General features: G+C 69.2%; 205 protein-coding genes and 4 pseudogenes (1 of these 209 only partly in view). 111 read left to right on the top strand and 98 right to left on the bottom strand.

Annotated features, from left to right (window positions below):
• Positions 1-549, top strand: partial view of a serine/threonine-protein kinase gene (locus D187_RS05545; protein ID WP_002621322.1) — the 3' end only. It extends 1,158 nt beyond the left edge of the window; 549 of the gene's 1,707 nt are visible here — the last part of the coding sequence; its start codon lies off the left edge, out of view; its stop codon occupies positions 547-549.
• Here D187_RS05545 and D187_RS05540 read toward each other — a convergent pair.
• A complete protein-coding gene (locus D187_RS05540) occupies positions 521-1,465 on the bottom strand; it encodes a LysR family transcriptional regulator (RefSeq protein WP_002621321.1) in 945 nt (314 codons plus the stop codon). The two genes, D187_RS05545 and D187_RS05540, sit on opposite strands and share 29 nt — an antisense overlap.
• Before the next feature lie 109 nt (positions 1,466-1,574).
• Here D187_RS05540 and D187_RS05535 point away from each other — a divergent pair, with 109 nt between their 5' ends.
• The 4 genes from D187_RS05535 (at position 1,575) to D187_RS05520 (ending at position 11,561) form a co-directional block, all read left to right on the top strand.
• Positions 1,575-2,660, top strand: coding sequence for an L-dopachrome tautomerase-related protein (locus D187_RS05535; RefSeq protein ID WP_002621320.1), 1,086 nt, complete (start codon positions 1,575-1,577; stop codon positions 2,658-2,660).
• Positions 2,661-2,757: 97 nt separating this feature from the next.
• Positions 2,758-3,900, top strand: a complete 1,143-nt coding sequence (locus tag D187_RS05530; protein ID WP_002621319.1) for an SH3 domain-containing protein — start codon at positions 2,758-2,760, stop codon at positions 3,898-3,900.
• A 579-nt stretch (positions 3,901-4,479) separates the two neighbouring features.
• Positions 4,480-9,000, top strand: coding sequence for a hypothetical protein (locus tag D187_RS05525; RefSeq protein ID WP_155893184.1), 4,521 nt, complete (start codon positions 4,480-4,482; stop codon positions 8,998-9,000).
• Complete coding sequence (locus D187_RS05520; protein ID WP_063724953.1) at positions 8,997-11,561, top strand: hypothetical protein; 2,565 nt, start codon at positions 8,997-8,999, stop codon at positions 11,559-11,561. The genes D187_RS05525 and D187_RS05520 overlap by 4 nt, the downstream gene beginning before the upstream one ends.
• A 10-nt stretch (positions 11,562-11,571) precedes the next feature.
• Here D187_RS05520 and D187_RS05515 read toward each other — a convergent pair whose 3' ends face one another.
• Entirely contained in the window at positions 11,572-12,309 is a 738-nt protein-coding gene (locus D187_RS05515) for an Imm52 family immunity protein (protein WP_002621316.1), read from the bottom strand.
• Between the two features lie 266 nt (positions 12,310-12,575).
• Between D187_RS05515 and D187_RS49455 the strand changes: the two genes are divergently transcribed.
• The 12 genes from D187_RS49455 (at position 12,576) to D187_RS05455 (ending at position 25,168) form a co-directional block, all read left to right on the top strand.
• Positions 12,576-13,493, top strand: a complete 918-nt coding sequence (locus D187_RS49455; protein WP_002621315.1) for a type VI immunity family protein — start codon at positions 12,576-12,578, stop codon at positions 13,491-13,493.
• Positions 13,494-13,692: 199 nt separating this feature from the next.
• Entirely contained in the window at positions 13,693-14,340 is a 648-nt protein-coding gene (locus tag D187_RS05505) for a cytochrome c3 family protein (protein WP_043428500.1), read from the top strand.
• Positions 14,328-17,303: a TAT-variant-translocated molybdopterin oxidoreductase gene (locus D187_RS58665; RefSeq protein ID WP_002621313.1), complete on the top strand. Its 2,976-nt coding sequence runs from the start codon at positions 14,328-14,330 to the stop codon at positions 17,301-17,303. Before D187_RS05505 ends, D187_RS58665 begins: the two co-directional genes overlap by 13 nt.
• The gene (nrfD, locus tag D187_RS05495) at positions 17,296-18,678 is read left to right on the top strand and encodes an NrfD/PsrC family molybdoenzyme membrane anchor subunit (protein ID WP_002621312.1); all 1,383 of its coding nucleotides are present in this window, start codon (positions 17,296-17,298) and stop codon (positions 18,676-18,678) included. Before D187_RS58665 ends, nrfD (D187_RS05495) begins: the two co-directional genes overlap by 8 nt.
• 3 nt (positions 18,679-18,681) lie before the next feature.
• Positions 18,682-19,215, top strand: coding sequence for a DUF3341 domain-containing protein (locus tag D187_RS05490; protein WP_002621310.1), 534 nt, complete (start codon positions 18,682-18,684; stop codon positions 19,213-19,215).
• A complete protein-coding gene (locus D187_RS05485) occupies positions 19,212-19,805 on the top strand; it encodes a c-type cytochrome (protein WP_043428497.1) in 594 nt (197 codons plus the stop codon). The genes D187_RS05490 and D187_RS05485 overlap by 4 nt, the downstream gene beginning before the upstream one ends.
• Positions 19,802-20,983, top strand: a complete 1,182-nt coding sequence (locus D187_RS05480; RefSeq protein ID WP_002621308.1) for a hypothetical protein — start codon at positions 19,802-19,804, stop codon at positions 20,981-20,983. Before D187_RS05485 ends, D187_RS05480 begins: the two co-directional genes overlap by 4 nt.
• Positions 20,980-21,369 carry a hypothetical protein gene (locus tag D187_RS05475; protein ID WP_002621307.1) on the top strand — a complete coding sequence of 130 codons (390 nt, stop codon included), beginning with the start codon at positions 20,980-20,982 and terminating at the stop codon, positions 21,367-21,369. The genes D187_RS05480 and D187_RS05475 overlap by 4 nt, the downstream gene beginning before the upstream one ends.
• Positions 21,370-21,422: 53 nt before the next feature.
• Positions 21,423-22,544, top strand: a complete 1,122-nt coding sequence (gene coxB, locus D187_RS05470) for a cytochrome c oxidase subunit II (RefSeq protein ID WP_043428727.1) — start codon at positions 21,423-21,425, stop codon at positions 22,542-22,544.
• Complete coding sequence (locus D187_RS05465) at positions 22,522-24,144, top strand: cbb3-type cytochrome c oxidase subunit I (protein WP_002621305.1); 1,623 nt, start codon at positions 22,522-22,524, stop codon at positions 24,142-24,144. Before coxB ends, D187_RS05465 begins: the two co-directional genes overlap by 23 nt.
• Positions 24,134-24,772, top strand: coding sequence for a cytochrome c oxidase subunit 3 family protein (locus tag D187_RS05460; RefSeq protein WP_002621304.1), 639 nt, complete (start codon positions 24,134-24,136; stop codon positions 24,770-24,772). The genes D187_RS05465 and D187_RS05460 overlap by 11 nt, the downstream gene beginning before the upstream one ends.
• A 12-nt stretch (positions 24,773-24,784) precedes the next feature.
• Positions 24,785-25,168, top strand: a complete 384-nt coding sequence (locus D187_RS05455; RefSeq protein ID WP_002621303.1) for a cytochrome C oxidase subunit IV family protein — start codon at positions 24,785-24,787, stop codon at positions 25,166-25,168.
• A 915-nt stretch (positions 25,169-26,083) separates the two neighbouring features.
• Here the strand turns inward: D187_RS05455 and D187_RS05450 are convergent.
• The 3 genes from D187_RS05450 to D187_RS05440 all read right to left on the bottom strand — a co-directional run bounded on the left by D187_RS05450 (position 26,084) and on the right by D187_RS05440 (position 29,538).
• A complete protein-coding gene (locus D187_RS05450) occupies positions 26,084-27,046 on the bottom strand; it encodes a HEAT repeat domain-containing protein (protein WP_002621302.1) in 963 nt (320 codons plus the stop codon).
• A 20-nt stretch (positions 27,047-27,066) separates the two neighbouring features.
• On the bottom strand, positions 27,067-28,476 hold the full coding sequence (locus D187_RS05445; protein ID WP_002621301.1) for a hypothetical protein: 1,410 nt from the start codon (positions 28,474-28,476) through the stop codon (positions 27,067-27,069).
• Positions 28,477-28,575: 99 nt separating this feature from the next.
• A complete protein-coding gene (locus D187_RS05440; protein WP_002621300.1) occupies positions 28,576-29,538 on the bottom strand; it encodes an aldo/keto reductase in 963 nt (320 codons plus the stop codon).
• 409 nt (positions 29,539-29,947) lie between these two features.
• Here D187_RS05440 and D187_RS05435 point away from each other — a divergent pair, with 409 nt between their 5' ends.
• The gene (locus tag D187_RS05435) at positions 29,948-30,574 is read left to right on the top strand and encodes a TIGR02265 family protein (protein WP_002621299.1); all 627 of its coding nucleotides are present in this window, start codon (positions 29,948-29,950) and stop codon (positions 30,572-30,574) included.
• A 19-nt stretch (positions 30,575-30,593) separates the two neighbouring features.
• Here the strand turns inward: D187_RS05435 and D187_RS05430 are convergent, their stop codons facing one another.
• Positions 30,594-31,697 carry a spore photoproduct lyase family protein gene (locus D187_RS05430; RefSeq protein WP_002621298.1) on the bottom strand — a complete coding sequence of 368 codons (1,104 nt, stop codon included), beginning with the start codon at positions 31,695-31,697 and terminating at the stop codon, positions 30,594-30,596.
• Between the two features lie 99 nt (positions 31,698-31,796).
• Here D187_RS05430 and D187_RS05425 point away from each other — a divergent pair, with 99 nt between their 5' ends.
• Positions 31,797-32,081, top strand: coding sequence for a hypothetical protein (locus D187_RS05425; protein WP_155893183.1), 285 nt, complete (start codon positions 31,797-31,799; stop codon positions 32,079-32,081).
• A gap of 148 nt (positions 32,082-32,229) precedes the next feature.
• Positions 32,230-33,738 carry a methyl-accepting chemotaxis protein gene (locus D187_RS56945; protein WP_081713572.1) on the top strand — a complete coding sequence of 503 codons (1,509 nt, stop codon included), beginning with the start codon at positions 32,230-32,232 and terminating at the stop codon, positions 33,736-33,738.
• A gap of 7 nt (positions 33,739-33,745) precedes the next feature.
• Here D187_RS56945 and D187_RS05415 read toward each other — a convergent pair whose 3' ends face one another.
• The gene (locus D187_RS05415; protein ID WP_002621294.1) at positions 33,746-34,234 is read right to left on the bottom strand and encodes a hypothetical protein; all 489 of its coding nucleotides are present in this window, start codon (positions 34,232-34,234) and stop codon (positions 33,746-33,748) included.
• A gap of 371 nt (positions 34,235-34,605) precedes the next feature.
• Between D187_RS05415 and D187_RS05410 the strand changes: the two genes are divergently transcribed.
• From D187_RS05410 to D187_RS05395, 4 genes are all read left to right on the top strand, one after another.
• The gene (locus D187_RS05410) at positions 34,606-34,983 is read left to right on the top strand and encodes a helix-turn-helix transcriptional regulator (protein ID WP_245591616.1); all 378 of its coding nucleotides are present in this window, start codon (positions 34,606-34,608) and stop codon (positions 34,981-34,983) included.
• Between the two features lie 31 nt (positions 34,984-35,014).
• A complete protein-coding gene (locus D187_RS05405) occupies positions 35,015-37,303 on the top strand; it encodes an NADH-quinone oxidoreductase subunit 5 family protein (protein ID WP_002621292.1) in 2,289 nt (762 codons plus the stop codon).
• The gene (locus D187_RS05400) at positions 37,300-37,731 is read left to right on the top strand and encodes an MnhB domain-containing protein (RefSeq protein ID WP_002621291.1); all 432 of its coding nucleotides are present in this window, start codon (positions 37,300-37,302) and stop codon (positions 37,729-37,731) included. The genes D187_RS05405 and D187_RS05400 overlap by 4 nt, the downstream gene beginning before the upstream one ends.
• Positions 37,732-37,820: 89 nt before the next feature.
• Positions 37,821-38,348, top strand: coding sequence for a hypothetical protein (locus tag D187_RS05395; protein ID WP_002621290.1), 528 nt, complete (start codon positions 37,821-37,823; stop codon positions 38,346-38,348).
• Positions 38,349-38,424: 76 nt separating this feature from the next.
• Here the strand turns inward: D187_RS05395 and D187_RS05390 are convergent, their stop codons facing one another.
• The 3 genes from D187_RS05390 to D187_RS05380 all read right to left on the bottom strand — a co-directional run bounded on the left by D187_RS05390 (position 38,425) and on the right by D187_RS05380 (position 41,975).
• Entirely contained in the window at positions 38,425-39,699 is a 1,275-nt protein-coding gene (locus tag D187_RS05390) for an MFS transporter (RefSeq protein ID WP_002621289.1), read from the bottom strand.
• A gap of 105 nt (positions 39,700-39,804) precedes the next feature.
• A complete protein-coding gene (locus tag D187_RS05385) occupies positions 39,805-40,866 on the bottom strand; it encodes an enoyl-CoA hydratase/isomerase family protein (RefSeq protein WP_002621288.1) in 1,062 nt (353 codons plus the stop codon).
• A gap of 38 nt (positions 40,867-40,904) precedes the next feature.
• A complete protein-coding gene (locus D187_RS05380; RefSeq protein ID WP_002621287.1) occupies positions 40,905-41,975 on the bottom strand; it encodes a branched-chain amino acid aminotransferase in 1,071 nt (356 codons plus the stop codon).
• Between the two features lie 178 nt (positions 41,976-42,153).
• Between D187_RS05380 and D187_RS05375 the strand changes: the two genes are divergently transcribed.
• The 8 genes from D187_RS05375 (at position 42,154) to D187_RS05340 (ending at position 49,105) form a co-directional block, all read left to right on the top strand.
• Entirely contained in the window at positions 42,154-43,512 is a 1,359-nt protein-coding gene (locus tag D187_RS05375) for an aminotransferase-like domain-containing protein (RefSeq protein WP_245591615.1), read from the top strand.
• An 86-nt stretch (positions 43,513-43,598) separates the two neighbouring features.
• Positions 43,599-45,350 (top strand): PAS domain-containing hybrid sensor histidine kinase/response regulator family protein, encoded by a 1,752-nt coding sequence (locus tag D187_RS05370; RefSeq protein ID WP_211241465.1) that lies wholly within the window; start codon positions 43,599-43,601, stop codon positions 45,348-45,350.
• A gap of 100 nt (positions 45,351-45,450) precedes the next feature.
• Positions 45,451-46,035: a Uma2 family endonuclease gene (locus D187_RS05365; RefSeq protein WP_002621284.1), complete on the top strand. Its 585-nt coding sequence runs from the start codon at positions 45,451-45,453 to the stop codon at positions 46,033-46,035.
• Between the two features lie 213 nt (positions 46,036-46,248).
• Positions 46,249-46,632, top strand: a complete 384-nt coding sequence (locus D187_RS05360) for a sodium:proton antiporter (RefSeq protein ID WP_002621283.1) — start codon at positions 46,249-46,251, stop codon at positions 46,630-46,632.
• Complete coding sequence (locus D187_RS05355) at positions 46,632-48,008, top strand: complex I subunit 5 family protein (protein WP_002621282.1); 1,377 nt, start codon at positions 46,632-46,634, stop codon at positions 48,006-48,008. The genes D187_RS05360 and D187_RS05355 overlap by 1 nt, the downstream gene beginning before the upstream one ends.
• Complete coding sequence (locus tag D187_RS05350) at positions 48,005-48,496, top strand: Na+/H+ antiporter subunit E (protein ID WP_081713571.1); 492 nt, start codon at positions 48,005-48,007, stop codon at positions 48,494-48,496. Before D187_RS05355 ends, D187_RS05350 begins: the two co-directional genes overlap by 4 nt.
• Positions 48,497-48,515: 19 nt before the next feature.
• The gene (locus tag D187_RS05345; protein WP_002621280.1) at positions 48,516-48,788 is read left to right on the top strand and encodes an MrpF/PhaF family protein; all 273 of its coding nucleotides are present in this window, start codon (positions 48,516-48,518) and stop codon (positions 48,786-48,788) included.
• Positions 48,785-49,105: a cation:proton antiporter gene (locus tag D187_RS05340; RefSeq protein WP_002621279.1), complete on the top strand. Its 321-nt coding sequence runs from the start codon at positions 48,785-48,787 to the stop codon at positions 49,103-49,105. The genes D187_RS05345 and D187_RS05340 overlap by 4 nt, the downstream gene beginning before the upstream one ends.
• A gap of 256 nt (positions 49,106-49,361) precedes the next feature.
• On the opposite strand, the gene D187_RS57460 is transcribed toward D187_RS05340, so the two are convergent.
• Together D187_RS57460 and D187_RS05330 are read right to left on the bottom strand one after the other, a co-directional pair.
• Positions 49,362-50,444, bottom strand: coding sequence for an MBL fold metallo-hydrolase (locus tag D187_RS57460; RefSeq protein ID WP_245591614.1), 1,083 nt, complete (start codon positions 50,442-50,444; stop codon positions 49,362-49,364).
• Positions 50,445-50,875: 431 nt separating this feature from the next.
• Positions 50,876-51,241, bottom strand: a complete 366-nt coding sequence (locus D187_RS05330; RefSeq protein ID WP_245591613.1) for a molybdopterin cofactor-binding domain-containing protein — start codon at positions 51,239-51,241, stop codon at positions 50,876-50,878.
• A gap of 191 nt (positions 51,242-51,432) precedes the next feature.
• Between D187_RS05330 and D187_RS05325 the strand changes: the two genes are divergently transcribed.
• Complete coding sequence (locus tag D187_RS05325; RefSeq protein ID WP_002621275.1) at positions 51,433-51,786, top strand: DUF1428 domain-containing protein; 354 nt, start codon at positions 51,433-51,435, stop codon at positions 51,784-51,786.
• A gap of 44 nt (positions 51,787-51,830) precedes the next feature.
• On the opposite strand, the gene D187_RS05320 is transcribed toward D187_RS05325, so the two are convergent.
• Positions 51,831-52,475, bottom strand: coding sequence for a glutathione S-transferase family protein (locus tag D187_RS05320; protein WP_002621274.1), 645 nt, complete (start codon positions 52,473-52,475; stop codon positions 51,831-51,833).
• Between the two features lie 295 nt (positions 52,476-52,770).
• Positions 52,771-53,778 (bottom strand): AraC family transcriptional regulator, encoded by a 1,008-nt coding sequence (locus D187_RS51580; protein ID WP_002621273.1) that lies wholly within the window; start codon positions 53,776-53,778, stop codon positions 52,771-52,773.
• 107 nt (positions 53,779-53,885) lie between these two features.
• On the opposite strand from D187_RS51580, the gene D187_RS05310 reads away from it, so the two are divergent.
• Positions 53,886-54,629: an SDR family oxidoreductase gene (locus tag D187_RS05310; protein ID WP_043428486.1), complete on the top strand. Its 744-nt coding sequence runs from the start codon at positions 53,886-53,888 to the stop codon at positions 54,627-54,629.
• A gap of 361 nt (positions 54,630-54,990) precedes the next feature.
• Positions 54,991-55,950 carry a quinone oxidoreductase family protein gene (locus D187_RS05300; protein WP_002621270.1) on the top strand — a complete coding sequence of 320 codons (960 nt, stop codon included), beginning with the start codon at positions 54,991-54,993 and terminating at the stop codon, positions 55,948-55,950.
• A gap of 187 nt (positions 55,951-56,137) precedes the next feature.
• Here the strand turns inward: D187_RS05300 and D187_RS54715 are convergent.
• A pseudogene (locus D187_RS54715) lies at positions 56,138-56,290 on the bottom strand (transposase); the annotation flags it as partial.
• On the opposite strand from D187_RS54715, the gene D187_RS59685 reads away from it, so the two are divergent.
• The 7 genes from D187_RS59685 (at position 56,283) to D187_RS05270 (ending at position 65,187) form a co-directional block, all read left to right on the top strand.
• Positions 56,283-56,726 carry a DUF5372 family protein gene (locus D187_RS59685; RefSeq protein WP_497463183.1) on the top strand — a complete coding sequence of 148 codons (444 nt, stop codon included), beginning with the start codon at positions 56,283-56,285 and terminating at the stop codon, positions 56,724-56,726. The pseudogene D187_RS54715 and the gene D187_RS59685 sit on opposite strands and share 8 nt — an antisense overlap.
• Positions 56,723-58,846 carry a recombinase family protein gene (locus D187_RS05295; RefSeq protein ID WP_002631655.1) on the top strand — a complete coding sequence of 708 codons (2,124 nt, stop codon included), beginning with the start codon at positions 56,723-56,725 and terminating at the stop codon, positions 58,844-58,846. Before D187_RS59685 ends, D187_RS05295 begins: the two co-directional genes overlap by 4 nt.
• Positions 58,847-59,341: 495 nt before the next feature.
• Positions 59,342-60,985, top strand: coding sequence for a SitA5 family polymorphic toxin (gene sitA5, locus D187_RS49440; RefSeq protein WP_438356940.1), 1,644 nt, complete (start codon positions 59,342-59,344; stop codon positions 60,983-60,985).
• A gap of 7 nt (positions 60,986-60,992) precedes the next feature.
• Positions 60,993-61,604: a hypothetical protein gene (locus D187_RS05285; protein ID WP_002631787.1), complete on the top strand. Its 612-nt coding sequence runs from the start codon at positions 60,993-60,995 to the stop codon at positions 61,602-61,604.
• Between the two features lie 288 nt (positions 61,605-61,892).
• Positions 61,893-62,087: a helix-turn-helix domain-containing protein gene (locus D187_RS05280; RefSeq protein ID WP_002631786.1), complete on the top strand. Its 195-nt coding sequence runs from the start codon at positions 61,893-61,895 to the stop codon at positions 62,085-62,087.
• A gap of 44 nt (positions 62,088-62,131) precedes the next feature.
• A complete protein-coding gene (locus tag D187_RS05275) occupies positions 62,132-62,518 on the top strand; it encodes a nuclear transport factor 2 family protein (RefSeq protein WP_002631785.1) in 387 nt (128 codons plus the stop codon).
• Between the two features lie 500 nt (positions 62,519-63,018).
• Positions 63,019-65,187: a M4 family metallopeptidase gene (locus D187_RS05270; RefSeq protein WP_002631784.1), complete on the top strand. Its 2,169-nt coding sequence runs from the start codon at positions 63,019-63,021 to the stop codon at positions 65,185-65,187.
• Here D187_RS05270 and D187_RS57455 read toward each other — a convergent pair.
• The 6 genes from D187_RS57455 to D187_RS05245 all read right to left on the bottom strand — a co-directional run bounded on the left by D187_RS57455 (position 65,151) and on the right by D187_RS05245 (position 69,651).
• Complete coding sequence (locus D187_RS57455) at positions 65,151-65,375, bottom strand: type 2 periplasmic-binding domain-containing protein (protein WP_002631783.1); 225 nt, start codon at positions 65,373-65,375, stop codon at positions 65,151-65,153. The genes D187_RS05270 and D187_RS57455 overlap by 37 nt on opposite strands.
• Before the next feature lie 202 nt (positions 65,376-65,577).
• A complete protein-coding gene (locus D187_RS57450; RefSeq protein ID WP_020917796.1) occupies positions 65,578-66,231 on the bottom strand; it encodes a glycoside hydrolase family protein in 654 nt (217 codons plus the stop codon).
• 79 nt (positions 66,232-66,310) lie between these two features.
• Positions 66,311-66,772: an immunity 26/phosphotriesterase HocA family protein gene (locus D187_RS51925; RefSeq protein ID WP_076606089.1), complete on the bottom strand. Its 462-nt coding sequence runs from the start codon at positions 66,770-66,772 to the stop codon at positions 66,311-66,313.
• Positions 66,773-66,775: 3 nt separating this feature from the next.
• Positions 66,776-67,147: a hypothetical protein gene (locus tag D187_RS54700; RefSeq protein WP_155893181.1), complete on the bottom strand. Its 372-nt coding sequence runs from the start codon at positions 67,145-67,147 to the stop codon at positions 66,776-66,778.
• A 932-nt stretch (positions 67,148-68,079) separates the two neighbouring features.
• On the bottom strand, positions 68,080-68,550 hold the full coding sequence (locus tag D187_RS05250) for a DUF6968 family protein (RefSeq protein ID WP_438356942.1): 471 nt from the start codon (positions 68,548-68,550) through the stop codon (positions 68,080-68,082).
• Positions 68,551-68,658: 108 nt separating this feature from the next.
• Positions 68,659-69,651 carry a GlxA family transcriptional regulator gene (locus D187_RS05245; protein ID WP_051256218.1) on the bottom strand — a complete coding sequence of 331 codons (993 nt, stop codon included), beginning with the start codon at positions 69,649-69,651 and terminating at the stop codon, positions 68,659-68,661.
• An 87-nt stretch (positions 69,652-69,738) separates the two neighbouring features.
• Between D187_RS05245 and D187_RS05240 the strand changes: the two genes are divergently transcribed.
• Positions 69,739-70,434, top strand: a complete 696-nt coding sequence (locus tag D187_RS05240; protein WP_002631778.1) for a DJ-1/PfpI family protein — start codon at positions 69,739-69,741, stop codon at positions 70,432-70,434.
• Positions 70,435-70,796: 362 nt separating this feature from the next.
• A complete protein-coding gene (locus D187_RS05235; RefSeq protein ID WP_155893180.1) occupies positions 70,797-73,049 on the top strand; it encodes a M12 family metallo-peptidase in 2,253 nt (750 codons plus the stop codon).
• 643 nt (positions 73,050-73,692) lie between these two features.
• Here the strand turns inward: D187_RS05235 and D187_RS05230 are convergent.
• The 4 genes and pseudogenes from D187_RS05230 to D187_RS59165 all read right to left on the bottom strand — a co-directional run.
• Positions 73,693-74,859, bottom strand: a complete 1,167-nt coding sequence (locus D187_RS05230; protein WP_002631775.1) for an FAD-dependent oxidoreductase — start codon at positions 74,857-74,859, stop codon at positions 73,693-73,695.
• A 50-nt stretch (positions 74,860-74,909) separates the two neighbouring features.
• Positions 74,910-75,527 carry a TetR/AcrR family transcriptional regulator gene (locus tag D187_RS05225; protein ID WP_002631774.1) on the bottom strand — a complete coding sequence of 206 codons (618 nt, stop codon included), beginning with the start codon at positions 75,525-75,527 and terminating at the stop codon, positions 74,910-74,912.
• 102 nt (positions 75,528-75,629) lie between these two features.
• Positions 75,630-75,914, bottom strand: a pseudogene (locus D187_RS05220) (hypothetical protein); the annotation flags it as partial.
• A gap of 481 nt (positions 75,915-76,395) precedes the next feature.
• Positions 76,396-76,629: pseudogene (locus D187_RS59165) on the bottom strand (HEAT repeat domain-containing protein); the annotation flags it as partial.
• Between the two features lie 33 nt (positions 76,630-76,662).
• On the opposite strand from D187_RS59165, the gene D187_RS49435 reads away from it, so the two are divergent.
• Entirely contained in the window at positions 76,663-77,595 is a 933-nt protein-coding gene (locus D187_RS49435; RefSeq protein WP_020917789.1) for a transposase, read from the top strand.
• An 85-nt stretch (positions 77,596-77,680) separates the two neighbouring features.
• On the opposite strand, the gene D187_RS05205 is transcribed toward D187_RS49435, so the two are convergent.
• Positions 77,681-78,592 carry an N-acyl homoserine lactonase family protein gene (locus tag D187_RS05205; RefSeq protein ID WP_211241464.1) on the bottom strand — a complete coding sequence of 304 codons (912 nt, stop codon included), beginning with the start codon at positions 78,590-78,592 and terminating at the stop codon, positions 77,681-77,683.
• Positions 78,593-78,733: 141 nt separating this feature from the next.
• On the opposite strand from D187_RS05205, the gene D187_RS05200 reads away from it, so the two are divergent.
• Positions 78,734-79,636 carry a LysR family transcriptional regulator gene (locus D187_RS05200; protein WP_155893179.1) on the top strand — a complete coding sequence of 301 codons (903 nt, stop codon included), beginning with the start codon at positions 78,734-78,736 and terminating at the stop codon, positions 79,634-79,636.
• Between the two features lie 144 nt (positions 79,637-79,780).
• Here D187_RS05200 and D187_RS05195 read toward each other — a convergent pair whose 3' ends face one another.
• The 4 genes from D187_RS05195 to D187_RS05180 all read right to left on the bottom strand — a co-directional run bounded on the left by D187_RS05195 (position 79,781) and on the right by D187_RS05180 (position 83,822).
• A complete protein-coding gene (locus D187_RS05195; RefSeq protein WP_043428472.1) occupies positions 79,781-80,800 on the bottom strand; it encodes a ketopantoate reductase family protein in 1,020 nt (339 codons plus the stop codon).
• A gap of 105 nt (positions 80,801-80,905) precedes the next feature.
• Positions 80,906-81,619, bottom strand: a complete 714-nt coding sequence (locus D187_RS05190) for a nitroreductase (RefSeq protein WP_002631460.1) — start codon at positions 81,617-81,619, stop codon at positions 80,906-80,908.
• 39 nt (positions 81,620-81,658) lie between these two features.
• Positions 81,659-82,102 carry a MarR family winged helix-turn-helix transcriptional regulator gene (locus tag D187_RS05185; protein WP_002631461.1) on the bottom strand — a complete coding sequence of 148 codons (444 nt, stop codon included), beginning with the start codon at positions 82,100-82,102 and terminating at the stop codon, positions 81,659-81,661.
• 364 nt (positions 82,103-82,466) lie between these two features.
• Positions 82,467-83,822: an amidohydrolase family protein gene (locus D187_RS05180; protein ID WP_043428470.1), complete on the bottom strand. Its 1,356-nt coding sequence runs from the start codon at positions 83,820-83,822 to the stop codon at positions 82,467-82,469.
• Between the two features lie 200 nt (positions 83,823-84,022).
• On the opposite strand from D187_RS05180, the gene D187_RS05175 reads away from it, so the two are divergent.
• Positions 84,023-85,189 carry a J domain-containing protein gene (locus D187_RS05175; protein ID WP_245591611.1) on the top strand — a complete coding sequence of 389 codons (1,167 nt, stop codon included), beginning with the start codon at positions 84,023-84,025 and terminating at the stop codon, positions 85,187-85,189.
• A gap of 196 nt (positions 85,190-85,385) precedes the next feature.
• Positions 85,386-85,532 (top strand): hypothetical protein, encoded by a 147-nt coding sequence (locus D187_RS54695; protein WP_002631465.1) that lies wholly within the window; start codon positions 85,386-85,388, stop codon positions 85,530-85,532.
• A gap of 461 nt (positions 85,533-85,993) precedes the next feature.
• On the opposite strand, the gene D187_RS05170 is transcribed toward D187_RS54695, so the two are convergent.
• On the bottom strand, positions 85,994-86,467 hold the full coding sequence (locus tag D187_RS05170) for a mannose-binding lectin (protein ID WP_002631466.1): 474 nt from the start codon (positions 86,465-86,467) through the stop codon (positions 85,994-85,996).
• A gap of 313 nt (positions 86,468-86,780) precedes the next feature.
• Between D187_RS05170 and D187_RS57445 the strand changes: the two genes are divergently transcribed.
• Entirely contained in the window at positions 86,781-87,140 is a 360-nt protein-coding gene (locus D187_RS57445) for a hypothetical protein (protein ID WP_245591610.1), read from the top strand.
• A gap of 261 nt (positions 87,141-87,401) precedes the next feature.
• Here D187_RS57445 and D187_RS05160 read toward each other — a convergent pair whose 3' ends face one another.
• Both D187_RS05160 and D187_RS05155 read right to left on the bottom strand, forming a co-directional pair.
• Positions 87,402-87,917: a hypothetical protein gene (locus tag D187_RS05160; RefSeq protein WP_155893178.1), complete on the bottom strand. Its 516-nt coding sequence runs from the start codon at positions 87,915-87,917 to the stop codon at positions 87,402-87,404.
• 26 nt (positions 87,918-87,943) lie between these two features.
• Positions 87,944-89,044, bottom strand: a complete 1,101-nt coding sequence (locus tag D187_RS05155) for a hypothetical protein (protein WP_155893177.1) — start codon at positions 89,042-89,044, stop codon at positions 87,944-87,946.
• Positions 89,045-89,741: 697 nt separating this feature from the next.
• Between D187_RS05155 and D187_RS54690 the strand changes: the two genes are divergently transcribed.
• Both D187_RS54690 and D187_RS05145 read left to right on the top strand, forming a co-directional pair.
• Positions 89,742-89,894, top strand: coding sequence for a hypothetical protein (locus D187_RS54690; RefSeq protein WP_002631468.1), 153 nt, complete (start codon positions 89,742-89,744; stop codon positions 89,892-89,894).
• Between the two features lie 385 nt (positions 89,895-90,279).
• Positions 90,280-91,044, top strand: coding sequence for an FtsW/RodA/SpoVE family cell cycle protein (locus tag D187_RS05145; protein ID WP_020917787.1), 765 nt, complete (start codon positions 90,280-90,282; stop codon positions 91,042-91,044).
• Here D187_RS05145 and D187_RS05140 read toward each other — a convergent pair.
• The 6 genes from D187_RS05140 to D187_RS05110 all read right to left on the bottom strand — a co-directional run bounded on the left by D187_RS05140 (position 91,017) and on the right by D187_RS05110 (position 96,429).
• Positions 91,017-91,202 (bottom strand): SRPBCC family protein, encoded by a 186-nt coding sequence (locus D187_RS05140; RefSeq protein WP_002631470.1) that lies wholly within the window; start codon positions 91,200-91,202, stop codon positions 91,017-91,019. The genes D187_RS05145 and D187_RS05140 overlap by 28 nt on opposite strands.
• 174 nt (positions 91,203-91,376) lie before the next feature.
• Positions 91,377-92,642: a glycoside hydrolase family 76 protein gene (locus tag D187_RS05135; RefSeq protein WP_155893176.1), complete on the bottom strand. Its 1,266-nt coding sequence runs from the start codon at positions 92,640-92,642 to the stop codon at positions 91,377-91,379.
• Between the two features lie 146 nt (positions 92,643-92,788).
• A complete protein-coding gene (locus tag D187_RS05130; RefSeq protein ID WP_081713567.1) occupies positions 92,789-93,169 on the bottom strand; it encodes a DUF2381 family protein in 381 nt (126 codons plus the stop codon).
• 533 nt (positions 93,170-93,702) lie between these two features.
• A complete protein-coding gene (locus D187_RS51910; protein ID WP_020917785.1) occupies positions 93,703-94,680 on the bottom strand; it encodes a HEAT repeat domain-containing protein in 978 nt (325 codons plus the stop codon).
• 276 nt (positions 94,681-94,956) lie between these two features.
• Positions 94,957-95,418, bottom strand: a complete 462-nt coding sequence (locus D187_RS05115; protein ID WP_245591609.1) for a DUF6968 family protein — start codon at positions 95,416-95,418, stop codon at positions 94,957-94,959.
• Between the two features lie 84 nt (positions 95,419-95,502).
• Positions 95,503-96,429, bottom strand: coding sequence for a heme-dependent oxidative N-demethylase family protein (locus tag D187_RS05110; protein WP_002630251.1), 927 nt, complete (start codon positions 96,427-96,429; stop codon positions 95,503-95,505).
• Positions 96,430-96,673: 244 nt separating this feature from the next.
• Here D187_RS05110 and D187_RS05105 point away from each other — a divergent pair, with 244 nt between their 5' ends.
• The 4 genes from D187_RS05105 (at position 96,674) to D187_RS05090 (ending at position 101,281) form a co-directional block, all read left to right on the top strand.
• Positions 96,674-98,458, top strand: a complete 1,785-nt coding sequence (locus D187_RS05105; RefSeq protein WP_002630253.1) for a thiamine pyrophosphate-requiring protein — start codon at positions 96,674-96,676, stop codon at positions 98,456-98,458.
• A 63-nt stretch (positions 98,459-98,521) separates the two neighbouring features.
• Positions 98,522-99,673, top strand: coding sequence for a zinc-dependent alcohol dehydrogenase (locus D187_RS05100; protein WP_002630254.1), 1,152 nt, complete (start codon positions 98,522-98,524; stop codon positions 99,671-99,673).
• Between the two features lie 11 nt (positions 99,674-99,684).
• On the top strand, positions 99,685-100,089 hold the full coding sequence (locus D187_RS05095) for a hypothetical protein (protein ID WP_002630255.1): 405 nt from the start codon (positions 99,685-99,687) through the stop codon (positions 100,087-100,089).
• Between the two features lie 55 nt (positions 100,090-100,144).
• Positions 100,145-101,281: an aminotransferase class V-fold PLP-dependent enzyme gene (locus D187_RS05090; RefSeq protein ID WP_002630256.1), complete on the top strand. Its 1,137-nt coding sequence runs from the start codon at positions 100,145-100,147 to the stop codon at positions 101,279-101,281.
• Positions 101,282-101,291: 10 nt separating this feature from the next.
• Here D187_RS05090 and glgC read toward each other — a convergent pair whose 3' ends face one another.
• On the bottom strand, positions 101,292-102,542 hold the full coding sequence (gene glgC / locus D187_RS05085; RefSeq protein WP_002630257.1) for a glucose-1-phosphate adenylyltransferase: 1,251 nt from the start codon (positions 102,540-102,542) through the stop codon (positions 101,292-101,294).
• 240 nt (positions 102,543-102,782) lie between these two features.
• Here glgC and D187_RS05080 point away from each other — a divergent pair, with 240 nt between their 5' ends.
• The 3 genes from D187_RS05080 to D187_RS05070 all read left to right on the top strand — a co-directional run bounded on the left by D187_RS05080 (position 102,783) and on the right by D187_RS05070 (position 105,353).
• Positions 102,783-103,214: a hypothetical protein gene (locus tag D187_RS05080; RefSeq protein WP_002630258.1), complete on the top strand. Its 432-nt coding sequence runs from the start codon at positions 102,783-102,785 to the stop codon at positions 103,212-103,214.
• A gap of 108 nt (positions 103,215-103,322) precedes the next feature.
• A complete protein-coding gene (gene pgm / locus D187_RS05075) occupies positions 103,323-104,960 on the top strand; it encodes a phosphoglucomutase (alpha-D-glucose-1,6-bisphosphate-dependent) (RefSeq protein WP_002630259.1) in 1,638 nt (545 codons plus the stop codon).
• 21 nt (positions 104,961-104,981) lie between these two features.
• On the top strand, positions 104,982-105,353 hold the full coding sequence (locus D187_RS05070; RefSeq protein ID WP_002630260.1) for a DUF2256 and DUF3253 domain-containing protein: 372 nt from the start codon (positions 104,982-104,984) through the stop codon (positions 105,351-105,353).
• Here D187_RS05070 and D187_RS05065 read toward each other — a convergent pair.
• Both D187_RS05065 and D187_RS54680 read right to left on the bottom strand, forming a co-directional pair.
• Positions 105,350-105,922 carry a hypothetical protein gene (locus D187_RS05065; protein ID WP_020917784.1) on the bottom strand — a complete coding sequence of 191 codons (573 nt, stop codon included), beginning with the start codon at positions 105,920-105,922 and terminating at the stop codon, positions 105,350-105,352. The two genes, D187_RS05070 and D187_RS05065, sit on opposite strands and share 4 nt — an antisense overlap.
• A gap of 13 nt (positions 105,923-105,935) precedes the next feature.
• Entirely contained in the window at positions 105,936-106,184 is a 249-nt protein-coding gene (locus D187_RS54680; protein WP_020917783.1) for a hypothetical protein, read from the bottom strand.
• A gap of 499 nt (positions 106,185-106,683) precedes the next feature.
• On the opposite strand from D187_RS54680, the gene D187_RS49430 reads away from it, so the two are divergent.
• Complete coding sequence (locus D187_RS49430; protein WP_002630261.1) at positions 106,684-109,722, top strand: protein kinase domain-containing protein; 3,039 nt, start codon at positions 106,684-106,686, stop codon at positions 109,720-109,722.
• Between the two features lie 33 nt (positions 109,723-109,755).
• Here D187_RS49430 and D187_RS05055 read toward each other — a convergent pair whose 3' ends face one another.
• Positions 109,756-110,067, bottom strand: coding sequence for a Flp family type IVb pilin (locus D187_RS05055; RefSeq protein ID WP_063724952.1), 312 nt, complete (start codon positions 110,065-110,067; stop codon positions 109,756-109,758).
• A 96-nt stretch (positions 110,068-110,163) separates the two neighbouring features.
• Positions 110,164-111,156 (bottom strand): aldo/keto reductase, encoded by a 993-nt coding sequence (locus D187_RS05050; RefSeq protein WP_002630263.1) that lies wholly within the window; start codon positions 111,154-111,156, stop codon positions 110,164-110,166.
• A 158-nt stretch (positions 111,157-111,314) separates the two neighbouring features.
• On the opposite strand from D187_RS05050, the gene D187_RS05045 reads away from it, so the two are divergent.
• The 5 genes from D187_RS05045 (at position 111,315) to D187_RS05025 (ending at position 117,255) form a co-directional block, all read left to right on the top strand.
• On the top strand, positions 111,315-112,595 hold the full coding sequence (locus D187_RS05045) for an MFS transporter (RefSeq protein ID WP_002630264.1): 1,281 nt from the start codon (positions 111,315-111,317) through the stop codon (positions 112,593-112,595).
• A gap of 112 nt (positions 112,596-112,707) precedes the next feature.
• The gene (locus D187_RS05040; protein WP_002630265.1) at positions 112,708-113,514 is read left to right on the top strand and encodes a hypothetical protein; all 807 of its coding nucleotides are present in this window, start codon (positions 112,708-112,710) and stop codon (positions 113,512-113,514) included.
• A gap of 118 nt (positions 113,515-113,632) precedes the next feature.
• On the top strand, positions 113,633-115,033 hold the full coding sequence (locus D187_RS49425; RefSeq protein ID WP_002630266.1) for a serine/threonine protein kinase: 1,401 nt from the start codon (positions 113,633-113,635) through the stop codon (positions 115,031-115,033).
• Positions 115,034-115,189: 156 nt separating this feature from the next.
• Complete coding sequence (locus D187_RS51900) at positions 115,190-116,491, top strand: AAA family ATPase (RefSeq protein ID WP_076606086.1); 1,302 nt, start codon at positions 115,190-115,192, stop codon at positions 116,489-116,491.
• Positions 116,488-117,255 carry a hypothetical protein gene (locus tag D187_RS05025; RefSeq protein ID WP_002630268.1) on the top strand — a complete coding sequence of 256 codons (768 nt, stop codon included), beginning with the start codon at positions 116,488-116,490 and terminating at the stop codon, positions 117,253-117,255. Before D187_RS51900 ends, D187_RS05025 begins: the two co-directional genes overlap by 4 nt.
• A gap of 3 nt (positions 117,256-117,258) precedes the next feature.
• Here the strand turns inward: D187_RS05025 and D187_RS05020 are convergent, their stop codons facing one another.
• Entirely contained in the window at positions 117,259-118,683 is a 1,425-nt protein-coding gene (locus D187_RS05020) for an RtcB family protein (RefSeq protein WP_002630269.1), read from the bottom strand.
• A 306-nt stretch (positions 118,684-118,989) separates the two neighbouring features.
• Between D187_RS05020 and D187_RS05015 the strand changes: the two genes are divergently transcribed.
• Together D187_RS05015 and D187_RS05010 are read left to right on the top strand one after the other, a co-directional pair.
• A complete protein-coding gene (locus D187_RS05015) occupies positions 118,990-120,246 on the top strand; it encodes a sensor histidine kinase (protein WP_002630270.1) in 1,257 nt (418 codons plus the stop codon).
• Between the two features lie 188 nt (positions 120,247-120,434).
• Positions 120,435-122,009 (top strand): RecQ family ATP-dependent DNA helicase, encoded by a 1,575-nt coding sequence (locus D187_RS05010; protein ID WP_245591608.1) that lies wholly within the window; start codon positions 120,435-120,437, stop codon positions 122,007-122,009.
• Positions 122,010-122,030: 21 nt separating this feature from the next.
• Here the strand turns inward: D187_RS05010 and D187_RS05005 are convergent, their stop codons facing one another.
• The 5 genes from D187_RS05005 to D187_RS04985 form a co-directional block, all read right to left on the bottom strand.
• The gene (locus D187_RS05005) at positions 122,031-123,071 is read right to left on the bottom strand and encodes an NUDIX domain-containing protein (protein ID WP_245591607.1); all 1,041 of its coding nucleotides are present in this window, start codon (positions 123,069-123,071) and stop codon (positions 122,031-122,033) included.
• Between the two features lie 147 nt (positions 123,072-123,218).
• Positions 123,219-124,010: a hypothetical protein gene (locus tag D187_RS05000; protein ID WP_002630273.1), complete on the bottom strand. Its 792-nt coding sequence runs from the start codon at positions 124,008-124,010 to the stop codon at positions 123,219-123,221.
• A gap of 1 nt (position 124,011) precedes the next feature.
• Positions 124,012-125,109, bottom strand: coding sequence for an AAA family ATPase (locus D187_RS51895; protein ID WP_002630274.1), 1,098 nt, complete (start codon positions 125,107-125,109; stop codon positions 124,012-124,014).
• 87 nt (positions 125,110-125,196) lie between these two features.
• Positions 125,197-126,597, bottom strand: a complete 1,401-nt coding sequence (locus tag D187_RS04990) for a sensor histidine kinase (RefSeq protein ID WP_002630275.1) — start codon at positions 126,595-126,597, stop codon at positions 125,197-125,199.
• Positions 126,594-127,259: a response regulator transcription factor gene (locus D187_RS04985; protein ID WP_002630276.1), complete on the bottom strand. Its 666-nt coding sequence runs from the start codon at positions 127,257-127,259 to the stop codon at positions 126,594-126,596. Before D187_RS04985 ends, D187_RS04990 begins: the two co-directional genes overlap by 4 nt.
• A 114-nt stretch (positions 127,260-127,373) precedes the next feature.
• On the opposite strand from D187_RS04985, the gene D187_RS04980 reads away from it, so the two are divergent.
• Genes D187_RS04980 through D187_RS04965 form a run of 4 tightly spaced genes read left to right on the top strand, consistent with a single transcriptional unit; the run spans position 127,374 to position 132,618 of the window.
• The gene (locus D187_RS04980; protein ID WP_002630277.1) at positions 127,374-128,450 is read left to right on the top strand and encodes an ABC transporter substrate-binding protein; all 1,077 of its coding nucleotides are present in this window, start codon (positions 127,374-127,376) and stop codon (positions 128,448-128,450) included.
• 31 nt (positions 128,451-128,481) lie between these two features.
• Positions 128,482-130,140, top strand: coding sequence for an ABC transporter permease (locus D187_RS04975; protein ID WP_245591606.1), 1,659 nt, complete (start codon positions 128,482-128,484; stop codon positions 130,138-130,140).
• Positions 130,133-131,188 (top strand): ABC transporter ATP-binding protein, encoded by a 1,056-nt coding sequence (locus D187_RS04970; RefSeq protein WP_002630279.1) that lies wholly within the window; start codon positions 130,133-130,135, stop codon positions 131,186-131,188. Before D187_RS04975 ends, D187_RS04970 begins: the two co-directional genes overlap by 8 nt.
• Positions 131,188-132,618, top strand: a complete 1,431-nt coding sequence (locus D187_RS04965) for a porin (protein WP_002630280.1) — start codon at positions 131,188-131,190, stop codon at positions 132,616-132,618. Before D187_RS04970 ends, D187_RS04965 begins: the two co-directional genes overlap by 1 nt.
• 19 nt (positions 132,619-132,637) lie before the next feature.
• Here the strand turns inward: D187_RS04965 and D187_RS04960 are convergent, their stop codons facing one another.
• The 3 genes from D187_RS04960 to D187_RS04950 all read right to left on the bottom strand — a co-directional run bounded on the left by D187_RS04960 (position 132,638) and on the right by D187_RS04950 (position 136,418).
• The gene (locus D187_RS04960; RefSeq protein WP_002630281.1) at positions 132,638-133,519 is read right to left on the bottom strand and encodes an Abi family protein; all 882 of its coding nucleotides are present in this window, start codon (positions 133,517-133,519) and stop codon (positions 132,638-132,640) included.
• A gap of 224 nt (positions 133,520-133,743) precedes the next feature.
• Positions 133,744-135,174: a formate dehydrogenase accessory sulfurtransferase FdhD gene (fdhD, locus tag D187_RS51890; protein WP_002630282.1), complete on the bottom strand. Its 1,431-nt coding sequence runs from the start codon at positions 135,172-135,174 to the stop codon at positions 133,744-133,746.
• Positions 135,171-136,418: a molybdopterin molybdotransferase MoeA gene (locus D187_RS04950; RefSeq protein WP_043428683.1), complete on the bottom strand. Its 1,248-nt coding sequence runs from the start codon at positions 136,416-136,418 to the stop codon at positions 135,171-135,173. The genes fdhD and D187_RS04950 overlap by 4 nt, the downstream gene beginning before the upstream one ends.
• A gap of 117 nt (positions 136,419-136,535) precedes the next feature.
• Here D187_RS04950 and mobA point away from each other — a divergent pair, with 117 nt between their 5' ends.
• Entirely contained in the window at positions 136,536-137,177 is a 642-nt protein-coding gene (mobA, locus tag D187_RS04945) for a molybdenum cofactor guanylyltransferase (RefSeq protein ID WP_002630284.1), read from the top strand.
• Between the two features lie 61 nt (positions 137,178-137,238).
• Complete coding sequence (locus D187_RS04940; RefSeq protein ID WP_002630285.1) at positions 137,239-138,021, top strand: SDR family NAD(P)-dependent oxidoreductase; 783 nt, start codon at positions 137,239-137,241, stop codon at positions 138,019-138,021.
• An 18-nt stretch (positions 138,022-138,039) separates the two neighbouring features.
• Here D187_RS04940 and D187_RS04935 read toward each other — a convergent pair whose 3' ends face one another.
• Entirely contained in the window at positions 138,040-138,471 is a 432-nt protein-coding gene (locus D187_RS04935) for a winged helix-turn-helix transcriptional regulator (protein WP_002630286.1), read from the bottom strand.
• Between the two features lie 102 nt (positions 138,472-138,573).
• On the opposite strand from D187_RS04935, the gene D187_RS04930 reads away from it, so the two are divergent.
• Positions 138,574-139,428, top strand: a complete 855-nt coding sequence (locus D187_RS04930) for an SDR family oxidoreductase (protein WP_002630287.1) — start codon at positions 138,574-138,576, stop codon at positions 139,426-139,428.
• A 31-nt stretch (positions 139,429-139,459) separates the two neighbouring features.
• Here the strand turns inward: D187_RS04930 and D187_RS04925 are convergent, their stop codons facing one another.
• Both D187_RS04925 and D187_RS04920 read right to left on the bottom strand, forming a co-directional pair.
• The gene (locus D187_RS04925) at positions 139,460-140,518 is read right to left on the bottom strand and encodes a hypothetical protein (RefSeq protein ID WP_002630288.1); all 1,059 of its coding nucleotides are present in this window, start codon (positions 140,516-140,518) and stop codon (positions 139,460-139,462) included.
• Positions 140,519-140,587: 69 nt separating this feature from the next.
• On the bottom strand, positions 140,588-141,688 hold the full coding sequence (locus tag D187_RS04920; RefSeq protein ID WP_002630289.1) for an esterase/lipase family protein: 1,101 nt from the start codon (positions 141,686-141,688) through the stop codon (positions 140,588-140,590).
• Between the two features lie 554 nt (positions 141,689-142,242).
• Between D187_RS04920 and D187_RS04915 the strand changes: the two genes are divergently transcribed.
• Complete coding sequence (locus tag D187_RS04915; RefSeq protein WP_043428450.1) at positions 142,243-142,782, top strand: hypothetical protein; 540 nt, start codon at positions 142,243-142,245, stop codon at positions 142,780-142,782.
• 22 nt (positions 142,783-142,804) lie between these two features.
• On the opposite strand, the gene D187_RS04910 is transcribed toward D187_RS04915, so the two are convergent.
• The 8 genes from D187_RS04910 to D187_RS04870 all read right to left on the bottom strand — a co-directional run bounded on the left by D187_RS04910 (position 142,805) and on the right by D187_RS04870 (position 154,815).
• Positions 142,805-143,650 (bottom strand): ankyrin repeat domain-containing protein, encoded by an 846-nt coding sequence (locus tag D187_RS04910; RefSeq protein WP_002630615.1) that lies wholly within the window; start codon positions 143,648-143,650, stop codon positions 142,805-142,807.
• 135 nt (positions 143,651-143,785) lie between these two features.
• Positions 143,786-144,496, bottom strand: coding sequence for a hypothetical protein (locus tag D187_RS04905; RefSeq protein WP_002630616.1), 711 nt, complete (start codon positions 144,494-144,496; stop codon positions 143,786-143,788).
• Between the two features lie 61 nt (positions 144,497-144,557).
• A complete protein-coding gene (locus D187_RS04900; RefSeq protein ID WP_002630617.1) occupies positions 144,558-146,387 on the bottom strand; it encodes a serine/threonine-protein kinase in 1,830 nt (609 codons plus the stop codon).
• A gap of 275 nt (positions 146,388-146,662) precedes the next feature.
• Positions 146,663-147,805, bottom strand: a complete 1,143-nt coding sequence (gene nrfD, locus D187_RS04895; RefSeq protein WP_002630618.1) for an NrfD/PsrC family molybdoenzyme membrane anchor subunit — start codon at positions 147,803-147,805, stop codon at positions 146,663-146,665.
• Positions 147,798-148,598 (bottom strand): 4Fe-4S dicluster domain-containing protein, encoded by an 801-nt coding sequence (locus D187_RS04890; protein ID WP_002630619.1) that lies wholly within the window; start codon positions 148,596-148,598, stop codon positions 147,798-147,800. Before D187_RS04890 ends, nrfD (D187_RS04895) begins: the two co-directional genes overlap by 8 nt.
• Before the next feature lie 6 nt (positions 148,599-148,604).
• On the bottom strand, positions 148,605-151,871 hold the full coding sequence (gene fdh / locus D187_RS04885; protein WP_281171765.1) for a formate dehydrogenase: 3,267 nt from the start codon (positions 151,869-151,871) through the stop codon (positions 148,605-148,607).
• Between the two features lie 120 nt (positions 151,872-151,991).
• Positions 151,992-153,221, bottom strand: coding sequence for a phospholipase D-like domain-containing protein (locus tag D187_RS04875; RefSeq protein ID WP_002630622.1), 1,230 nt, complete (start codon positions 153,219-153,221; stop codon positions 151,992-151,994).
• A 160-nt stretch (positions 153,222-153,381) separates the two neighbouring features.
• Positions 153,382-154,815 (bottom strand): phytoene desaturase family protein, encoded by a 1,434-nt coding sequence (locus tag D187_RS04870; RefSeq protein WP_043428673.1) that lies wholly within the window; start codon positions 154,813-154,815, stop codon positions 153,382-153,384.
• Between the two features lie 211 nt (positions 154,816-155,026).
• Here D187_RS04870 and D187_RS04865 point away from each other — a divergent pair, with 211 nt between their 5' ends.
• A complete protein-coding gene (locus tag D187_RS04865) occupies positions 155,027-156,010 on the top strand; it encodes an SDR family NAD(P)-dependent oxidoreductase (RefSeq protein ID WP_002630624.1) in 984 nt (327 codons plus the stop codon).
• Between the two features lie 220 nt (positions 156,011-156,230).
• Positions 156,231-156,683 (top strand): annotated as a pseudogene (locus D187_RS49415) (hypothetical protein); the annotation flags it as partial.
• On the opposite strand, the gene D187_RS04855 reads toward D187_RS49415, so the two are convergent.
• Positions 156,677-157,303 carry a YigZ family protein gene (locus D187_RS04855; RefSeq protein ID WP_002630626.1) on the bottom strand — a complete coding sequence of 209 codons (627 nt, stop codon included), beginning with the start codon at positions 157,301-157,303 and terminating at the stop codon, positions 156,677-156,679. The pseudogene D187_RS49415 and the gene D187_RS04855 sit on opposite strands and share 7 nt — an antisense overlap.
• A gap of 176 nt (positions 157,304-157,479) precedes the next feature.
• On the opposite strand from D187_RS04855, the gene D187_RS04850 reads away from it, so the two are divergent.
• On the top strand, positions 157,480-157,917 hold the full coding sequence (locus tag D187_RS04850) for a DoxX family protein (RefSeq protein ID WP_002630627.1): 438 nt from the start codon (positions 157,480-157,482) through the stop codon (positions 157,915-157,917).
• On the opposite strand, the gene D187_RS04845 is transcribed toward D187_RS04850, so the two are convergent.
• Positions 157,863-158,372, bottom strand: coding sequence for a hypothetical protein (locus D187_RS04845; RefSeq protein ID WP_155893174.1), 510 nt, complete (start codon positions 158,370-158,372; stop codon positions 157,863-157,865). The genes D187_RS04850 and D187_RS04845 overlap by 55 nt on opposite strands.
• Before the next feature lie 176 nt (positions 158,373-158,548).
• Here D187_RS04845 and gor point away from each other — a divergent pair, with 176 nt between their 5' ends.
• Positions 158,549-159,952 (top strand): glutathione-disulfide reductase, encoded by a 1,404-nt coding sequence (gene gor, locus D187_RS04840; protein WP_002630628.1) that lies wholly within the window; start codon positions 158,549-158,551, stop codon positions 159,950-159,952.
• Here gor and D187_RS04835 read toward each other — a convergent pair.
• Genes D187_RS04835 through D187_RS04825 form a run of 3 tightly spaced genes read right to left on the bottom strand, consistent with a single transcriptional unit; the run spans position 159,949 to position 162,445 of the window.
• A complete protein-coding gene (locus D187_RS04835) occupies positions 159,949-160,884 on the bottom strand; it encodes a proline dehydrogenase family protein (protein WP_002630629.1) in 936 nt (311 codons plus the stop codon). The genes gor and D187_RS04835 overlap by 4 nt on opposite strands.
• A gap of 15 nt (positions 160,885-160,899) precedes the next feature.
• Positions 160,900-161,763 (bottom strand): alpha/beta fold hydrolase, encoded by an 864-nt coding sequence (locus D187_RS04830; RefSeq protein WP_002630630.1) that lies wholly within the window; start codon positions 161,761-161,763, stop codon positions 160,900-160,902.
• Positions 161,756-162,445, bottom strand: coding sequence for a lysophospholipid acyltransferase family protein (locus tag D187_RS04825; protein WP_245591605.1), 690 nt, complete (start codon positions 162,443-162,445; stop codon positions 161,756-161,758). Before D187_RS04825 ends, D187_RS04830 begins: the two co-directional genes overlap by 8 nt.
• Positions 162,446-163,084: 639 nt before the next feature.
• Between D187_RS04825 and D187_RS04820 the strand changes: the two genes are divergently transcribed.
• From D187_RS04820 to D187_RS04785, 8 genes are all read left to right on the top strand, one after another.
• The gene (locus D187_RS04820) at positions 163,085-163,636 is read left to right on the top strand and encodes a hypothetical protein (RefSeq protein WP_002630632.1); all 552 of its coding nucleotides are present in this window, start codon (positions 163,085-163,087) and stop codon (positions 163,634-163,636) included.
• 88 nt (positions 163,637-163,724) lie between these two features.
• Positions 163,725-164,591, top strand: coding sequence for a tryptophan 2,3-dioxygenase (locus D187_RS04815; protein ID WP_002630633.1), 867 nt, complete (start codon positions 163,725-163,727; stop codon positions 164,589-164,591).
• Between the two features lie 73 nt (positions 164,592-164,664).
• The gene (locus D187_RS04810) at positions 164,665-165,417 is read left to right on the top strand and encodes a hypothetical protein (RefSeq protein ID WP_002630634.1); all 753 of its coding nucleotides are present in this window, start codon (positions 164,665-164,667) and stop codon (positions 165,415-165,417) included.
• Positions 165,418-165,447: 30 nt separating this feature from the next.
• On the top strand, positions 165,448-166,560 hold the full coding sequence (locus tag D187_RS04805; RefSeq protein ID WP_002630635.1) for a hypothetical protein: 1,113 nt from the start codon (positions 165,448-165,450) through the stop codon (positions 166,558-166,560).
• Positions 166,561-166,710: 150 nt separating this feature from the next.
• Positions 166,711-168,648 (top strand): sensor histidine kinase, encoded by a 1,938-nt coding sequence (locus D187_RS49410; protein WP_162159616.1) that lies wholly within the window; start codon positions 166,711-166,713, stop codon positions 168,646-168,648.
• 157 nt (positions 168,649-168,805) lie between these two features.
• A complete protein-coding gene (locus D187_RS04795) occupies positions 168,806-170,317 on the top strand; it encodes a cyclic di-GMP-binding domain-containing protein, MshE-related (protein ID WP_155893214.1) in 1,512 nt (503 codons plus the stop codon).
• Positions 170,318-170,381: 64 nt separating this feature from the next.
• The gene (locus D187_RS04790; RefSeq protein WP_002630638.1) at positions 170,382-170,741 is read left to right on the top strand and encodes a type II secretion system protein GspG; all 360 of its coding nucleotides are present in this window, start codon (positions 170,382-170,384) and stop codon (positions 170,739-170,741) included.
• Positions 170,742-170,917: 176 nt separating this feature from the next.
• Positions 170,918-171,496, top strand: a complete 579-nt coding sequence (locus tag D187_RS04785; RefSeq protein WP_002630639.1) for a hypothetical protein — start codon at positions 170,918-170,920, stop codon at positions 171,494-171,496.
• Between the two features lie 42 nt (positions 171,497-171,538).
• Here the strand turns inward: D187_RS04785 and D187_RS04780 are convergent, their stop codons facing one another.
• Together D187_RS04780 and D187_RS04775 are read right to left on the bottom strand one after the other, a co-directional pair.
• A complete protein-coding gene (locus D187_RS04780) occupies positions 171,539-172,018 on the bottom strand; it encodes a hypothetical protein (protein WP_002630640.1) in 480 nt (159 codons plus the stop codon).
• A gap of 126 nt (positions 172,019-172,144) precedes the next feature.
• On the bottom strand, positions 172,145-172,816 hold the full coding sequence (locus D187_RS04775) for an SCO family protein (protein WP_002630641.1): 672 nt from the start codon (positions 172,814-172,816) through the stop codon (positions 172,145-172,147).
• Positions 172,817-173,027: 211 nt separating this feature from the next.
• On the opposite strand from D187_RS04775, the gene D187_RS04770 reads away from it, so the two are divergent.
• The 6 genes from D187_RS04770 (at position 173,028) to D187_RS04745 (ending at position 180,040) form a co-directional block, all read left to right on the top strand.
• A complete protein-coding gene (locus D187_RS04770) occupies positions 173,028-175,964 on the top strand; it encodes a hybrid sensor histidine kinase/response regulator (RefSeq protein WP_245591603.1) in 2,937 nt (978 codons plus the stop codon).
• Positions 175,965-176,113: 149 nt separating this feature from the next.
• A complete protein-coding gene (locus D187_RS04765; RefSeq protein ID WP_002630643.1) occupies positions 176,114-176,698 on the top strand; it encodes a DUF4136 domain-containing protein in 585 nt (194 codons plus the stop codon).
• A 30-nt stretch (positions 176,699-176,728) separates the two neighbouring features.
• A complete protein-coding gene (gene sitA6 / locus D187_RS04760) occupies positions 176,729-177,412 on the top strand; it encodes a SitA6 family polymorphic toxin lipoprotein (protein WP_043428442.1) in 684 nt (227 codons plus the stop codon).
• A gap of 4 nt (positions 177,413-177,416) precedes the next feature.
• Positions 177,417-178,133 carry a SitI6 family double-CXXCG motif immunity protein gene (gene sitI6, locus D187_RS04755; RefSeq protein WP_043428657.1) on the top strand — a complete coding sequence of 239 codons (717 nt, stop codon included), beginning with the start codon at positions 177,417-177,419 and terminating at the stop codon, positions 178,131-178,133.
• 123 nt (positions 178,134-178,256) lie between these two features.
• On the top strand, positions 178,257-179,366 hold the full coding sequence (locus tag D187_RS04750) for a LysM peptidoglycan-binding domain-containing protein (protein WP_002630646.1): 1,110 nt from the start codon (positions 178,257-178,259) through the stop codon (positions 179,364-179,366).
• A 248-nt stretch (positions 179,367-179,614) separates the two neighbouring features.
• Positions 179,615-180,040 carry a nuclear transport factor 2 family protein gene (locus tag D187_RS04745; RefSeq protein ID WP_043428440.1) on the top strand — a complete coding sequence of 142 codons (426 nt, stop codon included), beginning with the start codon at positions 179,615-179,617 and terminating at the stop codon, positions 180,038-180,040.
• A gap of 4 nt (positions 180,041-180,044) precedes the next feature.
• On the opposite strand, the gene D187_RS04740 is transcribed toward D187_RS04745, so the two are convergent.
• The 12 genes from D187_RS04740 to D187_RS57440 all read right to left on the bottom strand — a co-directional run bounded on the left by D187_RS04740 (position 180,045) and on the right by D187_RS57440 (position 190,379).
• Positions 180,045-181,157: an ArsA family ATPase gene (locus D187_RS04740; RefSeq protein ID WP_002630648.1), complete on the bottom strand. Its 1,113-nt coding sequence runs from the start codon at positions 181,155-181,157 to the stop codon at positions 180,045-180,047.
• A complete protein-coding gene (locus D187_RS04735; RefSeq protein ID WP_245591631.1) occupies positions 181,154-182,122 on the bottom strand; it encodes an ArsA-related P-loop ATPase in 969 nt (322 codons plus the stop codon). Before D187_RS04735 ends, D187_RS04740 begins: the two co-directional genes overlap by 4 nt.
• Before the next feature lie 117 nt (positions 182,123-182,239).
• The gene (locus D187_RS04730) at positions 182,240-182,923 is read right to left on the bottom strand and encodes a hypothetical protein (RefSeq protein ID WP_002630652.1); all 684 of its coding nucleotides are present in this window, start codon (positions 182,921-182,923) and stop codon (positions 182,240-182,242) included.
• An 87-nt stretch (positions 182,924-183,010) separates the two neighbouring features.
• Complete coding sequence (locus D187_RS04725; RefSeq protein ID WP_002630653.1) at positions 183,011-183,382, bottom strand: hypothetical protein; 372 nt, start codon at positions 183,380-183,382, stop codon at positions 183,011-183,013.
• Between the two features lie 153 nt (positions 183,383-183,535).
• Positions 183,536-184,108, bottom strand: a complete 573-nt coding sequence (locus tag D187_RS04720) for a GNAT family N-acetyltransferase (protein WP_002630654.1) — start codon at positions 184,106-184,108, stop codon at positions 183,536-183,538.
• 34 nt (positions 184,109-184,142) lie between these two features.
• On the bottom strand, positions 184,143-184,514 hold the full coding sequence (locus D187_RS04715) for a hypothetical protein (protein ID WP_002630655.1): 372 nt from the start codon (positions 184,512-184,514) through the stop codon (positions 184,143-184,145).
• Positions 184,515-184,806: 292 nt separating this feature from the next.
• Positions 184,807-185,430, bottom strand: coding sequence for a class II aldolase/adducin family protein (locus tag D187_RS04710; RefSeq protein ID WP_043428651.1), 624 nt, complete (start codon positions 185,428-185,430; stop codon positions 184,807-184,809).
• Between the two features lie 32 nt (positions 185,431-185,462).
• The gene (mtnA, locus tag D187_RS04705; protein WP_002630658.1) at positions 185,463-186,578 is read right to left on the bottom strand and encodes an S-methyl-5-thioribose-1-phosphate isomerase; all 1,116 of its coding nucleotides are present in this window, start codon (positions 186,576-186,578) and stop codon (positions 185,463-185,465) included.
• Between the two features lie 90 nt (positions 186,579-186,668).
• A complete protein-coding gene (locus tag D187_RS04700; RefSeq protein WP_002630659.1) occupies positions 186,669-188,012 on the bottom strand; it encodes a hypothetical protein in 1,344 nt (447 codons plus the stop codon).
• A 119-nt stretch (positions 188,013-188,131) separates the two neighbouring features.
• Positions 188,132-189,016: an S-methyl-5'-thioadenosine phosphorylase gene (locus D187_RS04695; protein WP_002630660.1), complete on the bottom strand. Its 885-nt coding sequence runs from the start codon at positions 189,014-189,016 to the stop codon at positions 188,132-188,134.
• Positions 189,017-189,097: 81 nt separating this feature from the next.
• A complete protein-coding gene (locus D187_RS04690) occupies positions 189,098-189,523 on the bottom strand; it encodes a hypothetical protein (RefSeq protein ID WP_002630662.1) in 426 nt (141 codons plus the stop codon).
• Positions 189,524-189,752: 229 nt separating this feature from the next.
• Complete coding sequence (locus D187_RS57440; RefSeq protein ID WP_020917778.1) at positions 189,753-190,379, bottom strand: transglycosylase SLT domain-containing protein; 627 nt, start codon at positions 190,377-190,379, stop codon at positions 189,753-189,755.
• Between the two features lie 170 nt (positions 190,380-190,549).
• Between D187_RS57440 and D187_RS04680 the strand changes: the two genes are divergently transcribed.
• The gene (locus D187_RS04680; protein WP_002630665.1) at positions 190,550-191,674 is read left to right on the top strand and encodes an aminotransferase class I/II-fold pyridoxal phosphate-dependent enzyme; all 1,125 of its coding nucleotides are present in this window, start codon (positions 190,550-190,552) and stop codon (positions 191,672-191,674) included.
• Positions 191,675-191,681: 7 nt separating this feature from the next.
• Entirely contained in the window at positions 191,682-192,587 is a 906-nt protein-coding gene (locus tag D187_RS04675) for an NYN domain-containing protein (RefSeq protein WP_002630667.1), read from the top strand.
• Positions 192,588-192,609: 22 nt separating this feature from the next.
• On the opposite strand, the gene D187_RS04670 is transcribed toward D187_RS04675, so the two are convergent.
• On the bottom strand, positions 192,610-193,131 hold the full coding sequence (locus D187_RS04670; RefSeq protein WP_002630669.1) for a nuclear transport factor 2 family protein: 522 nt from the start codon (positions 193,129-193,131) through the stop codon (positions 192,610-192,612).
• A gap of 76 nt (positions 193,132-193,207) precedes the next feature.
• On the opposite strand from D187_RS04670, the gene D187_RS04665 reads away from it, so the two are divergent.
• Positions 193,208-193,825, top strand: coding sequence for an LURP-one-related family protein (locus tag D187_RS04665; RefSeq protein ID WP_002630671.1), 618 nt, complete (start codon positions 193,208-193,210; stop codon positions 193,823-193,825).
• 6 nt (positions 193,826-193,831) lie between these two features.
• On the opposite strand, the gene D187_RS04660 is transcribed toward D187_RS04665, so the two are convergent.
• Entirely contained in the window at positions 193,832-195,766 is a 1,935-nt protein-coding gene (locus D187_RS04660; RefSeq protein WP_002630673.1) for a coiled-coil domain-containing protein, read from the bottom strand.
• Positions 195,767-195,944: 178 nt separating this feature from the next.
• On the opposite strand from D187_RS04660, the gene D187_RS04655 reads away from it, so the two are divergent.
• The gene (locus D187_RS04655) at positions 195,945-196,163 is read left to right on the top strand and encodes a hypothetical protein (RefSeq protein WP_002630674.1); all 219 of its coding nucleotides are present in this window, start codon (positions 195,945-195,947) and stop codon (positions 196,161-196,163) included.
• 3 nt (positions 196,164-196,166) lie between these two features.
• Here D187_RS04655 and D187_RS04650 read toward each other — a convergent pair whose 3' ends face one another.
• The 4 genes from D187_RS04650 to D187_RS04635 all read right to left on the bottom strand — a co-directional run bounded on the left by D187_RS04650 (position 196,167) and on the right by D187_RS04635 (position 199,487).
• Positions 196,167-196,982: an MBL fold metallo-hydrolase gene (locus D187_RS04650; protein WP_020917777.1), complete on the bottom strand. Its 816-nt coding sequence runs from the start codon at positions 196,980-196,982 to the stop codon at positions 196,167-196,169.
• Positions 196,983-197,045: 63 nt separating this feature from the next.
• The gene (locus D187_RS04645) at positions 197,046-197,357 is read right to left on the bottom strand and encodes a hypothetical protein (protein WP_002630678.1); all 312 of its coding nucleotides are present in this window, start codon (positions 197,355-197,357) and stop codon (positions 197,046-197,048) included.
• Between the two features lie 101 nt (positions 197,358-197,458).
• Positions 197,459-198,733: an AmpG family muropeptide MFS transporter gene (locus D187_RS04640; protein ID WP_043428646.1), complete on the bottom strand. Its 1,275-nt coding sequence runs from the start codon at positions 198,731-198,733 to the stop codon at positions 197,459-197,461.
• A 160-nt stretch (positions 198,734-198,893) separates the two neighbouring features.
• A complete protein-coding gene (locus D187_RS04635) occupies positions 198,894-199,487 on the bottom strand; it encodes a hypothetical protein (protein ID WP_002630682.1) in 594 nt (197 codons plus the stop codon).
• 193 nt (positions 199,488-199,680) lie between these two features.
• Between D187_RS04635 and D187_RS04630 the strand changes: the two genes are divergently transcribed.
• Genes D187_RS04630 through D187_RS04615 form a run of 4 tightly spaced genes read left to right on the top strand, consistent with a single transcriptional unit; the run spans position 199,681 to position 202,833 of the window.
• Positions 199,681-200,967, top strand: a complete 1,287-nt coding sequence (locus D187_RS04630) for a LamB/YcsF family protein (RefSeq protein ID WP_002630684.1) — start codon at positions 199,681-199,683, stop codon at positions 200,965-200,967.
• Positions 200,968-201,864 carry a 5-oxoprolinase subunit C family protein gene (locus D187_RS04625; RefSeq protein ID WP_051256215.1) on the top strand — a complete coding sequence of 299 codons (897 nt, stop codon included), beginning with the start codon at positions 200,968-200,970 and terminating at the stop codon, positions 201,862-201,864. It abuts the gene before it with no gap.
• 36 nt (positions 201,865-201,900) lie between these two features.
• Positions 201,901-202,608: a YcnI family copper-binding membrane protein gene (locus tag D187_RS04620; RefSeq protein WP_002632701.1), complete on the top strand. Its 708-nt coding sequence runs from the start codon at positions 201,901-201,903 to the stop codon at positions 202,606-202,608.
• Between the two features lie 12 nt (positions 202,609-202,620).
• Positions 202,621-202,833, top strand: a complete 213-nt coding sequence (locus D187_RS04615) for a hypothetical protein (RefSeq protein WP_002632702.1) — start codon at positions 202,621-202,623, stop codon at positions 202,831-202,833.
• A gap of 73 nt (positions 202,834-202,906) precedes the next feature.
• On the opposite strand, the gene D187_RS49405 is transcribed toward D187_RS04615, so the two are convergent.
• Positions 202,907-203,302 carry a hypothetical protein gene (locus D187_RS49405; RefSeq protein ID WP_002632703.1) on the bottom strand — a complete coding sequence of 132 codons (396 nt, stop codon included), beginning with the start codon at positions 203,300-203,302 and terminating at the stop codon, positions 202,907-202,909.
• Between the two features lie 117 nt (positions 203,303-203,419).
• On the opposite strand from D187_RS49405, the gene D187_RS04605 reads away from it, so the two are divergent.
• A complete protein-coding gene (locus tag D187_RS04605; RefSeq protein ID WP_002632704.1) occupies positions 203,420-204,001 on the top strand; it encodes a GNAT family N-acetyltransferase in 582 nt (193 codons plus the stop codon).
• Between the two features lie 45 nt (positions 204,002-204,046).
• Here D187_RS04605 and D187_RS04600 read toward each other — a convergent pair whose 3' ends face one another.
• The gene (locus tag D187_RS04600; protein ID WP_002632705.1) at positions 204,047-204,469 is read right to left on the bottom strand and encodes a hypothetical protein; all 423 of its coding nucleotides are present in this window, start codon (positions 204,467-204,469) and stop codon (positions 204,047-204,049) included.
• A 91-nt stretch (positions 204,470-204,560) separates the two neighbouring features.
• Between D187_RS04600 and D187_RS04595 the strand changes: the two genes are divergently transcribed.
• Complete coding sequence (locus D187_RS04595; RefSeq protein WP_002632706.1) at positions 204,561-205,418, top strand: alpha/beta fold hydrolase; 858 nt, start codon at positions 204,561-204,563, stop codon at positions 205,416-205,418.
• Between the two features lie 12 nt (positions 205,419-205,430).
• Here the strand turns inward: D187_RS04595 and D187_RS04590 are convergent, their stop codons facing one another.
• The 4 genes from D187_RS04590 to tkt form a co-directional block, all read right to left on the bottom strand.
• Positions 205,431-207,074 (bottom strand): hybrid sensor histidine kinase/response regulator, encoded by a 1,644-nt coding sequence (locus tag D187_RS04590; protein ID WP_002632707.1) that lies wholly within the window; start codon positions 207,072-207,074, stop codon positions 205,431-205,433.
• Between the two features lie 313 nt (positions 207,075-207,387).
• Positions 207,388-208,197, bottom strand: coding sequence for a TauD/TfdA dioxygenase family protein (locus D187_RS04585; protein ID WP_002632708.1), 810 nt, complete (start codon positions 208,195-208,197; stop codon positions 207,388-207,390).
• Entirely contained in the window at positions 208,194-209,174 is a 981-nt protein-coding gene (locus D187_RS04580) for an L-tyrosine/L-tryptophan isonitrile synthase family protein (RefSeq protein WP_002632709.1), read from the bottom strand. Before D187_RS04580 ends, D187_RS04585 begins: the two co-directional genes overlap by 4 nt.
• A 199-nt stretch (positions 209,175-209,373) precedes the next feature.
• Complete coding sequence (tkt, locus tag D187_RS04575) at positions 209,374-211,428, bottom strand: transketolase (RefSeq protein WP_002632710.1); 2,055 nt, start codon at positions 211,426-211,428, stop codon at positions 209,374-209,376.
• A 153-nt stretch (positions 211,429-211,581) separates the two neighbouring features.
• Here tkt and D187_RS04570 point away from each other — a divergent pair, with 153 nt between their 5' ends.
• Positions 211,582-212,373, top strand: coding sequence for a hypothetical protein (locus tag D187_RS04570; protein WP_020917775.1), 792 nt, complete (start codon positions 211,582-211,584; stop codon positions 212,371-212,373).
• Between the two features lie 89 nt (positions 212,374-212,462).
• Positions 212,463-212,963, top strand: a complete 501-nt coding sequence (locus tag D187_RS04565) for a hypothetical protein (RefSeq protein WP_002632205.1) — start codon at positions 212,463-212,465, stop codon at positions 212,961-212,963.
• Here D187_RS04565 and D187_RS04560 read toward each other — a convergent pair.
• Entirely contained in the window at positions 212,918-214,732 is a 1,815-nt protein-coding gene (locus tag D187_RS04560; RefSeq protein WP_002632206.1) for an MASE1 domain-containing protein, read from the bottom strand. The two genes, D187_RS04565 and D187_RS04560, sit on opposite strands and share 46 nt — an antisense overlap.
• A 129-nt stretch (positions 214,733-214,861) precedes the next feature.
• Positions 214,862-216,673 (bottom strand): sigma 54-interacting transcriptional regulator, encoded by a 1,812-nt coding sequence (locus D187_RS04555; RefSeq protein ID WP_002632208.1) that lies wholly within the window; start codon positions 216,671-216,673, stop codon positions 214,862-214,864.
• Between the two features lie 330 nt (positions 216,674-217,003).
• On the opposite strand from D187_RS04555, the gene D187_RS04550 reads away from it, so the two are divergent.
• The 5 genes from D187_RS04550 to D187_RS04530 all read left to right on the top strand — a co-directional run bounded on the left by D187_RS04550 (position 217,004) and on the right by D187_RS04530 (position 221,701).
• Positions 217,004-217,627, top strand: a complete 624-nt coding sequence (locus tag D187_RS04550; RefSeq protein WP_002632209.1) for a TIGR02265 family protein — start codon at positions 217,004-217,006, stop codon at positions 217,625-217,627.
• An 87-nt stretch (positions 217,628-217,714) separates the two neighbouring features.
• Positions 217,715-218,692 carry a Uma2 family endonuclease gene (locus D187_RS04545; RefSeq protein ID WP_002632210.1) on the top strand — a complete coding sequence of 326 codons (978 nt, stop codon included), beginning with the start codon at positions 217,715-217,717 and terminating at the stop codon, positions 218,690-218,692.
• Between the two features lie 51 nt (positions 218,693-218,743).
• The gene (locus D187_RS04540) at positions 218,744-220,234 is read left to right on the top strand and encodes a bifunctional metallophosphatase/5'-nucleotidase (RefSeq protein WP_002632211.1); all 1,491 of its coding nucleotides are present in this window, start codon (positions 218,744-218,746) and stop codon (positions 220,232-220,234) included.
• 115 nt (positions 220,235-220,349) lie between these two features.
• Entirely contained in the window at positions 220,350-220,865 is a 516-nt protein-coding gene (def, locus tag D187_RS04535; protein ID WP_020917773.1) for a peptide deformylase, read from the top strand.
• A gap of 92 nt (positions 220,866-220,957) precedes the next feature.
• Positions 220,958-221,701: an SPFH domain-containing protein gene (locus D187_RS04530; RefSeq protein WP_002632213.1), complete on the top strand. Its 744-nt coding sequence runs from the start codon at positions 220,958-220,960 to the stop codon at positions 221,699-221,701.
• A 27-nt stretch (positions 221,702-221,728) separates the two neighbouring features.
• Here the strand turns inward: D187_RS04530 and D187_RS04525 are convergent, their stop codons facing one another.
• On the bottom strand, positions 221,729-223,276 hold the full coding sequence (locus D187_RS04525) for a sigma-54 interaction domain-containing protein (RefSeq protein ID WP_002632214.1): 1,548 nt from the start codon (positions 223,274-223,276) through the stop codon (positions 221,729-221,731).
• 528 nt (positions 223,277-223,804) lie between these two features.
• On the opposite strand from D187_RS04525, the gene glnII reads away from it, so the two are divergent.
• Together glnII and D187_RS04515 are read left to right on the top strand one after the other, a co-directional pair.
• Positions 223,805-224,821, top strand: a complete 1,017-nt coding sequence (gene glnII, locus D187_RS04520) for a glutamine synthetase GlnII (RefSeq protein WP_002632215.1) — start codon at positions 223,805-223,807, stop codon at positions 224,819-224,821.
• A 205-nt stretch (positions 224,822-225,026) separates the two neighbouring features.
• Positions 225,027-225,215, top strand: a complete 189-nt coding sequence (locus D187_RS04515; RefSeq protein ID WP_002632216.1) for a CsbD family protein — start codon at positions 225,027-225,029, stop codon at positions 225,213-225,215.
• Positions 225,216-225,759: the final 544 nt, after the last annotated feature.

Raw genomic sequence — 225,759 nt, 5'->3', positions numbered from 1 at the left:
ACCCGACCGCCGCCCGGGGCCTGGTCGTGGACGCGGCAGGTGCTCGTCGGCGGCCTGCTGTTCGTGGCGGGTGGCGGCCTGCTGCCGTGGAAGCGGAGCACGGCCCGGGAGCGTGTGGAGTCCTCGGTGGTGGAGTTGCCGCGGGCCCTCTCCGCGACTCCTCCCACCGAGCCCTCCCCGCGAGCCCTGGAGCAGGTGCCTCGGGAGTTGGCCCTGGGGGTGGAGGAAGTGGCTGCCTTCGCGGAGCCCGCCGCGCCTCCGCCCGCCACCCGTGAGCGCATCGCGCGCTCCGTCAAATCCAGACGTCCCTTCCCCGCGGCGCTGGGCCGTCTGGATGTGCGCGCGCACCCCCAGGCCGTCTATGCCGTCGTCTCCGTGGATGGGCGGCCGAGCGGCACGACGCCCCTGGACAAGGCGCTGGAGCTGCCCGTGGGCACCTATACCGTGACGCTCACCAGTCCCACCCTGGCGAAGACGGTGATCCGGCGGGTGGAGGTGAAGCCCGGCATGACGACGCCCCTCACCGTCTCCTTCCTCCAGGAGGAGTGAGGGACTGGCCGTCGGGGGCCGACGCGAAGGCGGCCTCGGTGGCGTCGAGCAGGGTGCGCAGCCGGGGCTGGCGCTGGAAGTCCCGGTGATAGCCCACCCAGATGTCCCGGCCGGGAGGCGGCTCGCCGAGGTCCACCCGCTCGAGGCCCGGCAACCCATCCCCGAGCTGACGGGGCAGCACCGCGATGCCCCCTCCCGCGGCGCACATCCTCGCCTGCACGTCGCGGCTGTTGCTGCGCCCCGAGATGCGCGCCTGGGGCAGCCGCCCCGTGAGCCAGCCCACGTCCGCCAGGTGGTTGAACGCCAGGTCCATGGTGATGAGCCCATGGCCCGCGCCGCCCGTGGACGGATCGGGGCGCCCCCGCCGCTCCAGGTAGTCGCGCGAGGCATAGGCCTCGTAGGTGATGTGCGTGAGCCGCTTCTGCACGATGTGCGCTTCCTCGAAGCGGCGGAAGCGGAAGACGAGGTCGGCCTCGCGCCGGTCGAGGTTCAACAGCCGCGTCTCCGTGATGAGCTCCACCTCCAACCGGGGATGCTGGAGCTGGATGCGGGCGAAGATGGGGGCCAGGACGTGGCTGGCGAACCACTCCGAGCTGGAGACGCGCAACGTCCCCTCCACCTCGCTGTCCCGCCCCGCCAGGCGCCGCGCGAAGGCCACGGCCTCCTCCTCCATGCGCTCGGCGTGGGCGAGCACCGCCTTGCCCTCGTCGGTCGGGACGAAGCCGTCGGCGGTGCGCCGCATCAGCTTGCAGCCCACGGCCTTCTCCAGCGCCTGGAGCCGGCGTCCCATCGTGGGCTGCGTCTGGCCGAGGGTCCGCGCCGCGCCCACCAGTGAGCCCACCCTCGCGATGGCGAGAAACACCTTGAGGTCGTCCCACTGAAGAGCGCTCACGTCCTTCACCTGGTTCGATGGCATGCGCGAACGCATACCGCGAATTCAGAACTGTCGATTTCGGAACGGGGGCGCTTCGAACACTTTCCCTCCCGTGACGGTGCCTGTGCCGTCCCTATCGAGGAGCATTTCCATGAGAACCTTTCCGCTCGTCACGAGCCTGTTGCTGACCGCATGTGCCCTGCCCGCTGTGTCCACTGCGACGACCTCTCCGCTCGTCGTCGCCGCCGAGAGCGACGGGATGATCTGGAACGGCGTGGCCCTGTCCGACGAGGGACAGGTGTTCGTCGCGGGGCCGCGGTGGACGGGCTCCACGGGGCCGGCGCTCGGCGTGCTGGACGCGCGGGGCCAGCCCCACGCCTACCCCGATGCGCGCTGGAACGCGTGGCAGCCGGGGCAGGACGCGAGCGCGGCCTTCGTGAACATCAACGCCATCCACAAGGGCCCGCAGGACTCGCTGTGGGTCATCGACACGGGCTCGCCCGACTTCGGCGGAGCGCCCCTGCCGGGTGGGGCGAAGGTGGTGCGCATCGACTTGAAGAACGGCCAGGTGGTCCGGGTGTACCCGCTGGGCTCGGACATCGCGACGCCCACGAGCTATGTCGATGACATCCGCCTGAAGGGCAACCGGGGCTACCTGACGGACGCGGGCCGTCCGGGGCTCATCGTGCTCGACCTGGACACGGGCGCGGCGCGGCGGGTGTTGGACAACGCCGCGGCCGTCACGGCGCCCGCGGACAGGCCCATCGTGCTGGAGGGCAAGGTGCTCAATGGGCCGGATGGCGCGCCGCTTCGGGTGCACGCGGATCCGCTGGAGCTGAGCCCGGATGGACGGTGGCTGTACTTCGCGTCCCTGCATGGGCCGTGGTCGCGCATCGAGACGCGCTGGCTGGACGATGCCAGCCTGTCGCCCGAGGCCGTGCTGTCCCACGTGCAGCCCTGGGCCGACCTGCCGCCCACGGGGGGCACGACGCTGGACGCGCATGGCAACCTGTACTTCAGCGACCTGGCCGAGGACGCCATCAAGAAGCGCACGGCGGATGGACGCATCGTGACGCTGGTCGCGGATCCCCGGCTGCACTGGGTGGACGCGCCCTTCCTCGCCGCGGACGGGTGGCTGTGGCTGCCGGTGCCGCAGATGGACCGGGTGGCGCTGTTCAACGGAGGCGTGTCGCGCACCGTGTGGCCCGTCCAGTTGCTGCGCCTGCGGGTGTGGTGAGCCCTCCACGGGGAGGAGAACGCCACCCCACCTAGGCTCCACGAGGGGGGGCGTGCCATCATGACCCGGCGGGGAATCACCCCCTCGGGTCATCGAGATGAAAACAGTACTGCTCACGCTATTGCTCGCCGCGACTGGGGAAGACGCCGGCGTACCGCAAAAGGTCTACGTCCAGGGCTCGTCCGTCAACCTGCGCAAGGAGGCGGCCAAGGACGCGGAGGTGCTGGTCAAGGCGCCCATCGGGACGGAGTGCGCGGTGACGGGCACGGCCGTGGCGGAGTGGATGAAGGTGCGCTGCGGGGACTACGAGGGGTATGCCGCCGTGGCGCTGGTGGGACCGGAGAAGCCCTCGGTGGAGACGCTGAGGGCCGAGGCGAAGAACCCCATGCTCAAGCCCGAGCGCCGCGAGGAGAGCGCCTTGCGCGCCGCGCTGCTGGCTCCGGAGGACGCGGAGTTGCCGAAGCTGCTCGGCGAGCTCTTCTTCGAGCGCAACTTCCGGCTCCTGGAGGGCTTCAAGGGTACGGGCGCCACGAAGCGGACCTTCTCGACCTACTGCGGTTTGCGCGGGGCGAATGTCTGCATCTGGGAAGTGGCGGGAGGATTCCTCCGGGATGTCAAGATTCGAGTCGAGACAAGAAAAGACCTGTTCATCATCGCGGTGAAGGACCCGGAAAATGTCACGGTCTACCGTGGCAAACACCAACTCGATCCGGAGACGACGAAGTTGAAGATGGATGTCCTCGAACGAAACTCCTTTCCCTCGACTCCGGTGATGGACAAGGCGCTCTTCGCGGGGGTGGAGGGGGTAGATGCTAGAAAAGAGGACATCCCCTTCGGTCGATTCGTACTTGATGATGCTTCCCATGCGATCTTGAGCGGTATCCCCTCTGCATGGGCCCTGCTCAGACCGGGTCGTCAGGGTCTGCTCTCGATGCCGTTCAACGATTGTCTCAAGACGCCCTATCTGCTCGAGTTCGTTCCGGACATCCACGGTCGTTGGATGATGCTGCGTGAAAAGGGGGCAGAAGGAAGAGAGACGTTTTGGGTCACCTCCGTGTCGAGGCGAGATAACGAACTCGAGCTGTCTCTTGAGCACGCCTATGGGAAAGGACCGACCCGTATGGTCTTCAAGCTGCCTGAAGGCCGCAAGGATATTGGGTACCTGAACGATATGGCCTATACGTTCAAGTTGCACAGATATGCGGAGCAGCACGACAATTGTAAAGAGGGCGGGCCTTGAGTTGTTGGCCGGTGTGAATCGCCACCCCGAGCGCAATCTCTTGAGCGGGCCGTGCAAGCGATGCGTCTGTCGGGATTCCGTTGTTTGACGAGCAGGGGGGAGCATGAGGGGTTCCCCTCATGGGTACGAGACATGAAGAAAAGTAGGTATCTGCCGGATTGGAAGTATGAGCTTCCGGAAAAGCTGCTCGCCAGGCTGGAGGAGTACCACATCCTCAAGGTTCCCCTTCTTGGGCAGCATTACCCGGGTGGACCCCCGGACTGGTGCGGTCGGACTTCCTGCTCCATGGCGTACAATTATTATCAGGTTTTGCAGGGAGGCGATGATTTCGAATCCAGGCTCATCACCCACTGGGATGGTGGCAGGCAGGGCTGGTTCGTCGATCTTCGTTATCCGAACGGAGATCGAGCGTTTCACACGAAACCAAGGGAGCCTCCGGTTCACTGCAATCTCAGCGGCTATTCGGTTTCGAACCCTGATTACACTCAAGGTGATGTCGCTGTCATCAAGCCACCCGAAATCGGGGTGAGTAGACCTGATTACAGTGCCTCAAAGGTTCTTGGTTTCTCGCGTGGCGTCGTGTTGCCTTATGGTGAGCCCGGCCGGAAGGCCCAGGCCATCCAGATCGCGAACGATCCGGGTCAGCTCGCGGCCAGACTGGACCCCCTCCTCCAGGCGCTCACCTCGAACAACCCGGTCATCTTCTACTCGGGTTTCTCCACCGAGAAGAGCGCGCCCATCCATCTCATCCTGATCATCGGTTACGCCTACATCACCGATGACAGTGGCCGGCATCTCTGGCTCGCGGTCGCGGATCCCGCGACCCATGGAAACAAGATCGCCGCTCGCAAGGGAGCGGCCATCTTCTTTCCGCCCACAGCCGATGCACCGGACGACGTGGATGCGGTCGCCGAGCGCAAGCTGACGCACGAGCACGACCTCATCCGAGTCATTCCCGGGGCGTGGGAAGAGGCCCAGGGGGCGTTGATCCTCATCCGCGCCCGGAAGCTGTTCGAGGAGAACCCCTTCAGCCGGGTCGATGATCTGTTCATGGACTACTGGGGGGACGGCGCGAAGGGGGGCACCTTCATCTATTCGCACAAGTCGACGCGCGTGCCTCCCGACTTCGTCTACACGAACGTGATGCGCTCCGTCTCCTTGCCGCTCGATGGCCAGCAGGTGCGCTTCCGCCCCGTCAACGGCTACGTGACGGCGGAGCAGTCCGAGATGGGGCTCTTCCCCTTCGGGGGCCATCGGACGCTCCACTCGGGGGTGCACCTGGAGCGCTCCCAGTTCCCGGAGCGGCCACCCCCGCCGCCTCCTCCCAAGAAGCCGGAGGAGACGAAGGCGCAGGGCTCCGGGAAGGGCGCGAAGAACACCGCCCAGCCGACTCCCCCCGTCACGCCTACCGGCCAGCGCGAGGTTCGCTGCCTGGCGCCTGGCCACATCGTGGCGCTCCGGCTGACGAATGCCCTTCCGTCCGCGGAATCCAGCGAAGCGGCCAAGGCGGGCCACGAGAAGAACAAGCTCGCCCAGGAGCTCGTGGGAAACCACAACTCCTTCGTTCTGGTCCGGCACGACGTCGAGGTGATTCCACCCAAGGGCGAGGGCTCCCAGCCGGGCGCGAGCGCGCCGGAGCGCTTCACCTTCTACAGCCTCTACATGCACCTGCTGCCCCCGGACTGGAAGGACGCCAACACGTACCGGGATGTCGCCTGGCTCAAGACGCTCGCGCGCCGCGAGGGCTCCCTGGTGGTGATCGATCCCAAGCATCCGGCCTTCGGTCAGGTGCGCTGGCTTCAGCCGCCACCCGAGGCGAGCAGCCCGGCGCAAGAGGACATCGTCCTGAAGCCAGGAGGCCAGTTCTCCGTCATCGGCGCGGGGCTCGGGATGCCGGAGCCGCTCGACCTCGGCGAGGGCACGCAGGGCGTGTCCGCCGTCTGGAGGAAGCCGGATCGCGACGTGACCGAGCTCCACGAGGCGCTCATCGCGGGCAAGGTCATCACCCTCGCCCAGCCCTTCCTCATGGTCCGGGCCGGCGAGGTGCTCGGGTACCTGGATGACAAGAGCCGGGCGACGGGCGACGGCTTCCTCCACTGGGAGATCCTCGCGCCCAGCCAGAACAGCTCCATCGAGAAGCTGCTGAAGTTCGCCGAGCAGAAGCTCGGGCTGTCGGCGGAGGGCGCGCCGTTCTTCAAGTTCTTCGAGGAGAAGGATCGGAACAACTTCTTCGAGCCTCCCCAGGACGAGTCCGGAGAGGGCAACGAGATCATCGATCAGGTCCTGGCGCTCGCGCCCCAATCGAAGCACGCCAACGGGCCGGACTACGCGCGCCTGAAGCACTTCCGGAACACCTACAGCCCGGAGACGCTCCAGGAGATCCTCGCGACCTATACGACGCTCCCGTTCTCCTCCGAGGAGCCCGAGTCCTCGGGGAAGGGGATTCCAGACGAGCCCAGCTACCCCGTTGATCTCCTCATCACCAACTACAAGGACGCCCTGCCCCCGGGGGCCTACCAGCTCAAGCTCACGTTCGAGCCGCCCTCCCGGGAACTGCTGGTCGACTACGACGGCAAGCAGACCCACCTGCGGATCCGCCTGCCCGCGAACGCGCGCAAGGTCTTCGTGGAGCCAGCGGATCCCAGCCGCCTCCTGCTCCAGACCGGAAGTGGTGGCGGACAGGACGCCTTGAAGCGCGACGCCGCGCACTTCAAGAACGTGGCCTCCGTCCGCTGGCGCAACGTGGTCCTGCGGCACCTCAACGCGTGGCTCCCCGAGGGCATCGCGAAACAGGTGGAGGCCCAGCTGCGCTTCTACGAGGAACTCCAGATCGGCAAGACCCTCGTGAACTCCGAGAACGAGGAAGCGGCGAAGAGCGCCATCAAGGAACTCTCGGAGGTGGTGGGCTGGTGGGCGCACCAGGAGACCGTGGTGCTGGGCGTGCCAGGCCAGGAGAAGTCGCTGTTCGCCGAGCAGCCCGACGGCGAGCAGTTGCCGAAGGACACGCTCCTGGACAACCCGCATCCGGTCACCTTCGCCTGGCTGTTGATGCTGCTGACGAACCACGGCCTCGTCCGGTTCGCGGACACCCAGCCCTGGTTGTCCGAGGAGGCGAAGGCGCTCGCCGCGATCGGGTGGGTCCCGGCCCGGCCGGAATACCCGCCGATGCGGGTCGGGGATCACATCTACCTCGCGGCGATCCAGCGGGGTGGCGCCACCGAGTCGGTGACGGCGCGCGTGACCCATGGAAAGCGGACCTATGAGCTGCCGTTGGGAAAGGCCCGGGAGGGCACGGCCCTGTATCCCCTGGAGTTCCCCGGGTGGGGCGCCTGGAAGCTCGATGCCACGGGGGCCAAGGCGCTGGGGGAATTGGAGCTGAAGGGACTCGAGCCGGTGCTGCTGTCCGCGCGGGAGTCGGCGGGCCTGACTTCCCACGAGGATGGTTCCTTCTCGTGGCGGATTGCGTTCCGCGACCATTGCCCGAGGAGCATCCGGGGCTGGGTGCTCCTGCGCGTGGCGAGCGCGGAGGAGCCCAAGAAGGTTCCCCCGAAGAAGCCGGGCAAGCAGAAGCCAGGTGCCGAGCCACCGGCGCCCGCGCCACCGCTCGAGTTCCAGGTGGCCTCGGTGGCCATCCCCGTCGAGGGGCGCGAGAGTCTGGCGCTCAGCGAGGCCAGGGGGTTCCAGGTCCTCGATGGCTACGTCAAGCGGGGCGCGGTCAAGGATGCCAACACCTATGTCTCGCAACACTTCACCTACAAGGCCTTCCTCGACGCGGCGGCCAAGGACGCCAAGGGCGCGGCCAGCACCGAGCCCCCGCTCGCGTGGGAGCTGGTCGACGCGGTCGAGCGCATCCAGTGCATGTACGGTCCCCGCCAGGCACTGGCGTTGACCGCGCTCTCCGCGGATGGCCTGTCCGTCGTGCTCAGGTCCCTGAACCCGGACGTGCTGCGCCAGGTGGTGGCCCAGGCGAAGGACGAGGGGTGGATTCAGGACGCGGAGGAGGCGGGCAAGGGCGCCGTCCTCATTCGGGTGCAGGAGCCACGGGCGAGCCAGCACCCCGGAGAGATTGTCATCGAGTTCGATGCCCACGAGGCCTTCTCCGCGCTCCGCAAGACCCTCCCGCCCGAGAAGAAGCTGGTCGTGCAGTTCGGCTGCCTGTTCCCCAATGGGGGTCATCTGCATGACCCGCGCCTGTCTCGCACGGAGACGCTGGGCAAGCGCGCCGAGAAGGTGGACGTGGAGGAGCTGAGGAGCCAGGCGAGTGCCGGTCATCTGGAGCTGTGGTCGACCGTCGATGCGGAGGAACTGCATCAACAGCCTTCGTTCGGGATTCCGGAGGTTCAGCTCACCTCGACGGGCATCCAGATCACTGTCCCCCTCTTGGGAGCCGATGAGCATTTCTGGAAGGCGACCGGGTCGCGCATCACGCTTGGTCAGCAGAAGCTCGATGAGAAGGCGAAGTCGAGCGTTCAATCCTCTCCCCAGGGGCTTTACCTCGTGAGGCAGGTGAAGTTCGGCGGAGAGGGATTGAATGATGTCGAGTTGCAGATCTCCGCCGAGGCCAAGAACAAGCGCGTGCCGTTGCAGACGGAGCGGATCGACGTCGAGCCCTCGGAGATCGTGGTCTACGACACGCAGCGCGGCGCCGAACTCGAACTCAAACCGAGGCCGGATGACCCGTTCATGCTGGGGGTGTCCCTGAAGACGTTCGCCGTTCCCTCGGGCCGGGGCTTCAAGTTCGAGCTCGTCGCGCCCGCGGACGGAGGGGGCGGAACGTCGCGGCCCTTGAAGCTCGCGAAGAACACCCTCGTCTACAAGTCGAGGGTGAAGGAGTACGGCGTGACGCGCCCGGATGGCATCCTCCAGGCCGAGGTGAACCTGAGGGACGTCTCGGTCGCGCTCAAGGGGGGGCAACGCTTCATGGTCCGTGCCGTTCCCGTCGCCAAGGGCGATGCGGACCTGCGCGCCGAGGCCGAGGGCTCGCTGCCCGAGCCGCTCCAGCAACCGGCGATGCGGGACGTCCACGGCTCCTTCCTCGGCATGTGGCCGGAGGACGGCATCAACATGCCCATGAAGAGCGAGGGGATGTGGCCCCCATGACGACGAAACTCGAGCTGCGCATCACCCCGGGCTCGGAGAGCGTGCTCCGGCTCGTCACCGTTCCCCCCACGGAGCTGACGCTCAAGCTGGTGGGCTCCCGGCGCAACGGGCGGACCTGCACGTTGACGCTGCGAGGCACGCAGAAGCACCTGCCCTCGGACACGGTGTGCAACGTCCTGTTCAAGACCACCAGCCTCCACGCGGATCCGCGGAATCACTCGGTCGTCGGCGTGCCCATGCGCATCGAGGGCACCTCCTGCACCGTCGAGGTGAACGTCGATGTCTTCGAGGCGGGTCTCTTCGGCAAGGGCAGGTCCGAGCTCACCGTCGTCCCGGACTTCCCGCTCGCCAAGGGGTGCACCGTCTCCAATCCGTTCGAGTTCGACCACCCGCTGAGGCTCGACGGGTTGGAGCTGGGCTCGAATCTCCTCTTCGGCCGGCGCCTCGATCTCAAGCCGAAGCGTGACCCGGTCTTCCGCGACGCGAAGCTCGTGTTCTCCGTCCTCCACTCGCAGGAGCTCAAGAAGGACGAGAAGCCGAAGATGGCACCGGAGACCCAGCGCTTCGCCACCTTCGACTGGGCCGCTCGGGACGAAGTGATGCACTGGCGCATCGGCTGCGCGGAGAGCGAGGGTTCCCTCCTGCTGCTCGACCTGGGGGCACGCCAGGGCGGCACCACCTACGACTTGCGGCTGGAGCTCCTCCAGGAGACGGAAGGGGAGGAGAAGTGCTACCTGGTCTGGGAGAAGCCGCGCGCCCTCGGGTTCAAGCGTCCCGTGCTCTCGGGGTTCGAGCTGGGCTCCACCTCCGTTCGCATCCAGGTGGACGGCATCGAGCCGGGCTTCGAGCTGCCCATGGAGCTGTCCCTCTGGCGGTGGGCCGTTCACGTCATGGACGATCGCTATGAGATTCCCGTGATGTACCGCCTCGGGCCGCCGTCACAGGTGGACGCGCCCTCGTCCACGTTCTTCTGGTCGCTCTTGTTCCCCGGGGACAAGGTGGAGCGCGAGAACCTCTTCGCGCTGCTGCGAGTCCCCAAGACGCTGTCGGGCACCGACGAGTACGTGCCCCTGAGCGCGGTGTTCGACTACGACGAGTCCCGCTTCCTCCAGTTCGACGATGAGCAGCTCTGGCTGGAGCCGCCGAGGAATCCCCGGGCACCTCGTCCCAAGCAGCAGAAGACCCCCAAGGAGCTGGCCACCGCGCTCGCTTCCAAGGAGCTGACGTTCCGGCCCACCCGGACGCCGGACTTCGGCGACGTGCGGGTGGGCGTGCGCGAGGACAAGCTGCTGGTGTCCATCAAGCTCATTGGAGACCCCTCGTACTGGCGCGCGGCGGCGCCGGTCTTCTCTGTCCACGGGCAGGTGACCCCGTCCGCGCGAGACCAGGTGAGTGACGCGCGAGGCCCCGCGAGCTACCCGCCGCCCGCGCGGCCTCCCGAGGAGATCATGAAGCTCACCGCCTCGCCCTCGCAGGACAACCCGCGGTTGTACGAGGCGCTGGTGCCGCTGTCGGACAAGCGCCTGCTGGGGCAGAAGGTGAGCCTCCAGGGCAAGGTCTCTCATCCAGGCGCGATGCTCTGGGAGGAACTGGTGGCCGCTCCGCCTGTCTTCTCCCTCGACTACGAGGCGGTGCCCCGGTTCAGCGGCCTGGAGAGGAGCTTCATCGAGCTCACCGATGACACCTCGCATGTGCAGTTCCGGTGTCATGCCCACCACATGCCGAACGGGGGCAAGGACGGAGCCGTCCTCGAGTTCCGCGTGTACGAGAAGTTCTCCAACCTCCCGGAGCCAATCGCGCTGACGATCCTCCGGCTTCGCTATGACCTTCCGAAGGGCAAGGGCGGGTACTGCGATGCACAGGGAGTGCTGCGGGCCCGGCTCGTGGACGAGGAGGACGTGGAGCGGGTGAGGGGCGCGGGCAGGTTCCGGCTGGAGGCCGTCGTCGCCAGCAATGGCGGCAAGGTGCTGTCCCACGCCGTTCCCGTCCTCGCCATCGAGTTCGGTGGAGCGCCGCGCTCCACCGAGGGGAAGCTCATCTACGAGACCCACCCGCTCGTGAAGCCTGAGTTCAAGAACAAGGTGCTGGCCATCTGCGCGGTGCTGGGGATCGACCCGAATCATCTGATGGCCTGTATGGCCTTCGAGACGGGAGAGAAGTTCTCGGCCAAGGTGCAGCACACCGGAGGCGCCCAGGCGTATGGGCTCATCCAATTCACCAAGGATGGATCCTCGGAGCTCGGCAAGACGCTGGATGAGCTCCGGGCGATGACCGAACTGGAGCAGCTCGACTACGTCCAGCTCTACATGAGCCGCTGCATCAAGGCCCGCGGACCGCTGCGGACGTTGAGCGATGTCTATATGGCCATTCTCTGTCCCGCCGCCGTGGGCAAGCCGGAAGAGCACATCTGTTACAGTGCGGGGACGAAGGCCTACACGCAGAACATCAACCTGGACAACAAGGACCCGAAGAAGCGCAAGGGCTACATCACCAAGCAGGATGCGACCGCCCGGGTGAAGGAGTTCGAGGACAAGGGTCGCAATTACATCACCCAGGGTTGAGGGGGCCGCGTCACTCGCTGGCGGGCTCGGGCTCCGGAAGCTGGATGAGGCCCGCCCGGTCGAGCAGCTCGCGCACGCGGGAGGTGAAGGCCACGTGCTCCGGGTTGCTCGAGGTCATGGGCTCGGGGGAGAGGTGGAGGAGCCAGCCGATGGCTCCCACCGGCTCGATGCGCACGGGGGCGGGAAGGGGTGGCAGCCTGCCCAGCCGGCGAGACAGGTACGTCAACCAGCCCACGCGCACCTCCCATTTTCGCTTCTGGACGAGGCGGACCATCTCGGTCGAGCTGACCATGGCGAAGTCCGGGTCCCACGCGGTGGCCATGCTGGTGAGCACTTCGGCCAACACGGGAGCGCGCAGCAGCCGCTCCCGGAGGGGGCTCTCCCGGGTCGGGTTGAGCAGGCACGAGTTGGGTCCTCCCCAGGGGGAGTAGCCACCGCAAGAAAGGTGGATTTCGGTGGCCTCCTTCTTCGCGTTCCACATGATCTGCATGAAGCCCAGATCCTCCATGACCTCCTTGCCCGCGCGGATCCTGCCCTGGAGCAGCAGCTTCTCCAGTTCCGTTATGTCTGCGCGGACAGGATGGCCCGGCAGCTCTCGGGGGACGCCTCGGCCCGCTCGGTACCATTGGGTGAACGATGGATCACTCCGCGCCAGCATGTGGAGGAAGAGTTCCGCGCGCCGAGCACACTCCAGCGCTGTTTCCTTTCGTGGGCCCCAGTATGCCCCGACGTAGTAGCTGTCCTGCATGCCTGCTCCTCCTCTACCGCTCGGGCCGAGTATGCCGGACGGTGATACATGAGTGCGTTTCGTGCATGAGCGAGCCCTACTGCTTGGCTCGAATGGAGTATGGAGAGGTGCTGTATTTGCTCATTTCGGTCGGCGGCAATACTTGGCGTGGTCCGTAGAAGAGAGAGTCGATGAGCTACCCGCGAGTCCGAATTCCTGGACCCATCCCATACCCCTCGTCGGCGTCAGGGTCCGGCGTCGTCGAGCATTCATGGGATCGACTCGTCGTGCGGGACCTCGTGCGCATCGTCTTCTTCGTGCCCCACGATCACTTCGACATCGCGGCGGGGGGGTCTCATGCCCTCGACAGCTACTTGCGTGCCGTGGAGGATCGTCCGAGCGCATTGTCCGAATACACCTGCTGTTATTGGGAGCTGTCCAGGCTCGGAGATAGGGGGTGGGAACTCATCCGGGAGACCCTGAACCCGAAAGAACGCAGGTACTTCGACGACTACGATGAGGATGAGGCCTTCCATCCAGAGAAGGCGGGGGCGGAGCCCTATCTCGGTATTTACGGTGAGCAGGACAGCGGCTTCTCCTTCACCTACCACGCTCGCCTTCCGTGGAGAGAGACACCGCCTGGCTCCGTCAGCGTTCTCCGCGCCACTCTTCCAACGGAGTTCCTCGAGGAGCGGGGAGCGGACTTCGTGCGAGAACTCGCCGTCGACATGGCTTCGCGGCTTCCCTTCGCCTCCGGGCACGCGGGGCTCGCGCTCGATGTCGCGTTTTCCTCTCTGGAACGACTCGACACCCTGCGCCCGCTGATCTTGCGTCATCCCGGCTTCGATATTCGCGATGCCGGTGTTCGCGACAACCTGGGCGCTCGGGTGGACGGTGTCCACTGGATGAACTTCGTGGGCCCGCCCGTGCTTGGTGAGTTGGGCTGCACTGCTGGCCTTCGCGCGAAGCTCCAGTCGCCCACCACCACCGTGCGAGAGTTGGACGGTGAGCGTGTTCTGGTGACCCTGGGGCCAGAGCCCGAAGCGGGTGACCTGGCGCATGGCCAGCCTCTTCCCGCGTACCGCGAACTCGCGCGCGTGCTGGATCCCTGGCGGGAGCCCTTCCCCTGGGGCTTTCTCCGTCGCCAGGGCCGCGAGCGCGATGAGGAGGAGTTGCGTCGCTGGTGGAGACGCTTCATCGACTGATGTCGCGGTCCTGGCTGAGGTGGCCTCGGCTCCCCAATGACCCGCAGCTCACAGTCACATGGGCCGGCGGTACAGGGGCCTGAAGGACCACACTGTTCCCGCCGCCCAATTCCAGACGCTTGCAGCGCATTCGCGCGGTCCTCGACCCGAGCCTGATTGTCGCCCCCGTTGCGTCTCTTTAGGGTCCACGGCTCGACCTATGGCTTGGATCTTCACACCTCGCGCGAACACCGTGGCCCGAGTGGCGGCGCTGGGCCTGTTGGCCACGCCGGTGCTCGGGGTGGGCTCGTTGTGGCTCTACGCCCGGAGTCCGCTCGCGCAGAACATGCGCCAGCCCGTGCCGCAGCCGGTCCAGTTCGATCACCGCCACCACGCGGGCGACGAGGCCATTGACTGTCGTTATTGCCACAACACCGTCGAGGTCTCTCCGAGCGCCGGCTACCCCTCGGTGTCCACCTGCCTCAACTGTCACGCGCAGGTCTGGAACCAGAGCCCGCTGCTCGAGCCGGTGCGCCAGTCCTTCTTCGCCGACCGCCCCATTCCCTGGCGCCGGGTGCATGACCTGCCAGACTTCGTCTACTTCAACCACTCCATCCACGTGCGCAAGGGCGTAGGCTGTGTCACCTGCCACGGCCGCGTGGACTTGATGCCCTCCGTCACCCAGGCCCACCCGCTCTCCATGGGCTGGTGTCTGGAGTGCCACCGCGACCCCGCTCCCCACCTGCGCCCGCTGTCGGCCCTCACCTCGATGCGCTGGGAGCGCCGTCCGGAAGATCCCTCGCCCGAGGAGCTGGTGCGCCGCCTCGACGTCCTCCCCCGAACGGACTGCACGACATGCCATCGCTGATCGACCGCTACGCGCTGCCCGTCCTCCAGGACTCGCCCCGGCCCCGCGCCTGGCGCAGCTTGGAGGAGTTGCACCGCGAGAGCGCCGCCTCGCGGGAATTCCCCCCGGGCGCGACGGAGCCTCCCCAGGGACTCGAGCGGCGGCGCTTCCTCCAGCTCGCGGGGACGGTGGCGGCGCTCGCGGGGCTGGCGGCCTGCAAGCGGCCGGCGGAGAAGGTGATGCCGTACACCGTGCAGCCCCCGGACGTGACGCCCGGCGTGCCCAACGCCTACGCCACCGCCTGGGCCCCCGAGGGCTACGCCGCGGGCCTCGTGGTGACGAGCTGGGAGGGCCGGCCCACCAAGCTGGAGGGCAACCCGGACCACCCGGCGAGCCTCGGCGCCACCCACCCCCATGCTCAGGCGCTGCTCGTGGACCTCTATGACCCGTCGCGCACGAGGGGGGTGACACACCGGGGCGCGCCGAGTTCCTTCAAGGCCTACCAGGATGCGCAGATGGAGCACGCGCGCCGCCTGGAGGCCGTGGGCGGCGAGGGGCTGTGGATGCTGCTCGAGCCCTCGGCCTCGCCCACGCGGCGCGAGCTGGTGGAGCGCATCCGCCAGCGCTTCCCCAAGGCGCGCGTGGAGACGTACCACGCGCTCTCGCGGGACAGCGTGTACGCGGGGGCGCGGCTGGCCTTCGGCCGTCCGGTGGAGACGCTCGTGCGCCACGACGAGGCGCGGGTGGTGTTGTCGCTGGACGCGGACTTCCTCGTGCAGGGGCCGGCGAGCCTGCGCGCGGCGCGGGAGTACGCCCGCTCGCGCACTCCCGAGCGCGGGAGCATGGGCCGGTTGTACGTGGCGGAGAGCCACTTCAGCGTGACGGGGATGAACGCGGATCACCGGCTGCGCATGAAGCCCTCGGAGGTGGAGCGCTTCGCCGTGGCGGTGCTGGGGGAGCTGGCTCAACGGCTGCCGGGACTCGAGCGCTTCCGGGAGGGCGTCGCCCCCTGGCCGGAGCGGGCGCGCGAGGTGCGCGCGGTGGCGGAGGACCTGGCGCGGGCGGGAGAGCGCGCGGTGGTGGTGGTGGGCCCGAGGCAGCCGCCGCGGGTGCACGCGCTGGCGCACCTGCTCAACCAGGGCCTGGGCAGCGCGGGGCGGATCGTCACCTACCAGGAGCCCGGAGTGGAGCCGGGCCCCAGTGGGCTGGAGGTGTCGCGCGCGCTCACGGAAGCGGCGCTCGCGGGCCGGGTGGACACGGTGGTGGTGACGGCGTTCGATCCCGTGTCCACGGCGCCGGTGGGGGTGACGCTGGGGGCGGCGCTCGCGGCGGTGCCCAACGCGGTGGCGTGGGCGTACCGACAGGACGCCACGGCGAAGCGGTGCGCGTGGGTGCTCCCGGCGGCGCACGTGCTGGAGTCCTGGGGCGATGCGCGGGCGGTGGATGGCACGGCGAGCCTCGTGCAGCCGCTCATCCAGCCGCTCTTCCAGGGGCTCACGGAGCTGGACGTGCTCGCCCCCTTCGCGGGAGTGGCGGAGCGGACCGCGTACCAGCTCGTGCGGGGCCACTGGGAGCGGGAGCGGGGAGGGCCGAGCGTGGCCTTCGACGAGGCGTGGGATCAGGCGCTGGCGGTGGGCACCGTACCGGACACGGCGCGGCCCGCGCTCGGGGTGACGGTGGACGCGGGCGCGGTGGAGACGAGCGTGCGGGCCTTCGCGGGCGCGCCGTCCGAGGGACTCGAGCTGAACCTGGTGCCGGGCTACAAGGTCCAGGACGGGCGCTTCTTCGCCAACCCCTGGCTGCAGGAGATGCCGGATCCGCTGACGATGCTGGCGTGGGGCAACGCGGCGCTGGTGAGCCCGGCCACGGCCGAGCGCCTGAAGCTCCCGTCGCGAGGCACGATGCGGCTGACGCTGCGGGGTTGCCAGCTGGAGGCGCCGGTGTTCGTGCTGCCGGGGCACGCGGACGACACGGTGACGCTGGAGCTGGGCTGGGGCCGCGAGGGTCCGACGCCGGAGCGCGAGGTGCTGGGGGTGGATGCCTCGCTGCTGCGGCACGTGGACGCGCCGTGGTTCACGGGGGGGCTCGAGGTGGAGCCAGGGGAGGGCGAGGGCGGGTGCGTGACGGTGCAGGAGCACTGGTCCATGGAGGGCCGGGAGGTGGCGCTCCAGGACACGCTCGGCACCTTCGAGAAGAAGAAGCCCGAGTACCTGAAGCACCTCAAGGGGGACGTGGCGAAGCTGTACGACCCGTTCAAGTACACCGAGCCCTACCAGTGGGCGATGGCGGTGGACCTGAACCGGTGCATCGGCTGCGGGGCGTGCGTGGTGGCGTGCCAGGCGGAGAACAACATCCCGGTGGTGGGGCGCGAGCAGGTGGCGCGGGGGCGGGAGATGCACTGGCTGCGGGTGGACCGCTACTTCGAGGGCTCGCCGAACGCACCGCGCGCCCTGCCGCAGCCGATGATGTGCCAGCACTGCGAGGCGGCGCCGTGCGAGTACGTGTGCCCGGTGAACGCCACGGTGCACTCGGACGAGGGCCTCAACCAGATGGTCTACAACCGCTGCGTCGGCACGCGGTACTGCTCCAACAACTGCCCGTACAAGGTCCGCCGCTTCAACTACCTGGAGTACCGCCCGAAGGTGACGGAGGTGGAGAAGCTGGGGCTCAACCCGGACGTCACGGTGCGCTCGCGGGGCGTCATGGAGAAGTGCACGTACTGCGTGCAACGGATTGAACGGGCTCGCATCGAGGCGCGCAAGGTCCAGAAGCCCATCGACACCCAGGCGCTCCAGTCCGCGTGCGCGCAGGTGTGTCCCACCGAGGCCATCGTCTTCGGCTCGCTGCACGAGCGGGAGTCGGAGGTGGCGCGGCGGCACCGGGACGCGCGGCACTACGCGGTGCTGCACGAACTGGGCACCCGCCCGCGCACGGCCTACCTGGCGCGCATCACGAACCCGAACCCGGAGCTGGAGCATGGCTGAGCCACCCGCCACGCCCCCGCGCGAGGTGCTCGCCTCCGCGCCGCTCATCGAGGGGACGCAGAGCCCCGAGCGCCTCACGGAATCCCTCCTGCGGCCCACGTTGGGCACGGCGGGACGGGGCTGGTGGATGCTGCTCGGCCTCACGGGGGGAGGCACGGCGTTGTTCCTCGCGGCCATCGCCGTGACGCTGGTGCAAGGGATTGGGGCGTGGGGCAACAACATCCCGGTGGCGTGGGCTTTCGGCATCATCGACTTCGTGTGGTGGATTGGCTTTGGCCACGCGGGCACGCTCATCTCCGCCATCCTGTTGCTCTTCCAGCAGAAGTGGCGCGCGTCGGTGAACCGTTTCGCCGAGGCGATGACGCTCTTCGCCGTGGTGCAGGCGGGGCTCTTTCCCTTGCTTCACCTGGGGCGGCCCTGGGTGGCCTACTGGCTCATCCCCTATCCGAGCACCATGCGCCTCTGGCCGCAGTTCAAGAGCTCGCTGCCGTGGGACGTGGTGGCCATCACCACGTACCTCACCGTGTCGGTGCTCTTCTGGTTCCTGGGCCTCTTGCCGGACCTCGCGACGGCGCGCGACCGGGCGACCACGCCGCGCCAGCAGTTCTGGTACGGGCTGTTGTCCCTCGGGTGGACGGGCTCGGCGAGGCACTGGCACCACTGGCGCACGGCGTACCTGCTGCTCGCGGGGCTGGCCACGCCGCTGGTGCTCAGCGTGCACACCATCGTCAGCTTCGACTTCGCCATCGCCCAGGTGCCCGGCTGGCACTCCACCATCTTCCCACCCTACTTCGTGGCGGGCGCCATCTTCTCCGGGCTCGCGCTGGTGCTCACGCTGCTGCTCCCCACGCGCGGCGCGCTGGGGCTCGGCCACGTCATCACCGAGCGGCACGTGGACATCCTGTGCAAGCTGCTGCTGGCCACGGGGATGATGGTGTCCTACGGCTACCTCCAGGAGAACTTCTTCGCCTGGTACAGCGGCGACGAGAAGGAGATGGCCGCCGCCGCCTTCAAGCGCTCGGGGACGTGGGCGGGCCTGTTCTGGTTCCAGATGTTCGCCAACGTGGTGCTGCCCCACGTCTTCTGGTTTCCCCGGCTGCGCCGCAACCTCGCGGTGGTGTGGCTCGTCTCGCTGGCCGTCGACGCGGGCATGTGGCTCGAGCGCTTCACCATCATCGTGCCCTCGCTCTCGCGCGACTTCCTGCCGGGCAGTTGGCACACGTACTCGCCCACGTGGGTGGACCTGTCGCTCCTGGGCGGCTCCATGTGCTTCTTCGGCTTCCTCTTCCTGCTCTTCCTCAAGTTCGTCCCGCCCGTGTCCATCAGCGAGGTGAAGGAGCTGCACCACGAGCTGACGGCGGAGAAGGGGGCCTGAGCCATGCGCTACTGGGTGGTGGGGGAGTTCGGCTCGGGGGCGGAGGCGAAGCGGGCGCTCACGGCGCTGCGCGAGCGCGGCTGCCCGGCGGACTCGCTGGATGCCTTCTCGCCCTACCCGGTGGAGGGCCTCGACGAGGTGCTCGGGTTGAAGCCCTCGCCCCTGCGGGGCCTCGCGCTCATGGCGGGACTGTCGGGGGCGGTGCTGGCCTATGGGGTGCAGTGGTGGACCAACGCGGTGGACTGGCCCCTCAACGTGGGCAACCGGCCGCCGCACTCCTGGCCGGCCTTCATTCCCATCACCTTCGAGACGACGGTGCTCTTCGCCTCGCTGACGCTCTTCTTCGGGCTGATGGTGCTCTTCCGCTTTCCCCGGCCCCACCACCCGCTCTTCGAGCTGGAGTCCTTCCGCAGCGCGTCCACCGGCGGCTTCTGGGTGAGCGTCACCACGCGCGAGCACGCCCGGACGGAGGTGCTGCTCGGCCACCTGCGCGAGCTGTCGGCGCGCACCACGGCGGTGGTGGAGGAGGAGGCATGAGGCGCGCGCTCGGAGGGCTCTTGCTGGCCGGGGTGCTCGGGGGGTGCTCGGTGGACTTCCAGGGGTGGGCGGGGATGAAGGATCAACCCAAGGGCCTGCCGTTCCGGGAGAACGCCTTCTTCGCGGACGGACGGACGATGCGCCAGCCGCCGCCGGATACGGTGCCGAGGAGTCGGCGGGGTGTCTCCCGGCGCTTCCTCACGGGGCGCGAGGCCCCGGACGCGGGCTACGTGGAGGAACTCCCGCTCGAGCTCACGCGGGAGTTCGTCGAGGGCGGGCAGGGCGCCTACGACATTTATTGCGCGGCCTGCCACGGGGTGCTCGGGGACGGGGTGAGCCAGGTGGCGAGGAACATGGGGCTGCGCGAGCCGCCCTCGCTGGTGGATCTGCCCGAGTACGCGGATGGCTACGTGTACGCCGTCATCAGCGAGGGGTACGGGCTGATGCCGGGCTACGCGGAGAAGCTGACGCCCTCGCAGCGCTGGGCGGTGGTGGCCTACATGCGGGCGCTGCGCGAGAGCCAGCGGGCGAGGCTCGGGGACGTGCCGCCCGAGGCGCGGGAGCGGCTGCTCCAGGAGGGCGCGCCATGAAGGTGATGGAGCGCTTCACGGGAGGGCGAGTGCCCCTGCTGGCGGCGGCGGTGGTGGGCGGGGTGGGGCTCGGGGTGACGGGCCTGGGGTGGGCGGTGGACACCCGGCGCGCGCTCTTCGCGTACCTGTTCGCCTTCGCGTACTGGGCGGGACTGGCGGTGGCCTCGCTGGTGCTGCTGGGCGCGTGGCATGCGTCGCGGGCGCGTTGGCCGGTGGTGCTGCGCCGCATGCTGGAGACGATGGCGGCCTCGCTGCCGCTCTTCGCGCTGCTCTTCGTGCCGGTGCTCGCCGGGGCGCACCTGCTCTATCCGTGGCTCGGTCCACCGCCCGCGCTGTCCGAGGAGGATTTGAAGAAGCTCGAGCACAAGCGCCCGTGGCTCAACCTGCCCTTCTGGGGGGCGCGCGCGGTGCTGTACTTCGCGGTGTGGGGCACGGTGAGCGAGCTGCTCCTGCGCTGGTCGCGCCGGCAGGACGAGACGGGCGAGCCCTGGCTCACGCAATGGCAATGGTGGCTGGGGGCGGGGGCTCTGCCCGGGGTGGCGCTGGCCATGTCGTTCGCATCGCTGGACTGGCTCATGTCCCTGGAGCCGCTCTTCGTGTCCACGGTGTATGGCTTGTATTGGTTCTCCGGGGCCTTCGTGGGAGCGCTGGCGATGCTGACGCTGGCGACGGTGCTGGCGCGGGGGCCGCAGCTGTATGGCGAGCTCGTCAATGACTCGCACCGGGCGAGCCTGGGCAAGTTCCTGCTCGCCTTCAGCATCTTCTGGGCCTACATGGCCTACAGCCAGTTCTTCCTCATCTGGATCGCGGACCTGCCGCACGAGGTGCCCTGGTACGTGCTGCGCGCGACGGGGGCGTGGGAGCCGGTGGCGCTCGCGGTGGTGGGCTCGCGTTTCGTGCTGCCCTTCTGCGTGCTCTTGTCACGTCCCTTCAAACAACATGGCTGGGCGCTGGCGGGGCTGTCGGTGTGGCTGTTGTGCGCGCACGCGCTGGACACGTGGTGGCTGGTGATTCCGGTGGTGAGCCCCGAGGGGCCGCGGCTGCACTGGGCGGACGTGTCGGCGTTCCTGGGTGTGGGAGGCGCGGCGGTGGCCTTCACCCTGTGGCGGCTGCGGGGGCACGCCACGATGCCGGTGGGAGATCCCCACCTGCTCGAGTCCCTGGGGTACGACGAATGAGCGGCGAGTCCCGGCGGGAGTGGAAGACGTCCGAGCGCGCTCAGGACGCGACGAAGGGCTGGCAGGTGGGCGCGGTGCTGCTGGTGACGCTGCTCATCTTCACGGCCTTCGTGTGGGTGACGTGGAAGCAGCTCCAGGGGCGAGAGAGGCACCTCAATCCCGAGGGCCCATCCGAACCTCCGGCGTTGAAGCAGCCGGAGATCAACCTGGTGGACACTGCGCCGTTCCCGCTCGACACGCGGGCCTACGAGGAGACGAACGCGCAGCAGGAGCGGCTGCACGGGTATGGCTGGGTGGATCGGGACGCGGGGGTGGTGCGCATGCCCATCGAGTGGGGCATCGAGCGCGTGGTGGGCGGCGCGCGGCGCGATGGAGGCAGCCCATGATGCCGGGGGGCGAGGACGTGGGGGGCGTGGTGGACGCGGGCAACGGGGGGACGCTGAACGAGTTCTTCCGTCAGGTGCTCTTCCTTCCGGAGCAGGCGTCCACGTTCGCGCGGGACGTGGACCACCTGCACTACGTCATCCTGAGCACGGCGATGTTCATGGCCACGCTCATCTTCGGGGTGGCGGGGCTCTTCCTCATCCGCTACCGGCGGCGCTCGGAGTCGCAGGCCACGCGCAGGGTGCAGACGTCGCTCTTCTGGGAGGTGCTCTTCGTGGGCTCGCCGCTCTCGGTGTTCCTCGCGTGGTTCTTCATCGGCTACCACGACTTCGTATGGATGCAGACGCCGCCGCCCGAGGCGATGGACGTCTACGTGGTGGCCAAGCAGTGGATGTGGAAGTTCACCTATCCCGAGGGCCCCAACTCCATCGGGGTGCTGAGGGTGCCGGTGGGCCGGCCGGTGCGGCTGCTGCTCACCAGCCGGGACGTCATCCATTCCTTCTACGTGCCGGCGTTCCGGGTGAAGCAGGACGCGCTGCCGGGGGCCTATACCCAGACGTGGTTCGAGGTGACGCGGCCGGGCCGCTACCGGGTGATGTGCGCGGAGTACTGCGGACTGAAGCACTCGGAGATGTGGGCCGAGGTCGTGGCGCTCTCGCCGGAGGACTACGCGGCGTGGCTGCGTGAGCAGAGCGGGGGCCCGGTGGCGCTGCGGGACGCGACGCCCGGGGCTCCCGAGCGCGAGGAGCCCCTCGTCCCGGCGCGCCTGGCGATGGAGTACTCGGCGGAGGCGCCGCATGGGGAGCTGATGACGGCGGAGCGGGGAACGCTGGCCGAGCGGGGCGAGCGGGTGGCGGCGGAGAAGGGGTGTTTGAGGTGCCACACGGTGGATGGCACGCAGCACATCGGGCCCACGTGGTGGGGGCTGTACCGGCGCGAGGAGCGGCTGGAGGGGGGAGGGACGGTGGTGGCGGACGAGGCGTACCTCACCGAGTCGATGATGAAGCCGCAGGAGAAGCAGGTGGAGGGCTACGCGCCGGTGATGCCGTCGTACCAGGGGCAACTGGAGGCGGCGGAGGTGGCGGCGCTCATCGAGTACATCCGGACGCTGCGCGGGGCGCGGCGGGACGGCATCGGGACGGGAGGGCCCGTGTATGAACCCATCGACGGCAGGTAGCCTGGCCGAGCCCGATTATCTCAACCACGAGACGACGGTGCGCTCGTGGCTGCTCACGCGCGACCACAAGCGGATTGGGGTGATGTTCCTGGTGCTGGTGCTCTTCGCGCTGCTGCTCGGCGGCGTGTTCGCGATGCTGCTGCGGATTGAATTGCTCACGCCCGGGCCGACGATCATGGGCCCGATGACCTACAACCGGGTGTTCACCCTGCACGGGGTGACGATGGTGTGGCTGTTCATGATTCCGGCGATTCCCTCGGCGTTCGGCAACTTCGTGCTGCCGTTGATGCTGGGGGCGAAGGAGGTGGCCTTCCCGAGGCTCAACCTGGCGTCGGTGTACATCTACGCGGCGGGGGCGGCGCTGACGCTGTTCGGCATGGTGTGGAGCGGGGCGGACACGGGGTGGACGTTCTACACGCCCTACAGCACGACGTCGCCCACGGCGGTGACACCCATCCTGCTGGGCGTGTTCATCATCGGCTTCTCCACCATCATCACCGGGCTGAACTTCATCACCACCACGCACACGCTGCGGGCGCCGGGGATGCACTGGTCGCGCATTCCGCTCTTCGTGTGGGCCATCTACGGCACGTCGGTCATCCAGGTGGTGGCGACGCCGGTGCTCGCGATGGTACTGGTGCTGGTGGCGCTCGAACGGGTGGCGGGCGTGGGCATCTTCGATCCCTCGCGCGGGGGAGATCCGGTGCTCTTCCAGCACATGTTCTGGTTCTACTCGCACCCGGCGGTCTACATCATGGTGCTGCCGGCGATGGGCGTCATCACCGAGGTGGTGTGTGCCTTCAGCCGCAAGAACATCTTCGGCTACCGGATGATCGCCGCGTCCACGTTTGGGATTGCCTTCGTGGGGTTCTTCTCGTGGGGGCACCACATGTTCGTGTCGGGCCAGTCCACGTTCGGCTCGGGTATCTTCGGGGTGTTGAGCATGCTGGTGGCCATCTTCACGGCCATCAAGATCTTCAACTGGGTGGCGACGATGTACGGGGGCGCCATCGATTTGAAGGTGCCGCTGCTCTACGTGCTGGGCTTCATCTTCCTGCTCACGTTCGGAGGGATGACGGGGGTGGCGGTGGCGACCACGTCGCTGGACGTGCACTGGCACGACACGTACTTCATCGTGGCGCACTTCCACTACATCATGGTGGGCTCGGTGCTGATGGCCTTCCTGGCGGCGCTGCATTACTGGTGGCCGAAGATGTTCGGGCGGCTGTTCCCCGAGCGCTGGGCGTTCGTGGCGGCGTGCACCATCATCTTCGGCTTCATCGTGACGTTCCTGCCGCAGTTCCTGTTGGGGAACATGGGGATGCCGCGGCGCTACTACCAATACCCGAGCGAGATGCAGTGGCTGAACGTGCTGAGCACGGCGGGCGCGTCGCTGCTGGCGTTTGGCTTCGGGTTGATTGGCATCTACCTGTTGTGGTCGCTGCGCTACGGGAAGGAGAGCCCGGCGAATCCCTGGGGCTCGCGCGGGTACGAGTGGTTCAGTGCCTCGCCGCCCGGGCCGCACAACTTCCGCGAGCCGCCGCGCTTCGAGCGCGAGGTCCACGACTACACCGTGTCCGAGGCGCCCCATGTCTACTGAGACGACGCCCTGGCGGGAGTACTTCGGGAGCCGGGAGAACCAGAGCCAGGCGGCGCAGCTGGGGATGTGGATCTTCCTGGGCTCGGAGGTGCTGCTGTTCGCGAACCTGTTCGTCGGGTACGCGGTGTATCGCTATTACTACCCGGAGGTCTTCGTCGAGGCGAGCCACCACCTGGCGGCGGGGTGGGCCACGGTGCAGACGCTGCTCTTGGTGACGAGCAGTCTGTGCGTGGTGTTGGCGGTGCACTTCATCCGGAGCGGGAGGGCGTTCTGGATGGGGGTGGCGCTGCTGGTGGCGATGGGACTGGGGTTGGGGTTCCTCGTCATCAAGGGGTGGGAGTACTGGAAGCACTGGGAGGAGGGAGCGCTGCCCGGGGAGTACTACCGGCTGGCGGAGCTGCCGGAGCGGGGAGGGAGCCTGTTCTTCACGCTGTATTTCCTGCTCACGGGGCTGCACGCGGTGCACATGTTGGTGGGGTTGAGCGTGTTGGGGTGGCTGGTATGGGGGGCGCTGGTGGGGAGGTACACGGCCGAGTACCACGTGCCGGTGGAGGTGGGCGGGTTGTACTGGCACCTCGTGGATGTGTTCTGGCTGTTCATCTATCCGCTGCTGTACCTGGTGGAGTGAGGGGAGGGCGCCATGGCGGAGCACGGAAGGAAGAGTGCCTGGGGCTACGTGGGGGTGTGGGGCGTGCTGGTGGTGCTGACGGTGGCGACGTGGCTGTTGGGGACGCGGGGGCACCTGGGGCACTGGTCGCTGCCGGTGGCGGTGGGGATTGCGCTGGCGAAGACGGCGCTGGTGGCGATGTTCTTCATGCACCTGGTGGAGCAGCCGGGAGCTCGGCGGGTGGTGTTTCCGGTGTCGGCGCTGTTCCTGGCGTTGTTGCTCGGGCTGTCGCTCGTGGAGGCGATGACACGGGTGCGCATGGCGAGGCCGGATGGCCCCAAGGCGCTGGAGCCCGCGCGTCCGGGCTCGACGCGCACGGCCCCGCCGGGCTCACCCACGCGGTGGATGGGGAATTGATCTACTGATGGTGGCCCGTGTTACGGCTTTTTGAGACAGAGTTCGTAGATGGTTGCAATTGCGGACAGCATCAGCGCTCCGCCTTTGAGCATACACTGGATTAGCCACTGCTTCGTTTCTGGGGTCATCTGGTTGTTCTCCTGAGTTCTTTGGTCTACTGCTGTGATCACCTGAAATTACGTGATTTGATTGGTTGGATCGGACGGGGTGGGTGCCCTCCCTCTGGGGTTCTTGGTTCAGCCTCTTGTGTACCTTGACCTACTTGAGTGATCACCCTGTCGCGTAGGATTCTTGGGGTAAGATGGTATATGGGCACGCGAACGCTTGGGAGCACGACTTCTCTACAGACGGTTGGTGCTAACAGGTTTGGAGTGGAGTCGGCTTGGCGGGCGGTCTGGGTGGTCTCTGTGCTTCAACGCTGGACCACGTAGGCCGACTTGATATGGGGGCAAGTGCCCGAAATCATTGAGCGTGAGGGGCGGCGGGCGCAGCTCTGTATCAACCGGAGGGTATAAGTTCTAGGGATCTGGCCACCTCTCGCGGGGGGGCGGCTTGGGGGGGAATGCCTTCACGCAAGGTGGGCTTGTCGGGGGATGCTAGCCTCCTCAAGGAGGCGGAAGGTTGTCAGGGGGAGTTAGTCCCCTATCCGGACTTGGTTATCTGGGGGTGTCCCCGAGTTGGGACGGCCAGTAGCCCGGCCATATGTCTCTCTGAGGTTCTCCCGGATAACTCAAGGTGCCTTGTTGGCTCACTGGGTCTGCCCCTTTTGAGCGCGGTATCTCACCCGAATCTTCTAGGCCCCTTGTTGAACGACGAACACCCGCGATGTGGCACACGAGGCGAACAGAAGAGCGAAGCTCAAAGCCAGGATCAGGATAAACAAGGGCTTGAAGGGCTAGAACTTTGGATCAGTCGTCACCCACGCAGCGCCCGGGCCGCATCATCGAAGACCTTGGCCAGGGTGGGGTCCGCTGGCCGGTGCGCTTCGAGGAGCGCCGCATCCTCCTTGCGGCCCAGATGCTTGAGCAGGACTGCGGCTTGAAGGGAGCACTTGAGAGAGGACGTCGCCGCGACCCATTTCCGGGCCATGTCACGCAGCCTGTCGAGGGCTGCCTCCGGGATCATGGGAAAGAGACGCTCCGGATTCATGAGGAGCAGGGAGAACAAATCCACGCAGTAGGCCGAGGCCGCGCCTTTGTGGCTCACGGCCGTGTCCATCAGGGGCTCGGCCGAGAAGATGAATGCAGGCAGGGTTGAGACAAGTGTCTCGGGTAGCTCCTCGGTGAGAAGTGTGAGCACCTCGCCCTTGATCTCGATAGGAACGGAGCCATCGGCGGCCCAGTGAAGGAGTTCTTCCGCGGGCTTTTCCAACAGCACGAGCAGGCCGTGCAGGGCGGTGGGCGTGGGAATCTCGAGCTTCTCCATGCTTTGTCGGACGATGGGAATCAGCTCCGGATGCCGTTTGCGCCACAGGGCGCAGGCCACATCGTTCAAGTCAGCGGGATCTGGCCTGTCGGTGGCGACCAGCCGTTCCAACCTGCGTGCGAGGCTCGCTCGTGCGCTCGCCCCTCGGATGCGCCCCAATGCCTGGGTGATGGCCTCCGCGACGGCGTCCCCATCATGGCTTCCCCGTGCTTCCTCCAGGGCGAGCTGGTGCTCAAGGCGTCTGACGCTGGCGGCTCCGCCCAGCTCACCGAGGCCGAATGCCGCGGCCTGGCGCACGGCTGCATCCGGATCCTCCAGCATGGCCTCCAGGCGAGGCCTGGCCTTGCGTGCGCCGAACTGAGTCACCTGGGTACGTGCCCGGGCCTCGTCGCCCTCATGGAATGCGCTGATGAGCGCGTTGCGCCACTGAGTGGCCTCTTCCCTCTGTGCCATGCCTCGTCCTGGTCTTCTTTCTAGGGAAAGCCGATACCGGCGGGGACGTACCTGCTCACCAGCGTTCCGTCGAGCATATACAGTTCGTGAATGGCCTTTGGATCCGCCCGCTTCATGGCGTCGAAGGCCTCCAGCTCCCGCTTCAGGTCCCGAGGGTTGGAGACATAGTTGGTGTTGTGCCGCACGCCATCCGGCCGCACCGAGGAGGCATCCGGTCTCCGGAAACGAACCTCCCCCACGGGGGCATCATCGTAGACGCGCTTGCCCGCCGCGTTTCTCTGAACGCGATCCTTCCTCAGACTCGTATGTCCGGCTGCCTCCCGGGAGGCCAATTCCCGTTCGATGGCTTCGTTGTGGGTCGGGTTCTCTCGGGTGTGAGGTTTGCCATAGCGCGTGGGGGGCTTGGGCGCGTCGCTGAGGATGGAGTAGGTGGCGGTGCCCGCGGCCACACCGGAGACGATGAGGGCGCCATTCGACGCTGCCTGCGCGGTGGCTGCGGATTGCTCCAGGAGGACGAGCCCTTCAGGTGTCACTGGGGGCAGTTGTCGCCAGATTCCGCTCTCGGGCACCTGGGGAATGAGCCTGGACACCCCGAGGGTTGCCACCGTCACCAGCAATCTCAGGGACGTGCCGCCCATGGACTTGCCGAAGCGTGCGGAGGCTGCCTCCAATTGCTGGGGCGAGGACGCGGCTTGTGCTTCCTGGTACAGGCGAAGGCTGGCCAGAGCGACATGGCCCACTTCCGCCAGACCCATTGCCAGGGAGAGTCGCAGGGTCATGGTCGCGGCGAATGCCTTGGAGAACAACGGCTCGGGAGCCAACCATGCGGCGAAGTACACCGCGATGGAGAGGCAGACGCTGAGGACGAACGCGGGAGAACTGAAGAGTGCGATGGCGGCCTCGCGGATCCCTTCGCCCATGTAGCGGGTGGAGAGTTGGAGGGCGAGGAAGAGGCGGCTGGACGTCAGGGATTCGGGGAGGGGGAGCAGCGGTGGGCCGACACGGGAGAGGAATTCCTCGCGCAGCTTCGACTCCCACGGGGACGCCACGCCCTGGCCCATGTTGTCTGCTCCAGGCCACTCCAACAGATGCAGCCGAGGGCGAGGCCCCAGTGACGCGAAAATGGTGAGGAAGGGGCGCACCTCCTCCAGGCTCAGCAACTCCAGAGCGGCATGGGGCGGGCGAGCAGGGAAGAGCAACAGCCAGCGACCCTCGGACAACTCACGCATGCCCACTGGCAGGAGCCGCGCCTGTGGCGACTCCTGGATCACCTGCTGCCTGATGACGGGTTGCTGGATCTGTCGAGGCTCGCTGGCGGGTTCGTCCCCACGTTGATGGACATGGGGTGTATCGAGTCCCTGCCGAGCTCCTCCTTCAACGACGGACACCCGCGAGGTGGCGCACGCGGCGAACAGGAGAACGAAGCTCATGGCCAGGGTCAGGCGTGGCGGGGCGGGGACTCTGCTCATTCCTTGGAGCATGTCCCAGTCCGCGCCCCGTTGCTTCATGAGGCGAGCCGTGGAGCCACCTCACGCCTGCATCTGCGCCTGCAACTCCTCGGGCTCCTCGCCCAACCACTGGGGGTTGGTCGCCGTGCCATCGTAGATGGACGACGTCTTGAACGGCTCGAACTCGCCCCGCATCGCCGCCGTGCGCGTCCTGGCCAGCAGCGCCTGCAACGCCTCGTCGCTCAAGGGCTTGAAGGTGCGCACCGCCTCGAAGGCCTGCTCGAGGATCTCCATGCGGTCCACGCCCGTGATGACCACGGAGGTGGGCAGGTTCAGCGCGTAGTGCAGGCACTCGATGGGCGTCACCGTCTTGGAGCGGAGGATGGCGCCGTTGGCCATCGTCTTCATCGCGAGCACGCCGATGCCGTCCTTCACCAGCTCCGGCACCACGAGCCTGGCGAAGCTGCGGAAGTGCGCGTCCATGAGGTTGAGCGGCAGCTGCACCGCGTCGAACGTGAAGCCGCGCTCGCGCGCCAGCTCCAGCATGGCCAGGTGGATGCGTGGATCCTTGTGCCCCGTGAAGCCGATGTAGCGCAGCTTGCCCGCCTGCTTCGCCTCGAGCAGCGCCGCCTGCGCGCCGTCCTCGCGGAAGATGCGATCCGGATCCTCGAAGCGCAGGATTTCATGGTGCTGCACCAGGTCGATGCAGTCCGTCTGCAGCCGCTCCAGCGAGTGCTCCAGCTGCCGCGCGGCCTCCTTCTTCGTGCGGCCGTCGATCTTCGTCATCAGGAAGACCTTCCGCCGGTAGCCCTCCTGGAGCGCCTTGCCCATGCGCAGCTCGCTCAGGCCCTCGTTGTAGTCCCAGCAGTTGTCCATGAAGTTGATGCCGCGGTCGATCGCCGTGCGCACGATGCGCAGCGCCAGCTTCTCGTCCACCCGGGGCAGCCCGAGGTGCCAGCCCCCGATGCCGATCGCCGACACCCTCTCCCCGGTGCGCCCCAGGGTCCGGTACGTCATCTCCGCCTGCGTGTCCGAGTTCGCCATGGGTCTCTCCCCCCCTCACCCTGGGGATGATCGCCGCCGGGAGGAAGTCGTCCGGGGGCGCTCGGCCCGTGTGCGCGCCGGAGCACCCCGCCTGCTCGCCCGTCCTCGACGACCCCTGGCGGCGGCCCGTTCCCAAGGTGACGGGTTCACCTCCTTCCAGGTCCTCTCCTGGTTTTCAGATTTTGAAGGATCGTGTCAGCACGACATGGGCGTCCTGTTTCACTCCCAGTGGGGGGCACGGCTGGCACGGTGCGTGAGGTTGATACGTGTCAGGCTTATGGATCGGGATGAACGGTTTTACCCGGAGCTTCAGGTGTGACAGGATTTGCCGGTCAATGACTGAGCGGGGTTCGTCGTCACCAGTCAGGATGAGTTCTGGCTGGAGGACGGCCTGGGGAGGGTCCACGCGATGAGCGGTCTCGGTGCTGAGGCGTACAGGGTACAGGCCGGAGCGGAGCTGGGACACCTGCTCACGTGGCTGGGGCCCGAGGACACCTTGCGAGGCATGTTCTTTCGCAGCCTTCAGGACGCGATGTTGACGCTCCTGGGCGAGGCGGCGATGGAGGCGTGTCTGGAGGAGGTCACGGGCGAGCGCGACTTCGTGGACTTCTTCGCCTACCCGGCGGTGGACTTCCTGCGGATGGTGCGGCGGGCGGCGTGGCTGATGGAGGAGCGGGGCTGTGAGGGCCAGGAGACGCTGCGGATGCTGGGGCACCTGGGCACGGCGGCGTTCCTGCTGAGTCCGGCGGGCAGGGCCATGGACGTGCTCGCCTCGGGCACGCCGCGGCGGGTGCTCGAGAACCTGCCCATGGCCTACCAGATGATGTCCCCCAAGGGGGGCCCCGTGTCGGTGACGACGCTGGGGCCCACGCGCGCCCGGGTGAACTTCTCGCGGGACGTGCTGCCGTGCGCGTACCTGGAGGGGCAGCTCGAGGCGTTGCTCAAGAAGGCCGGCGCGCGCGGCGTGCGCATCGAGGGCCGGCGCGTGGGCGCCTTCTCCAGTGAGTTCCTCCTGTCCTGGACCGAGGGCGACTGAGGCACCCCGCGCGCGGGCTTCAGAAGGCGTAGCGCACGCGGCAGTAGGGCAGGCGCCGCTCGAGCAGCGCGAGGAACTCGCGCACGAGCGCGCCCTTGAGTCCGGTGCGGTAGCGCACGTTGGCGCCGCCCCCCTGCGACACCTTGGCCTCCTGCAGGTCCGGCCGCCACAGCACCTCTTCGGCCTTGGGGTGCCAGCCCAGGTTCACCTCGTGCAGCCGCTCGTTGTGGGTGAGGAAGATGACTTCACAGGCGAGCTGCGCGCGGGCCCGCTCGCCGAGGGCGGCGTCCACCTGTTGGAAGAGCGCGTCATAGGCCTCCTGCCAGCCCTCGGTGATGACGACGGGGGAGAAGTTCAGGTGCACCTCGTAGCCGGCGGCGACGAACTCGTCGATGGCGGCGATGCGCTCGGCGATGGGGCTGGTGCGCACGTCGAGTAGCTTCGCCTGGGCGTGGGGCATGAGGCTGAAGCGGATGCGCGTCTTGCCCCGGGGCGCGTAGGTGAGCAGCTCGCGGTTGACGAGCTTGGTGGCGAAGGAGCCCATGGCGTTGGGCAGCGTGGTGAACAGCCGCACCAGGTCCTTCACGTTGTCGCTCAGGGCGGCGTCGGCCGAGCAGTCGCTGTTGCACCCGATGTCGTAGACCCACCAGCCCGGGTGCACGGGGTTGGGCTCGCGCTTGGGACCGAGCTTGCCGGCATGGCGGCGGATGGCGGCTTGAATCTGCTCGATGTTGACGAAGACGGTGATGGGGTTGGCGTAGCCCTTGTGCCGGGGCACGTAGCAGTACGCGCACGCCATGGTGCAGCCGTTGGCGGCCGAGGGGGGCAGATAGTCCGCGCTGCGCCCGTTCTCCTCGAAGCGCATCGTCTTCTTGAGCCCGAGCACGAGCGTGCTGCCCTTGATGCGGTTCCACGCCTCGACGTTGCCCGCGTTGCCGTACAGGCCGGGGATGTTCCAGTGCGAGCGCACCGGCACGCGCTCGGCGTCGGGAAAGCGGGCGAGGATGTCCTGGCCGCGGGGGTGCTCTTCGACCTCGGGCTCCAGATAGATGCGCGACACCTCGAGCAGCCGCTCGAGGGGGCGGGTGGTGGGGGGCCGAGGGGGAAAGAGGTCCAGGTTCATCGTCACGGTGTTCAAGATGCGGCGGATGGGGAGCGCGGCCCACTGGAAAAGAGTGACCCATCTGTCGGTGCTCCCACCTTCCTGGGCTACACTGGCCGTATGTCTTCCCGCCCCCCCGGAAAGCTCATCGTGCTTCCCTCGGCGCGGCTGCACTGGCACCGCGAGCGGATGCGCCGACGAAGGATGAAGCTGGTGTTCGCGGGGGTGAGTCTGTTGGGACTCCTGGTGGCCCTGCTCGACGTGGCCCTGGAGACGACGGAGGTGCCTCCCGGCGAGAGCGAGGACGCGGCCTGGGAGCGTGGACCCCATCCGACCTCGGGCAGGGGGACGTCCGGCCGGGAGGACTCGGGGCGGGAATGGTTCAGCACCACGAGTGAGCCGTAGCGCCACCCGGAGGGGGGGCTCGGGCCCGGAGGGTGCTCTTCCCGTGGGGGGGGCGGACGGGCGAGCGAATGGCACCGACGGGAGACGGTCCACGTCTGATACGGTGGGGGTTCCGGATGCGCGGCTGACGCGGTCCGGCGCAGCTCCTATGGACACCCTCCCCCGCCCTCAACCGATGCAGGAGACCTACGAGGACTTCCTGCTGACGCGTGGCCCGGCCCGACTGCAGCAGCTGTCGGTCATCGCCGTGGCGGCGACGGCCGTGTTGTTTTCCCTCGATGTGCTGCACGCCTGGGCGGGCCTGGGCGGTGGGCGGCCCTTGTCGGTGATGGCCCTGGCGCGCCTGCCCTGGGCGCTGGTGCCGCTGGTGATGTGGTCGGTGCGCGGGCTGCTCAGCCGCGAGGCGCTGCCGCCCGCCATCTTCTGGGCCACGGCGCTCTTCGCCATCGGCAACGAGTGGACCTTCTACCGCATCGGCACGGCGGGCTCGCTCTACCACGGGGTGATGGTGCTCTTGAACGTGCTCACCGGGCCGTCGGTGCTGCCGGTGGGCCGCGCGGGGCGCTACGGCTACTACGCGCTGCTGGCCGCGGGGCACCTGCTGCTCGACGCGATGGGCTCGTCGATGTCCTTTGGCGCCGCGCTCGTGTTGGACCTGACGCTGCTGGCGGGCGCGCTCGGCGTGGTGCTGCTGCTCGAGGCGCTGCACCGCGGGCAGATCCGCCAGTTCTACCTGCGGCGCGACATGCGGCGCGCGCTGGCGGAACTGGAGGAGTCGCGCGGCAAGGTGTTCCAGACGGGGCGCACGCTGGCGGGCTCGGCGCAGATGCTGTCCACCACGCTGGCGGAGATGTCCAACCAGGCGGCGCTGGTGCGCACCGCGGCGTTGCGCATCTCCTCGGCGAGCGAGCAGATGGCGAGCGCGGCCGGGGCGCTCTTCCGCCACTCGCGCGTGAGCGCCACCCAGGCCGAGGAGGCCCAGCGCTACACGGGCGAGGTGGACGTGCTGGTGAGCGGCATGGAGACGAGCCTGTCGGCCATTGGCCAGGCGGTGGGCCGCAGCGCGCTGAGCGTGCAGAAGCTGGAGGAGAGCGCGGACCGCATCAACGGCTTCGTGGAGACCATCCAGGAGATGGCGGCGGCGACGAACATGCTGGCGCTCAACGCGGGCATCGAGGCGGCGCGCGCGGGCGAGCATGGCCGGGGCTTCGCGGTGGTGGCGCGCGAGGTGGGCAAGCTCGCGGCGGAGTCGGGCCGCAGCTCGCAGCGCATCGGCGAGGTGGTGGGAGGCGTGACGCGGCAGATGTCCGAGACGCTGCACGCGGTGGGGCACATCCGCGAGACGGCCGGGCGCTTCACGCCGGTGCTCGAGTCGGCGCGCACCACGCTGCGCTCCATCCGCGAGACGGTGCTGCAGAACCAGAAGTTGATGGAGAAGAGCTCCAGCGAGGCGGACCGTCAGGCGGAGCAGACGACGCACATCTCCCAGGGGTGCGCGACGCTCCTGGAGCTGGTGGACACGTACGTGCGCATGGGCTCGGACGTGTCGGCCACGGCGATGCAACTGGGGATGATGGCGGACGAGCTGAGCCGGCTCATGCCGGAGCCGGAGCCGGTGGCGTCCCCGCCGCCGCCGCGCGAGCCGGGCGGCTTCTGACGCGGCGTCAGTGCTCCTGGGACCAGAAGGAGATGACGGCCTCGTCGTCCACGAGGCGCGAGTTGAAGTGGCCCCAGATGTCGGAGATGGCGATGGCGTGGCCGCTGGACAGCCGGGGCGTGAGGTAGAGCGCGTGGTAGACGGCGCCGCTGCCATCGTCCACGGCGCCCAGCCGCTCCAGGGGACGCCGGGTGGCGGGGCACGAGAGGGTGCACCGGGTGCCGGGGGCGATGTCGGTGAAGCCCTGGCGGCGCGTGTCGCCGTGGATGGGGGACAGGTGCACGAGTCCCTCGCGTCCCTCGGGCGTGCGCACGAGCACGGTGATGGCCGGGTAGCCGTTGAAGCGCACGTCGGAGAACCCCACCAGGTTGTCGCCCCCGGGGCCGAAGGCCTGGGTGACCACGAGCGTCACCCCGTCGGACAGGGGTGGGAGGCTCTGCGACTCGGCGGGAGACCGCTCCACGTGGGTCGAGGCGACGAGAGTCTCATTGTGCATGCAGGTGTCCTCCGGATGCGTGGCGAGGCGCCGCAAGATAGGTGCGGGGCTCTCCACTGCACACCCCCCCTCGTTCACTCCGTGTCCGGTGGGCTCGTGCCTACAAGTCCCCACAGAGGGGTGCAGGGAGGACCTCCCCGGAGGAGGGGAGGGGGCGGCGATGACCTCCGGGGTCGGGTCGGCGCGCGGGCGGCCTGGGCGGCACCATACCTCGCAAGGGGGAGAGGGTTGGGTCAACTCCGGAAATGGGTAGAGCGCATTGACAGGATGTAACGAGTCAGTAAGGTGGGAGGGTTCCCGTCGCCCTGTCCGCTCCCGCGCGAGGAGGCCGTCTCGTCATGCCCAGGCTCCCGGTTCGAGTTGAACGTCCCTTGGAGAGGGCCCTCGGTGCGCGGTTGCATGCCGTGAGGGTGCGCGCGGCGCTGACCCAGGCGCAGGTGGCGCGCCGGGTGGGGCTGGCGCCCGCGGAGTACGGCCGCATCGAGCGGGGTGAGCGTTTGCCGAGCCTCCCCGCGCTGCGGCGGCTGTGCCTGGAGTTGGGAATCGACTCGGACGAGCTGTTGGGGCTGGGGGCGTCCTCGCCGCGGTTGCGCCGGTTGGTGCGGGCCGTGCGCGGGCTGAGCGCCTCGCAGTTGCGGATGCTGCACCTGCTGGCCGAGTCGCTCCAGCCGGCCTCGCGCGCCCAGGCGCTGTCCACCAGCGCACGCGCGTCCGGAGAAGCTCCGCTCGCCAGGCGCCCGGGCGCCTAACCTCGGGGGCCCTCCTTCTTCCGGGCCCGAGATGACCGTCGTCCTTCCGCTGTTGCTCGTCCTGCCGGGCGTCGCCCTGGTGCTCGGGGTGGGCGCGTGGCGTCCGTCCTGGGCGGGGCCGGTGGGCGTGCTCTGCTCGGCGGCGGGCCTGGGCGCCTTGCTCCGGGCGCGCGCGGCGGGCTTCGCCGGGGTGTCGTTCGCGTGGATTCCCACGTGGAACGTGCGCCTGGCGCTCGCGCTGGATGGGCTGTCCTTCCTCTATGGCACGTTGGTGCTGGGCGTGGGCCTGCTCGTGCTCGTCTACGCGTGCGCCTACCTGCCGCACTACCTCGAGGAGCGCCACCGGCCGCGCCGCGACGAGGTGCGCCTGTACGCGTGGGTGCTCGCCTTCATGGGGGCCATGCTGCTGCTGGTCATGGCGCGCGACGCGCTGTTGCTCGTCATCGCGTTGGACCTGACGACGGTGGCCAGCTACTTCCTCATCGGCTACGACCGGGAGCGCACCGGCTCGCGCTCGGCGGCGCTCATGGCGCTCGTGGTCACCGGGGGCACCTCGGTGGTGCTGCTGGCGGGGGTGGTGTCGCTGGGGCTCGCGTGCGGCACCTTCGAGCTGTCGGAGCTGGCCGCGCGCGCTCCCGGAGGCTCCCGCCTCACCGTGGCGCTGGGTTGCGTGGCGGTGGGCGCCCTGGCCAAGAGCGCCCAGGTGCCCTTGCACTTCTGGCTGCCGCGCGCCATGGCCGCCCCCACGCCCGTGTCCGCCTACCTGCACTCGGCGGCGATGGTGGCCGCGGGCGTCTTCGTCCTCCAGCGCTTCCTGCCCGTCTTCGCCCTCGCGCCCGCGCTGCTCCAGGGGCTCGCGGGGGTGGGGCTCGCTTCCATGCTCGTGGGCAGCCTCTTCTCGCTGTGCGCGTGGCACTTCAAGCGCGTGCTGGCGTACTCCACCATCGCCCAGTACGGCTACGTGCTCGTGCTGGTGGGGCTGGGCGGCGCGGGCGCTCCGCTCTACGTGCTGGCCCATGGCCTGTGCAAGGCGGCGCTCTTCCTCACCGTGGGGGCCGTCACCCATGCCACCGGCGAGGAGTCGCTCGAGAAGGTGGGGGGCCTGTGGCGCTCGCTGCCGGGGCTCGCGGGCGCGAGCGCCGTGGCGGCCGCGGGGCTCGCCGGGCTGCCGCTCACGCTGGGCTTCTTCAAGGACGAGCTCTTCTTCCGCGCGCTCGTGGAGCGGGGCGGGGCGTGGAGCGGGGCGGGGGTGCTCGGCGCGGCGTTGACGCTCGCGTACACCGGGCGGCTGTGGACGGGCCTCTTCCTGGGCGCGCCGCGCGGGGCCGGGGGGCATGCCTCGTGGGGGCTGGTGGCGCCGGTGGGGGTGCTGGGGGCGGGAGTGCTCCTGGGCGGTGTGTGGCTCGGGCCGCTCAACGCGCTGGCGGACGCAGCGGAGGGGGAGATGCTCGGGCACCCGGCGCCGCTCGAGCTCGCCTACCACTTGGACGCGCGGGCGGAGAACCTGCTCGCGCTGGGCGCGTGGGCGCTGGGGGCGGGGGTGCTCGTCACGCGCCGGCGGTGGGAGGCCCCGCTGGAGGCGCTCACGCGCGCGGCGTCCCAGGTGGGCGTGGAGCGGGCCTATGGCGCGCTGCTGGCGGGCGCGGACGCGCTGTCGGATGGGCTGCGGCGGCTGGAGGTGCGCGACTTGAGGGATCGGGTGGCCTCGGTGCTGGTGCCCGCGGGGCTGCTCGGCGGGGCGGCGCTTTGGGCCACCCGGGGACGGGGGCCGCTCTTTTCCTGGGGGCAGGGGGTGGGGCTCGCGGACGCGCCGCTGGTGCTCGGGCTGCTCATCGCCGCGGGCGCGGCCGTGGCGACGCTGCGCGCGGCGAGCCACCTGCACCTGGTGATGTTGCTGTCGTGCGTGGGTTTCAGCCTCGCGGCGGTGTTCGCCTTCGCGGCGGCGCCGGACGTGGCCTTCACCGCGGTGCTGGTGGAGACGACCTTCACGCTGCTCTTCCTCGCGCTGCTCTCGCGGCTGCCGCGCCACAGCCAGGAGCGCGCGCAGGTGGAGGCCACGCGCGCGCGCTGGCGTGACTGGGTGTTCGCGGGGGTGGCGGGAGTGAGCGCCACGGCGACGTCGTGGAACGCGCTGACGCACCTGCGCGAGGAGCGCGTGGTGGGCGCGCACGTGGCGTGGACGGAGGCGGCGCACGCCCGGGACGTGGTGTCGGCCATCATCACCGACTTCCGGGGGCTGGACACGGTGGGCGAGACGTCGGTGATGGTGGTGGTGCTGCTGGGCATCATCCACCTGCTCACCGGGGAGCGCGCGGAATGAAATCCTTCATCCCCTCCACGTCCCGGGTGGTGTTGCTGCCCGCGCTGGTGGTGGCGGTGGCGGTGTGGCTCAAGGGCTACGTGGAGGCCGGGGACAGCTTCGGCGCGGGCGTGCTGGGGGCGCTCGCGGTGCTGTTGCAGTACGTGGCGAGTGGCAGAGAAGAGGCGCGGCGTCTGCCCGGCGTGCGCTACGCACCCCAGGTGGCCGGCGTGGGCTTGCTGCTGCTCTTGGGCGTGGCCTTCGGGCCGCTCGTGTGGGGGGCCGCGCCGGTGACGCACTACCCGCGCCCGGGCGGAGTGGTGACGCACCTCGGCACGCTGGAGTTCCACACCTCCGTCCTCTTCGACGCGGGCATCTTCCTGGTGGTCATGGGCTTCATCGTGACGGCCATCGATGGGCTGGTGGCGCAATCCCACCGAAGGGGGTAGCGCGAGGTGTGAATATTCAATTAAGCCTCTCGTCCGGGGTGCCCGTGCGCGATTGCGCCGCACTCCTATATCCCGAGGGGGAACACACGATGTCGAAGCGTCTTGGAGCCGTGGTCGCCGTGGTCGCCGTGATGACGAGCCAGGTGGGCTGCTACACCACGAAGGTCGTCAGTCAGGCCCGTCCCGAGGGCCCCGCGTACACGGATCGCCAGTGGTTCACGATTGGTGGCCTCGTGCCGCTCTCCGGCCCCGCGGGGCGCGAGTGCGAGAATGGCCTGTCGGCGGTGGAGAGCAAGATGAGTGGCACGGACTGGCTCATCAACGCGGGCCTGGGGATCGCGGGCGGCATCGTGGGCGGACTGGCGTGCGGTGGGGGCGCCTACAACGATCCCTACGCGGCCACTCTCGCCAGCGCCTCCTGCGCGGCGGGGTTCTCCACGCTGGTGCCCTTCCTGATCAGCTCGCGCACGGTGGAGTACTCCTGCGCCGAGGGCTACGGCGGCGGCGACAACCGGGGCGGCGGGCGCCTGGACTACATGCCGCCGCGTCAGGGCTACCGGGTGGCTCCTCAGCAAGAGGGCGCGCCCGCCGAGGCTCCTCCCGCGCAGACGCCTTGAGTTGAGCTGACGGTCGTTCCCCGAGGGGGTTGGAGCCACCCGCGCTCCAGCCCCCTCGGTGCGTTCAGGCGTCCGTTCACTCCTGGGGGCGGGAGGTGGTGAGCACGTCGGGCCGTCCACGCCACAGCCGGCGGGTCTTCCACAGCCAGAGGGTGCCGTAGAGCAGGGACACGCCGGCGAGTCCCCAGGCGGCGCGGGTGAGGCCCACGGCCTCGGCGGCGACGCTGGCGGCGAGCGAGGACACGCCGATGCCCAGGGTGGCGAGGCCGAAGTCCAGGCCCATGATGCGCCCGCGCAGCCGATCCGGCGTGGACACCTGGAGGCCGTAGGTGGAGAGCGTCCACTGCGCGCCGCCGCCCAGGTGCGCGAGCAGCACGCACCCCGCGGCGAGCAGCAGCGAGGGCGCGGCGGGCAGCAGGAGATAGGCGAGGCCGTAGGTGATCATCGAGACGCCGCACGCGAGGAACAGGCGGCGCTCATCCCGGCGCACCCAGCGCTGGCCGAGGAAGGGGCCGATCAGCGCGCCGAGGCCCCGCGCGGACAGCAGCAGCCCCACGCCCTCGTCGCCGGAGCCGAAGTTGCGCGCGGCGAACGCGGGCAGGAGCCCCACGAGTCCATTGCCCAGGCCCACGCCCACCTTGGTGGTGAGCAGGGAGAGGGAGATGGGGTGGCGGCGGGCGAACGTCCAGACCTCGTGGAGCTGGCGCCAGGTGCCGGTGTCGGCGGCGGAATCGGAGGAGGGGGGGCGCTGGAAGGAGCGGCGGATGCCGCGCACGAGCCAGGCGGAGAGCAGGAAGGTGGCGGCGTTGAGGAGGATGCTCACGTGGCGGCCGAAGGCGAGCGTGGCGAGGCCGCCGAGCGCGGCGCCGACGAAGAGCATGCTGCCCCAGACGCTGCCGAGCGCGGCCTGGGCGACGGGGAGCTCCTCGGGGGAGACGACGTTGGGGACGGAGGCCTCGGCGACGGGATCGAAGAAGGCGGAGAGCGCGGCGAGCAGGGCGACGCACACGAGCGCGAGCAGAGGGGCGCGCCAGAGGAGGGCGGCGAGCATGCCGAGCGCGGGAAGCACGCGCACCAGGTCCACGGTGACCATGAGGCGCTGGCGGTCCATGCGGTCCGCGAGCAGGCCGGCGAAGGGGGACAGGAGGCTGGCGGGCAGGACGCTGGCGGCGTAGACGGCGGCCGAGGCGCTCAGGTGGCCGGTGGTCTCGGTGACGAAGCCGCTGATGGCCACGAAGGCGAACCAGTCGCCGAGCATCGACACGACGGTGGCGAGGAAGAGGCGGCGGTAGTCGGCATTGCGCCGCAGCAGCGCGAGCACGCTGCGCAGCGAGGGAGAAGCGGAGTCCATGGGGATGCGGCGCAGCCTACCCGGGGGGCGGCCACGCCACGCGGATTCCCGTCATGTAACGCGCTTCGTCACGGAGTCCATCCCCCTCGAGCGCGCGGGTGGGGCTCACGCCCCCGGCGCGAGCGGCGCGAAGAATGCCGCCACGTCCTCGTCCCGCACCTCGGCGAGCGTGGGCGGGTTCCACCGGGGCTTCTGATCCTTGTCCACGAGCACCGCGCGGATGCCCTCGCGGAAGTCCGGCAACGACATGAAGCGCTGGCTCAGCCGGTACTCCATCGCCGCCACCTCGTCGTAGGACATGAACCGGCCGAGCCGCAGCTGGCGCAGCGTCACCTCGAGGCTCGTGGGCGACATGCGCCCGAGCGTGGCGCGCGTCTCCTCCGCCCACGGCGTGCCCTCGGCCGCGAGCGCCTCGACAATCTCCTCCACCCCGTTGCTCGCGAAGCACCGGTCGATCTCCCGCGCGTGGGCTGAGAGCGGCGAGGGCCCCGGCTCCGAGCTGAAGCCCGCCAGCACCCCGTCCACCACCGCGCGCGCCGGCTTCCCGCCCCAGTCCGCCGCCGCGAGCGCGTCCACCACGGCGTCCAGCCGCTCGTGCGTCACGTGCTGCGTCGCATACCCGAGCCACCGCGCATCCGCCGCGTCGCACCGGGCTCCCGTCAGTCCCAGGTACGTGCCCGACTCGCCCGGAAAGCGCGGCAGGAACCAGCCGCCGCCCACGTCGGGAAACAAGCCAATGCCCGTCTCCGGCATGGCCAGCACCAGCCGCTCGGTGACGACGCGGTGCGAGCCATGCCGGCTCAGCCCGAGTCCCCCGCCCATGCAGATGCCATCCACCAGCGCCACGTAGGGCTTGGGGTAGTGGTGGATGAGCTGGTTGAGCCGGTACTCCTCGCGGAAGAAGGCGCGCGAGAGCGGCTCCTGTCCCTCGGGTGGGGGCGTGCCCAGCGACGCGGCCACGGCCCGCACGTCCCCGCCCGCGCAGAAGGCCCGCCCGCCCGCGCCGCGCACCACCACCGCCTTCACCTCGGGGCGCCCGGCCCACGCTTCGAGCGCCGGGTGCAGCGCGCGGATCATCCCCAGGTCCAGCGCGTTGTGCGCCTTGGGGCGGTTGAGGGTCACCAGGGCCAGGGGCCCGCGCGTCTCCAGCAGCACGTCCGGGTTCATGCCCCGGGGATAACACGCCCCCGGGGCCTCGCGGCGTCCTACGCGATGACCGTCATCCACCCGTGCCGGTCCGGCTGCGTGCCGTACTGGATGCCCGTGAGCGCGTCGTACAGCCGCTGGGACACCTCGCCCACCCGGCCCTGCCCGATCTTCAGCTCCCCCTCCTCGAAGCCCAGTCCGCCCACCGGGGAAATCACCGCCGCCGTCCCCGTGCCGAACACCTCGTGCAGCGCCCCCTCGCGGTGCGCCTCGCGCAGCTCGTCGATGGACAGCTTGCGCTCGCTCACCTTCAGGCCCCAGTCGCGCAAGAGCGTCAGCGCGCTCTCCCGGGTGATGCCCGGTAGGAACGTCCCATCCAAGGGCGGGGTGATGATCTCCTCCCCGATGCGCACGAAGAGGTTCATCGTCCCCACCTCCTCGATGTAGCGGTGCTCCAGCGCGTCCAGCCACAGCACCTGCGCGTAGCCGCGCTTCTTGGCCTCCACCGACGCCTGGAGGCTCGCCGCGTAGTTGGCCGCCGCCTTCGCCCCGCCCAGGCCCCCGGGCGCCGCGCGCGTGTGCCGCTGCTCCACCCAGATGCGCACCGGCTCCGCCCCGTTGCCGAAGTAGGTGCCCACCGGGCTGAGGATGGCGAAGAAGATGTACTTGTCCGCCGGCCTCACCCCGAGGAACGCCTCCGAGGCGATCACCACCGGCCGCACGTACAGGGACGTGCCCGGCCCGCTCGGCACCCACGCCGCCTCCTCCTTCACCAGCGCCTCGATGGACGCGCGCGCCAGCTCCGGCGGCACCACCGCCATGCTCAGCCGCTCGGCGCTCGCCGCCAGACGCGCGCAGTGGTCCATCAGCCGGAACGCGCGCAGCTTCCCATCCCGGCCCCGGAACACCTTCGCCCCGTCGAACACCGACTGCGCGTAGTGCAACGCCGCCGCGCCCGGATCCAACCCCAGCGGCCCGTACGGCACGATGCGCGCCTGGTGCCACCCGCGCTCCGGCGCGTAGTCCATCCGGAACATGTGATCGGTGAAGTACTTGCCGAAGCCCAGCACGTCCGTGGCGGCGGGCTTGGGCTTCAGGGCGGCGGCGCGCTGGACCTCGATGGGCATCATGCTGCGGCTCCTCTAGAGCTGAAGGGGGGCGGGACGGTCGCGGCGCAATTTCGTGACAATTCGCGCCGGAATCGAGACAATCGCTTACGTGGGACTCCAACCTTCGTCAAGTGTACCGATTGTCACCGAGACAAGCTGGACGCCGGGTCTCGAGGGCCGTCGGGGGCCGCTGTACCGGGTGATCGCCGACGCGCTGGCCGAGGATCGCGACGCCGGGCGGCTCCTGCCGGGCACGCGCCTGCCCACGCACCGGGAGCTGGCCGAGCGGCTGGGGGTCACCGTGGGCACGGTGACGCGCGCGTATGGCGAGGCGGAGAAGCGGGGACTCGTGCGGGGCGAGGTGGGCCGGGGCACCTACGTGCGGGACAAGGCCTCGCCCACACACATGCCCAGGCCGGTCGAGGAGGGCTCGGCGGAGGAGGGCTCGCTGGTGGAGCTGAGCATCAACGCGCCCGCGACACCCGAGGGCGATCCGGCGAGCCAGGCGCTGCGCGCGTCGCTGGAGGAGCTGGGCCGCTCGCCCCGGCTGGCGGAGCTGCTCGCCTACCAGCCCCCCGCGGGGGGGTTGAGACACCGCGAGGCGGGCGCGGCGTGGACGGGGCGCTTCGGGCTGTCGGTCCGGCCCGAGCAGGTGGTGGTGTGCGCCGGAGGCCAGCACGGCATGGAGGTGGCGCTCGCGGCGCTCACCCAGCCGGGCGACGTGCTCGCCACCGAGGCGCTCACCTACCCGGGCATCAAGGTGCTCGCGCGGCGCTTCCAGTTACGGATGCAGGGGCTGGCCATGGACGCGGATGGCCTCTTGCCGGACGCGCTGGAGGCGGCGTGCCGCGCGGGCTCGGTGCGCCTGCTCTACCTCCAGCCCACGTGCCACAACCCCACGGGCGCGGTGATGCCCGAGGCGCGGCGGCGCGAGGTGGCCGAGGTGGCGCGCCGCCATGGGGTGCTGGTGCTGGAGGACGACTCGTATGGGCTCCTGCCCTCGGTGCGCCCGCCGCCGCTCGCGTGCTTCCTGCCCGAGTCGAGCTATTTCATCGCCGGGGTGAGCAAGCTGCTCACCCCGGGGCTGCGCATCGGCTACCTGGTGGGGCCGGCGCGGGCGCGCTGCGAGCGGCTCGCCGAGGAGGTGGGTCTGGCCTCGCTGATGACGACGCCGCTCATGGCCGAGGTGCTCTCGCGCTGGGTGGAGGACGGCACGGCGGACGCGCTCGTGGTGGCCCAGCGGCGCGAGGCGGGTGAGCGCCAGGCGCTGGCGCGCGAGGTGCTCGGCGCGGGGGTGCGCTGCCGGGCGTCGGTGCCGCTCTACCACCTGTGGCTCGGGCTGCCCGAGGGGCGGCGCAGCGAGGCCTTCACGGCACAGGCGCGGCGGCACGGGGTGTCGGTGACGAGCGCGGACCTGTTCGGCGTGGGGCCGGGGGTGGTGCCCGCGGCGGTGCGGGTGTGCATCGGCACGCCGCGCACGCGCGCGCTGCTGGAGCGCGGCCTGCGGCGCCTGCGCGAGGTGCTGGACGCCGGGAACGAGCCGCTCGCCGTGGTGTGATGCCTGATTTCTGATTTCCGGCGGAGCGGGACGCCGCCCGTCCCCTTCGCTTGACGGACCCGGTGCCCGGTGGTCTGTAGAAATCCGTGGGTACTCCAATGGACACGGCGCCGAGCATGCGACTGGCCGCGCTCGAGGCGGAGAACGCGCGGCTGCGCGAGGCACTGGCGTGGGCGGAGGCCAATGGGACGTGGGTCGGGCCTCCCGGGGAGGGCATCGACCCGTCCGCCCTGGTACGGCTCGCGCCGAGGATCTCCTGGACGGCCGATGCCGAGGGCCGCATCACCGGCCTGCCCGAGAGCTGGGTGGAGCTGACGGGCATGGAGTGCGAGGCGGCGCTCGGAGATGGGTGGCTGCGCCTGGTGCACCCGGACGATCGCGCGTCGGTGTCCGCGGCGTGGGCGCGGGCCATCTCCTCCACGGGCTCCTTCGAGGCCGAGTACCGCATGCGCCTGACCCGGGGGCACTACCGCTGGATGCACACGCGCGCCCTGCCCCTGCGCGGCCCCACGGGGGACATCCTGCGCTGGCACGGCATGACGGAGGACGTGCACGAGCGGCGCGCCGCCGAGGACTCGCTGCGCGTGCTCAACGAGACGCTGGAGACGCGCGTGGCCGAGCGCACGCACGAGCTCGCCGCCGCCAACGCCCGGCTCCAGTCGGAGATCGCCGAGCGCGGACGCGCCGAGGAGGCCCTGCGCCACGCCCAGAAGATGGAGGCGGTGGGCCAGCTCACCGGCGGCATCGCGCACGACTTCAACAACCTGCTGTCCGGCATCCTCGGCTCGCTGTCGATTCTGCAGAAGCGGCTGGAGCTGGGCCAGGTGGATCAGGCCCCGCGCTACATCAACTCGGCCATGGCCTCGGTCAACCGCGCCGCGGCGCTCACCCACCGGCTGCTCGCCTTCTCGCGGCGCCAGCCGCTCGAGCCCCGGCCCGTGGAGGCCCACGCGCTCATCGTGTCTCTGGAGGAGCTGATGCGCCGGACGATCGGCCCCTCCATCCAGCTCGAGGTGCGCCCGGCCGAGGGGCTCTGGCACACGCTGTGCGATCCGCACCAGCTGGAGAACGCGCTGCTCAACCTCGTCATCAACGCGAGAGATGCCATGCCGTCCGGGGGGCGGCTGACGCTGGAGACGGAGAACACCCGGCTGGAGGCGGGCGACACCACGGCGCCGAGGGACCTGGCGCCGGGCGCCTACGTGCGCATCCGCGTGACGGACACGGGCAGTGGCATGCCGCCGGATGTCATCGCCCGGGCGTTCGAGCCCTTCTTCACCACCAAGCCGCTGGGCCAGGGCACGGGCCTGGGGCTGTCGATGATCTACGGCTTCGCCAAGCAGTCCGAGGGCCACGTGCGCATCGACAGCGAGGTGGGCCGGGGCACGAGCGTGACGCTCTTCCTGCCGCGCTTCGTGGGCGAGGCGCCCGAGGAGGGGGCGGTGGCAGGGGCGCCGGTGGCGGCGCGGGCCGAGGGCGAGACGGTGCTCGTCGTCGAGGACGAGCCGCTGTTGCGCGAGCTGGTGCTGGAGATCCTCGGGGAGTTGGGCTACCGGACGATCGAGGCGGCGGATGGGCCCGAGGGGCTCAAGGTGGTGCAGTCGAAGAAGCGCATTGACCTGCTCGTCACGGACATCGGGTTGCCGGGGCTCAATGGGCGGCAACTGGCGGACGCCGCGCGCGAGCTGCGCCCGGGGCTCAAGGTGCTCTTCATGACGGGCTACGCGGAGAACGCGGTGTTCGGCACGGGCTACCTGGACTCGGGCATGCAGATGATCACCAAGCCCTTCGATCCGGACGCGCTCGCCACGCGCGTGCGGGAGATGTTCGAGGGCTGAGCCGTCCCACCCGACCTCGGATGTCGGACGGCCGGGTAGACTGGAGGAGTGGGGAAGAGCACGGCCCCACGGGTGTTGAATCCTCCAGGAGGCGCGGCGCATGGGACAGGGGTTGAAGATGGGGCGGGGCAAGAAGCCGGCGACGTACGCGGATATCGAGGCCCTGCCGGAGGGGTGGGTGGGCGAGTTGCTGGAGGACGAGCTCTTGGCCTCGCCTCGGCCCGCGGTGGGCCATGCGCACTGCGCCTTCTTGCTGGGTGTCGAGCTGGGAGGCCCCTTTTCCCTCGGACGCGGAGGGCCGGGGGGCTGGTGGTTCTTGGATGAGCCCGAGTTGCACCTGGGGCGGGATGTGCTCGTGCCGGACCTGGCGGGCTGGCGCCGCGAGCGCATGCCCCAGCCGCCTTCCGCGCGAGAGCCCTTCGTTCCGCTCGCGCCGGACTGGGTTTGCGAGGTGCTGTCGCCCTCCACGGCGCGGTTGGATCGGCACCGCAAGCTTCCCGTGTACTTCCGCGAGGGCGTGAGTCATGCGTGGCTCATCGATCCGCTCGCGCGCACGCTGGAGGTCTTCCGGAGGGATGCCGAGGGTTTTGTCCGGACGGAGACCCACGCGGGAGACGTGCCGGTGCGCGCCGAGCCTTTCGAGGCGGTGGTGCTCGGGTTGGGCTTGCTCTGGCTGGTTCCCTGAGTGGTGCTTGCCCCACTGTGGGGGAGAACGTTCCCTAACGGACGCGCCCGCCCTCGCCTCCATCCGCGGCTGGGCACCCGGGGCGCCGCCCCCTGTATGAGGGGAGGACTCCCCGGGACGTAGGAGACTCCTACCCTCGGGGTCCCTTCCACTCCGGGGACTGATTGAGATGCACCCGCCTTCCTTCCTCCCGCCCGTGACCTGGAGCCCCGCGTGAACGCCGCCGTGGCCCTCACGGTGGGGCTGCTCTTCGGCGTGGGCGTGATGCTCACGCTCAAGCGGGACCTGGTGCGCATGGCCGCGGGGGGGCTCTTGCTCACCAACTCGGCCATCCTCTTCATCCTCTCCACGGGCTTTCCCGAGCGCGGCGAGCCCCTGCACGGGGACGGCGCCACTCCGGTGATGACGGATCCGCTCGCCCAGTCCCTGGCGCTCACCGCCATCGTCATCGGCTTCGCCACCTCGGCGCTGCTGCTGGCGTTCGTCTACCGGATGCACGAGCAGCACGGCTCGTTGGACTTGCGCGACGTGGTGCACGCCGAGCTGGAGGAGGAGCAGTCTCACACCCAGGAGTCGCCCGAGCCGGAGGAGCGCTGATGCCGCTCGTGCTGCCCCTGGTGGGCGCGTGGGGGCTCGCCGCCGTGCTGTCCTTCCTGGACGGGCGCAAGAAGGCCGTGGCGGGCCTGGCGGTGGTGGGGATGGTGGGGGTGCTCGGCGCGAGCCTCGCCCTGCTGCCCGCGGCCCTGCACGGCCCCATGCCCGAGGTGGTCGCCGGAGGGTGGCCGGTGGGCATGGGCATCCGCCTGCGCGCGGATGCGCTGTCGGTGCTCTTCTGCGTGGTGACCAACGCGGTGCTCGCCGGGGCGCTGGGGTGCGAGCTGCTCGAGGGCATCGGCACGCGCAGCTTTCCGGCGCTGGTGCTCTTCCTCGCCGCGGGGCTCAACGGGGCGTTCCTCACCGCGGACGCGTTCAACTTCTACGTCTTCTTCGAGCTGTCCATGGGCGCGGCCTTCGCGCTGGCGAGCTACGGCCGGGGGGCCCCGGCGCTGCGCGCGGGCTTCACCTTCGTGGTGGTGAACCTCATGGGCTCGGTGCTCTTCCTCACGGCGGTGGTGATGCTCTACCAGGCCACGGGGACGCTGGACATGGGCGGCATCGCCGAGTGGGTGGCCAGTCCCCACACGCGCCGGCTCGAGGTGCCGGGGGCGTTGCTGCTCAGCGCCTTCGGGGTGAAGCTGGGGCTCTTCCCGTTCCACTTCTGGGCGCCGGCGGTGTACCGGGGCGTGAGCACCTCCATCGCCGCCATCTTCGCCGGGGCGCTGGTGAACATCGGCAGCTACGCGCTGGTGCGCCTGGGCCCAGGGGTGCTCGGCGACGCGCTCGCGCATGGCGCCGAGGTGCTGGCGGTGTTGGGCGGAGCGAGCCTCGTCTACGGCTCGCTGCTCGCGCTCGCGCGGCAGGTGCCCGCGGAGACCCTGGCGTACGCGTCCATCGCCCAGGCGGGCTACCTCTTCGCGGCGCTGGGGCTCGGGCCGGGGCCGGGCGTGGCGGCGGCGGTGCTGCTCGCGCTGTCGGGCTCGCTGGACAAGGCGGTGTTGTTCCTCGCCATGGGGTTGCCGGGGACGCGCTCGCGCGCGGCCTTCGCGGCGGCGGCCTTCAGCTCCGCGGGCCTGCCCCTGTCGCTGGGCTTCCTCGCCAAGACGGAGCTCTTGCGCGCGGCGCTGCTCGGCGAGCGCTGGTGGCTGGCGGGCTTCGTCGTGCTCTCGAGCGTGTTGTCGCTGGTGGCGCTCGCGCGCACCTTCCAGCGCCTGTACTGGGCGGAGGCCCGCACGCGCGAGGCGCCTGGCCGGGCGGCGAGCGGGGTGGTGCTGGCGCTGGCGTTGGTGGGGGTGGGGGTGGGGGTGTGGCCCGAGCCGCTGCTCGCGGTGAGTGCCCGGGTGGCCGGGGCGCTCGCGGGGGGAGGGGGGCCATGAGGGGCTGGGTCATGCCCTGGGTGCTGCTCACCGGGGTGTTCGTGTTGATGGTGGGCCACGTGACGGTGGCGGATCTGGCGCTGGGGGGCGTGGTGTCGGCGGGGCTGCTCGCGTGGAGCGGGCGCTGGCTGCTGGACGGGCGCGCGCCGGGGGCGGTGGGGCCGAGGCGGCTGTGGGCCTTCGGGGTGCTGGTGGGCGCGGTGCTGGTGGACGTGGTGCGGGGCACCTGGAGCATGGGGTGGCTGATGCTCGGGCCCCGGCCGGGAGAGCGGCAGGGGGAGGTGGAGGTGGCGTTGGGGGAGCGCACGGACGGAGGGGCGCGGGTGTCGGCGCTGCTGGCGAGCATGTCACCGGGCTCGGTGCTGCTGGGCATCGACTGGGAGCGGCGGGTGATGCGCTTCCACCTGGCGGATGCCTCGCGGGCGGAGGAGTTCCGCGCGGGGCTGGAGCGGTTCTACCGGGAGCGCCAGCGGGCGGTGTTCCCCTGAAGCGGGAGGTGGCGAGCGCATGCACGACGTCGTCTTCTACGTGGCGCTGGTGTGGCTGATGGGGCTGCTCGGCGTGTTGGTGGTGGTGTCGGCGCGGGCGCGCTCGACGCTGGACGTGGTGCTGGCGCTGGACACGCTGGCGCTGGTGTTCGTGGCGGTGCTGGGGCTGTTCGGGGCCTGGCGTGGGGTGACGGGCTACCTGGACGCGGCGCTGGTGCTGGCGCTCGTGTCCTACGTGCAGACGGTGGCGGCCACGCGGCACCACGCGGCGCACGAGGCGGGGCCGCGATGAGGGCCGAGGCGCTCAAGTGGGTGGCGGACGCGCTGGTGCTCTTGGGGCTCGTGGCGGTGACGGTGTCGGTGGTGGGCATCATCCGCCTGCCGGGCATCCTGATGCGGGTGCACGCGGCGGGGCAGGCGGTGTTCGTGGGCGTCGTCATCATCCTGATGGGGGCGGTGGGCTCGGGGCAGTGGCCGCTCATGGGCCGCGCGCTGCTGGTGGCGGTGTTCCTGATGCTCACCGCGCCCATGTCCGCGCACTCCATCGCCCGCGCGGCGGCGCGCGAGCAGGGGGAGGCCGTGGCGGAGGAAGTCGACGCGGGGGAGTGAGGGGCGCGCTGGGCTTGATCCGGTTACGTGGCTCTCCCGCAGTTTGTGTGCATGCCCCGGGCATTCGGCTGGCCGCACTGGAGAAGCTTGCCTGCCTGCGGTGGGTGGAGCACATAAAGTGAGGGAGAGCCACAAAAACGGATCAGGCCCACTGACGGCTCAGCCTTGGGCGCGGGCACGCGTCACCAGCTTCCACACGCCAAAGTAGAAGAGCGAACAGAGGAGCCAATTCAGCACCAGCAGCAGCATATCCAACTTATGGCTTTGGCACCAACGTCGGAATCGATGCGAAGCTCCGCGGATCATGCGCGACGACGATGGTCATCTCCGGGTATCGCGCTGATATCGCGGCCATATGCGCGAGGTTCTCACGAACGAGCCGAGGCTCGACATCTGCGAGGCGCTGCGTGAGCGGGCGCTCCTCCTGCTCGGTGACGCCCTCCAATTGCCAGGCGAGGTCTCCGATAAAGGCGTAGCGCTTGTTGTCCGGAAGCGTCACGAAGACAATCACAGAGCCCGGCGAATGGCCGGGCGCCGGGACGATCACCACCGTGCCATCTCCGTGGACATCATGGCTCTCCGCGAAGCCGAGATAGGGGTGCGCATCGAATCGATACTCTTCGAGATGCAGCGACTTGATGCTTCTTGCCGGGGCCGTGGTGAAGTCTTCACCTTGTACGAAGCTTCGTTCCGCGGGAGGTATCCAGACAGGCACTTCGGGAAAATCCGCGGCGCCGCTGATGTGGTCCCAGTGGGAGTGGGTCAAAAGGATCGCGCGCAGCCGGGTCAGGTCATACCCGCTCGATTGGAGTTGCTCGCGCGCGGTCTTGTTCAGCGAGTATCGTGTCAGGAGCCGAAAGAAGAGAGGCAGCGTCGCGAGGTGCTGTGCGATATCCCGACCGAACCCGGTGTCGATCAAGAGATCACCCTTGGGGTGCTTGATCAGGGTCGCGGTCATGGAGAACTCTCGCGGCTCGAAGAGAGAGCCACCGCGATACCCAAAGGACGCGCTGCGGTAGGTGGCGCCGGTCGGAAGCTGGGCAATCGACATCTCGGAAGGCGCGGAAGCCGGCGGGAGCGCGCCGATCTCGAAGGTCTTCGATACGGAGAACGGCGACGCACGATAGGTAGACAAGAGCCCCAGCGGCAGCAGATAGAGCGAGAGAGAGAGCGCTCGCAGGGGACGAGAGAACGAGCGCAGAAAAGAAAAGCCAGCGACGCAGGCACCGCCAATCAGAGCGCCAGGAATGACCAGCCATGAGGTCGGTCCGTGAGCGCTCAAGAACAAAATCCATACCGCGAGCAGGACCGGCGCGACGCACGTCAGGAGCCATTTCATCGGGGATTGCCTGGAGCCTCGGCGCATAGGCGGAGGCGATGCGCTGCTCTCGCGAGCGGTCGGAGAGGTCATCTACGTGGAGCGCGGGTCCGAAGACATGAACAACTTTGTCCCGGATGCCCGCGCGAGCCCAGGAAAAAAGGAGACCGGTTGAAGGGGCTGGCTGGAGCGCAGGGGCCGAGAAGGGCCGCTGACGGGACAGCGAGTAAGCACGATAATGGGTGCCTGCTCTGCTGCTGGGCAGCAGCGCCAGCACAGGAACCCGGCCCGGGATGTATAGCGGCGGGAGGTGGGCAGCCCCCGCCATGTTGCACGTATGTCGCAGGAGTGTGCGGAATGGGCCGGACCGGGGCGGGACAGGAGGGGACGCGGCGGGATACCGATTCCCAAGCTTCGACCCTCGACATGTCCGAGCCCGGGCTCGCGCGGGCTCAGCTCGCGCGCAGGTCGAGGGGCAGGTCGCGCAGCCTGCGGCCGGTGGCGTTGTAGACGGCGTTGGCGATAGCGGCGGCGACGCCCGTGATGCCAATCTCTCCCACCGACTTGATGCCGAGCGGGGCCGTGGATGGGTCCGGCTCGCCCACGAACAGGACCTCGATCCGCGGCACATCCGCCTGCACGGGGACGAGGTACTCGCCCAGGTCCCCGTTCACGACGAGCGCCATGCGCGGGTCGACGTGCCCCGCCTCGGAGAGCGCCATGCCCAGCCCCATCGTCATGCCTCCGAGCAACTGGCTGCGCGCCGCCTGGGGGTTGAGGATCCGTCCGCGGTCAAACGCCCCGACCATGCGGCGCACGCGCACGGTGCCCAGCTCCTCGTCGACGGCGACCTCGACGAACTGCGCTCCCCAGCGCTCCTTGAAGGAGTTGAGGGGGCCCGAGCATCAGTGCCACCACGAGTTCTTCGCTCCGGCGTCGCCATTGGCCTGACACGCCCCGCGGAGAGGCTATCCTCGGAGTCCCAACGAAGCAGTCCAGGAGAAGCGTGATGAGCTACGTCGATGGATTCGTGGTGCCGGTGCCCGCGGGCAAGAAGGACGCCTACCGCAAGATGGCCGAGGAGGCCGCCGCGCTGTTCAAGGAGCACGGTGCCACGCACGTCGTCGAGTGCTGGGGGGACGAGGTGCCCGACGGCAAGGTGACCGACTTCAAGGGCGCGGTGAAGGCCGAGGCCGGGGAGGTGGTGGTCTTCTCGTGGATCTTCTGGTCCTCGAAGCAGGCGCGCGACGAGGGCAACGAGAAGATCATGAAGGACCCGCGCATGAAGATGGACATGAACTCCGTCTTCGACGGCAAGCGTATGATCTACGGCGGCTTCGACGTCCTCGTCGACGTGCGCTGAGTGTTCCCACCTGGAAACCCGGCCGAGCCGGGTTCGGCGTCGCCTCAAGCCGGCACTGGCGGCAACTCCGGCGCGCTCAAGCCCGCGAACGGATCCGCCCACGCCGGCAGCGCCATCAGCCGTTGGTGCCACCGGTCCACGGCTGGGTAGTCCGCGAGCGGCAGGCGCGCCACGTCGTTGAACGGCAGGAACACCGCCATGCGGAAGTCCGCATAGCTGAGCCCGCTCGGCAGCAGCCAGTCGCGGTCGCGCAGCTGGTCCTCGAGGATCGTGGCGCTCGCATGGAAATGCGACAGCCCTTCGTCCAGCGCGGCCTGGTTGAACGGTCCGAGGCCGTAGCGCGGTTTCGTACCCCGTTCGAAGTGCACCATGTCGCAGGCGCGCATGAAGTGGTCGCGCGCCCAACTGACCCACCGGATCATGCCGGGCAGGTCGTGGCCGGTGCGCCAAAAGTCCGACCCCACCATCTGCGACAGCCGACAGGCGATCGCATCCGCCTCCCACAGCGACCCGCCTTCCTCGGCCAGGATGGGCAGGCGCAGCGACGGGTTCAGGTGCCGGTACCGCTCGGCCTGGCCTGGCGCCAGCGGCTCCGCGAACTGGAAGCTGACGGGCGCCGCCAGATGCCGGGCCACGGCCACCGCGAGTCGCGGGTTGGGGTTGCGGGAGAAGTAGAGGGTCGTCGTCATGCGGGCGATGGAACCGATACCATGGACGCCGGGCCGTATGCGACCGGGGCACCCGCGTCAACGCCCCTGCCGGCGGCGGGGCCTCAGTCCTGCGCGGCCACCATGCGATCGCGGTCGTCCGCCGGCGGTTCGCTGGGCAGGAAGGGCTCCCGCTCGCCATCGCCCGCGTCCAGCGGCACGCCCGGCGGCGGACAACGGCTGGTTCGCCGCGCGGCCCTCGGGCACCGAGGACGTCTACAAAAGATGTGACGCAAGCCTTTCGAAGCTCACCTTGGCAGGCGTCCTCCGTGCGTGGTCATCGCGCAGCTTCTCGCATTCGCCTTCTGTAGCGCCCTGGTGGTTCGCCAGCCCAGACGCGGAACGCCTTGCTGAACGTCACCTCCGTCTCGTAGCCGACTTGCTCTGCAATCTGCGCGAGCCCGTCGTTGCTTGTGCACAGCAGTCCCGCTGCGAGGTGCATCCGACGGTGGGTGACGTAGGCCATGACGGTCTCGCCAACCAGACGGCGAAAGCGCTGTGCAAAGACCGTTCGTGAGAGCCCGACCGCACGAGCGAGGCGCTCGACGGTCCACGGCTCGGCAGCGCGAGCGTGCACGAGACTCAGGGCGCGGCCGATGGAAGGGTCGAGGAGCCCCCGCAGCCATCCGCTCGAGGGGGCATCCCGCTCCGAGGCGATGTACGCCCTCACCGCCTGCACGAAAAGAATGTCGGCGACACGCTCCGCGATGGTCAACGCACCAGGGGCCTCGGAGAACGCCTCGTCGATGAGGAGGCGAATGGCGTTTTCAAGCCACGACGGGCCTCGACCGTGCTCACCCGCAACGCGGATCAGCGGGGGAAGCACCTCGAGCACGGGGTTTCGGCGTCGGTCTTGAAACGCGAACACGCCCGAAATCACCCGAACGACCTCCCCTTTGGCCGAGCCGAACCGGATGGCAGCGGGACGGCCGGCCCGCTTTCCCGGCGCCCACGTCTCCACGACTCCGTTTTGCAGCAGAACCGACTTGAACGGTGTCACGGGCGCGGACGCCGATGACGACAGGGTATGAGCGTCGCCATGGGGAAGGACAACCAGATCGCCGGCTGCGAGCTCGGTGGGCTTCTTGTGTTCCATTCGCAGGACGCAGCGCCCTTCGATGACCACATGAAAGGGCGCGCCCCCCTCGAGCCGCTGCTTGCGCAAGCCCCATGGAGCGTGAAGCTCGAAGACACTCAAGACCGTGCTCTCGAGTCGCAGATCTCGGAGGATATCGCTGAGAAGATCCACGGCCCGTACGATGAGCGAAGAAATCGCTCGTCGCAAGCATTCTTCGTACTGGAGGCGGCTGCTACGAGAGAGGCGTGATCGACGCGCGACAGGAGCGCGCCGAGGCACACAACGAAGCGTCACAGATGCGCGGAGAGCGATAAATGAGCGGAGAGCGGAAGAGCGGCGTGCTGATCACGGGCGGCGGGTCGGGGATTGGGCTGGCAATGGCCGCGGAGTTTCTGAAGCGCGGATACGACGTCGCGATCTGCGGACGCGATCCGGAGAGATTGGCCGCCGCGAAGGGGAAGCATCCGGGGCTTCGCACGATGGAGGCTGACGTTGCTCGCTCCGAGGACCAGGCGAGGTTGGCTTCGTGGCTCGCGGCCGACCTGCCGCATCTCGGCGTCCTCGTGAACAACGCTGGCATCATGCATGCGTCAGACTTCCGCGGAAGCGTCGGGTTCGGCGAAATCCGGTCCGAGCTCGAGACGAACCTGCTCGCTCCCGTCGCACTGACGGCCGCGCTGCTTCCGATGCTCGTTCGCAACGAGAAGCCCACGGTCGTGAACGTTACCTCCGGTCTCGCGTTCTGCCCCTCGGCTGAGTTTCCCGTGTACTGCGCGACGAAGGCCGCGCTGCATTCCTTCACCCTCAGCCTGCGGCATCAACTGACGGGGCGCGTCCGTGTGGTTGAGATCGCGCCGCCCATCGTCGCGACCGGACTCGACAAGAGGAGCCAGGCTCGGCGTCCCGCGGAGGGATCTGGACCGCCCGTCCTCTCCGCCGAGACCTTCGCGAGCGAGGCGGTGCAGCGCTTCGAACAAGGTGAAGCCGAGATCGTCATCGGTGTGGCGAACGGGCTGAGGCAGCGCGGCGAAGCGTTGTTTGCCGACATGAACCCGTAGGTGCGGATCGTGAAGCTCGAGAAGAGCCGTAAGGGCGGGTTGGCGGTGGTCTAGTCGACGGGGCGGCCGACGAACTCGGACAGGGACTGGCCCTCGACGGACTCCAAGAGGAGCACGGGCCGCTCCTGGAGCAGCTCGTAGGAGTGGGCCCGCGAGACGCCGCGCACGTCGCGCAGACGCTGGAGGATGCCGAACTCGCGGCGGTAGCGCTCGATGGCCTGGGGATCCGGCGCCGAGGACAGCGGCGTCTTGAGGACGAGGGGCGTGCGGTGGGCATCGCTCGCAAGAGCGACCTGGAGCGGGAGTGCTCCCCCTGCCCGGCCCGTCCTGGTATGGACTTCCCCACTCGAGGAGGAGCGCGATGAAGGCAGCGGTCTACGACGTGGCGGGCGGCCCGGAGGTCTTGCGATACGCGGAGATCGAGGACCCGGTCTGCGCCGACGAGGGCGTGGTGATCGAGGTGGAGGCGATCTCGATCGAGGGAGGCGACCTCATCCACCGCGCGATGATGCCCCCGCCCCACCCCGCCTATGTGGTCGGCTACGCGGCGGCGGGAAGGATCGTCGCGGTCGGCGGAGCGGTGCGCCATCGCCGCGTGGGCCAGCGGGTGACGAGCTTCGACATGGCCGGCTCCCACGCCGCCCTGCGCGCCGTGCCGGCCGCCCAGACCTGGCTCGTGCCCGAGGGGCTCGACGCCGCGGCGGCCGCCGCGCTGCCCATCTCGTTCGGCACGGCCCACCATTGCCTGTTCGCCCGGGGCGCGCTGCGCTCGGGCCAGACGGTGTTGGTCCAGGCCGGTGCGGGAGGCGTCGGACTCGCGGCGATCCAACTCGCCCACCAGGCCGGGGCCCGGGTGCTGGCGACGGTGTCGGGCGAGACACGGGCAGCGCGCCTGCGGGAGCTCGGCCTCGCGCACGCCATCGATCATCGGAAGGAGGACGTGGCCGCGGAGGTCAAACGCCTGACGGACGGACTGGGCGCGGACCTGGTCGTCGATCCGGTGGGCAGTACCCTGGCCGTGTCCCTGGCCGCCTTGAAGCCCGAGGGCCGATTGGTGTTCGTTGGCAATGCCGGAGGCTCCGCGCTGACGCTCGATCTCTGGCCGGCGCTGCAAGCCAACCAGTCCCTGTTTGGCGTGTTCATGGGACCCCTGCTCACGCGGCCCGAGGTCTACCAGACGGTGGACATGCTCCTGCACGAGGCCGCCTCCGGCCGGCTCCCGGTGGAGATCGCCCGGCGTTTTCCCCTGGCCGAGGCGGTGGGGGCGCATCGCCATGCCCGGGAAGGGCAGGTGGTCGGCCGCGTGGTGATGATTCCCTGAGGTCCCGGGGTGGAGCGCACCCGGCACGCCGGACTATAGAGAGGGCATGGACCTGCCCGGGCTCTTCCCCTTCACCGAGGCCCAGAGCGGCCTCTTCTTCGGCCGCCGCCGAAAAGGTGTCCCCGAAAAGGTGTCGCCGTAAAAGTTCCAGCCCGGTGAAGAGCAGGTGCGTGGTGCCGTCCGGCAGCGGGCGCTTCATTCGGTAGGCGATGCGGCCGTCCTCCGCTCGTGACAAACGCTCCAGCGCCAGCGCACCGCGCGCCCCGTAGCGGCACAGCCGCTCCACATCCCATTCGCAGACTACGACACATGCAGGACCTGTTTCGGGCTGCGTGACCATCACCCTGCCGACTCATCCGCTCCAGGGCGTGCAGTTGCCGTTCATCCGCACCGCCCGTAGCCAGGACGGCAGGCGGTACATCGACGTAGAGTACCCACCTGGCTGGTGTATGAGGCTTCCCATCGAGTGGACGGACCGCTCCTCGCCTCAGGTTCCACCCAGCATTGACGGTCGTGAGGTTCGCCTCGGCATTTCCGACCTACTCAAGCTCGCTGATGCCGTAGAGGTGGCACTTCGCCAGGAGCATGCCCCGCCGCCTGCTTATGACTCCGCAGCTGAGCATAGCTTTGTCCATGTCACCTCCTCCAACCCCTCAACCCGCATTGCCTTGGTCAACACTGCCCGCGGCAATCCGACAAGACCTCCTCAGAGCGTGGACAACCCTCCTGCACAAAATGCTTCGCGCCGAGGCCGCAAGCGCGGAGGAATGCGATGAACGAGAAGATTCGAGCAACCCATCTGGAGCGGCGCGCGATTGTCTACCTGCGACAGTCCACACTCAAGCAGGTCCACGAACACCATGAATCCACCGCTCGCCAGTATGCCCTGCAACAGCGGGCATTGGAGCTGGGTTGGCCGACCGAGCGGATAGATACCTTGGATGAGGACCTGGGCCAGGGTGGTGCAAGTGCGAGCTGGCGTGCAGGGTTCCAACGGCTGGCCGAGGATGTCGCACGCGGACGAGTGGGCGCCATCTTCTCCCTGGAGGTTTCGCGCCTGGCCTGCTCCTCAGCGGACTGGCACCGCCTGCTCGAACTGTGCGCCCTGGCCGATGTCCTCATCGCAGACGAGGACTCGGTCTACAGCCCTCGGGATTATAATGACCGCTTGTTGCTCGGTCTCAAAGGGACCATGAGCGAGGCCAAGCAGTACTGGATGCGCCTGCGCCTGCAGGGGGGCAGGCTCTCCAAGGCCAGGCGGGGCGAGCTCTTTCTCCCGCCACCAGTCGGCTACCAGTGGGATGAAGCAACTCACCGCTTGCGCCTCGACCCCGACGAGCAGGTCCAACGCATGGTGCGCCTGGTCTTCGAGCGCTTCCGCGTGGAGGGCAGCGCCTTCTCGGTCATGCGTTACTTCGAGAGAAATGGGTTGATGATGCCTGTTCGAGATCAACGCATGCATCAGGTGCGCTGGGGCCCTGCACGTCATGGCACCCTCCTCCAAATGCTTCACAATCCCGCATACGCGGGTGCCTACGTCTTTGGCCGTCGCGAGGAGCAACTAGCGTTGGTGGATGGCCAGTTGAAGCGACGACGCATCACCCGGATGCCGAAGGAAGAATGGAAGGTATGCCTGCGCGACCACCACCCAGCATACATTCCCTGGGAGGAGTACCAAGCCAACCAGAAGAAGCTCCATGAAAACCGCTCCAACTCCAAGTTGCCAGACCAACGTGGTGCTGCCCGGGAAGGGCACGCGCTGCTGCAAGGACTTGTGCTGTGTGGGCAGTGTGGCCACCGCATGCAGACGCGCTACCATGGCCTACGACGCCATGCGTACTACGAGTGCCGTAGTCCCACGCCAGAAGGTGGCGACAAGAGCATGTGCTGGATGGTCGCAGCAGCAGCGATTGATGAGGCCATTGCCAGGCTCTTTCTCGAGGTAACCCAGCCCCCAGAAATCGAACTCGGGCTCGCCGTTGCCCGAGAGGTGGAACGCCAGGTGGGCGAGGTCCATCACCAATGGAAGTTGCGCTTGGAGCGTGTCCGCTATGAGGCTCAACTGGCGGAGCGACGCTATAAGGCCATTGACCCAGACAACCGTGTCGTGGCCCGGACCCTTGAGCGCGAGTGGAACGACCGTCTTCGCGAACTCGAAGAGACTGAGCACGAGTACCAGGCGGTTCTCCAGCGCGAGAAGCTCGAACTGACGGACAGGGACCGGGCGAAAATCCTTGCTCTCGCCAAAGACCTGCCTCGCGTCTGGCATGCGAAGAGCACGACCCATGCAGAGCGCAAGAATCTCCTCCGCATCCTGGTGCGGGAGGTAACGCTGAACCCAATCGAAGTGCCCGAGCGGACGACGCGTATTCAGGTGGTCTGGCAGACGGGGGCAGTCAGTGACTTCAGCGTTCCACGCCGTACTCGATTCGATGCAAGGAAGACCTCCGCCGAGGCTATCGAGAGCATTCGCATGCTCTTCGAAGAGAAGAAGAGCGATGACGAGATCGCGGCCGAACTCAATCGGCGCGGCCTGCGCTCCGGAGTCGAGCGTCCGTGGGATGCGAAGGCAGTGAGTTGGGTCCGCTGGCGCCACGGTCTACATCGCTTGCCCTCGGCACCGCAGGCGGGGCGGCAGCCCACTCGCCGAGCCGATGGCCTCTACTCGGTGCGCGGGGTGGCTGAACATTTCAATGTTACAAAATGGATGGTATATTACTGGATAAAAGAGGGCTGGCTCAAGGGCGTCGAGGGCGGCGGGATGGGGCGCTGCTGGTGGTTCAAGCTGGACAGCCAGACAATCAAGCGCCTGACTGATGCCAAGGCCCGAGGGTATGGACCAGGTGGGCGCAGCCATTCCAAAGCCCATCTCCAGGAAGAGGGGCATTATGCATAGCGCACCCAGCCCCTGCCTGTCGTTGGCATGGAGGTGCGTATTGGCATGCAGGGAGAAGCCCTCCAGGAAGGCGCACCGGGGCTGCTTGCTGGGAGGAGGCCGGACGTCCACCTCCGTCCAGCGCAGCCGCTGCTGCAGTGAGTGCGCCTGCACCCTGGCCTGCTCACGCAAGGTGGAGTCCTCCATGCTCGGGCTCCGGTACGAGCCCCCTCGGGCATGGCCCTGCGCAACGAGGAGCCTGGCCCTCCGGCCGTGGCACACTTCGAGGGAGGCCTGGAGGTGCGCTCGGTACAGGGCACGCCACCCAGGGTGGACGCGGTTCCCGAGGACGTGCTGGGTGCCGCGGGAATCCCGGTGCCGGGCAGGCGGGTGAACGCCACCACGGGAACGCTCCCCAGTTGTTTCTCGTCCCGCGCAGGCGCCGCCCCCCCTGTATGGTTGGCCGTCCCGCGTCCTATCCTCTGGGGCTGCTACACCTGGGGGTGGCCAATGTTCATGGCGGAGCAGCACCGAAGTCCTGAGGCGGGGGAGGGCAGCGATACGCAGGTCGAAGCTCGGCGGCGGGGCCCGCCACCGTGGGCGTCGGCCGGGGCCCTCTGGCTCATTGTCCTGATTTTCCATGCGGCCTGCGCGTCGCAGGGGCCCGCGTCAAGCAGGGCAGCCAGCGACGGCCGGGCAAGAGACGAGGCCGCGGAGAGCGAGGCGCGAGCGGCGCCAAGGGAGCTGCAGCCGGTGCTGGTTGTGTACGCAGCCGAGGTGGAGGCGCACGGCAGGACGCGGGTGGTGGCTGTCACGCGGGAGGAGTACCAGCGCGCGGTGGCACAGCTCCTCCAGCACCCCCAGGTGCACGGGACGCCCCAGGAGGTCGCCCAGGGGCTGCTCCAGGCCATGCCCGAGGAGGAGCTGCTGGCCGAGGTGTACCGGGACAAGGTCCTCACCCTGGTGCCCCTCAACGACAAGGGTTCGCTCGTCCCCGAGGCCGAGGCGGCTCTCAAGGCGAAGTACCTGCGGTGGTGTCAGCCACGCGGCGGCGGGGACTGCCTGGGCCTCTTCACGGACGGGCCCTACCTGCGCACGGATGACAGGCGCACCCTGGCGCTCGCGCTGGCCTTCGGCGGAGTGCTCGACGAGACGCGAGCGGCCCTCGGACGCGAGCTCAGCCCGCAGGCGCTGCTCTCCTCCCTGGTGTGGGCTGTCGGCCTGTACCTGGCGCTCTGGCTGCTACCCGAGCCGAGCACGAAGGCGGCCGCCGCCGCGCTCTCCGTGGTACTCCTGGCCTGGTTGGGCGTGGACGCCATGTGGGGCCTCATGGACGGGTGGGCCCGCATGGCGCACGCGGCGCACGAGGCCACTACGTTCGAGGAACTGCGCGACGCCGGCGAGGACTTCGGCAAGCGGATAGGAACGGACGCGGCCCGGGCCCTCATTCTCGCGGTAGCCACCCTCACCGGGCGGACGTTGGGCGAGGTGGTCACGCACGTGCGTTCGCTGCCCAAGTTCAACCAGGTGCAGGCGCAGTGGGCGGCCCAGGGCATGGAAGGCTCGGTAGCGGTGGCGATGGAGGAGGCGGCCGCGGTGGAGGTCGTGGTGGAGCAGAGCCGCGCCCTCGTCGTCCTCACCTCCCCGCAGGCGCCAGTGGCCATCAACGTCCTGACGAGGAGTGGCAGCTCGGGATCATCTGGAGGGCGCTCAGGCACCATCGCCATCCAGCACCGTGGTGGCAACAAGCAGGTCATCCTCAGCAGCGGCGAGCGGTGGCACCTGCCGCGAGGGAAGAGCTACAGGGACATTCCGGCGAAGGACCGGCTGGGCGACGAACTGCAGGCGGCCGTGAGAGAGGAGGCGGCGAAGTGGTCTCGGGCTATGCTGTCGGAAGACGAAGTTGCGGCAATCGACAGAATGCGGCGCCGCGGCCTGGAGCATCGTGCGAATCTCCTGGAGCGACAGGCTCGAGGGCGGTGGGTCGAGGCGCAGGTGAAGGACCGATTCCCGGGCTTGTCCTGGAACAGCCGCGGTGTAGACATCACCGGCCCGGGCGGTCAGAGCTACCATTACGAGATTTTGTCGGGCACTGAGTCCAACTTCGCGCTTCACGGGCGACGGATGGCGAGCACCTTCTTCCGCATGATCTTCTTCTGAGGTCCGTGTGACTCCGAACATCCACTACGAGAAGCGAGAGATCGTTGGTGAGCGGCTGGAGCTGCGCAAGGGCCCGTTCTACTGGCTCGGCCCCGATCTGACGCTGCGCGACTGCACGGTCATCATCAGTGCCGCGCGGCGCGCACTGAGCTTGGTATCAGGGCAGCTCGTCAACTGCACCATTCAGGCGAAGGGCCAGCTGAAGGGCCTGCCGTGGGCCACGATGAAGCTGAAGGGGTGCCGGTTCAAGGGTAGCTACACCGGCAATGACTTCGGCTTCCGCGAGGACGTGGACGAGAGGTGGAGGGCGGGTGGGATCGACGACTGCGACTTCTCCGAGGCGCAGCTGGAGGGGTGCCGCTTCTTCAATTGCGACATGGCTTCGATTCGGCTGCCGCGCTGGCCGTGCTTCACCTTCCTGGACGCACGCCGGCATGCGGCGGAGCTGGCGCGGCGCGCGTGGCCTGGGTCCTTTGACTCCGTCATCAGGACGGTATGCGATCCGCCAAAGGGCACGGTCGCGTCGGCGTGGCACGCGCCCACCATTGCGAAGAAGAGCGACACAACTGTCGAGGAACTGCGCGCGGCCCTCGAGGGGGCGCCTGGGATCTTCATGTAGGGCCCGGGTCTCGCCGGCGCAGGTACGAAAGAAAAACCCCGGCCCGAGGAGACCTCGGAGCCGGGGCGCGCATAAGAGGAATGGGGGAAATGTGGAGGGCAGAGGGGGGAGCAGAGGGGCAGAGGAAGGGCGCGGAGGGGAGCCCACGAGCTGTGAGCCATGCCGGTGCACTGTGGGTGGAGACCCCATGGGAACAGGCCTGCCAGGTCCGCCCTCCTTGGAGGGGGCGACAGGGGGTGTGGGCCTGAGGGCAGTGGCTGCTCGAGCCTCAACACCCCGCGGCCTGGGGTGGCCCTCGCGCTGGGGCCAGGCGCGCACCTGCAGGAGCGCGTCTCCCGCCTGGAGCGCGATGCCATCGCCGAGGCCCTGCGCACCTCCGGGGGAAAGAAGATCGTCACCGCGAAGCTGCTCGGCATCAGCCGCCCCACGCTGGACAAGAAGATCGAGGACTACGGCCTCACCGTGTCGCGACGGCGCGTATAAGGGCTTCGGCCTTTCCATTCCCGAGCCGCAAGGAGGTACAGACCATGCCGCAGATCTCCGCCGAGCAGGCGAAGCAGGAGCTCATCCCCCTCTTACACGCGTGGACCCGGGCCGTCGGCGCCAAGGATCATGCCTGGTTCGATCACCATGTCGATCCGAGCTGGAGCTACACCGATTACACGGGCGCGCAGCGGGGGATCGCGGACTACCTGCAGCTCATCCAGAACGTGAACTGGTACACCGAGGACTTCCAGCGGTTCGATGTCCGCATCGTCTCCGGCTCCGTCGCGCTCATCAACGGCGTCTACTTCGCGCGCGTGGACTTCCAGGGCTCGGGCCTGCTCGAGATAACCCTCGCCTTCAGCGCCGTCTGGGAGCAGCGCGGCGGCGTGTGGAAGGCGCTCCTGCACCACACGTCGAAGTTGGAATGAACAGGCGGGTTCAGCGCCGGAAATGACGAGCAGCGCGCCCAATGCCTGCATCCACGTGGGCCGCTCGCCTCGCACCAGCCACGCGGTGAGCGCCGCCACCACAGGCGCGCATAAGAGGAATGGGGGAAATGTGGAGGGCAGAGAGGGGAGCAGAGGGGCAGAGGAAGGCCGCGGAGGGGAGCCCACGAGTGGGCCTGAGGGCAGTGGCTGCTCGAGCCTCAACACCACGCGGCCTGGGGTGGCCCTCGCGCTGAGGCCAGGCGCGCACCTGCCATGGGCAATCCTCGCCGCCTGTCTCCACAGCTCACGCAGGCGAACACGTCGAAGTCGAACGTCTTCCTCAACAGTTGCGCCTGGTCCACTCATCGCGCGTGGAGTTGGAAGTCATTGGCGGATGCAACACCAGACAGCCGACCCATTCCAGTGTCCTGGTTGCACTGCATGGAAATGCATGATGGATTCCCTTCGCGGCATTCCGCCGCGAGTGGAGGAACCCCTCGATGCGCAATCGCCTGCTCGCAACCTGTTTGTCGCTCTCGCTCGCGGCTTGTGGAGGAACGGAAGCACCCACCACCACCAAAGACGCCCACTCCGCCCTCGCCGCGCTGCCCTCAGCGGAGATCATCGGCACGCACGAGGATGGTGTCCCCTTCATGATTCGCGGCGAACTCGGCTCGGTGGGCGGCTCCGTGCGGGGGCTCGCCGCGCGCGAAGTCCATGAGCGCGTCAGCAGCACGCTGGCCGCCGTCGCCCCCGTGTTCCACCTGCGCGCCGAGGATCTCGTCGTGCAGCGCGCCTCGCGCGACGAGCAGGGCCACACGCACATCCGCTATGCACAGGTGCGCAACGGCCTGCCCGTATTCGGCCACGAGCTCATCCTCCACGTGGATACGTCCGGCCGCGTCTATGCCGCCAACGGCTCGGCGCGCGACGGCGAGTCCGTCCCCAACCCCGAGGAGGCAAGGGTCTCACCCGAGGCCATCCAACGCGCCGCGCTCGACTCGACCCCGGGCGGCGTACGTGTGGAGGGCGAGCCCCGGCTCCTCTACGCCCGCTCCACCCGGGACCAGCGGCTGAAGCTGGCCTACGAGGTGCTGGTCACGGGTGAGCACCTCGGCACGCCCGTCCAGGAGCACGTCTTCCTGGACGCACTCGATGGCACTCCCGTCCTGCGTGACTCGGACATCCAGAACGCGCGCAGCCGCCGCGTCTACTCGGCGAACAACGGCACCTCGCTTCCCGGCACCTTGAAGCGGGCCGAGGGCGCCCCGCCCACGAGTGACGTCGTCGTGGACAAGACCTACGACAACCTCGGCATCACCTACGACTGCTACAACATCCTCTTCAACCGGCAGTCCTACGACGGCGCGGACGGGCAGCTTCGAGCCATCGTCCACTACAGCACGAACTACACCAACGCCTTCTGGGATGGGAGCCAGCTGGTGTGCGGCGACGGCGATGGCGTCACGACCGGCTCGCTCTGCATGGACATGGACATCATCACGCACGAGTTCACCCACGGGCTGATCAGCACCACGTCCAACCTCACCTCCTCGGGCGAGCCCGGCGGCCTCAACGAGAGCCTGTCCAACATCCTCGCCGCCGTCTGCGAGAGCTGGACGACGGGTACCTGGTCCACGGGCGCGGACATCTGGAAGATCGGCGAGGACACGTCCCTCGGCGGCACGGTCTACAGCATGGCCGACCCGGCCGCGCATGGAGCGCTCGACTACTACACGCCCCTGCCTTCCGACGTTCACGACCTCGCGGGCATCAGCGATCTGGCCTTCACGCTGCTGTCCAAGGGCGGCAAACACCCGCGCGGCAGGAGCACCCTCACCGTCACGGGCATTGGCGTCGAGAAGGCCGGGCGCCTCTTCTACAAGGCCAATACGGACTACTTCACCGCCAGCACCACGCTCGCCCAGGCGAAGACCTACACCGAGCTGGCCGCGGACGCCCTCTACGGTACGGGCTCGGGGATGAGGACCTCCGTCACCCAGGCATGGCAGGCGGTGGGCGTCGGGGTGGTCCCCGCGCCGTGCCCTCCGCTGGCCAACGGCACCGCGCTCACCGGCCTCTCAGGCGCCTCGGGCAGCGTGAGCTGCACCTATTCGATCTCCGTGCCAGTTGGCGCCACCCACCTGAAGGTGGAGACCTCCGGAGGCACGGGTGACGTGGACCTGTACGTCAAGTTCGGCTCGGCGCCGACCACGTCGTCGTTCGACTGCCGGCCCTATCTGGGCGGCAACACCGAGTCCTGCACCTTCCCCACGCCGAGTGCCGGCGTCTACTACATCATCCTGCGGAGCTTCTCCGCCTACTCGGGAGTCTCCCTCAAGGCATCGTTCACACCGCCCGTGGGCGCGTATGTCTTCCCGAACCTCTCGGGTGCCTCAATCTCCGAGCAGTTCTTCTCGTACAACGCGGCGGCCGGGCAGGCGGTGACCGTCACCGTGTCACCGGGCGAGGGAGGGAGTACGGGTAACGTCGACCTCTACGTGAAGTTCGGCTCGGCCCCCACCTCCACCGCGTACGACTGCCGCCCCTATCTCTCGGGCAACAGCGAGCGGTGTACTCTCACCCAGAGCCAGGCGGGCACGTACTACGTCATGCTCAAGGGGTACTCGGCCTACACGGGCGTCGATCTGACGATCTCCGTGCCCTGAGAAAGTCTGGCGGGCACCTCGCGCGGACGGGTGGCACTCGACAGCCGCTCCGGGATGCGCGCGACGAGCACGTCGATGGCGGCGCGCACCTTCGAGGGCAGGTGTTTGTTCTGCGGCCAGACGGCGTAGACTTCATTGCCGTAGCGGCGCTCCTCCTCCAGGACGAGGGCGAGCTGTCCGCCGCGCATAAGAGGAATGGGGGCAATGTCGAGGGCAGCGGGGGGAGCAGAGGGGCAGAGGAAGGCCTCGGAGGGGAGCCCACGAGGTGTGAGCCATGCCGGTGCACTCTGGGTGGAGCCCCCTTGGGGTACACGCCTGCCTGGTCCGCCCTCCTTGGAGGGGGCGACAGGGGGTGTGGGGATGCTGGGGAGGGGCGGGCCTGGACCTGCCCTACCCGTGGATCATGCGCAACTGCATCACCCTCCACGGGCAGTGGATGTGCCCACCCGAGGCCGTCCTCCGCATGGCCAGCCTCATCCGCTCCGGGCTCCTCCGGCTGGAGGAGTTCGACGTCACGGCCTTCGCCCTGGACGACGCGAACGAGGCCGTCACGCACGCGGCCGCCCACGGTGGCCCCTTCAAGCTGACGGTGCTGCGGCCGTGATCAGAACGGGAGCTGGGAGACCGCGAGGCCGGGGCTCGCCTCCCAGGACGTGAGGGGACTGTCCGGGTCCGCCGCCACCACTGGCCCCACATCACGCCGGACGAGTTGCGGTACGACCACGCGGTGTTGGCGTTGGTGACCAGCCAGCTCTTGTACCTGCTCGCCCAGCGCACGAAGACGCTCTTGAACCCGGCGGTGTCGCCGCTGCCGCCGTTGGCATCGTACTCGTCGTTGAGGATGCCGGCGATGTGCTGGCCCGTCAGGTTGTTGCGGCCCCAGTTCACCGCCAGCCCGCCCGCGGTGCGATAGCTCGCATTGCCGGTCGCTTGGTAGACGGCGATGGCGGCCGGGCCGTTCACGCACGCGTTCTTGGTCTGCTTGTCCGCGCGCCACCAGAGGCCGCCGCCGAACTGGCTGTCCCACGCTGAAGGGTAGCCCATGAGCCGCACTCCGGGCCGGCGCAGAAGCCATTCGGCCTCTATCCCGCCTATACGCCGGGCACCAGGGTTCGGAGACTTCCTATCGCAGGCGTACTTTCAGGAGCTCCGCTGTATCATTGGGCCGCCCCATGAAGGTATCGAGCAGGCGTTTCTCGACAGCAGGCTGTTCCCAAACAGCCAACTGCTCGAGCCCGACACACTCCTGGGGCTCGGCATTTCTCACATTACCGACGGTGTCGAAGATCGTGCAGTCACGGAAGTTCCCCACGTCCTGACTGAATTGGACAATCGGTTGAGCCAGAGACGCTTCAATCTCTCTCCATCCTATGATCTCCCACTGACTCAGACTCGAATGGCGGATGGCAATTTTGAAAATGATTGGCTTGGATGCAATCTGGTCAAGATCTGAGTCAGGACTTTTGGTTCTGTAATCGTAGAATGCATCATGCGGTGGCTCAAGGACCCTCCCGTAGCCGAAGGAACCGTCGGCAAGGGGAATTCTCAGAAAGGACCCCGGTCTATGTATGTATGTTTTGACCATTTCCTAATATCCCGTGTAAGGATGAAGTTGACCCCAGCGCTCCGTGGCTGCGTCGTGAAACCGCCTGCCCCACGGATTGTCCTTCGCCACACCGCGCACGACGTTCTCGGTCCGATGGGGCTTTCCAGTGTCAGACTGGGCGCCCCCATGGGAATCAATCAACTGCTGCTCTCTTCCGCGAATTCGCCAATACGCGGTGTCGTCATATCTTCGGTCATAATCAACGGCGGCCCCGATATCGAATCGATCGACCCTCGCGAAATCGGACGCAGCCACATTGGGTTCATCGTTCTCGTCGATGTGACGGTTCATATCTCGAGAAACAACGGCCACCGCTGCCTGAAAGTTGAGGGGTTTGGTGAGATCGACGACCATGCTGGTTCGCCCCGAGTAGTATCGGTGGGGGCTCTTGTTGAGCTTCCTATATGTTACATATATGCGCCCCCGCTTTTTCCTGGTGTCCTTGCCGGGTTCTGATTTTGGCGATGCGCCAGGAGGAGCGAGCGGGGCGGACGTCGGTCCCGTTCGGGTCTTGGAAGCCCCTGCTCCAGCACCGTTGGGTGCATTGGATGGGTATTGACCTTGGACCCACCCATACACATCGCCGAAGTGCGTGCCGTAAAACTCGTCCGCGATGTCGATCGGGGTCTCCGTCCCATCCACGGCCGCCTTGGCGGTCAAGCAGAGCAAGACCACACTACCGGCTGCCGCAACAACCGTGCCTCCAGTGACGATGAGCTCTCCCGCCGCACCACCAGCCCCTACTTCTCCCGCGGCCGTGCCGCCTTCTGGCACGAGCCGGAGCACGCCGCGTGGTATGCCATCACCCAAACCCTCGCCAGAAAGCCCCTCCAACGGAGGTGACGCGGGTGGGCTCAGCGGCGCCCCTGGCGAAGCTGCCCCCTGCATTGCCGCCACAGGCACTACTTCCACGCCAGCGCGAGCTGAATGAAACGCTTCATCCAGTGCCCCCGACGCAACGTAATGGCGCGGGACATAGACGCAGCGCTCTTTCCGACCCGTGGCGTGACGGACGCTTCGGGCAGCGCCGCTACACCCCACGAGAAACATGCAGAGCAGCACAGCCCACCCGCGTGACATGCAGCGCCTCGTGGCGTTGACTCCATCCACAAAGAGTTCGATTCGAGATTACGGCTAGGCCGTGCGTTCATGTCAACACGGTCCGTGTGTAGACGTCCGGGTAGATGGCTCCCTCAAGCGGGGGCGGAGCCGGAGCCGGCAGAGGCGAGGCTGCCGCCTTTGGCAGCAACCACTATAAGAAGCTCAGCAGTCTCAAACCCATGTCCTCAGCCGGAGATGGGCTTGCTCCGTCCCGCTCGAGCCCGCGACTGCTTGCGCTCTGCTGCGCTCTGCTGCGCTCTGCTGCGCTCTGCTGCGCTCTTGCGCGCGTGGGCGGCGATCTCCCGGTCGATCATGCGTTCCAGCTTACGCAGGAGCGCCTTGGGAAGAAACTCCGGGTACGTCCTGGGAAAACCCAGGTGGCCGTCATCGCTCCCCACCCACCGCAGGTCCTCTTCGTCCCCGTTCACCAGGTCCCCGGCGGCGCGGAGAGCGAGTTGCAGCGCCTGCATGGAGTCGATTCCCCAGAGTTCGAACAGCTCCCTCTTCCCCGAGTGCACCCACTCCACGCTGCACCTGTAGTTGCCTGTCCGCGAATCCCTGGCCGGTGCACGGACACGGATGGAGGTACGAGCGCCAGCAGAACTCTTGAACTTGCGCTCCGCCAAGATGGGCCCAGTGGGTTCGCGGCCGCGCATCAATCGAGTCACCGTGGTCATGGCGGAGACCTCTCCGCTTCCGAAGTAGTTGGAACAAAATCCCCGACACTGCTGCTCGCTCTCATGCGGGTTCGCAGACGCTCCCGATCAGCCTGGACGACCCTGCGCTGCCTTGTCCCCCGGTGCTTTACCCGTCGCCTCCCGCGCGATCCGCCGGATGGATTGGGGAGGTTGTCCGAAAACCCGCACGAAGGCCCGGCGCATTCGCTCGGGATCGGCGAAGCCCACCGCGTCCGCCACCTGCTCGATGGACTCGGAGCCCGTCTCGAGCCGCACCCGCGCCGCCTCGGCGCGCAGCCGCTCGATGGCCTTGGCCGGCGTCTGTCCCGTCTCCGCGAGGAAGGCCCGTCCGAACTGGCGCGCGCTCAGGCACGCCACCTCCGCGAGCCGCTCCACGTTCAGGGGCTCATGCAGGTGCTCGCGCGCGAACGTCAGCGCCTGGCGGATCCGATCCGAGGCCGGCTCCAACTCCAGCAGGGCGGAGAACTGGGATTGGCCTCCCGGGCGGCGGTGGTAGACCACCAGGTCGCGGGCCCGGGCGCGCGACACCTCCAGGCCGAGATCCTCTTCGATCAAGGCGAGCGAGAGATCGATGCCCGCGGTGACACCCGCCGACGTCCAGATGGGCCCGTCCTGGATGAAGATGCACTCCTCGTCCACCCGCACGCGCGGAAAGAGGCGTTTGAGGTACGGGGCGACGCGCCAGTGGGTGGTGGCCCTCCGTCCATCCAGCAGGCCCGCGGCGGCCAGGATGCACGCGCCCGAGCAGATGCTCGCCACCCGCCGGGACGCCGCCGCCGCGGCCCGGACGAAGTCCACCACCTCGGGGGAGTTCATCGCCGCGGCCGTGCCCAGCCCTCCCACCACCACGAGCGTGTCGAACGCGGGCTCCCCGAGCGGCTCCGTCTGCACCTGGACCCCGGAGGAACTCGTGACCAGGCCTCCCCCCGCGGACAGCATGCGCAGCCGGTAGGCGCCCGCCACCTCCGGGCCCATGGGCTCCTCGAAGACGGCCACGGGGCCGGTGAAATCCAGGATCTGGAACATGGGGAAGAGCAAGAAGCCAATGTCTCGGGGCATGGCGGAAAACGAGGGAACTACGTCCTTTCGGACATGAGCCTGACGCGAGACAGTGCGTTCTGTCAAAGGCAGACAAGGAGTCCGCACATGGCCGCATCCCTCGACATCGTGTTCCCGCTGTACCCCGGCACGTCGTATCTGGACTTCATGGGGCCCCAGGCGGTGCTGGCCCCGCTCCCCGGTGCGCGGTTGATCTTCGCCTCCGTGGGCGGGCAGCCCATTCATGAAGGCTCCCTGACGCTCTCCTCGTTGACCCGCCTGGAGGACGTGGAGCGCTGCGACGTGCTCTGCGTGCCAGGGGGACCCTCCGCCGCGGTGCTCCGCGACGAGATCTTCATGGCCGCGATCCGGCGGTTGGGCGGCTCGGCGCGCTACGTGACGTCCGTGTGCACGGGTTCACTGCTGCTCGCGGCCGCGGGACTGCTGGAGGGCAAGCGCGCGGCGTGCCACTGGGCCATGAGGGATCTGCTGGCCGAGTTTGGCGCCATCCCCGATCCGGCCCGCGTGGTGCGTGACGGCAACATCCTGACGGGGGGCGGGGTCACGGCGGGAATCGACTTCGGGCTGACGCTCGCGGCGGAGCTGGCCGGCCCGCTGTTCGCCCAGGCCGTCCAGCTCATCGCGGAGTACGCGCCCGAGCCGCCCTTCAACTCGGGGCGTCCCGACATCGCGCCCAAGGAGGTCCTGGCGCACCTCGGGTCCTCCTTCGGTGGGCTCGACCTGAGCGCGGACCGGGCCCAGATTCAGCTCCGGGCCGCCGAGCTGCGCGCGGCCCGGGCGTAGGCGCGCGGGCGGCTCACGGGCTCCGGGGTAGGTGGGGGGCGTGAAGCGCCGACTGTGACGAGCGCTTCTCGCTCAGGAGCTGGGAAAGCGCTCCTTTTCACCCCCATGACCGCGTTGGGCCTGGCCTTCTTGCTGCTCCAGGGCCTGTGCACCTTGGGTCACAAAATTCACGGCCGTTGATACCGGGCACCGATGCTGGACGGCCTTCTCCCGGAAGGAGGTGCTCCTCCGGCGCTCGAGAAAATGTGTCTGGTTTTTGTCCAGCACTCGCCGAGTGGTGCTTTTCACCCTGATTGTTGCTACTCATACGATGTGTGCTTTGGCGACGCCATCCAACTGGAGGCGTTGCGAGGAGAGCATCGATGAGACGTGTGTCGTGGTGTTCCGTGGTTTTCCTGGCCGTTCTCGCCTCGTGTACGAATGAGACGGCCCCGTTCTACGAAACCACCGGGGACGTGGTGGACGGGGTGATGCGGGTTGCCCTGAAGCCGGAAGGGGTGCGGCTCGAGACGCCCGGTCTGCGCTTCACGCTGCCCGATGGGCGGGCCATCGATGCCACGCTCGTTCATTCCTCGCGCTCGGAGTTGGGCCTCACCTGGGCGGGCGAGTTCGAGGGGGGAGACGTCCTGATGGTGGTCCACGACGACGGCACGCTGAGCGCGGTGCTGCACGTGGGCGAGCGCGCCTTCGAGCTGATGTCGATGGAGCACGGCGTGGGCGAGCTGCGTGAGCTCCAGCGCCTCGAGTACAAGAACTGCCTCCATGGCCAGGCGCCGGAGGCGCGGGGCGACGACGCGCAGGCCCAGGAGCCGGTGGAACCGCTTCCCGAGCCGTTGCCGGAGGTGCCGCGGGCCCTGATGGCGACGGCATACATCGACGTCGCGGCCTTCTATACCCAGGAGTTCCTCGCCAGCGCCTATGAAGAGAACAGGCTTCAGCTCTCCATCCAGCAGTCGATCGCCACCGCGAACGAGATCTTCACCGCCAGCGGTGTCAATGCGCAGTACCGCCTGGTCTACATGGGCCCGTTGACGGGTGCTCAGCCTCCAGAGGGGGTCGTCAGGACCTATGATGGCCTGCAGTACGAAGAGCGAGAACCCGCGGCGCTCCAATGGCTCAAAGCGCAGCCCCCGGAGGTGAGCGAGCTGCGCAATGCGGCGGGCGCCGACATGGTGGCGCTCTATCTGCCGATGCCGACGGCTCCGGTGCGGCCGTACGTGTGCGGCGTCGCCAGCCGCATCGACTCGCGTGGCTACGATGATGTCGACAATCGGCCGTTCAATGGCCGCGCGTTCTCCGTGCAGCGCGCCCATTGTGGCCTGGGTGACTTCACGTTCGCGCATGAACTGGGCCACAACTTCGGCATGTTCCACAACGCCGCGGAGCTGGGCCGCAAGCCGTACCCGAGCTTCCCGTGGGCGGCGGGGAGGACGTACCCGGCGCCTTCCATGCCGGGGGGCGTCGCGGCCACCGTGATGAATTCCGATCTCTGCCCCTCGGGCGGGGCGGGCCCGGAGGCGATCTGCAGGCGCACGGGCTACTTCTCGAGCCCCTCGGTCTTCGTCAACGGTTACCCCACGGGCGATGCGACGCACGACAACGCGCGGGTGGCGAGGGATCAAACCCCCTCCTTCGCCAACTTCCGTGCGACGGCGCCGGGCAGCGTGCCGCGGGTGCTCATCACCTCTCCCGGGCGCAACGCGAGCGTCTCCAGCGTGGTGACCCTCAGGGGAACCGCGACCGATGCCGAGAGTGGCAACATCAGCGCACGCATCCGTTGGTACACCGAGACGGGGGCGTATCTCGGCTCGGGTGCGTTCATCACCGCCACGCTGCAGCCGGGCACCGGACGCCGCATCGTCGCGCGTGCCACGGACGACGATGGACAGGAAGGCCAATGGTCCGTCCCCGTCGCCGTCTACAGCACGAACGTCACGCCGCAGAAGGGGTCCTGGTACAACCCCGCGCGCTCCGGCAATAGCATCGACCTCCTGCGCGCGCCCGACGGCGGGTATCTGGTGGGTTGGTATACGTACACTCCGAAGGGCGAGCCGATCTGGTACACCAGCGCCATCGCCCAGGTGAGCAATGGCTCCTGGTCGGCGCCGCTCTACCTCTCGACGTGGAATGGTTCGTCCAACTCCCTCACCGTCGTTGGCTCCCTGAGCTTGCGCTTCTACTCCGCCACGTCGGCGATGTTCTCGTACTCCGTGAATGGCATCTCGGGCAGTGAGCACTTCGTGTACCAGGCTGGCGGAGCGGGTCGCACCGGTTCCTGGTACGAGCCGACGCTCTCGGGCTGGGGGCTGCAGATCAACGAGCAGACCAGTGACTACGACGCGACGGTGACGTTCTACGAAGGTTCGCAGCCGCGCTGGGTGATGGGCGGCACCAGGCCCGGGTCGTCGGTGAGCATGAGCTTGAACTGGATGAGTGGCCCTGGACTCTGTCCGGGCTGCACGTACGTCGGGCCCCCGAGCGCGCGGGACGTGGGCACGTTGTCGCTGCAGATTCCCTCGGGCGGCACCAGCGGCAGGGCGACCATGAACATCACCACCCCCTCGGGCGTGCAGTGGAACCGCCCCGGGGTGGACGTGGTGAAGCTCACCCAGTGAGGCCTTGATGCACGGGGGTGCTCGGCCGTGGGGTCGAGCGCCCGTTGTCTTCTACGTGGCGCTGGTGTGGCTGATGGGGCTGCTCGGCGTGTTTCATCCTGATGGGGGCTGGGCTCGGGGCAGGGGGCGCTCATGGGCCGCGCGCTGCTCGTGGCGGTGTTCCTGACGCCCGCGCGGCGGCGCAACGGATCAGGCCCACTGACGGCTCAGCCCCGGGCGCGGGCACGCGTCACCAGCTTCCACACGCCAAAGTAGAAGAGCGAACAGAGGAGCCAATTCAGCACCAGCAGCAGCATATCCAACCAATCCGGAAAACCACCGAACATGGTCGTTTCAATGGATAGCCCCCAGGCGCTCTGGGCATACCCGAGCAGGCTGTCGGCGACGAGGAGCGGCCCGTAGATGGAGCCGTTCCGCGAACTTGAGGCCTACAGCGGTCGGTGGCAGACGCGGGTTGGCATCCGCGAACCTGTTGTAGACATAGGTCCCATAGCGCAATGCCCAATAGAACCGCGCCCACTTCCCTTTGCTGGTGTTGGCAGGTGGTCCCTCCAGCCTGGTCGTGTCGAGGGCGTACGCAGACCCATGGTGCATGATGATCTGCCACTCGCCTGCTCACTCCCACTCGAGCCGGGAAGCCACGTCACGCGGCCCGAGCGCCCTCGCGGCGCGCGCTGTAGAAGCTTCGCATCCCCTCCATCATCCAGCCACGAGGCGTGAGCGCGAGGAAGGAATCGCGAACCGCCACCACCGCCCGGTTCCGTCCGAGGATCATCGACCCGATCCACCGGGCATTGCGCTGGAGCCGCTCGGCGATGGGTTGCACGCGGGCCGAGTAGGTAGCGAGCGCGGCCTGGGCGTCGGAGGTGGTGCTCAGCGCCTCGGTCAACACGGCGGCGCTCTGGAGCGCGAAGGCACTCCCCATCCCCGACAGGAACGTGGGGCACGCGGCGGCGTCACCCAGCAGGCCGACCCTCCCGCGCACGATGGAGTCGAGGCAGATCATCTTGATGTCGTCGACGAACACGAAGCTCTGGTCGTCGATCCTCGCGAAGGCGGTGCGCACCTCCGGTGCGAATGCGTTGTACTCACGGGCGAAGAACGCTCGCGTGGCGGTGGCCCCCCGGAGCTTCGGCCGGAGGCTCTCCCCGCCGTGGTACACGATCACCGAGAGGCGCCCCGGTGCGCTCGGGACCATCGCCACCATCTTGCCGCGGCCGAGATACGCCGAGATATCCCCTAACTCGAGTTCATGCGCCACCTCGATGTCGATGGCGACGTAGCTGCCTCCGAGCAGGTGCTCTCCGCTCTCGCCGAAGAGCCGCTTGCGCAGCTTCGAGTGGACTCCATCGGCGCCAATCAGCACGTCTCCCCACTCCTCGCGGCCATCGGAGAGCGTCACGGTCACACACCCGGCCTCCTCGCGGAAATCGGTGACCTCGGTCCCAAAGCGGACGTCGACGTCGTCCCGCACGCGCCGGTGGAGCACATCGTGGAGATCGGCCCGCCGGATCGGGAGGAACCCCCCCAATCCCGCGTTCAAGGCGGCCAGGTGCTCGGCGCGGAGGAGCTGCCCTCCCGGTGTGCGGAACCGCACCCGGCCCGAGAGCGGAAGCGCACGGGCCTCGCACTCCTCGCGCACCCCAAGCCGGTCGAGCATGGCCACGCCCTCGGCCTTCAGCGCAACGAAGTGGCCCAGCGGCCGGAATTCGCGCGCCCGCTCGATCACCAGGCAGTCATGGCCCGCGTCGCGGAGAAGCCGCGCGAGGGCGAAGCCGCCAATTCCACCTCCCGAGATGAGCACCTTCATGTTCATTCCTCCTTCGGTTCGAGTGCGCGGTTTCGGCGCACACACTGCACTCAAGGGCACAGCAGGCGCTGATAGGTGTCGAACACCACCCGCGCGTGCTTGCGCACGACGGCCTCGCTCAACGTCTTGCGGCTGGCGACGAGCGCCTCGTCGAGCACGGAGTCGCTCACCACCATCAGCGAGACCAGGAGCTCGACCGGGAGATCCGTGCGCACGCAACCGAGCTTGCGGCCCAACTGGATGACCGAGCGGAACTGCTCCTCCTGCCGACGACGCAGCATCGGGGCCAACCTCGGGCTCGCGCGCAATTGCTGGCTGAGCTGACGGAACGCGCCGAGCAACTCGGGGAATTTGGAAGCCGCCACCAGCCAGGCCGAGAAGGTCTGCTCCAGGCTCGGCCAGAATTCCTCGGCACTCACCGGCTGCTGGGGCAGAAGCGGCGGAAGCTGCGCCTCCAGGCGGTCGTACATGTCCTCCGCGACGGCCGTGAAGAGGTCCTCCTTGTCCACGAAGTAATAGTAGTAGGCCCCCTTGCTCAGGCCCGCCTTCGCGAGGATCGCATTGAGCGAGGCCCCCTCGATTCCCTTCTCCGTGAACTCATGGAGCGCGATGCGCAGCAGCTCGGCGCGCCGGGCCTCGGGAAGTTTGTAGAACCGTTCGAGGGGCATGGACCAATGGTATAGACCACTGGTCTAAAACGCAACGCATTCTCGCCTTCAACACATTCCGTCCCCTTCCCCCCTGGTCACCGTGGGCCGGATTTCCGCTCCTCAGCCAGCCAGAAGCGCTCGGGGCGCCGTGGCCTCGAGCGCGGACAGGAGGCCGAGCGCGGCGTCATCGACCTCCCACCGCCACGCGAGGCGCCAGGGTCGGCGGAGCGGTCCCGACACGACCTCATCGGAGAAGATCTGACGCTCCTCGAGTCTGCCGCGTGGGACCACCGACGTCGTGACGAGCGCGACGTCGATCTCCCCGGCCTCGAGCGCCGCGACGGGAGAGTACGTGTGCTCCACCGCCAGCGCGACCTCGAGCTCCGGCAGATTCTTGCGCAGCCTTCGGAGGAGCTCGTCTTCGGGAAGACCGCGCTGTGCGACGCCGACTACAAGACATCAGGCTCGTCCTCGCTGGTCGACGGGGCGATCGAGCGGCTGCGTTCGCACAACTGGTACACGCAGAACCCCGCGATCGAGGGACTCCGGCTCCTCGCCTGTCCTCGACCCACGCGCTCAACTCCTCGGGAGAACTCTCCAGCAGACGCAGAAGGGCATGCAGAGCCCTGGAGGTTGGTAAGGCAATTCGTTGAACGGCACCGCGAACGGCGGGTATCAGGTCCGGGTGACGCTTGTGCCAGAGTGCGTAGGCCAGATCATTCACATCGGTCTGGTCGGGCCCGCCCGTAGCTATGCGATTCAGCTTTCGCACGAGGGCTGCCCTTGCGCTGGCGCTCTTGATTTGTCCGAGCGCCTGGGTGATGACTTGCACCACTGCCGAGCCGTCGTGGTCGCCCCGAGTCTCTTCTACAACGAGTTGCTGTTCCAGGCGTCTGGTGCTCGCCGGGCCTCCCAGTTCTCCCAGCGCGAAGACCGCGGCCTGACGTACCTTCCCATCGGGAGACTCAAGCATCTCTTCCAGTGTGGCCCTGGCTTCGCGAGACCGTGCCTTGCCGAGCGTCGCCACCAAATGCCGTGCCCTCTCCTCATCCTCCCAGCGGAAGGCGTCGACCAGTTCTGACCGCCACTGCTCCTTTTGGAGTTGGCCCACGGGGTGCATCTGGCCGGGCGGAGTGCACGCGGGGGGAGGGGGATGGGCTGGCCGTTGAGGATGTTCCAGGAGGAGGGTCTCTATTTCGTCACGTCCAGGTGCTACCAGGGACGGCTGTTGCTGCGTCCCAGCGCGGAGATGAACGAGGTGGTGGGAGGCGTACTGGCGCGAGCCGTCCAACAGAGCGCGGGCACCGTCCGGCTGCACGCGTTCACCTTCGCTTCCAACCACTTCCACCTGCTGGTGTGGGCGCGGGGAGCCGCGCTCGCCTCCTTCATGCAGTACCTGAGAGCCAACCTGTCCAAGAAGGTGGGGAGGCTGGTGGACTGGAGCGGCGGCTTCTGGGAGAGGCGGTACTCGGCGGAGCCGGTGTTGGACGACACGGCGCTGGTGGGCCGGCTGCGCTACGTACTGGCCCACGGGGTGAAGGAGGGGCTGGTGGAGAGGAGCGCCGAGTGGCCGGGCCTGACGTGTCTGCCGCAATTGCTGGGGCCGGCGCGGCGGCTGTTCCGGTGGTTCAACTGGACGAAGCGCTGGAGCAAACGGGGAAGCGAGGAGCTGGCAGTGGGGGAGGGGCGCTTCGCCGAGGAATGGGCCGAGCCGGTGGAGTTGGAAGTAGCGCCCCTGCCGTGCTGGAAGGGACTGGGGGAGGAAGAGAGGCAGCGTGCGGTGCGGGCACTGGTGGAGGAAGTGGAGGTAGAGGCGCGCGCGAGGAACAAGCCCGTCCTCGGGGCGAGAGCGGTGAGGGCCCAGCACCCGCATACCCGGCCTGAGCACCTCAAGCGCAGCCCGCGACCTCTGGGGCATGCCTCCACGCGCCAGGCCCTGCGGGAGTTGCGTGAGCAGTACCGTGGCTTCGTCGCGGCGTTCCGAGAGGCGGCGGCTCGCTGGGGGCGGGGGGATTTCGCGGCGCCCTTTCCGCCTTTCTCCTTCCCGCCGCGGGTTGTGCCAGAGCGTGTCGCTCGAGTTCTTTGACACCCTCTCAGACACCCTCTCAGCGACACCCTCTCAGCGCCGCACTCTCTCCGCACCGGCCTGCCGCATCGCCCGGGGGCACCCGTCAGCGGCCCTCCTTCGGCCCCTCTGCACCAGCCCTCCCCTCAACACGGCCTCTCTCCTGCCCATACGCCGTCGGCAGCTTCTTGTTATCGGCAGGCTCGTGCTGGATGATCAGCTTCGCATGCGTCCGGGCGATCACCGCGTCGAGCTTCTTGCCGGATGCGATCGTCTCGTCGTGGTCGTAGTTCCATGTCGGGACCTGGTGACGCTCGTAGTTCTCCCTGAAGTGCCACTGGTCGCCGGACAGCACGTGGTATCCGGCATTGTCCAGCTTGAGCAGCAGCGCCATGCTGCCCGGCGTATGGCCCGGCGTCTGGATCGTCGTGAGCGTACCGTCGCCGAAGAGATCGACGTCGCCGTCGACGACCCGTACCCGCTTCAGGTCCTTACCCGAAACATGCGAGCTGAACAGTTCGCCCACGATGTAGTGGCTGGATGCTCTCTCCGTATCGGCCATGGCCTCGAGTTCGGCGCGCTGGATGATCAGGGTGGCGTTCGGGAAGTCGTCGACCTGGCCGGAGTGGTCGAAGTGCGAATGCGAGACGGCGACGTACTTGATGTCGTCGGGACGCAGTCCGAGCTCGCCGATCTGGTCGACGATCGTGCGGTCGAGCTTGGTCGTGAAGCTGCCCTCGGTGATGGGGCCGGCCAGGTATTTTTTCGGCAGCCCGGTATCCCACAGCACCCAGTCGTTGCCGTGCTTGATCAGGTAGCACGACATGACGATGTCGTAGGAACGATTCTTGTACAGCCCTTCATCGGACATGACCGAGAGGTCGCCGAGCGTCATGTGGCCGCAGTCCAGCCTGTACATCCGGACGTCGGACGGGGCGGCGGACGCTGTCCCACCGGCGGCGAAGGACAGGGCGGCGAAGGAAAATGCGGCAAGTGCGGAAAAGAAGCGTTTCATCATCGACTCCTGGAATAGGGATTGGCGTACTCGAAGGACCTGGGATTCGTTGGCGATCCCGGCAACCGATGAAGCCAGTATGCCCACGCGGTCTCCCGGGATAGACCTGCTAAACTGCGCTTCTTTGTTGCCCGCGGAGAGACAGTGCAAGCAGCGATCGGCGCATCCATGCAGGACATCAGTGCCTTCGTCGCGGTGGCGCAGACCGGCGGCTTCACCAGCGCGGCCGAGCGGCTCGGCACCAACAAGTCGAGCGTCGGCAAGGCGGTGCAAAGGCTGGAGCGGCACCTGGGTACCCGCTTGTTCCAGCGCACCACGCGCGCGGTACGCCTGACCGAGGATGGCGAGGTCTACCTGGCCGCCGCGCTCGCGGCGCTCGGGCACCTGCGCGATGCGGAGCAGTCACTGGCGGCGCACCGCGCCGAACCGGTGGGCCGCGTCCGGGTCGACATGCCGACGGGTTTCGGGCACCTGGTCCTGCCGACGCTGGGCCGGTTGCGCGAACGCCATCCCAGAGTCACCGTCGAAATGGCCACGGCCGACCGCATGTCCGATCCGGTGGCCGGAGGCTGGGACATCGTCGTGCGCATCGGCCACCTTCCGCCCGACAGCGACATGGCGGTACGTAAAATCTGCGACACGAAGCTGGCGCTGTATGCCGCGCCCTCGTACCTTGCCGCGCGCGGCGCCATCGCGTCGATCGAGGATCTGCAGCGCCACGACACGCTGCTGTTCCGCAGCTATACCGGGCAAGTGCGCGGCTGGTCCCTGCTCGACGATGGCGCGCGCCGCGAGCTCATGCCGGTACCCGCGATGATCCTGGGCGACGGGCATGCGCTGGTCGAAGCCGCCGTGCTGGGATTCGGCGTCGCGCAGATGCTCGACCGGTTCGTCCAGCCCCATGTGGCGGCCGGCCGCCTGGTCCACGTGCTGCCCGAAGCGGACGCGCCGGGGCCGCCCGCCCATGCCCTGATCCCGGTGGGCCACCGCATGACCGCCAAGACCCGAGTGGTGCTCGACCACATCGTCGAGACGCTGCGGCGGTAGGGCGCGGTCGTCCTTCGCATTGTGGGAAAGTGCGCCGGGAAAGGCGGGAAAGGTGTCAGACGACTCGTAGGGCGGGAGTTGTTGGAACGAGTCCTTTGACACCTTCTACCCTTCTACGGAGCCAGCGCGCCGTTCCGACTGCGATTACCTTTTTGGCAGTCGCGCAACCAGCGCGCGAAGAGCGGGCATTTCGACACCCTCCGCTTCTCCGCGGCTCAGCGCTTCACGCAATATTCCATGGTCCTGGCCGTTGACCTTGCCGCCGTGGTGATATCGGTTGAAGGCTGCCACATCGAGCGGCAGGGCACTCTCCTCCTGCTGCCGGAAGAACTCCAAGGTCGTTTCGGCATTGGTCTGCTCGCTGGCGACGAGGCCCGCGGAGCCGAAGACCGACAAGCGCTGAAACTCTCGCATGGCGTCGTTACCGAGCCGCCACGTCTCGTCAGTCGGGTTGATGTCCCTGGCCGCGGGCCAATCCAGCAGTTCCCACGCGGCCAAGGTCGCGAACAGTGCGACGGACAACTTGTACTCGTCCGGCGAAATCACGCTGCACCGCGAGACGCCGCTGCGGTCGTACAGCGCCGCGAAATCATGCGCCACCTGCGGCACGGTGCGATCGACGACGAAGCCGACCGGAGAGGGATGCCGATAGGCATAGTCAGCGTGCGCGAGCAGGTCCGGCTTGACGCCGGGATGCACCGGCATCGTCGCGGCCGGCACCTCGTAGGCGAGGTTGGCCATAACGCCATTGATCACCTGTGCCCCCGCGAGCCCGGACCGTTCGAGGAACCACGCCCTGAGATCGATGCCCACGCTGCCGAGGATGACTGCCGTCGACGTACCCCGAAAGGCGCGTCCGATCTCGTCCACAACCTTCACGCCAGCTTCCGCGCGAAGCGCCGCTCCGTCCATCGTGATGACCACGAAGTCGAACGATGTTCCCGCCAGCCTGGCCGGGTCGGTGAGCAGCTCGTAGCCGGAATAGGTTTTCAGACTGTTATCGTCGTAGGAGTAAAGCACCTGCGGCCTGGACAATTGCTCCAGGCGATGAGGCCGCACCAGGAAGGTGACGGCTGCGCCTGCCAATTTCAGGTGATAGCCCGCGAGGACGCCCATCGAACCGGCGCCAACGATGCAAACGGAAGCGGTATTTGATTCAGCCACCAGGTAGCTCCAATGCGAGTGATGAGGACCCGCGTGCGACCCTTCAGGCACACGCAGGCCCAGGTTGCCCCCGTGGGGGAGGTGGGTCCCGGAGGGAGAGTCCCATCAACCGTGGAAGGTCACGCTCTCCGACAAAGGAGCTCGTCCCAGACGCGGTCCCTTGATGGCGTTTTCGCTCGGGTGACCGAACGAGATGCCGAAAAGCATCTTGAACTCGTCAGAGATGCCGAGATACCCGCGGATGGCGCCCGCGAAGAATCCTAGCGCGGTCTGCGGGATACCGCCGAGGCCACGGGCCGCGAGCGACAACAAGAAGGTCTGCCCGTACATCCCGATGTCTCCCGCGACGCGAACGTTGTCGCCGAAGGACGGCATGAAGAGCAGCGCGACGTGAGGAGCGTTGAAGAACGAATAGTTGAGCGCGGCGGCGCGTCTGCGCCCTTCCTTGTCAGAGCGAGCGACGCCCAGGGATTCGTAATAGAACTTGCCCTGCTCGTCCTTTCTCGCGCTGTAGTTCCCGTAGAACGCGCCCATGTCGAAGCCGAAATCAGGAGTGAACTCCTCGGCGTCGTTCTTCGCATGAAGCAAGGCGGAAAGCTGGGACAACTTTTCCCCCGAGACGATGTGGACGCTCCACGGCTGGGTGTTGCAGTTCGACGGCGCCCATTGCGCGTCCTCGACGAGCTCCAGGAGGGTTGCGTGCGGCAACGGCTCGGAGCGAAACTCTCGAAACGAACGTCGCGCTCTTACCGCCTCGTGAAACGAGAGCATGGTTTTGGAGGGCGCTTTCGCCATCGGGTCGATCAGATGTTCCCTCATGGGCTGTCTCCTTTGTCCTTGGAATGTCGAAAGTCGTGGTTACTCGCCGGGCGAGCGAGCAAGGCCGTCGAGCGTGTCCCTGAGTTCGGCCATTTCCCTGTCGGTGAGCCGGCAAGCGCTTTTGATCTTGCCGGAGACGCCCCAAACGTCCTCTCGAAGCGCCTCTCCGGCGGGCGTCAGGTCCACGAGGACGCGCCGCTCGTCATTCGAGTCGCGCGTCCTCGTGACCAGACCGGAAGCTTCGAGGCGCTTGAGTAGAGGGGTGATGGTCCCGGTGTCCATGCCCAGCTTCGCGCCGAGCTCTCCAATCGTGCGCGGCGTACCTTCGAAGAGTTCCAGCATCACCAGGTACTGGGGAAAGGTGAGGCCCAGCGGCTCGAGAAACGGCTTGTGCATCCGGATCATCCGGTTGGCGGCACCGTAAAGGGCGAACGAGAGCTGCTTGCCTACTGAGTGTCGAGACTCCGGAAGAGCGCGGGCCATGACCTACTATCTAGTGCGCTTTTATATGGCGCGCTAGATAATCTGTCGAGGCGCGTAGGGGTCATTGTGGCGCTGTCGAGAGAGGCTGATGCGGACCGTGCGGTGACGAGGTCAGGGGGCGATTCTGATGGGAATTTCGCGCCTCCTGGCGCGGCTTCGATTCCCGCCGCCTCCCCATTCAGAAGCCCAGCAAGCTCACCGGGCTGCGCCGGTCGAGCTGCTCCACCGCGCTCTCCCCGCTTCGCCACGGCCGCCGAGTTGGAGCACGTCATGAGAGCGCGGCTGGCTCGGTTGGGGCCCTACTCGGGCCAAGACGCGGTGAAGGAGGTTCAGCGAGCGCTCGTGGAGGCGGGCGAGGCGCCCGTCAGCGCACGGAGCCCTCGGCCTGTCCTTCCCCGGCCCGGGCGTCCAGCACCACCCGGCCCTCCTTCATGACGAACCGGACCTGCTCCAGCGCGCCCAGGTCCTTCAGCAGGTCCCCCTTCACCGCGAGCACGTCCGCGAGCTTGCCGGCTTCGAGGGAGCCGAGCCGGTCGTGCAGGCGAAGCAGCTCCGCCGCGTTCACCGTCGCCATGCGCAGGATGTCCACCGGTGACAGGCCCGCCTCGGCATAGGCGGTGAGCACCCGCCGGCTGGCCTGTCCCCGCGTCAGCCCCGGTATCGCCCCGTACATGTCCGAGCCCGCGGCGAGCGGCACTCCCGCGGCCGCCGCGCGACGGAGGCGCTCGTGCTGCCGGGCAATGCCCTTCTTGCAGCGCTCCTCCAGGCGGCGCCGGAGCTCCGGGTCGGCCGCCGTCGCCCCGACGCTGACGCAATCCGCCGCCGCGGTATCGGTGGGCACCAGGAAGATGCGCTTGCGCGCCATGGTCGCCAGCACGTCCTCGGGCAGCGAGTACGCGTGCTCGACGGAGTCCACTCCCGCCTGGACCGCGAGGCGCACGCTGTCGTCGTTCGTGGCGTGCGCCGCCACCGGGCGCTTGCGGCGGTGCGCCTCCTCGGTGATGGCCTTCAGTTCCTCCAGGGTGAGCAGGTTGGGGCCGTTGTCGACGATGACCTTGATGCAGTCCGCGCCGTCATAGAGCGCCTGCCGCACCGCGCGCCGGGCCGCCTCCACGCCCGAGACGGTGGCGTACTCCTCCTCGATGAGGCCCTGCGCCAGCGGCTGGAGCGTGTCCATCTGCCCCCCGGGCGGCGCGAGCGCGCGGGTACACGCGGAGAGGCGCGGCCCCGTCACCCAGCCCTCCTGGATGGCCTTGCGCAGCGCCACGTCCCCATTCCGACCGGAATTGCCCAGATCGCGCACCGTGGTGAAGCCGGCTTCCAGCATCTCGCGGCCCAGCTTCGCGCCCAGCAGCGCGCGCTCGGCGGTACTCGTCCGGGCCACGTAGTCCAGGAGGGAGCCAGCGCTGTCCAGCGGGACCTCCAGCAGCAGGTGCGAGTGCGCGTCCACCAGCCCTGGCAGGAGGGTGACGTCGCCCAGGTCGATGACCCGCGTTCCCGGAGGAATGGGGAGGCGGGTGCCCACGGCCTGGATGCTCGCTCCCTCGACGAGGACGACCGCGTCCGGCAGGAGCCGGGCGTTCTTCCCGTCGAAGAGTCTCGCGGCGCGCAGCGCGAGGCGCGCGGGCCCCTGGGAGTCGGGCGCCTGGGCCCGGGCGGGCTCCGAGAGACTCCAGAGCAGCACCACTCCAACGACCGCCAGCAATCGCCTGGAAAACATCACGCGGCTCCTCAGCAGGGGGTTCCCCACCCTCCCCCGGCCGCCGACGGCGAGTCAGGAAGAACACGACGTCCATGGCTCCGTTCTACCCCGCCGGAACGGGACCGGCTGCTTTCTGGACCCCGGGCGCTGATTCGGGCATGCCGGAGGACTCCACGCACCGGCTCCAGGGACGGGGCCCCACCCGGCGAAGGAAGTGCATGCGAGCCTGTCCGTGCTGCATGAAGATGCTGACGCCCGGCATCCTGGGGTTCGGGGGCCGACGCCTCACCGGGCACTGCGAGGCCTGTGGCGACGCCGTCTGCCAGGCGTGCCTGGGCCTCCACGTGCTGGAGGCCGGCGTCTTCCGCAAACGCGCGGGCATGTCCGGACAGGAGCGCGGGCACGTGAAGGGACGGGTGTGCCGCTCCTGTCTGTGGGAAGTCCTGACGGACCGGGGCGAGACGCCGCCCTTTGCGGCGCCTCGGGGACAACGCGAGCGCGCCGCTCGGGCCGCGCGGGAGGCCTGCGCCCACCCGGACGTGAAGCCGTGCATGGGCTTCTGCCCCGCCTGTGGTGACGAGGTCCCGTGGGAGGCCGAGCACGGCAACCCGTCCTGTGACGTCTGCGGCGCGCCCTCGCATCAGCGCTTCAACTGCTGCTGGGCCTGCGGCGAGTCGTTCGACGAGGAGAACGAGCCCTCCCCTGTCGCGCGGGGGTACCGGCTGGAGTTCGACTGTGACTCCAGCGAGTGCAGGGGGAAGCTGGCGTGGCTCATGCCGCACTGTCCGTGGTGTGGCGAGGCGAAGCGCTGGGAGCACGCGGAGGCTGGCGGCCTGGAGTGCGTGGAGTGCGAGAGCCGCCTCGACCGGGCGTGGGCCTTCTGCGTGCGCTGTGGCGAGGAGGCACCGCTGCCCGACGACTGTCCCCGGTGTGGGCTGGGGCTGGACGAGGCCTCCTCCGCCGCCCGCTGCGAGCAGTGTCACCACCTCGTGTGCGGAGACTGCTGTGACCTTCGCGCCGTCCCGGCGGAGTCCGGGGTGCGGCACGCACGGCTGCTGTGCTCCGAGTGTGGAGCGGGCTTCGCGCCGGCCGACGCGGCGGATGACGAGGAGGTCGAGCCCGAGGTGGAGGCCGAGGCCGAGCCTGGGCCGCGCGAGGAGGCTCCGCCGGAAGCACCACCGCCCTCGCCGTGGGAGGTGCTCGGCGTCGTGCCCGGAGCGCCGCTGGCGGAGGTGAAGCGGGCCTATCTGGCCCTGGTGGCGGGGTACCATCCCGACAAGGTCGCCCAGCTCGGGCCCAAGCTGCAGGCGCTGGCCCAGGAGGAGACGCGCCGCATCATCGAGGCCTGGGAGCAGGTCCGGAAGCAGGCGCGGCCCGGAGCCTGAGGCGGAACTCGATGTGTGCATCGACGACCTCGTTCCACGTCGGTTCGACCTGTCCGGAGAGCCGGCGCAGCGCGTCCATCTGCACCTGTAGAACCGACCCGGCGACCACGCGGAGGCGCTGAAGAAGATCACTTGCCCGACCCTCCTGCTGCACGCGAACTACTCATGGCTGGAGGACGGGACGCTCAACGGCGCGATGAGTCAGGACGACGCCAACACCGCCATTTCGCTCCTGTCGGGCGGTACTTACATGAAGGTCGACTCTGACCATGTCATCCACCTCGAGCATCCTGACGAGTTCGTCGACATCCTGAACGACTTCCTCCTCGGAACCGACGGCTGAGAGTCGGCGGGAGCGCGAGTTGTTGCGGCAGTCATCCCCGGGGTGCGACCTCCGAGAGATGCCTCCGGTGGGTTCATGGCACATCCCGCGAGCCCCCGGGCGGGTAGCTTTTCTCGGGCTCGGGAGGACGGGCCGCCGCGAGCAATTCCCGCCGATGGCGCAGGGGTGCCTTCACCGGATCCCACGTGCCACACAGCCAGGCGAGCGCCCGGGCTGGGGTGAGGAGGCGGAGGGCGAGCCGGCGTCCCCACCAGTACGAGTCTCCCAGCCGCTCGAGCGCCGCGCGCCGGACCTCGGGCGGCAGCGGCCCATCGAGCTGCGCCCTCTTTTCTCCAACGGCCGCAGCACCCGGTGCCGCACCACCTTCAGCAGCCGCTCCACCTGGGCGAGCGCGGCCCGTCCTCCTCCGAGGTCCTATCGCGGGCCGCGGTGTCGCGGAGAACGGCCTCTCGGTGCGGCGATCATGGCCTGTACGTCAGAACGCCATTGATGTTCACGATTCTCTCATCGAGAACCAGACTCGTTTCCTTGTAGCTCCCGTCCTTCTTCCTGCAGTTGAAGTACAGTTCGCTGTCGACGGCACCGAAGATCTTGAAATTGCACGACGTGTGGAACCCACCGCCGACCTGCCACCTGAGATTGCCATCATCGTTCACCAGATACTTGCTGAGATCGATCTCACTGTAGACGGATGTGCCATCGGCGCGTTTGCAATAGGCCGTGAGGTAACGGTCGTTCAAGAACGCTATACCCGAGCAGCTCTGCGAAAAGTTGCCGCTCAAGGCCTGTTCGACGTGGGCGATGTCTTCGTTGTCTTGCTCGGCGGGACCGCCGCAGCCGGCTTGTGCGAGCGCCAGGACCATGCCCGTCAGGAGTCCAGCCATGGGGTGCATCAATCGAGTCGAACTCTTGTCGCTGTTGCGCATGGTCGTCATGGTTTTCCTTGGAGGAAGCGTTCTCCCGTCGGGGGAAGAACGTGAGAGAGATTAACATGCGTGGAGACGGAAGGTCGCGGAAAACAGCCATGTTGGTTTGTTCTAGTTTTTCAGGAAACGAGATCGGGATGTTGATGTTTTTCTCGTGATTCAACAAAGCGATAAGAACTCGAATGCAAGCGATGTGAGACTGCGCTGCATGGAAGGATGAGAGGCCTGGCCTCCTGGGCCGCACCCGCTCAGGCGCCAGCACTCGGCCAGCAAGGCGTGGTCACTGGCCGCGAACACGTGGCGAGGAGCCGCTCGAGCTGCGTTGAGACGAAGGAGCCTCTCACGGGGAGTCGCTCACCTGCTGGTGTGGGCGCGGGGCGCCGCGCTCGCCTGCTTCATGCAGTACCTGAGAGCCAACCTGTCCAAGAAGGTGGGCAGGCTGGTGGACTGGAGCGGCGGCTTCTGGGAGAGGAGGTACTCGGCGGAGCCGGTGTTGGACGACACGGCGCTGGTGGGCCGGCTGCGCTACGTGCTGGCCCATGGGGTGAAGGAGGGGCTGGTGGAGAGGAGCGCCGAGTGGCCGGGCCTGACGTGTCTGCCGCAATTGCTGGGGTCGGCGCGGCGGCTGTTCCGTCCTCGGGGCGAGAGCGGTGAGGGCCCAGCACCCGCATACCCGGCCTGAGCACCTCAAGCGCAGCCCGCGACCTCTGGGGCATGCCTCCACGCGCCAGGCCCTGCGGGAGTGGCGTGAGCAGTACCGTGGCTTCGTCGCGGCGTTCCGAGAGGCGGCGGCTCGCTGGAGGCGGGGGGATTTCGCGGCGCCCTTTCCGCCTTTCTCCTTCCCGCCGTGGATTGTGCCAGAGCGTGTCGCTCGAGTTCTTTGACACCCTCGGCGGGGCTCTCCTCTCGGGCTCTCCTCTCCGGTGTTCGCTGGCCTCGGAACCTATCCATCAAACTCGACGTCGTAAGTCTGGACGATACCGTCCTCGTTGATTCTTCTCTCGCTCAAGAGTCGAACAGTCACTTTCCTCGACTTTTCCCAGAACGGGAAGCCGAGATCTCCCGACCAGAGACACATCTGCCCTCTATCGGTCCGAAACAACATGAAGCTTAAAATATCATAGCCTCCTTCCGTGCTCAGAGCCGAGTCCACGGCAAGTGCGATCTCGGGAGCGGCTGGCCCCAGATACAGGACGCTGTCCATGCGATGAGACCTTATCACGAACGTGCTCCCTTGCATCCAGCCCTGTTCCTCAAGGAACCGCATGTGCACGACATGCCGCATCGCCGGGTCAGGAGGAGGCATCAAGCTTGCGCCTAGCGTATCCAGGCGTCCCCTCAATTCGTGCTCTTCCAATTGAAAACACTTCATCGCCGTAGCCCTCGTTTCATCCTCGCGTGCAAGCCAAGCGACAACCGCCATGATCGCTATCAAGAAAAGCGCGGATAGCAGGCGCATGGCGAGTTTCTTGTCACGAGAGAAAGTCATGGCTTGAATTCGACCATCACTTGACTGAGACCGTGCGGTGTGTGGTGCGACACAGGCATTGCACGCGAACCGTTTTTACGCCAGAGAGCGAAACCATTCGTACCCTCCCCCCTGGAGCCCGTTCCAAAAAATGCATTCCCGTTCTCCGCCAGTCCCGGGTGGGGCAAAGCTTCATAGTGCTCCGAGAGATTGATGACCTGGGTCTCTTGCCCCTTTCGTTTGGATTTCAGCATCTTGGTGATGTGGTCGCTCTCCGCTGGATCCCTAATGACGTGGCGGTAGTAGGAACGCGTCATGAATGCATGTACGGTCACCTTGAATCGATCTGCCATTTTCTGGGCGAGACTGTCCCTGGGTTTGGCGTCTTCATCCTTCAAGAAAATCTCCGAGCTGCTCGCGTTGCCAGTGCGACACGCATAGGACCAAATCGAGCCATCTTCGACGAAGACGTCCGAGCGTATGCCCATCAGATTGCTCCTGTTCAGCGTTATATCGATGGAACCCTTGTAGTTCAGCGTTATCTCGCTCGGCAAGCCATGGCTGAAGAAAACCACGTCCTGTAGCTTCACTTGCGCCGTACAACCATCGACCTGAACCTCGGGGGTGTCGTTCATCGCCGCGATAATGTCCGCGGAAGTACTGAGCTTGACAATGGAGTGGCCGTGTCTGGCTCTCAAATCATCAAGTGGAAGCTTTTCAGGAAAAGTATAGTCCTTGTCGACATAGGCAATGGTTGTCATGTCGGCGGCACGGAGCGGGCCTCTTCCTTCGCCTGCCGTGTACCCCGGCGCGATGAACATCATCTTCCACCAGAAGCTGTCGTAAGACATCTCCGAGCCGATGAAGATGATATTCTTGCGCTTGATCTGCTTGGAGCAGTTCTGTACCAACTTCGCTGGATCGGAGTTGGCGCTTGGGGCCGTTTGCCTCTCCCCAGAGGACTTCTTCTCCAAGGCGCCCTGGTATGCTTCGAGCCACTCCCTACGGAGTGAGCTGTCCTTGCTCTCCATGGTCAGTGGTCTATCGCCATTCTTTGGAAGGACCGCGGCGTCAGCGGCAGCAACCGCCTCGGGATCGAGGGGAAATCGAGGGATCATCGAGCCAGGCCCCTGGTGGATTGTCGCCGAGAGACGAATACAAGGTACTGCGCGAGAAATTCGGACTTCCGCGTAGCATGGAGCATGGAGTCGCCGAGTATGGACGCAAGCGCGGGATCCTTGGGTACTTCCACCTCATGTGCGCCGAGAACAACACAAGCGTCGACGTAGAGCCTCATTTGAGACTCGGTACAAAACCCCCGTGCGCGAGCCTGAATGATCCACCGCTCGACGACGCCGTGGATGTCTTCTTGCCCATATCCAGCATCGCCGAGCTGGCTTCCAAATACCCGCCACACATCTTGTGCCGTCTGTCTTGTAAACTCGAGCAACCCACGGCGCCCCATGTCGTCAAGCTGAGCTGTGGTAATACGCAACATGTTCCCCCCTGCGGCAATTCTCCTGCTCGAGTGAGGATGCTATCTGGTGGGCTGGGGTCGCTGCAAGGAACAGTGCTGAAGAGCCAGGGCTTCTTCGTGGAGCGTACAGGCGGAATGGGGGCCGTGTGGAGGGAGAAGGCTGGAGCCGAGGGGGCGAGGAGGGCCGCGGACGGGTGTCATGAGGGCTGTGTGCCGGGCTGGAGGAGACGCGGTGCAGCCCCATGGGGCACACGCCGGCCCAGAGGGCCCCTGCAGGGGGTGGCCACAGGGGTGTGGGCGTCATTGGCCGCGTGACGGCTCGAGGCTCAACACCACTCGTGCTGGGGTGGCCCCCGCGCTACGGCCAGCGCAAGCAGGCCGCGTGGGCAAGCGGAGACGGTGTCAAAGGACTCGCTCCGGCCCAGGAGGAGACGCGCCGCATCATCGAGGCCTGGGAGCAGGTCCGGAAGCAGGCGCGGCCCGGAGCCTGAGGCGGAACCACGGCCCCGAGAGGGTGTCCCTGTCCCTCCCGAGAGCGAGCCGCCGCCTCTCGGAACACTGCCCCCATTCCGCCTATACGCCGATAAGCGCAGTGCATAGGCGGGATAGAAGCCCCTCACAGCCGAGGAGTCCGGCAAGGATGCCCACCACGAAGAAGATGCTCTGGCGACGTTTCACTCCGGACCCTCCCAAGCCCTGCCGGTTCCTGGAGTGTAGCGCTGTGGCGGTCCCTGTCGCTGCGCCTGGCCACCATGCTCTTCATGCTCGAGCGGTTGAGCACGCGGCGCAAGGCGTGGCGCTCGGCGGCGGCGAGTGTAGAGGCGCGTGGCACGCCCTGATACAGGAGGGGCGTGAACCTACCGGCTCGGAGGAGCCATGTCCCCCCTGCCTCTCGGCCTGCGCCTCCCGGTCGCTGGCTTCCTGCCGCTCTTCCCCATCCTCATCGGTGCCTGGGTCGCACGGGCGCATGGCATCTCCCCGAAGGCTTTTGGCGTCAACCTTGTGGCGGCTGCGCTCGGGATTGTCCTCGCGGCGCTCCTCAGTCGCCGCTCTTGGAATCAGCCGGACCGTCTGGCTCCGGTGTTGGCGGCGACGGCCCTCGCCCTGCTCGCCGCGACGCTCCTGTTCCCGTCGCTCGAGGGAGTCCATCGCTGGATCGCCCTCGGGCCTGTGCGGCTGAACGCTTCGGCGGTCACTGTACCCTGGATCCTGCTGGCACAGTGGATGCTCTTGAGTCAGGCCCGGCTCGGCCTCGCGCTGGGCCTCGTCGCCATGCCCCAGCTGCTCCACATCGCTCAACCCGACGCCGGGCAGGCCACGGCGTTCTCGGCGGGAGTGCTGGTCCTGTTCAGTACGACGCGCTCCATTCCCAGGGGATGGCGCGTCGCGGGGTGTGCCATCACCGTGATAGGCACCGCGTTCGCCTGGGGAAGAGCGGATCCGCTCAGCGCGGTTCCCCACGTCGAGCGGATCCTTCACCTCGCGGCGGACCAGGGAGTGCTCTGGCTCCTCGCCGCGCTCGTGGCGCTGGGGGGCCTCTTCTTGCCGGTCCCGGTGTTGGGGGCCGGCGCGGGGCACGTGCTCGGCTGGTACTCCGCGCTCGGCATCCTCCGCTACTCCATGACACCTCCCACTCGGTGAGGGGGTAGAGCCTTGCCCTCGGCGACGGTCTTCAGCTGGGCGAGCCCCTTCTCGAGGTCGCTGCCGAGCATCTTGTCCATGTTCATGAACAGGCCGAAGGCTTTGCCCAGGAAATTGTGGTTCCCAGCCATCGACCACGTGAACTGGATGAACGACACGGCCCCGACCTGCCCATGACGGATGCCCTGCCTCCGCGCTCGCCGACGTTGTAGGGCGAGCGTAGCCATCCCGGGTGGAGCAGGTGGACCCCTGGTGGCGCTCCCCGCGCACGGCCAGGGACGACGAACAGCCCCTGGTAAGGCCGGCCTGACAGGGGCTGGCATTTCCTCCCGCTACCTGTAATTCGACAACAAGGCCTGGATCCTCTGCATCCACGCCTGGTCTACACCTTCCATCCGCGTGTCGATGCCACTGCCGTTGAAGTTACAGAATGTATAGTAGCCATTGTTGGCCGCGTTCCTCAGCTTCGAATTCATGTAGTCGATATTCTGCTGAGCGTAATCGAGCCAGGCGGGATTTCCATCCCTCTGGTACAGCTTGATCATGGCCTGCGATCCCCAACCGGACCAGGCGGGATTCACCCTCCCGTCAGCGGTGTTGAAGATGTAGACATGATACGTGCTGTTCCACAGGGTGGTATTCATCTTGACACCCAGTGTTTGCGCCTTCGTGGTGTAGCTGTTGTCGCCCATGACCTGCGAATAGAGCAGGAACGCCTCCACCATGATGGCATTGTCATAGGTGAACTTCTCATTGTGCCGGACGCCAGCTCCCGCCCCATCGATCTTCCAGACATAGAGGCCGGTCGCGCTGTCATACATCCTGGCTTCCAGCCAGTTCTTGATGGAGACCGCCCAGTCCCGGTAGTAGGTCTGCCCGGTGATCTTGTACAGCCGCAAGAACAGTTGCAGGGCCAGACCATTGGACTGCGTGGGCTTGCTCTCCTTGACCGTGCTCCACCAGAACCCACCTCCATAGGTCGAGTCCCACTGGCCGCTGTACATGAGCCAGTTCGCGCAGGCCTTCGCGGAGTTCAAGTAGGCGGCTTGCGTGGCACCCGTCGTCACGTCATACGCATCCAGGTAGGCCACGCCCGTCAGGGCATTGTCATCCACATACTTATCCCCGCCACTCCCCGTCCCATTGATGTTGGCGGCCGCGAAATAGCCACCCAGGGTGTTCGCGCCATCCCACATGTTGTTCATCCACGCATAGGTACTATTCATGTACGTGGCGTATCTTGAATCCCCAGCCTGAATCATGGCCGCATCGGCATCAATCTGGCTGACATTGTACCACTCGTAAGCCGTGCCCGTGCTGGCCGTGGTATTCACCCTGTAGCTGTTGTAGCTCGTGAGCAGATTCCCCACGATGAAGTTGTGCGTCTCCTGCGCCTTCGTCCAATAGACCGAGCTCGCGCTATGGATGCCAATACCCTGGCCCGGCTGAGCCTCGGGCGTGGAGACCTGCGTAGCGAGGAGCGGCCTCCTGGGAGTCCAGGCGGCCTGAGCGCCCTGGAGCGAGAACAGGCCACACAACAGGGGCAGCAGCCGCGAGGCGGCGCTCACAGCACGCGTGCGTCGGAGAGGTCGGGTCATGGTCTTCTCCACGGAGCCGGCTCGAGGGGTCGAGTTCATGGTAAGGCCCATGTGAAAGTCATCTATACATGTTTTGCTCGATTTACAAGAGAAGCGGTGATGATGTAGCGCTGATTCGACCCGAGATGCTTCTGATTCCATCCGTGTCAGGGGAACGTCACGCCCTCCAGAACCACGCCCGCGTGGCCCTGTTCATCCCACAGCTTGAGGGTGAACGGGCCCCGGGACTCGCTCTCCGTCGCGTCCACCTCCACCACGAGGCGACCCATACTCCCAGGAGGAATCGGATCCAAGGACCACAGGGTCAAACCCGTGAGGCTTTGGCGAGCAGGGCCCACCAGGGAGGCCCCCTCGGGTGTCCAGGCCGTCTTTCCCTCGTTGAGCACGTTCACCTCCACGGCCACCCGGCCCCGCGTGCCGGGCTTGATGGCCCGGTAGCTGATACGCTGATTCGCCACCAGGATGGTTCCTGGACGAGGCACAACGTCTCCGAGCACTCGGGCCATGACACCGTGCTCCCCGTGCATAGGCGGGAGAGAAGCCAGGTTGAGGGTGAGGGCTGGAGCGGAGGGGCCGAGAAGGGCCTCTGGCGGGGTCAGCAAGGCCGCGCGCTGCGCCGGTCACGGGAGGGTGCAACCCCTTGGGGCACACCCCTGCCCTGGCCGCCCTCGCTCAAGCCCCCGGAAAGGTGTCAGACAACTCGTAGGGCGGGAGTTGTTGGAACGAGTCCTTTGACACCTTCTACGGCACCACCCGGCGCAGCTTCGGTTCCCGCCGCCTCCATCCTGGTTGGCGCATAAGAGGGATGGGGGTGCTGTTGAGGGGAAGAGAGGGGCCGAGGAGGGCCGCTGACGGGGCCGCCCGAGCGATGCGCCCGGCCGGTGGACAGGCCGCGCAGCGCCCTTGGGGTACGCGCCTGCCCAGGCCGCGCTCCTATCAGGTGCGTGGCAGGGGCCTGTTGGCTGTCTTGAGCCTCAACACCACGCGGCCTGGGGTGGCGCTCGCGCTGGGGCCAGGCGCGCACATGCCGTGGGCAAGCCCAGGTGTGGGCTTGCCCCGGTTACGCGGTGGACGTCTTGCGCAACGCGCACGCGGCATCATCGAACACCTTGCCAAGCACATCGTTCTGTAGACGGTACGCCTCCAGAAGTTTCGCGTCTTCCCGCTGTCCCACGTACTCAAGAGTGACAGCGGCGCCTATGCTACGGATGGCTTCCGGCGCTGCCACCATTCTCCGCGCTACGTCACGCAGCGCGGAACGTGCCTCGGGAGGAATCGCGGGAAACAGGCGCTCCCGGTGCAGGAGCAACAGGGTGAACAGGCGCTCGCAGAAATCGTTTTCCGCACCGGCCTGCGTCGCGGCCACGTCGATAATGGACCGGGCCATTGAGATGAACGAGGGAATCAGGCTTTCCAACTCGGTGGGCACCTCTTCGTCGAGAACCGTCAGTACCTCCGTCTTGTCCTCCAGGGGCACCAACCTGTCCTCGACCCACGCGCTCAACTCCTCGGGAGAACTCTCCAGCAGACGCAGAAGGGCATGCAGAGCCCTGGAGGTTGGTAAGGCAATTCGTTGAACGGCACCGCGAACGGCGGGTATCAGGTCCGGGTGACGCTTGTGCCAGAGTGCGTAGGCCAGATCATTCACATCGGTCTGGTCGGGCCCGCCCGTAGCTATGCGATTCAGCTTTCGCACGAGGGCTGCCCTTGCGCTGGCGCTCTTGATTTGTCCGAGCGCCTGGGTGATGACTTGCACCACTGCCGAGCCGTCGTGGTCGCCCCGAGCCTCTTCTACAACGAGTTGCTGTTCCAGGCGTCTGGTGCTCGTCGGGCCTCCCAGTTCTCCCAGCGCGAAGACCGCAGCCTGACGTACCTTCCCATCGGGAGACTCAAGCATCTCTTCCAGTGTGGCCCTGGCTTCGCGAGACCGTGCCTTGCCGAGCGTCGCCACCAAATGCCGTGCCCTCTCCTCATCCTCCCAGCGGAAGGCGTCGACCAGTTCTGACCGCCACTGCTCCTTTTCGAATTCCTGTGCCATGGTCCGCCACGGATTCCTTTCAAGGGGAGTTCACGCCGGGGGGAACGTATCTTCGGACCAGGGTTCCATCGAGCTTGTACAGCTCGTGAATGGCTCTGGGGTCCGCCCGGCGCATGGCTTCGAATGCCTCCAGCTCGCCGGGAAAGGTGTCAGACGATTTGTAGTCGGGGAAAACGGGTGGCGTGCCCTGGTCCCGAGTGGGGGCGGATCCACCCGTAGCGGCTTCGATCCCGCCGCCTCCACATTCAGAAGCTCAGCAGTCTCAAACCCATGTCCTCAGCCGGAGACAGGCTTGCTCCGTCCCGCTCGAGCCCGCGACTGCTTACGCTCTGCTGCGCTCTTGCGCGCGTGGGCGGCGATCTCCCGGTCGATCATGCGTTCCAGCTTACGCAGGAGCGCCTTGGGAAGAAACTCCGGGTACGTCCTGGGAAATCCCAGGTAGCCGTCATCGCTCCCCACCCACCGCAGGTCCTCTTCGTCCCCGTTCACCAGGTCCCCGGCGGCGCGGAGAGCGAGTTGCAGCGCCTGCATGGAGTCGATTCCCCAGAGTTCGAACAGCTCCCTCTTCCCCGAGTGCACCCACTCCACGCTGCACCTGTAGTTGCCTGTCCGCGAATCCCTGGCCGGTGCACGGACACGGATGGAGGCACGAGCGCCACCAGAACTCTTGAACTTGCGCTCCGCCAAGATGGGCCCAGTGGGTTTGTGGCCGCGCATCAGTCGAGTCACCGTGGTCATGGCGGAGACCTCTCGGCTTCCGAAGTAGTTGGAACAAATCCGCCGCCGTGCAACCCCCATGGCGGCGGAGAGCGGCGCGGTCGCTCAGGAGCGGGCGCCCGGCTCCAGCCAGGCGATGAGTTGGGGGAGGAAGGCCGTGAGGCCCTTGTAGTCACGCGTCTCGGGGGGGAGGGTGCGCAGCACGCCCGCGAGCAGCCGGCGCCGCTCGGGGTCCTCCACCTCGGTGGCCACCGGGGCGCGGTAGGTGTGGATGGTGAAGAGGATGGTGCCCGAGGCGGGCAGCACCGAGAGCGTCTGCCGCTCCAGCCGCAGGTAGCACTTCTCTCCGGCGTTGAGCGCGGTGACTTCCTGGCGCAGGTGGCGCCACTCGGGCTGCGTCCAGGGGGCGAGGTCGAGCTGTGGGGTGACGCTGATGCCCCAGTTGACGCGGGTGACGGGGCGGCCGGACTTGAGTCCGCGCATGAGGCGCACGGTGGCGCCGCCGAGCTGCTCGCCGAAGCCCGGCACGGTCGCGTGGATGTCGAGCACCGGGTGGCTCAGCTTGTCCTCGAGGCACCAGCCGGCGGGGAAGCAGAGCTGTCCGGCGATGAGGGGCAGGCCCTCGTGCGTGCCGTCCATGAGGAGGAGATCCTCCTGCACCTGGCGGCCGAGCCAGTCGAGCGGGGCGTGGGGGAGGCTGTCCGCTTCGCCCGGGATGAAGCGCGTGCGGGTGCCGAGCAGGTGGTTGTGCCAGTGCCAGGCGTCCCCCGTGCGCTCCAGGGTGAAGTGCCGGGGGTGCTGGTGGGCCATGAGTGGCAGCAGCTCGGTGACGGCCTCCCACTGCGCCGCGAGGGTGCGGGGCAGGGCGGCGAAGCGCACGTGCTGGGACTCGGCGAGCAGGGACTGCTTGAGCGCGAGCTCCTCGGCGTAGTGCGACTCCTCCACCTCGATGAGCGGCTCGCCCGGGCGGAGCGCGCGCACACCGAGCCGCATCGCGAAGACGTCTTGTTCGAAAGGAAAATAGGGCAACACGGCGTCGAGTCTAGAGGGTTGGGGCCCCCGTGCATGCTTCCGTCCTGGCGCCACCGTCGACGGGGTGACGGACGGGCGAGCGGACAGGCGGGCCCCCGGGTGCCCAGGGCTAGGACGAGACGGGCTGCGAGGTGGGGGGAGTGGCCTGCTCCCGTGTCCGGTGGCGTGCGTAGGTTTGCGCCACGGCGGGGGCCGAGACTGGGGGAGGTGTACCTCCACACGGCCCGTTCAGGGGAGACGAGCCATGAGCGGCACTGTCAGCGATTATCTGCTCTACCGGTTGAGCCAATGGGGCGTGCGCCGCATCTACGGCTATCCGGGTGACGGCATCAACGGCGTCATGGGCGCGCTGCGGCGCAACTCCGAGTTCCAGTTCATCCAATCGCGCCACGAGGAGATGTCGGCCTTCATGGCGTGCGCGCACGCGAAGTTCACCGGCGAGGTGGGCGTGTGCATGGCGACGTCGGGGCCGGGGGCCATCCACCTGCTCAATGGCCTGTACGACGCGAAGCTCGACCACCAGCCGGTGGTGGCCATCGTGGGGCAGCAGGCGAGCACGGCGCTCGGCGGCCACTACCAGCAGGAGGTGGACCTGTCGTCGCTCTTCAAGGACGTGGCGTCCGAGTACACCACGATGGTGACGCACCCCTCGGCCATCCGCCACGCGGTGGATCGGGCGATGCGCATCGCCCAGGCCGAGCGCACGGTGACGTGCATCATCCTGCCCAACGACATCCAGGAGCAGCCCTACGAGTCGCCGCCGATGAAGCACGGCACGGTGCACTCGAGCGTGGGCTACAGCGCGCCGCGCGTGGTGCCCCAGGAGCGGGACTTGCGGCGCGCGGCGGAGGTGCTCAACGCGGGCGGCAAGGTGGCGATGCTCGTGGGCGCGGGCGCGATGCGCGCGGTGCCGGAGATCCTCGAGGTGGCGGACCTCTTGGGCGCGGGCGTGGCCAAGGCGCTGCTGGGCAAGGCGGTGCTGCCGGATGACCTGCCCTTCGTGACGGGCGCCATCGGCCTGCTGGGCACCAGGCCGAGCTGGGACATGATGATGGGCTGCGACACGCTGCTCATGGTGGGCACGAGCTTCCCGTACTCGGAGTTCCTGCCGCCCGAGGGCCATGCGCGTGCGGTGCAGATCGATCTGGACGGGCGCATGCTGGCCATCCGCTACCCGGTGGAGGTGCCGCTCACGGGCGATTCGAAGGAGACGCTGCGCGCGCTCGTTCCGCTGCTCAAGCGCAAGGAGGACCGGAGCTGGCGCGAGGGGGTGGAGAAGAGCGTGCGCAAGTGGTGGAAGGTGTTGGAGGGCCAGGCGATGGTGGACGCCAACCCCATCAACCCTCAGCGCGTGTTCTCCGAGCTGTCGCCGAAGCTGCCGGACCGGGTGATCCTGGCGGCGGACTCGGGCTCGACGGCGAACTGGTTCGCGCGGGACTTGAAGATCCGCGGGGGGATGATGGCGTCCCTGTCGGGCAACCTGGCCACCATGGGCTGCGGGGTGCCGTATGCGATTGGAGCCAAGTTCGCCTACCCGGATCGGCCCGTCATCGCGATGGTGGGCGACGGGGCCATGCAGATGAATGGCAACAGCGAGCTCATCACCGTGGCCAAGTACTGGCGCGAGTGGAAGGATCCGCGCTTCATCGTCCTGGTGCTCAACAACCGTGATCTGAACATGGTGACGTGGGAGCAGCGGGTGATGAACGGCGACCCCGAGTACAAGGCGTCGCAGGAGATACCGGACTTCCCCTACGCGCGCTACGCGGACTCGATCGGCCTGCGCGGCATCCGCGTGGACAAGCCGGAGCAGATCGCCGGGGCGTGGGAGCGGGCGCTGGAGTCGGACCGGCCGGTGGTGCTGGAGGCGTACGTGGATCCGGACGTGCCGCCGCTGCCGCCGCACATCTCCGTGGAGCAGGCCAAACACTTCTCCGAGGCCATCCTCAAGGGTGACCCGAAGGCGGCGGGCATCATCAACCAGTCCATCAAGGCCATGGTGGAGAAGCTCAAGCCGCACAAGAGCTGACACGCGTCTCACCTCACACACCCATCACCCGCGGCTCGCGAGGCCGCAGAACAGGAGTGGTGCATGCAAGCGATGATCTACGAAGGGCCCTACCGCGTGTCGGTGGGCAAGAAGCCGGATCCGGTCATCCTCCACCCCAATGACGCCATCGTGCGGGTGACGCGCACGGCCATCTGTGGCTCGGACCTGCACCTGCTGCACGGGCTCGTCACGGACACGCGCGTGGGGTGCACGTTCGGCCACGAGTTCGCCGGCGTGGTGGAGGAGGTGGGCCGCTCGGTGCGCAACCTCAAGCCCGGGGACCGGGTGGTGGTGCCCTTCAACATCTCGTGCGGCAGCTGCTTCTATTGCAAGCGCGGCCTGTTCGCCAACTGCGAGAGCAGCAACCCCAACAGCGACCTGGCCTCGGGCGTGTATGGCTATTCGCACACCACGGGCGGCTTCGAGGGGGGCCAGGCGCAGTACGTGCGCGTGCCCTTCGCGGACGTGGGGCCGATGAAGATTCCGGACGACATGGAAGAGGAGGACGTGCTCTTCCTGAGCGACATCCTGCCCACGGGCTACCAGGGCGCGGAGATGGGCAACATCCAGCCGGGGGACACCGTGGTGGTGTTCGGCTGCGGCCCCGTGGGCATCTTCGCCCAGAAGTCCGCGTGGCTCATGGGCGCCGGGCGCGTCATCGCCGTGGACCACGTGCCGTACCGTCTGGAGTTCGCCAGGAAGTACAGCCAGGTGGAGACGCTCAACTTCAAGGAGGAGGAGGACATCATCACCACCTTGAAGGAGATGACGGACGGGCGCGGGCCGGACGTGTGCATCGACGCGGTGGGCATGGAGGCCGAGGGCGAGCTGATGAACAACCTCCTGGGCGTGAAGCTCAAGCTCCAGGCGGGCTCGCCCACGGCCATCAACTGGTCCATCAACGCCGTGCGCAAGGGCGGCACCATCTCCATCATCGGCGTGTACGGGCCCCCCTTCAACCTCATCCCCATCGGCACGGCGATGAACAAGGGCCTGACGATGCGCATGAACCAGTGCAACACCAAGCGCTACATGGGCCACCTGCTGGAGCACATCCGCGCGGGGCGCATCGACGCCAAGGGCATCATCACCCACCGCTTCCCGCTCGCCGAGGTGTCCAAGGCGTACGACATCTTCTCGGGCAAGAAGGACGGGTGCATCAAGTGCGTGCTGTTGCCGCACGGACACGCGTGAGGAGGCCGGACATGGCACAGCGAGAACACACGGAAATCAGGGGCTGGGGCGCGGACGAGGATCCGAGGAACCGGCCCGGAGTCCCCATGCTGCTCGAGCCCCGGGTGCGCGGGGGGGCGCACTGGGAGGAGCCCGAGCGCCAGCCACCTCCCGAGGTGCCCGTGCTCAAGCGCGCGTCGCTCGAGGAGCTGACGCCCGTCTTCAGCACCGCCATTCCCCCCAAGGGGCTGAGCGGGATTCTGCGGAGCGTGGCCTATGACATCCCCGAGCACCACTTCCGGCACGTGGCGCTGCTGCTGCTGGCGGACCGGGTGGACGTGCTGGAGTCGCGCCTGCGCACCCAGCCCCTGCGTGCCCTGGGCACGGTGCTGAGCCTGGCGGGCGGCGGCTGGCTGTTCAATCGGTTGCGCAAGTAGACACAAGTCGACAGAGGGCGGGCGCGGGGCGTCGCGAGCGGTATGCTCCGGGCCCATGCGCCTGCCCTGCCAACGCCACCTGTTCGACCTGCCCGAGGGCCTCACCTGGCTCAACTGCGCGTACATGTCGCCCCAGTCCCACGCCGTGACGGAGGCGGGGCGCGAGGCGGTAACGCGCAAGGCGAGGCCCTGGCAGGTGCGGCCCGAGGACTTCTTCACCGAGTCGGAAGCACTGCGCCGGCTCTTCGCGAGCCTGGTGGAGGCGGACGCGGAGGGCGTGGCGCTGGTGCCCTCGGTGAGCTACGGCATGGCGGTGGCGGCGTCCAACGTGCCGGTGCGCGTGGGCCAGCGCCTCTTGGTGCTCGCCGAGGAGTTCCCCTCCAACGTGTACCCCTGGCGGGAGCTGGCCGAGCGCTCGGGGGGACAGGTGGTCACCGTGCGCCGGCCTCCGGACGGAGACTGGACGCGCGCGGTGCTCGCCGAGCTGGACGAGCGCGCGGCGCTGGTGGCGTTGCCGCACTGTCACTGGACGGATGGGAGCCTGGTGGACCTGGAGCGCGTGGGCGCCCGGGCGCGCGAGGTGGGCGCGGCGCTGGCGGTGGACGCGACGCAGTCGCTGGGCGCGCTGCCGCTGAGCGTGGAGCGGGTGCGGCCGGACTTCCTCGTGACGGCGGGCTACAAGTGGATGATGGGGCCCTACAGCCTGGGCTACCTCTACGTGGCGCCGCGCTGGCGCGAGGGGAGGCCCCTGGAGCACAACTGGCTCACGCGCGCGGGCAGCGAGGACTTCTCGCGGCTGGTGGACTACCGGGACGACTTCCAGCCCGGGGCGCGCCGCTTCGACGTGGGCGAGCGCAGCAACTTCGCGCTCGTGCCCATGGCGCTCGCGGCCCTGCGCCAGTTGTCCTCCTGGGGCGTGGCGGACATCCAGGAGACGGTGGGCGCGCTGACGGCGCGGCTGGCGGCCGGGGCGCGCTCGATGGGGCTGGAGGTGGCGCCCGAGGGCCTGCGCGCCGGGCACCTCATGGGCCTGCGCAACCCCGGGGGCTATCCCCCGGACGTGACGGCGAAGCTCGCGGCGCGCCGGGTGTTCGTGAGCGTGCGCGGCGACAGCCTGCGCGTCTCGCCCCACCTGTACAACACGGAGGCGGACGTGGACCGCCTCCTCGAGGAACTGGACACGTTCGCGTGAGCGCGCGGGCTCACTCGAACTTGTAGTTCTTGGGCACCACGACGATGCCGCTGTCCGTCACCGTGAAGCCGCGCGCCTTGTCCGCCGCCAGGTCATGGCCAATCTTCGCGTGGGGCGGCATGCGCACGCCCTTGTCGATGATGGCGTTCTTCACCTGGGCGTGCCGGCCGATGTCCACCTCGTCGAAGAGCACCGAGCGCTCCACGAGCGAGTAGGAGTTCACCCGGACGCGGCGCGACAGGATGCTCTGGCGCACGGTGCCGCCGGAGATGATGCAGCCGCCGGCCACCATGGAGTCCAGCGCCCGCCCCATGCGCTCGCCCGCCTCGTGGACGAACTTGGCCGGGGGGCTGAACTCCACCGCGGTGCGCAGCGGCCACTCCGGGTTGAAGACGTCGAACTCGGGGTTGGCCGACACCAGGTCCATGCTGGCCTCGTGGTAGGCCTCGAGCGTGCCCACGTCGCGCCAGTACGTGTTGGCGCGGTCCTGGCCGGGGATGGGGTTGGAGTGAAAGTCATACGACTGGATGTGGTAGCCGTCGCGCAGCGCGCGCGGCAGCACGTCCTTGCCGAAGTCGTGCTGGCTGCCCTCGGTCTTCGCGTCGATCTCCAACAGCTCCTCGAGCACCTTCTTCTTGAAGATGTAGTTGCCCATGCTGGCCAGCGCGTGCGTGGGCTTGTGCGGCATGGGCGGGGGGTTCTTCACCTTCTCCTGGAAGTCGGTGATGCGGCCGCGCTCGTCGATCTGCATGACGCCGAAGCGGTGCGCCTCGGCGAGCGGCGTGGGGTAGGCGGCGATGGTGATGTCGGCGCGCGAGTCCTCGTGCAGCTCGAGCATGTGCGCGACGTTCATCTTGTAGATGTGATCACCCGAGAAGATGGCCACGTTGTCGGCGCGGTAGTTCTCCACCAGGTGCAGGTTCTGGTAGATGGCGTCCGCCGTGCCCCGGTACCACACCGGGCCCAGCTCCTCGTAGAGGTACATCTGCGCGGGCACGAGCGTGATGAAGTAGTCGGCGAGCAGCCCCGAGCCGAACCGCCAGCCGCGCTGGATGTGCTCGGTGAGCGACTGCGCCTTGAACTGCGTGAGCACGTAGATGGAGTAGACGCCCGAGTTGAGGAAGTTGCTCAGCGCGAAGTCGATGATGCGGAACTTCGAGCCGAACGGCACGGCGGGCTTGGAGCGTTTGGACGTCAAGGGCGCCAGGCGCGTGCCCTGGCCGCCGGCGAGAATCATTCCGAGGATGCGCTTGCTGCTCATTCGTGGGTGAACCCCCTCTGGGCGCGGCAGTATAGGAGGGTGTTCACGGAAGGCGCGGTTCTCTTCTCCTTCCTCGATTCATGGCGCATGGCGGCATGATTGGGGGCCCAACGCCACGCGTCACGTCCGCTCCGTTCCCGGGGGAGCGGCCAGCCACGCGAGGGCCGCCTGTCACCCGCGGGTGCGCTGATCATATTGCCCTCGGCGCACACACCACGGAATTTTCGGGAGGAGAGGCATATGACCAGGACCAGGCTGTTGTGGACCGGACTCGTCGCGGGGGCGATGGCGTTGGGGACGGCGTGCTCGTCGGACACGTCCGCCAGGCGCTCGGAGCCGGCCCCCGTTCCCCAGGTGGGGCAGCCCTCCGAGGTGGGCACGGGTGGCGCGGGGGATGACTCCGGGAAGGGCAACACGGGCGTGTATGACGACTACACGGTGCCGCAGGAGGATCGCGGGAGCACCGGGGGCTCGGGCTACGAGGATCCGGTGACCAACCCGGACGCGAGCGGCACGAGCAACTCCAAGGAGGACGTGCGCGACCAGGATCCCTCGCAGGAGCCGGGCACGGGCGGCTCCGGCTACGAGGAGGACAGCGAGATGTTCGAGGAGAGCCAGGAACTGGGCGGCAGCCGCTTCCCCGGGGACAAGGCCGTTCCCCAGCGCCTGTAGTCGCTGACGCGGGCCGCGCGCCTTCCCCGGAAGAGGGGGAGGCGTGAACGGGCCAACATCGCGGAAAACGGGGCGTGCCGCGGGGGCGCGCGGCGCTAGAGTGGCCGCGTGGCCCATCAATTCGCTGGCAAGCCCCCTCCTGATTCCATCCTCATCAACCCCGACACCCTGCGCTCGCAGTACTACTCGGAGCTGCCGGACGTGCGCGAGCCCGAGCAACGCGTGGCGTTTGGCACCTCGGGCCATCGTGGCTCGGCCGCGCGCCGCAGCTTCAACGAGGCGCACATCCTCGCTGTCGTCCAGGCCATCTGCGAGTACCGGGAGAAGCAGGGCATCAACGGCCCGTTGTTCCTGGGCATGGACACGCACGCGCTGAGCGAGCCCGCGCAGCGCACGACGCTCGAGGTGCTCGCGGCCAACGAGGTGCGCGTGCGCTACACGCCCGGCGCGACGCCCACGCCCGTCATCTCCCACGCCATCCTCACCTACAACCGGGGGCGGCAGACGGGCCTGGCCGACGGCATCGTCATCACCCCCTCGCACAACCCGCCCGAGGACGGTGGCATCAAGTACAACCCGCCCAACGGCGGCCCGGCGGACACCAACATCACGAGCTGGATGGAGAAGCGCGCCAACGATCTGCTCGGCTCGGGCAACGCGGCGGTGCGGCGCATGCCCTTCGAGCGCGCGCAGAACGTGGCCCACCTGGAGCGCTACGACTTCATCACCCCGTACGTGGAGGACTTGCGCAACGTGGTGGACCTGGACGTGGTGCGCGGGGCGAAGCTGTCGATCGGCGCGGATCCGCTGGGCGGCTCGAACCTGGACTACTGGGAGCCGATTGCCGCGCGCTACGGGCTCAACCTCCAGGTGGTGAACAAGACGGTGGACCCCACCTTCCGCTTCATGCGCGTGGACCATGACGGGAAGATCCGCATGGACTGCTCGTCGCCCTACGCCATGGCGGGGCTGGTGGAGCTCAAGGACCGCTACGACATCGCGTTCGGCAACGACACGGACTCGGACCGGCACGGCATCGTGACGCGGAGCGTGGGGTTGATGAACCCCAACCACTACCTGTCCGTGGCCATCAGCTACCTCTATCGCAACCGGCCCCAGTGGAAGCAGGACGTGGGGGTGGGCAAGACGCTGGTGAGCAGCAGCATGATCGACCGCGTGGCGCAGGACTTGGGCCGGCGCGTGGTGGAAGTGCCGGTGGGCTTCAAGTGGTTCGTGGATGGGCTCCTGGATGGCTCGCTGGGCTTTGGCGGCGAGGAGAGCGCGGGCGCGTCCTTCCTGCGTCAGGACGGTACCGTCTGGACCACCGACAAGGACGGCATCATCCTGGACCTGCTGGCGGTGGAGATATTGGCGCGCACGGGCAAGGACCCGGGCGTGCACTACCAGGAGCTGACGAAGAAGTTCGGCGCGCCGCTGTACACGCGGATTGATCAACCGGCCACGTCGGCGCAGAAGGCGGTGCTCAAGAAGCTGTCGCCGGAGGCGGTGCGGGCGACGACGCTCGCGGGCGAGCCCATCACCCAGCGGCTCACGCGCGCGCCGGGGAACAACGCGGAGCTGGGCGGGCTCAAGGTGGTGGCGGACAACGGGTGGTTCGCCGCGCGGCCCTCGGGTACGGAGGACGTGTACAAGATCTACGCGGAGAGCTTCCGGGACCAGGCGCACCTGGACGCGCTGGTGAACGAGGCGCGGCAGATCGTCGGCGACGCGTTCTCGCGCGGCTGAGGTCCGAGGGGCGGGAGACTCATGACGACTCCCGCCCCGAAGACGTGCGCGGTCTGTGGGCGGAGCATCACCTGGCGCAAGAAGTGGGAGAAGGACTGGGAGCAGGTGCGCTACTGCTCCGAGCGGTGCAGGCGCCGGAAGGATGCGGGGCGCCAGGATGAGCTCGAGCGGCGCATCCTGGAGATGCTGGCCACGCGGGCGAGGGGGGCGACGATGTGTCCCTCGGAGGTGGCGCGGGCCGGGGGAGGGGAGGACTGGCGCGAGCGGATGGAGCCGGTGCGCGAGGCGGCCCGGCGGCTGGTGGCGCGGGGCGAGGTGGAGATCCTCCAGGGCGGCCGGGTGGTGGACCCGTCGACGGCCCGAGGGCCCATCCGCCTGCGGCTGCGTGGTTAGGGAATGCTGGCAGGTTCGCTCGTGAAGAGTGCATCAAACAGCGTGGTATGTGGAGGTTCTTTGGACTCCACGAACAGAGGAATGGGAGTTCGCGCGATATCACTCGGAACCGCGCTGAATCCAAAAGTCTCCTCGATCTTCCTGGAGATTACACGGACTGGGAAGTCCATACCTGGACGCGTGGGCTCGAAAATGGCTTTGAACTGACTTCGCTTGCCATCGGTGTGATCATATTCTACGGCATACACGGTATACACGGGGGCCAGGATGCTGATGCACCCAACGATGGACCAGTTGTATCGTGGTAGCTGGGTGCACAAGATTGGGTATGCGATGAGGCGGAAGCCAGCATCCGCCGTGCTTCCCATGAGCTTGAGTTCGAACCCAGGAAGCGAGTGCTGGAGATCATCCCGGAACGACCACCAGCGCTCAACGTTTTCAAGCTCCCGGGTCCAGGTTGCCTGGAGTCTTTCGGTCCTGGGGCTCGTCTCTTGTCGAAGATAGAAGTCCTTGCTCGAATCCCAGTAGTTGTTTGCGATGGCCAGTAGCTTTTCCGCCGAGAGCGTCATGGGGTGAGGGGGACTAGGGAATGAGTTCGCCAAAGATGACGGGCTTGGTGCTTGGGGCACATGTTGTTACAACGCGCGAGCCTGGAATCGCGGCTCCCAATTTCAGGCGGTAGGCTGCTTTGAAGCTTTCGCACAAGAGTCCAAGCGGAGGTTCAGGTTCCTTCGATGCCGCTTCAAGCACGACGTATGCGGCCGCGTTGGCGCAATCAGCCGCGATGCGCTGAGCAAGAGGCACGGAGATGGGTCCTTCCTTGTTCTCCATGGGGACTTCAACGCCAAACTTGCAGAAGAATTCACCTGTCGTTCCATTCCTGACTCTTGCATGAACACAGGCAGCTCGCCAACCGCCAGCGCCGGGTACTCGTTGATTGACGATCGTGGTGAACTGGAAGTGGCTGGGTTGGATTTGTCCTGTAATGGGTACGCATCCGAGACACAGCACGAGCGGCAGTAGCAGGTACACGCGAGCCCCAGCCGGCACACGGTGTAGATGCCCGTCATCACCGCGATGAAGGAAGGCCGTCGACTGTCCTCTCGGCTAGTCCACTTGATTTACCCCCAGTCCTCAGGCGCGGATGATGCCCTCCTCGCGCATCCGGGTCAGCTCCCGCGCCGCTCCCTTCATCGCCGTGGCAACACTTCCTTCCAACCCGGGCCGTGATGCTCCTCGTCGGTAGCCTCCTGGAGTCTCAGTGGTATCCGCGGATCGCCGGGCTCGTCCGGGTCCGGTCGGGGACGGCTATACTTCGAGCCACTCCCCCATGGCCTCCCCGCCTCGTCCTCCCTCCGCCCAACCTCCCTCTCCGGCGTGTCTGAAGCCGCACGAGGTCTCCCTCTTCCTCCAGGGACAGCTTCCCCCCGAGCGGCGGCAGCGGGTGGCGGCCCACCTGGGCGGGTGCGCGCGGTGCCGGGCGGAGCTCGCCCCGACCGCCGTGGACCCCACCCGCCCCGCCGCCCCAGTGCGGCCCTCCGATCCTCCCGTCCTGGACGAGACGCGCGCGGAGGCGCCGCTACGGCGACCCCAGGACTCCGCCGTGCCCCAGGACTTCGAGCCCGGCGGCCGCGTGGGCCGCTACGTCATCGAGCGCGTGCTGGGCATGGGCGGCATGGGCGCCGTCTACCTGGCGCATGACCCCGAGCTGCACCGCCGGGTGGCCATCAAGCGGCTGCACTCCTGGATGTCCGAGCGCCCGGAGCACGAGGAGCACAAAACCCGCTTCCTGCGCGAGGCGCAGGCCATGGCGAGTGTCTCGCATCCCAACGTGGTCGCCATCCACGACCTGCTCCACGTCGAGGGCAGCCTCTTCGTGGCCATGGAATACGTGGAGGGCACCACGCTGCGTGAGTGGGCCCGGACGCCCCGCTCCACGCGTCAAATCCTGGAGGTCTTCCGCCAGGCGGGAGTCGGGCTGGCCGCCGCGCACGCCGCGGGCCTCATCCACCGCGACATCAAGCCGAGCAACATCCTCATCGGCGTGGACGGTTCGGTGCGGGTGTCGGACTTCGGGCTGGCCCGCTCCCGGGAGGGCGTCCCGGAGGCCTCGCGGCCCGAGGGCGCACCCGGACAGGAGCGATGGCTCGGCCAGGAGTTGACCCAGGCGGGGTTGGTGGTGGGCACGCCCGGGTACATGGCGCCCGAGCAGATGACGCTCCTGGCCCCCGTCGACGAGCGCAGCGACCAGTTCAGCTTCTGCGTGGCGCTGTACGAGACGCTCCACGGCTGCCGGCCCTTCGCGGGTGACAACGACGCGGAGGTGGAGTGGAACATCCGGACCCGGCGCTTCCAGCCCTCGCGCACCCGCGCCCGCGTGCCGCCGTGGTTGAACGACGTGGTGCTTCGCGGGTTGAGCCACGAGCCCAAGGAGCGCTTCCCCAACATGGAGGCCCTGCTCCAGGCGCTCGCGAGAGACCCCGCGCGCGAGCAGGAGAGCGCCCGGAGCCGGGTGCGGCGGCGGGTGCGGCGCGGCGTGCTGCTGGGCCTGCTGGCCACCGGGCTCGTGATGGCCCTGGCGCCCACGCGCGCCTGGCGCGGCTTCGAGGAGCGCGCGCAGGGCCTGCTGCTGACGGCTCGTCCCCGGCCGTGGAACAAGCAGGTGGTGCTGCTCGCCATCGATCAGCCCTCCATCGACACGGTGGGCTGGCCCCAGCCGCGCCACGTCCAGGCGAAAATGGTGGAGGCGCTCGGGCGGGCCGGGGTGAAGGCGCTCGGCATCGACTCCTTCCTCTACCTGCCGGCGCGAGACGGCCCCGGCGCGGACGCGGCCCTGGGCGAGGCCATCGCCCGCTACGGCCGGGTGGTACTCGCCGCGCCCTGTACCTTCGAGGCCAACGACAAGGCCCGGGCGCTGGCCCAACGGCTCGAGTCCTCCTCCCTCGCCCCGGGCCCCTCGCCCCGCTTCGGGTGCCAGGGCGTGCTCGCGCCCCAGGAGCCCCTGCTGCGCGGCTCGGTGGTGGCGCAGGTGGAGGTGGCGCGCTCGGCCTCCGGTAACGTCCGCGGCGCGTACCTGCTGTCGAACCTGGCGGGACGGGCCCTGCCCACGTTCGCGCTGAGCATGTACATGCGCGGCCTGGGGCTGCCCGTCTCCGACATCCTCCAGGAGCCGGACGGCGTGCGGCTGGGGGCCCTGCACGTGCCCACCGACGACAGCGGCGCCGTGCTGGCCAGCTTCCGCGGGCCCGGGGCCATGGACGTGCTCTCCTACGGCGCGCTCTACGCGGAGCTCGCCCAGGCACAAGAGCCCGTCTTCCCCCCCGCGCTGGCCGAGCATCTCAAGGACAAGTACGTGCTGGTGGGGCAGACGGCGGAGAGCGTGCGCGACCTGGGCCCCTTCGCCAACGGTCAGACGTTGCCGCTGGTGCTGCTGCACGCCTCGCTCCTGAGCGATCTGCTCGAGGCGCGGCCCGTGCGCGAGCTGCCCCTGGGCCTGCAACTCGCGCTCATCGCCCTGTGTGGCGCGCTGCTGACGGCGGCGGTGCTGGTGTTGCGCCCCTCGCTGACGTTCGCCTCGGTGCTGGTGGTGCTGCTCGGGGTGGTGGGCGGGGCGCTGCTGCTGGCCGAGCGCGGGGTGGTGCTGGGGCCGCTCGGGCCCATGGTGGCCTCGGTGCTGGCCTTCGGTCTGGTGCTCGCGGGGCGCCTCTCCGCCGACGAGCAGGAGCGCTCGCGGATGCGTCACACCTTCGAGGGCTACGTGGATGACGCCGAGCTGGCGCGGCTGGTGTCCGCCTCGGAGGCGGCGCTGAGCCTGGAGGGCTCCCGCCAGCGCGTGTCGGTGCTGTGCGCCTGGGTGCAGGGCAGCACGGGCGCCCTGGAGCGCCTGCCTCCCGAGGAGGTGGTGGGCGAGCTGCGCGAGGTGCTCGACGGGGTGGTGCACGAGGTGCTCGCGCGCAAGGGGCGCGTGGACTCGCTGCGCGGCGAGGGGGTGCTCGCGGTGTTCGGCGATCCGCTGCGGATGGTGGACCATGCGCGGCGCGCGGTGGAGGCGGCGCTGGCGGTGCAGGCCCGGCTGGAGGCGCGCGTCGCATCCCGGGTGGCCCTGGAGGTGCGCGTGGGCGTGGCCACCGGCGAGGCGCTGGTGGGCAACGTGGGCCCGCGGGGCGGCCGGTGGGAGTACACGGTGCTCGGCTCGCCGATGGAGCAGGCGCGGCAACTGGCGCGGCGGGCCCCTCGGGGAGGCGTGCTCGTCTCGGCGGACACCCAGGAGACGTGCGGAGGGCGCTTCGCCTTCACCCGCACGCACGGCACCGAGGCGGGACAGCTCGCCTTCGTGGTGCGGGACAACGACGGGAGCCGGGCCGCGTGACAGGCCCCCTCGCGGGACTCGACCCCCCCGGGCCTAGTCGTTTGTGTCCGAGCCCCCGGAGTTCGAGCTCCCGCCCGGGTTGCCACCCGAGCCGCCCGAGCCCTTGATGCTCCACTTGCTCACGTCCGCGGAGGGCGCGCTCCCCCCGTTCTGCGCGGTCGAGGCACCCGCGAGGGATTCCGAGTTCGTCCCGAAGAGCTGGCGCAGGTTGTCGCCGAACAGCCCCACCACCCCGATCGTCCCCAGGGCCACGAGGAACGTGATGAGGGCGTATTCGGTGAGGTTCTGACCCCTCCGGCGCCACGGCGCGGAGCTTCGGAGGGACGGAGCGAGGCGGGCATTCATGAGGATCAACCTAATCAACATAGAATGAGAAATTCCAGGATTTCCTCCGCGCCTCCGAGGGGAGGGCGGCGTGGGCGGGGAGTCGTCGTGCATGGCTCAGTGTCCTGGCGTCGGCGCGTGCGCGGGCAGCAGGCCCTCCTGCTTCAGTTCTCTCCAGAACGCATCGGGGAGGGGCCGCCGCATCAGCTCCATGTTCTGGCGCACCCGCTCGCCGTTCTTGGCGCCGGGAATCACCGAGGCCACCACCGGATGCGCGGCGCAGAACTGGAGCGCCGCCGCCTTGATGTCCACGCCATGCCGCGCACACACCGCCGCCACCCGGTCGCGCGCGGCCACCTGCTCGGGGGGTGCTTCCGCGTACTCGAACATGTTGCCGCCCGCGAGCAGCCCCGAGTTGTACGGGCCGCCCACCACCACCTTCACGCCCCGCGCGGCGCAGGCGGGAAACAGCGTGTCCAGCGCCGTGAGGTCCAACAGGCTGTAGCGCCCCGCGAGCAGGAACACGTCGGGATCCGACTCCTCCAGCGCCTTCTGGCAGGCCTCCACCCGGTTGACGCCCAGCCCCCAGGCGCGGATGAGGCCCTCCTGGCGCATCCGGGTCAGCTCCCGCGCCGCTCCCTTCATCGCCGTGGCGAACACGTCCTTCCAACCCGGGCCATGGTGGTCCTCGGCCACGTCGTGGATGTAGGCCACGTCGATGCGCCCCACGCCGAGTCGCTGCAGGCTGTCCTCGATGGACCGGCGCGCTCCCTCGGCCGAGTAGTCGTAGCGCACCTGGAAGGGCAGCACCCCGAGGAAGGGCCCCAGGTTCTCGGGCGCCTTCGGATCGGGGAGGAGCAGCCGGCCCACCTTGGTGGACAGCACGTAGGAGTCGCGCTCGAAGCGGCGCAGCACGCGGCCGAAGCGATGCTCGGACAGGCCACACCCGTACATGGGCGCGGTGTCGAAGTAGCGGATGCCGCTGTCCCAGGCGGCCACCAGGGCGCCCTCGGCCGTCTCCTCGTCCACGCGGTTGAACATGTTGCCCAGGGGCGCTCCCCCGAAGCCGAGCGGGCCGGGGGGTGAGAAACGCTTCGAGCTGTCTCGCATGAGGACTCCTCCTGGAGGCGTATGCACCGGCCCGCCACGCCGAGACAAGGGCCCCCTGCTCGGAGGCGTTCGGGGGGACACAGGTGCTCGCGGCGTCGCGACCCGGTGCTCTCGCGTAGACTCGGGGCCGTGTCGACCCCTTGCCTCCCGAGTCATTCGTGATCGAGTCCGAAGCGGTGGCCCCCGCCACCTCCAAAGCCACCCCCGAAGAGCGTTGGTCCTGGCCCCCCCTGTTCGGCCTGTTGGAGATCCAGTTCGGCGCTGCCGTGGGCTTCCTGCAGACGGCGGTGCCCTACTGGCTGGCGCGCGAGGGCATGCCGCTCGCGGAGATTGGCCTGTTGTCCGGCACGGCCTTCTCTCCGCATGCCTGGAAGCTCTTGTGGGTGCCGCTCATCGACTTGGGGCCCTGGCGGCGCATCTGGTACGGCGTCTGCACGCTGCTCACGGCGCTCTTCCTCCTGGCCTGTGCCTTCCTGGACGAGCCCTCCAAGCACCTCGGGCTCTACACGCTGTTGCTCACGGGCATGCAGGCCACGGCGTCCACGGCGCACGCGGCGCTCAACGGGCTCATGGCCACCACCACGCGGCTCGAGGACAAGGGGCGCACGGGCGGCTGGCAGATGGCGGGGAACGTGGGGGCCACGAGCATCCTCGGCGCGCTGTGCATCTGGCTCGCCAGCTCCTTCTCCCGGCAGGTGGTGGGCGTGGTGATGGCCGTGCTGGTGCTCGGCAGCGGGGTGGGCATCTTCTTCATCGTCGAGCGCGCGGGCGCTCGGGCCGAGCCGGGGCCCCTGCTGCGCGCGGCCTGGGGGCGCGTGAGGGGAATCGTCGTGGACCTGCTGCGCACGGCCTTCAGCCGGGAGGGGCTCGTCATGTTGGTGTTGTGCCTGCTGCCGGTGAGCTGCGGCGCGCTCACCAACCTCTTCAGCGCCATGGCGGGCGACTACCAGGTGCCCGAGCACGTGGTGGAGCTCGTCAACGGCCTGGGCATGGGCGTCACCGGAGCGCTCGGCTCGCTGCTGGGCGGGTGGCTGTCGGACCGGGTGAATCGCAAGCTCAACTACGCGCTCATGGGCGGGCTCACGGGGCTGTGTGCCCTCGCCATGGCGGCCGCGCCCATGACGCCCACCACCTATATCTGGGGCACGCTGGCCTACAGCTTCGCCAACGGCGCGGGCTACGCGGCCTTCGCCGGCATGGTGCTCGACATGGTCAGCGAGGGGGCCGCCGTCACCACGAAGTACACGCTCTTCGTCGCGACCTCCAACTTCGCCATCAGCTACGTCACCGCCCTGGATGGACACGCCTCGGGCTTCCGCGGCCTGGGCGCTCGCGCGAGCGTGGCGTTCGACGGCCTCATCACCTTCGCGGGCATCCTGGGCGTGGGGCTGCTCTTCCTGTTCTTCCTGCGCCGTAAGCCCCAGCCCACGGCGGCCTGAGTCCGCGCCGCCGGCACACGAAAGTCGCTCCCCGCGCGGCGCTTTTGCTTGGAACCCCTGGCGGGCGCCGCTGTCTGGTGCGCTCGCGATGAAACAAGAGGGGGTACACCTGATGCGTCATGCGATGCGGTGGCTGTCCGTGGTGGGCGCGCTGTGCGGGTCGTGGAGCGCGGTGGCGATGGCGGAGGGCTCGCCCGTCGACCGTGGAGGGGTCGACGGCGAGGGCATCCGCGAGATGAGGGCGCTGTACGAGGCGGAGCAGTCCTCGCTCTGGGAGAAGGACAAGTATTCACAGGACCTGGCGCAGGTGGGCTTCGCGCCCGTGGCGTGCGCGGATGGCTCGCGGGCGCCCGTGCCCGGGCCGGGCTGGGTGGCGGGCTGCCATTTCGCCTACCATGTGGAGTCGGTGACGGGTTGGCCGGCGGAGCCGTCCTTCGCCGCCATCGCGCGGGGCGCCGTGGGCACTCCGGCCGAGGACGTGACGCTGGGGATTGGTTCGCTCCCGAACCAGGGCATCTTCTTCTGGCTGGAGCGCTCCGGGGTGCGCCGCTTCGTCTACTGGGACGAGCCGGCTCCTGGCGAGTCCGTGTGCGCCGCGCAGGAGCGCGTGGGGGTGGAGGAGATCCGAGCACTCTTCACGGCGGAGCGGGCCTACTTGCAGGAGAAGGACCGGTACTCGAGCGACTTCGCGCAGGTGGGCTTCGCGCCCCTGGGCTGCACGGATGGCACGCGCCCCTCGGGTCCGGACAGCTCGTGGGTGGGCGGATGCCGCTTCATCTACCAGGTCGAGGTGACGGGCCCCTTCTCCTTCATCGCCACGGCGCGCGCCGTGTCCGGGGTCATCTCGGGCATGACGCTGAGGATGGACGAGACCGGCACGCTCACCCGCGCGCCAGCTCCCTCGGGCGCGTGCCCGTGAGACGCCCGCCGGAGGTGGGCCGGACGAGGTGACCTCCGGCGTCATGTCGTGGTATGAGCGCTCGTCCCGGCGGTGGGACGAGCGCGGAGGTACACGGGTGGCCACGAGTCCTGGATCGGTGAGGCAGTACCCGGAGGACCTGGCCCCGGGGACGCGGGTGGGCCGCTGGCGCGTGGTGGAGCCATTGGGCGTGGGGGGACAAGGCGCCGTCTACCGCGTGGAGGACCTGGAGCACCCGGGGAACTTCTACGCGCTCAAGCTCGCGTGGTACGCGAGTGACGGACGGGCCGAGCGCGAGGTGGAGTTGATGATGACCCGGGCGGTGCATCCCCACGTGGTGGGGTTCCACGGCTGGGCGCGCTGGCCACACCCTCGCGAGGGGTGTCTGGGGTTCGTCATGGATTGGGTGCCTGGCCTGGCCCTGGACGTATGGGCCGAGCGGGAGGGCTCCACCTTCCGCCGGCTCGCCGAGGTGGGCGCCACGGTGGCGGATACCCTGGGCGAGTTGCATGAGCGGGGCGTGCTGCACCGCGACCTCAAGCCCGAGCACATCCTGGTGCGCGAGTCGGATGGACAACCGGTGCTGCTCGACTTCGGCGTGGGCTGGTACGAGGGGGCAGCGCCGCTCACCACGGGCCCCTTGCCTCCGGCCACCCTGCATCAGCTCACCCCCGGGGCGGTGCGCTTCCTGTGGAAGAGCCGCGAGCACCCCGGCGTGCGCTATGCCTTTCAACCGGGGGATGACCTGTATGCGCTGGGCGTCTGCCTTTACCGGGCGGCCACCGGGCATCAACCCTTCCCCGAGGGGCTGCCGGCGGACTTGTTGCAGATGGCGATCATCGAGGCGCGGCCGATGGCGCCCGTGCTCGTCAATCCCCGGGTGCCCCGGGCGTTGAGTGATGTGATTGTGAGGCTGCTGTCGAAGGACCCCGCGAAGCGCTACCCGAGCGGTGCTGCGTTGCACGAGGCCTTGAGCTCCGCGGCCCGTGGTGAGGAGCCCGCGTGGGACGCGAGCATCTTCGATTGGGAAGAGGTGCCACCGGCTCAGGAGGGGGGCAGTCCCGAGAGGCGCCTCGTCCGGCCCCCGAGGCCAAAGCCCTCCTGGAGCGCGCCGCCGCCGCCCCCCGTTCCCGTGCGAGTGGAGCAGCGGAGCCGCTGGCCGAGCGGGCTCGTGCTCGCCGCGGTGGTGCTGTTGGCGCTGGTGTCCATGGTTCGCGTCTCACCCGAGGCTCCGAGTGTCCAGGCTCCAGACGAGAAGTGGGCCACGGATGTGCGGGTCGACCCGCCGGGCCCCGCCCGGTACGAGCAGGCGCCGCTCCCGGTGAGGAATCAGAAGCAGGCCCCCTGTACGGAGGGCGTGGAGGTGGAACTGTCCGGCGCCTGTTGGCGTACGCTCGAGCAGCGATCTCCAACCTGCCCCCGCCTGACGTTCGCGTACAAAGGCAGATGCTTCCTGCCCGTGTTGAAGGAGCAGCGGGCGCCCACCAGCGTGGATGGCGGGGTGCCCGAGGAGCGGTGAGGGTTGGACAGGAGCATTCCAGGGCGGGACATTCGCCTGCTCCCTCTGGTAGCCAGGAGAATCCGGCGACAGAGGCATGCCGCTGGACACCTGAGGACCGGCACGTATTCTCGGCGTTCTCCTCCGTGGGCGCGTTGCGCCGCAATCAGGTGTCCGATGGTCAAGCTCCAGTGGCTCCAGGTGAACAAGTTCCGCTCGGTGAAGCCGGGAACGCGGCTGACGTTCAACGGGGGGCACAACGTGCTGCTCGGACAGAACGGCACCGGGAAGACCACGCTGCTCAACCTCATCGCGGCGGCCGTCAAGTCAGATTTTACTGATTTCAAGGATGAAGAGTTCGACCTTTCCTACGAACTGGCTTCGGACAAGGTGTCAGCCAGCTTCTCTGTGTGCAGCGAAAATCAGTCGTCACCTATGCTCTCGGAATTGGAGGGCATGTCGGCTCTGCATTCGGAAGCGCTTGCTTCCGCAAGTGGATTGCGTACGCCAGTCTTCTCCTTTGAGGCAATTGTTTGCAGCGATTCTTCGGGTTTGAAATTAAGGATAAAGTTTGATGGAAAGAGTGGTTCAGTTCAACGAACAGACGAGGCAACACCCAGTGCGGCTCTTGAGCTGTCGTCTAGGCTGATTGGTCTTCCCCTCAGTGTGGTGATGCTTTTGGGACTGTCGCAAGCTGATCGGGGAAAGCTCATGCCGGACGATGTTTTTGTCGATTCTTTGCGTCTATTCTTGGGAGCAAATTCAGGCCGCTTCGATGAATCACTCGATTATTTCAAAAGCCTTGGCGAACGCCGTTTCAGAGTGGTTCGAGATTCGAACGGACGGATTCGTGCGGCTGATGACATGGACTTAACTAGTGTCATGCGCGAAGAACTAGCCGCGCTTGCCAGTAAAAATTGGGGAGCGGATCGGTATGTTCTGCCTAGTAGCGACATCCAATTCCTCAAACGTACAGCCGAGCTTCTTGACTTCGAATCTGCTGAGGCCATCGTCGAACTGCAAGATTCGACCAGGAGCGACGAAGGTGACGTCATGCGTCTGGGGAATTTGCGATTTTACTTCCGACGCCCGAGTGGAACGAGGATTTCGGAGAAGATGCTCAGCTATGGTCAGAAGCGCATGCTTGCTATCATGCATTATCTGGCCTCGGCGAAGTACGCCGTCATCGCCGACGAACTCGTCAACGGACTGCACCATCACTGGATTCGTGCCTGCTTTGAGCTATTGGGTGAGCGGCAGGTCTTTCTCACCAGCCAGAATCCGCTCCTGCTCGACTACTTGCGCTTCCAGTCTCCAGAGGATGTTCGATCCACGTTTGTTCTGTGCCGCCGGGACAAGGGGTCCGAGCAGATGAGCTGGGAGAACATGTCCCATGAGGCCGCGGAGGACTTCTTCGATTCCTACAAGGTCGGCTTCCAGCAGGTAGGCGAGTTGCTCCAGACGAAGGGGCTCTGGTGAGCGGCCATGGCAAAACCCTGTCGGTCATGGTGCTGACCGAGGACTCCGGAGCGGACGCCTACGACACCGTGCGCGCACTCGTGAAGGAGATGCTCAAGTTGCTCGTCCCCGCTGTGTGGACCCACCGCATCGACTTCAAGCCGCTCGAGGACGAGCGAGCGCGTCTCGCCATGCGTGGCACCACCTGGCAGAGCACCAACCCGCTCGATGAGCCCGCACGCAGGCTGCTCATCCGCAGCATCATTACCGAACTCCTCAAGCCCAATGGCTTCGTTCTCTACCACATCGATGGAGATGTGCCCTGGTCCCAGCGTGAGTCTAGCGCGAACGTCCGCGAGTTCCGTGCGCGCATGATTCCTCCCATCGAAGCGGGCGTGCGTTCTCAACTCCCAGCGGAGGTGGAGACGCGGATGAAGCGCCTGCGCCTCCTCGTGCCCTTCTACAGCATCGAGGCTTGGCTCTATCAGCACACCCGCGAGGCCACGCGACTCTGCGCGGAAGAGGGCTGTGGTCGGTGCCAATCGCAGCTCGCGGATTGGGAGAAGGACCGCGCGAGCCTCGATGAAGTCACCCAGCCCAAGGAGACGACGCTGTGCTTGAAGGACAAGCACAACGCGCGGCTCGCTTCTTCCGGGTTTCCCGCTGGAGAAGTCTTCGATGCCAAGGCGTCTTTCGCGCGGACCGTTGATGGGCTCTTGGATTGCGACGAACTGACGGCGGCGCTGGAGCGGACCTGCGCCACCTCCGGCCCTCCGTCGCCCTGAGCCTCACGCCTTGAAGGTCATCAGCGGGCGCATCCGCGCCACCTCCCGGACGATGCCCGCCTCCACCTGCGAGGCCACCACCGGTCCAATGGGCTTGTAGGCCGCGGGTGCCTCCTCGATGCGGCGCTCGGCTCGCAATGTGATGCAATCCACTCCCGTCAGCCCCAGCGCCCCCTCCCGCTGATCCGCTCCGCCCCGCGCCATGGAGAAGCGCGAGCGCGCCCGCCCCGCTCCGTGTGACGCCGACGCCAGTGCCCGCGCATTGCCCAGTCCCACCATCAGGTAGGACTCGGCCCCCATGGAGCCGGGGATGATGACCGGCTGCTCCTCCTCCGCCGGGCACGCGCCCTTGCGCGCCAGCCACCCGCCCTCCCACGGCAGCGTGATGTTGTGCGGCACGTCGTAGACGAGCGGCGCCTCCACGTCCCCGAACAGCTCCCTCAGGGTGAGCCGCAACAGCTCCGCCAACAGCAGCCGGTTGAGGAAGGCGTAGTTGGCCGCCGTGGCCTCGGCCCGGAGGTACTCGCGCACCAGCGCCGGGTCCGCCAGCGGGAGAATCCCGCTCTCCGGCAAGGGCGCCCCCACCGGCCACGCGGCCCTCGCCCGCTCCTGCCACGTGTGCCCCACGTGCTTGCCCAGGTCCCGTGAACCAGAGTGCACCATGAACGCGAGCTGCCCCTCCCTCACGCCCCACCGCCACGCCCGCGCGCGGTCCACCACCGCCTCCACCCGCTGCACCTCGACGAAGTGGTTGCCTCCGCCGATGCTCGCCAGTCCCGGGTCTCGCACCACGCCCTCCCGGCGCAGCCCCGTGGGGGCCCACGCTGGATCTCCCTCGAGCGCTCCTCCCAGGTACACCCGCGTGGACTCCCGATCGAGCTGTCCCAGGTCCGCCCTCGCCACCGCGCCCAGTGGCTGCTCCAGCGTTTCCACGAGCCAACCCGGCAGGCCGTCGCGCAGGAGCGCCTCCACCGCGCGCGAGCCCAGGGCCACGTCCCGGGTGCCGAAGAAGTAGTGGCCCTTCATCCGCTCGACGAAGGCGTCGCGGCGGGCGAGGAAGGACTCCACGGGGATGTCCGCGACGTGCAGGCGCATGCCGCAGTTGATGTCGGTGCCCACCGCGCCGGGCACCACCAGCCCCTCCGTGTGCACCACCGAGCCGATGGCCACTCCGGAGTCACCCGGGTGGAAGTCCGGCGTGGCTCGCACGCGCTTCACGGCGCCCCCGTCCGGGTGCTTCAGCGCGGCGAGCGCGGCGAGTTGCTGGAACGCCTTGCCCTCCACGGGCAGGTCGGGAGGGAGGAGCACCTCGGCGGGGGGCGCGTGCGCGTCCCGCTGGAGGCGCACGGTGTAGACACGACCGTCGTACGTCACATCGAGCCCCTCGCGGGCGAGTGCCCGCAGGAGCCGGTTCAAGTTCGGCTGCATGACCTTCTCGGAATCTGGCCCGCGCCCGGAGGGGCACGGGGGACGTGTGCGAATGGATTCGAGACCTCGGGTCAGCAGCCGCGGTCGTGGACGCCGGAGCGTCCGCCGCGCCAGGGACGTCCCGGCTCCTTCGGGTCTGACGGGGAGCCGCTCGTGCACCTCCGGGGGACGGACGCGGAGCGTCCACGGAGGCTCGGCCGGGCGGAAGGTGCGCCTGGAGAGGGTCCTGGCGCGTCACCTTGTCCGCACGCCGATTGCGCCACCACTTTCTCCAGGCAGAAGACCCGCTTGGTAGAAGGGGAGCGCATGGGTGGAGAGGACGAGGCCCCGGAGACAGCGACTCCCGAGACGACGGTCGCGGAGTTGCTCGAGCTGATCAAAAGGATGGCGGCCTGGCAGCCGCATGTTCCCCTGAGCGTGGGGAGTGGGCCGCTCGCTCCGCTCGCCGTGGCGCTCAATGACCTGGCCGCCCGGCTCGCGACGAGCCACGAGAAGAAGACGGAGGGGGTGTTCGGCCTCCAGACGCTGATCGAGCAGTCGCCGAACATCATGTTCGCCTGTGATCTCGAGGCGCGGATTCGCTTCATCAATTACACCCTGCCCATGCACACCCCCGAGATGGCGATGGGGACCGTCCTCTATTCCTGGTTCGAGCCGCACATGGTCGAGGTGGTCCGCGGCGTCATCCAGAAGGTGCTCACGACCGGGGAGCGCCATGCCTTCGAGATTCCTCCCTCCCTCCACACCGGCGCCGAGTGGTACATGGCCCGGGTCGCGTCCATCCAGAGGGAGCAGGAGCTCGTCGGCTTCACGGTGATCCTCACCGACATCACCGAACTCAAGCGCTCCCAACTCAATCTGGAGCGCTCCAATCGCGAGTTGGAGAGCTTCGCGTACGTGGCCTCGCACGACCTGCAGGAGCCGCTGCGGAAGATCCAGACCTTCGGCGAGCGCCTGGTGAAGACGTCCGCCGCCACGCTCAGTCCCGAGGGCCGCGACTACGTCGAGCGCATGCAGGGGGCCGCGGCGCGCATGCGCCGGCTCATCGATGACCTGCTCACCTTCTCCCGGGTGTCGTCGAAGGCCCGGCCCTACACCCAGGTGGACCTCGCCGTCGTCGCCCGCGAGGTGCTGACGGACCTGGAGTCGGCGATCGAGCAGGCGGGAGCGACCGTCACGCTGGGGGAGTTGCCCGTGCTCGAGGCCGATGCCACGCAGATGCGCCAGCTCCTGCAGAACCTGGTGGGCAACGCCCTCAAGTTTCGCCGCGAAGGCGTGCCCGCGGTCATCTCCGTGCGCGGCACGGTGGAGCCGCGCTCGCAGCGGTGTGAGCTGGTGGTGGAGGACAACGGCATCGGCTTCGAGGAGAAGTTCGCCGAGCGCATCTTCGACGTGTTCCAGCGCCTTCACGGGCGTGGTCAGTACGAGGGCACGGGGATTGGCCTCGCCATCTGCCGGAAGATCGTCGAGCGGCACGGGGGGAGCATCCGGGCACGGAGCACCCCCGGGGAGGGGTCGGCCTTCCTCGTCTCGCTGCCGCTCAAGCAGCTCATGCGCCAGTGAAGGGGGCGTGGCGGCTCGGGCAGCACGCCGAGGCCCACCGTGCTCGTGGGACGGGGCGGGCACGGGTGGCGGGCAGGGGAGCGAGCACCTGACCCATGGTTCCGGGGTCCAGGCTCCCCCGGGCCCGCTCGGCCTCCTACCTTGAGACGTACGGCCGCCCGCTCCACCCCAGGCGCCGCCGAGGACCCATGCGCACTCCCGAGGACAGCGACACGGCAGGACGGGCCCCCGGCTCCCGGCGGCCGGATTGGACGCGGCTCATGGCCGAGGCCCGTGCCCGCTTCGGCGTGGAGGAGCTGCGGCCCGGCCAGCGGGAGATCATCGAGGCGTTGCTCGCGGGCGAGAACGTGCTGGGGGTGATGCCCACGGGCGCGGGCAAGTCGCTGTGCTTCCAGCTCCCCGCCCTCTTCCTGCCCCGGGCCACCGTGGTCGTCTCCCCGCTGCTGGCGCTCATGAGAGATCAGCACGACAAGATGTCGGACGCCGCGGTGGACGTGGTGAAGCTGGACTCCACCCTTACCGCGCGCGAGGCGGACGAGGTGGCGCGCGAGGTGCGCCGTGGCGAGCACGAGCTCATCTACGTCACGCCCGAGCAGCTCGAGAAGCCCGAGCGCCTCGAGGCGCTGCGCAAGGCGGGCGTCTCGCTCTTCGTCGTGGACGAGGCCCATTGTGTGTCCCAGTGGGGGCACGACTTCCGTCCGGCCTTCCTCTCGCTGCGCGATGCCGTGCGGCGGCTCGGGGGGCCTCCGGTGCTCGCGCTCACCGCCACCGCCACGCCCCAGGTGCGCGAGGACGTGCTCGAGCAGCTCGGCATCCGGGGGGCCCGGTTGGTGAACACCGGCATCCGGCGCGACAACCTCCACCTGGAGGTGGCCCGCACGGTGAACCCCGAGGCCAAGCGGGCGCGGATGCTCGAGCTGCTCCGGGAGGAGCCGGGCACGGGCATCATCTACACCGCCACCGTGCGCAAGGCCGAGGAAGTGTGGAAGTGGCTCGAGGACGCCGGCATCGAGGCGGGCCGCTACCACGGCAAGATGAAGGCCCGCGAGCGCGAGGAGGCGCAACAGCGCTTCATGGAGAATGGCTACCGGGTCATCGTGGCCACCAAGGCGTTCGGCCTGGGCATCGACAAGCCAGACATCCGCTTCGTGGCGCACTGGCAGTTCCCGGACTCGCTGGAGAGCTACTACCAGGAGGCGGGACGCGCGGGCCGCGACGGGCAGCCCGCGCGCGCGGTGCTGTTCTACCGGCTGGAGGACCGGCGGATTCAGAGCTACTTCCTCGGGGGCAAGTACCCCCGGCGCGAGGAGTCCCAGGCGCTCTACTCGGTGTTGCGCGAGCTGTGGGCCCACCGCCAGGGCAAGCCCGTGGCCCTCAAGGTGCTCACGGAGGCCTCGGGCCTGCCGGCCAACCGGGTGAAGGTGCTGGTGGCGCAGCTCGCCGGGGCCGGCATCCTGGAGCGCACCCCCCGTGGGCTCCAGCGGCTGCGCGACTTCGACACCCCCGAGGAGCTCGACGCGTACCTCTCCGCCTACGAGGCGCGCCACCAGGGCGACCGCGAGCGCCTCCAGCGGATGATGCGCTACGGGCAGACCACCGGGTGCCGCTGGCGCCTGCTCAACGAGTACTTCGGCGAGCCCGAGCCCGAGGACTGCGGCCACTGCGACAACTGCGAGGAGCGCGCCGCCGGACACTTCGACGCGGCCAGCACTCCCCTCGCCACGCCGCCGGCCCCCGTGGCGAGCGCCTCCAGCGCGGGGTAGGGCGGCCCTCCGGCGGAGGCGTCAACGCGCTCCGCCCTGGGGCGTCCTCTCGAGGAGGCCGTGGCGCTCGGCCCACTGGAGCAGCAGGATCGTTTTCGCGTCGATGATCTCCCCGGAGTCGATCTTCCGCAGGGCCTCGGAGAACGGGAGCTCGAGCACCTGGATGTCCTCGCCCTCGGAGGCGACCCCACCGCCCTGCGCGGCGCGGGTGTCCCGGGTGTAGGGCGCGGCGAAGAAGTGCAGGCGCTCGGTGACCGAGCCCGGGCTCATGAAGAGGTCGAAGACGGGTCGCACCTCGCCGATGCGCACCCCGGTCTCCTCCTCGACCTCCCGGCGGATCGCCGCGTCGGGGTGCTCGCCATCGAGCAGGCCCGCGGGGGCCTCGATGAGCATGCCGTCCGGGTGGCCGTTCACGTAGGCCGGCAGCCGGAACTGGCGGGTGAGCAGCACCGTGCCCCGCGAGGCGTCATGCAGCAGCACGGTGGCCCCGTTGCCCCGGTCATAGGCCTCGCGGTGCTGCTGGCTCCAGGTGCCATCCGCGCGCCGGTAGTCGAACGTCACCTTGCGCAGGACGTACCAGTTGGAGGACAGCACCCGCACGTCGGTGATGCGCACGGCGTCGTTGCGCGAGGGCCCCTCCGACGGGACGCGGAAGCCGCCCGGATCGCGAGGCTTCGGCGGCGGCGGTGCCTCCCCCTGGGCCGGGGGCAGCTCGTCGAGCCCGAAGTACACCGCCTTGCCGTGGGCGCGGGCCATGCTGACCATCTCGTCCGCCCCCGCCGAGGGGCCTCCGACGCGCAGCACGGCGTCACAGTGGGGGATGAGCCGGCGGGCGATGGGGTGGAAGATCTCGTTGAAGACGCTGTCGCCGATGGCCTTGCTGCCGGCCAGTTCGATCAACGGAAGCGCCAGGGCCTCGCCCGTCACCGGCAGGTGTCCCGCCCGGTAGAGGGCGAGCGCGGCCTCGTTCATCACCCGCACGTTCGCGGCGAGCTTCGCGGGATCATCCCCCGTTCCGGAGCGATAGGGGCCCGCCACGAGGACCATCAGGGGCGTATGCACGTTCATGCTCGTGAATGTGCACATATGCAGAGGTATTCGCAACGAAAAGAGCATATATGAGCGGATTCGCACAATCCAGGGGACGGCGGTGTGGCCGTGCTCCTCTTGTGGGCGCGGCGCAGCTCGCGGAGATGGGGTCCGGCCTGGTTAGTCCTGTGGGGGCTTGGGGGGAACTCCACTCAGGAGCGGAATCAGCGCCTGCGCGGACTCATCGAGGAACGCGCTCAGCCCGCTGGGCCCGCCGCGAGCACGCAATCGCGCGAGGGGCGCCTCGGTCCAGCAACGGACCGCCCGATCGCGCTCGTCGTCTGTGAGTTTCTTGAGCACGCGCTTGGGATTTCGCTTGGCCTGCTCATCCATCGCATCGAGCCGGTGCGCCTCTTCACAGGGATTGAATCCGAGTTCCTGGCGCAACTTGGTGAGGCATTCTCGCTCGGCCTCCGTTTCAGGCTCGAAGCCGGCGAGCACCCAGGCCTCGCGCATCGGGTCGGGACAACCGAGCACGATCTCGAAGGGGACGAGGGGACGCGCCTCGGTGCTGGCTTGGGCCAGACCCTTGCGTCTGTCCTGTCCCTGGTCATCCATGTCCCAGACGAGGAGGACCGCTTCGAGTGTCGTGTCCTGGAGCGCGAACTCGCGAGCCACGAGAAAGGCCGTGCGTCCCATCAGGGCGCCGGCTTCACCCGGCCGTCCCGCGAAGTGCCCCTGGGGCGCACGGAGCCTGTGACGGCGCGCATAGGTCGACAACTTGTGGAGATCGAAATAGCTCCGGCCCTCTCCATCGGGCATCCACTCGCGGAACTCTCGGGCGGCTTCGGGAGAACTGTCGAGGAGCTCCCGGACCCAATCGGGACCCTGCTCCCGGAGGACGCGCTCGACGAGGGCCCGGACGGTCTCGAAATCGGCGGGGGCCTCACAGAAGACGAGGAGCTTCGCCATCTCAGCTCTCCCCGGCGACCCAGCGCCACTCCGGGTCGAGACTCCAGAGTTGGCCGGTGGTGAGCACGCCGCGCATCTTCTCCGCCTGCGGATGCTCCGAGAGGCTCCGGCATGCGACCGAACCATCCTTGCGCGGAGCGAACACCCGGACATCGGAGGGCTCGATCGCGTCGAGGATGTAGGGGGAATGCGTGGTGGCGACGAGTTGGAGCTCCGGGAAGTTCTCGAGGAGGCGTTTCAACTCGCCCATCAGCTCCATCTGCGCCTGGGGATGGAGGGATTGATCGATGTCATCGAGCAGCAGGATGCGCGGGCGGTTCGGGCTGAAGAGCGCGGTCAGCAGCGCGAGGGTGATGAGTGTACCCTCGCTGGCACCGTGGGCTGGGACGTCGGGGGCGCCCTGGAAATCGATGAAGATCTTGTTGCCGATCCGAGGCTCGTTGGAGTTGTCGGCGGGTGGCATCTTGACCCGCCGGACGCGAATCCTCTGAATGCTCGGGACGATCTTGCGCAGCTCCGATTCGATCTGTTCGAAGATCTCCTCATGCTCGAGCTTCAATGCCGCGAGGACAACCGCGGTGTTCCCTCCGTCCACGTCAACGGCTGGGTTTTCCTCGGAGCTGTAGGAGGCAGCGGCGATCCGACGGGCATCGAAATGGTAGAGCACCGCGGGGCTGACGAGTGATGCGAGTTTGCTGCCCTCCATCTCATGCTGGGCATGTTCGAGGGGAATGGAGATCGTCTCCTCGTAACCAGCGTACCCTGCATACGACCAGTCCGCTCTCAATGACAGAGGGTCATCGGGCAGGACCGGTTCAGCGAACTGCAGGGCGAGCTTCCAGAGCCGTGCGTTGTCCGTTCCTTCCACGGAGAGGGTGACTGGTCCCTGTTCCGAGCGACACAGGAGATCTCGAGGACTCATGTCACCGCGAAGGACATGATCGGGCTCATTGTTCATCAACTTGGAGTTCAGGCTAAGCGCCTGGAGCACGCTGGTCTTTCCAGTGCCGTTCGGACCCACGAGCACGGTCAGACGTCCCAGGGACACGGTGGTGTCGCGGTGGCCCTTGAATCTCCGGAGTTGAATGGACGTGATCATCCTGGGGGTTCCCTCGGTCTTTCCTGGCGGGGCAACCTAGCAAGGCCACGCCGCTGGAGTGGCGCATAACGACGGGCCACGGCTTCATCACTCGGGCCACGGCTGGAAGCGCACGGCGGCCGTGAGTCCGGCACTGCCCGTCCCATCTCGCAGGAGGACCTCGGCCTCCATGTGCTGCGCGAGCGAGCGGACGATGGGCAGGCCCAACCCGCTTCCGGATTGGGACTGGTCGCGCGGCAGCCGGTGGAAACGCTGGAACACGCTCTCGCGCTGCTCGGGGGGAATGCCGGGGCCATCGTCCTCGATCTCCAGCCAGGGCGCTCCGTCGCGGGACGTCACCCGCACCGTCACCTGCCCGCCCCGCCGGTGGTAGCGGATGGCGTTGTCCAGGAGGTTGCCGGCCACCTCGCGCACCAGCACCGGATCCGCGCGGATGGGCAATTCCGGCTCATGGCCCTCGAACTGGACCTCGACGTCCGCGCGCAGCGCCTGGGGCACGAAGTCCGCCGTCACCTGGGCCGCGAGGCCATTCAAATCCACCCGTTGCAGCGCGGGCAGGGCGCCGCGTTCCTCCGCTCGCGCCAATGTCAGCAATTGCGTCAGGAGCCGCTCCAGCGACAGCGTCGCGTCCCGCACCTCCGCCAGGGCGGTGCTTCGCTCCCCTTCCGTCACGTCCTCGCGCAGGGCCAGCGCCAGGTGCGTGCGCAGCACCGCGAGCGGAGTGCGCATCTGGTGGGAGGCATCGCCGGTGAAGCGGCGCATGCGCGCGGTGGACTCCTCCAGCCGGGACAGCAGCGCGTTGACGGCCTCGACGAAGGGGCGCAGCTCGGTGGGCACGGACGCGAGCGGCAGCGGTGACAGCTCCACGGGCGCGGCGCGGGCCTTGGCTTCCACGCTGGCGCGTGCGCGAGCCAGGGGCTTGAGTCCCCAGCGCAGGGCGGGCCGGGCCGTCAGCGCGGCGCCGAGGATGAGCGCGGCCTCCAGCAGGGCCAGTCCCAGCACCATGCGCGCCTGGAGCGCCCGCCGCGCCTCGAGCGTCTCCGCGACCTGCACCACCACCGGCTCCTTGAGCCGCGGAATCCTCCGGCTCACCGCCGCGACGCGCACCGGCTGGCCGCGGAACGTGTCGTCGCGGAAGACCACGGTGTCGCGCTCGGGGGGCTCGGGGGGAAACGCCAGGTCCGGGTAGCCGGTGACGAGCCGTCCCTCGTGCCGGATGGCGTAGTAGACGTTGTCGCGCTCGCTGTTCTCCAGCATGCCGAAGGCCGCGGGCGGAAGGTCCAGCGTCAGCTCCCCGTCCTCCAGTGCCACGGTCTCCGCGATGGCGCCCACCGAGCCCGCGAGGATGCGGTCCCCGCTGCGTTGCACCACGCCGTGGATCAGCCAGGCGCCTCCCAATCCCAGCACCAGCGCCAGCGCCAGCAGGGGACCCGCCATGGCCACCACGAGCCGGGTGGTGAGGGAGCTGGACTCGCCGGGCGTCTTCACGAGGCGTTGATCAGATAGCCGAGGCCACGGATGGTGGTGATGGTGGGGCCGTCGGGCTCGAGCTTCTTGCGCAGCCGCCCCACGTACACCTCGAGCGCGTTGGGGCCCACCGGCTCGTCATGGCCGAACACCTCGGCGCCCAGCCGCTCCTTGGTGACGACCTTGCCCGCGCGCATCATCAGACTCTCCAGCACCGCCCACTCCCGCCGGCGCAGCTCCAGCGGGCGCCCATGCAGCGTGGCGGTGCCCGTGGAGCGATCGAACACCAATCCACCGAGCGTGAGGGCGGGCGCTGGCTGTCCCTGCCCGCGTCGCAGCAGCGCGCGCACGCGGGCCTCCAGCTCGGCGGGCTCGAAAGGCTTGAGCAGGTAGTCGTCCGCTCCCAGGTCCAGTCCCTGCACCTTGTCGTTGAGGGCGGCGCGCGCGGTGAGGATCAACACCGGCGTCTTCGAGCCGCGCTGGCGCAACTGTCTGAGCACCTCGAAGCCACTGAGGTCCGGCAGGCCCACGTCGAGGATCATCAGGTTGTAGGGGACGAGCCGCTCTTCATCGAGCGCCGCGACGCCATGCGTTACATGATCCACGGCGAACCCAGACGCCCTGAATGACGCGGTGAGTCCACGCGCCAGGGATGCGTTGTCTTCGACAATCAGGATGCGCAAGCGCCCTCCTCACCGGCGCGCGACAGGTCGGTGACAGCTTCGATTCATATCGTCGGTGTTGCAAGACAAGCCGGATTGGGAACCCCGACACCCGAGAGGTCTTCCTTGAAACGAATGCTGACCGCCCTGGCGGTGGCCCTGTTGTCGACAGGTGCCGCGGCCGAGGGCTCCGACGTTCCGCTGCCCGAAGGCTATCCCCGCTCCTACGCGCGCATCATCGAGGCCGCCCAGAAGGAGGGCGTGCTGAGCATCTACTCCGCCACGGACGCGAGCGAGGCCGCCGCGCTCATCCGGGAGTTCGAGGCCACCTATCCCGGCGTGCGGGTCGAGTACGCGGACCAGAACTCGACGGAGATCTACAGCCGCTTCATCGCGGAGGTGGCGGCCGGGCAGGGCACGGCGGACCTCGTGTGGAGCTCGGCGATGGACTTGCAGGTGAAGCTCATCAACGACGGCTACGCGCAGGCGTATGCGTCGCCGGAGAAGCCGAACCTGCCGGACTGGGCGGTGTGGAAGAACGAGGGCTATGGCACCACCGCCGAGCCGCTCGTCATCGCCTACAACAAGCGGTTGATGCCTCCGGAGGACGTGCCGCGCACGCGCGCGGACCTGGAGAAGCTGTTGCGCGCGAAGAAGGACTTCTACCGGGGCAAGGTGGCCAGCTACGACCCGGAGCGCAGCGGCGTGGGCTTCCTGTTCATCTCCCAGGACGTGCAGATCAGCCGGGACACGTGGAATCTGGTGGAGGCCATGGCCGGCACCGAGCCCCGGCTCTACACCTCCACGGGCGCGATGATGGAGCGGCTCGTCTCCGGCGAGCACCTGCTCGTCTACAACATGATCGGCTCCTATGCGCTGCAGCGGCGGAAGAAGGACCCGTCGGTGGGCATCGTCTTCCCGGCCGACTTCACGCTGACGCTCTCGCGCATCGCCTTCATTCCCACGGAGGCGCGCCACCCCAACGCCGCGAAGCTGTTCCTGGACTTCATGCTGTCGCGGCGCGGCCAGTCCCTGCTGGCCCAGCGCGACATGACGCCGGTGAGGACCGACCTGGGAGACACCGGTGTGCCCCGGCCTCCCGCCGAGCAGGTCCGAGCCATCCGCGTGGGACCGCAGCTCTTGGCCAACCTGGATCAACTCACCCGCCTGCGCTTCCTCAAGCAGTGGAAGCGCATCGTGCGCGGCCGCTGAGCGGCGAAGGACTCCTGCAATGAACCGCTCCATGAGAATCGGGGTCGTCCTGGCCTCCGCGCTGGCCATCCTCGCGCCGCTGCTGCTGGTCGTCTGGCAGAGCTTCCTGGATGGCCCCTTCTTCGCTCGCAACGTGCACCTGACGCTGGGGGCCTATCAATTCGTCTTCGAGGATCCGGACTTCTACCGCGCGCTGGGCACCTCGGTGGTGGTGGCCGTGGGCATGACGCTCATCGCCGTGCCCGTGGGGGCGCTGCTGGCCTTCCTGCTGGTGCGCACGGACCTGCCGGGCCGGCGGTGGATGGAGCCGCTCATCCTCACGCCCATGTTCATCTCCTCCATCGTGTTGGCGTTCGGCTTCGTGGTGGCCTTCGGGCCGGTGGGCATCGTCAGCCTGTGGGTGAAGGGGTGGCTGGGAGCGCTGCCCTGGGATGTGTATTCGCTGCCGTCGCTCATCATCATCGCGGGCCTCACGCACGCGCCCCATGTGTTCCTCTACGCCGCCACGGCGCTGCGCAGCCTGGGCTCGGACGTGGAGGAGGCGGCGCGCTCCATCGGCGCGGGGCCCCTGCGGGTGGCGGCCACCGTCAGCCTGCCGATGATCCGCCCCGCGCTCTTGTACGCCGGCGTGCTCGTGTTCTTCCTGGGCTTCGAGCTGTTCGGCCTGCCGCTGGTGCTCGCGGACCCCAAGGGCGTGCTGGTGCTGGCCACCTACCTCTACAAGCTGACGAACGTGCTGGGCATTCCCTCCTACCAACTCATGGCCGTGGTGGTGATGGTCATCGTCTTCATCGCGGTGCCGCTGGTGTGGTTGCAGAACCGGCTGCTCCAGAGCGCCAACCGCTACGTGTCCATCAAGGGCAAGGCACAGAGCGCGCGGCCCATCGCCCTGGGCGTGTGGCGCTGGCCCGCGGCGGCGTTCATCGCGCTCTGGTTGCTCACGGTGGTGGTGGCGCCCGTGTGCGCGCTCGTGCTGCGCGCCTTCCTGTCGAGCTGGGGCGAGGGCGTGGAGCTGGCCAGCGCGCTGACGTTGGATCACTTCCGCGAGCTCACCCACTACCCCAACCTGATGCGCGGCATCACCAACACCCTGGTGCTGGCCGCGGTGGGCGGGGCCGCGTCGGTGGCCGTCTACACGCTCATCAACCTCGCGGTGCACCGCTGGCACTCGGCGTGGGCCCGCGTCATCGACTACCTCGTGCTGTTGCCCCGCGCCATGCCGGGCATCGTCGCCGGTCTGGCCATCTTCTGGGTCTTCCTCTTCTTCCCCCCGTTGCAGCCGTTGCGGCAGACGCTGCTGGCCATGTGGGTGGCCTACACGCTGGTGTGGATGGCCTATGGCATGCGCCTGGTGTCCGGCAGCCTGCTGCAGATTGGTCCCGAGCTGGAGGAGGCCGGCCGGGTGGTGGGCGCCTCTCCGGGGCGTGTCAGTCTGGACGTCACGCTGCCGTTGATCCGCGCGGGGTTGATCGGCAGTTGGATGCTCGTCTTCGTCACCTTCGTGCGCGAGTACTCCACGGGTGTCTACCTGCTGGGGCCCGGGACGGAAGTGATTGGCTCGTTGCTCGTGTCGCTCTGGGCCACCGGAGCGGTGGACACCGTCGTTGCCCTGTCGGTCATCAACATCGCGATGGTCGGCGCGGGTCTCTTGTTGCTCACCCTGTTCGGAAGGAAGGCACACCATGGCTAGGTTGCTCGTCGAGGACGTGCACGTCCGGCTCGGCACCAATGACATCCTCAAGGGCATCACCGCCGACTTCCGCCACGGCGAGGTGGTGGCGCTGCTCGGGCGCTCCGGCTGCGGCAAGTCGACGCTGCTGCGCTCCATCGCCGGGCTGGAGACGCCCCTGAGGGGCCGCATCCACATCGGGGACAGGACGGTGTTCGACGCGGCGGCGAAGGTGAACCTGCCGCCGGAGCAGCGCGACCTGGGGCTCGTCTTCCAGTCCTACGCGTTGTGGCCCCACAAGACGGTGGCGGAGAACGTCGCCTATGGCCTGAAGCTGCGCAAACAGCCGAAGGAGGCCATCGACAAGGCGGTGCGCGAGGTGCTCGAGGGCGTGGACCTGGGGGGCGTGGGCGATCGCCTTCCCAGCCAGCTCTCCGGAGGTCAGCAGCAGCGCGTGGCCCTGGCACGCGCGCTCGTCTACAGCCCGCCGCTCGTGTTGCTGGACGAGCCCCTGTCCAACCTGGACGCGAAGCTGCGCGAGGAGGCACGCATCTGGATTCGCGCCCTCATCAAGCGCATGGGGCTCACCGCGCTCTTCGTCACGCATGATCAGGTGGAGGCGATGGCGATTGCCGACCGCATCATGCTGCTGGATGGGGGCCGCATGGTGCAGGACGGCACGCCGGAGCAGCTCTACACGGAGCCGCAGAGCCTGTTCGCCGCGAACTTCATGGGGGTGAACAACACCCTGCCGGGGCGGGTGGTGGAGCGCCGTGGGAACGAGGCCCGGCTGGAGGTGGGCGGGTTGTCGCTGTGGGGTCAGCAGCGGGGCGGGACGGGCGGTGACGGGGCCGCCACGGGCGTCATCCGCGTGGAGGAGCTGTCCTTGGCATCCGGGCCCGGGGAGAACCGGCTGCCGGCGCACCTGGACAGCTCCATCTACGTGGGCGGCCGCTGGGAGCACCTGTTCCAGCTGGCGGGCCAGACGCTGCGCGCCACCACGCGCGAGTCCCTGTCCCCCGGCGCGTACACGCTCGCGTTCCCGAAGGAGCGGCTGTGGATCTTCTGATGCGTGTGCTCGTGGGTGGATTGCTGGTGGCGTCCGCTCCTGTGCTCGCACGGGAGCCCGGGTCCAACGAGGTGACGGACGAGGCGCGGCGGGCGGAGATCGACGCACTGCGCGCCCGGCTGGAAGCGCTCGAGAAGAGACAGGCGCGGGATCATGAGGAACTGGAAGAGGTCCGCGCGGTCATGGCGCCGATCGCTCCGCAGTTGGTTCCTCCCGGTCCGGCGACGGCTCCGGTCGACACGGCGCGAGCGGTGGCCGTGCCCGTGCCCGGCGCGAAGGCCACGGACGTGCAGGTCGAGTGGGGCGCGGGTGCGCCCATCTTCCGCTCGGGGGACGGGGTCTTCTCGTTCAAGCCGCGCGGGAGAATCCTGCTCGATGTGAGCAGCAGCGGGGGCTCGGCCTACCAGGCCCGGAACCTCACGACGACGGGCTCGCGCGCGCTGCGTCTGGGCATCGAGGGAGGCGTCGGTCCGCACCTCTTCTACCAGTTCGAGAGCGACTTCGCCGAGAACGGAGTCGACGTGGTCACCGCCTTCCTCGGCTGGCGCCACAAGGTGTTGGGGCTCGATTACGACATTCGCATTGGCAATCTCTTCAACGATCGTGGCCTGGAGGGCTCGACGGGCTCGGACTCGACGCCCTTCGCCGAGCGGACGGTCGTCGGGACGGCGATCATCCCGCAGCGGGGCTTCTATGGCATTGGCGCGCAGGGCCGGCTGTTCGGGCCGAACTGGCACGCCTCGCTGACGCTCTCGGGGGACGACGTCGACAGTGCCTATGCCGTCAATGACAGCCGCACCGTGCTCGCGCGAGCGCACTGGAACCCGGTGAAGACGGACGCCACGGTCGTCCACGTGGGGGCCTGGGGCTTCGACGAGAAGCTGTCCTCGGCGGCGGGCACGGTGACTCGCAACACCGTCATCGGTGGCCGGTTCAATGGAGGTCTGCGCGTGTCGACGGGGGCGCTCACCGGGGCCACGGGCGACACCGGCTATGGGGCCGAGCTGGGAGGGTACTGGCGCGCGCTGTGGGCCATGGCGGAGCTGGGCCGGCGTGAGGTGCGGCTGGCGGGACAGCGGGACTTCCTCAGCGATGCCTGGAGTGTGTCGGCGGGCGGGTTCGTGACGGGCGAGACGCCGCCCTACAACCCGCGCTTCGGCAACTTCACCCAGCCGAGGGTGAGCCGATCCATCCTCGACGGGGGCATGGGGGCCGTCGAGCTGACCGCGCGCTACGAGCGTCTGGCCTTCACCCAGGAGTCCCGGCTGGGCGAGGGCTGGGCGGCGACCGTGGGCGTGAACTGGTACCTCAACAGCTTCACCCGGCTGATGCTCAATGGCATCCACTGGCACACGGACAACCGCGGTGGCGACTTCACCGGCGGGGACGACGGCGAGACCGTCACCCTGCGCGCGCAGGTGTCCTACTGAGGGCGCCCTGGCCGGAGAACTACTTCCAAAACACCTGGGTGTTCCAGTTCGTGGGAACACCCATGGCCCTTTGCCATCTCGGCAGGCCGTTCAACTCGGTCAGCAGGCCAACCACCTTTTGTGCCCACCCAGTTCCGTCGGGGTCGGATTGGACCAGCCGCTGGAGTATGCAGAGAACGGAGTAGACCCGCCCGTTGTTCAGTGTGTTCCATTCAGGTTGGTGCTTGGGGAGCATCGGTTTGATCGCCAGTTCCCGGTTCCATAGCCGCGCATGGTGGGCGCAGACGTTGCGCACATACGAGAGCGTGTGCAGCCATGACTGGGCTACGATCCTGTGCACTTTCCAGCTGGAGGTCACTGCGCTCTGGTCTGGGTGCCGCATCCCCTTGAACATCTTCGAGAGCGTTCCGAGGGACATCACCTCGGAGGCCATCCAGATCGGGACGTCGGGGAATCCGTCGTAGGTCGCACCGTAGTGCTCAAGGAAGGTTTCTTTCGCGCGGGCTACCTCCTTGGACACTTCACTGTACCAATCGGAGTGTCTGAACGCGGAATCGAAGCTGCTCGCCTTCGTATGCGCGAACGCGCCATGTCCATGACCCAACGTGTACGTGACGAGCGTGCGCACGAGGATCTCCACACGCTCGATCGCGTCGAGAACCGTGAGCCGGAGGCGCCGGTCAAACTCGTAGAGTTTGAGTGCTTCTTCGAAGGTTGCCCCTGATTCGAAGGTCTTGTCAGGACGCTTGAAGGGGTGCCAGTACGCGCTCAGTCGGTAGTAACTGATTCGGCCGAGAGCACTGATGGCCAGGTTGCGATCCCCAACGCGCAGCCCGCGACCTTCCAACTGGGCGAGCTGCTGATCGAACGTCAGGGCGGGTTTGGTATAGGGCCTACCCATGTCCTGCTGCCCTCCCATCAGGAGCGGGCGAACATGCGCCGGTTGTTGGTCCCGGGAATGATTCCAAAAAAAAACCCGCCTGAGGCGCATGACCCAAAAAATGGACCAGAGGCGTGGCGGGTGTGTTGCGAAGAAGAGTAGGGGCTCACCCGTTCAGTGTCAAGGCTCACATTCACGGGATGTGCTTGCTTCTCGTGCGCTGCTCTTTGGGTTTCCGCGCGCCCTCAGTCCTCGCGAATGCGCTCGGGGTGGCAGTAGACGTTGAAGCGTCCGCCGCGCACGAACGTGGCGAGGGTGATGCCAGCGCGCCCGGCCAGGTCGATGGCGAGCGAGGTGGCCGCGGACACGCTGGCGACAATGGGAATGCGCGCCACGGCGGCCTTCTGGAGGATGTCGAAGCCCACCCGTCCGCTGACCACGAGCAGCGCCGGGCGCGGTGAGTCCTTGAGCGCCGTGCGCGCCGAGCGCAGGCCGTGCTCGAGCACCAGCGCCCCCACCACCTTGTCCACCGCGTTGTGGCGCCCCACGTCCTCGAAGGCCGCGAGCACCTCGCCGTGCGCGTCGAGCGCCGCGGCGGCATGGACTCCGCCGGTGTGGGCGAAGTTGAGCTGCGTGGCGCGCAGGCGCTCGGGCGTGCTCGCCAGCACGGACGCGGAGAACGGCGGGCCCGGGGGCACCGGGTGGCACGCGGCCACCAGGTCATCCACGCTGCGCCGGCCACACACGCCGCACGCCGCCGTGGTGAGCGTGCCCCGGCGCGTGGCGCTCACGCGCTCCAAATCCATCACCAGTCCCGGCGCGGGCGTCACCTCCACCGTGTTCCCATACCCCTCCTCCCCGGGCCGGCCACAGTGCACCAGGCCCCCCAGGTCCTCCGCCCCGTGGATGAGGCCCTCGGCGAAGAGGAAGCCGGTGACGAGGAAGCGGTCCGCGCCCGGGGTGCGCAGGGTGATGGCCACCGTGTCTCCACTCACGCGGATGTCGAGCGGCTCCTCGATGGCCACCGCGTCGTCCCGCTCGTCGGACAGGCCGCTGTCCGCCGTGTGACGCCGCACGGGCCGCCAGGTGACTCCCGGGGGCAGCACGGCGGGACTCGTCCGTGCCGGCGCCGGGGCCTCGGAGCGCACGGGCGCCGCCGGACGCCAGCCTCCCTCGCGCGGGCCGTGCTGGAGGAAGTCGGCGATGCCCCGCGTGTCCTCGGGGTCGAAGCGCGGACGGCCTTCCATCCCGGAGCCCACTCCCGGGCCCCCTTCTGGCCCGACGAAGGCGAGCACGTCCGAACGCGTGGCCGACAGGGGGGCCTCGAGTCCCTCGCGCCACACCTCCAGCTTGGGCAGGGGGCCCTCCTTCCACCCCTCGACGAGCACCAGGTCCAGGTGTCCGGCGAAGCGCTCCAGCAGGGCGCTCAGCCGCGCGGGCGGCGAGGGGAGCGACACCTGGACGCCCTCGGGGGTGGCGAAGACGACGAGCGCCGCGCCGGCCCGGGCGTGGTGCGCGGTGTCCCGTCCCTCGGGGTGCAGGGGGTGGGGATGCGAGGTGTGCTTCACCACGCCCACGCGCAGTCCCCGCGCGTGCAGCTCGGGCACCAGCCGGGTGATGAGCGCCGTCTTGCCCGCGCCGGACCAGCCGATGATCGAGACCGCGATGGGCGTCATTCCGGCTCCACGGGCACGTAGCGGGGGTGGTCGAAGCGCTCGAAGTCCACGGGCTCGCCCAGGGCGAAGTCGGCGCGGCCCGGGGGCAGCAGCGCGAAGCCCTCGGCGCCGATGTGGCGCAGGGCATGGCCACCGCCCTTGTCGCGCAGGCGCGTCCAGACGGTGCCGTCCTCGCGCGTCTCCAGGGTGCCGCCGATGAGGTAGGTGAGTCCCGCCTGCTTGTGCTGGGCCTCGTCCAGCCGCGCGCGCACCCGTTGGCGCTCCTCGCTCACGCCCTGGTGGCGCAGGAGCAGGGGCCGGGCGAACTGATCGAAGGCGACGAGGGCGGCGCCCGGCGTGCCGGGCAGCACGACGACGGCGGTGGTGCCCAGGCGCGCGACGGCCACGGGCTTGCCGGGCTTGAGGGCCACGCCGTCCACGAGGAAGGTGGCGCCCAGCAGGGTGAGCACGCGCTTGACGCGATCCTTGTCCCCCACGGACGCGCCTCCGGTGGTGATGAGCACCTGGGCGCGGTCCGCCAGGCGCAGCACGGCCAGGCGCAGCATGTCGTCGTCGTCCCCGGCGCGCTCCCGGGCGACGACCCGGGCGCCGGCCTCCCGCGCGAGCGCGGAGATGAGCACGAGGTTGCTCTCGTACACCTGGTGGGGGAGGGCCGCCTGGCCGGGCGGCACGAGCTCGTCGCCGGTGGCGAGCACGGCGACGTGGGGCGGCGGGCGCACGAGCACCTGGGACTCGCCGAGCGAGGCGATGACGCCGAGCACGGAGGCATCGATGCGCTGGCCGGCGCGCAGCAGCGGGGTGCCCACGAGCAGCTCCTCGCCCTCGGGGCGGATGTCCTTGCCGGGGGGAGCGGGGACGAAGATGTCCACGGCGCCGCTGTCCGTCACGGGCCGGGTGACTTCCTGGCGCACGACGGCGGTGGCGCCCGCGGGCAGGGGCGCGCCGGTGAAGATGCGCGCGGCCTCGCCGGGCTGGAGCGAGCCCGAGGGCAGGTGGCCGGCGTAGATGGTGTCGGTGACGCGCAGGCGCACGGGCTGCTCGCGCGTGGCGCGCAGGGTATCCTCGGCGAGCACGGCGTACCCATCCATGGCGGACACGGGGCAGCCGGGCACCGAGCGCGAGGCGACGAGCTCCCGGGCGAGGAAGCCTCCGAGGGCATCCAGGAGGGGGACGGGCTCGGGGGGCGCGGGGGTGAGCGCGCCGAGGGCGGCCCGCCGGGCGGTGGCGAGGGGCGTGAGGGACATGGGGAAGCCGTGCACCGGGCTTTAGCCCAAGCGGAGGCGGGCGGCGACGGGGCGCGGGGGGAGTTTCGCGTGGTGGACGACCCCGGGGCAGCGGGCGGGGGTCGCGGACGAGCCGTCATGAGGAGCGACGAGGTGAGCGAGCGGGTGGAATATCCGGAGGTGACGCTGGCGGTGATCGCGGGGGGACGGGGCTCCCGGCTGGGGGGCGTGGCCAAGGGCCTGCTGGAGGTGGAGGGACGGCCGGTGCTCGAGCGCGTGCTGGTGCTCGGCGGGCTGTGTGGGGACGTGCTGCTGGTGGCCAACGAGCCCGGGCCCTACGCGCGCTGGGGCCTGCGCGCGGTGGCGGACGTGGTGCACGGGCGGGGGGCGCCGGGCGGGGTACACGCGGCGTTGGTGGGTGCTCACACCGAGTGGGTGCTGGCGGTGGCGTGCGACATGCCCTTCGTGACGCGGGAGGTGGCGCGGGTGCTGCTCGGGGCGCGCGCGCCCGGGGTGGACGCGGTGGCCTTCACGGTTGCGGGCCGGGTGGAGCCGCTGCTGGCCCTGTACCACCGCGCCCTGGCACGCCCCTGGGGCGAGGCGCTCGAGTCCGGGGAGCCCTCGCTGCGCGCGCTGCTGGCGCTCAGCCGCGCGAGGCTCCTGCCCGAGGAGGCTTTACGGGCGGTGGATCCGGCGCTGCGCGCGGTGGTGGGCGTGAACACGCCGGAGGACCTGGCGCGTCATGGCGTCTCGCTGCCCCCGGCGGAAGGCGGAAGCTGAATCCCGCTTCATTTCAGACCGGACAGGCCCGGGTTCCAGGTAAGGTGCGTTTCCTCCAGCTATGGATCGACTCAAGGACAAGGTGGCCCTCGTGACGGGGGCGGCGTCGGGGATTGGCCGGGCCACGGCGTTGTTGTTCGCGAGGGAAGGCGCGCGGGTGGTGGCGACGGACATCGCCACCCTGGGCGAGCAGGTGGCGCGGGACATCCGCGCCGAGGGCGGGCAGGCGCTGTTCCTCCTGCACGACGTGACGGACGAGGTGGCGTGGCACGCGGTGATGAGCCGGACGCTCGAGGCGTATGGGCGGCTGGACGTGCTGGTGAACAACGCGGGCATCTCCACGTCGCGCGCGGTGACGGAGCTGTCGCTGGCCGAGTGGCGCGAGCAGCTCGCGGTGAACCTGGACGGCGTCTTCCTGGGCATCAAGTACGCGGTGCGCGCCATGCGCACGGGCAAGCGCGAGGGCTCCATCGTCAACGTGGCGAGCGTGTCCGGGCTGGTGGGCAGTCCGGGCACCGCGGCCTATTCGGCGAGCAAGGGCGGGGTGCGCATGTTGAGCAAGGCGGTGGCGATGGAGTGCGCGGCCGACCGCATCCGCGTCAACACCGTCTTCCCGGGCGGGGTGCGCACGCCCATCTGGCAGAACGCCGACTGGTGGAAGGGCTTCGTCGATCAGGTGGGCAGCGAGGCCGAGGCGTGGAAGCAGTTGGACGCCTCCGCCCCTCTGGGCCGCATGGCCGAGCCCGAGGAGATCGCCGAGGCCATCCTCTACCTGGCCTCGGACGCCGCGCGCTACGTCACCGGCACCGAGCTCGTCGTGGACGGCGGCTACACCGCGCGCTAGGCCCCGCGCGCGAGCGCCTCAGGACGCTTCTTCGTCGGCCGCGTACTCGCCACGTGCCTCAAGCACGCGTCCGAGGTTGTCCTCGATCCAATCCACCAGGGACTCCACGCGCTCGGCCACCTCGCGGCCCAGGGGCGTGAGGCTGTAGTCCACGCGCGGGGGAATCACCGCGTAGGCCTCGCGCAGCACGAAGCCGTCCTGCTCGAGCGCGTGCAGCGTCTGGGCGAGCATCTTCTCGCTCACCCCCCCCACCTTGCGCCGCAGCTCGCTGAAGCGATGCGTGTCCTCCAGCAGGCACACCAGCACCAGCACGCCCCAGCGGCTCGTCACGTGCTCCAGCACCCCGCGCGAGGGGCACATGGGCACGAGCACGTTGCCCTGCTCCCTCGCCTCGCGTGCCGCCTTCGCCACCTTCGTGGCCAATCGTCCCGGCTGCTTTCTTTCCGCCATGTTAGTCACTTACCCAAAGGTGGGTACTTACGCAAGGTAAGTGACGGCGTTAGGGTAAGTGCAACTCGAACGCGGCACACCCGCGACACAAAGGGAGTCCCCATGTTTCTCGTCACCGGAGCCACTGGAAAGCTGGGCCGTCACGTCATCGAAGGGCTGCTGAAGAAGGTCCCCGCGGGGCAGATCATCGCGGCGGTGCGTGATCCGCGGAAGGCGGCGGACCTCGCCGCGAAGGGCGTGCAGGTGCGCCCGGCGGACTACGGCCGGCCCGAGACGCTCGCCGCCGCCTTCGCGGGCGCGACGCGGGTGCTGCTCATCTCCTCCAGCGAGGTGGGCCAGCGCATCGCCCAGCACCGCGCCGTGGTGGAGGCCGCCCGGAAGGCCGGAGTCCGCCTGCTCGTCTACACCAGCATCCTGCGCGCGGACAGCTCGGGCCTGGCGCTCGCCGCGGAGCACAAGGCCACCGAGCAGCTCATCCGTGACTCCGGCCTCCCCTTCGTCTTCCTGCGCAACGGCTGGTACTTCGAGAACTACACGGAGAACCTCGCGCCGGCGCTGCAGCACGGCGCGCTGCTGGGCAGCTCGGGCGAGGGCCGGGTCGCCGCCGCGAGCCGGGCGGACTACGCCGCCGCGGCGGTGGAGGTGCTCACCGGCACCGGCCACGACAACCGCGTCTACGAACTCGCGGGCGACACCTCCTTCACCCAGTCGGAGCTCGCCGCCGAGGTGTCCCGACAGTCGGGCCGGAGCATCGTCTACAAGGATCTGCCACCCGCGCAGTACCAGGGGGTGCTGGAGCAGGCGGGGGTGCCGGGCGCCTTCGCGGGAATCCTCGTGGACTCGAGCGAGAAGGCGGGCCGGGGCGAGCTGAATGACGCCTCCGGGCAGCTCGGTCGGCTCATCGGCCGGCCCACCACCCGGCTCGCCGACGCCGTCGCCGCCGCCGTGCGGCACTGAGGGCCCGAGAGGCCCGAGGGAGGGGGACGCGTCAGTTGCGGCCCCACTGCCGGGGCTGGTTGAAGCGGAAGAAGCCGCTGGCCTCCTCCTCGGCGAGCGTCTGCGCCTCGTCCGGGAAGTAGCGCGCGCGCAGCTCGGCGAGCCGCGCGTCCAGCTCGGGGCCCGAGGCCTGCTGGGCCAGGGTGGCGCGCTCGGCCATGTAGCGCTCGCCCAGCTCCCAGCGCGTGTCGCGCCGCAGGTCCAGCTCCTTCCAGCGCTCGAGCGCCGCCTCGTCCAGGCCCATGCCCTGGCGCACCTCGCGCAGGCTCCGGGCGCGCGCCTCGGGCGACATCGCCGAGAGCTCGCGCTGCACCGAGCCCAGGTCGAGGAAGCGGTTCATCAGCTCCTGCTGGTGTGCGTGCACGTACTCGGGGGACTCGTCGCCGTACGTCTGGGCGAGGCTCTTCTGGTAGCGCTCGAGCCGCTCGCCCACGCTCGCCTGGGGCAGGGCGTCGATGGCCCCGAGCGCGTCGGACACGGCCGCGGCGCGCAGCTCCCCCGCCCACAACCGCTCCGCCACGTCCTCGCCGAACAGCCGCTCGCGCTCCGCCCACACCGCCGCCCGGCGCTCGGCCTCGGGCAGGCCGAGCAGCTCCTTCTGGTGCTCCTCCATCCACCGCCCGTACTCCACGCGCTGGCGCAGCCGCTGGGCGAGCAGCTCCGCCTGCTCCGGGAAGGCGCGCCGCACGAGCGCCAGCAGCCGGGCCTCCCACCCCGTGGGGTCGAGCTGCTGGAAGTGGCGCATGAGCTGCTCGAGCAGGCGCATCTGCGTGTGGGGCTCGTGCAGGCGCCCGCCGTAGCGCGCGCGCAGGGCGGCGATGAGCTCGTCCTCGGAGCGCGCGGTGTCGGGAGTCTCGGGGGGAGTGCCCGGCGGACGGGCGAGGGCGCGGGGGACGCCCGGCGTCGCGCCGGTGGGGGAGGTGGCTTCCCGCCGCGCCGGGGACGCCTCGGGGTGGGCGCCGGGCTCCGGCAGCGGCCGGGTGAGGAGGACGGCGGTGCCCGCGAGGAGCAGGGCCAGGGCCAGCAGCAGGGGGGCCTTGCGGCGGTTCATGACGCTCGAGGCTACTCCCGGAGGCCCCTCCCGCGCGATGGGGGGGCCGTCCCGGGGGGGCACGGCGGCTCAGTCGAAGCTGCCGATGTACTGGAAGATCGCGGCGTAGAACTCGGGCTCGTCGAAGGTGTCCGGCCCCACGCCCACCACGTCCATGTGGTCCTGGTTGATGATGCTCGAGGCGGAGGTCATCTGCGCGGAGGTGGGCGCGTTGAGGTCCGCCGAGTAGGGGACGTTGGTGTCGGTGGTGACGGAGTCGAAGCCGAAGACGCTCTCGGAGTACTTGAGCCGGTAGCCCATCTGCTGCGAGTTGATGCCCACCAGGCCGTCATCGTCCTCGTCACCGGCGTAGCCGTTGCCCTTGCCGCCCGCGCCGTCGTTGTCGCAGTCGTCCAGGCAATAGCCATTGCCGTCGATGTCGTAGAGGAATTCCTTGATGAGGTAGAGCGCGGGGTTGACGCTCACGCCGCTCTGCGCGGTGACGAACGAGGCGTAGCGCGAGGCGTACTTCGCGTCGATGGGGTTGTTGACGTTGAAGGCCTTGGCGCCGGTGGTGATGCCGTCGCTCGTGCTGTAGTCGTTGTAGACGAGCTGCTTGGCGCCCGCGTAGGCGTCGTTGCCCGGCCCGTAGATGACGTCTCCGTAATACGTGGCCAGGGCGGCGATGACGCTGGAGACGCCGGGCTTGAGGTCGAGGATGTACTTGGCCACGGGCGAGCCGCGGTGGGGCGAGGAGACGCTCACCAGCACGGACACCACCGTGTAGCCCTTGCGCTGCTGGAGCACCTTGGCCGCCTTGCGCGCGTCGAGGCCTCCCTGCGAGTGGCCGACGATGTTCACGCGCGTGGCGCCCACGCTCGCCATGTAGCCCTCGATGTCGTTGGCCAGGTCCAGGCCCCGCACCTCGGAGGACTGCATGGGCTGCACCTGGCCCACGAACGTCTGCTGGTTGTCGTCGATGTCCTCGTTGCACGTCCACGCGCTCTTGCACGTGGTGCCCACGAACATGCCGTAGTCATCCCCCCAGTAGTCGTAGCCGAGGATGTTGTTGAAGCCGCCCATTCCATGGGCGAACACCACGGGATACGTCGTCTTCGCCGCTCCGGCGTGGGCGGCGGGGGAAAGCCCAAACGCGCACAGCGCCAGCACGAAGGCAGGCAGTTGCTTCATGGAAGAAGGTTCCTTGGGGCTCCCCGGGCCGGAGGTCATCCGGTCCGGGGACGGAGGCACGGGGGGGTAAGGACGCTGCGTTGGCTTGGTTCGGCTCGCCGGGGAACTCGCCGTCGGGAAGCGCTGAAACCATCCAGTCGTCCCCCAGCTCCCGAAGTGTTGAGCAACTTCCACGCCAGACCTGATGCGTCATGAGTGCCAGGACGACGCGTCGCGTTACTCCCACGATGTGGAGCATGGATGCTCCACTTTCCCCAGCGGCGCTCCTGTCTCTTCCTCGCTACTGACTCGTGGGAGCCATAAGAAAAACCAGGGGTTGGTGTCTCTTACGCAACTGTCCTGAAACAGGACGGTGGGGGTGTCCTTCCCCAGTACATGTACCGGAGGACAGGGCCCCACCGGGGGGTCTCCAGGTCATGTCAGGGGGGTCCTGTATGCTGGCGGGGTCGAAGCTGAAGACGCGTAGGGCGGGTGCGGGTGTGGAAAAGGTGACCGCCTGGACGGGGTGCCGGTAGGGTGCGGGGTTCGGGGTTTTGGAGGGGTACGTGGCCAGGATGAGACTCGACACGCTCGCGGGGGAGACGTTCCTGCGTCAGGACGAGGGAGTGCCGGAGCAGGGGGCCCGATTGAGCCTGGTGACCTGTGGGGAGGAACTCGCCCGGTTGCTGGACGGGGCGCTGGCGTGCAGCTTCTCGCACGAGGAGCCCGAGCAGGCGGACGAGGGCTCGGCGGTGGAGGGCTTCCTGCGCGACTGCGCGGAGTTCTGTGACGTGACGGGGCTGCCCGAGCCGCTGCGGCTGGAGATGGAGGAGTACTTCGGTCAGCGGCTCGACGCGCTGTGGCGGCTGGACTGGCTGGTGTTCGGCGGCACCTGCGAAGCGGTGCTGGAGCCGGGCGAGCCGCCCCTGGCGGGCCGGACGGTGACGCTGTGCCTGGCGCGCTCGGACAGCCCCTCGGTGCAGATGGACTCGCGGCTGCGCCGCTCCCTGGAGCGCTTCCGCACCGCCATGGCGCGCGTGCACGAGGCGCCGGACGACGAGGAGGACTCCGGCGGCGGCCCCGGGAGTGACTCCGGCGGCGGTCTGCTGCACTGACGCGGGGGGGGGGGGGCGCCTCTCAGGGGGCGCGCCCGCCCAGGCCCTTCACGCGGTGGAGCACGCGCGTGAGAGGGGCTTCCTCGGCCCGGCGCTCGAGCAGCCGGGTGATGTGGGGTTTGCCCTGCCGCCGTGACAGCGACAGCGCGCTGGCGCGGCCCAGGTCCTCGCGCAGCGGCTCCGCGCCCGCGCGCAACAGCAGCCGCACGGTGTCCTCGTCCCCCCGGAGCACGGCCAGCATCAGCGGGGTGGTGCCCAGGCTCGTCGCGGCGTCCACCGCGGCGCCCGCGTCGAGCAGTTGTTGCACGAGCAGCGCGTGCCGGCGGTCCGCGGCGTAGTGCAGGGGTTGCCAGCCGGAGTCCTGGAGGTTCTCCAGGGGGAGGAAGTGGGAGCTGGGCGCCGTGAGGTCCGCCCCCCGCCGCAGCAACTCGTCCGCCAGGGCCGAGTGGCCTCCGAGCACGGCGCACGTCAGGGGCGTCTTTCCCTCCGCTCCGCCGTACTCGAGCGGTGCTCCCGCCTCGTCCAGCAGCCAGGCCGTCACCTCGTGCTGCCCGGCGCCCACCGCGTGCCGCAGTGCCTCGCCCCGCTCGTCCACGTCCGCCCGGGACACCAGCTCGCGCACCGCCTCCAGGTGGCCCCGCTCGGCCGCGAGCATCAGCGCCGTGGCGCCCCGGATGTCTTTCACCGCCGCCTGCGCGCCGTGCGCGAGCAGCCAGCGCACCAGCTCCACCGTGCCATGCCACGCCGCCCACATCAGCGGCGTCATTCCCCGCGCGTCTCCTCGATGCAGGGATTGGGGATCCCGCTCGAACAGCGCTCGGACCACGCCCGTGTCTCCCAACCGCACGGCATCAATCAGGTTGGCCATGAGCTACCTCGCCAGAGCAACGATGGGCACTGCCGCCGGGGGGCTGGTGGGACGACTCGCGCGAGATGACCGGCGTGAAGTGAATGATTTTCGACGGACGGTGGGGAGCGCAAGTTTATCGGCCGCCGGAAACGCTCACGGGGAGTTCAGGTGTTTCGTGTAAAGCGATTCCAGAGTCAGGAAATAGCCACGTTTTTCCCAGAGCACGGCGGCGAGCCGCTCGGCGAGTGAAGTCTCCGCGCCGGAGTCGTCGAGGTGGGGGCGCAGGGGCGCGCCCTGGAAGTGGGCGAGGGCCTCGGAGAGGGACTCGCGCACCAGCCGGCTACCGGCCCACAGCCGGCGCAGGGCCTGGTTGATGGGGCGCGCGTCCAGCTCGGCGCAGGCGGCGTGGATGGCGGCCTGCACGCGGCGCGCGGCGTCCGGGGTGGCGAGCGCGTGCGCGGGCAGGTCTCCCCGCTCGAGCGCGTAGTGCAGGAGATAGCCGTGGTGCAGGCAGAGCGAGGCCATGTCCACGCAGTCCTTGAGCCACAGGGCGGAGATGAGGCGCCGGTAGCTCTTGCGCCAGGCGAGCCGCAGCGACAGGAGCGCCGCCTTGCCCGCGAGTTGTTGCAGCCGGCTGCCCTCGCGCGGGTGGAGGCCGGCGAGCACGCGCAGGGTGGGCCGGGGCGCAAAGAGGCCGCGCTCGGCGAGCAGCGAGCGCACCATGTCCTCGCGCACGCGGCGCAGCGCGTAGTCATCCACGAAGGGCACGGGGACGAGCGGGGTGAGGCCCGCGGCCACGGCGTGTTGGGCCACGCGCCGCACCGGGGCGGGGATGTCGAGGGGAGGAAGCGGGGGCAGCGGCATGGAGGCCTCGCGAGGAAGGCCCCGGGAGTTAGCACGGCGCCTTCCGGGAAGGGAGCGGGCCCTAGGCGCCGGAGGCCTTGTTCCTCGGAGGAACGGGGGCCTCGCGCTCCAGCGCGCGGCAGACGGCGTGGTACTGCCGGTGCAGGTCCAGGGAGAGGGGATCCAACAGCAGGGCGCGCTCGTAGTCATCCCGCGCGAGCGCGAGCATGCCGGACTGGTGGTGGGTGCGCGCCCGGGCCAGGTGGGCCTTCAACGAGGCCTGGCTGTGCGGATGCCGGGCGAGGAAGTCATGGCGCAGCTCCTCCAACTGGCTCACGGTGAGCCCCTCGGACAGACAGCGCACCACGCCGGCGAAGTTGCCGCGCTCGGCGTCGTAGAGGGCGCGGCGCCGTGGGTGGCCGAGCGTGTCGGCCGCCTTGCGCACGCGCTCGAGCACCACGTGGACGCGGGCGCGCAGGGCCGGGGAGATGGGCCGCTCGCACAGCCGCTCCAGGACCTGTCCGGCACGGCGCGCGCGCAGCCGCAGCTCCTCGCAGCTCTTGTCCGTGGCCAGGGCGAGCACGGCGTAGAGATCCTCGATGCCGCGCACGTAATACGGGGCGAGCACCTGCTCCACCTCGGCCTCCGCGGCGGGATCTATGGGGGGGCGCAGCGTGTCCAGCGGCTGGCCGAGCATCAGGTGGGCCACCGCGGCCTTGAAGGAGATGGAGGGCTCCACGAGCTGCACGCCGAAGCCCGGCTCCATGCCCCAGGTGAGCGCCTCTTCGGGCAGCACGTGCCGCACCACCTCGCACTCGCAGCTCAGCTCGCCCTCGGGGTGCGCGAGGGACACCCTCAGCCGCGACAGCAGGGGCGGCAGGCGCTGGGTGCACAGGAACATGCCCGCGCGCGTGAGCTCCGTGCAGCGCAGCGTCTCGCTCGTGGAGCCGGGACCCGGCGTCGTCACCCGCACGGGCAGCTCCAGCGCGGGGTTGAGCACGAAGGTGGACAGGGTGGTGGGCGTGGTGCGGGCCGCGGGCCGCGTATGGCCCTGCTCGAGCGCCACCTGGAGCGCGCCGCGCAGCGTGGAGGCGTTCTGGTAGCGGTCCTCGGGATCCTTGGCGAGCGTGCGGAGGATGACGCTGGAGAGCGCCGAGGGCACCCCGGGGCGCAGCACGTGCGGGGCAATGGGCTGCTTGGTCTGGTGCGCGAGCAGCAGCGCGGTGAGCGACTTCTCCTCGAAGGGCCGCCGCCCGGCGAGCAACTGGTAGGCGATGACGCCCAGGGCGTAGAGGTCCGCGCGGCCATCCAACCGCTCGCCGCGCGACTGCTCCGGCGCCATGTAGTCCGCCGAACCGACGATGGCGCCCTCGGCGGTGTCGGTGGTGCGCTCCTCGGTGTCCATCAGCTTGGCGATGCCGAAGTCGAGCACCTTGACGAAGGCGGGGCCCTGGCCGCGCTGCACGAGGAAGAGGTTGCCCGGTTTGAGATCCCGGTGGACGATGCCCTGGGCGTGCGTGGCCTCCAGCGCGTCGCACACCTGGGTGAGCAGGGCCACGGCCACCTCGGGGCGCACCGGGCCCCGGGCGAGCAGCGCCGACAGGGGCTCGCCCTCCAGGTACTCCATGACGAGGTAGGGCCGGGGCGGCGCCGGGTTGATGTCGATGATGCTGACGATGTTCTCGTGGCCGATGAGGTTCACCGCGCGCGCCTCCATGCGGAAGCGGCGCATCACCTGGCACGAGCCGCTCAACCGGGGATGGAGCACCTTGATGGCCACGCGGCTGCCAATGTCCACGTGCTCGCCCAGGTACACGGTGCCCATGCCGCCCTGATCCAGCTTGCGGGTGAGCCGGAAGCTGCCCAGACACGTGCCCAGGAGCGGATCCGTCCCGGGCCCCTTGGTGGGCACGGTGGGGCAATCAGCGCTGTCTGAAGCAGCTTGGCTGGGCATGGACCGGTCGGCCGTCGGGGCGGACGTGAAGGGGCCGGCGGAACGTACCCCCCCGGTACATTCCCCCCTGCGTGGGCGTGGGTTTTCTATGACGCGATCACCATCCTACGCTCCTGTTGCGCGGGCACGGGTGTCTTGGATCTCCGGGGTTCACTGGTGAGCCGGATATCTGTGGGTTGGTGGACAGTGATGGCCCTGGAGGGCAGGGCGCTGTCCGCGGCCCCACATGCGGATCATTTCAGGACGGGAAGGGGGAATTTCAGCGGCTTGCCGTCCGAGGCGAGGGTGTGTCCCGTCACCTCCGCGGCGCCCAGTCCCTGGCGCTGGCCCTGGAAGGTGGCCTGGGCATCTCTCGAGGACTTCTTGCCCGCGTAGAACATGGCGAAGCGCGTGAAGAGCTCCCCCGCCGTGCCCAGCACCGCCGCGGCCACCTTCATCGCCGGGCGCCGCCGGCCCGGCACCAGATCCATCCCGAGCGACGCCGCGGTGCAGACGTGGGCCGCCACCCACATCGCCCCCGTCCACCCCTGGTGCAGCGGCTTGCCCACGGCCTCCACGCGCGTGGCGTCGCGGTGGGCGGCGAGCCCCGCGGCGAGCGCGGCCACCTTTCCCCCCATGCCGAACAGGTGGAGGATTCGCTCCTCCTCGGGCTTATGGGGCAGCAGTCGCAGCAGGCTGCCCGCGCCCGCCACCGACGAGGCCATGAACAAGAGGGGCAGGCTCTTGTGGACGGACTGCCAGAGGGCCACCGACGTGTTGGTGATGAGCACCGCCGTGTACCCGGCGAGCGGCATGCCCAGGAGGCCGCCGATCAGGGCCGCGCCGTCTCCCGCCCGCCCGAGCCAGCCCTTCTGGCCCGAGAGCACCGCGGCCGCGCCGTTCATCGCCCCCGAGCCGGAGAGGATCCACGTACCCAGGTTCATGGGCGAGGTGGGACGGAAGACGCGCAGCATGTGGAGGAAGCGCTCGGGCCGGCCCAGGTCATAGATGAGCAGTCCCGCGCTCACGCTGTCGCCCACCGCGCCGATCCACCGGCAGCGCACACCCAGGGGCCGCAGGCGCTCGCCACCGAGCACCTCCGCCGTCGCGCCCAACAGGCTCGCCGCGCCCGCCGTGCCGCCCACGTAGAAGTAGAGCGGAATGGTCCAGATCCATATCGGCTCCTTGAGCACGGGCTGCCCGTAGTAGCTCGGCGTCGCCGAGGTGACGTCGGATGGGGTGGGCCGCGTGTGCAGCACCGCGCGCGCGGGGTTGGCCTCGTCCAACCGCTTCACCCGCTGCCAGGCGCCCTCGCCGGACAGCTCACCCCGGCTCGTGTCGATCTCGCGCCCGTCCCCGCGCTTGTCCAGATCCTCCGGCCGGATGCCTTTACTCACGCGTGCTTCCCCCTCCGAGCAGCACCGCCCCGAGCGCCAGCGCCGCCATGCCCAGCGCGCCCCAGCCCGCCATCGCCCAGGACTCCTTGCCCTTCATCGTCGGCACCACGGGGTCGGGCGGCAGGTTGTAGACCTCGGGCTTGTCCACCAGCAGGAAGAAGGCGTTGAGCCCTCCCGTGCCCGGCTGGCTCTCCGGATCCGCGCCGTACAGGTAGGCCTCGCCCAGGCCCTTCTCATGGAGCTGCTCCACCCGGCGCCTGGCGCGCTCGCGCAATTCGTCCACGTCGCCGTACTGGATGGACGCGGTGGGGCACGCCTTGGCGCACGCGGGCGTCATGCCCTCGCCCAGCCGGTCGTAGCAGAGCGTGCACTTCCACGCGCGCCCGTCGTCCTCGCGCCGATCGATGACGCCGAAGGGACACGCCGTCACGCAGTAGCCGCAGCCGTTGCACACGTCCGGCTGCACGTACACGGTGTCGAACTCGGTGCGGATGATGGCGCCCGTGGGACACGCCTCCAGACACCCGGCGCGCTGGCAGTGCTTGCACACGTCCGAGCTCATCAGCCACGAGAAGTCCACCAGCCCCACCGTGTGTCCCGGCATGGGCACGGGCCGCTCGACGAACGCCACGTGCCTCCAGGTGGAGGCGCCCAGGTGCCCCGTGTTGTCATAGGACATGCCCGTGAGCTCCAGGCCGTCCTCGGGCAACTGGTTCCACTGCTTGCAGGCCACCTCGCACGCCTTGCAGCCAATGCAGATGGTCGTGTCGGTGAAGAAGCCCTTCTGTCCCATGGGGCACTACTCCCTCGCGTCCTGCTCGGGTTGGGGCATGGGCGGACCCACGCCTTCCTTGTCTCGCGGCACCTCGACCACGCCCGGGGGCAGCGGCGGCGGCTCCCAGCCCATCGCCGCGAGCCTGCCCTGCCCGCGCCGCCCCGGCAGCACGTTGCACGCGAGCACCTTGGACTCCTGGATGGAGACGTTCGGGTCCGCCGAGAAGGCCGTGAGGTCATTGGTGCTCTCGCCCTTCACCCGCCCCGTGTAGCCCCAGTGGTAGGGCATGCCCACCTGGTGCACGAGCTTGTCGCCCACCTTCAGCGGCCGCAGGCGCTCGGTCACCAGCACCCGGCACTCCACCTGGCCGCGCGCCGTGGACACCGTGCACCAGCCGCCGTTCTCCAGCTCCGCCTGGGCCGCCAGCTCCGGCGACACCTCCACGAACATCTCCGGCTGCAGCTCGCTCAACCACGACAGCCAGCGCGACATGCCGCCCGCCGTGTGGTGCTCGGTGAGCCGGTACGTGGTGAGCATGTACGGGTAGCGCGGATCCGCCCACGCCCGCGCCATGGGGTTGTCGCGGCGCCGCCACTCATAGCGCGCCGGGTTGCACTGCTGCCCATAGAGGAAGTTTTGCACCGAGGACTCCAGCGGCTCGTAGTGCGTGGGCAGCGGGCCGTCCACCATGCCGCTCGGCGCGAACAGCCACCCCTTGCCATCCGCCTGCAGGAGGAAGGGATCATCCCCGGAGAGCGTGTCCAGCCCCTGGTCGCCCTTCTTCGCCCGGTACGAGGGATGCCGGTCCGCGATGAAGTCGGGCACGTCCTCGCCCGTCCACCGGCGCTGGCCCTCGTCCCACCAGACGTACTTCTTGCGCTCGCTCCACGGGCGGCCCTCGGGATCCGCCGAGGCGCGGTTGTAGAGCAGCCGCCGGTTGGCCGGCCACGCCCACCCCCACTCGGGCGCCACGATCGTCTGCTCCTGGCCGGGCTTGCGCCGCGCCGCCTGGTTCACCCCGTCCGCGTAAGCACCCGAGTAGATCCAACAGCCACACGCCGTGCTGCCGTCGGCCTCGAGTTTCGTGAAGCCCGGCACGGGCACTCCGTCCTTCACCGTGTAGCCGTTGATCTCCCTGAGCACGGCCTCGGCGTCCGGCTCGTCGAGCGGACCGTGGGTGGGATAGTCCCAGGTGAGCGCCTGGAGGGGCCGGTCCTTCTCCTCGGTGGAGTCCGCGTAGAGCGCCTTGAGCCGGCGCCCCAGCTCGAAGATGAATTGCAGATCGCTCCGGGCCTGGCCCGGGGGCTCCACCGCCTGCGAGTGCCACTGCAACAGGCGCTGGGTGTTGGTGAACGAGCCGGACTTCTCCGTGTGCGCGGCGCTCGGGAAGAAGAAGACCTCGGTCTGGATGTCCTGGGGCCGCACGTCGCCGCGGACGACTTCCGGAGCGGTGCGCCAGAACTCGGCCGTCTCGATGAGGGTGAGGTCCGTCACCACCAGCCACTCGAGCTTGTGCAGGGCCTTGCGGTGCAGGGCCCCGTTCATCGAGCCCACCACGGGGTTCTGCCCCATGACGAAGTAGCCCTTCACCTTGCCGTCGGCCATGTCGGCCACGGTCGTCATGTGCGAGTGGTCCCCGGTGAGCTTGGGCAGCCAGTGGAAGCCCCAGTCGTTCTGCTTCGTCGCGGCGTCGCCGTAGTACGCCTTGAGCAGCGAGACGATGTACTTGGGGAACTCGCTCCACCAGCCGCTGGCCGACACGTTGTTGTGCACGTACTGGTCGAAGCGCTGCGCGTCCGGCGCGTGCGGCATGGGGATGTAGCCGGGCAGCAGGTTGTAGAGCGTGGGGATGTCGCTGGAGCCCTGGATGGAGGCGTGGCCGCGCAGGGCCATGATGCCGCCACCGGGCCGGCCGATGTTGCCCAGGAGCAACTGGATGATGCCGGCCGAGCGGATGTTCTGCACGCCCACCGAGTGCTGCGTCCAACCCACCGCGTAGCAGATGGCGCTCGTGCGCTCGCGCCCCGAGTTGTCGCACAGCGTCCTGGCCACCTTGAGGAACAGCTCCTCGGGGACGCCGCAGATGCGTGAGACGACGGCTGGCGTGTAGCGCGCGTAGTGGCGCTTGAGCACCTGGAAGACGCAGCGCGGGTGCTGGAGCGTCTTGTCCCGCGACACCTCGGTGATGTGCTTGCCCTGCACCTTGCCGTGACCGCCCGCGCCGGGTTCGGCGAAGATCTCCTTGTGGCCCGCGGCGGCCACCACTCCGTCCAGCCCCTCGTACTGCCAGGTGTGGGGCTGGTACTTGCCCGTCTCCGGGTCATAGCCGCTGAAGAGCCCGTCGAGCTGCTCGGTGTCCTGGAAGTCCTCGCGGATGATGGCGGGCGCGTTGGTGTAGTGCACCACGTAGTCGTGGAAGTAGCGCTCGTTCTCCAGGATGTAGTGGATGATGCCGCCGAGGAACGCGATGTCCGTGCCCGCGCGCAGGGGCACGAACACGTCGGCCATGGCGCTGGTGCGCGAGAAGCGTGGATCCACGTGGATGACGGTGGCGCCGCGCTCACGCGCCTCCATCACCCACTGGAAGCCCACCGGATGGCACTCGGCCATGTTGCTCCCCTGGATGAGGATGCAATCCGAGTTGGCCAGATCCTGCTGGAAGTTGGTGGCCCCGCCTCGTCCTAGCGTGATGCCCAGACCGGGCACCGTGGAGGAGTGTCATATTCGAGCCTGGTTCTCCACCTGGACGATGCCGAGTCCCGCGGTGAAGAGCTTCTTGATGAGATAGTTCTCCTCGTTGTCGAGCGTGGCGCCGCCCAGGTGCGCGATGCCCAGGGTGCGGTTGACCACGTCGCCGGATTCCGTCTTCGCCTGCCACGTGGCGTCGCGCGCCTTCTTCACGCGCTCGGCGAGCATGTCCATGGCCTTGTGCAGGGGAAGCTTCTCCCACTGCATGGCGCCCGGCTTGCGGTAGAGCACGTCGTGGACGCGGTGGTTGCCCGTGACGAGCTGGAAGCTGGCGCTGCCCTTGGGACACAGCCGGCCGCGCGAGATGGGAGACGTCTCGTCCCCCTCGATGTCGAGGATCTTCCCGTCCTTCACGTAGACCTTCTGGCCGCAGCCCACGGCGCAGTAGGGGCACACGGAGGGGACGACCTTGTCGGCCCGGACGGTGCGCGGCTCCAACTGACGGCTGCGCTCGCTCATGGCCGACTCGCCCAGGCCGAGCGCGTCCTTGCGCTTTAGCTGCCGCAGGAGGGGCCATCGCGACAGCAGGTCGAAGAGTCCCACGGTGGTCGTCTCCCGGATGGACAGGGCTACGGCGCAACCATGGGCACGTCGTGGCACGGTGGCGATGGGCCCATGGGACGACATCCGCCTGCCCGCCAGTCCCCTGTCCGGGAGTGGACGTCAATCGAAGCGGTCGAATATCCACCACAGGACGCGGCGTACGCCGGAGACCAGGAGGTAGTACCAGGGCGTCGCGAGCACCTCGCGCGAGACGTCGAGGTCCTGGAGGAACGCCCGCGCGAGTGCCGTGTTGAGGGACGGGTCCTCCACCACGAGCGAGCCCTCCTGCAGCACGTTGAGGGAGAAGGGATCCAGGTTGGTGGAGCCGACGATGCACTGCTCTTCGTCCACCACGGCCGTCTTGGCGTGCATCATCGTGGGTTGGTATTCCCAGAGGCGCACGCCGTGCTTGATCAGGGAGCGGTAGGTGGAGCGCTGCATGGCGCGCGCCACGGGGACGTCGTTGATGGGGCCCGGCACGAGCACGCGCACGTCCACGCCGGCGCGCCGCAAGCCGATGAGCAGGCGGGTGAAGGCGTCGTTGATGGCGAAGTAGCCGCTGGAGATCCACAGCCGGCGCCGGGCGGCGCTGAAGACGGCTTCCAGCATCCGCTCGGCGGGCTCGGCGCCGGGGCGGGCGCGGCTCTGGATGAAGGCGGCGCGGGAGGGGCCCTCGGGAGCGAGGGCGGGGAAGGAGTCTGCGGGGAGCGGCTCGCCACCGGCGTGCTGCCAGTCCTCGGAGAAGGTGGCCTGCATCTGCGCGAGGGCGGCGGGGCCGTGCACGCGCACGTTGGTGTCCCGCCACTCGTGCTCGCTCTGGCCGTGGCCATCCCACTCGTCCGAGATGCACCAGCCGCCGGTGAGCCCCACGCGTCCGTCGATGACGAGCAGCTTGCGATGGTTGCGCAGGAGCAGCCGCCAGAAGTGGCGGAGGCGGGGAGGGTGGAAGCGACGGACCTCGCACCCGGCGCGCTCCAGACGGGGCCGCACGGACTTCTCGAAGCCACCCCGGCTGCCCACTGCGTCCACGAGCAGTCGGCAGGCAACGCCCGCGCGCGCCCTCTCCTCCAGGGCCGCCACGAGGCGATCCGACACCTTGCCCGGACGCCAGATGTAGATGCACAGGTGGATGCTCGAACGGGCCCGGGCAATCTCCTGCTCGATGACCTCGAAGATGCGGCCGTTGCACACCAGCTCCACCTGATGACCGGGCCGCAACTGGGGGCACGGCGCGGAGGAACCCTCGGTGGGGAGGGCGGTGGGAACGATGGGCTGGACGGGGCCCTGGACGAGCTGGAGCCCGTGACGGGGCTCGACGACCAGGGTGCCTCGGGGTGGCGTGTGGCTCATGCGAGGATCGGGACGGAGCGGTGGATGCGGGTCATGAGGTGAGTGGCGGAGAAGTTGTGCACGGAAGCCCGCTCGCTCCACCTCCCGGGGAGCATTTGACGTCGGCTCGCTTGCCCGCTGGGGATGCGAACACAGTTCATAGGTGCTCGCACGTTCCGCCCTACCCCTTGCGCCACACCTCGCTGGCAAGCAGGGCGCGCGCGGCGAGGAAGCCACACAGCCCATGCACCCCGGCCCCGGGGGGCGTGGAGGACGAGCACAGATAGAGACGGGGATCCGGCGTGGCGTAGGGCACGAGGCTCGCCACGGGACGGGCGAGCAGTTGCAGGCCCTCCATGGCGCCGCCGGAGATGTCCCCGCCGATGCAGTTGGCGTTGTACGCCTCGTATTGCGCGGGCGAGCGCGTGTGCCGGGCGAGCACGAGCTCACCGAAGCCCGGGGCGAAGCGCTCCATCTGCGCCTCGATGCGCGCCGTCATGTCCTCGGTGCAGCCGTTGGGCACGTGGCAGTACGCCCATCCGGTATGCCGCCCCTTGGGCGCGCGGCTGTCATCGAAGGGCGTGTGCTGGGCCACGAGCACGAAGGGGCGCTCGGGCACCTGTCCCCGGGCCACCGCGGCCTCGCTCGCGGAGATCTCCTCCAGGCTGCCGCCCACGTGCACGGTGCCCGCGCGGGAGCACCCGAAGGCCCGCCAGGGGATGGGGCCGGCGAGGGCCCAATCCACCTTGAACACGCCGGGCCCGTAGCGGAAGCGCCGCAGCTTCTCCACGTAGCGGGGCGGCAGCCGGTGGCCGGCGAGCTTCACGAGCTGCGCGGGCGTCACGTCGAGCAGCACGGCGCGCGCGCGGGGCAGCTCATCCACGTTCGTCACGCGCTGGCCGGTGACGACCTCGCCGCCGAGCACGCCCAGGTAGCTCACGAGCGCGTCCACGAGCTTCTGGGTGCCGCCTCGGGGAAACGGCCAGCCGACGGCGTGACCCGAGGTGAGCAGGAGGATGCCGAAGGCGGAGGTGAGGGGGTGCTCGAGGGCGGAGAAGGAGTGCGCGGCGCCGCCGGCGAAGAGGGCGCGGGCGAGAGGACCCTGGAAGGCGCTCCGGGCCTGGGCGTGGGCGGAGCGCAGGGCGCGCAGGCCGAAGCGGGCGAGCCGCAGCGGATGGCGGGGCAGGCGGAACGGATCTCCGAGCTGGGCCATGATGTCCTCGAAGGCGTGCACCATGGGGCGCATCCAGCGCTCGTAGCGCCTGGAGTCGGGGCCGAGTCCCCGCGCGGTGGCCTCCAGGGAGCGCTCGAGCACGGCGGCGCTGCCATCCTCCAGGGGGTGGGCGAGGGGCGCGTCCGGGTGCACCCATTCGAGCCCGTGGTCGGCGAGGGGGAGCTGGCGCAGGAAGGGCGAGGCCACGGCGAGCGGGTGGACGGCGGAGCAGACGTCGTGGACGTAGCCGGGCAGGGTGAGCTCGGCCGAGCGTGCGCCGCCGCCGGGGGTGGGAGCCGCCTCCACGACTCGCACCGAGCGGCCCGCGCGGGCCAGGGTCACCGCGGCGGAGAGCCCATTGGGTCCCGCGCCCACCACGATCGCGTCGAGCACCGAACTCATGGCGGGGAGCTTCACCCGACCTCGGGAGTCCAGGCGGAAAATCCCATCCCGATGCGTTCACCACTGGACGTCGGGAGTCGTCTGGCACGAGGGCACCCGAGCGGACGGGCGGCCAAGGGGAGGGCCTGTGTGTGCGTTGGGGGAGGGGCGTTCGCATCCTGTGCCCACGGGGGCTCGCGTGCCGCGGAGCCAGACAAGACGAGGAGGGGGCATGGGTCGCCAGGACTTGAAGGGCCAGGTCGCCATCGTGACGGGGGCGTCGAGCGGGGTGGGGTGGCAGGCGGCGGTCCGGCTGGGCGAGGCGGGGGTGCGGCTGTGCGTGACGGCGCGCTCGGAGGAGGCGCTGGCGCGGCTGTGCCAGGACATCCAGGCGAAGGGGGGCGAGTGCTTCGCGGTGCCCGGGGACGTGACGGTGCAATCGGACGTGGAGCACGTGGTGCGCGAGTGCGTGGCGCACTATGGGCGGGTGGACCTGTTGGTGAATGACGCGGGGGTGCAGTCCTATGGGCTCTTCGACGAGCTGCCGTGGGAGCACATCACGCGGGTGTTCGACGTGAATTGCTTTGGCTTCATGCGCTTCGCGCGGGCGGTGTTGCCGCACTTCCGGCGCCAGGGCAGCGGCCACATCCTCAACGTGCAATCCATGCTGTCCAAGGGCGGGGCGCCGTTGTTGTCGCCGTATTCGGCGAGCAAGCACGCGACACTGGGCTGGGCCAAGTCGCTGAAGCTGGAGCTGGCGAACACGGACATCCACGTGTCCAACATCCTGGTGCCGTCGGTGTCGTCGAACATGTTCGCGCACGCGCCGACGATGTTCAGCCGGGCGCCGCAACCGGTGCCGCCCACGTATGACGTGGACGTGGTGGCGCGAGCGGTGGTGCGGGCGGCGAGGTCTCCGGGCAAGACGCTCGTGCCGGTGTTCCTCCAGGGCTGGCTCATCCTGGCGATGGATACGATTGTGCCTTTCGTGGGGGATTTCATTCTCGGCCGGTGGGGCAAGCGCATGCAGATGCGCGAGCAGCCGGTGGAGCGCCGCGAGGGCAATCTCTTCCAGCCGATGCCCCGGGTGATGGGCCCCTATGGCCCGGTGCCGGCCACGCCGCGCTGGAAGCGCTTCTCGGCGACGGCGGCCATCGCGGCGCTCGCGGGCGGCGCGGTGCTGGGCGCGGCGAGGCTCGCGCGCGTGGCCCGTTAGACGTGGCGGGCGGTCGGGTGGCTTCGGTGTAGGGTGGGCCGTGTCCACTCGATTCGCTGGTCCGCGAAGGAGTGGGGGCCGCACAGGCTCTCGGACGCGGAGAAGGAGGCCATCAAAACTGCTCTGGACAAGGGTGAGTATTGGCTGGCGCGGCTGCTGGAGCGCGAGGCCCGGGGGCGCTACGTGCACGAAGAGGTGAAAAAACAGTTCCGACGGATCTACCGACGAGGTGAAGCAGGAGTTGAAGAACCACCAGCAATGGGTGGCCGCGTCCCTGAAGGGTTGCCGGTTCAAGGGGCGGCTGACTGGATGCGATTTCGGGCACTGGCCTGAGTACAGCAGCCTGCCGGGGTATCGGTTCGGTGCCATCGAGGACTGCGACTTCACCGAGGCCTGGATGGATGGCTGCCGCATCATGGGGTGTGATCCCTCCACCCTGCGCTTTCCCAAGTGGCCCTGCTTCACGTTCCTGGACCCTATCGGCCGTGCCTCCGAGTTGAGAGACGCCAAGTGGCCGGGCCGCTTCGGGCGTGTCACCGTGGACGAGCTTCACACCCAACCAGCTCCCACCAGATCGTTGACCTATCACGCTCCTTCGATAGCCAAGCGGATGGAAACCACCCCGGAAGAACTCCGGGCCGTCATCGAGAAGTTCGACTGCATCGTCTACTGACGGGGCTCCAGCACCTCGATGAGCACCTCTCCCAGGGTCAGGTCGAGCAGCGCCTTGCGGAAGGCTTCCAGCCGCGAGAGCGGCAGCAGGAGCTGGTAGCCCACGGTGGCGGCGTACTCCTCGGACACCAGCTCCGCCTCGTGGTTGGGGAGCATGCGGCGCAACCCATCCACGCTCGCGTATTCGATTTCGATGGCCAGACGCGCCTTGGGCACGCGCTCGATCGTGGGGAGGCTCTCGAGTGCCTGTTGCACGCACCCGGTATAGGCGCGCACGAGCCCGCCCTTGCCCAGCAACGTGCCTCCGAAATAGCGGGTGACGACGACGGCCACCTCGCCCACTCCGCCGTGGAGCAGGGCATTGAGCATGGGCCGGCCGGCGGTACCGTGGGGCTCGCCATCATCGCTCATGCCCACCTGGGCGGTGGAGCCGGGCGGGCCCGCCACATACGCCCAGCAGTTGTGGGTGGCGTCGGGGAACTCCTCGCGCACGCGGGCGATGAAGGCTCGGGCCTCCTCCACCGTGGGCGCCGGAGCGGCCGTGGTGAGGAAGCGGCTCTTCTGCAACTCCTGCTCGACCCGGTGGACGCCCGCGGGCACGAGGTAGCGTTTGGCTTCCATCCCCCGTCCACTCTACGGCCTCGGCCGCCGGTTGCACGCTCCAGCGTGGAAATTCACCTCCCGTGTCTCCTTGCGCGCGCTCGGTCCGGCCGCTATTCAGCCGGGCATTCGTTCGGTTCACCTCATCTAGAAGCCCTCTCTAGCTAGAAGTCCCTCTCCGTCCCCAGGAGCCCCCGATGTCCACCCCTGTCGATGCCTCCGCTCCGTCTTCTCCTCACGCCGCCGCGGCTCCTCCCACCGGCAAGGCCATGCTGTGGACCGGACGTGTCCTGTCGGGATTGTCCGTGGCTTTGTTCCTGATGAGCGCCGTGATGAAGCTGTCGCAGAACCCGCAGGTGGTCCAAGGCTGGCAGGGGCAGCAGGGCTACCCGCTCTCCACGCTGGTCCCCATCGGCGTCGTCGAGCTGCTCTGCGTGGTGCTCTACGCGGTGCCTCGCACCGCCGTGCTGGGTGCCCTCTTGCTCACGGCCTATCTCGGTGGGGCCGTCGCGACGCACGTGCGCATCTCGGACCCGTTCACCAGCCCCATCATCATTGGCGTGGTGGTCTGGGCGGGGCTCTACCTGCGTGACGCGCGGATCCGCGCGCTGGTGCCGCTGCGGCGCGACCCCTGAGCGTCCTCTCGTGAGAGCACGGCCTCGGTGACGAGGCCATACAGGAGCACCTGGAGGGCGAGCAGGGCGTGCTCGGCGGGTGTCCAGGTGCGGGGCGGCGCGGTGACGCGCAGGAGGGCAAAGGCGAGCTGCTCGAAGAGGCCCACGCCCGTGCCTGGCACCAGGCCCCATCGCCTCGCGGCGGGCGGAAGCGCGGGCCGGAGTCTGGCGTAGAGCACTCCCAGCGCCGGGCCGTAGAGCCAGCGCATGAGCAGTCCCAGGTGTTGCGCCGGGCGTGGCGCGAGCCGGAGGCCCCAGGTGTTGCGGAACGCCCGCGTGGCGATGTCTCGCACCGAGTACGGTGGGGGATGTCCGAGCAGCCCATCGCGCAAGGGTTCCCAGGCACTCAAGGCGAGGGTGCCCAGGGCTCCCGCGGCCAGGCCTCGCACGAGGACGGGGGCTGAATGCTGTTCCAACCGGGGTCTCCACATGTCACGGTGAAGATAGGGGGCCCTGGCTTCCCGGGCGCGCGCGCCCGCTTCCTCGCTGGAGAGGCGGGCCTCCCGGTCCTCTCCCTGGAGGACGCGCGTCCGGGGGCGTGCCCATCGTGTGGTCTTGAAGGATGAACCCAACCCCTCGCGAGGAAGCGCCCATGCCGGAATATGACTTCGACCTGTTCACCCTGGGCGGGGGCTCGGGAGGCGTGGCCGCGAGCCGCCGGGCGGGCGGGTACGGCGCCCGGGTCGCGCTGTGCGAGGACCAGGCGGTGGGTGGCACCTGCGTGCACCGCGGCTGTGTGCCCAAGAAGCTGCTCGTCTATGGCGCCCATTTCCGCGCGGAGTTCGAGGACGCGGTGGGCCATGGCTGGTCCGTCGCCGAGCCCGGCTTCGATTGGAAGAAACTCCAGGCGGGCAAGGACCGGGAGCTCGAGCGGTTGGATGGGGTGTACCGGCGGCTGCTGCACGAATCCGGCGTGCGGCTCATCGAGGGCCGGGGCCGGGTGGTGGATGCGCACACGGTGGAAGTGAAGGGCCAGCGCTACACGGCCAGGCACATCCTGGTGGCCACGGGCTCGCATCCCTTCCTGCCCCAGCTTCCCGGCATCGAGCATGTCATCACCTCGGATGGGGCGCTGCGGCTGCCGGAGCTGCCGCGCCGGGTGGCCATCGTGGGCGGGGGCTACATCGGGGTGGAGTTCGCGGGCATCTTCAACGCGCTGGGCTCGCGGGTGACGATGTTCCTCCGGGGCGGCACGGTGCTGCGCGGCTTCGATGACGACGTGCGCGCGGTGCTCGCCGAGGAGATGCGCAAGAAGGGGATTGAATTGCGCACCGAGAGCCTCTTGCGCGGCATCGAGAAGCAGACGGATGGGACGTTGAGTGTGCTCACGGGCCTGGAGACGCTCGAGGTGGACGCGGTGTTGTTCGCCACGGGGCGGGTGCCCAACACGAAGGGGCTCGGGTTGGAGGAGGTGGGGGTGGAGTTGGACGAGCGGGGCGCGGTGAAGGTGGATGAATGGTCTCGCACCCGGGTGGAGAGCCTCTACGCGGTGGGCGACGTGACGGACCGCATCAACCTCACCCCGGTGGCGATCGCCGAGGGGCGCGCGGTGGCCGAGACGCTCTTCCATGACAATCCCACGCGGATGGACCACTCGGGGGTGGCCTCGGCGGTGTTCAGCCAGCCCCCGGTGGGCACGGTGGGGTGCACCGAGCGCGAGGCGCGGACGAAGTACGGCGCGGTGGACGTGTATGTGTCCAGCTTCCGGCCCATGAAGCACGTGCTGAGCGGGCGCGACGAGCGGGTGATGATCAAGGTCATCGTCGCGCGCGAGAGCGACCGGGTGCTGGGCATCCACATGGTGGGCGCGGACGCGCCGGAAATCATCCAGGGCCTGGCGGTGGCGTTGAAGTGTGGCGTCACCAAGAAGCAGCTGGACGCCACGGTGGGCATCCACCCCACGGTGGCCGAGGAGTTCGTCACCCTGCGCGCCAAGCGGCCGGAGCCCGAGGACGAGCTCGTGGGGGACCTCGGCCACGAGGCGACAGGGGCCTAGCCCTTCATGAAGTTCCTCAGCACGAACCAGACGTTGGCGGGGCGCTCGGCGAGCCGGCGCATGAAGTACGGGTACCAGTGCTTGCCGTAGGGCACATAGACGCGCACCGGGTAGCCCTCGCCCACGAGCAGCTCCTGCAGGTCGCGGCGGATGCCGTAGAGCATCTGGAACTCGAATGCCTTGGGCTTGAGCTTCTTCTCCTTCGCGTAGGCGAGCGTCTCCTGGATCATCCGCTCGTCATGCGTGGCGATGCCATGGTACAGCCCGCTGTCGAGCAGCACGCGCATGGTGCGCAGGAAGCACTCGTCCACCTCGCGCTTGTCCTGATACGCCACGTCGGGCCCCTCGAGGTAGGCGCCCTTGCACAGACGGATGCGGATGCCCTCGGCGCACAGGGCCTTGGCATCCTCCTCGGTGCGGTACAGGCTGCTTTGCAGCACCGCGCCCACGTGCTTGCCACCGAATTCCCGGTGCAGCGCGCGCACCACGTCCAGCGTGGCCTGGGTCACCTCGCTCTGCTCCATGTCCACGCGCACGAACGAGCCCCTGCGCCTGGCCTCGGCCACCACCTCGCGCGCGTTGGCGAGCGCCAGCTCCTTGTCGAAGAGCAGGCCGCACTGGGTGAGCTTGAGCGAGACGTTGCCGCGTGCCTTTTCCTGATCGATTCGCGCGAGCAGCCGGAGGTACTCGGCCACCTCCGCGCGCGTCTCGTCCGGGGTGCGCACCGCCTCGTTGAGGTGGTCGAAGGAGACGGTGATGCCGCGGGCATTCAATTCCTTCACCGCCGCGACGGCGTCCTCGAGCGTCTCGCCGGCGATGAAGCGGCGGGCGACCCGCCCCAGGGCGGGCACGCGCGTGGCGGCTTCCTTCAACCCCTCGCGGCGCGAGAGGAACATCAGGGCGGAGCGGGACAGCGAGGTGGTGGTGTCCATGGGGGCGGGGGCGGCTCAGGGGGTGTGTTGGCGGAGGAAGTCGTCGACGACGGCGTTGAAGGAGTCGGGATGGCTCATGTACGGCAGATGGCTGGCTTCGCGCAGCACTTCCAGCCGCGCGCCGGGGATGCGCTCCGCCACGTCCCGCGCATAGGACAGGGGTACGAGCTTGTCCCGCCCTCCATGGAGGATGAGGGTGGGGACCTTCAAGCCCTCCAGCTCTTCCAGGTAGCGCGCGGCGAGGATGTCCTTGAGCCGCCGCAACATCTCCAGGGGAGAAATCCGGCGGCCCTCGCGCACGATTTCCGCCCGGCCCTCCGAGGGCAGGGCGCGCCCGCCCATGATGCGCGCCACCGTGGGGGCGAAGAGGTAGGCGAAGGGTTTGGGAATGCGCACCAGGGTGGACAGCGCCACGGCGCCGCGGCGGATGCGTTGCACGCTCGCCACCGGCGACACCAGCACCAGGGCCTTGAGGCGCTCGGGGTGCTTGAGCGCGAAGGCGAGCGCGACGAGGCTTCCAAAGGAAGAGCCCACCAGGGCGAAGCGCTCGGGGAGGGCCGCCTCGGGGCGCGAGAGCGCGTCGACGTTCCATTGCAGGGGTGTATGCGTCAGCGGCGTCTGCAACGGCGGCGTCCACAACCACAGCCGCCAGTCGGACGCGAGCGGGCGCATGGGCGCGAAGGAGCGGCCCGAGGCGCCCAGTCCTGGCAGACACACCACGGTGCGCGAGGGCTCCTGGCTTCCCCCTGGAAAGGTGAACAGGCGCACGGTCGCTCCGTGCACCCGCCGCTCCTCGCAGGGCAATTCGTAGCCGGGTTGGATGTCCCCGGGCTCGGGCACGAGGCGGGGCGACACGGCGGAGACGAGGGCCTCAGGCATGACAGGCTCGGATGAGGAGGTGGCGCACCTGGGTGGCGACGCGGTCCCGGAAACGTTTGAGTTCCGACTCGCAGGCCTCCGGGGCGGGGGGCGGCAGCGGCCGGCCCAGGGCGAAGGTCATCTTCACCGGCAACGGCAGGGGCATGCCCAAGGGAACGCGGTACTTCTCCCCGGGAGCCAACGCCACGCTCCACCGCTCGTCCTCTGGACAGACAAAGGCGCCATCCACCCCGAACCCCGCGAAGGGCACCAGGGGCACCCTCGCCTGGGCCGCCAGCCGCGCGAAGCCCAACGTCTCCTCCCACCTCAAGGTGTAGTGGTGCCGGGGTTTCTTGAAGGTTTCCCAGGCGCCGCCGGGATAGCACACCACGAGGTGGCCCCCGCCGAGCGCCTCCAGCGCCTTCTGACGTGTGCCTTCCACTCCTCCCAGCCAGGGCAGCAATGTCTTCACCAGGGGGATCTTGAAGAAACCCCGCTCGGCGAGCCCCAGCGGGTAGCGGCCTGTAGCGCGGTGCAGCAGATGGAAGAAGGCGGGGGTTTCGTAACCCCAGAGCCCGTGATTGCCCACGAGCAGGATTGGACCCGCCGCGGGCAGGTGTTGTGCTCCCAGCAGCCGGGCCCGGTGATAGCGCGCGGACAGCCGCGCGCCCCGCTCGGCGAAGCGGAAGAACGCACGGCGCAACGGATTCAGGTCGGACTCCACGGGGAATGAAGATGGGGATGGCCGGTTGGGATGGCACCTGCGAGAGGGGCGCCGGGGCCTGCCTGTCTGCCCGTCAACTCCTGGCGAGGCGGTGACACACGGGGCCGGGGTGCCCCCGGTGTCTCTCCGGTGTGTCACCGGTGGCTCAACGGCTTGCAGCGGGGCGCCGAGGGCCGTCCCGGGTGTGGGACGGGGGCTCCGGCGAGGGGAAGGGCTCTCGAAGTCTCATGAAGTGTTGTCAGGCGGGCGGGACGGTCGGACTGAAGGGAGGGGTGAGGGGGGCCGGAGCGCGGATTCTCGGCCTCGCGGCGATGAGACCGGCCGTGTGCCTGGCGGCGCACGGCTAGCAACCCCTGGTGTTGGGCCGCTGCCTCGTGTCTGGTGCCCACGCGAGGCTTTTGGGGTTGGGATTCCTGCTCAATCCCGTACTGAAAATGCGTTCAGATGTAGCAGCATGATTCACGGAAGAAACGACATTTAATTAAATTTAATCGACAAACGGTGTATTTATGGCGTTATGTTTGTTGAGCTGTTGTGTACAACAGCCGCAACAGCAAACCCCCAGGATGAGCCGTGCCGCGGCGAAGCGGCGGCCATCGAGCACGAGGATACACGAGCATGTCGGTCGACAAGGCATTCAGGGATATGGTTCGTAGCGAGATCGAGATTCAGCTCAAGCCGCTGCGCGACCTGGTGTCGCGTCTGGAGGCGGGCACGTCGGATCTCGACAGCCTGCGCAGCGTGGCCGAGCAGCTCGCGCCGCTGGCCAGCGCGGTGGGTCCCCTCTTCGGCGTGTCGGGCGGACAGCGCTCGGCGGCCGCCGCCCCCGCGCGGCGCAGCCCGGGCCGTCCTCCCCGCGCCTCTTCCCAGGCGTCCTCTTCCCAGGCGTCCTCTTCCTCCTCGGCGGGTGGCAAGCGCCGTGGCCGCAAGCCGGCTGCCAGCACCGAGGGCGGTGCGCGGGATTGCGCCATCATTGGCTGTGGCAAGCCCAGCCGCACCAAGGGCTACTGCGCCGCGCACTACCAGAAGCTGCGCATGCTCGAGAAGACCAACCGCCGCCCGGGCGAGTGGAAGGACTACGCCGAGCCCAACAGCGTGGAGGACATCAAGCTGCCCCGTGGCCGCGCCGCCGCCAAGGCCCTGGCCGAGGCCCAGAAGAACGCCGGGTAGTCTTCCGCCTGGCACGGCGACGGGGGAGCGGGTCTTTCTCCTTCTGGAGAAGGTCCGGTCCTCCTTGCGGGCCTCGGGGGGGCCCGCCATGCTGGCATTCATGAACAAGCGCGAGCTGGAGCCTGGAATCTTTACCGACCTGGCCGGTCGGACCACGTATGGCGAGTATCTGCAGCTGGAGCGATTGCTCTCCGCGCAGGTTCCCCGCTCGCAACCCCCCCATCACGACGAGCTGCTCTTCATCATCCAGCACCAGACGAGCGAGCTGTGGATGAAGTTGCTCGTCCATGAGCTGGAAGCCGTCATCCGCTACGTGCAGAAGGACGAGCTGGAGCCCTCCTTCAAGATCTTCTCCCGGGTGGGCCACATCCAGCGCATGCTCTTCGAGCAGTGGAGTGTCCTGGAGACGCTCACGCCCAACGAGTACCTCGAGTTCCGGGGCGCGCTCGGGCAGGCGTCCGGCTTTCAGAGCCATCAATACCGGGCGCTGGAGTTCCTGCTGGGCCACAAGAACGAGGCCACGCTCGCTCCCTTCCGGCACTCGCCCACCGAGCACGCCCAGCTCGAGCGTCTGTTGGAGTCTCCCAGCGTGTATGACGAATTCCTGCGCCACCTGTCGCGCAAGGGGCTCGCCGTGCCCGCGGATCGCATCGAGCGGGATTGGCGTCAGCCCTACGAGAAGAGCGCCGGGGTGATGGAGGTGTTCCGGATCATCTACGAGAACCCCGAGCGCCATTGGGACGCCTATGAGATGTGCGAGAAGCTGGTGGACGTGGAGGAGCGCTTCCAGCTGTGGCGCTACCGACACATGATGACGGTGATGCGTGTCATCGGCTTCAAGCCCGGCACGGGAGGCTCCTCGGGCGTGGGGTTCCTGCGCAAGGCGTTGGATTTGCGCTTCTTCCCCGAGCTGTGGGATGTGCGCACGGAGCTCGTTCCCCCCGGGGCCCGCTAGGGCCGGGCGGAGAGTGTTCACCGGTGGATGGGGGCGGATTGGGGGCCCGGCGCGCGCGTGCTAGAGCCTGGGAATGCTCGTGTTCCCGCTCGCCCTGCTGCTGACGGCCGCCCCCCCCGCCCTGGAGACCTGGGCCACCCGGGTGTGCCCTCCGTCCAAGGCGGAGCCGGACTCGAACGTGGAGATGAAGCTGAGGGAGCAGCGGCGCGCCGAGTGTCTGCGCAAGGCCATGGACAAGGCGCTCGACCGCGTCATCCTCCCGCTCAAGAAGTCCAGGCCCGAGGCCTTCAAGGAGTGGATGGCCTTGCAGGCCGACTACAACCGCTGGATGGCCGAGGCCTGTGCCGCCGCCGAGGAGGCCAACTGGGTGGACCTGACCACCGGCGAGCGCTCCATGGGCACCGGGTATGGTTTCACCGAGAGCCAATGCCTCCAGCGCCACCATGCCTGGCGTGGCTTCCACGCCGAGGCCTGGGCCCGCGGAGAGCGCAACCCGCTCGCGCCCCTGTCCCCGTCGCTCGAGGGGCCCGCGGCCGAGGCCCGCCGCGCCTGGAATGCCTACCGCGACCGGGTCCGCCAGAGCGCCGCCCACGCTCCCACCCAGGCCATTGAGCCGGCGCGCCCCTCGCGCAAGCTGTCCCGGGATGACTGGAAGCCCTATGTGGAAAGGTTGGAGCGCGTGCTGGCCGGTCCCGAGTTGCTCGCCACGCGGCAGTGCTCCCTCCTCCCCGCCCCCCCCACCGACTGCGTCCAGCGCTTCGCCGACAGCCTTTTCGCCCAGATGGATCCTCCCCAGCCTCCGGGCCGGTCCGAAGGTGGACCGTAAGTCTTCCCAAGCGGTTAAGCTGCCGCCCCCATGTCGGCCCCCGTCCCGCTCATCCTGGAGAAGGCTCACGTCCTCTGCTACCGCACCTTCGACATCGCGGAGGAGCTCGACCTGGAACGGGCCCGGCAGGTCATCTCCGCGGACGCCCGCCGCCTCAAGCTGAGCCGGGAAAACAGCCAGTATCTGCTCCTGCCCAACCCGCCCCTGGCCTTCGAGCTGGGCCGGCGCGTGCTCGCCCTGCGCCAGGGGCCCGTCACGGTGGACGTGACGGCGCGCCTGTTCGACCATGGCGCCGCCTCCATCATCCTGCGCGTCCCGGTGACGCCGGGCACCGGCTTCGACGCGCTCACCGCGCTCGCCGACGAGCTGTATGACAGCGTGGCCCTGGAAGCGCTCGCCCTGGAGCTCATCGAGTCGGTGCGACACATGATTGCCCCGGCCGCCCAGGGGCCCCACCTCTGGGAGCAGAACGAGAGCTATACCGTGCTCTTCGTGGAGCGCATCGAGGGCACTCCGAACGCCGAGGAATTGCTCGCGCGCGCGGACCTGGCGCGGCTGCTGCTCGGGGAGGTGGACGCCAAGCCCCTGTCCCCGCGCGAGCGCGAGTCCGTCCTCTCCTCGCGCTTCAGCTACACCGTGGATGACCTGGTCCTCGTCGACTGGAACAGCGCCTTCGTCTACGAGCCTTCCGGCTCCAATGACATCCCGGACCTGCTGGAGGTGGCCAACGCGCAATTGTTGGAGTTCCGCTATTACGACGACCTGTTGGACGCGCACATCGGCCGCATCCACGACCGGATGCAGGAGCGCCGCCGGGGCTGGTCCACCCTCGTGCGCAGCCCCTACCGCCAGCTCACCCGCGAGACGCTCGCCACCCTGGTGGACCTCAACGAGTTCGTCGAGCGCGTGGAGAACAGCCTGAAAATCATCGGCGATTTCTACCTGTCCAAGGTCTACGAGGCCGCCGTCAAACGCATGCGCATCCCCGCCTGGCAGGCCTCGGTGACGCGCAAACAACAGCTCCTCACCCAGACCTACGGCCTGCTCAAGGGCGAGGTGGACACGGATCGCTCCCTCTCCCTGGAGCTCACCATCGTCCTGCTCATCGTCCTGGAAGTCGTCTTCGCCATCTTCGTCCATTGACCCGCGGGACAATCCCGGGTGGCGCTGGACACATGCACCCGGGAGGAGCATCCGGGGGAAGACGTTCGCACGCAAGCCGGGTAGGCAAGCGTCACGAGGCATGGAACACTGTCCGCTCGCCCGATGGAGTTCCGGGCGGGGGGGGTGGGCATGCAAGTGCCCCAAGACAACTTCATGACGGTCATGGATCGCATGTCTCATGCGTTGGAGCAGCCCGTGGGCGCTCCCTCGGCCTCGGGGCTGCTGCGGGAGCTGGTGCGCAGCGCCGCGGACGCGGTGCTCGTGGCGCAAGTCCAGGAGGAGGCGGCCTCGCTGCGGCTGCGGGTGCTCGCCGAAGCGGGGGGGCTGCTGTCCGGTCCGCTCGAGTGGGAGGAGGCGGTGGCCGCGGTGGCGCAGCTCGTGGTGGGGGGCTTCGCCGACTGGTGCGCGGTGGACTTCCTCGACGAGCACGGCGCGCTCCGGCGGCTCACCGCGCGGCACGCGCACGAGGAGCGCTCTCCGTGCACCGGGTGCCTCGAGGCCTTCACCCCCGAGCGCGTGCGCCCCTCGGCCATCACCGAGGTGGTGCGCACCGGCTGCCCCCTGCTCGTCACCGGGCTCGGCGTGCCGGGCACGCGGGGGCTCGCGCCGGAGGCCGGGGGCCGCGAGTCCGGGGGCTCGTTCCTCGTCGTGCCCCTGGCGGCACGCCACCGCACCCTGGGCGCCATGTCCTTCGTGCGCGGGCCCGGGCGCGAGCCCTTCGGCGAGGCGGAGCGCATGCTCACCGAGGACCTGGCGTCGCGCGTGGGCCTGGCGATCGACCATGCGCGGCTGTTGCGCGAGTCGCGCGCCGCCGAGGCCGAGTCGCGCCGCCACGCCGCGCGTCTGCGCATCCTCGTGGACGTGGACAGGCTCCTCGCCCAGGCGGGCCTGGAGCTGCCGGCGGTGCTGGACGTCATCGCCCACAAGGTGTCCGAGGTCATCGGTGATGGGTGTGTGCTCCAGCTCATCCGCGAGGAGGACTCCACCCTGGAGCCCGTCACCCTCCACCACCCGGACCCGGAGGCGCGCTGGTTGCTCGCGAGCACGGTGCACGCGCGCCGGCAGCGCTCGGGCGAGGGGCTTCACGGGGGCGTCGTGCTGGGGGGGCACTCGGTGCTGCTGCCGGACATCGACGCGGAGGCGGCGCGCGCCTCGGAGGGCCTGGCGGAGTACGTGCCCTACCTGGAGCGCTACGGGGCCCAGAGCCTGCTCGTGGTGCCCCTGCGCGCCCAGGGGAGGGTGGTGGGAACCCTCGGGGTGGTGCGCGACGTGGCGGGGGGCAGCCGGCCCTACACCGAGGAGGATCGGCTCCTGCTGAAGAGCCTCGGCGAGCGCGCCGCCCTGGCCATCGTCGGCGCGCGGCTGTACGGCGCGGCCACCGAGGCGGTGCGGCTGCGCGATGACTTCCTCTCCGTCGCCGGACACGAGCTGAAGACGCCCCTGTGCGCGCTGCGGCTGCAGATCCAGATGCTCGCGCGCCTCACGCGCGGCGAGGCCGCCGCGCCGGACGTCGCCGAGCGCGTGGCGAAGGCCGAGCGCGCCAGCGAGCGGCTGGCGGTGCTGGTGGACGAGCTGCTCGACGTGGGCCGCATCTCCTCGGGGCGGCTGTTGCTCGAGCGCGAGGAGTTGGACCTGGCGCAGCTCACGCGCGAGGTGCTCGGGCGCATGTCCGAGGCGTTCTCGCGCTCGGGCAGCGAGGTGCGGCTCATCGTGGACGCCGTCCCGGCGGGGCGGTGGGATCGCATGCGCCTGGAGCAGGTGCTCGTCAACCTCCTGTCCAACGCGGTCAAGTACGGCCGCGGCCAGCCCGTGGAGGTGCGGGTGGAGGAGGGCGGTCAAAAGGGCGTGCGGCTCGTGGTGAAGGACCACGGCATCGGCATCGCGCCCGAGGACCGCGCGCGCATCTTCGAGCGCTTCGAGCGGGCGGTGGAGGACAAGCGCTACCAGGGGCTCGGCCTGGGGTTGTGGATCACCCGGGAGATCATCGATGCCCACGGGGGCTCCATCCAGGTGCACGGCGGGCCGGGCGAGGGCTCCACCTTCACCGTGACGCTACCGCGCGGGTAGTCTCCGGAGCATCCGCGGGTGGCCGCTCGGAGGTTGGGCGGCCAGGGGAGTGTACCTCCGGGGTGTTTCGAGGGGCCCGGCCTGGGGTAGGCTGCGGCCCTTGGAATCACCCCTCACCAAGGTGGAGAGCCCGTTGAGCCGTCCTTCCCTGGACAACGTGCCGGCCCCCGAGCGCCCAGATCCCCACCGCGCGGTCCGCGTGGACAGCCCGCTTTTCGGCGAGCTGCTGCTCAAGCTGGGCATCGTCACCCCCAAGCAGATCGAGGAGGCCCTCTCGCTCCAGGCCCTCAACGGGCAGCGCCTGGGCGAGGCCCTCATCTCCCTGGGCTACGTCACGCGCGAGCAGATCCAGGAGGCGCTGGGCGAGGCGCTCGGACTGAACCACGCCCCCCCGGGCTTTCTTCCGGTGCACCCGCCGCTGGGCGAGGTGCTCGTGGGGCTCAAGTACCTCACCCTGTCCCAGCTCGACGAGGCGCTCACGCTCCAGCGCCGCTCGGGCCGCAAGCTGGGGGAGATCCTCGTCGAGCACGGCTATTGCTCCTATAAACAGCTCTACGAGGGACTGGCCCTGCAGGGCCGGGTCGCCGGCCGTCAGGAGTCCTCGGTGCGCGCCCAGCCCGAGGCGGGGCACCACCGCGTCATGGTGGTGGACGACAGCCCGCTCGCGTGCGCCTTCGTGCAGGACGGGCTCGTGTCGCTCGGCTACGACGTGGTGTGCTTCCAGGATCCGTACGAGGCGCTGGAGCAGGTGAACAAGGTGCAGCCGGCCATCGTCCTGAGCGACCTGGACATGCCGGGGCTGGACGGCATGGAGCTGTGCCGGCGGCTGAAGGAAGGCCCCACGCGGGCCATGCCCGTCATCATCCTCACCGCCAACGACAACGACTCCGAGCGCGTGAGCGGCCTGCGCGCGGGCGCCGACGACTACGTCAACAAGTCGGCCTCCATGGACGAGCTGGCCGCGCGCATCGAGAGCGTCATGCGCCGCACGGGCGAGACGGAGCGCATCCGCAAGCTCTTCGCCCGCTACACGTCCGACGCCGTGGTGGAGGAGATCCTCAAGAGCCCGGACGCGGTGGTGCTCACGGGCGAGAAGCGCGAGGTGACGACGCTCTTCGCCGACATCCGCAACTTCACGGGGCTCGCCGACAGCCTTCCCCCCGAGCAGACGGTGGGCGTGCTCAACCAGGTGCTCGGAGGCCTGGCCGATGCGGTGCTCACGTGTGGGGGCACCCTGGACAAGTTCCTCGGGGACGGGCTCATGGCCGTGTTCGGCGCGCCGGTGTTCCGCCCGGACGACGCCCTGCGCGCGCTCCAGTGCGCCAAGATGATGATGGCCTTCATGGTGGACCTGCGCCGGCGCGCCGAGGCCGAGTGGGCCACCACGCGCGAGGGCCGGCCGCTCAAGCTCGAGCTGGGCATTGGCGTCAACACGGGCGCGGCGGTGGCGGGCAACATCGGGGGCGCGGTGCGCACCGAGTACACCTGCATCGGCGACGCGGTGAACGTGGCCGCCCGCCTGTGCGCGCTCGCCGGGCCGGGGGAAATCCTGGTGGGCGAGCGCACCGTGGCGGTGCTGCCCGGCCATGAGGCCAGCTTCGAGGAGCTACCGCCCGTGCGGCTGCGCGGCAAGCCCCATCCGGTGTCGCTCTTCCGCGCCCTGTGGTAGGCGCCGGGGGGTGAACGCCCCCTCGAGTCAAACGTCTGGGACGCCCCGCCGCCGCGTCCACCCCATGATTCCCTTCCTGCTGCTGGCTCCGGTGCTCATCGGCCTGTCCGTGTGGCTCGGGCTGCGCGGGAAGACCGACCCCGGGGTCGCCCAGACCCACGCGGACTTCGCCCGCATCACCGCCGCGCTCGAAGTCTACCGCACCGAGCATGGCTCCCTCCCCGAGGAGGGCGACCTGTCCTTCCTCGTGCCCAAGTACCTGCCCGAGGTGCCGGTGAACCCCTGGGGCCACCCGTACGCCTACGCGAGCAACGGCCAGCGGCCCTTCCTCCAGTCCTATGGCGCCGATGGCGTCCGCGGGGGCAACGGCCCCAACGAGGACCACACCAGCCACGACGGCCACTCGGCCTTCCTGCCACGTTAGGGATGGCCTCGGGCCGTCTGGGATGACCCGGTGGGTTGGTTGGCCTGGCTCCCCCGTCCCACCCCGCTGCCCGGGAGAGGCCGGTTTTTCGGCCCGTCAGCACTTGCAAGTGTTCCAAGGGGAACCCGTTTTGCGCTAATCTTTGCCCAGAGCCGTCATGACGAGGAGGGCTACCTGTGGCATCGCAAGGCTACGGCGAAGAGGAACTACTGACGAATCGTGCTTCGGTGCTCGTGAGCGGCGGGACGGAGGATGAGCGGCGGACGTGGGCCTCGGTGGCGGCGCGAAGCTTCCTCCACGAGGGCGCGCTGATGGAAGTGCGCCAGAACGAGCAGCTCGTCGAGGCGCTCAAGAAGACGCGCGGCGTGGTGTTCATCCCCGACGTGGCCCGGCTGAACTTTATCACCCAGGGGCTGCTCGTGCGCTGCCTCCAGACGCAGGAGGAGCGGCCCAAGTTCATCGTGGGTCTGTCCGGCGGCGTGGAGCCGGCGCGCGGCAAGGGGACCCTGCGCGAGGATCTCCTCTACCGGCTGCACCGCGCCCACGTGGACCTGTCCGCCGACGGCATGCGCGAGCGCATGGTCCAGCGCCGCGCCCAGCTCGCCGCGGATGACCTGGCCCGCAGGGCCGAGGCCGAGCGGCTCGCCGCCGAGAAGGCCGCCCAGATGAAGGCCTCGGGGGTGTCCGTCAAGAACGCGCGCATGCACAGCCGCGCGGTGTCCCGCTCCGCCTCCCCCAAGGTCACCCGGACCTAGTCGCTCACCCGAGCCCCTCGCGCCGCGGGGGGGCTCCCCACGTCAGTGGTCGTGGGTGTGCTTCTGGCCCCGCTTGGCCTTGAAGCCTCCCGTCGGGGCCGTGGCCCGCTTGGGCGCCGTGGCCGTCGTCGTCGTCTTGCGGCCCTGCGTCCTCGACTTGCCCGTCTCGGGGCTCGCCTCGACCGTCACCTCGAGCGGGTGACGCGCCGGCCGCGCCTGCTTGATGCGCTGCTCCACCGCTCGCGCCTCATCCATGATGAGCTCCGCGGTGGCCCGCGCCTGCGCGCGCAGCTCCGGGTCGGACTCGTCCGAGCCCTCGTCGCTCTTGTCCGCGTCCGAGGCGCGCTGGACGGAGCCCTGCTCCTCGTCCTGCTCCTCGTATTGGGCCAGCTTCTCCTGGAGTTGCTCGATGGCCCTCGTCGCCACGGCGGCGCCCTCGGCGAGGTAGTGGACGCCCTGGACGCCCGCCTTCACCGCCACGTGCCGCAGCTTGCCCACCAGCTCATCCTTGTAGTTCAACATGTGCGTCCCCCTTTGGATTGGCTGCCCGGCCAAGCTATGCACGGAGCCCGGGATTGGAAGCACTGCGTCACCTACATGACGCCCGCCCGCCCGGTGCGGCCAGCCGGGAGTTTTCCAGGACGCTGTCTACTCGACGCCGCGCACCAGGCGCTCGGCGTCGCGGGTGATGCGCTCCACCGTGTCGTCGTCCTCGCTGTCGTAGTAGCCGCGGATCTCCCCCGTGGCGTCCACCAGCACGAAGTGCGAGCCGTGGAAGATGCCGGGGATGTCGTTCTCGTCGTCGCTGTTGCGGCCCATGGCGATCTTGAAGCCGCCGACGACGGTCTCCTGCAGCCGCGTGTAGTCCCCGGTGAGGAAGCTCCAGCGCGAGGGGTCCGCGCCGTAGCGGGCGGCGTAGTCGGTGAGGCGCTCGGGGGTGTCGTACTTGGGATCCACCGAGAAGGACACGAGCGCGAGCTTCGGGCCGAAGTCCGCCGTGCGCTTCTGCACCCGCGCCATCTTCCCGGTGAAGACGGGGCAGATGGTGGGGCAGCGGGTGAAGATGAAGTTGGCCACGAAGGGCCGGCCGAGCAGCTCGGCGCGGCCGAAGGGCTGGCCGTCCTGTCGCGTGAAGGTGAAGTCCGGCAGCGTGCCCAGGCGCTGCAGGGGCTGGGCGCGCGGCCACACGAACGCCACGCCCAGCAGCAGCAGACACAGGGCGCCCGTGGCCAGGGGCAGCCAGGGCCGGCGGGTCGGCGCGGTGGGGACGGAGGGCTCGGGAGCGCTGGCGGTGGACGGAGACGGAGGGGACATGGACATGGGGGGCGGCTCCGACTGCTAACGGATGCCTTCCCGGGGCACAAGGCCTCGTCCGGGAAGGCCGCTTCCCCGCCCCCCGGACAACTTCAAGTGGACGAGGTGTTTTCTACTCCCACCTCGGAGCGGCCTGCGCTCAACACTCGGCGGGCCGGGCCGGGGCACGTGCCCCCGCGCTCTGCTAACGAGGGACACCCATCGAGGAACGCCCGTCATGCCCATCCACGAGCCGTCCAGAATGGCCCTCGGCGGCCTCGCGCGCCCCGTCCCCGACGAGCGAGTGGTGCTGCTCGAGGGTGTCACCGATGGCATCCTCGTGGTGGACGGGCAGTGGCGGCTGTCGTGGTGCAACGCCGTGCTCGAGCGGCTCCTGGGGCGCTCGCGCGAGGCGCTGCTGGGGCGGGTGCTGTGGGAGGGGCTCGCGGAGCTGGCCGACAGCGGCTTCGCCCCGGCGTGGCGCCGCGCCATGGCCACGCGCGCGCCGGTGATGCTCGAGGACTTCCTCGCCCCGGCGGGGATGTGGCTGGAGTCGCGGGCGCTGCCCTCGGGTGACGGGCTGGCCCTCTTCCTGCGGGACGTGACGGAGCGGCGCCTGGTGGAGGACGAGCGGGTGCGGCTGCTCGCCGCGGAGAGCGAGGCGCGCCTGACCATCGAGGGCGAGCGCGCCCGCTTCCAGGACATGTTGATGCTGGGCCCCACCGCGGTGTGCCTCACCCGGGGCCCCGAGCACCGCTTCATCTTCTCCAACCTCCTGCACCGCCGCCTCCATGGCAACCGCGAGCTGGTGGGACTGCCGGTGCGCGAGGCCCTGCCGGAGCTGATGGGCCAGGGCCTGCTCGAGGTGATGGACCGGGTGTACGTGTCGGGCAGCACCTACGTGGGGCGCGCCCGGCCGCTCAAGCTCACGCGCGAGCCGGGCCAGCCCCCCGAGGAGCTGTTCTTCGACATCGCCTGCCACCCCCAGCGCGACGCCGCGGAGCGGGTGGAGGGCCTGGCCATCTTCGCCTATGACGTGACGGACCTGGTGCGCTCGCGCCGCACCGCCGAGGCCCTGGCGCGCGACCTGGGGCACAGCGAGGAGCGCTTCCGCTCGCTCGTGACGGCCACCATGGACATCACCTGGGTGACGCCGCCCTCGGGCGAGTTCGTGGAGGACCAGCCGGACTGGCGCGCCTTCACGGGCCAGACGCGCGAGGCGCTGCTGGGCTGGGGCTGGCTGGACGCGGTGCACCCGGAGGATCGCGAGGCCACCGCGCGCCTGTGGAACCAGTGCCTCTCGGCGAGCACGCCCTTCCAGTACGAGTACCGGCTGCGGCGCCAGGACGGGGCGTACCGCGACATGCTGGTGCGCGCGGTGCCGGTGCGCGAGCCGGATGGCACGGTGCGCGAGTGGGTGGGGTCGCACCGGGACGTGACGCGCCAGCGCCAGGGCGAGGCCGCGCTGGAGCGCCTGCTCGCGCGCGAGCAGCACCACGCCGCGCAGCTCCAGGGCCTGGCCAGCGCCGCGCTCGTCATCAGCGAGGCGGACTCCATCGGCCACATGCTCAAGGCCATCACCGGCCAGGCGCGCGAGGTGATTGGCGCGCACCAGGCCCTCACCAGCCTCGTCTTGGAGGGAGAGTGGGCGCGCGCGAGCACCGCCGTGTCGCTGTCGGACCGGTACGCGGCGTGGCGCCAGGAGGAGGCGCGGCTGGATGGCACGGGCATCTACTCGTGGGTGTGCCGGCTGAACCTGCCCATGCGGCTGACGCAGGCGGAGCTGGAGGCCCACCCCGAGTGGCGGGGCTCGGGCCGGCAGACGCACCTGCCGCCCCTGCGCGGCTGGCTGGGCGCTCCGCTGGTGGGGCGGGATGGCAAGAACCTCGGCTTCATCCAGCTGTCCGACCGGTACGAGGGCGACTTCAGCTCCGAGGACGAGGCCATCCTCGTGCAGCTCGCGCGCATGGCGTCGGTGGCCATCGAGAACACGCGGCTGATGGCGGAGACGCAGGCGGCCAACCGCGCCAAGGACGAGTTCCTCGCGGTGATGAGCCACGAGCTGCGCACGCCCCTCACCGCGGTGCTCGGCTGGACGCAGATGCTGCGCGGCCGCCAGGGGGACGCGCGCGCGGTGGACAAGGGGCTCGGCGTCATCGAGCGCAACGCGCGCGCGCTCGCGCAGCTGATTGAAGACGTGCTGGACGTCTCGCGCATCATCACCGGCAAGCTCACCCTGCACAGGAAGGGCGTGGAGTGGGTGGGCGTGGTGCAGGCGGCGGTGGAGGTGGTGCGCTCGCACGCGGAGCAGAAGGGGGTGTCGCTCGCGCTCGAGGTGGACGTGGGCGCCACGGGCGCGGCGCTGCTGGTGGGCGACCCCGGGCGCCTGCAGCAGGTGTGCTGGAACCTGCTGGTGAACGCGGTGAAGTTCACCCCGCCCGGCGGGCACGTGCGCGTGCGGGTGACGCGCGGCGAGCACGAGGTGAGCCTCCAGGTGACGGACACCGGCAAGGGCATCCGCGCGGACTTCCTGCCGCACCTCTTCGAGCGCTTCTGGCAGGCGGACGGCTCGGCCACGCGCGAGCACGGGGGGTTGGGGCTGGGACTGGCCATCGTGCACCACCTGGTGGGGCTGCACGGCGGGAGCGTGAAGGCGGAGAGCCCGGGCGAGGGCCGGGGCTCCACCTTCACGGTGACGTTGCCGGTGCCGGCGGTGCTGCCCGAGGTACGCCCCGAGGCCCTGCCGGGCGTGGAGACGGCGCCGGGGGTGACGCTCGACGGGGTGCACGTGCTGCTGGTGGAGGACGCGCCGGACGCGCGCGAGCTCATCGCGATGATGCTGCGCGAGCGCGGCGCGCGGGTGGACACGGCGTGCATGGCGGCCGAGGCGATGGCGCGCCTGGAGGAGTCGCTGCCGGACGTGTTGGTGTCGGACATCGGCCTGCCGGGCGAGGACGGGCACTCGCTCTTGCGGCGGGTGCGCGCGTGGGCCGAGGAGAGGGACCAGTGGGTGCCGGCCATCGCGCTCACGGCCTACGCGGGCGCCGAGGACGCGCGGCGGGCCTACCGCGCGGGTTTCCAGGTGCACATGGCCAAGCCGCTGGAGCCCGCGGCGCTCATCGAGGCGGTGGCGCGGCTCGCCGGTCGCGACGCCGTGGGCGTCCAGACGGGGTGAGCCCGTCCGCCTCGTCCTCCGGGTCGATGAGGGGGCGAGCAGCCAGCCAGGGCCGCGGCGGCGTCGCGTGCCCACGGGGCTCCCAGGCTCGCGGGATGACTACCCTTCCCACACACGAGCACACCCGTGGTGCGCTGAAGGAGAACGACATGTCCTTGTCCTCGCGTTTGGCTGGAGCGGTGTTGGTGTCGGCGCTCGCCGCCTGTTCGGGAATCCAGACCCGGACGAACTTCGACCCCGGCGCGGTGCAGGCGCTCGAGAGCTACCGCACCTATTCCTGGCTGCCGATGAAGGAGGGCGCGGACACGCGCGTCTACAACTCCATCATCCAGTCCCGGGTCCGGCTGGCGGTGGATCGGGAGCTGGCCGAGCGCGGCTACCGCCTGGTGGATGAGAACCAGAAACCCGACTTCAAGCTGGGCTGGCACGGGGCCATCGACAAGCGGGTGGAGGTGGACGTCATCAACCGGTTCTACGGCTACAAGTGGGATCCCTGGTACGACCCCTTCTTCGGCCCGGTGGCGTATGGCGGCGCGGGAGGGCCCACGGCCTCCGTGCGCGAGTACCGCGAGGGCACGCTCATCCTCGACGTGGTGGACTCGAAGTCCAACAACCTCGTCTGGCGCGGCACGGCCGAGACCACCCTGGCCGACAACATGAGCGCCAAGAAGAGCCAGAAGCTCATCGACCACGCCGTCGAGAAGATCCTCAAGGACTTCCCGCCCGAGAAGTAGCGGGTGGGGGGCGGCTAGACTCCGCGGTCCATGCGGAATCTGGGACGATTCTGGGTCGTGTTGGGGGGCCTGCTCGCCGCGTGCGCGAGTTCAGGCCCTCTCCTGGTCGAGGACTCTTTTCCCGCCGAGGAAGTCTCGTCATGGGAGGAGGGCTGTGCCGACGAGCGCAGCCTCGTGCTGGCGTGCCGTGAAGACGAGGAGGAGACGTGCGGCTTCTTCCGCTGCCGGGACGTGGCGCACCGGGAGGTGCTGCTGGCGTACCGGGGCGGAGGCGGACCCGTGCTCCCGGGTGCTTCACCGGCTCCGCGTCGCTGGTGGGGGCCGACGCACATATGGCCTCGGGATCGCGAGCCCATCTTCACGTTTCGCGTCAACCGGCACTTCGATCGCCAACCGCTGCCGTTCTCCCTCCCGCCGGGCCGTTGGGCCCGCCATCACCTCTTGCCCCAAGCGGAGGAGTTCCGGGAGTGGTTCCACTCTCAGGGGATCCCCGACATCCATCAGTACACCATCCTCATTCCAGAGTCCGTCCACATCCAAATCCACAGCGCGGGGCCTCGGGGTGGTCTGTGGAATCAGGCCTGGAGGGACTTCAAGACGGCTCAGCCCGACGCTTCCTCCGCGGAGATCTACCGCCATGCGGGGGCGCTGCTCTATCGATTCCAATTGACCGGACTCATCGTTCCGTACCACGGAGGACGACCTCCGAGGTGATGTGATGACGAGGTTCTACGAACTGCGTGCACCCAGGGATTCCCAGTACACCGGCGATGTCTCCGCCCGTCATAAGTGGGGGAGCCTGCCTGGGCTGCGCTGTCCTGAATGTGGCGCGACCTGGGCGGGGGGACTGGCGGCGTACCCGAGTGTGGATCTGTCCGCTTGGGACGAACGTGGTTTGTACGCCAGGCCCAGGCCCGAGCCGTTCGACGAGTTCGTTCGGTTGTGTTCGCTGGTTCGGCCCTTCCTGCCCGCCGGTGCGCGGTTGCGTCCAGGAACCCGGTTGGGGCCGCTGGTGGGAACGGCCGAAGGCACCTTTGGCTCCTTCTTCCTCCATTCTCCCGGACTGAACCTGATTCGCCGCGAGGCGCTGGAGCGCCTGCGGGCGGAGGGTGTGCGGGGACTGCGTGGGGTGCGCGCGGAACTGGTGTTCCAGCGGCCGGCGCCACCGGAACTGGTGGAGTTGGAGCTTTTCCCTCGGGGTCGGCTGCATCCCGGGTGCACTCCAGAGCGGCCCCCCGCGTGTCCCAAATGTGGCCGGGATTCCTTTCCCTTCCCGGACGAGCCCGTCCTGGAGGGGAGCTCACTCCCCACCGATGCGGATCTGTTCCTGTTGAGTGATTTCGAGACGATCCGCATCGCCACCGACCGGTTCGTGGACGCGGTGCGTCGCTTGAACCTGGACGACATCCACATCCGCGAGGTCTCCGTGCTGTGAATCCGAGGGCTTGCGCGGCCAGAGGGGGAAAATCCCAGGCTCCAAGCAACTGTTTCTCGGCCGTTGCGAGAATAGGAGAAAGTTTCCCCACCTTTCCCCCTTCTTCCGCACGGAGCCCCCACCATGAGCACCTACTCTGTCCGTAGCGGCGACACCCTCTCGGCCATCGCCCAGCGCTACCACACCACCGTCGGTGCCCTCGCCCAGGCCAATGGCATCAAGAACCCCAACCACATCCTGGCGGGCCAGAAGCTCACGGTCCCCGGTGGAGGGAGCGCTCCCAGCGCCGGCGCCGGCAGCTACACCGTGCGCTCCGGGGACACCCTCAGCGGCATCGCCCAGCGCCACGGCACCACGGTGAGCGCGCTCGCCCAGGCCAACGGCATCAAGAACCCCGACCTCATCCAGGTGGGCCAGAAGCTCTCCATCCCCGGCAAGGGCGGCACGAGCGCCCCCAGCGCTCCCTCCGCGCCGGCCACCGGCAGCTACACCGTGCGCTCCGGGGACACCCTCAGCGGCATCGCCCAGCGCTACGGCACCACGGTGAGCGCGCTCGCCCAGGCCAACGGCATCTCCAACCCCAACCACATCCAGGTGGGCCAGAAGCTGCGCGTGCCCGCGGGTGACCACTACGAGCCCGCCCCCAGCAAGCCCTCCACGGGCGGCGCCGGCCCCGTCACCGGCCCGAGCAACGAGCCCGGCTCGAAGGGCGGCGTGTCGCTCGCGCAGCTGCGCCGCATCATGCCCAACCTGTCCCAGGCCAAGGCCGAGCAGTACCTGCCCCACCTCAACAACGCCATGGCCGAGGCCGGCATCAACACCCCCAAGCGCCAGGCCGCCTTCCTCGCGCAGCTCGCCCACGAGAGCGGTGAGTTCCGCTACATGGAGGAGATCGCCTCGGGCGCCGCCTACGAGGGCCGCCGCGACCTCGGCAACACCCAGCCGGGCGACGGCGTGCGCTTCAAGGGCCGCGGCCCCATCCAGCTCACCGGCCGCAGCAACTACCGCGCCGCCGGTCAGGCGCTCGGCATCGACCTGGAGAACAACCCCAAGCGCGCCGCGGATCCGGACGTGGGCTTCCGCACCGCCGCCTGGTTCTGGAACAGCCGCAACCTCAACCAGTACGCCGACGCGGGCAACTTCCGCGAGGTCACCCGCCGCATCAACGGTGGCTACAACGGCCTGGCCTCCCGCGAGGCCTACTACCAGCGCGCGCTCGGCGTGCTGAGCTGACACCTTCTGCCCCCCTGGACCGACCCTGCTCCGGGAGACAGGGTTGAGCTCCCTTGGACCGCGGCGCCCCTACGGGCCGCGGTCCTTGCTTTTGCGGGCTCCCCCGGCCCCGGGCCCGCTCCGGGACGAGGCGGCCCCCACGCCCGCCGCTCGCGGGGCGGCCGGGCGGCCGGTGCGCCGGGCAGGGCGTGCGCGTCGTGCTCACCGTCGAGGGACAGGACCCTCACCCAGACGGAGCGGGAGACCCCATGACGATGGAACGAGCACGGCGTTTCGCGGATGCGTTGACGCGGTTGGAGGAGACTGGCGAGATGGAGGCGCTGCTGGAGCTCTTCGGCGAGGACGCCCAGGTGAGCAACGTGGCCTCCCAGCGCACCTTCCACGGCAAGGACGGCGCCCAGGACTTCTGGCGCGAGTACAAGGGCCTGCTGCGGCAGGTGAAGTCCACCTTCCGCAACATGATCGAATCCGGGGACCGGGTGGCGCTCGAGTGGGAGTCCAACGGCACCGCGCACAACGGCGCGGTGGTGAACTACGAGGGCGTGTCCATCATCGAGTGGGATGGCGAGCGCATCTCGCGCTTCTACGCGTACTTCGATCCGCGCGTGCTGGGCATGGAGCTGAGCCGGGGCAATGCGCCGCGCTCGGAGGCGCCCGCCACCGCGCCGGCCTAGCCCACTAGCCCATTGCCAGCGCGTCTCCCAGACGCACCAGTCCCCCGAAGTCCTCCAGCTCGCCTCCGGATTCGGGGGCGGCCACCGCCACCGCGCCCGCGGGCAGCTTCTCCGCCAGCCGCTGCAACAGCCCCCGGTGCACCTCGGCCCGGGCCCGCTCCTGCTCGGCCAGACGGATGAGTGCCTCCACGCCGCCGCGCGCGGTGTCGTCCTCCACGTGCCGCAACAGCCCCTCGGGCGGCAGGAGCCCGTCCTCGCGCGCCCAGCTCCGGTTGAGCACGTAGCCCGCGAAGGGCAGCTCCCTCTCGTGCAGCATGTCCCGGAAGAAGGCCGCCTCGTCCAGCGAGGCCTGCTCCGGCGACGTCACCAGCAGGAAGGCCGCGTCCTTCGCCGACAGCCGCTCGCGCAGCCGGTCCGCGCGCAGCCGGATGCCGGCGAACAGCCCGCTGAAGGCCCCCAGGAAGGCGCGCATCTCCTGGGTGAAGCCCTCGCCGAAGATGCTCCCCAGCACGTTGCCCAGCAGCTGCGACGTCTTGCGCCACAGCCTCCCCCCGCGCCCCTTCTCCTCCGGCAGGAAGAGCGACACGATGCGGTCATCCAGGAAGCGCGCCAGCCGCCCCGGGGCCTCCAGGAAGTCCAGCGCGTGGCGGCTCGGGGGCGTGTCGAGCACCACCAGATCGTACTTCCCCTCGTCGAGGAAGTGATCCAACGCCTCGGCCGCGGCGTACTCCTGCATGCCCGCCACCAGGTCCGACAGGAAGCGGTAGAGCCGGTTGTCGAGGATGGTGCGCGCCGCCTCGGGCGTGGGCGACAGCCGGTGCACGAAGCGCTCGAAGACGATGCGCGGATCCAACATCCACACGTCCAGCTGGCCCGTGCCCGGCGTGCCCCCGGCGTACAACCGCTCGGGGGAGATGGTCGTGGGCTCGGCGCCGCCCTCCTTCAGGCCCATGGCCTCGGCGAGCCGCCGCGCCGGGTCGATGGTCAGCACCAGCACCTTGCGGCCCGAGCGCGCCGCCGCCACGCCCAGCGCCGCCGCCGTCGTCGTCTTGCCCACGCCGCCCGCGCCACACAGCACGAGGACGCGCTTGTCACGCAGCAGGGATTGCAGGCTCATGGCTGGGCTCCGGCGCTCTCGCGCGAGACAGGGGATGCAGGGGACGAAGGCGCACGCGCGAGGTGCGCGGCGAGCTGATCCACCAGCGCTCTCTCCGTGGCGGTCAGGTCCGGCAGGGTGAGCAGCTGCGCGGGGAAGTTCGTCTCCAGCCGGTTCTGCGCCGAGCGCGCCCGGTCCAGTCGGCCCAGCGCGCGCTGGCCCCGGTGGGGCCCGTGCGCCTCGAGCAGCCGCTTCACCGCGTCCCGCCCATCCGGCGAGAAGGGATTGTCCGGCATGCGGTTGAGCACCCCCGCGACGAGCGGAATGCCGTGTGTCTTGATGGCCGTGGCCAGCTCCATCGTCTCGCTCACGGGCAGGGGCTCGGGCAGGGTGACGAGCACCGTGCCGGTGAGGGCCGGGTCCCTCAGGAGCGTGAGCCCCTCGCGCACCGAGCGCCCGATGGGGCCGCCGGGCATGACGGACAAGAGCGTGTCGGGCAGCGCCGCGAGCGCGAGCGCGTGGCCGGTGGCCGGCAGGTCCAGGATGCACAGTGGGTGCTGCGCCTGACCCTCCGGCCGCGTGAGCCGGATGAGGTGGAGCATCTGGTAGAGCACGCCCATCTCCCGCAGGGCGGGGGCGGCTTCCAGGAAGCGGCGCAGGGCGCGCATGCGCATGGCCGCGTCCGCCATGACCTTCAAGGGCAGGATGTCCTGGAGGAAGAGGCGCTGGCCCTCGATGGCCGACAGGCGCACGAAGGACAGCCGCTCGGACACGGAGACGACCTGGGCACCGGAGGGGCGCGCGCCCACGAGCTCCGCCAGGTGCGAGGGGCTGTCCGTCTCGGCGCTGCCCAGCTCGACTTCCGCGAGCAGCACCCGCTTGCCGGCGTTCACCGCCGCGCGCGCGAGCGCCGCCGCGACGGTCGTCTTGCCCACGCCGCCCTTGCCCGAGACGAGCAACGCCCGTCGTTCCCACAATGCGTCCACCAAGGCCGTCGCCCCTCTAGGAGATAGCGTGAGGGGTGGGAGTCTGAACGACCCACCCCCCTGGCGACAAGGGCGGCGCGCGAAACCGGTTCCCCGCCGGGCACGGGGGAACGTCGGTTAGTGTACGGCCCAGCGAGCGGCGATCTCCTCGCAGGCATGACGCACGTCGCACAGGCGGCGCGTGCGGGCGCGAGGGGCCGAGTAGGCCCGGCCAGCGAACACGTCCACCACGAGCATCCGCCGGGCGTCCAGCGGTCCGAGCGGCGCGAGGTGCTGCTCGGCGAAGGCGCTCAGCAGCGTGGCGATGTACTGCCCGGAGCGCTCGTCCAGCGGGTGGTGCTTGGAGAAGTAGAGCTTGAGCAGGCCGACCTGGTTGTTCCCGTGCGCGTCCACCGCCTGGAGCACGACCTGGGGCCGCACCTGGATGCTCACGCCCGCCACCTCGAGCGGGGGCGGCGCGTCGCCCACGGTGGTGGCGATGAGGCCGCCGAGCCCCAGGGACGGGTGCATCCGGCGGTAGTGCTCGATGGCCTCGATGCACGACTGGGCGCGGTGCGCGTCGTACTCGGACTCGAAGACGGTGGTGGCGAGCCGGTGCTGGTGGCGGCGCAGGATGGACTCGTCCTGGCCGTGGCAGAGGAAATCGGTGATGGCGTGGGCGGCGTCGGGGTAGCGCAGGTAGCGCGGATCCGGGGGATTCTTCTGGGTGTGGATGAGCTGCTTGCGCAGCGCGGGTGCCGCCGTGAGGTAGCGCCCCAGCTTGCTCTCCGAGACGTGGGGTGACTCCGTGCGTCCGTTCATGATCGGCCTCCCTGATGCGTCGTGCATGAGAGGAAGAATACAGGGGGGGTCTGACAAGGAGCGGACACCCGGAGCGTGCGGTTTTCGTCAGCGCGTGGGGTAGAGATCCACGCGCACGTGGGTGTCTCCATCCACGTAGAAGTGGCCGCGCGCCTCGTAGGAGACGTAGCCGGAATAGTCGATGGCCTCGATGTAGAAGTCGTACTCGCCCGGGTAGAAGTCGTAGAGCGTGACGCCGTCGTAGCCATTGGCGCTGCAGGGATAGAAGCCCCGGTTCTCGAGCGATTCGCCGGGGATGGTGATGTGTACGTCCCTGACCTCGCCATCGCGGGCGCAGCTGTAGCCGTCGAAGGTCCAGGTGAAGGTCACGTCCCCGGGGACGGGCTCGGTGTAGACACAAGCGGACGTCAGGCTCAGGGACAGCACGGCGAAGCTCGAAGCAAGGTTCTTCAGGTTCATAGGGGACTCACGGGCTAGGGAGGAACCGGCCCATTCCACATGCCACGGCGTGAGCGCTCAAGGTGCGCGAGACCCGGTTCCGCCACAATCGTCGGAATGGGCGCCACCGCCCCGAGTGTGGGCCACGTGACGCCCGCGTGTTGGGAGCGTGGGTCAGGTGTTCTCGGTGTATGCGGCGCGGATGTCCTTCATGGGCAGGTACATCCGCAGAGGCCACTCCGGCGCATCCGTTTCGGAGAGCAGTGGCTCGTAGCCGAACTTCTTGTAGAAGTCGCGAGCGGAGGCGTCCTTGGCATCCACGATGACGCAGAGAGCGCCGCTCTGCGCGTTGATGGCGAGAGCTCGGAGGTGGGCGTCGTCGAGCAACGTTTCACCGTAGCCCTTGCCCCGAGCACGAGAGTCACGCGCGAGGCGAGCGATGATGATCGCCGGGACGGGGTAGTTCGGCAGGCGCTTGCCGATGTTGCTCGGGAGCGTCTCGCGCCGCAGGGTCGTGAGCGAGAGGGTGTAGAAGCCCAGGACGGGAGGCAATGCCGGGTCATCGGAGGAGGAGCGGCGAAGAACCCAGGTGCGGCTGATGTCCTTTTCCTGGTGCTGCCGAGCCGATTCACGAAAGAAGCGATTCAGCGTCTCGTGCTCGCAACTGAATCCACTTCCAGAGTCGCTTTTGGCGAGCGGCTGAGTGATGGGTTCGGGGAACACGGATGCGGGCACGGTGGACGGCATGCATCAACCAGGCCCACCGCGCGGGGTTTTGAATCTACGGCTGGGAGCGGCGCCGCTTGCGGGCAAGCGCCCGGAGCGCGGGAGTTGGCGCCGCAGGCGCCTCGATCCTGGCTGCCACCTTGTCGAAGTCCCCATCCGGCAGGACGATCTCCGTTGGGTCCAGGTGCGCGGCCTGTTCCATATGAGTGAGCAGAGGAGTGCTGAACTCCCGCACGGTCCCCTGTGGAGTGGGGGGCAGGAAGGCGAGTCTGGCGCCCTTCTTGGCCTCCGAGGCGGCCTTGGCGAAGAGGCTGAGGGCCTCCTGGACCACCGCGCTCTTGTCGACGCCGAGTTCCTCGCTCAAGCGAGTGAGTTCCCTCATCGTGATGGTCGGCAACGAAGCCTGCAGACGTTCGGTCTGTGGCATGGCGGAACTCCTTCCATTGTCTTCACTCAGGAGGAGGCGAGTTGCGGCCCTTGTCGGCCTGAGTATCGGCTCCGGAGCTACTCAGTTTATACTCACTTGACAGTAAGGATTCCGTCAGTGTTCCGCAATCGGGAGACTCTGAAGCAGCTCGGTTCCGTGATTCCCCCAGGGGGAGGACGCGACAGCGCCTACGCCGCGCCTCGAGAAGGAAGCGAGGCCGCGGGGGCCCAGACGCTACGGGAGCAGCACCGAGTTGAGAAGTGTCGGGACCCAGAGGACGGATCGCAGGGGCTCAGCCGCCGCGCGCGGGCTGCTGGCCGTACGTCTTGAACTTCTCCAGCACCCGCCGCATCTCCTCGGGCTCCAGGAGCACGGGCTCGCCCACCTGGAGCGCGCGCCAGTACATGGCCGCGAGCGTCTCCACCTCCACCGCCAGCTTGAACGCCCCCGCCAGCGTGGCGCCCAGGGCCACCATGCCGTGGTTGGCCATCAGGCACGCCAGTCGGCCCTCCAGCGCCACGAGCACGTGCCGCGACAGCTCCTCGGTGCCGAACGTGGCGTAGTCCGAGCACCGGATGTCCTCGCCCCCCGCGCGCGTCACCATGTAGTGGAAGGCCGGAATGGGCCGGCGCAGGCACGCCAGGCTCGTGCTGAACATGGAATGCGCGTGCAGCACGCCCCCCACCTCGGGCCGCGTGGCGAGGATGTCCCGGTGGATGCGCCACTCGCTGGAGGGCTCGCGGTGTCCCTCGTACGAGCCGTCCATCCGCATCCGCACCATGTCCCCCGGCACGAGCGTGTCGTAGTCCATCCCCGTGGGCGTGAGCAGGAAGCCGCCCTCCACCCGCACGCTCAGGTTGCCACTGGTGCCCTGGTTGAGCCCCGTGGCGTTCATCCGGCGCCCCGTGGCGATCATCTCCTCGCGCAGCGCGAGCTCGTTCGGCGCGCTCACGTGCCCGTCCCTCCGGCGAGCCGGCGCCGCTCGGGGAAGAGCGACAGCAGCCCCTCCTGCGAGGCCGGGCACACGCCGCGCTCGGTGATGAGCGCCGTGACGAGCCGCGCGGGCGTCACGTCGAAGCCGTAGTTGGCCACCGCGCTGCCCTCGGGCGTCACCCGCACCGTCACCACCTCGCCCGAGGCGAGCCGTCCACTCACGTCCGTCAGCTCGCGCCCATCACGCTGCTCGATGGGGATGTCGCGCACGCCGTCCTCCAGCGTCCAGTCGAGCGTGGGCGAGGGCAGCGCCACGTAGAAGGGCACCCCGTTGTCCTTGGCCGCCAGCGCCTTGAGGTAGGTGCCAATCTTGTTCGCCACGTCGCCCCGGGCCGTGGTGCGGTCCGTGCCGACGATGCACAAGTCCACCTCTCCGTGCTGCATGAGGTGGCCGCCCACGTTGTCGGCGATGAGGGTGTGGGGCACGCCGTGCTGGCCCAGCTCCCACGCCGTCAGGCTCGCGCCCTGGTTGCGCGGCCGCGTCTCGTCCACCCAGACGTGCACCGGCAGGCCCTCGTTCTGCGCGAGGTACAGGGGCGCGAGCGCCGTGCCCCAGTCCACCGTGGCCAGCCACCCCGCGTTGCAGTGCGTGAGCACGTTCACCCGGCCCTTGCGGCCCTTGCGCTCCCACGCCTCCTGGATGAGCGCGAGCCCGTTGCGTCCAATCGCGTGGTTGATGGCCACGTCCTCGTCACACAGCGCGGCGGCGTGCGCCCAGGCCGCCTTCTCGCGCTCGGAGGGGGACAGATGGTGCAGCGCACGGCGCATCCCGTCGAGCGCCCACTTGAGGTTGATCGCCGTCGGCCGGGTGGCCTGCAGGAGCGCGCACGCCCGCTCGAGTGCCCCGTCCGAGGCATCCACCCGCAGCGCGAGGCACACCCCGTAGGCCGCCGTCGCTCCGATGAGTGGCGCCCCGCGCACCTGCATGGAGCGGATGGCGTGGGCCGCCTCCTCGAGTGTCGTGAGCCGCAGCGTCACGAACGCGTGGGGCAGGCGCGTCTGGTCGATGATGCCCACCGAGCCATTCGGCTCGGCCCAGATGCTGCGCATGGCTTTTCCGTGGACCTTCATGGGGCGCTCCCGTGGGGGGACAAACGCCCCCATCATGCCCTGGCGGCGGGCCCGCCCGGGTGGAATTCAGGCGGCCCGGCGGGGGAGCGCTCAGTGGCTCCAGTCCACGAGGTTGGAGAAGGCGAGCTGCTCGGTGGCGATGATCATATAGGCGCTCGTGTCCACGAAGCGCTGCCAGGCCACGGGCCGGGCCCCGGTGGCGGTGTCCACCCAGTCGACGAACCCACCGGGCACGCCGTCCACGGACGTGTTGTTGACCCAGCAGCCCGAGCCGCTCGTCGAGTTCAGGGCCGACACGGCGAAGTTGTAGTGGCGCCACGCCGCGCCATACAGGTCATTGTAGTTGCCCGTGGCGCGGGCGATCTTCCACTCCGCGTCGGCGAGCTGGAGCGCGGAGCCCGGGTACACCTTGGTGTCGGTGCCATTCTGCGGGGTCCACTGGTGCACGCCGCCCGCGTAGCGCCCGCTCGCGATGCTCAAGGTGACGCCGTTGTAGGCCGTGCCCTTCTCCCACCAGTCCGCGAGCTTCTTCGCGTAGGCCTCGCCCGGGTCTCGCGCGCTGAACTCGTAGGGCGAGAAGCCCGTCTGGTCGATGCCCCCGTTGTAGACGCCTTTGCCGGCCCCATCGAGGTAGGAGTAGTAGTTGCCCCAGGTGCCCGGGTCCTGCGCGTTGGCGAGCCAGCCGGCGATGGTGTTCGCCTGGTTGTCGTAGAAGGTCGCGGTGCCGGTGTCCCCCACCGCCGTGGCCCAGTGCGAGAAGGCCCGGAAGGCCGCCACGGCGTAGGCGCGGTCGATGGTCCACGAGCCCAGGTGGGCGTTGACGTAGTCCGCCATCCGGTGCGCCTGGAGGTAGTTCTCGGACTGGTAGCTCGCCCGGTCCCCGTTGGGCGAATACAGACAGTACTTGCGCATGGCGATGAGCACCTCGGCCGTGGCGGCCGCTCCGCCGGGGAACGAGTTGGTGCGGTTGCCGTTGACGTCGTAGTGGACGAACTGTCCCGTGGGCGGCTGCATGAAGCCCACGCGGGTGACGCCGTTGACCGTCTCGGTGACGTGGTTCTGCGGGTTGCGCGCCCAGCTCCAGAAGTAGCCGCTGAGCGCCGTCTTCACCCGGTTGTCCAGCTCGGGCGTGCTGCGCCCCGCGGCCACCAGGCGCTGGTGGCCATACAGCAGGCCGATGGCTCCGATGGCGGAAGTGCCCGGGTCCACCGCGTCCGCGTTGCCGTTACCGATGCGCCAGTCATTCAGGGCGCCATAGCCCGGCGTGGCGGTGGAGATGTTCTTCACGGTGGGGTTGGCCGCCGTGAAGGAGCACTGGGAGATGTAATGGCTCTCCATCCACACGTTGTCGTAGCTGTCCGCCCGCGCCTCCGTCGCGCCGAGCAGCAGCCGTGCCGCGAGCAATCCCATCACCCACTTCTGAACCAGACGCATACCGGCCCTTTCCCGAGGAGGATGCCCGGCGCTCGCCGGGGAGCCCTCCTCCTACTTCGGATAAGGCCGGTTAATCCATGTGTTTCCGTTTTACTGGGAGTGGGAGGGGCTCGCGAGCGTCAGCGGCGGAGCACCCGGCCGGCCACGGCGTCGAGCCGGGCGAGCACGGCGGGGTCGCGCGCCTCGGGGGCGGTCATGATGGCGTGGTCGAGCGCCCGCTGGCAGCCGTGGACGCACGGCACGGAGTGCTTGCCGAGTCGGGGCACGGTGTTCTTCACCAGCGCGCGCGCCTTGCCCGAGTTGGCCGTCATCACCGCGACGACCTGGTCCACGGTGACGGCGTCATGGCCCTGATGCCAGCAGTCGAAGTCGGTCACCATGGCCACGCTCGCGTAGCAGAGCTCCGCCTCGCGGGCGAGCTTGGCCTCGGGCATGTTCGTCATGCCAATCACGCTGCAGCCCCAGGAGCGGTACAGCTCGCTCTCGGCGAGCGAGGAGAACTGGGGCCCCTCCATCACCAGGTAGGTGCCGCCGCGCCGCGCGGAGATGCCGAGCGTCTCGCAGCCCCCCATCACCGCGTCTCCCAGGCGCGAGCACACCGGCCGGGCCATGGACACGTGCGCCACGCACCCGGTGCCGAAGAAGCTCTTGGTGCGCGCGAAGGTGCGGTCGATGAACTGGTCCACCACCACGAAGGTGCCCGGGGGTAGGTCCTCGCGCAGGCTGCCCACCGCGGACACCGACAGCACGTCCGTCACCCCCGAGCGCTTGAGCGCGTCGATGTTGGCGCGGAAGTTGATCTCCGACGGGGCGATGCGGTGCCCCCGGCCATGGCGCGGCAGGAACACCACGGGCGTGCCCTCGAGGGTGCCGAAGCACAGCGCGTCCGAGGGCGGGCCAAAGGGCGTGGCCACCTCGCGCCAGACGACGTTCTCCAGGCCGTCGATCTGGTAGAGGCCACTGCCTCCGATGATGCCGATGACAGGGGTGGGGGAAGGCGACATGGCGGAGCTCCGGGCGCGGGGAATGGGAGGCCACTCTTCCCGCCGTGCGCTCCGGAGGCAAGCGCCGAAGTGATGCCGGGCTCAGCTCGTGGGCAGGGCGTAGTGGGCGCGCACCCGCCGCGCGGCCTCGCCGAGCCCCCGCTCCTGGAACTGTCCCGCGGCCCAGGCGGCCGCGTCCGGCAGCGTGGAGGTGACGACGAAGGGCGTGTGCAGCGAGGCCCCGTGACGGATGAGGCTCGCGAGCATGTGCCCTTCCGGGGAGTTGAGCACGTACGCCGAGCCGATCATCCACTCGCGCAGGGCACGCTCGTGCTCGCGCAGCCAGTCGATGTAGCGCTGGCGGTAGGGGGCCACGCGGATGGGCACCGCGCGCGCGTCGATGATGCACACGTGCGGCTCACACCGCCGGAGCCACTCGGTCCGCCAGTCCAGGTAGGCGTCGAACGTCTCGCCCGACAGGCCCGCCCCGAACCGCACCGTCAGCAGCGGCCAGAGCGCGTCTTCCACGACGAGGTCTCCCCCCGGCGGGAGGCGGCTGGCCCCCGGGCTCGAGAGGAGGGGCGGTCTGTGGGGAACCAAGGGTGAATCTAATAAAAGGAACACGATGGAGGATATAGTAGCACCAACTCGCACCCCATGCGAAAGGGCCAACGCAGAGGGCGCGGGAGGTGGTGAACTTGACGTGCCAACCAGCGGGCCGAGCCCTCCACTCGGGAGGGAGGGCGCTCGCGGCGGCTCAGTAGCCGACGTAGCCGCCGCCGCCGTTCATGGACTGGAGGCCGGGCACGTTGGACACCGAGCCGTAGCGGTCGATGGAGTAGCGCACCGCCGCGATGATGTTGTCCACGGGGTCGCGGATGTTGTCGTGGCCGGGCAGCTTGTACGCGTCGAACGTCGGCTGGATGGTCTGCATCAGGCCGATGGACGGGGTGCCGCGCTTGGCGTTGTCATCCCAGAGGTTGATGGCGTTGGGATTGCCGCTGGACTCGTGCTGGATGATTTTCGCGATGTCCTGGGGGTTCATCTTCTCCACGGGCACGCCCGCCGCCTTGAGCTTCTCCGTCGCCTGGCGGATCCAATCGCCCACCTGGCCCTCGGGCATCTCGCCGATTTCCGCGGGGCCCTCCACCGACTCGGGACCCGCCGTGTGCAACTGCTGGCCGGGCGGAGGGAGGCCGCCCGGAGTGCCCCCGCCTTCCACGAACTCGTCCTTGGCGCCCGGGATGTTGAGCTTGTCATCCGCGAGGATGACGTTGGCGTCCTTGATCTGCGTGTTGGCCTTCATCAAGGCGTCAACGCTGGTGTTGTAGCGCTGCGCGATGCTGCTCAGGGTGTCGCCGGAGCGGATTCGGTAGTTGCCCATGATGAAGGTCCTCTCTCTCGGGGGGGCGGGAGACGTCGGTGAAGCGGTAGGGAGCCCGAGTGTCGCATACCTGGGGGCGGGGCGCGATGCCTCCTCCAGATGCCTCCTCCAGATGATGAGAAACATCTTCTCGTTCATCGAGAACCCGGAGCGCGCTAACACGGGGGGGTATGCGCATTCCCGAGTTCAAGTTGGAGCGGTACTTCGCGACGTGGGAGTTCCGCGCGCCCTACCTGCTGTGCTCCTCGGACATCGAGGGGTGGAGGATGAGCGAGCTGCTCGCGCTGGCGGACGCGGACGCCCGCGAGCGCTGGGAGCAGTTGACGCTGGGCTACACCGAGACGCCGGGGCTGCCGGCGCTGCGCGAGGAGATCTCGGGGCTCTACCCCGGGGTGCGGCCTGATCAGGTGCTGACGTTCGCGGGCGCGCAGGAGGCGATCTTCATCCTGGTGAACGTGCTGTTGGGGGCGGGGGACCACGCGGTGGTGACGTGGCCGGGCTACCAGTCGTTGTACGAGGTGGCCCGGGCCACGGGAGCGGACGTGACGCTGCTGCGGCTGCGCGAGGAGGACGGCTGGCGGCTGGACCTGGCCGAGCTGGAGCGCGCGCTGCGGCCGGACACGAAGCTGCTCGTGGTCAACTTCCCGCACAACCCCACGGGGGCGCTGCCGGACGCGGACACGTGGCGGGAGCTGCTGGCGCTCGCCGAGGCGCGGGGCGTGTACGTGCTGTCCGACGAGGTCTACCGGCTCATGGAGTACGACGCGCGTGACACCCTGCCCGCGGCCGTGGAGCTGTCCGCTCGGGGGGTGAGCCTGGGGGTGATGTCCAAGAGCTACGGGCTCGCGGGCCTGCGCGTGGGGTGGCTGGCGTGCCGGGACGCGGGAATTCTCTCCCGGTGCGCGGCGTACAAGGATTACACCACCATCAGCAACTCGGCGCCGAGCGAGGTGCTGGCGCTGGTGGCACTCCGGGCGCGCGAGCGGGTGCTCGCTCGCAGCCGGGCGATCGTCTCGGACAACCTGGCGCGGATGGATGATTTCTTCACCCGGCACGCGGAGCATTTCACCTGGGTGCGCCCCCGGGCGGGCAGCGTGGCGTTTCCCCGACTGAAGAGTGACGTCCCCGTGGCGGCGTTCTGCGAGCGACTGGTGGAGCAGGAAGGCGTGTTGCTCCTGCCAGGAGACGTGTATGACTTCCCGGGCAATCATTTCCGGCTGGGGCTGGGCCGCACGAACCTCCCCGAAGCGCTCGTGAGACTCGAGCGCTTCTGCAGCACCTTCTTCCAACGCTGAGGCGTATTTGGACAACGAGCACCGCATCGCGCTGTTCCTCGACTTCGAGAACCTGGTCACCAACACCGGGATCTCCCCCAACAGTTTCGACTTGCAGCCGGCCATGGATCGCCTGCTGGAGCGCGGCAAGGTGGTGTTCCGCCGCGCCTACTGCGACTGGTCGCGCTTCAAGGAGGCCAAGGGCAACCTGCACGGCTTCGGCGTCGAGCTCATCGACGTGCCCCCCTCCACGCGCTCGGGGAAGAACGGCGCGGACATGCGCATGGTCATCGACGCGCTGGAGCTGTGCTACGCGCGCGAGCACATCGACACCTTCGCCATCGCCTCGGGCGACAGCGACTTCTGCCCCCTGGCCTACAAGCTGCGCGAGAACGGCCGCACCCTCATCGGGCTGGGCGTGAAGGAGGCGACCAGCCCCCTGTTCGTGAAGGCTTGCGACGAGTTCATCTACCTGCGTCCGCGCCACAAGGAGAAGGACGAGAAGAAGGACGATCGGCGCGAGGACAAGAAGGACAAGCGCTCGGAGGAGGGGGGCAAGGGCCGCAAGCACGGCAAGGAGTCCGCGCCCGCCACCTCGTCCAAGGGCAAGGCCGAGGTGCCGGAGATCGCCCTGGAGGTGGTGCAGCGACTGCTCTCGCGCGCCACGGGCTCGGTCAATCCGTCCCTCATCAAGGAAGCCATCGTGCGCAAGGAGCCGGACTTCGACGAGCGCGACCACGGCTTCTCCACCTTCGCCAAGCTGCTCGCGGCCATGGAGCACGATGGCCTGCTCAAGCGCGTGCAGCAGGGCCGGCAGTGGTACGTGGTGGCGCCCGACTCGGCCTCCGAGCCTCCTCCTCCCCCTCACCGGGGCAAGCACCCCCGCCACGAGGAGGAAGAGGAAGAGGTCTACCCGGATCCCGTCGACGACTGAGCGGGCCCGTGCCGGGGAGAGGCTACTTGCCCGGCTTCGCCTTGGTCTTCTCGTACGCCTCGATGCGTGCCTTGACGTCATCGAGCACGTCGTTGGGGATGGGGACGGAGAGGTTGTACTGGGCGATCTTCCACGTCCCCCCCTCCTTCACCAGCACCCCCGAGCCGCGCGAGGGCCCCAGGTTGGGCGTCGCGAGCACCTCGTCGAACCACGCCATGGAGCCGTCCTTGGACAGGCTCACGTGCCGCGACGAGGGCGTGAAGTTCCACGCCTTGCCCTTGGCGAAGTAGGGATGGGCCCAGGCGCGGAACTCGTCCCGGGTCCAGCGCTCGGTGGCGTCTGTGCCCAGGTAGATGGCATCCGGGGTGAAGTGGGCGAAGTAGCGCGCCTCGTCCGCCTGGGCCGCCGCCCGGTGCCAGTCATCCAGCACCGCGTTCACCGTGGCCGTGGCCGACACTTCGGCTGGGCGCGCCGCCGAGGGCTTCGCTCCCGTGTTCGGGGGGGCGCTCAACAGCGTGAGGCACAACAGTGACAGGGCGGTCATGGTGGGGTCGGACTCCTTGCTCAGGTACGCTATAGAGGGGGTCCATGTGTTTGGACCCTCAGGGGGGCATTACCATATGAGCACCGCGCTTCAGACCCGTCCGAGCAGTGAGTTGGCCTCCGGCCGCTTCGGCCAGAGCCGCTACGTCATCCGCCGCAAGTTCTTCAAGATCTTCGGCGACGCCTTCCACATCTACGACGAGGCGGGCCAGGTCCTCTTCTACTCGAAGCTCAAGGCCTTCAAGTTGAAGGAGGACATCCGCGTCTTCACCAACGAGGACATGAACGAGGAGGTGCTCACCATCAAGGCGCGCAGCATCCTCGACTTTGGCGCCACGTACGACGTCACCGACGCGAAGACGGGCGAGAAGCTGGGCGCGCTGCGCCGCAAGGGGCTCAAGTCCATCCTGCGCGACGAGTGGCTCGTCCTCGACAGGAACGACCAGGAGGTGGGCCTCATCCAGGAGGACAGCATGATGCTGGCCCTGGTGCGCCGCTTGCTCTCCAACCTCGTGCCGCAGACCTTCACCGCCACGGTGAACAACGAGCCCGTGTTCTCCTTCCGCCAGCACTTCAACCCCTTCATCCAGCGCATCTCGCTCGACTTCGGGATGGACCGCTCGGGCCGGTTGGATCGCCGCCTGGGCATCGCGACGGCCGTGCTCCTGTGCGCCATCGAGGGCCGGCAGCAGTAGCGCGTGCTACCGGGCCGTGTCGGGCCGGAAGCGCCGCTCGATGCGCGAGCGCAACAGCTCCAACAGTTGCGCCTCGCCCTGGCCCGCCTCGGGGGCGAGCTTCAGGGTGACGGCGCCCCGGTCCACGCGCGCCTCGTCCTCGAGCACCTGTCCCGCCTGCACGAGCCGCACGTGCTCGGGGGCCAGCTCGACGCCGTAGGGTTGCAGGTAAAGGTCCACGAAGCGCTGGCGCAACTGCGCCGCCGTGAGCGCCTCGCGCTCCTCGGGCAGCATCTGGAAGCTCACGCTCGTGCGCGCCAGCCGCACCGCCTGCTCCACCACCGTGCCCAGCCGCAGCGCGTGGGGCAGGAGCGCCTCCTGGCCCTCGGTGCGGCTGTAGAGCCAGTAGCTCTTCTGCGGATGGGCGCACAGCGGGCAGAGCTGGCCATGGCGCTCGTCGAGCCCGCGCGTGCGCATCAGGTGCTGCAAGAGCACCTCCTCGCCACAGCGCTTGCACTGCTCCTGCGGGCCGATCACCGCCAGCACCGAGCGGCCCCGCTCGGCCACGTCCGCCCGCTGGAGCGCGAGCGGCACGGCGGCGAGCAGCTCGGTCTCGCGCAGTTGCAGGCCGAAGTGCACCTCTTTCTTCTTCTTCATCACCCGGAGGCCTGGCTCCAGGTGGCGCGGCAGCCGCGTGAGGGCCTCGTCGAACGGGGGCGCCTCCGGCATGTCGAGCTCGCGCAGGAGCTCATAGCGCTCGGCCCAGGCGTCGCTGGTGTCGAGTCCCGGAGGGGCACGGCCCGCCGTCTCGGCGAAGAAGGCCATGAGGGTGAGGGACACCTGCCAGGGCTCCTGGGTGACGGCGTCCTCCAGCCAGCGGGCGAGCTCCCTCGCGGCGGGAGTGGCCCGCTGCCGCTCCAGGCGCAGCACGCCCTGGCGCACCAGGGGGCTCTCCAGCACCGGATCGAAGACGCGCAGCTTGCGGGCCTTGCCGCTCTTGATGAGCGTGTTCATGCGCTTGTTCCTCAGGGATGTCAGGGCGCGCGCGGCGCGCTCGAGCTGACGCAGTCGGGCGCGGGCATCCCGCGCGAGCTCCTGGACTTCCTCCTCCATCTCGGCGCGCGTCTCCGCGAGGTAGTCCCGGCCCTCGGCCTCGCGGCGCAGGGACTCCTCGTACAGGCGCGCGGTAGCGGTGGAGCGCAGGCGCTCGCGCTGCTCGCGCAGGGATTGGGCCGCCGTGGAGAGCACCTGGATGCGCCGCTCGAGGTGCGCCAGCCGCGCGTCCTCGGTGAGCGTGTCCTCGGGCTCGCCCGCCCCCACGCGCGCGGCGATCAGCTCCAGCGTGGTGCGATCCCCCGCCGAGTACGCCGCGTTGACGCGCGCCATGAGCCCGTCCAGCCGCTCGCGCTCCTCGTCCGTCTGCGCGAGGTCCGGGTGCAGCAGCCGCGCCAGGCGGCGCCGCAGCCGCTTGATATCCACGGCTTCTTCCTCGGCCCCTTCGCTCGCCCCGGCGGAGCGCTCGCCCTCGGGGAGGGCGTCGTCCTCGTCCTCGTCGTCGAAGTCCTCCGGGTCCTCGTCCTCGTCCTCGATCGGGGGAGGGGTGGACACGCGCGGCGAGGTGGGAGCGGGGGCGTGCCGCGCGTCCGAGGGGGGAGGTTGTGGGGGCTGCTCCAGCAGGCGGATGAGGGCGCTGGTGGCGTCCTGGAGGTTGCGCAGCCGACGCAGGAGCCGCTCGGAGCGGCTCACCGTCTCGGAGGCGGCGGAGAGGGTGTCCTCGTAGGCCCGGGCGAAGCGCTGCAGTTCTCCCCCGAGCGCGTCGATCTCCGCGTCCAGGGCGTCGATCTCCGCGAGGAGTTCTTGCAGGCGCAGCTCCGCGCGCCGGAGGGGCGTCTCCTCGGGAGGAGGAGGGACGCGGAGCAGAGCCGTCTCGGGGGCGAGCGGTGCGGTCGACGAGGAAGACATGGGGGAGGGGCGGACCCGTGCAGGGTAATCCGGTGGCGGTTTGATCGCTCGGAAACATCCCGGGGGCAAGAGGGTGCCCGCCCGGAAGGCGGGCGAGGGGAAAACAGGTGGGTGCGCGGTGCAAGGGGTGGGAAGTCCGGCTTATGCTCTCCGGAAACCCCTTACCTGGAGGTCGCCCATGGCGGGCAGGGATCCCAATCGGCGCGTCTACGGCTCGCAGCCACTGCGCCGGGTGAACAGCGGCCAGGAGCAGTTCGACAAGGAGTCCCAGGAGGGCGCTCCCGAGTCCCCCATCCAGCAGGTGCGTGAGCAGCGGGGGATGAACGCCTCGCTCAATCCGAACCGCAAGAGCTTCGCGGCCAGCCTGGAGCGCTTCGCGCCGCCGAAGAAGAAGTAGCGCCTACCCGGCCAGGGCGCGCCACTCCTTCTCGTCGTGGGCGCAGAACACCCGCACCCGGTCCGACCGGGTGCGCACCAGCTCGCGCAGCCGCTCGCGGTTGTGCAGTCGCTCCGGGCCCTTCATGTGGAGGGCGCTCTGCATCAGGCGCAGCCCGAGCGGGCAGCGATCCTCGGGCTCCATCTCCCCGTGGAAGAAGTAGGCGTCGCCCGCGTGCAGGAGCCACCGCTCCCCCGTGTCCACCGCCACCGCGCAGTGGCCGCGCGTGTGGCCCACCAGGGGCACGAGGAGGATCTCCGGCGGCAGGCCCTCGAGCTGACGCACGCACTCGAAGCCGAACCACGGCTCGCCCCGGGTCGTCTCGTGGAGCTTCCAGTCGGGGCCATGGGCCCACTGCACGCTCTGGTAGCGCTGGCGCTCCTTGAAGGTGTGCCTGGCCTGGGCCGCCGCGTGCTCCGTCGCGTACACGTGCACCCGTGCCTTGGGGAAGTCCGGCAGGCCTCCGGCATGGTCCAGGTCCAGGTGGGTGAGCACGATGTGGCGCACGTCCTCGCGCCGGAAGCCGAGCTTCTCCACCTGCCGCGCCATCGTCTGCTCGGGATCCCACCTCGGGCCCATGGGGCCCATGCCCCGACGCACGCTCTTGTGGGAGGGCGCGGCGAGGTGGTCGTCCAGCCCCAGGGCCGTGTCCACCAGCACCAGCCCCGCGCTCGTCTCGATGAGCAGGCAGTGGCACACCAGGCGCCCGTTCGGGTCTCCCAGGAGCAGGCTCCGGCCCACCGGACACAGCGTCGAGCCATTCAAATGATGAACGCGCATGGGCGGCGAGGATGGACCGCCATGCGCGTGTGTCAATCCACTTCCCGCGGAGGGATGGAGGGCTCAGTCCGTCTCGGGCTTCTGATCCGCATAGGCCGACCAGTAGCTCGAGGGGAGCGGATTGGTGCCCTGGTCACTGCGCACCCCATCCCCATCGGGGAGCTCGCCCACGCCGCCGCAGGCCCGCTCCCGCTCGGCTTCCTCCTCTTCCTCCTCCATGCCGGGCCGGGCCTGGCGCTCCTTCTCGGGGAGCTGGTGGGCCCCTTGCGCCTCACGCCCGGCGTCGGGCTTGCCTTCGTCCTTCGCGCTCATGGGGCGCCCGAACATGTCCTCGGCGGGTTGTTGCGGGGGAGCCTGCGTCTCGCGTTTCGCCATGATGGTCGTGCCTCCGTCCCCCTAACCTCGGCAGGCTCCTTCCCTTCAGCAACCAGGCGGCCGTGCCCGCTGGGGGGGCAGGCGGGCGGTGGTGCGGGGCGTCAGGCGGCGGTGGCGGGCGCGGGGGGCGAGGCGGGGGGCTGCTCCTCGACGGGCAGGGCGATGCCCTCGGGGAGGAAGGCGAGCAGCACGAGCGCGGGCAGGGCGAGCACCACGGTGAGGCCGAAGAAGCCGGCCCAGCCGATGCCCTCGGCGAGGTAGCCCGAGGTGGCCGAGAGCATGCGTCCGCCGAAGTTGGCCAGCGCCGAGAGCAGGGCGAACTGGGTGGCGCTGAAGCGCTTGTTGCACAGCGACATGGTGAAGGCGCCGAACGCCGTGGTGGCCATACCGCCGCAGATGTTGTCCGTGCAGATGGCGAGCGCGAGCACCGCGTGGTTCTTGCCCACCAGCGCGAGCGCGAGGAAGGTGAGGTTGGTGACGGCCTGCAGGGCGCCGAAGACGAAGAGGCTGCGGCGCAGGCCCAGGCGCGCGAGCAGCACGCCGCCGAAGAGCGCCCCGACGATGGTGGCCGCCATGCCCACGCCCTTGCTGATGGTGCCCACCTCCAGGTTGGAGAAGCCCATCTTGAGGAAGAAGGGCGTGGTCATGCCCCCGGCGATGGCGTCGCCGAGCTTGTAGAGCAAGAGGAAGAGCAGCGCGAGCAGCGCCCCGTCCCGGCGGAAGTAGTCGACGAAGGGGACGATGGCGGCCTCGGCGAGCGTGCGCGGGGCGCGCTGGCCCTGGGGCTCGGGGGCGACGAGCGTGGCGATGACGCCCACGAGCATGAGCGCCGCCATGCTCCAGTAGGTGCGCGGCCAGCCGATGAACTGCGAGAGGCTGAGCGCCACGGCCCCCGAGGCGATCATCCCGAAGCGGTAGCCCATGACGAAGGTGGCCACGCCAAAGCCGCGCTCGGCCTCGGAGAGGGTGTCGGTGCGCCACGCGTCCGACACCACGTCCTGGCTGGAGGAGAGGAACGCCACGAGCAGCGCCAGACACGCCATGGCCACGGGCGAGTCCTTGGGGTTCACCAGTCCCATGGCAGCGATGGCGCCCATGAGCCCCAGCTGCGTGAGCAGCATCCACCCGCGTCTGCGCCCGAGGAAGGGCAGGGCGTAGCGGTCCATGAAGGGCGCCCAGAGGAACTTGAAGGTGTAGGGCGTGGCCACCAGGGTGAAGACGCCGATCGTCTTCAGGTTGATGCCCTCGTTCGTCATCCAGGCCGACAGCGTCCCGCCCACGAGCAGCAACGGGAGCCCGGAGGCGAAGCCGAGCGCGACGAGGAGCCACGCGCGGGGACTGGACAGGATTTGGAGCAGGGAAGTCTTTTGGGCCATGGGCGAGGGCTCCACCATACCGGTCCTGGAGGAGAATCCCTCCTGTCCGGCGGCGACGGGGCCGGAAGCGTTGCCCGCCTGTCAGCCCGGGAGCGGGCCCGGGGGGCGTTCCGTCGGGTCGCCCCCCCTCACCGGGGCTTCATTGGAGCCTCATGGGAGCCTAGTAGCGGCGGCGGTCATCGCGCCACTCGCGGCGGTCTTCGTGCCGCTCGCGCTTGTCCTCGCGCATCTCCTGCTTGTTGTCGCGGATCTCCTGGCGGCCCATCTGGATGAGCTGGGTGATGAGGGTGCGCGTGCGGTGCAGGTCGGCCGGCCTGCGGCTGCCCACGAGCGAGGACAGCTCCCGGGCGACGGCCGAGCGGGCCGCCTGCGAGTTCGCCTCCGCCCGGGCATCCCGGACGTCATCGCGCCGGTCACGGCGATCATCCCGCCCGCCCCGGTCCCACTCCTCGCGGCGGATCTCCTGCCGGTCCGCGGCCAGCTCGTGGCGGCCCTCGGCCAGCTCCGCCCGCATCAGGTCGCGCAGCCGCGTCTCCACGTCGCGCATGGCGCCCTCGTCGCGGCGGGCCTGGGCGCTGTCGAAGCGCCGCAGCACGTCCTCCAACTCGCGCACGTCGTAGCGGTCATCGCGCATCTCCTGCTTGTTCTGCCGGTCCTCCTGGCGGTTCTGCGCACGCTCGTACCGGGGTTGGGCGGAGGCGGCCCCCGCGGAAAAGAGGACGGCGGCGAGCACGGCGGAGCCAAGGCGCTTCATGAGGGAATCTCCTGGGGAGTTCGAGGGGTAGGGTCGGATGCCGGTTCGCGGCAACGCGGACTCGGACGGCGGCTCTGTCTTTTTATTCGAGCCCTCGCGCCCGCCCGGATGTTCACCCGTGAGAGGTTCTCGGGGTTGCCTGGCCGGGGAGCGAGGCGGGAGCGGGCTAGGCTAGGTTCGGTTCGGGGGTGCCATGGTGGAGTGTCTGCTGAACATCGATCTGGGCGAGCTGCCGGACGAGGACGAGCGGCTCTATACCCACGCGCAGGTGGCCCACATCGCCTGCGGAGGGCACGCGGGCGACACGGCCTCCATGCGCCGGGCGCTCGAGGCGTGCGCGCGCCACGGCACGCGCGCCGGAGCGCACCCCTCCTTCGAGGATCGGGAGCACTTCGGCCGCCGGGCGCTCACCGTGGCCCCCGAGCTGCTGCGCGCTCAGGTGGCCGCGCAGTGTGCCCGGCTGGCGGCCCTGGCCACGGAGGTGGGAGTTCCCGTGTACTCGGCCAAGCCGCACGGCGCCCTGTACCACGCGGCCAACCGCGACCCCGCGCTCGCCCGCGCCGTGGTCGACGGGGTGGTGGAGGCGCTGGGCTCGGGGCTTGTCTTCGTGGGACCGGCCACGGGCGCGCTGCGCGAGGCGGCGCGGGAGGCGGGGCTCGCCTACGCGCGCGAGGGCTTCGCGGACCGGGGCACGCGGCCGGACGGGTCGCTCATCCCCCGGGGCGAGCCGGGCGCGGTGCTGACGGACCCCGCGGTGGCGCGCGACAACGCGCTGCGGCTGACCCTGGGCGGCGCGGTGGACACGCTGTGCGTGCATGGGGACTCGCCGGGCGCGGTGGAGATGGCGCGCGAGGTGCGCGCGGTGCTGGACGTGCTGGCCATGCGCACCGAGCCCCTGGGGGACGGGGCGCTGCGGCTCGTGCTGCCCGAGCGGCTGGAGCGGCGCGGGGTGCTGGAGGCGCTCCAGGCCACCCCCGGCGTGCTGGACGTGGTGGTGGGCGAGGCGCATGCCTGCGTGTACTTCGATCCGGCGGCGCCACCGGAGGATCCCCGGCGCGTGCTGGGCCGGAGCGCGGGCCGGCTCCTGTCGCCCGAGGAGCGGCCCCTCGTCATCGTCCGGGTGCGCTACGACGGGCCGGACCTCGAGGCGGTGGCGGATCGCGTGGGCCTGGCGGTGGACGACGTGGCGCTGCTGCACTCCTCGTGCGAATACACGGTGCGCGCGGTGGGCTTCATGCCCGGCTTCGCCTACCTGGGCGAGGTGGATGCGCGCATCGAGGTGCCCCGGCTGGCCATGCCGAGGCCGAGCGTTCCAGCGCACGCGGTGGGCATCGCCGGGCGGCGCACCGGCATCTATCCCTTCGCCTCGCCGGGGGGGTGGAACCTCATCGCCACCGCCGTGGACTTTTCTCCCTTCCATCCCGGCAGCGGGGCGCGCTTGCGGCTCGGGGACCGGGTGCTCTTCGAGCGGGTGGACTGAATGGACGCGCGATTGGAGGTGCTCGACGTACGGGGGCCGGTGGGCGTGCAGGACGCAGGACGTCCCGGCCGCATGCACCAGGGCGTGCCCCCGGGAGGCGCGCTGGTGCCGGAGTGGCTCGCCGCGGCCAACCGCGCGGTGGGCAACGCGTGGGGCGCGGCGGCGCTCGAGTGTTACGGCCGGGTGGATCTGCGGGTGACGGGCCGGAGCGCGTGGGTGTCGCTGGGGGGCGAGGCCTTCCAGGTGGCGGACGGGGAGTCCTTCCGCGTGCCCGCGCCCGAGCGGGGCGTGGTGCGCTACGTGGCCGTGGAGGGCGGGCTCGCCGTGCCCGAGGTGCTCGGAGGGCGAGGGCTGTTGCCGGTGGCGCGGCTCGGGGGGTGGGAGGGGCGGATGCTCCAGCCCGGGGACGTGCTGCCCCTGGGAGTGGGCGGGGGCGCGCGGCTCGCGCCGGAGCGTGTCGAGCCGCCCGGGGAAGTGGTTCGCGTGATGTGGGGGCCGGAGCCAGGCCGCTTCGATCCGGGGGCCCAGGAGGCGTTGCTCTCGGGGCGCTTCACGGTCTCGCCCACGAGCGATCGGGTGGGAATCCGGCTGCGCGGGCCCCATCTGGCCCACGCGGACACGGGCGCGGGCCTCTCGGGCCCCATGGTGCGCGGCGCCCTCCAGGTGCCCGCCTCCGGGGAGCCCATCGTGCTCGGGCCGGACCACCCCACCCTGGGGGGCTATCCGGTGCTCGCGGTGGTCATCCGCGCGGATTGGGGCCTGCTGGCCTCGCGCCGGCCCGGCGAGACGGTGCGCTTTCGCTCGGTGGGCGTGGAGGAGGCCCGCGTGGCCTGGAAACGTCTGGCGCTGGAGGGTGCGACAAAGTGTCTCATTCCGGGGGAAGGGGCGGGCTCCTAAGAAGGCACTCCTCGCCCGTCGCCTGGAGGAGTTCAGATGAAGGTTTCATCGCGGACGCTGTCGGCCATCGCGGCCTTCCTGCTGTGCCACACCGCCGAGGCCCATATCGGCCTGTCCACCCCGGCGCAGCCCATCGCGGCCACCACCCAGGAGCTGTCCTTCCTGGTGGGCCATGGCTGCGAGGGCCTGGACACCTATCGCATCGAGGTGCAGATCCCCGAGGGCGTGGGCGGCGTGCGGCCGTTGGACTCGGCGTTTGGCCGGGCCGTGGTGCTCAAGGACGACACGGGCCGGGTGAAGACGGTGACGTGGACGAAGCCCGAGGCCAGCGTGCTGCCCGAGGACTCCCAGTTCTACAAGCTGACCCTGCGCGCCAGCCTGCCCAATGCCCCCTTCACCGCGCTGTACTTCCCGACGATCCAGACCTGCCGCGCGCCGGATGGCACCGAGAAGGTCGCGGCGTGGGTGAGCACCTCCGGCGGGCACGGCCACCTGGCCGAGGGCTCCACCGAGCTGCCGGCGCCCTCCCTCGTCGTCGTGCCGCCGCGCACGCCCGGGTGGAACAAGTACACGGTGACGCAGCACGTGCATGACCTGAGCGTCTTCAAGGACGCTCAAATCGTCTGGGCGGGCAACGCCGCCTACAGCCCCAGCGAGTTCATCTCCGGCCTCATCTCGAAGGAGCCCAACACCCAGGTGCTCCAGCAGATCCACCCCGGGACCGAGATCTGGGTCCGGTACTGAGCGAGGCCGCCCGTGCGACGTCCCTGGTTCGTGTTGATCGCGCTGTCGTCGTTGTCGCTGGCCTGTCCCTCGGGCAACGTGGACCCCGGTCCGGGTGACGCGGGAGCGCCACCGGCCTCCGCGTCCGGGTTGCCCTCGGAGCTGAGGCCGCCCACCGCGGGCTCCAGCATGGAGCGTCCCCCCGAGGGGGCGGGCCTGCCCGAGCACCTCAAGCCGCCTCGCTGAGCGGCTTCCCCTCCAGACACGACGGGCCCCCGGGGGTAATCCCGGAGGCCCGTCGTGCAATCGAGCCCCGTGCCTACTGCTTGGGCATGGGCTGGGTGTCCTCGGTCATGGTGTCGTCGTCGTCCATGGACGAGTCGATGGGCGGCGTGGTCCTCATCGGCTCGTCGATGGGCTCGTTGCCGATGGCGTCCGGAGGGGGCGTCATGCCGTTGGGCTCCAGGCCGGAGCCGCCCGTGCCGGGCTCGTCGATGGGCGTGTTGTGCACGTCTGGCTCGCGCTCGCGGATGCCGTCATCGGGCAGCGGAGCGGGCTGGGGCGTGTCGAAGCCCGTGCCCCCCGTGCCGGCGTCATCGGTGGTGGCCGGCGTCATCGGCTCCGGGCTCTTGGTGGCCGAGTCCGTCTTGCACGCCGTCCCGAACGCCACCGCCCCCGTGAGAAGCCCCGCCAGCAGAAGTTTCGTCTTCGTCATGTGTCTTCCCTCCCTGTTGTCGTGCTGGGCGGAAGGTGCGGTTTCCGCGAGTCGCATGCAGGGAACGGCTGCCCGCCAGGCCGCTCTGTTCAGCGGGGTGAGGTAGGGTGCAAGGCCATGACCTCTCCCGAACTCCGACTGGTTCCCGCGCGGCCCGAGCACGTGGACATGTGGAAGGCCCTGCGCGAGGAGCCCGTCTCCCGGCGGCTCGTGCCCATGGAATCCTCGTCGCGCGAGTCCCTGCTCGCGCGGCTTCAGGAGGCGACGCATGACTTGAGTCACCCCACGGCCACGAACTTCCGGTGGATGGTGGAGTGGGACGGGCGGCTCATCGGCACGGTGGCCGCACGGGAGTTGTCGCGCTTCCACGGGCGCGTGGAGATTGGCTACATGCTCTCGAGCGGTTTTCACGGGCAGGGGTTGGGGACGCGCGCGGTGGCGGGCGTGGTGGCGCGCCTCTTCGAGGCCTGGCCCTTCCTGCACCGCGTCTGGCTCATCACGGCGGAGGACAACCTCGCGTCACAGGCCCTGGCGCGCAAGCTCGGCTTCACCCACGAGGGGCTGATGCGCGGGCACTACCTCGTCGAGGGGCGGCGCAAGGATCAACAGGTCTGGGGTCTCTTGCGGCCCGAGTGGGAAGCGCGCCGGGCGCACCTCACCTTCCCCTTCGCGCGGATGCACGACCCGGCTCATGGCTGAGCCGGGCACGCCCGGAGCTTGCCTCGTCCCTCGTGCTCCCTCGGCTCACGAACGCTTGCGCGGGCTGCTCGAGCGCTTCGTCGTGGCGCGCCTGGCGGTGGTGGCGCGCTTGGCGGTGGTGCGCTTGGCGGTGGTGGTCTTCGCCGCTCCGCGCTTCGCGGCGGCGGTGCGCTTGACGGCCTTGCTCTTGCGCGTGGCCGCGGCCTTCTTCGCGGCGGCGGAGCGCTGGGCGGTGGTGCGCTTGGCCATGCTGCGCTGGCCGCCGCGCTTGGAGGACTGGTGGGTCTCGGGCTTGCCGTAGCCGGAGCCACCGGGCTTTTCTCCACCGTGGGACTCGGCGTTCACCGTGGCCCAGGCCCGGCGCACCGCCTCCTTCTTGTCCGTCCCATGTTGCTCGTAGCTCTTCTCGATATGCTCGGCGCGACGCTTCTGCTTGTCGGTGTATTTGCTCTTGTCTCCACGGGGCATGAGGGCACCCTCCTTGACACTCAATTTGAGGAGGCCCGTCCCAAATGCAACCGACCCGGCCGTCAGTGCGTCACCCAGGAGATGAATCTCGATGCGTGATGATCCAGGAGCCGTCCCCGAGGTTGGCGTCTTGTCACTGGAGCACCAGGGCTGCCGCCTCTCGTACGGTGTGGAGGGCACGGGCACTCCGGTGGTGCTCATTCAAGGCGTGGCCGTGCAGGGCGAGGCCTGGCGTCCCCAACTCGATGGGCTCACGGCGCACCACCGCTGCCTGTGGTTCGACAACCGGGGACTCGGCCGCAGCCAGCCCCTGGGCGGCGCGCTCACCGTCGCCCAGATGTCCGAGGACGTCCGCGCCCTCATGGACGCGCACGGCTGGGACTCGGCGCACGTCGTCGGGCACTCGCTGGGAGGGCTCATCGCCCAGCACCTCGCGCTGACCGAGCGCGCGCGCGTGCGCAGCCTGTCCCTGCTGTGCACCTTCGCCCGGGGCCGCCATGTGACGGTGCCCTCGCTCCGGATGATGTGGCTCGGGTTGCGCTCGCGCGTGGGCCCGCGCGCCTGGCGCCGCCGTGCCTTCCTGCGCATGGTGATGCCGCCCGAGGCCCTCCTCCAGGAGGACCCCGACGCGCTCGCCGGCCGCCTCGCGCACCTCTTCGGCCATGACCTGGCGGACTCGCCCCCGGTGGCGATGCGGCAGATGGCCGCCATGGGCGCCTATGACTCCACTCCCCGGCTGAAGGAACTCGCGGGCCTGCCCACCCTGGTGGTGAGCGCCACGGAGGACCCCATCGCCCCTCCGCGCCTGGGCCGGGTGCTCGGCGAGGGCATTCCCGGGGCGCGCTACGTGGAAATCCCCGGCGCCTCCCACGGGGTGACGATCCAGCACGCGGGGCACATCAACACGCTGCTGCTCGAACACCTCGCGCGGGCCGACGCGCCGCGTTGACGCGCCCCGTGTTCAGCCGCGCACGGCGCCGAAGCGGCCCGACAGCGAGGCGAGCACCACGAGCAGCTCCACGGGCTCCACGGGCTTGGGCACATGGCTGTGGAAGCCCGCGAGCAGCGCTCGGGTCCGGTCCTCCACGCGCGCGTAGGCGGTGAGCGCGACGGCGGGGGTGCGGCCTCCCTCCTTGGGCGGGAGTGCCCGGACGCGGGAGATGAGGTGGAAGCCATCCTCGCCCGGCATGCCGATGTCGGAGATGAGCACGTCGGGCAGCTCCTGCTTGAGCCGCTCGAGGCCCTCGGCCACGGACGCGGCGGTGCTCACCTCGGCGTGGCATTCCTCCAGCAGGGTGCGCAGCAGCTCGCGCGTGTCCTGCTCGTCATCCACGACGAGCACGCGCAGGCCCGTGAGCTCCGGTGGACAGGGAATGCCCGGGTGGGCGTGCTGCAGCGAGGGGGGGAGGGTGGCCTCGCGGCGCATGGCCGCGGACAGGGGCAGGCGCACGGTGAAGGTGGCGCCCTGGCCCACGCCCTCGCTGAAGGCAGCCACGGTGCCGCCGTGCATCTCCACGAGCTGCTTGACGATGGACAGGCCCAGGCCGAGTCCGCCGGCCCTCCGGGTGAGGAGCCCCTCGGCCTGGCGGAAGTGCTCGAAGACGTGGGGGAGGAACTCCGGGGCGATGCCCCGGCCCGTGTCCGCCACGGTGATTTCCACCGCCGAGTCCCGCCGCTCGACGAAGACCTGGACGCGCCCGCCCTTGGGGGTGAACTTCACCGCGTTGGACAAGAGGTTCCACACCACCTGCTGCAACCGGTGCGCGTCCCCCATGACGTGGCCGGTGGAGTCCAGCGCCGTCTGCAACCGCAGGCCCTTGGCGTCCGCGGCGGGGCGGACCGACTCGAGCGCCTGCTCCACCACGTGGCCCACCTCCACGGGCCCCACGTCCAGCTTGAGCTTGCCGGACATGATGCGGCTCACGTCGAGCAGATCCTCGATGAGCTGGCCCTGCGCCCGGGCGTTGCGCTCCACCGTCTCCAGGGCCCGCTCGCGCTTTTCCGGCGGCAGGTTGCCATTGCGCAGCACCTGCACCCAGCCGAGCATCGCCGTGAGGGGGGTGCGCAACTCGTGGCTCACCGTGGCGAGGAACTCGTCCTTGAGGCGGTTGGCCTCCTCGGCTTCCTGGCGCGCGGCCTTCTCGCTCGCGAGCAGCCGTTGCCACTCGCGCTCGATGTGGGCGTCGAGCGGAGTGAGGGACTCCGGGAGCAGTCGCCCCTCGGTGACGCGCGAGGGCTCGCGCGGCGCCCCGGCGGCCGCGATGCCCGAGGTGATGAAGCGGGTGAGGACGCGCGCCTCGCCCGGGGAGAGCACTCCGCCTTCCTCCTGGAGGACGTCCGTCACCGCCTCGCCCAGCGACTCATACACGGCGAGCGCGAGCAGGAGGGGGTCTCCCCGCGAGAGCCAGGGGAAGGCGGCGGGGGGGCTCGCGGAGGAGGGATGTTCCCCCAGCGCGCGAGTCAGTCCGTGGAGCAACTCGAACAGCTCGGAGGGGGAGGGCAGCTCCCCGGGGGCGGCCCGCGGCAGGCTCCGGTGCAGGGCCTCGCTCCAGCGGCGCAGCAACTCCTCGCGCCGCTCCTCGAGCACGGTCGGCAGATCACCCATGGGCGGCGTCCGCGAGCGAGTCGGGTGGGGGGAGGCCCCGGGGGCTGAGCGCGTCTGTCTTGTCTTCAGACCACAATGTCAGTCTCCTCCCGACACAATATCCTCACGACCTACATCGATGGCACCTGGGGACAGGTTGCCAGGACGGGTCACGGTGGGGCGGGGTGGATGCCCCGTCGCGGACCGGGGAGGGGAGAGAGGGGAGGGGGCGGGGCCCTGTGTCGGGAGGGCGTGGACGTCAACGGGCGGGACGTGGGCGCGGTGTCCGGGCGCGGGGTGGTTGCTCCCCTGGCGTCCGCTCGGGCTGCGCCGGTCAGATGATGTGGATCCTCTGGAGGTGGCGGGGCGAGTCCGCGTGGAACGCGTTGCGGCCGTGCAGCAGGGCGTGGTTGTCGGCCAGCAGCATGTCGCCATCCCGCCAGGCATGGACGTAGCAGACACGGGGGGCATACAGCGCCTCGCGCAACTCCTGGAGGAAGCCCGCGTGCCTGTCGGCCGGGAGGCCGGCGATCTCGATGAAGAGCGGATTGAGCTTCACGCTCTCGTCATTCAACTCTTCCGCGAAGCGCAGGGTGGTGGCGCCGGTATGCGGGTGCCGCGAGAGCAGAGGCACCGTCACCTGCCCGCCGTAGTGCGCCACCTTCTGCGTGGTGTACGAGATCTCCACCTTGCGCCACTCCTCCCGCTGGGAGGCGGGGGCGCGCTGCCAGACGGTGGGGGTGTGGGTGAAGAGCGTCTCTCCTCCGGTGCCGGGCCAGGGGGCCTCGAGGCACTGGAAGAACTGGAAGCCGGGCACCACCCGGGCGAAGGCGCCATCCCAATGAAGGGGTACGTTGCCGGGGGTGAACAGGTAGTTGCGTGCCCGCTCATGCACGAGGAGCTCCAGCACCGCGCCGAAGTCCCAGGTGAGGATTTCGCCCCAGGTGCCGGCATACTGGACCATCTCTTCCTTGGTGAGGGGCGAGAAGCCCCGCAGGACCACGACGCCGTTGGAGCGGGTCCACTGGCGCAGCAGGGACACCGGCACGTCCCGGAGGTTCGCGCCCGGGCTGGTCACCGCGAGCCCGAAGGGTTCCAGGGGCTGGAGGGACAGCCCGGCCATGGTTTCGAGCCCGCTCTTCATCCGACGTGCTCCTGCAAGGCGCTGGGGGCCACGAAGTGGCTCGGGCGCTGCTCGCGCATGACGAGCGTCGCCTTCATGAGCTCGGCGTCCTGCCGCTTGACGAGCATCAGGCCCTTGCCGGTGTCCAACACCACGCCGTGCCAGGGCGTGAGCCAGTTGTCCTTCGTCCCCACCAGGTGGATGCCAAGCTTGGAGGAGTGGAGCGGCTGGGGGTGGATGGAGAGCCGGAGCGCGTTGGGAAACCGCTCGGCGATCAGGCGGCTCCACGCGTTGCTGCGCTGGATGGTCTTGTAGGCGAGCTCCTGGGTGGACTGGCGCAGCTTGTTCCGGCTCTCCGCCGGCCGGAGCACCACCTGATCCTCGAAGAGGAAACGGTGGATGCCATTGAAGAGGTTGCGCGCGTCCGGCTCGCTCTGGACCTGCCAGCGCAGTGCCTCCAGCGGGGTGGCGTACTGCGCGGTGAGCCGCCGGCGCATCTCGTCATGGTCGATGCCGCCGAAGAGATCCTCCAGGGTATAGAGGCTGATCGCGCTCCCGCCGATGTCGTCGAGGAGCCGGACCAGTTCGCGCTTGTAGTGGGTGACGTCCTCATCCCGGACCGAGACGAGATCACTGAAGACACGTCCGTCCGAGCAGATGGTGAGGCGGGCCCCTGGCGCGTAGACGTGGCCGAGGTGCTCACAGAGGGACTGGAGGAAGCCGAGCGCGACCTGCTCCGCCATGTCCGGCAGGGGCCCGAGCACCTTGCGCGGGTTGGGGGACTTGGCCGGGAAGGCGGGCAGGATGAGGTGGAGCGGCTCTCCTCGCGCCACGCAGCGCTTCACCTGCTCGAGGTGGGGCGCGAAGCACTGCTCGCACGGAGACTGGACACACGCCTCGTCATGACCGGAGCTCAGGCGCCGGAACCGGAAGACCATGCCGAGGAGTTGCCTGGCGATGAGGGACACATCGCCTGTCTTCTGGACCGCTGGGCGCATGGAGAAGGACCTCTACGGGGCGGGTGTAGAGGTAGAGCGGCGCCACGCGGCTCGTGATGGCGCGCACGACGTTCAAGGCGGGGGCTCCTCCTGCCGCCAGTGCCCCCTCCAGCCGTGCGGCCGTCACGGCGAGGAGCAACGCGGCCCGTCTGGAATTGGGGTGGGGCCGCGGGGGAAGAACCCCGCGGCCCCGAGGGGACTACCGCTTCGGCGACTTCATCACCTCACGGGCGGCCTCGAGGACCTTCTCCGTGCTGAAGCCAAACTTCTGCAGCAGGTTCTTCAGCGGGGCGGACGCGCCGAAGGTACGCATGCCAATGACCTTGCCGCTCAGGCCCACCCAGCGCTCCCAGCCGAACGACGAGCCCTGCTCCACGGCCACGCGCGCGGTGACGGCGCGGGGCAGCACCTTCTCCCGGTACGCCTCGTCCTGCTGCTCGAACAGCTCCCACGAGGGCATGCTCACCACGCGCGCCTTGACGCCCTCGCTCTTGAGCTTCTCGTAGGCCTCCACGCACAGCTGCACCTCGCTGCCCGTGCCGATGAGGATGACGTCCGGCGTGCCCTCGCTGTCGGCGAGGATGTAGGCGCCCTTGGCGAGGCCCGAGGCCGGGGCGTACTTCGTGCGATCCAACGTGGGCAGCGCCTGGCGCGTGAGCACGAGCACCACGGGCTGGTGCGTGAGCGGGGCGATGACGCGCCACGCCTCGGTCACCTCGTTGGCGTCGCCGGGGCGCAGCACGATGAGGCCCGGAATGGCGCGCAGGCTGGCGAGCTGCTCGACGGGCTGGTGCGTGGGGCCGTCCTCGCCCACGCCGATGGAGTCGTGGGTGAAGATGTGGATGGAGGGAATCTCCATGATGGACGACAGGCGGATGGCGGGCCGCTCGTAGTCACTGAAGATGAAGAAGGTGGCGCTGTAGGCGCGCAGCCGGCTGAGGGCCAGGCCGTTGGTGATGGCGCCCATGGCGTGCTCGCGCACCCCGTAGTGGATGTTGCGCCCGGACAGGTCCCCGGGCCGCATGGGGCCGGAGAACGTCAGGTACGTCTTGGTGGAGGGGTTCAAGTCCGCCGAGCCACCCACGAGCCACGGGTAGTTCTTCGCCAGGGCGTTGAGCACCTTGCCGCTGGACTCGCGCGAGGCCACGCCCTTGGGGTCCGCGGGGAAGGTGGGCAGCTCCTTGTCCCAGCCCTCGGGCAGCTCGCGCCGCTGCATGCGCCGCAGGTGCTCGGCCTGCTCCGGGTGCTGCTTCTTGTACTCGGCGAGCTTCGCCTCCCACTCGGTGCGCAGCTTCTGGCCGCGCGCGCCCACCCCTTGCGCGAAGCGCTCGCGCACGCCGTCGGGCACGAGGAACTTCGCGTCCTCGGGCCAGCCGTAGTTCTTCTTGGCGCCCTTGACTTCCGCCTCGCCCAGGGCCTCGCCGTGGGCGCTCGCGGTGCCCTGCTTCTTGGGCGCGCCAAAGCCAATCAGCGAGTGCACGATGATGAGCGTGGGCAGGCCGCGCTCCTGCTTGAAGGCGCGGAAGGCGCTCGAGAGCGCTTCCAGGTCATTGGCGTCCGCCACGCGCAGCACGCGCCAGCCGTAGGCCTCGAAGCGCCGGCCCACGTCCTCGGTGAAGGCCAGCTCCGTGCTGCCGTCGATGCTGATGTGGTTGCTGTCGTAGATCCAGCACAGGTTGGACAGCTTCAGGTGGCCGGCGACGGAGGCGGCCTCGCTGGCCACGCCCTCCATCAGGTCGCCGTCGCCGCAGATGGCCCACACGTCGTAGTCGAACAGCTCGAAGCCCGGGCGGTTGAAGTGGTTGGCGAGCCACTGGCTGGCCATGGCCATGCCCACCGAGTTGGAGACGCCCTGGCCCAGGGGGCCGGTGGTGGTCTCCACGCCGCTCGTCCACCGGTACTCCGGGTGGCCGGGAGTGGAGCTGTCGAGCTGGCGGAACTTCTTGATGTCCTCGAGCGAGACGGCCACTTCCTGCGACACCTCGTCCTCGCCGGTGATGCGGCGCACGCCCGTGAGGTGCAGGAGCGCGTAGAGGAGCATGGAGGCGTGCCCGTTGGAGAGCACGAACCGGTCGCGGTTGGGCCAGACGGGCTGGGTGGGATCGTAGCGCAGCTCCTGCTGCCAGAGCTGGTAGGCCACGGGGGCCAGCGCCATGGGGGCGCCCGGGTGGCCCGAGTGGGCCTGTTCCACCGCGTCCATGGCGAGGGTGCGGATGGTATTGATGCAAAGCCAATCGGTGGGATCGTGTGGCATGTCTTGGGACTCCTGAATTTGGGCCAGGACCATGCCCCAAGCGGACGGCGAGTGCCGCAGGATTCGCCCGGAGGGCGTGCCCGGGTCGACAGAGTGACTCGATAAGGCGGGTCGGACTGGCGGTGGGGCCGCCGGGGTGGCATATGAGCGTGTATGTCGATCGAGAAACCGTTGCGGGAAATGGTGCAGGCGGAGCTGAAGACCCGTCTGGCACCCATGCACAAGGCCATCGCGCGCATGGATGCGCGCCTGGGCGTCATCGCCGAGATCGTGGACATCATCCACCGGCTGGCGCCCATGGCCACGCGGATGCAGACGCTGCAGATGGCGCTGCCGGGCATTGGACTTCCCATCCAGGGCCGGGGAAAGCAGCCCGTGGCGCCACCGCCCGCGCCCGCTCCGGCGCCCGCGCCCCGGCAGGCCGCGCCCGCGCCCCGGCAGGCCGCGCCTCCGCCTCCGCCCGCGGCTCCGGCGTCGACCGCCCGGCCTCCCCTGTCCTACCCCACGAGCCGCTATGCGCTGCCGACGACCGCGGCGCCCGTCTACAAGCCCGAGCCCGCTGCTCCGAGCCCCGTGCCGACGCCCCGGGGGCGTCCTCCGGCGAGGGCCGCCGCCGAGGCCCCGAGCGCGCGCGTGAGCGAGGGGGGCCGCCGCTGCGCCGTCATCGGGTGCAAGCGTCCGGCGCGCTCGAAGGGTTACTGCTCGGCGCACTACCAGAAGCTGCGGCTGCTGGTGAAGAGCGGCCGGCGCCCGGCGAGCTGGGTGGACGATGCCGCGTCCCAGTCCGTGGCGGAGGTGGTGCTGCCCCGGGGCCGCGCGGCCTCGAAGGCGCGTGGGGAGCAGGCGCCCGCTCCGGCTCCCACGCCCGTGCGTGCCGAGCCGCCCAAGCCCAAGGTGTGGGTGCGCAAGAAGGGCGCGAAGGACTCCGTCGCGCCGCTGCACTGAGCGCGTGGATGCCCGGCGGCGGGGGTGGCGAGGGTGTCACCCCCTGGCGAGTCATTGACACCTCGGGCCAGGGGTGATTTCCGGCGGGCATGAGCGATCAGTTTCCGGTGACGGTGGCAGTGCGGCGCCCGGATGGGCGAGTGGAACAGGTGCGCGTGGGGACGGCGGTCCGCAACGGTGAGGGGTTCTCGTTGAAGCTGGGGGAGCTGAGCATCGGCTCGTCTCCCGACGCGGCTCCAGCGGCGGCGCCCCGGCGCGCCTATGCCTCGGGTGGTGGTGGCGGCGGCGGTGGTGGCGGCGGCGGTGGGGACGTGGCGGTGTTCCCCAACTATGGCCGCAGCAAGGGGGCGCCCATCCAGGGCGCGACCATGCAGGACCTGGAGTACTACGCCAACGGCGCGCGGCGCTCGCTGGGCGACCCGAGCAAGTCGCGCTGGCACGACCGCGAGCGCGCGCTGCTGGCCTCCATTGAAGCGGAGATCACCCGGCAGCGGGGTGGCGACGGTGGAGGGGGGCACGAGCCGCCCCCGCACGGGGATGACGACTACGGCGGCGGTGGCGGCGGTGAGGACGACAACATTCCCTTCTGAGGAGGGGCCCCGGCGCCCTGCTGGGCGGGGACGTCGTTTTCCTTCTGGGCGGGCAGTCCGGTCGTCGTGAAGCCGCGCGAGGTGGAGGTCAGCGGCAGGCGCAGGGTGATGGTGGTGCCTTGCCCCAGCGTGCTGTTCACCTCCACCTGACCGCGGTGCGCCTCCACGATGCCGCGCACGATGGGCAGCCCCAGGCCGGTGCCCAGCGCCTTGGTGGTGAAGAAGGGATCGAAGAGGCGCTGCATCACCTCGGGAGCGATGCCCGGGCCGGTGTCGGTGATGGAGATGAGGGCGTGGGGCGGGCCCGGCGGCTTCTCCTGGTGGGACACTTCCACCCGGAGCGAGCCGCCCTGGGGCATGGCCTGCAGGGCGTTGAGGAAGAGGTTGTGGAGCGCCCGGTGCAGCAGCTGGGCATCCATGGGGACGTCGGGCAGCGAGGGCTCCAGCGCGCGCGTCACCTGGAGCGTGCTGGGCCGGGGCTCCGTGCTCAGCGCGGACTCCAGCGCCCCTTCCACCACGGGGCCCAGCGGCTGGGTCATCAGCTGCGGCTCCAGGGGCCGGGCGAAGTCCACCAGTCCGGTGATGAGGAGATCCAACCGTCCGACTTCCTCGCCCATGGCGCCGAGCAGCTGCCAGGTGGTGCTGTTGGCGTCGGGCTGGGCGCTGCGGGTGAGGGCGGCCACGGCGTTGGCGATGACGCCCAGGGGGTTGCGCACCTCGTGGGCCACGCTGGCGGACAGCTCGCCCACCGCGGCCATGCGCTCGCGGTGCACGAGCTCGCGCTGGGCGGCCGCCAGCTCCTCGAGTGACGCGCGCAGCTCCTCGTTGAGCCGCTCACTCTTCTCGCGCGCGCGCCGCAGCTCGCTCACCGCCGCGGCGAGCAGCAGCCCCGAGGCGCCGATCACCGCGAGGAAGGACTGGAGGTAGATGAGGCTCGCCCGGGGGGAGGCGGCGCCGTGGGCTTCCAGGACGAAGGGGCCGCTGCCGGTGATGGTGTGCAGGATGGACACCGCGCCGAGCGCGAGCAGGGCGAGGCTGGTGCCCCGGGCCTCGAAGCGCAGCGCCGCCCAGAGGATGAAGGGGAAGGCCGTGTAGGTGATGGGGTGGTGGGGGCTGATGCCGTGGGGGAGCCAGTGAAAGCCCAGGTGCAGGGTGGAGACGAGCCCCAGGAGCAGCACGGCGAACTCCCGCGCGCGCGCGCGGCTCCAGCACACCTGGTCGAGCCGGCCCCAGGTGAGCAAGAGCGGCGTCACCAGCAAGAGACCCATGGCGTCGCCCACCCAGAACACCCGCCACTGCGGCCACCACTGCTCCCAGTCAATCTTCCCGTGGAGCGCCAGCAGGGTGACGCCGGGGGTGGCGTTGAGCACGGGGCTGACGAGCGCCACGGCCAGCAGCGCGAGCACGTCGCGCACCCGCCCGAGCGAGGGGTTGAGGCCCGCGTAGCGGCGCAGCAGGAAGGCGCCCACGAAGACCTCCAGCCCGTTGCAGGCGGACATCAGGAGGGTGCGGGTGTTGGGCCAGTGTCCGGGCATGCTCGTGAACGGCCCCACGAGCACGGCGAGCAGCAGCAGCACGGGCCAGTCGCGCCAGCGCGCCAGGAGCAGCGCCGTGAGCAGCACGCCCGAGGGCGGCCAGATGGCCGAGAGCTGCTCGTGCTGGGGGGACAGCCCCATGCCCAGCCAGGTGCCGAGCCCATACAGCAGCACGAACGCCGCCCCCGCGCCGAGGGGACTCCAGGTCTGGACGATGTGCTTGGGCTTGGGCACGAGAGCGGTGGGAGGTTCACGCTGTCATGAAGCGAGGACGCATGCAAAGCCAGTGGCCCGGGAGACCCGCCGGGTTGTCGGTGGCATGACGTCTGGTCATGGAGCGCATGAGCGCGTGGGCCCGCGGCCTCACGGCTCCTTGGCGAGCAGCCCATGGCGCCGCACCCGGCGGCCGAGCGTCACGGGATCCATCTCCAGCGCCGCGGCGGCGCGCCGCACCACGCCGCCGTGGTTCTCGAGCGCCTCGCGGATGATCTCCTTCTCCAACTGCTCCAACCGCTCGCGCAGGGACCTGGCGCCGCCGGTGCGCACCTGACGCCGCGCGCCCGCGAGGCCCGTGGAGAGCGAGGGGGGAAGGTGGCGAGCGCACACCGGCTCGTCGTCGTTGCACAGCAGCACGGCGCGCTCGATGCAGTTGCGCAGCTCGCGCACGTTGCCGGGCCACGGCGCGAAGCGCAGCGCCTGCTGGGCGTCCTCGGACAGGCCGGTGGCCGAGCGGCGCAGGGTGCGGTTGAAGTGGGCGATGAAGTAGTGCGCCAGGTCCAGCACGTCCTCGGGCCGCTCGCGCAAGGGGGGCAGGTCCACGATGAAGCTGTTGAGGCGGTAGAAGAGGTCGCTGCGGAAGCGCTTGGCGCGCACCTCCTCGGCGAGGTCGCGGTTGCTCGCGGCGATGAGGCGCACGTCCACGCGGCGCACCTGGGTGCCGCCCACCGGCCGCACGTCGCCGCTCTCGAGCACCCGCAGGAGCTTGGACTGGAGCGTGGGGGTGGTGTTCTCGATCTCGTCGAGGAAGATGGTGCCTCCGTCGGCGAGCACGAACAGGCCGGGGTGGTCCGCCACGGCGCCGGTGAAGGCGCCCTTCACGTGGCCGAACAGCTCGCTCTCCAGGAGCGTCTCGGTGAGGGTGCCGCAGTCCTGCACCACGAGCGGTTGGCCGGAGCGGTCGCTGAGCCGGTGGATGACGCGCGCGAGCACCTCCTTGCCGGTGCCCGTCTCGCCCTGCAGGAGCACCGCCACGCGGTGGGGAGCGGCCACGCGCACCAGCTCCAGCACCTGGCGCATGGCGGGGCTGCGGAAGCCGGGCTCGTTGGCCACGCCCAGGTCGGCGGCGAGTCGGGGGGCTTCCCGCGCGCGCTCGCGCAAGAGGTTGCGCTCGAGCTCCAGCGCCGCCCGCCGCTGCTCGGTGCGCAGGCCCAGCTCGCGGCTGGCCTGGAGCACCGCCTGGCGCAGCGCCACGGGCTCGCACGGCGGGGTGAGGGCGCGGAAGATCTTCCCCTGGTTGAACAGCTCCACCAGGCGCGTGGGCATGGCCGGAGCGCAGTAGAGGATGCGGGGGGACAGGTCGCTCGCGGGCCCGGCGCCGGTGGGGTCCGCCTCCGCGCGCCGCATCGCCAGCCGCTCCACGAGCGCCACCGCGCGCGCCTCGTCCCGTCCGCAGATGAGCAGCGCGCTGATGTCTCCCCGGCCCAGCAGCGTGTCCACGTGCTCGGCCGAGTACGCGAAGCGCAGCCGCACGTGGCCCTCCAGCGCCGCGCGCAGCCCCCTCAGCTCCGCCTCCTCCGCGTACACCACCGCCACGTAGAGCTGGTGATCCAACAGGTAGCGCTTGAGCTTCACCCCATCGGCGCCCTCGAAGGCGTGGAAGCTCACGCCCAGGGCCGTCACCCCGCCCTCGTCCCGCTCCACCGGATCATGCCGCCAGCGCACCACGCCGCGCACCTGCACGCGCGCGCGCGAGTCGGGCAGCGTGAAGGTCATCTCCACGTCCTCCCCCTCGCGCGGCCCCTCCTCGGGGCCCGAGGGGGTGGCGATGAGCCCGATTCCCGTCTCGCTGAGGTTGACCGCCCAGCACCCCTGGAGCGCGGGCTGGGTGACCACCTGGACGTGGAGGGGTTTGCGTTCGCTGGGCGGGGGGGCGGTAGGGTCGCTCGGAGACGTCATGCGTGGGGCTCCGTCGCGTCAATCGTGAAACCCGGATGGTGATTCCAGAAAAATCAAGAAAGACCAACATTGTCCAGGGGACCACGGTCGAGGCGGGCAGGGGGCTGGCTGGCCGCGAGGACACCTCGGGAGGGCACGCGTGGAGGGGTGGAACTCGCGCGAAGTGTAACGTGGTGGGCGCTGGAGATGGGCGAGGGACCAGGGAAGACGGGGCGAGCGGGAAAAAGCGTGGAGGAGCGGGGGGGGCCCCCTGTCGGTTGGGAGGGACGTGGTTAGGGTGGGGTGTCGAAGGCGTGCGGCCTGGCGTCCTTTGGCGGGAGGGGTGGTGTCATGCTGACGAGTGCCTGTGCGGTGGATGTGGGTCCGGTGCGAGTGGAGGCGGCCGAGGACCTGGCGCGGCGCCTGGCGCTGGCGATCCCCGGGGACACCGTGAGGGGCTCGCTCTTCCTGGGGTCGCTGGACGCGGTGCGCACGTGGGCGGGGGAGGCGGCGATGCTGCGCTGCGTGGACGCGGGGGGCGAGCCGCGCTTCATGGAGTTCTTCAACTATCCGTTGGGCGCCTTCATGCGGGTGAACGCGGCGGCGGCGTGGGAGCTGGCGCCGGGGTGCGGGGGGTGGGATGCGGCCCAGCGGCTGTTGGGGCAGCGGGCGGCGACGGATCTGCTCGCGTCCGCGGCGGGCAAGGCGCTGCTGTTGCTGTCGCGGTGCGAGACGAGGCGGCTGGTGGGCAACCTCCCCTCGGCGTACCGGGCGGCGGTGAATCACGGGGATCGCTCGGTGTCGTGGGAGGGCTTCTGCCGGGGCCGCGTCACCATGCGGCGCGACTTCATGCCGTGCGCTTTCCACGAGGGCCTGCTGCGCGCCGTGCTGGAGTCCACCAAGGCGCGCGGGGTGGAGGTGGTGGGCTCGCGCGTGGACGTGCTGGACAGCGAGTACGTGCTGTCCTGGGAGTAGGCGGCCGGCCCCCTCGCCGGGGATGACCTGTCATGTCGGAGGTGACCTGTAGTATCAGGGCCTTTCAGGTGACCTGGAAGGTGAGACATGCCATGGGAGCGGGAAGCGGCGGGGGAGACGTCGGGAGGGGTGGAGGGCGAGGGCGGGGAGGAGCGGGAGGCCCGGGCGCGGGTTGACGGCGGAGGGAGGGCGACCCAGGCTCGTGGCATGGCGGCGCGATCCGGCAAGGCGGACAGGTATCCCCGGGCCCCCCCGCAGCGGGAGTGGGACGCGCTGAGCCCGGAGGAGCGGGCGCGGGTGGTGGAGGCGCTGCCCGGAGAGGTGACGTACGCGGAGATGTCGCCGCCGGAGGGGGACCGGCATTTCCAGGCGAAGGTGAAGGCGCTGGACACGCTGCGCGGCCATTTCGCGCGGCAGCGGCGGCGCGTGTACCTGGCGGCGGAGATGCCGGTGTACTACCCGGGGGCGCGCCGCTTCGCGCCGGACCTGATGGCGGTGCTGGGCGCCGAGGCGCACGAGCGGGACAAGTGGGTGGTGAGCGCGGAGGGCAAGGGCCTGGACTTCGTGCTGGAGGTGCACGTCGGAGGGCCGCGGAGCAAGGACGCGCGCGAGAACGTGCTGCGCTACGCGAGCCTCGGCATACCGGAGTACTTCATCTACGACCGGCGGCGGCAGCGGTTGCACGGGTACCGGCTGCCGGCGCCCGAGGCACGGGTCTACGAGCCCCTGGAGCCGAGCGGGGGCGTGTATGTCTCGGAGCAACTGGGGGTGGAGTTGCGCCTGGAGGAGGGCCGGCTGCGCTTCTACTCCGGGCAGGAGATGCTGCTGGAGCCCGAGGAGGTGATCGCCCGCCTGGAGCAACTGACGGAGGGGCTGCAGCGGCGGGTGGACGAGGAGGCCCGGCTGGCGAAGGAGCTGCGGCGGCGTATGGCCGAGGAGGCCCGGCGGGTGGAGGAGTTGCGGCAGCGCGCGGACGAAGAGGCCCGGCTGCGCCAGGAAGCCCAGCGCCAGGTGGAGGAACTCCGGGCGGAGCTGGAGCGATTGCGGCGAGGTTCTCCACCGTAGTGCGGGGGAGCACGGCTTGACGTCGCGGGGAGGGGGTGTGAAGGGGCGCGCATGAACAAGCGCCTCGTCCTGCTCTCGAGTCTCCTGCTTTTGCCCGCCTGCCAGACGACGCACACGGTGACGCTGGTGGGGATGACGGACTACCACTCGCACGCGGAGCCCTTCTACTCGGAGGGGGAGCCAGGGCAGGGCGGGGTGGCTCGGGCGCTCGCGTACTTCCGGGCGGCGAAGGCGAGGCCGGACACGCTGGGGGTGTCTGGGGGCGATTGGGTGAACCAGGGCGTGCCCGTGTGGAGTGACGAGTACGGGTGCGTGGAGTGGCCGTGGTTCAACGGGCTGGTGGACATGATGGCCCTGGGCAACCACGACCTGGACTATGGGGCGGAGGCGTTCGCGCGTTGCCGGGCGGCGGTGGACTACCCGGTGTTGTGCGCGAACCTGGTGGGAGCGGACGGCTCGCCCCACTTCCAGGTGGAGGGGCGGCCCTACCTCGTGCGGGAGGTGGGGGGCGTGCGGCTGGGCTTCTTCGCGGTGGCGGGGCCGGACATGCAGCGGCTGGTGAAGGCGGAGCGGCTGCCTTTGGGGACGCGGTGGACGGACGCGACGGAGGCGGCGCGGGTGGTGGTGGGCGCCCTGCGCGAGCGTGAGCACGTGGACGCGGTGGTGCTCATCGGCCATCAGCTGCGCGAGGACGACGAGGCGCTCGCGCGGGCGGTGCCGGGCATCGATCTCATCCTCGGCTCGCACTCGCATGCCCGGGAGGACCTGCGGGTGGTGCCGGGCACGAGGACGTACACGGTGTCCTCCTACCAGTACCTGGCGTACGTCTCCGAGGTGCGGTTGCGCTTCCAGGGACGGCGGCTGGTGGGGGTGGAGGGGGGGCTGGTGAAGATGGACGGGGCGCGGCCGGAGGACGCGGAGATGGCGGCGAGGGTGGAGGAGTTGGGGCGCGCGTTGAGGGAGAAGCGGCCGGAGCGCTTCGTGGGGGTGGGCCGGCTGTCGAGCCCCCTGGGGGACGAGGGGCTCACGACGGGGGAGGCGGAAGTGGGCACCTGGGCGACGGAGGTGTGGCGCCGGGCGGCGGGGGCGCGGGCGTTCTTCGCGATGGCGGCGGGGTTTCGGGCGGGGCTGCCCGCGGGGGAGGTGACGCGGGAGGCGTTCGAGGGGGCGTTTCCGTACCGCAACGTGCTGGTGACGGCGGAGATGACGGGGCAGCAGCTGGCGGACTGGGTGGCGCTGAGCGAGTCGAAGCGGGGGACGGACGGCTACAGCCAGCGCAGTGGGGTGAGCTACCGGGTGCGCGGGGGGCGGGTGGAGGACCTGCGGGTGCTCAGGGACGCGGCGGACCCGGGGGCGGGGCAGGAGCCCGTGCGGCCCGAGGGGCGCTACCGGGTGGCGACCACGGATTTCCAGGCCTTCGTGGCGGGGGGCTACAAGGAGGCCTTCGCGGGGGCGAGCGAGGTGCGGCGCACGGAGCTGGACACCCAGGCGCTGCTCCAGGCGGCGCTGCGCGAGGGGGAGCGGCCCGTCTCCGGGCGCTGAGGGCCCCGCCGGGGCGGTGGGTGGGAGACAAGGCCCGTCACTCGGGGCTGGCGGGGAGGCGGGCGCGGTGTACAAGGACGTTTCACGCGCGAGCGCTCAGGGAGAGACACACCGCATGGCACGCGACATCGTCATCTGGCCGAACAAGGTTCTCAGCACGCCGACCAAACCCGTGACGGACTTCGGGGAGAGCCTCACGAAGCTGCTGGACGAGATGTTCGAGGCCATGAAGGAGGCGGAGGGGATTGGCATCGCGGCCAACCAGATTGGCGTGCCCTTGCGCCTGTCCTGGGTGGGCCGGGAGGACGGGACGTTCTTCGAGATCATCAACCCTCAGATTCTGGAGAAGTCGGGGCCGGTGACGCTGGAGGAAGGGTGTCTGTCGGTGCCGGACCTGTTCGAGAAGACGCCGCGCTTCCACAAGGTGAAGGTGAAGTACCAGGACCGGACGGGGGCGTGGCACGAGCTGGAAGCGGAGGGGAAGCTCGCGCACGTGCTGCAGCATGAGATCGGGCACCTGGACGGCTTCGTCTTCGTGGATCTGCTGTCGGGGCTCAAGCGGGGCCTGGCCATGGAGAAGATGAAGAAGCTGCAGAAGGCGCTCCAGCGCCGGAAGAACGCGGACGAGTAGCCGAGCGGGGCCGGGAGGACCCCCCTCTGGCGCGAGGAGGGGGAGACGTGATGGATTGGGACTCCGCCTGCCTACCCAGGAGTGGCTTCACCGTGGAAACCGTCGTCCTGTGTGCTGTTCTCGGCATGGCGGGCGTGTGCGCGCTGGTGCTGGGGTGCTACCGCCGGGCGCGGGAGGGCGAGGCCCTGGTGCTCGTGCGCGGGGGCGAGCCCACGCGGGTGCGCTTCGGGGGCACGTGGGTGTGGCCGGTGGTGGAGCGCGCGGAGGTGTTGGACCTGTCGGTGCGCAAGGTGGTGGTGGAGCGCCGGGGGGGGCAGGGCTTGTCGTGCCGGGACGGCATCCGGGTGGACTTGCGGGCCACGTTCCTGGTGAAGGTGCCGCGCGACGAGGTGGGCGTGCTGCGGGTGGCGCGGGAGGTGGGGTGCGCGAGGGCGAACCAGCCCGGCGAGGTGCATGCGCTCCTGGAGGAGCGCTTCGCGTGCGCGCTGGCGCGGTCGGTGAGCACGTTCAACTTCGACGAGCTGGTGGCGGACCGGGGCCTCTTCATCGACCACGTGGGCGTCGAGGTGGGCACCGAGCTCTTGGGCTTCCGGCTGGAGCGGATGTCGTTGGGCCGGCTGGAGCAGACGCCGTTGGATCAACTGGATCCGACGAACGTGGTGGATGCGCGGGGCATCCAGAAGCTGACCGAGCGTGCCTCGCAGCTGTCGGTGGACGCCGGGGGGCCGTGGTCCTCCGAACTGGGGGCGGCGGCGGTGCGTCCGAGGGAGAGCGCCGAGGAGGAGCTGATGCGCGAGGTGGAGCGGGCGATGACGGACCGCACGCGGCGCAACTGAGCGCCGCCAGGAGGGGCCCGAGAGGGACTATCCCTGGAAGCGCGAGCAGTCGATGTCGTACTTGGAGACCTTGTAGTTGACGATGCGCTCGGTGGTGCGCAGCAGGCGTGCGGCCTTGGCGCGGTTGCCCCGGGTGGTTTTCAGCGCATCGAGGATGAGGTCCTTCTCGAACTGCTGGACGGCGTCGGCGAGCGAGGTGTTGGGGGCGGTCTCGGAGGCCTCGGCGGTCTGGAGGGTGGGCGGCAGGTGGTGGCCGTGGATGGCGTTGCCGTCGCAGACGAGCACGGAGCGCTCGATGATGTTCTCCAGCTCGCGCACGTTGCCGGGCCAGTGGTAGCTCACGAGCATGTCGATGGCAGGGGTGGAGATGCGGCGGATGTTCTTGCCGTGCTCGTGGGCGTACTTGGCGACGAAGTGGTCGGCGAGTAGCAGCAGGTCGGATTTGCGCTCGCGCAGGGGCGGGATGAAGAGGGTGAAGACGTTGAGGCGGTAGTAGAGGTCCTCGCGGAAGGACTTCTCGGCGATGGCCGTCTCCAGGTCCTTGTTGGTGGCGGCGATGAGGCGCACGTTGGTCTTGATGGTCTCGGTGCCGCCGACGCGCTCGAACTCGCGCTCCTGGAGCACGCGCAGGAGCTTCACCTGGGTGGCGAGGTTGATTTCGCCAATCTCGTCGAGGAAGAGGGTGCCGCCCTCGGCGAGCTCGAAGCGGCCGCGCTTGCGCGTCTGGGCGCCGGTGAAGGCGCCCTTCTCGTAGCCGAAGAGCTCGGACTCGATGAGCGTCTCGGGCAGGGCGGCGCAGTTGACCTTGATGAAGGGCTTCTTGGAGCGGGTGGAGTTGTAGTGCAGGGCGTGGGCGATGAGCTCCTTGCCGGTGCCGGACTCGCCGCGGATGAGCACGGTGGTGTTGGTGCGAGCGACCTGGTGGATCTGCTCGTACACCTGGCGCATGGGGCCGCTCGTGCCGATGATGTTGGAGAAGTCGTAGCGCTCGCGCAGCTCCTGGCGCAGGGTGGTGTTCTCCTCGAGCAGCTTCTTGCGCTCGTCCTCCAGGAGCTGGTGCGCGGCGAGCGCCTGACCAATCATGGAGGCGATGACGCTGAACAGGCGCGTCTCCTCGGTGAAGTCGCGCTCCTTGTCGTAGACGAGGTCCACGCCGAAGGCGCCCACGGGCTTGCGGTTGAGGAGGATGGGCACGCAGATGAAGGAGAACTCCTGGGTGCCGCTCTTGCGGCCGCCGAACGCCCGGTGGAGGAAGAGCGGCTCGCGGCTGACCTCGGGAACGACGACCGGCTTGCCGCTCTGCACCACGCGGCCGGTGATGCCCTCGCCCAGCTTGTAGCGGGTGTCGCGGCCCTCGGAGTTCAAACCGATGGACGCCTCGATGTAGAGCTCCTGGGTGTCCGGGTCCATCAACGTCACGGTGCCGCGCACCACGCCGTGGTAGCGCTCGATGCGCTCGAGCACCCGGTGCAGGGCGGCCCTCAAGTCATGGGCCCCCGCGAGCGCCTGGCTCACCTCCAACAGGCTCGCCAGGGCCGCGTGTTCTCCCGTCTGCTCCTCCATTCGCTTCGCCATGCGCGTGCCTCTTCCGGAAAAAGCCGCCTCTCCGGGGAAGCCCTCCGGTCGACTGAAGAGTCAAAAGACTCTTTCCTACATTTTTGTCGGCTCGAAAGCCAGGACCTACGAAATTGTAGGTAGGGGAAGGGGGCTCCTGGGGGGAGGGCGCCCACATCTCTGTCCGTCAGCGGGCGTCAGCAGGACGGAGCGCGTCGGATTCTAATCAAGCGAAGAAGACCGGACCGACCGAGCGGTAGGTGGAGGCTCAAGGATGTGGGAAGAGGAGGGGCGTGGCCGGGCGCGGGGCTTCTTGGGGGTCGAGAGTTCCGACAATTTTGTAGGAAGGCGAAGGAGAGCCGACAAAAACGTAGGAATCCAGGGGGAAGGGGAGGGGTTGAAGGAGCGCATTCCCAAGGATTCAGCGGACTTGCCTCGATTCAGGGGCGGGAAAGCCGGCTGGCATCGCATCTGCAATGAAGCTCAGACATCGAGCCCCTCGCGGGCTCCGGAGCAAGAGGCCCCCCGACAGGGCCGGAGGAAGTCCGAATGCGCAAGGTGATGGCGGAGTACATCTGGATCGACGGTCAGAAGCCGACGGCGAAGCTGCGCTCCAAGATGAAGGTGGTGGAGGTTCCGGAGATCAAGAGCCTCTCGGACTTGCCGGACTGGGGCTTTGACGGCTCGAGCACCTACCAGGCCGAGGGCAAGAAGAGCGACCTGTTGCTCAAGCCGGTGCGCTACATCCCCAATCCGCTGCGCCCGGGCACGACGGACGTGCTGGTGATGTGCGAGGTGATGATGCAGGATGGCACTCCCCATCCGAGCAACACGCGCGCCCCGCTGCGCGCGGTGGCGGAGAAGTACGCCTCGCACGAGACGTGGTTCGGCCTGGAGCAGGAGTACACGCTGTTCGAGGGCAACCGTCCGCTGGGCTGGCCGGAGAAGGGTTTCCCGGCGCCGCAGGGCGGCTACTACTGTGGCGTGGGCAGTGACGAGGTGTTCGGCCGCAAGCTGGTGGAGGCGCACGCCGAGGCGTGTCTTCGCGCGGGCCTGCACCTCAACGGCACGAACGCCGAGGTGATGCCCGCGCAGTGGGAGTTCCAGATTGGCCCGATCACGGCGCTGGAGATGGGTGACGAGCTGTGGTTCGCGCGCTGGCTGCTCTACCGGATGGGCGAGGACTACGGCATCAGCGCGACGCTGCACCCCAAGCCGGTGAAGGGTGACTGGAACGGCGCGGGCTGCCACACGAACGTGAGCACCAAGGCGATGCGCGAGCCGGGTGGCCTGAAGGTCATCGAGGCGGCGTGCGAGAAGCTGCGCGCGCGGCACGAGGCGCACATCGCGGTGTACGGCGCGCACAACGTGGAGCGCCTGACGGGCCAGCACGAGACGGCGCCCATCAATGTCTTCCGTTACGGCAACAGTGACCGTGGCTCGTCCATCCGCATCCCAATGGGGACGGTGAACGAGGGCAAGGGTTACTTCGAGGATCGTCGTCCGGCCGCGAACTGCGACCCGTACGAGGTTTGCCGCATCATGCTCGAGACGATCTGCGGCTGAGATCGGCTCCAAAGGACTCCTTGGGGTAAGGAGGCGCTGGCTTGGCGGACGGGAGGTGTCGGGCTTCCCGTCCGTCAGGCCCTGCGTTAGCCCCCGTGGCGGCCGAGCGAACGAGCCCCCGACGGTTGTCCCCCATGTCCCCGGGTACATAGCTTCTTCGTGTCGAGGTGAAGTCAGTCCTGTACGCGAACACGAGGAGGCAGCCATGGGTGAGTGGACGGACAAGACGAAGGGGAAGGTGAAGGAGACCGTCGGCGTGGCCACGGGAGACCGTGAGCTGGAAGCCGAGGGCAAGAAGGACACCTTCAAGGGCCACGTGAAGGAGAAGATCGAGGACGCCAAGCGCGTCATCAAGGACGCGGTGGACGGCGAGCCGCGGCGCAACGAGCCGTAGCGGTTGGACGGCATCCGACAACCAGGGCTTCGGGGAGCAGGCTCCTCGGAGCCCTTGGCTTTTGCGGGCTCGAGCGGGTGTCGGTCTGAGCGAGGGACGGGCGGCCTGGCGGGCCTCGACAGATCTCCATGAGGTGGGGTTGGCACGGCGCTGGGGGCTGCATTAGCTCTCTGTCGTGAGGGGCGAAGCCGCCTCTCCGGGCGCGACCCACGAGGGGCCTGCGCCCCCTCAACTCCGCGCGGACCTGCAGGAAGAAAAAAAGCGGCGGAGCGTGTTGACTCGAAACGCGGTGGTGGTAGAAGCCGCGCCCCCTCGGACGGGAAAGCGAAGCCGCATTGGCGGTGGGACACCCGGACGAGAAAGACGAAATACCGAGTCGACGAAGGGATGTTGACTCAAGACGCGGCGGTGATAGAAGCCGCGCCCCCACGAACCGGAGAAGTCGCGCAGGCGACCGAAGACGGCGAGCGGGGATGAGGGAGTCGACGAAGGTGGTTGACTCCCCTGGGACGAGGCGATAGAAGCCGCGCCCCCTCGGACGGAA

It is taken from the genome of Cystobacter fuscus DSM 2262 (genome assembly GCF_000335475.2).
Classification (GTDB): Bacteria; Myxococcota; Myxococcia; order Myxococcales; family Myxococcaceae; genus Cystobacter; species Cystobacter fuscus.
This window is presented reverse-complemented; position numbering and strand designations above follow the sequence as displayed.

Excerpts from the sequence above, each read along its gene's own strand:
- D187_RS05540 (WP_002621321.1), bottom strand. The coding sequence starts at position 1,465 with ATGCCATCGAACCAGGTGAAGGACGTGAGCGCTCTTCAGTGGGACGAC.
- D187_RS05535 (WP_002621320.1), top strand. The coding sequence starts at position 1,575 with ATGAGAACCTTTCCGCTCGTCACGAGCCTGTTGCTGACCGCATGTGCC.
- D187_RS05530 (WP_002621319.1), top strand. The coding sequence starts at position 2,758 with ATGAAAACAGTACTGCTCACGCTATTGCTCGCCGCGACTGGGGAAGAC.
- D187_RS05520 (WP_063724953.1), top strand. The coding sequence starts at position 8,997 with ATGACGACGAAACTCGAGCTGCGCATCACCCCGGGCTCGGAGAGCGTG.
- D187_RS05515 (WP_002621316.1), bottom strand. The coding sequence starts at position 12,309 with ATGCAGGACAGCTACTACGTCGGGGCATACTGGGGCCCACGAAAGGAA.
- D187_RS05505 (WP_043428500.1), top strand. The coding sequence starts at position 13,693 with ATGGCTTGGATCTTCACACCTCGCGCGAACACCGTGGCCCGAGTGGCG.
- D187_RS58665 (WP_002621313.1), top strand. The coding sequence starts at position 14,328 with ATGCCATCGCTGATCGACCGCTACGCGCTGCCCGTCCTCCAGGACTCG.
- nrfD (WP_002621312.1), top strand. The coding sequence starts at position 17,296 with ATGGCTGAGCCACCCGCCACGCCCCCGCGCGAGGTGCTCGCCTCCGCG.
- D187_RS05490 (WP_002621310.1), top strand. The coding sequence starts at position 18,682 with ATGCGCTACTGGGTGGTGGGGGAGTTCGGCTCGGGGGCGGAGGCGAAG.
- D187_RS05485 (WP_043428497.1), top strand. The coding sequence starts at position 19,212 with ATGAGGCGCGCGCTCGGAGGGCTCTTGCTGGCCGGGGTGCTCGGGGGG.
- D187_RS05480 (WP_002621308.1), top strand. The coding sequence starts at position 19,802 with ATGAAGGTGATGGAGCGCTTCACGGGAGGGCGAGTGCCCCTGCTGGCG.
- D187_RS05475 (WP_002621307.1), top strand. The coding sequence starts at position 20,980 with ATGAGCGGCGAGTCCCGGCGGGAGTGGAAGACGTCCGAGCGCGCTCAG.
- D187_RS05465 (WP_002621305.1), top strand. The coding sequence starts at position 22,522 with ATGAACCCATCGACGGCAGGTAGCCTGGCCGAGCCCGATTATCTCAAC.
- D187_RS05460 (WP_002621304.1), top strand. The coding sequence starts at position 24,134 with ATGTCTACTGAGACGACGCCCTGGCGGGAGTACTTCGGGAGCCGGGAG.
- D187_RS05455 (WP_002621303.1), top strand. The coding sequence starts at position 24,785 with ATGGCGGAGCACGGAAGGAAGAGTGCCTGGGGCTACGTGGGGGTGTGG.
- D187_RS05450 (WP_002621302.1), bottom strand. The coding sequence starts at position 27,046 with ATGGCACAGAGGGAAGAGGCCACTCAGTGGCGCAACGCGCTCATCAGC.
- D187_RS05445 (WP_002621301.1), bottom strand. The coding sequence starts at position 28,476 with ATGAGCTTCGTTCTCCTGTTCGCCGCGTGCGCCACCTCGCGGGTGTCC.
- D187_RS05440 (WP_002621300.1), bottom strand. The coding sequence starts at position 29,538 with ATGGCGAACTCGGACACGCAGGCGGAGATGACGTACCGGACCCTGGGG.
- D187_RS05435 (WP_002621299.1), top strand. The coding sequence starts at position 29,948 with ATGAGCGGTCTCGGTGCTGAGGCGTACAGGGTACAGGCCGGAGCGGAG.
- D187_RS05430 (WP_002621298.1), bottom strand. The coding sequence starts at position 31,697 with ATGAACCTGGACCTCTTTCCCCCTCGGCCCCCCACCACCCGCCCCCTC.
- D187_RS05425 (WP_155893183.1), top strand. The coding sequence starts at position 31,797 with ATGTCTTCCCGCCCCCCCGGAAAGCTCATCGTGCTTCCCTCGGCGCGG.
- D187_RS56945 (WP_081713572.1), top strand. The coding sequence starts at position 32,230 with ATGGACACCCTCCCCCGCCCTCAACCGATGCAGGAGACCTACGAGGAC.
- D187_RS05415 (WP_002621294.1), bottom strand. The coding sequence starts at position 34,234 with ATGCACAATGAGACTCTCGTCGCCTCGACCCACGTGGAGCGGTCTCCC.
- D187_RS05405 (WP_002621292.1), top strand. The coding sequence starts at position 35,015 with ATGACCGTCGTCCTTCCGCTGTTGCTCGTCCTGCCGGGCGTCGCCCTG.
- D187_RS05400 (WP_002621291.1), top strand. The coding sequence starts at position 37,300 with ATGAAATCCTTCATCCCCTCCACGTCCCGGGTGGTGTTGCTGCCCGCG.
- D187_RS05395 (WP_002621290.1), top strand. The coding sequence starts at position 37,821 with ATGTCGAAGCGTCTTGGAGCCGTGGTCGCCGTGGTCGCCGTGATGACG.
- D187_RS05390 (WP_002621289.1), bottom strand. The coding sequence starts at position 39,699 with ATGGACTCCGCTTCTCCCTCGCTGCGCAGCGTGCTCGCGCTGCTGCGG.
- D187_RS05385 (WP_002621288.1), bottom strand. The coding sequence starts at position 40,866 with ATGAACCCGGACGTGCTGCTGGAGACGCGCGGGCCCCTGGCCCTGGTG.
- D187_RS05380 (WP_002621287.1), bottom strand. The coding sequence starts at position 41,975 with ATGATGCCCATCGAGGTCCAGCGCGCCGCCGCCCTGAAGCCCAAGCCC.
- D187_RS05365 (WP_002621284.1), top strand. The coding sequence starts at position 45,451 with ATGGGACAGGGGTTGAAGATGGGGCGGGGCAAGAAGCCGGCGACGTAC.
- D187_RS05355 (WP_002621282.1), top strand. The coding sequence starts at position 46,632 with ATGCCGCTCGTGCTGCCCCTGGTGGGCGCGTGGGGGCTCGCCGCCGTG.
- D187_RS05350 (WP_081713571.1), top strand. The coding sequence starts at position 48,005 with ATGAGGGGCTGGGTCATGCCCTGGGTGCTGCTCACCGGGGTGTTCGTG.
- D187_RS05345 (WP_002621280.1), top strand. The coding sequence starts at position 48,516 with ATGCACGACGTCGTCTTCTACGTGGCGCTGGTGTGGCTGATGGGGCTG.
- D187_RS05340 (WP_002621279.1), top strand. The coding sequence starts at position 48,785 with ATGAGGGCCGAGGCGCTCAAGTGGGTGGCGGACGCGCTGGTGCTCTTG.
- D187_RS57460 (WP_245591614.1), bottom strand. The coding sequence starts at position 50,444 with ATGAAATGGCTCCTGACGTGCGTCGCGCCGGTCCTGCTCGCGGTATGG.
- D187_RS05325 (WP_002621275.1), top strand. The coding sequence starts at position 51,433 with ATGAGCTACGTCGATGGATTCGTGGTGCCGGTGCCCGCGGGCAAGAAG.
- D187_RS05320 (WP_002621274.1), bottom strand. The coding sequence starts at position 52,475 with ATGACGACGACCCTCTACTTCTCCCGCAACCCCAACCCGCGACTCGCG.
- D187_RS05310 (WP_043428486.1), top strand. The coding sequence starts at position 53,886 with ATGAGCGGAGAGCGGAAGAGCGGCGTGCTGATCACGGGCGGCGGGTCG.
- D187_RS05300 (WP_002621270.1), top strand. The coding sequence starts at position 54,991 with ATGAAGGCAGCGGTCTACGACGTGGCGGGCGGCCCGGAGGTCTTGCGA.
- D187_RS05295 (WP_002631655.1), top strand. The coding sequence starts at position 56,723 with ATGAACGAGAAGATTCGAGCAACCCATCTGGAGCGGCGCGCGATTGTC.
- sitA5 (WP_438356940.1), top strand. The coding sequence starts at position 59,342 with ATGGCGGAGCAGCACCGAAGTCCTGAGGCGGGGGAGGGCAGCGATACG.
- D187_RS05275 (WP_002631785.1), top strand. The coding sequence starts at position 62,132 with ATGCCGCAGATCTCCGCCGAGCAGGCGAAGCAGGAGCTCATCCCCCTC.
- D187_RS05270 (WP_002631784.1), top strand. The coding sequence starts at position 63,019 with ATGCGCAATCGCCTGCTCGCAACCTGTTTGTCGCTCTCGCTCGCGGCT.
- D187_RS57455 (WP_002631783.1), bottom strand. The coding sequence starts at position 65,375 with ATGCGCGGCGGACAGCTCGCCCTCGTCCTGGAGGAGGAGCGCCGCTAC.
- D187_RS57450 (WP_020917796.1), bottom strand. The coding sequence starts at position 66,231 with ATGGGCTACCCTTCAGCGTGGGACAGCCAGTTCGGCGGCGGCCTCTGG.
- D187_RS51925 (WP_076606089.1), bottom strand. The coding sequence starts at position 66,772 with ATGGTCAAAACATACATACATAGACCGGGGTCCTTTCTGAGAATTCCC.
- D187_RS54700 (WP_155893181.1), bottom strand. The coding sequence starts at position 67,147 with ATGGTCGTCGATCTCACCAAACCCCTCAACTTTCAGGCAGCGGTGGCC.
- D187_RS05250 (WP_438356942.1), bottom strand. The coding sequence starts at position 68,550 with ATGCGCGGCCGCGAACCCACTGGGCCCATCTTGGCGGAGCGCAAGTTC.
- D187_RS05245 (WP_051256218.1), bottom strand. The coding sequence starts at position 69,651 with ATGCCCCGAGACATTGGCTTCTTGCTCTTCCCCATGTTCCAGATCCTG.
- D187_RS05240 (WP_002631778.1), top strand. The coding sequence starts at position 69,739 with ATGGCCGCATCCCTCGACATCGTGTTCCCGCTGTACCCCGGCACGTCG.
- D187_RS05235 (WP_155893180.1), top strand. The coding sequence starts at position 70,797 with ATGAGACGTGTGTCGTGGTGTTCCGTGGTTTTCCTGGCCGTTCTCGCC.
- D187_RS05230 (WP_002631775.1), bottom strand. The coding sequence starts at position 74,859 with ATGAAGGTGCTCATCTCGGGAGGTGGAATTGGCGGCTTCGCCCTCGCG.
- D187_RS05225 (WP_002631774.1), bottom strand. The coding sequence starts at position 75,527 with ATGCCCCTCGAACGGTTCTACAAACTTCCCGAGGCCCGGCGCGCCGAG.
- D187_RS49435 (WP_020917789.1), top strand. The coding sequence starts at position 76,663 with ATGGGCTGGCCGTTGAGGATGTTCCAGGAGGAGGGTCTCTATTTCGTC.
- D187_RS05205 (WP_211241464.1), bottom strand. The coding sequence starts at position 78,592 with ATGATGAAACGCTTCTTTTCCGCACTTGCCGCATTTTCCTTCGCCGCC.
- D187_RS05190 (WP_002631460.1), bottom strand. The coding sequence starts at position 81,619 with ATGAGGGAACATCTGATCGACCCGATGGCGAAAGCGCCCTCCAAAACC.
- D187_RS05185 (WP_002631461.1), bottom strand. The coding sequence starts at position 82,102 with ATGGCCCGCGCTCTTCCGGAGTCTCGACACTCAGTAGGCAAGCAGCTC.
- D187_RS05180 (WP_043428470.1), bottom strand. The coding sequence starts at position 83,822 with ATGTTTTCCAGGCGATTGCTGGCGGTCGTTGGAGTGGTGCTGCTCTGG.
- D187_RS05175 (WP_245591611.1), top strand. The coding sequence starts at position 84,023 with ATGCGAGCCTGTCCGTGCTGCATGAAGATGCTGACGCCCGGCATCCTG.
- D187_RS54695 (WP_002631465.1), top strand. The coding sequence starts at position 85,386 with ATGAGTCAGGACGACGCCAACACCGCCATTTCGCTCCTGTCGGGCGGT.
- D187_RS05170 (WP_002631466.1), bottom strand. The coding sequence starts at position 86,467 with ATGACGACCATGCGCAACAGCGACAAGAGTTCGACTCGATTGATGCAC.
- D187_RS05160 (WP_155893178.1), bottom strand. The coding sequence starts at position 87,917 with ATGCGCCTGCTATCCGCGCTTTTCTTGATAGCGATCATGGCGGTTGTC.
- D187_RS05155 (WP_155893177.1), bottom strand. The coding sequence starts at position 89,044 with ATGATCCCTCGATTTCCCCTCGATCCCGAGGCGGTTGCTGCCGCTGAC.
- D187_RS05145 (WP_020917787.1), top strand. The coding sequence starts at position 90,280 with ATGTCCCCCCTGCCTCTCGGCCTGCGCCTCCCGGTCGCTGGCTTCCTG.
- D187_RS05135 (WP_155893176.1), bottom strand. The coding sequence starts at position 92,642 with ATGACCCGACCTCTCCGACGCACGCGTGCTGTGAGCGCCGCCTCGCGG.
- D187_RS05130 (WP_081713567.1), bottom strand. The coding sequence starts at position 93,169 with ATGCACGGGGAGCACGGTGTCATGGCCCGAGTGCTCGGAGACGTTGTG.
- D187_RS51910 (WP_020917785.1), bottom strand. The coding sequence starts at position 94,680 with ATGGCACAGGAATTCGAAAAGGAGCAGTGGCGGTCAGAACTGGTCGAC.
- D187_RS05115 (WP_245591609.1), bottom strand. The coding sequence starts at position 95,418 with ATGACCACGGTGACTCGACTGATGCGCGGCCACAAACCCACTGGGCCC.
- D187_RS05105 (WP_002630253.1), top strand. The coding sequence starts at position 96,674 with ATGAGCGGCACTGTCAGCGATTATCTGCTCTACCGGTTGAGCCAATGG.
- D187_RS05100 (WP_002630254.1), top strand. The coding sequence starts at position 98,522 with ATGCAAGCGATGATCTACGAAGGGCCCTACCGCGTGTCGGTGGGCAAG.
- D187_RS05095 (WP_002630255.1), top strand. The coding sequence starts at position 99,685 with ATGGCACAGCGAGAACACACGGAAATCAGGGGCTGGGGCGCGGACGAG.
- D187_RS05090 (WP_002630256.1), top strand. The coding sequence starts at position 100,145 with ATGCGCCTGCCCTGCCAACGCCACCTGTTCGACCTGCCCGAGGGCCTC.
- glgC (WP_002630257.1), bottom strand. The coding sequence starts at position 102,542 with ATGAGCAGCAAGCGCATCCTCGGAATGATTCTCGCCGGCGGCCAGGGC.
- D187_RS05080 (WP_002630258.1), top strand. The coding sequence starts at position 102,783 with ATGACCAGGACCAGGCTGTTGTGGACCGGACTCGTCGCGGGGGCGATG.
- D187_RS05070 (WP_002630260.1), top strand. The coding sequence starts at position 104,982 with ATGACGACTCCCGCCCCGAAGACGTGCGCGGTCTGTGGGCGGAGCATC.
- D187_RS05065 (WP_020917784.1), bottom strand. The coding sequence starts at position 105,922 with ATGACGCTCTCGGCGGAAAAGCTACTGGCCATCGCAAACAACTACTGG.
- D187_RS54680 (WP_020917783.1), bottom strand. The coding sequence starts at position 106,184 with ATGGAGAACAAGGAAGGACCCATCTCCGTGCCTCTTGCTCAGCGCATC.
- D187_RS49430 (WP_002630261.1), top strand. The coding sequence starts at position 106,684 with ATGGCCTCCCCGCCTCGTCCTCCCTCCGCCCAACCTCCCTCTCCGGCG.
- D187_RS05055 (WP_063724952.1), bottom strand. The coding sequence starts at position 110,067 with ATGAATGCCCGCCTCGCTCCGTCCCTCCGAAGCTCCGCGCCGTGGCGC.
- D187_RS05050 (WP_002630263.1), bottom strand. The coding sequence starts at position 111,156 with ATGCGAGACAGCTCGAAGCGTTTCTCACCCCCCGGCCCGCTCGGCTTC.
- D187_RS05040 (WP_002630265.1), top strand. The coding sequence starts at position 112,708 with ATGCGTCATGCGATGCGGTGGCTGTCCGTGGTGGGCGCGCTGTGCGGG.
- D187_RS51900 (WP_076606086.1), top strand. The coding sequence starts at position 115,190 with ATGGTCAAGCTCCAGTGGCTCCAGGTGAACAAGTTCCGCTCGGTGAAG.
- D187_RS05020 (WP_002630269.1), bottom strand. The coding sequence starts at position 118,683 with ATGCAGCCGAACTTGAACCGGCTCCTGCGGGCACTCGCCCGCGAGGGG.
- D187_RS05015 (WP_002630270.1), top strand. The coding sequence starts at position 118,990 with ATGGGTGGAGAGGACGAGGCCCCGGAGACAGCGACTCCCGAGACGACG.
- D187_RS05010 (WP_245591608.1), top strand. The coding sequence starts at position 120,435 with ATGCGCACTCCCGAGGACAGCGACACGGCAGGACGGGCCCCCGGCTCC.
- D187_RS05000 (WP_002630273.1), bottom strand. The coding sequence starts at position 124,010 with ATGGCGAAGCTCCTCGTCTTCTGTGAGGCCCCCGCCGATTTCGAGACC.
- D187_RS51895 (WP_002630274.1), bottom strand. The coding sequence starts at position 125,109 with ATGATCACGTCCATTCAACTCCGGAGATTCAAGGGCCACCGCGACACC.
- D187_RS04980 (WP_002630277.1), top strand. The coding sequence starts at position 127,374 with ATGCTGACCGCCCTGGCGGTGGCCCTGTTGTCGACAGGTGCCGCGGCC.
- D187_RS04975 (WP_245591606.1), top strand. The coding sequence starts at position 128,482 with ATGAGAATCGGGGTCGTCCTGGCCTCCGCGCTGGCCATCCTCGCGCCG.
- D187_RS04970 (WP_002630279.1), top strand. The coding sequence starts at position 130,133 with ATGGCTAGGTTGCTCGTCGAGGACGTGCACGTCCGGCTCGGCACCAAT.
- D187_RS04965 (WP_002630280.1), top strand. The coding sequence starts at position 131,188 with ATGCGTGTGCTCGTGGGTGGATTGCTGGTGGCGTCCGCTCCTGTGCTC.
- D187_RS04960 (WP_002630281.1), bottom strand. The coding sequence starts at position 133,519 with ATGGGTAGGCCCTATACCAAACCCGCCCTGACGTTCGATCAGCAGCTC.
- fdhD (WP_002630282.1), bottom strand. The coding sequence starts at position 135,174 with ATGACGCCCATCGCGGTCTCGATCATCGGCTGGTCCGGCGCGGGCAAG.
- D187_RS04950 (WP_043428683.1), bottom strand. The coding sequence starts at position 136,418 with ATGTCCCTCACGCCCCTCGCCACCGCCCGGCGGGCCGCCCTCGGCGCG.
- mobA (WP_002630284.1), top strand. The coding sequence starts at position 136,536 with ATGAGGAGCGACGAGGTGAGCGAGCGGGTGGAATATCCGGAGGTGACG.
- D187_RS04940 (WP_002630285.1), top strand. The coding sequence starts at position 137,239 with ATGGATCGACTCAAGGACAAGGTGGCCCTCGTGACGGGGGCGGCGTCG.
- D187_RS04935 (WP_002630286.1), bottom strand. The coding sequence starts at position 138,471 with ATGGCGGAAAGAAAGCAGCCGGGACGATTGGCCACGAAGGTGGCGAAG.
- D187_RS04930 (WP_002630287.1), top strand. The coding sequence starts at position 138,574 with ATGTTTCTCGTCACCGGAGCCACTGGAAAGCTGGGCCGTCACGTCATC.
- D187_RS04925 (WP_002630288.1), bottom strand. The coding sequence starts at position 140,518 with ATGAACCGCCGCAAGGCCCCCCTGCTGCTGGCCCTGGCCCTGCTCCTC.
- D187_RS04920 (WP_002630289.1), bottom strand. The coding sequence starts at position 141,688 with ATGAAGCAACTGCCTGCCTTCGTGCTGGCGCTGTGCGCGTTTGGGCTT.
- D187_RS04915 (WP_043428450.1), top strand. The coding sequence starts at position 142,243 with ATGAGACTCGACACGCTCGCGGGGGAGACGTTCCTGCGTCAGGACGAG.
- D187_RS04910 (WP_002630615.1), bottom strand. The coding sequence starts at position 143,650 with ATGGCCAACCTGATTGATGCCGTGCGGTTGGGAGACACGGGCGTGGTC.
- D187_RS04905 (WP_002630616.1), bottom strand. The coding sequence starts at position 144,496 with ATGCCGCTGCCCCCGCTTCCTCCCCTCGACATCCCCGCCCCGGTGCGG.
- D187_RS04890 (WP_002630619.1), bottom strand. The coding sequence starts at position 148,598 with ATGGGACAGAAGGGCTTCTTCACCGACACGACCATCTGCATTGGCTGC.
- D187_RS04875 (WP_002630622.1), bottom strand. The coding sequence starts at position 153,221 with ATGAGCCACACGCCACCCCGAGGCACCCTGGTCGTCGAGCCCCGTCAC.
- D187_RS04870 (WP_043428673.1), bottom strand. The coding sequence starts at position 154,815 with ATGAGTTCGGTGCTCGACGCGATCGTGGTGGGCGCGGGACCCAATGGG.
- D187_RS04865 (WP_002630624.1), top strand. The coding sequence starts at position 155,027 with ATGGGTCGCCAGGACTTGAAGGGCCAGGTCGCCATCGTGACGGGGGCG.
- D187_RS04855 (WP_002630626.1), bottom strand. The coding sequence starts at position 157,303 with ATGGAAGCCAAACGCTACCTCGTGCCCGCGGGCGTCCACCGGGTCGAG.
- D187_RS04850 (WP_002630627.1), top strand. The coding sequence starts at position 157,480 with ATGTCCACCCCTGTCGATGCCTCCGCTCCGTCTTCTCCTCACGCCGCC.
- gor (WP_002630628.1), top strand. The coding sequence starts at position 158,549 with ATGCCGGAATATGACTTCGACCTGTTCACCCTGGGCGGGGGCTCGGGA.
- D187_RS04835 (WP_002630629.1), bottom strand. The coding sequence starts at position 160,884 with ATGGACACCACCACCTCGCTGTCCCGCTCCGCCCTGATGTTCCTCTCG.
- D187_RS04830 (WP_002630630.1), bottom strand. The coding sequence starts at position 161,763 with ATGCCTGAGGCCCTCGTCTCCGCCGTGTCGCCCCGCCTCGTGCCCGAG.
- D187_RS04820 (WP_002630632.1), top strand. The coding sequence starts at position 163,085 with ATGTCGGTCGACAAGGCATTCAGGGATATGGTTCGTAGCGAGATCGAG.
- D187_RS04815 (WP_002630633.1), top strand. The coding sequence starts at position 163,725 with ATGCTGGCATTCATGAACAAGCGCGAGCTGGAGCCTGGAATCTTTACC.
- D187_RS04810 (WP_002630634.1), top strand. The coding sequence starts at position 164,665 with ATGCTCGTGTTCCCGCTCGCCCTGCTGCTGACGGCCGCCCCCCCCGCC.
- D187_RS04805 (WP_002630635.1), top strand. The coding sequence starts at position 165,448 with ATGTCGGCCCCCGTCCCGCTCATCCTGGAGAAGGCTCACGTCCTCTGC.
- D187_RS49410 (WP_162159616.1), top strand. The coding sequence starts at position 166,711 with ATGCAAGTGCCCCAAGACAACTTCATGACGGTCATGGATCGCATGTCT.
- D187_RS04790 (WP_002630638.1), top strand. The coding sequence starts at position 170,382 with ATGATTCCCTTCCTGCTGCTGGCTCCGGTGCTCATCGGCCTGTCCGTG.
- D187_RS04780 (WP_002630640.1), bottom strand. The coding sequence starts at position 172,018 with ATGTTGAACTACAAGGATGAGCTGGTGGGCAAGCTGCGGCACGTGGCG.
- D187_RS04775 (WP_002630641.1), bottom strand. The coding sequence starts at position 172,816 with ATGTCCATGTCCCCTCCGTCTCCGTCCACCGCCAGCGCTCCCGAGCCC.
- D187_RS04770 (WP_245591603.1), top strand. The coding sequence starts at position 173,028 with ATGCCCATCCACGAGCCGTCCAGAATGGCCCTCGGCGGCCTCGCGCGC.
- D187_RS04765 (WP_002630643.1), top strand. The coding sequence starts at position 176,114 with ATGTCCTTGTCCTCGCGTTTGGCTGGAGCGGTGTTGGTGTCGGCGCTC.
- sitA6 (WP_043428442.1), top strand. The coding sequence starts at position 176,729 with ATGCGGAATCTGGGACGATTCTGGGTCGTGTTGGGGGGCCTGCTCGCC.
- sitI6 (WP_043428657.1), top strand. The coding sequence starts at position 177,417 with ATGACGAGGTTCTACGAACTGCGTGCACCCAGGGATTCCCAGTACACC.
- D187_RS04750 (WP_002630646.1), top strand. The coding sequence starts at position 178,257 with ATGAGCACCTACTCTGTCCGTAGCGGCGACACCCTCTCGGCCATCGCC.
- D187_RS04745 (WP_043428440.1), top strand. The coding sequence starts at position 179,615 with ATGACGATGGAACGAGCACGGCGTTTCGCGGATGCGTTGACGCGGTTG.
- D187_RS04740 (WP_002630648.1), bottom strand. The coding sequence starts at position 181,157 with ATGAGCCTGCAATCCCTGCTGCGTGACAAGCGCGTCCTCGTGCTGTGT.
- D187_RS04730 (WP_002630652.1), bottom strand. The coding sequence starts at position 182,923 with ATGAACGGACGCACGGAGTCACCCCACGTCTCGGAGAGCAAGCTGGGG.
- D187_RS04725 (WP_002630653.1), bottom strand. The coding sequence starts at position 183,382 with ATGAACCTGAAGAACCTTGCTTCGAGCTTCGCCGTGCTGTCCCTGAGC.
- D187_RS04720 (WP_002630654.1), bottom strand. The coding sequence starts at position 184,108 with ATGCCGTCCACCGTGCCCGCATCCGTGTTCCCCGAACCCATCACTCAG.
- D187_RS04715 (WP_002630655.1), bottom strand. The coding sequence starts at position 184,514 with ATGCCACAGACCGAACGTCTGCAGGCTTCGTTGCCGACCATCACGATG.
- D187_RS04710 (WP_043428651.1), bottom strand. The coding sequence starts at position 185,430 with ATGATCGCCACGGGGCGCCGGATGAACGCCACGGGGCTCAACCAGGGC.
- mtnA (WP_002630658.1), bottom strand. The coding sequence starts at position 186,578 with ATGAAGGTCCACGGAAAAGCCATGCGCAGCATCTGGGCCGAGCCGAAT.
- D187_RS04700 (WP_002630659.1), bottom strand. The coding sequence starts at position 188,012 with ATGCGTCTGGTTCAGAAGTGGGTGATGGGATTGCTCGCGGCACGGCTG.
- D187_RS04695 (WP_002630660.1), bottom strand. The coding sequence starts at position 189,016 with ATGTCGCCTTCCCCCACCCCTGTCATCGGCATCATCGGAGGCAGTGGC.
- D187_RS57440 (WP_020917778.1), bottom strand. The coding sequence starts at position 190,379 with ATGGGCAACTACCGAATCCGCTCCGGCGACACCCTGAGCAGCATCGCG.
- D187_RS04680 (WP_002630665.1), top strand. The coding sequence starts at position 190,550 with ATGCGCATTCCCGAGTTCAAGTTGGAGCGGTACTTCGCGACGTGGGAG.
- D187_RS04670 (WP_002630669.1), bottom strand. The coding sequence starts at position 193,131 with ATGACCGCCCTGTCACTGTTGTGCCTCACGCTGTTGAGCGCCCCCCCG.
- D187_RS04665 (WP_002630671.1), top strand. The coding sequence starts at position 193,208 with ATGAGCACCGCGCTTCAGACCCGTCCGAGCAGTGAGTTGGCCTCCGGC.
- D187_RS04660 (WP_002630673.1), bottom strand. The coding sequence starts at position 195,766 with ATGTCTTCCTCGTCGACCGCACCGCTCGCCCCCGAGACGGCTCTGCTC.
- D187_RS04655 (WP_002630674.1), top strand. The coding sequence starts at position 195,945 with ATGGCGGGCAGGGATCCCAATCGGCGCGTCTACGGCTCGCAGCCACTG.
- D187_RS04650 (WP_020917777.1), bottom strand. The coding sequence starts at position 196,982 with ATGCGCGTTCATCATTTGAATGGCTCGACGCTGTGTCCGGTGGGCCGG.
- D187_RS04645 (WP_002630678.1), bottom strand. The coding sequence starts at position 197,357 with ATGGCGAAACGCGAGACGCAGGCTCCCCCGCAACAACCCGCCGAGGAC.
- D187_RS04640 (WP_043428646.1), bottom strand. The coding sequence starts at position 198,733 with ATGGCCCAAAAGACTTCCCTGCTCCAAATCCTGTCCAGTCCCCGCGCG.
- D187_RS04635 (WP_002630682.1), bottom strand. The coding sequence starts at position 199,487 with ATGAAGCGCCTTGGCTCCGCCGTGCTCGCCGCCGTCCTCTTTTCCGCG.
- D187_RS04630 (WP_002630684.1), top strand. The coding sequence starts at position 199,681 with ATGGTGGAGTGTCTGCTGAACATCGATCTGGGCGAGCTGCCGGACGAG.
- D187_RS04625 (WP_051256215.1), top strand. The coding sequence starts at position 200,968 with ATGGACGCGCGATTGGAGGTGCTCGACGTACGGGGGCCGGTGGGCGTG.
- D187_RS04620 (WP_002632701.1), top strand. The coding sequence starts at position 201,901 with ATGAAGGTTTCATCGCGGACGCTGTCGGCCATCGCGGCCTTCCTGCTG.
- D187_RS49405 (WP_002632703.1), bottom strand. The coding sequence starts at position 203,302 with ATGACGAAGACGAAACTTCTGCTGGCGGGGCTTCTCACGGGGGCGGTG.
- D187_RS04605 (WP_002632704.1), top strand. The coding sequence starts at position 203,420 with ATGACCTCTCCCGAACTCCGACTGGTTCCCGCGCGGCCCGAGCACGTG.
- D187_RS04600 (WP_002632705.1), bottom strand. The coding sequence starts at position 204,469 with ATGCCCCGTGGAGACAAGAGCAAATACACCGACAAGCAGAAGCGTCGC.
- D187_RS04595 (WP_002632706.1), top strand. The coding sequence starts at position 204,561 with ATGCGTGATGATCCAGGAGCCGTCCCCGAGGTTGGCGTCTTGTCACTG.
- D187_RS04590 (WP_002632707.1), bottom strand. The coding sequence starts at position 207,074 with ATGGGTGATCTGCCGACCGTGCTCGAGGAGCGGCGCGAGGAGTTGCTG.
- D187_RS04585 (WP_002632708.1), bottom strand. The coding sequence starts at position 208,197 with ATGAAGAGCGGGCTCGAAACCATGGCCGGGCTGTCCCTCCAGCCCCTG.
- D187_RS04580 (WP_002632709.1), bottom strand. The coding sequence starts at position 209,174 with ATGCGCCCAGCGGTCCAGAAGACAGGCGATGTGTCCCTCATCGCCAGG.
- tkt (WP_002632710.1), bottom strand. The coding sequence starts at position 211,428 with ATGCCACACGATCCCACCGATTGGCTTTGCATCAATACCATCCGCACC.
- D187_RS04570 (WP_020917775.1), top strand. The coding sequence starts at position 211,582 with ATGTCGATCGAGAAACCGTTGCGGGAAATGGTGCAGGCGGAGCTGAAG.
- D187_RS04565 (WP_002632205.1), top strand. The coding sequence starts at position 212,463 with ATGAGCGATCAGTTTCCGGTGACGGTGGCAGTGCGGCGCCCGGATGGG.
- D187_RS04555 (WP_002632208.1), bottom strand. The coding sequence starts at position 216,673 with ATGACGTCTCCGAGCGACCCTACCGCCCCCCCGCCCAGCGAACGCAAA.
- D187_RS04550 (WP_002632209.1), top strand. The coding sequence starts at position 217,004 with ATGCTGACGAGTGCCTGTGCGGTGGATGTGGGTCCGGTGCGAGTGGAG.
- D187_RS04545 (WP_002632210.1), top strand. The coding sequence starts at position 217,715 with ATGCCATGGGAGCGGGAAGCGGCGGGGGAGACGTCGGGAGGGGTGGAG.
- D187_RS04540 (WP_002632211.1), top strand. The coding sequence starts at position 218,744 with ATGAACAAGCGCCTCGTCCTGCTCTCGAGTCTCCTGCTTTTGCCCGCC.
- def (WP_020917773.1), top strand. The coding sequence starts at position 220,350 with ATGGCACGCGACATCGTCATCTGGCCGAACAAGGTTCTCAGCACGCCG.
- D187_RS04525 (WP_002632214.1), bottom strand. The coding sequence starts at position 223,276 with ATGGCGAAGCGAATGGAGGAGCAGACGGGAGAACACGCGGCCCTGGCG.
- glnII (WP_002632215.1), top strand. The coding sequence starts at position 223,805 with ATGCGCAAGGTGATGGCGGAGTACATCTGGATCGACGGTCAGAAGCCG.
- D187_RS04515 (WP_002632216.1), top strand. The coding sequence starts at position 225,027 with ATGGGTGAGTGGACGGACAAGACGAAGGGGAAGGTGAAGGAGACCGTC.